This is a genomic window from Actinoplanes sp. NPDC000266 (assembly GCF_042899005.1).
Lineage (GTDB): Bacteria > Actinomycetota > Actinomycetes > Mycobacteriales > Micromonosporaceae > Actinoplanes.
Genome location: NZ_JBIAZI010000003.1, coordinates 718,303 through 945,563, shown reverse-complemented (window position 1 = coordinate 945,563; position 227,261 = coordinate 718,303). Strand labels below are relative to the sequence as shown.

205 protein-coding genes and 1 pseudogene (1 of these 206 running past the window's edge) are annotated in these 227,261 nt (G+C 70.6%); 121 read left to right on the top strand and 85 right to left on the bottom strand.

Annotated features, from left to right (window positions below; genetic code table 11):
* The 5 genes from ACFY36_RS15845 to ACFY36_RS15825 all read left to right on the top strand — a co-directional run.
* Positions 1-474: the final stretch of a ThuA domain-containing protein gene (locus ACFY36_RS15845; protein ID WP_499746681.1), read on the top strand. The gene continues 567 nt to the left of window position 1, outside the view; the window shows 474 of its 1,041 coding nt (coding positions 568-1,041); the start codon falls outside the window, past its left edge; its stop codon occupies positions 472-474.
* 101 nt (positions 475-575) lie between these two features.
* A complete protein-coding gene (pqqC, locus tag ACFY36_RS15840; RefSeq protein ID WP_499746680.1) occupies positions 576-1,271 on the top strand; it encodes a pyrroloquinoline-quinone synthase PqqC in 696 nt (231 codons plus the stop codon).
* Complete coding sequence (gene pqqE, locus ACFY36_RS15835) at positions 1,268-2,584, top strand: pyrroloquinoline quinone biosynthesis protein PqqE (RefSeq protein WP_499746679.1); 1,317 nt, start codon at positions 1,268-1,270, stop codon at positions 2,582-2,584. The genes pqqC and pqqE overlap by 4 nt, the downstream gene beginning before the upstream one ends.
* Positions 2,585-2,592: 8 nt before the next feature.
* Positions 2,593-3,381: a pyrroloquinoline quinone biosynthesis protein PqqB gene (gene pqqB, locus ACFY36_RS15830; RefSeq protein WP_499746678.1), complete on the top strand. Its 789-nt coding sequence runs from the start codon at positions 2,593-2,595 to the stop codon at positions 3,379-3,381.
* Positions 3,382-3,460: 79 nt separating this feature from the next.
* Positions 3,461-4,315: a shikimate dehydrogenase gene (locus ACFY36_RS15825; RefSeq protein WP_499746677.1), complete on the top strand. Its 855-nt coding sequence runs from the start codon at positions 3,461-3,463 to the stop codon at positions 4,313-4,315.
* A gap of 4 nt (positions 4,316-4,319) precedes the next feature.
* Here the strand turns inward: ACFY36_RS15825 and ACFY36_RS15820 are convergent, their stop codons facing one another.
* Together ACFY36_RS15820 and ACFY36_RS15815 are read right to left on the bottom strand one after the other, a co-directional pair.
* Positions 4,320-5,504: a CaiB/BaiF CoA transferase family protein gene (locus ACFY36_RS15820; protein ID WP_499746676.1), complete on the bottom strand. Its 1,185-nt coding sequence runs from the start codon at positions 5,502-5,504 to the stop codon at positions 4,320-4,322.
* A gap of 33 nt (positions 5,505-5,537) precedes the next feature.
* Complete coding sequence (locus tag ACFY36_RS15815; protein WP_499746675.1) at positions 5,538-6,314, bottom strand: IclR family transcriptional regulator; 777 nt, start codon at positions 6,312-6,314, stop codon at positions 5,538-5,540.
* Between the two features lie 157 nt (positions 6,315-6,471).
* On the opposite strand from ACFY36_RS15815, the gene ACFY36_RS15810 reads away from it, so the two are divergent.
* Genes ACFY36_RS15810 through ACFY36_RS15775 form a run of 8 tightly spaced genes read left to right on the top strand, consistent with a single transcriptional unit; the run spans position 6,472 to position 16,472 of the window.
* Positions 6,472-7,905 (top strand): aldehyde dehydrogenase family protein, encoded by a 1,434-nt coding sequence (locus ACFY36_RS15810; RefSeq protein WP_499746674.1) that lies wholly within the window; start codon positions 6,472-6,474, stop codon positions 7,903-7,905.
* Positions 7,905-9,620, top strand: a complete 1,716-nt coding sequence (locus ACFY36_RS15805) for a thiamine pyrophosphate-binding protein (protein ID WP_499746673.1) — start codon at positions 7,905-7,907, stop codon at positions 9,618-9,620. Before ACFY36_RS15810 ends, ACFY36_RS15805 begins: the two co-directional genes overlap by 1 nt.
* Before the next feature lie 15 nt (positions 9,621-9,635).
* On the top strand, positions 9,636-10,784 hold the full coding sequence (locus ACFY36_RS15800) for an ABC transporter substrate-binding protein (RefSeq protein WP_499746672.1): 1,149 nt from the start codon (positions 9,636-9,638) through the stop codon (positions 10,782-10,784).
* Between the two features lie 5 nt (positions 10,785-10,789).
* Positions 10,790-11,659: a branched-chain amino acid ABC transporter permease gene (locus ACFY36_RS15795; protein ID WP_499746671.1), complete on the top strand. Its 870-nt coding sequence runs from the start codon at positions 10,790-10,792 to the stop codon at positions 11,657-11,659.
* Positions 11,656-13,500 (top strand): branched-chain amino acid ABC transporter ATP-binding protein/permease, encoded by a 1,845-nt coding sequence (locus tag ACFY36_RS15790; protein ID WP_499746670.1) that lies wholly within the window; start codon positions 11,656-11,658, stop codon positions 13,498-13,500. Before ACFY36_RS15795 ends, ACFY36_RS15790 begins: the two co-directional genes overlap by 4 nt.
* Entirely contained in the window at positions 13,497-14,216 is a 720-nt protein-coding gene (locus tag ACFY36_RS15785) for an ABC transporter ATP-binding protein (RefSeq protein WP_499746669.1), read from the top strand. The genes ACFY36_RS15790 and ACFY36_RS15785 overlap by 4 nt, the downstream gene beginning before the upstream one ends.
* Positions 14,216-16,048 carry an oxidoreductase gene (locus tag ACFY36_RS15780; protein ID WP_499746668.1) on the top strand — a complete coding sequence of 611 codons (1,833 nt, stop codon included), beginning with the start codon at positions 14,216-14,218 and terminating at the stop codon, positions 16,046-16,048. The genes ACFY36_RS15785 and ACFY36_RS15780 overlap by 1 nt, the downstream gene beginning before the upstream one ends.
* 10 nt (positions 16,049-16,058) lie before the next feature.
* Positions 16,059-16,472 (top strand): pyridoxamine 5'-phosphate oxidase family protein, encoded by a 414-nt coding sequence (locus ACFY36_RS15775; protein ID WP_499746667.1) that lies wholly within the window; start codon positions 16,059-16,061, stop codon positions 16,470-16,472.
* On the opposite strand, the gene ACFY36_RS15770 is transcribed toward ACFY36_RS15775, so the two are convergent.
* A complete protein-coding gene (locus ACFY36_RS15770) occupies positions 16,460-17,440 on the bottom strand; it encodes an HIRAN domain-containing protein (protein ID WP_499746666.1) in 981 nt (326 codons plus the stop codon). The genes ACFY36_RS15775 and ACFY36_RS15770 overlap by 13 nt on opposite strands.
* 67 nt (positions 17,441-17,507) lie before the next feature.
* On the opposite strand from ACFY36_RS15770, the gene ACFY36_RS15765 reads away from it, so the two are divergent.
* From ACFY36_RS15765 to ACFY36_RS15755, 3 genes are all read left to right on the top strand, one after another.
* The gene (locus ACFY36_RS15765; protein WP_499746665.1) at positions 17,508-17,795 is read left to right on the top strand and encodes a hypothetical protein; all 288 of its coding nucleotides are present in this window, start codon (positions 17,508-17,510) and stop codon (positions 17,793-17,795) included.
* A gap of 98 nt (positions 17,796-17,893) precedes the next feature.
* On the top strand, positions 17,894-18,193 hold the full coding sequence (locus tag ACFY36_RS15760; RefSeq protein ID WP_097327983.1) for a hypothetical protein: 300 nt from the start codon (positions 17,894-17,896) through the stop codon (positions 18,191-18,193).
* A gap of 79 nt (positions 18,194-18,272) precedes the next feature.
* A complete protein-coding gene (locus ACFY36_RS15755) occupies positions 18,273-19,094 on the top strand; it encodes a serine/threonine-protein kinase (RefSeq protein WP_499746664.1) in 822 nt (273 codons plus the stop codon).
* On the opposite strand, the gene ACFY36_RS15750 is transcribed toward ACFY36_RS15755, so the two are convergent.
* A complete protein-coding gene (locus ACFY36_RS15750; protein ID WP_499746663.1) occupies positions 19,084-20,871 on the bottom strand; it encodes a bifunctional sugar phosphate isomerase/epimerase/4-hydroxyphenylpyruvate dioxygenase family protein in 1,788 nt (595 codons plus the stop codon). The two genes, ACFY36_RS15755 and ACFY36_RS15750, sit on opposite strands and share 11 nt — an antisense overlap.
* A gap of 86 nt (positions 20,872-20,957) precedes the next feature.
* On the opposite strand from ACFY36_RS15750, the gene ACFY36_RS15745 reads away from it, so the two are divergent.
* Positions 20,958-21,608, top strand: coding sequence for a TetR/AcrR family transcriptional regulator (locus ACFY36_RS15745; protein WP_499746662.1), 651 nt, complete (start codon positions 20,958-20,960; stop codon positions 21,606-21,608).
* Here ACFY36_RS15745 and ACFY36_RS15740 read toward each other — a convergent pair.
* Entirely contained in the window at positions 21,589-22,305 is a 717-nt protein-coding gene (locus ACFY36_RS15740; protein ID WP_499746661.1) for a hypothetical protein, read from the bottom strand. The two genes, ACFY36_RS15745 and ACFY36_RS15740, sit on opposite strands and share 20 nt — an antisense overlap.
* Before the next feature lie 310 nt (positions 22,306-22,615).
* Positions 22,616-23,020, bottom strand: a complete 405-nt coding sequence (locus tag ACFY36_RS15735) for a VOC family protein (protein ID WP_499746660.1) — start codon at positions 23,018-23,020, stop codon at positions 22,616-22,618.
* A 54-nt stretch (positions 23,021-23,074) separates the two neighbouring features.
* Here ACFY36_RS15735 and ACFY36_RS15730 point away from each other — a divergent pair, with 54 nt between their 5' ends.
* The 3 genes from ACFY36_RS15730 to ACFY36_RS15720 all read left to right on the top strand — a co-directional run bounded on the left by ACFY36_RS15730 (position 23,075) and on the right by ACFY36_RS15720 (position 25,745).
* Positions 23,075-23,488, top strand: a complete 414-nt coding sequence (locus tag ACFY36_RS15730) for a MarR family winged helix-turn-helix transcriptional regulator (RefSeq protein WP_499746659.1) — start codon at positions 23,075-23,077, stop codon at positions 23,486-23,488.
* 8 nt (positions 23,489-23,496) lie between these two features.
* The gene (locus ACFY36_RS15725) at positions 23,497-23,832 is read left to right on the top strand and encodes a hypothetical protein (protein WP_499746658.1); all 336 of its coding nucleotides are present in this window, start codon (positions 23,497-23,499) and stop codon (positions 23,830-23,832) included.
* A 68-nt stretch (positions 23,833-23,900) separates the two neighbouring features.
* Positions 23,901-25,745, top strand: a complete 1,845-nt coding sequence (locus tag ACFY36_RS15720; protein WP_499746657.1) for an AMP-dependent synthetase/ligase — start codon at positions 23,901-23,903, stop codon at positions 25,743-25,745.
* Here ACFY36_RS15720 and ACFY36_RS15715 read toward each other — a convergent pair.
* Positions 25,733-26,437, bottom strand: a complete 705-nt coding sequence (locus tag ACFY36_RS15715) for a type II toxin-antitoxin system Phd/YefM family antitoxin (protein WP_499746656.1) — start codon at positions 26,435-26,437, stop codon at positions 25,733-25,735. The two genes, ACFY36_RS15720 and ACFY36_RS15715, sit on opposite strands and share 13 nt — an antisense overlap.
* A gap of 119 nt (positions 26,438-26,556) precedes the next feature.
* Here ACFY36_RS15715 and ACFY36_RS15710 point away from each other — a divergent pair, with 119 nt between their 5' ends.
* From ACFY36_RS15710 to ACFY36_RS15690, 5 genes are read left to right on the top strand one after another with little or no spacing between them, the layout of a single operon-like run.
* On the top strand, positions 26,557-27,102 hold the full coding sequence (locus tag ACFY36_RS15710) for a winged helix-turn-helix domain-containing protein (protein WP_499746655.1): 546 nt from the start codon (positions 26,557-26,559) through the stop codon (positions 27,100-27,102).
* Positions 27,099-28,316: an MFS transporter gene (locus ACFY36_RS15705; protein WP_499746654.1), complete on the top strand. Its 1,218-nt coding sequence runs from the start codon at positions 27,099-27,101 to the stop codon at positions 28,314-28,316. The genes ACFY36_RS15710 and ACFY36_RS15705 overlap by 4 nt, the downstream gene beginning before the upstream one ends.
* A gap of 36 nt (positions 28,317-28,352) precedes the next feature.
* On the top strand, positions 28,353-29,699 hold the full coding sequence (locus tag ACFY36_RS15700; protein WP_499746653.1) for a DUF8225 domain-containing protein: 1,347 nt from the start codon (positions 28,353-28,355) through the stop codon (positions 29,697-29,699).
* The gene (locus tag ACFY36_RS15695; protein ID WP_499746652.1) at positions 29,696-31,144 is read left to right on the top strand and encodes a Dyp-type peroxidase; all 1,449 of its coding nucleotides are present in this window, start codon (positions 29,696-29,698) and stop codon (positions 31,142-31,144) included. The genes ACFY36_RS15700 and ACFY36_RS15695 overlap by 4 nt, the downstream gene beginning before the upstream one ends.
* Before the next feature lie 57 nt (positions 31,145-31,201).
* Positions 31,202-31,732, top strand: coding sequence for a hypothetical protein (locus ACFY36_RS15690; RefSeq protein ID WP_499746651.1), 531 nt, complete (start codon positions 31,202-31,204; stop codon positions 31,730-31,732).
* Here the strand turns inward: ACFY36_RS15690 and ACFY36_RS15685 are convergent.
* Positions 31,701-32,723 (bottom strand): LacI family DNA-binding transcriptional regulator, encoded by a 1,023-nt coding sequence (locus ACFY36_RS15685; protein ID WP_499746650.1) that lies wholly within the window; start codon positions 32,721-32,723, stop codon positions 31,701-31,703. The two genes, ACFY36_RS15690 and ACFY36_RS15685, sit on opposite strands and share 32 nt — an antisense overlap.
* 227 nt (positions 32,724-32,950) lie before the next feature.
* Between ACFY36_RS15685 and ACFY36_RS15680 the strand changes: the two genes are divergently transcribed.
* A complete protein-coding gene (locus ACFY36_RS15680; protein ID WP_499746649.1) occupies positions 32,951-33,718 on the top strand; it encodes a DnaJ C-terminal domain-containing protein in 768 nt (255 codons plus the stop codon).
* On the opposite strand, the gene ACFY36_RS15675 is transcribed toward ACFY36_RS15680, so the two are convergent.
* From ACFY36_RS15675 to ACFY36_RS15645, 7 genes are all read right to left on the bottom strand, one after another.
* Entirely contained in the window at positions 33,692-34,393 is a 702-nt protein-coding gene (locus ACFY36_RS15675; protein ID WP_499746648.1) for a GNAT family N-acetyltransferase, read from the bottom strand. The genes ACFY36_RS15680 and ACFY36_RS15675 overlap by 27 nt on opposite strands.
* Complete coding sequence (locus ACFY36_RS15670; protein ID WP_499746647.1) at positions 34,390-35,703, bottom strand: NtaA/DmoA family FMN-dependent monooxygenase; 1,314 nt, start codon at positions 35,701-35,703, stop codon at positions 34,390-34,392. Before ACFY36_RS15670 ends, ACFY36_RS15675 begins: the two co-directional genes overlap by 4 nt.
* The gene (locus tag ACFY36_RS15665) at positions 35,696-36,802 is read right to left on the bottom strand and encodes an LLM class flavin-dependent oxidoreductase (protein WP_499746646.1); all 1,107 of its coding nucleotides are present in this window, start codon (positions 36,800-36,802) and stop codon (positions 35,696-35,698) included. The genes ACFY36_RS15670 and ACFY36_RS15665 overlap by 8 nt, the downstream gene beginning before the upstream one ends.
* Positions 36,803-36,804: 2 nt before the next feature.
* Positions 36,805-37,776 carry an ABC transporter substrate-binding protein gene (locus ACFY36_RS15660; protein WP_499746645.1) on the bottom strand — a complete coding sequence of 324 codons (972 nt, stop codon included), beginning with the start codon at positions 37,774-37,776 and terminating at the stop codon, positions 36,805-36,807.
* 11 nt (positions 37,777-37,787) lie between these two features.
* Positions 37,788-38,516 (bottom strand): amino acid ABC transporter ATP-binding protein, encoded by a 729-nt coding sequence (locus tag ACFY36_RS15655; protein WP_499746644.1) that lies wholly within the window; start codon positions 38,514-38,516, stop codon positions 37,788-37,790.
* On the bottom strand, positions 38,513-39,421 hold the full coding sequence (locus ACFY36_RS15650; RefSeq protein ID WP_499746643.1) for an amino acid ABC transporter permease: 909 nt from the start codon (positions 39,419-39,421) through the stop codon (positions 38,513-38,515). Before ACFY36_RS15650 ends, ACFY36_RS15655 begins: the two co-directional genes overlap by 4 nt.
* A 94-nt stretch (positions 39,422-39,515) precedes the next feature.
* Positions 39,516-40,865, bottom strand: a complete 1,350-nt coding sequence (locus ACFY36_RS15645; RefSeq protein ID WP_499746642.1) for an MFS transporter — start codon at positions 40,863-40,865, stop codon at positions 39,516-39,518.
* A gap of 61 nt (positions 40,866-40,926) precedes the next feature.
* Here ACFY36_RS15645 and ACFY36_RS15640 point away from each other — a divergent pair, with 61 nt between their 5' ends.
* The 7 genes from ACFY36_RS15640 (at position 40,927) to ACFY36_RS15610 (ending at position 49,022) form a co-directional block, all read left to right on the top strand.
* Positions 40,927-42,543, top strand: coding sequence for an ABC transporter substrate-binding protein (locus tag ACFY36_RS15640; protein ID WP_499746641.1), 1,617 nt, complete (start codon positions 40,927-40,929; stop codon positions 42,541-42,543).
* The gene (locus ACFY36_RS15635; RefSeq protein WP_499746640.1) at positions 42,540-43,448 is read left to right on the top strand and encodes an ABC transporter permease; all 909 of its coding nucleotides are present in this window, start codon (positions 42,540-42,542) and stop codon (positions 43,446-43,448) included. Before ACFY36_RS15640 ends, ACFY36_RS15635 begins: the two co-directional genes overlap by 4 nt.
* Before the next feature lies 1 nt (position 43,449).
* The gene (locus ACFY36_RS15630; protein ID WP_499746639.1) at positions 43,450-44,295 is read left to right on the top strand and encodes an ABC transporter permease; all 846 of its coding nucleotides are present in this window, start codon (positions 43,450-43,452) and stop codon (positions 44,293-44,295) included.
* On the top strand, positions 44,292-46,184 hold the full coding sequence (gene nikE / locus ACFY36_RS15625) for a nickel ABC transporter ATP-binding protein NikE (protein WP_499746638.1): 1,893 nt from the start codon (positions 44,292-44,294) through the stop codon (positions 46,182-46,184). Before ACFY36_RS15630 ends, nikE begins: the two co-directional genes overlap by 4 nt.
* The gene (locus ACFY36_RS15620) at positions 46,181-47,218 is read left to right on the top strand and encodes an LLM class flavin-dependent oxidoreductase (RefSeq protein WP_499746637.1); all 1,038 of its coding nucleotides are present in this window, start codon (positions 46,181-46,183) and stop codon (positions 47,216-47,218) included. The genes nikE and ACFY36_RS15620 overlap by 4 nt, the downstream gene beginning before the upstream one ends.
* On the top strand, positions 47,215-48,330 hold the full coding sequence (locus ACFY36_RS15615) for an LLM class flavin-dependent oxidoreductase (RefSeq protein ID WP_499746636.1): 1,116 nt from the start codon (positions 47,215-47,217) through the stop codon (positions 48,328-48,330). Before ACFY36_RS15620 ends, ACFY36_RS15615 begins: the two co-directional genes overlap by 4 nt.
* Positions 48,331-48,527: 197 nt before the next feature.
* Entirely contained in the window at positions 48,528-49,022 is a 495-nt protein-coding gene (locus ACFY36_RS15610) for a CAP family protein (RefSeq protein WP_499746635.1), read from the top strand.
* Between the two features lie 342 nt (positions 49,023-49,364).
* Here ACFY36_RS15610 and ACFY36_RS15605 read toward each other — a convergent pair whose 3' ends face one another.
* Together ACFY36_RS15605 and ACFY36_RS15600 are read right to left on the bottom strand one after the other, a co-directional pair.
* Complete coding sequence (locus ACFY36_RS15605; RefSeq protein ID WP_499746808.1) at positions 49,365-49,706, bottom strand: ankyrin repeat domain-containing protein; 342 nt, start codon at positions 49,704-49,706, stop codon at positions 49,365-49,367.
* 71 nt (positions 49,707-49,777) lie between these two features.
* On the bottom strand, positions 49,778-50,377 hold the full coding sequence (locus tag ACFY36_RS15600) for a TetR/AcrR family transcriptional regulator (protein ID WP_499746634.1): 600 nt from the start codon (positions 50,375-50,377) through the stop codon (positions 49,778-49,780).
* Positions 50,378-50,501: 124 nt separating this feature from the next.
* Between ACFY36_RS15600 and ACFY36_RS15595 the strand changes: the two genes are divergently transcribed.
* Positions 50,502-51,320 (top strand): SDR family NAD(P)-dependent oxidoreductase, encoded by an 819-nt coding sequence (locus ACFY36_RS15595; RefSeq protein WP_499746633.1) that lies wholly within the window; start codon positions 50,502-50,504, stop codon positions 51,318-51,320.
* A gap of 78 nt (positions 51,321-51,398) precedes the next feature.
* Here the strand turns inward: ACFY36_RS15595 and ACFY36_RS15590 are convergent, their stop codons facing one another.
* Entirely contained in the window at positions 51,399-52,001 is a 603-nt protein-coding gene (locus ACFY36_RS15590) for a TetR/AcrR family transcriptional regulator (protein ID WP_499746632.1), read from the bottom strand.
* A 98-nt stretch (positions 52,002-52,099) separates the two neighbouring features.
* Here ACFY36_RS15590 and ACFY36_RS15585 point away from each other — a divergent pair, with 98 nt between their 5' ends.
* Positions 52,100-53,050, top strand: a complete 951-nt coding sequence (locus ACFY36_RS15585) for an aldo/keto reductase (protein ID WP_499746631.1) — start codon at positions 52,100-52,102, stop codon at positions 53,048-53,050.
* 124 nt (positions 53,051-53,174) lie between these two features.
* Positions 53,175-54,446: a diaminopimelate decarboxylase family protein gene (locus ACFY36_RS15580; protein WP_499746630.1), complete on the top strand. Its 1,272-nt coding sequence runs from the start codon at positions 53,175-53,177 to the stop codon at positions 54,444-54,446.
* Between the two features lie 2 nt (positions 54,447-54,448).
* Here ACFY36_RS15580 and ACFY36_RS15575 read toward each other — a convergent pair whose 3' ends face one another.
* Entirely contained in the window at positions 54,449-55,435 is a 987-nt protein-coding gene (locus ACFY36_RS15575; RefSeq protein WP_499746629.1) for an AraC family transcriptional regulator, read from the bottom strand.
* Positions 55,436-55,507: 72 nt separating this feature from the next.
* Between ACFY36_RS15575 and ACFY36_RS15570 the strand changes: the two genes are divergently transcribed.
* A complete protein-coding gene (locus ACFY36_RS15570) occupies positions 55,508-55,684 on the top strand; it encodes a hypothetical protein (RefSeq protein WP_499746628.1) in 177 nt (58 codons plus the stop codon).
* Here the strand turns inward: ACFY36_RS15570 and ACFY36_RS15565 are convergent.
* A complete protein-coding gene (locus ACFY36_RS15565) occupies positions 55,681-56,238 on the bottom strand; it encodes a CGNR zinc finger domain-containing protein (protein ID WP_499746627.1) in 558 nt (185 codons plus the stop codon). The two genes, ACFY36_RS15570 and ACFY36_RS15565, sit on opposite strands and share 4 nt — an antisense overlap.
* An 89-nt stretch (positions 56,239-56,327) precedes the next feature.
* Between ACFY36_RS15565 and ACFY36_RS15560 the strand changes: the two genes are divergently transcribed.
* Positions 56,328-57,305 (top strand): EamA family transporter, encoded by a 978-nt coding sequence (locus tag ACFY36_RS15560; protein ID WP_499746626.1) that lies wholly within the window; start codon positions 56,328-56,330, stop codon positions 57,303-57,305.
* Between the two features lie 67 nt (positions 57,306-57,372).
* Here the strand turns inward: ACFY36_RS15560 and ACFY36_RS15555 are convergent, their stop codons facing one another.
* The 8 genes from ACFY36_RS15555 to ACFY36_RS15520 all read right to left on the bottom strand — a co-directional run bounded on the left by ACFY36_RS15555 (position 57,373) and on the right by ACFY36_RS15520 (position 64,520).
* On the bottom strand, positions 57,373-58,743 hold the full coding sequence (locus tag ACFY36_RS15555) for an LLM class flavin-dependent oxidoreductase (protein ID WP_499746625.1): 1,371 nt from the start codon (positions 58,741-58,743) through the stop codon (positions 57,373-57,375).
* Complete coding sequence (locus ACFY36_RS15550; RefSeq protein WP_499746624.1) at positions 58,744-59,295, bottom strand: nucleoside/nucleotide kinase family protein; 552 nt, start codon at positions 59,293-59,295, stop codon at positions 58,744-58,746.
* On the bottom strand, positions 59,292-60,605 hold the full coding sequence (locus tag ACFY36_RS15545) for a TIGR03618 family F420-dependent PPOX class oxidoreductase (protein ID WP_499746623.1): 1,314 nt from the start codon (positions 60,603-60,605) through the stop codon (positions 59,292-59,294). Before ACFY36_RS15545 ends, ACFY36_RS15550 begins: the two co-directional genes overlap by 4 nt.
* Positions 60,602-61,513 (bottom strand): ABC transporter substrate-binding protein, encoded by a 912-nt coding sequence (locus tag ACFY36_RS15540; RefSeq protein ID WP_499746622.1) that lies wholly within the window; start codon positions 61,511-61,513, stop codon positions 60,602-60,604. The genes ACFY36_RS15545 and ACFY36_RS15540 overlap by 4 nt, the downstream gene beginning before the upstream one ends.
* Positions 61,510-62,259, bottom strand: coding sequence for an ABC transporter ATP-binding protein (locus ACFY36_RS15535; RefSeq protein WP_499746621.1), 750 nt, complete (start codon positions 62,257-62,259; stop codon positions 61,510-61,512). The genes ACFY36_RS15540 and ACFY36_RS15535 overlap by 4 nt, the downstream gene beginning before the upstream one ends.
* On the bottom strand, positions 62,246-62,998 hold the full coding sequence (locus ACFY36_RS15530) for an ABC transporter permease (protein WP_499746620.1): 753 nt from the start codon (positions 62,996-62,998) through the stop codon (positions 62,246-62,248). The genes ACFY36_RS15535 and ACFY36_RS15530 overlap by 14 nt, the downstream gene beginning before the upstream one ends.
* A complete protein-coding gene (locus ACFY36_RS15525) occupies positions 62,995-64,017 on the bottom strand; it encodes an ABC transporter substrate-binding protein (protein ID WP_499746619.1) in 1,023 nt (340 codons plus the stop codon). The genes ACFY36_RS15530 and ACFY36_RS15525 overlap by 4 nt, the downstream gene beginning before the upstream one ends.
* 143 nt (positions 64,018-64,160) lie before the next feature.
* Positions 64,161-64,520, bottom strand: coding sequence for a DoxX family protein (locus ACFY36_RS15520; RefSeq protein ID WP_499746618.1), 360 nt, complete (start codon positions 64,518-64,520; stop codon positions 64,161-64,163).
* 85 nt (positions 64,521-64,605) lie between these two features.
* Between ACFY36_RS15520 and ACFY36_RS15515 the strand changes: the two genes are divergently transcribed.
* Positions 64,606-65,115, top strand: a complete 510-nt coding sequence (locus tag ACFY36_RS15515) for a MarR family winged helix-turn-helix transcriptional regulator (protein WP_499746617.1) — start codon at positions 64,606-64,608, stop codon at positions 65,113-65,115.
* Here the strand turns inward: ACFY36_RS15515 and ACFY36_RS15510 are convergent.
* Positions 65,093-66,214, bottom strand: a complete 1,122-nt coding sequence (locus ACFY36_RS15510) for a winged helix DNA-binding domain-containing protein (protein ID WP_499746616.1) — start codon at positions 66,212-66,214, stop codon at positions 65,093-65,095. The genes ACFY36_RS15515 and ACFY36_RS15510 overlap by 23 nt on opposite strands.
* A 120-nt stretch (positions 66,215-66,334) precedes the next feature.
* Here ACFY36_RS15510 and ACFY36_RS15505 point away from each other — a divergent pair, with 120 nt between their 5' ends.
* Positions 66,335-67,150 carry a DedA family protein gene (locus ACFY36_RS15505; protein WP_499746615.1) on the top strand — a complete coding sequence of 272 codons (816 nt, stop codon included), beginning with the start codon at positions 66,335-66,337 and terminating at the stop codon, positions 67,148-67,150.
* 260 nt (positions 67,151-67,410) lie between these two features.
* On the opposite strand, the gene ACFY36_RS15500 is transcribed toward ACFY36_RS15505, so the two are convergent.
* Positions 67,411-69,666: a molybdopterin oxidoreductase family protein gene (locus tag ACFY36_RS15500; protein WP_499746614.1), complete on the bottom strand. Its 2,256-nt coding sequence runs from the start codon at positions 69,664-69,666 to the stop codon at positions 67,411-67,413.
* A gap of 155 nt (positions 69,667-69,821) precedes the next feature.
* Positions 69,822-72,554 carry an FAD-binding and (Fe-S)-binding domain-containing protein gene (locus tag ACFY36_RS15495; protein ID WP_499746613.1) on the bottom strand — a complete coding sequence of 911 codons (2,733 nt, stop codon included), beginning with the start codon at positions 72,552-72,554 and terminating at the stop codon, positions 69,822-69,824.
* Positions 72,555-72,609: 55 nt separating this feature from the next.
* Here ACFY36_RS15495 and ACFY36_RS15490 point away from each other — a divergent pair, with 55 nt between their 5' ends.
* Positions 72,610-73,290 (top strand): SDR family oxidoreductase, encoded by a 681-nt coding sequence (locus tag ACFY36_RS15490; RefSeq protein ID WP_499746612.1) that lies wholly within the window; start codon positions 72,610-72,612, stop codon positions 73,288-73,290.
* Here ACFY36_RS15490 and ACFY36_RS15485 read toward each other — a convergent pair.
* From ACFY36_RS15485 to ACFY36_RS15470, 4 genes are read right to left on the bottom strand one after another with little or no spacing between them, the layout of a single operon-like run.
* Positions 73,284-74,912: a GH35 family beta-galactosidase gene (locus ACFY36_RS15485; protein ID WP_499746611.1), complete on the bottom strand. Its 1,629-nt coding sequence runs from the start codon at positions 74,910-74,912 to the stop codon at positions 73,284-73,286. The two genes, ACFY36_RS15490 and ACFY36_RS15485, sit on opposite strands and share 7 nt — an antisense overlap.
* Positions 74,909-76,291, bottom strand: a complete 1,383-nt coding sequence (locus ACFY36_RS15480) for a glycoside hydrolase family 43 protein (RefSeq protein ID WP_499746610.1) — start codon at positions 76,289-76,291, stop codon at positions 74,909-74,911. Before ACFY36_RS15480 ends, ACFY36_RS15485 begins: the two co-directional genes overlap by 4 nt.
* 19 nt (positions 76,292-76,310) lie before the next feature.
* Positions 76,311-78,386 carry a beta-galactosidase gene (locus ACFY36_RS15475; RefSeq protein WP_499746609.1) on the bottom strand — a complete coding sequence of 692 codons (2,076 nt, stop codon included), beginning with the start codon at positions 78,384-78,386 and terminating at the stop codon, positions 76,311-76,313.
* Positions 78,387-78,395: 9 nt separating this feature from the next.
* Positions 78,396-79,397: a LacI family DNA-binding transcriptional regulator gene (locus ACFY36_RS15470; RefSeq protein WP_499746608.1), complete on the bottom strand. Its 1,002-nt coding sequence runs from the start codon at positions 79,395-79,397 to the stop codon at positions 78,396-78,398.
* A gap of 261 nt (positions 79,398-79,658) precedes the next feature.
* Here ACFY36_RS15470 and ACFY36_RS15465 point away from each other — a divergent pair, with 261 nt between their 5' ends.
* The 5 genes from ACFY36_RS15465 to ACFY36_RS15445 are packed head-to-tail and all read left to right on the top strand — an operon-like array spanning position 79,659 to position 84,712.
* The gene (locus tag ACFY36_RS15465; protein ID WP_499746607.1) at positions 79,659-81,008 is read left to right on the top strand and encodes an ABC transporter substrate-binding protein; all 1,350 of its coding nucleotides are present in this window, start codon (positions 79,659-79,661) and stop codon (positions 81,006-81,008) included.
* A gap of 3 nt (positions 81,009-81,011) precedes the next feature.
* Complete coding sequence (locus tag ACFY36_RS15460) at positions 81,012-81,896, top strand: carbohydrate ABC transporter permease (RefSeq protein ID WP_499746606.1); 885 nt, start codon at positions 81,012-81,014, stop codon at positions 81,894-81,896.
* On the top strand, positions 81,893-82,801 hold the full coding sequence (locus ACFY36_RS15455) for a carbohydrate ABC transporter permease (RefSeq protein WP_499746605.1): 909 nt from the start codon (positions 81,893-81,895) through the stop codon (positions 82,799-82,801). The genes ACFY36_RS15460 and ACFY36_RS15455 overlap by 4 nt, the downstream gene beginning before the upstream one ends.
* Positions 82,802-82,816: 15 nt before the next feature.
* Positions 82,817-84,382, top strand: a complete 1,566-nt coding sequence (locus ACFY36_RS15450) for a family 20 glycosylhydrolase (RefSeq protein WP_499746604.1) — start codon at positions 82,817-82,819, stop codon at positions 84,380-84,382.
* A 54-nt stretch (positions 84,383-84,436) separates the two neighbouring features.
* A complete protein-coding gene (locus tag ACFY36_RS15445; protein ID WP_499746603.1) occupies positions 84,437-84,712 on the top strand; it encodes an RraA family protein in 276 nt (91 codons plus the stop codon).
* 28 nt (positions 84,713-84,740) lie between these two features.
* On the opposite strand, the gene ACFY36_RS15440 is transcribed toward ACFY36_RS15445, so the two are convergent.
* From ACFY36_RS15440 to ACFY36_RS15430, 3 genes are read right to left on the bottom strand one after another with little or no spacing between them, the layout of a single operon-like run.
* Entirely contained in the window at positions 84,741-85,358 is a 618-nt protein-coding gene (locus ACFY36_RS15440) for a DedA family protein (RefSeq protein WP_499746602.1), read from the bottom strand.
* Positions 85,355-86,983, bottom strand: a complete 1,629-nt coding sequence (locus tag ACFY36_RS15435) for a phosphatidylglycerol lysyltransferase domain-containing protein (RefSeq protein WP_499746601.1) — start codon at positions 86,981-86,983, stop codon at positions 85,355-85,357. Before ACFY36_RS15435 ends, ACFY36_RS15440 begins: the two co-directional genes overlap by 4 nt.
* A gap of 25 nt (positions 86,984-87,008) precedes the next feature.
* On the bottom strand, positions 87,009-88,349 hold the full coding sequence (locus ACFY36_RS15430; RefSeq protein WP_499746600.1) for a sensor histidine kinase: 1,341 nt from the start codon (positions 88,347-88,349) through the stop codon (positions 87,009-87,011).
* Positions 88,350-88,386: 37 nt separating this feature from the next.
* Here ACFY36_RS15430 and ACFY36_RS15425 point away from each other — a divergent pair, with 37 nt between their 5' ends.
* From ACFY36_RS15425 to ACFY36_RS15410, 4 genes are all read left to right on the top strand, one after another.
* On the top strand, positions 88,387-89,070 hold the full coding sequence (locus ACFY36_RS15425; RefSeq protein WP_499746599.1) for a response regulator transcription factor: 684 nt from the start codon (positions 88,387-88,389) through the stop codon (positions 89,068-89,070).
* Positions 89,071-89,142: 72 nt separating this feature from the next.
* A complete protein-coding gene (locus tag ACFY36_RS15420; RefSeq protein ID WP_499746598.1) occupies positions 89,143-89,895 on the top strand; it encodes a DedA family protein in 753 nt (250 codons plus the stop codon).
* 86 nt (positions 89,896-89,981) lie between these two features.
* Positions 89,982-90,599 carry a cation:proton antiporter domain-containing protein gene (locus tag ACFY36_RS15415; RefSeq protein WP_499746597.1) on the top strand — a complete coding sequence of 206 codons (618 nt, stop codon included), beginning with the start codon at positions 89,982-89,984 and terminating at the stop codon, positions 90,597-90,599.
* Positions 90,569-90,817, top strand: coding sequence for a hypothetical protein (locus ACFY36_RS15410; RefSeq protein WP_499746596.1), 249 nt, complete (start codon positions 90,569-90,571; stop codon positions 90,815-90,817). Before ACFY36_RS15415 ends, ACFY36_RS15410 begins: the two co-directional genes overlap by 31 nt.
* On the opposite strand, the gene ACFY36_RS15405 is transcribed toward ACFY36_RS15410, so the two are convergent.
* The gene (locus ACFY36_RS15405; RefSeq protein ID WP_499746595.1) at positions 90,803-91,243 is read right to left on the bottom strand and encodes a hypothetical protein; all 441 of its coding nucleotides are present in this window, start codon (positions 91,241-91,243) and stop codon (positions 90,803-90,805) included. The genes ACFY36_RS15410 and ACFY36_RS15405 overlap by 15 nt on opposite strands.
* A 168-nt stretch (positions 91,244-91,411) precedes the next feature.
* Here ACFY36_RS15405 and ACFY36_RS15400 point away from each other — a divergent pair, with 168 nt between their 5' ends.
* The 4 genes from ACFY36_RS15400 to ACFY36_RS15385 are packed head-to-tail and all read left to right on the top strand — an operon-like array spanning position 91,412 to position 95,402.
* Positions 91,412-91,948 (top strand): ROK family protein, encoded by a 537-nt coding sequence (locus ACFY36_RS15400; RefSeq protein ID WP_499746594.1) that lies wholly within the window; start codon positions 91,412-91,414, stop codon positions 91,946-91,948.
* Positions 91,949-91,957: 9 nt separating this feature from the next.
* Positions 91,958-93,937: an NAD-dependent DNA ligase LigA gene (ligA, locus tag ACFY36_RS15395; RefSeq protein WP_499746593.1), complete on the top strand. Its 1,980-nt coding sequence runs from the start codon at positions 91,958-91,960 to the stop codon at positions 93,935-93,937.
* Between the two features lie 2 nt (positions 93,938-93,939).
* Positions 93,940-94,572, top strand: coding sequence for a DUF6891 domain-containing protein (locus ACFY36_RS15390; protein WP_499746592.1), 633 nt, complete (start codon positions 93,940-93,942; stop codon positions 94,570-94,572).
* Positions 94,569-95,402 carry a serine/threonine protein kinase gene (locus ACFY36_RS15385; protein WP_499746591.1) on the top strand — a complete coding sequence of 278 codons (834 nt, stop codon included), beginning with the start codon at positions 94,569-94,571 and terminating at the stop codon, positions 95,400-95,402. The genes ACFY36_RS15390 and ACFY36_RS15385 overlap by 4 nt, the downstream gene beginning before the upstream one ends.
* On the opposite strand, the gene ACFY36_RS15380 is transcribed toward ACFY36_RS15385, so the two are convergent.
* From ACFY36_RS15380 to ACFY36_RS15360, 5 genes are all read right to left on the bottom strand, one after another.
* Positions 95,393-95,935 carry a histidine phosphatase family protein gene (locus ACFY36_RS15380; protein ID WP_499746590.1) on the bottom strand — a complete coding sequence of 181 codons (543 nt, stop codon included), beginning with the start codon at positions 95,933-95,935 and terminating at the stop codon, positions 95,393-95,395. The two genes, ACFY36_RS15385 and ACFY36_RS15380, sit on opposite strands and share 10 nt — an antisense overlap.
* Positions 95,936-95,983: 48 nt before the next feature.
* Positions 95,984-96,232 carry a hypothetical protein gene (locus ACFY36_RS15375; protein WP_499746589.1) on the bottom strand — a complete coding sequence of 83 codons (249 nt, stop codon included), beginning with the start codon at positions 96,230-96,232 and terminating at the stop codon, positions 95,984-95,986.
* Positions 96,233-96,446: 214 nt separating this feature from the next.
* Positions 96,447-98,195: a potassium channel family protein gene (locus ACFY36_RS15370; protein ID WP_499746588.1), complete on the bottom strand. Its 1,749-nt coding sequence runs from the start codon at positions 98,193-98,195 to the stop codon at positions 96,447-96,449.
* Positions 98,195-98,581: a DUF6394 family protein gene (locus tag ACFY36_RS15365; RefSeq protein WP_097327907.1), complete on the bottom strand. Its 387-nt coding sequence runs from the start codon at positions 98,579-98,581 to the stop codon at positions 98,195-98,197. Before ACFY36_RS15365 ends, ACFY36_RS15370 begins: the two co-directional genes overlap by 1 nt.
* 9 nt (positions 98,582-98,590) lie before the next feature.
* Entirely contained in the window at positions 98,591-101,695 is a 3,105-nt protein-coding gene (locus tag ACFY36_RS15360) for a diguanylate cyclase domain-containing protein (RefSeq protein WP_499746587.1), read from the bottom strand.
* A 226-nt stretch (positions 101,696-101,921) separates the two neighbouring features.
* Here ACFY36_RS15360 and ACFY36_RS15355 point away from each other — a divergent pair, with 226 nt between their 5' ends.
* The 4 genes from ACFY36_RS15355 to ACFY36_RS15340 are packed head-to-tail and all read left to right on the top strand — an operon-like array spanning position 101,922 to position 108,211.
* On the top strand, positions 101,922-104,618 hold the full coding sequence (locus tag ACFY36_RS15355; RefSeq protein ID WP_499746586.1) for a glycosyl hydrolase: 2,697 nt from the start codon (positions 101,922-101,924) through the stop codon (positions 104,616-104,618).
* Positions 104,619-104,640: 22 nt separating this feature from the next.
* The gene (locus ACFY36_RS15350) at positions 104,641-106,809 is read left to right on the top strand and encodes a beta-glucosidase (protein ID WP_499746585.1); all 2,169 of its coding nucleotides are present in this window, start codon (positions 104,641-104,643) and stop codon (positions 106,807-106,809) included.
* A gap of 46 nt (positions 106,810-106,855) precedes the next feature.
* Positions 106,856-107,437: a pentapeptide repeat-containing protein gene (locus tag ACFY36_RS15345; RefSeq protein WP_499746584.1), complete on the top strand. Its 582-nt coding sequence runs from the start codon at positions 106,856-106,858 to the stop codon at positions 107,435-107,437.
* 27 nt (positions 107,438-107,464) lie between these two features.
* Positions 107,465-108,211, top strand: a complete 747-nt coding sequence (locus ACFY36_RS15340; protein WP_499746583.1) for a DUF1963 domain-containing protein — start codon at positions 107,465-107,467, stop codon at positions 108,209-108,211.
* A gap of 3 nt (positions 108,212-108,214) precedes the next feature.
* On the opposite strand, the gene ACFY36_RS15335 is transcribed toward ACFY36_RS15340, so the two are convergent.
* Positions 108,215-108,721: a DinB family protein gene (locus tag ACFY36_RS15335; RefSeq protein ID WP_499746582.1), complete on the bottom strand. Its 507-nt coding sequence runs from the start codon at positions 108,719-108,721 to the stop codon at positions 108,215-108,217.
* Positions 108,722-108,881: 160 nt separating this feature from the next.
* Between ACFY36_RS15335 and ACFY36_RS15330 the strand changes: the two genes are divergently transcribed.
* Entirely contained in the window at positions 108,882-109,028 is a 147-nt protein-coding gene (locus ACFY36_RS15330) for a hypothetical protein (protein WP_499746581.1), read from the top strand.
* 29 nt (positions 109,029-109,057) lie between these two features.
* Here the strand turns inward: ACFY36_RS15330 and ACFY36_RS15325 are convergent, their stop codons facing one another.
* Entirely contained in the window at positions 109,058-109,195 is a 138-nt protein-coding gene (locus tag ACFY36_RS15325; protein WP_499746580.1) for a hypothetical protein, read from the bottom strand.
* A gap of 72 nt (positions 109,196-109,267) precedes the next feature.
* Between ACFY36_RS15325 and ACFY36_RS15320 the strand changes: the two genes are divergently transcribed.
* Entirely contained in the window at positions 109,268-110,434 is a 1,167-nt protein-coding gene (locus ACFY36_RS15320) for a glycosyltransferase (protein WP_499746579.1), read from the top strand.
* On the opposite strand, the gene ACFY36_RS15315 is transcribed toward ACFY36_RS15320, so the two are convergent.
* Positions 110,420-111,874, bottom strand: coding sequence for an FAD-dependent monooxygenase (locus ACFY36_RS15315; RefSeq protein WP_499746578.1), 1,455 nt, complete (start codon positions 111,872-111,874; stop codon positions 110,420-110,422). The two genes, ACFY36_RS15320 and ACFY36_RS15315, sit on opposite strands and share 15 nt — an antisense overlap.
* 237 nt (positions 111,875-112,111) lie before the next feature.
* Here ACFY36_RS15315 and ACFY36_RS15310 point away from each other — a divergent pair, with 237 nt between their 5' ends.
* A complete protein-coding gene (locus ACFY36_RS15310) occupies positions 112,112-114,148 on the top strand; it encodes a cellulose binding domain-containing protein (protein ID WP_499746807.1) in 2,037 nt (678 codons plus the stop codon).
* A gap of 45 nt (positions 114,149-114,193) precedes the next feature.
* Here the strand turns inward: ACFY36_RS15310 and ACFY36_RS15305 are convergent, their stop codons facing one another.
* Both ACFY36_RS15305 and ACFY36_RS15300 read right to left on the bottom strand, forming a co-directional pair.
* The gene (locus tag ACFY36_RS15305) at positions 114,194-114,865 is read right to left on the bottom strand and encodes a class II aldolase/adducin family protein (RefSeq protein ID WP_499746577.1); all 672 of its coding nucleotides are present in this window, start codon (positions 114,863-114,865) and stop codon (positions 114,194-114,196) included.
* Positions 114,866-114,906: 41 nt separating this feature from the next.
* Positions 114,907-116,421 (bottom strand): alpha/beta hydrolase, encoded by a 1,515-nt coding sequence (locus ACFY36_RS15300; protein ID WP_499746576.1) that lies wholly within the window; start codon positions 116,419-116,421, stop codon positions 114,907-114,909.
* 157 nt (positions 116,422-116,578) lie between these two features.
* Between ACFY36_RS15300 and ACFY36_RS15295 the strand changes: the two genes are divergently transcribed.
* From ACFY36_RS15295 to ACFY36_RS15285, 3 genes are all read left to right on the top strand, one after another.
* Positions 116,579-116,740, top strand: a complete 162-nt coding sequence (locus ACFY36_RS15295; RefSeq protein ID WP_498686777.1) for a hypothetical protein — start codon at positions 116,579-116,581, stop codon at positions 116,738-116,740.
* A 42-nt stretch (positions 116,741-116,782) separates the two neighbouring features.
* On the top strand, positions 116,783-119,761 hold the full coding sequence (locus ACFY36_RS15290; RefSeq protein WP_499746575.1) for a PAS domain S-box protein: 2,979 nt from the start codon (positions 116,783-116,785) through the stop codon (positions 119,759-119,761).
* Between the two features lie 114 nt (positions 119,762-119,875).
* Positions 119,876-121,402, top strand: a complete 1,527-nt coding sequence (locus ACFY36_RS15285; RefSeq protein WP_499746574.1) for a hypothetical protein — start codon at positions 119,876-119,878, stop codon at positions 121,400-121,402.
* Between the two features lie 6 nt (positions 121,403-121,408).
* On the opposite strand, the gene ACFY36_RS15280 is transcribed toward ACFY36_RS15285, so the two are convergent.
* Complete coding sequence (locus tag ACFY36_RS15280) at positions 121,409-121,873, bottom strand: hypothetical protein (RefSeq protein WP_499746573.1); 465 nt, start codon at positions 121,871-121,873, stop codon at positions 121,409-121,411.
* A 70-nt stretch (positions 121,874-121,943) separates the two neighbouring features.
* Here ACFY36_RS15280 and ACFY36_RS15275 point away from each other — a divergent pair, with 70 nt between their 5' ends.
* The 4 genes from ACFY36_RS15275 to ACFY36_RS15260 are packed head-to-tail and all read left to right on the top strand — an operon-like array spanning position 121,944 to position 125,303.
* Positions 121,944-124,055, top strand: a complete 2,112-nt coding sequence (locus ACFY36_RS15275; RefSeq protein WP_499746572.1) for a DUF4132 domain-containing protein — start codon at positions 121,944-121,946, stop codon at positions 124,053-124,055.
* Between the two features lie 39 nt (positions 124,056-124,094).
* Positions 124,095-124,529, top strand: coding sequence for an SRPBCC domain-containing protein (locus ACFY36_RS15270; protein WP_499746571.1), 435 nt, complete (start codon positions 124,095-124,097; stop codon positions 124,527-124,529).
* Positions 124,516-124,845, top strand: a complete 330-nt coding sequence (locus tag ACFY36_RS15265) for an ArsR/SmtB family transcription factor (RefSeq protein ID WP_499746570.1) — start codon at positions 124,516-124,518, stop codon at positions 124,843-124,845. The genes ACFY36_RS15270 and ACFY36_RS15265 overlap by 14 nt, the downstream gene beginning before the upstream one ends.
* Entirely contained in the window at positions 124,842-125,303 is a 462-nt protein-coding gene (locus ACFY36_RS15260) for a DUF899 family protein (protein ID WP_499746569.1), read from the top strand. The genes ACFY36_RS15265 and ACFY36_RS15260 overlap by 4 nt, the downstream gene beginning before the upstream one ends.
* Here ACFY36_RS15260 and ACFY36_RS15255 read toward each other — a convergent pair.
* Both ACFY36_RS15255 and ACFY36_RS15250 read right to left on the bottom strand, forming a co-directional pair.
* Positions 125,244-126,335 (bottom strand): glycoside hydrolase family 27 protein, encoded by a 1,092-nt coding sequence (locus tag ACFY36_RS15255; protein WP_499746568.1) that lies wholly within the window; start codon positions 126,333-126,335, stop codon positions 125,244-125,246. The genes ACFY36_RS15260 and ACFY36_RS15255 overlap by 60 nt on opposite strands.
* Before the next feature lie 18 nt (positions 126,336-126,353).
* On the bottom strand, positions 126,354-127,439 hold the full coding sequence (locus ACFY36_RS15250; protein WP_499746567.1) for a sigma-70 family RNA polymerase sigma factor: 1,086 nt from the start codon (positions 127,437-127,439) through the stop codon (positions 126,354-126,356).
* A gap of 128 nt (positions 127,440-127,567) precedes the next feature.
* Between ACFY36_RS15250 and ACFY36_RS15245 the strand changes: the two genes are divergently transcribed.
* From ACFY36_RS15245 to ACFY36_RS15230, 4 genes are read left to right on the top strand one after another with little or no spacing between them, the layout of a single operon-like run.
* Complete coding sequence (locus ACFY36_RS15245; RefSeq protein WP_499746566.1) at positions 127,568-128,089, top strand: GAF domain-containing protein; 522 nt, start codon at positions 127,568-127,570, stop codon at positions 128,087-128,089.
* Positions 128,090-128,098: 9 nt separating this feature from the next.
* Entirely contained in the window at positions 128,099-128,803 is a 705-nt protein-coding gene (locus ACFY36_RS15240; RefSeq protein WP_499746565.1) for a GAF and ANTAR domain-containing protein, read from the top strand.
* 52 nt (positions 128,804-128,855) lie between these two features.
* Complete coding sequence (locus ACFY36_RS15235) at positions 128,856-130,634, top strand: thiamine pyrophosphate-requiring protein (protein ID WP_499746564.1); 1,779 nt, start codon at positions 128,856-128,858, stop codon at positions 130,632-130,634.
* 29 nt (positions 130,635-130,663) lie between these two features.
* On the top strand, positions 130,664-131,422 hold the full coding sequence (locus ACFY36_RS15230; RefSeq protein WP_499746563.1) for a nucleotidyltransferase domain-containing protein: 759 nt from the start codon (positions 130,664-130,666) through the stop codon (positions 131,420-131,422).
* Here the strand turns inward: ACFY36_RS15230 and ACFY36_RS15225 are convergent.
* Positions 131,419-132,402: a sugar-binding transcriptional regulator gene (locus ACFY36_RS15225; protein ID WP_499746562.1), complete on the bottom strand. Its 984-nt coding sequence runs from the start codon at positions 132,400-132,402 to the stop codon at positions 131,419-131,421. The genes ACFY36_RS15230 and ACFY36_RS15225 overlap by 4 nt on opposite strands.
* A gap of 32 nt (positions 132,403-132,434) precedes the next feature.
* The gene (locus ACFY36_RS15220) at positions 132,435-133,886 is read right to left on the bottom strand and encodes a DUF1593 domain-containing protein (protein ID WP_499746561.1); all 1,452 of its coding nucleotides are present in this window, start codon (positions 133,884-133,886) and stop codon (positions 132,435-132,437) included.
* A gap of 160 nt (positions 133,887-134,046) precedes the next feature.
* Between ACFY36_RS15220 and ACFY36_RS15215 the strand changes: the two genes are divergently transcribed.
* The 12 genes from ACFY36_RS15215 to ACFY36_RS15160 all read left to right on the top strand — a co-directional run bounded on the left by ACFY36_RS15215 (position 134,047) and on the right by ACFY36_RS15160 (position 151,659).
* On the top strand, positions 134,047-134,688 hold the full coding sequence (locus ACFY36_RS15215; RefSeq protein ID WP_499746560.1) for a DUF2291 family protein: 642 nt from the start codon (positions 134,047-134,049) through the stop codon (positions 134,686-134,688).
* Positions 134,688-136,205 (top strand): sugar ABC transporter ATP-binding protein, encoded by a 1,518-nt coding sequence (locus ACFY36_RS15210; protein ID WP_499746559.1) that lies wholly within the window; start codon positions 134,688-134,690, stop codon positions 136,203-136,205. The genes ACFY36_RS15215 and ACFY36_RS15210 overlap by 1 nt, the downstream gene beginning before the upstream one ends.
* Entirely contained in the window at positions 136,202-137,284 is a 1,083-nt protein-coding gene (locus ACFY36_RS15205; protein ID WP_499746558.1) for an ABC transporter permease, read from the top strand. Before ACFY36_RS15210 ends, ACFY36_RS15205 begins: the two co-directional genes overlap by 4 nt.
* Before the next feature lie 183 nt (positions 137,285-137,467).
* Complete coding sequence (locus ACFY36_RS15200) at positions 137,468-138,445, top strand: D-ribose ABC transporter substrate-binding protein (RefSeq protein WP_499746557.1); 978 nt, start codon at positions 137,468-137,470, stop codon at positions 138,443-138,445.
* A gap of 23 nt (positions 138,446-138,468) precedes the next feature.
* A complete protein-coding gene (locus ACFY36_RS15195; protein ID WP_499746556.1) occupies positions 138,469-139,350 on the top strand; it encodes a transketolase in 882 nt (293 codons plus the stop codon).
* Positions 139,347-140,288 (top strand): transketolase family protein, encoded by a 942-nt coding sequence (locus tag ACFY36_RS15190; RefSeq protein WP_499746555.1) that lies wholly within the window; start codon positions 139,347-139,349, stop codon positions 140,286-140,288. Before ACFY36_RS15195 ends, ACFY36_RS15190 begins: the two co-directional genes overlap by 4 nt.
* A complete protein-coding gene (locus ACFY36_RS15185; RefSeq protein ID WP_499746554.1) occupies positions 140,281-141,633 on the top strand; it encodes an FGGY family carbohydrate kinase in 1,353 nt (450 codons plus the stop codon). The genes ACFY36_RS15190 and ACFY36_RS15185 overlap by 8 nt, the downstream gene beginning before the upstream one ends.
* On the top strand, positions 141,630-142,616 hold the full coding sequence (locus ACFY36_RS15180) for a sugar phosphate isomerase/epimerase family protein (RefSeq protein ID WP_499746553.1): 987 nt from the start codon (positions 141,630-141,632) through the stop codon (positions 142,614-142,616). The genes ACFY36_RS15185 and ACFY36_RS15180 overlap by 4 nt, the downstream gene beginning before the upstream one ends.
* Positions 142,617-142,618: 2 nt before the next feature.
* The gene (locus ACFY36_RS15175; protein WP_499746552.1) at positions 142,619-144,103 is read left to right on the top strand and encodes a DUF1593 domain-containing protein; all 1,485 of its coding nucleotides are present in this window, start codon (positions 142,619-142,621) and stop codon (positions 144,101-144,103) included.
* 626 nt (positions 144,104-144,729) lie between these two features.
* A complete protein-coding gene (locus ACFY36_RS15170; RefSeq protein ID WP_499746551.1) occupies positions 144,730-150,855 on the top strand; it encodes an RHS repeat domain-containing protein in 6,126 nt (2,041 codons plus the stop codon).
* Positions 150,856-150,919: 64 nt separating this feature from the next.
* A complete protein-coding gene (locus tag ACFY36_RS15165) occupies positions 150,920-151,213 on the top strand; it encodes a hypothetical protein (protein WP_499746550.1) in 294 nt (97 codons plus the stop codon).
* A complete protein-coding gene (locus ACFY36_RS15160; protein ID WP_499746549.1) occupies positions 151,210-151,659 on the top strand; it encodes a hypothetical protein in 450 nt (149 codons plus the stop codon). Before ACFY36_RS15165 ends, ACFY36_RS15160 begins: the two co-directional genes overlap by 4 nt.
* A gap of 356 nt (positions 151,660-152,015) precedes the next feature.
* Here ACFY36_RS15160 and ACFY36_RS15155 read toward each other — a convergent pair whose 3' ends face one another.
* A complete protein-coding gene (locus tag ACFY36_RS15155) occupies positions 152,016-152,738 on the bottom strand; it encodes a TetR/AcrR family transcriptional regulator (protein ID WP_499746548.1) in 723 nt (240 codons plus the stop codon).
* 94 nt (positions 152,739-152,832) lie between these two features.
* On the opposite strand from ACFY36_RS15155, the gene ACFY36_RS15150 reads away from it, so the two are divergent.
* A complete protein-coding gene (locus ACFY36_RS15150) occupies positions 152,833-154,293 on the top strand; it encodes an MFS transporter (protein WP_499746547.1) in 1,461 nt (486 codons plus the stop codon).
* Here the strand turns inward: ACFY36_RS15150 and ACFY36_RS15145 are convergent.
* The 4 genes from ACFY36_RS15145 to ACFY36_RS15130 form a co-directional block, all read right to left on the bottom strand.
* On the bottom strand, positions 154,223-155,929 hold the full coding sequence (locus ACFY36_RS15145; protein ID WP_499746546.1) for a CE1 family esterase: 1,707 nt from the start codon (positions 155,927-155,929) through the stop codon (positions 154,223-154,225). The genes ACFY36_RS15150 and ACFY36_RS15145 overlap by 71 nt on opposite strands.
* Entirely contained in the window at positions 155,908-158,589 is a 2,682-nt protein-coding gene (locus ACFY36_RS15140; RefSeq protein WP_499746545.1) for a TIM barrel protein, read from the bottom strand. Before ACFY36_RS15140 ends, ACFY36_RS15145 begins: the two co-directional genes overlap by 22 nt.
* Positions 158,590-158,644: 55 nt before the next feature.
* Positions 158,645-159,778, bottom strand: coding sequence for a 4-hydroxybenzoate 3-monooxygenase (locus ACFY36_RS15135; RefSeq protein ID WP_499746544.1), 1,134 nt, complete (start codon positions 159,776-159,778; stop codon positions 158,645-158,647).
* Positions 159,779-159,849: 71 nt separating this feature from the next.
* Entirely contained in the window at positions 159,850-160,587 is a 738-nt protein-coding gene (locus tag ACFY36_RS15130) for an AraC family transcriptional regulator (protein ID WP_499746543.1), read from the bottom strand.
* A gap of 32 nt (positions 160,588-160,619) precedes the next feature.
* On the opposite strand from ACFY36_RS15130, the gene ACFY36_RS15125 reads away from it, so the two are divergent.
* From ACFY36_RS15125 to ACFY36_RS15110, 4 genes are read left to right on the top strand one after another with little or no spacing between them, the layout of a single operon-like run.
* Positions 160,620-161,222 carry a hypothetical protein gene (locus ACFY36_RS15125; RefSeq protein ID WP_499746542.1) on the top strand — a complete coding sequence of 201 codons (603 nt, stop codon included), beginning with the start codon at positions 160,620-160,622 and terminating at the stop codon, positions 161,220-161,222.
* A gap of 58 nt (positions 161,223-161,280) precedes the next feature.
* Positions 161,281-161,688, top strand: coding sequence for a (R)-mandelonitrile lyase (locus ACFY36_RS15120; protein ID WP_499746541.1), 408 nt, complete (start codon positions 161,281-161,283; stop codon positions 161,686-161,688).
* Positions 161,685-162,293 carry a carboxymuconolactone decarboxylase family protein gene (locus tag ACFY36_RS15115; RefSeq protein WP_499746540.1) on the top strand — a complete coding sequence of 203 codons (609 nt, stop codon included), beginning with the start codon at positions 161,685-161,687 and terminating at the stop codon, positions 162,291-162,293. The genes ACFY36_RS15120 and ACFY36_RS15115 overlap by 4 nt, the downstream gene beginning before the upstream one ends.
* Before the next feature lie 17 nt (positions 162,294-162,310).
* Complete coding sequence (locus ACFY36_RS15110) at positions 162,311-162,961, top strand: hypothetical protein (RefSeq protein WP_499746539.1); 651 nt, start codon at positions 162,311-162,313, stop codon at positions 162,959-162,961.
* A gap of 11 nt (positions 162,962-162,972) precedes the next feature.
* Here the strand turns inward: ACFY36_RS15110 and ACFY36_RS15105 are convergent, their stop codons facing one another.
* Both ACFY36_RS15105 and ACFY36_RS15100 read right to left on the bottom strand, forming a co-directional pair.
* On the bottom strand, positions 162,973-165,297 hold the full coding sequence (locus ACFY36_RS15105) for a glycoside hydrolase family 9 protein (RefSeq protein ID WP_499746538.1): 2,325 nt from the start codon (positions 165,295-165,297) through the stop codon (positions 162,973-162,975).
* A 390-nt stretch (positions 165,298-165,687) separates the two neighbouring features.
* On the bottom strand, positions 165,688-166,152 hold the full coding sequence (locus ACFY36_RS15100; RefSeq protein ID WP_499746537.1) for a DIP1984 family protein: 465 nt from the start codon (positions 166,150-166,152) through the stop codon (positions 165,688-165,690).
* 87 nt (positions 166,153-166,239) lie between these two features.
* Between ACFY36_RS15100 and ACFY36_RS15095 the strand changes: the two are divergent.
* The 4 genes and pseudogenes from ACFY36_RS15095 (at position 166,240) to ACFY36_RS15080 (ending at position 168,930) form a co-directional block, all read left to right on the top strand.
* Positions 166,240-166,768, top strand: a pseudogene (locus ACFY36_RS15095) (alpha/beta hydrolase).
* Between the two features lie 39 nt (positions 166,769-166,807).
* Complete coding sequence (locus tag ACFY36_RS15090; protein WP_499746536.1) at positions 166,808-167,305, top strand: NUDIX domain-containing protein; 498 nt, start codon at positions 166,808-166,810, stop codon at positions 167,303-167,305.
* Between the two features lie 177 nt (positions 167,306-167,482).
* Positions 167,483-167,719: a DUF7669 domain-containing protein gene (locus ACFY36_RS15085; protein WP_499746535.1), complete on the top strand. Its 237-nt coding sequence runs from the start codon at positions 167,483-167,485 to the stop codon at positions 167,717-167,719.
* A 647-nt stretch (positions 167,720-168,366) separates the two neighbouring features.
* A complete protein-coding gene (locus ACFY36_RS15080; protein WP_499746534.1) occupies positions 168,367-168,930 on the top strand; it encodes a hypothetical protein in 564 nt (187 codons plus the stop codon).
* Positions 168,931-169,061: 131 nt separating this feature from the next.
* Here the strand turns inward: ACFY36_RS15080 and ACFY36_RS15075 are convergent, their stop codons facing one another.
* The 5 genes from ACFY36_RS15075 to ACFY36_RS15055 all read right to left on the bottom strand — a co-directional run bounded on the left by ACFY36_RS15075 (position 169,062) and on the right by ACFY36_RS15055 (position 172,394).
* Positions 169,062-169,586 carry a GIY-YIG nuclease family protein gene (locus ACFY36_RS15075; RefSeq protein ID WP_499746533.1) on the bottom strand — a complete coding sequence of 175 codons (525 nt, stop codon included), beginning with the start codon at positions 169,584-169,586 and terminating at the stop codon, positions 169,062-169,064.
* 628 nt (positions 169,587-170,214) lie between these two features.
* Positions 170,215-170,445: a hypothetical protein gene (locus ACFY36_RS15070; RefSeq protein WP_499746532.1), complete on the bottom strand. Its 231-nt coding sequence runs from the start codon at positions 170,443-170,445 to the stop codon at positions 170,215-170,217.
* Positions 170,446-170,465: 20 nt separating this feature from the next.
* On the bottom strand, positions 170,466-171,023 hold the full coding sequence (locus tag ACFY36_RS15065) for a hypothetical protein (RefSeq protein ID WP_499746531.1): 558 nt from the start codon (positions 171,021-171,023) through the stop codon (positions 170,466-170,468).
* A gap of 1 nt (position 171,024) precedes the next feature.
* Positions 171,025-171,720, bottom strand: a complete 696-nt coding sequence (locus tag ACFY36_RS15060; RefSeq protein WP_499746530.1) for a VIT1/CCC1 transporter family protein — start codon at positions 171,718-171,720, stop codon at positions 171,025-171,027.
* Between the two features lie 14 nt (positions 171,721-171,734).
* Complete coding sequence (locus ACFY36_RS15055; protein WP_499746529.1) at positions 171,735-172,394, bottom strand: DUF305 domain-containing protein; 660 nt, start codon at positions 172,392-172,394, stop codon at positions 171,735-171,737.
* Between the two features lie 127 nt (positions 172,395-172,521).
* Here ACFY36_RS15055 and ACFY36_RS15050 point away from each other — a divergent pair, with 127 nt between their 5' ends.
* Positions 172,522-173,943, top strand: a complete 1,422-nt coding sequence (locus ACFY36_RS15050) for an LVIVD repeat-containing protein (RefSeq protein ID WP_499746528.1) — start codon at positions 172,522-172,524, stop codon at positions 173,941-173,943.
* 81 nt (positions 173,944-174,024) lie between these two features.
* Positions 174,025-175,761, top strand: coding sequence for an amylo-alpha-1,6-glucosidase (locus ACFY36_RS15045; protein ID WP_499746527.1), 1,737 nt, complete (start codon positions 174,025-174,027; stop codon positions 175,759-175,761).
* On the opposite strand, the gene ACFY36_RS15040 is transcribed toward ACFY36_RS15045, so the two are convergent.
* Together ACFY36_RS15040 and ACFY36_RS15035 are read right to left on the bottom strand one after the other, a co-directional pair.
* Positions 175,740-176,414: a polysaccharide deacetylase family protein gene (locus tag ACFY36_RS15040; protein WP_499746526.1), complete on the bottom strand. Its 675-nt coding sequence runs from the start codon at positions 176,412-176,414 to the stop codon at positions 175,740-175,742. The two genes, ACFY36_RS15045 and ACFY36_RS15040, sit on opposite strands and share 22 nt — an antisense overlap.
* An 8-nt stretch (positions 176,415-176,422) precedes the next feature.
* A complete protein-coding gene (locus ACFY36_RS15035; protein ID WP_499746525.1) occupies positions 176,423-176,605 on the bottom strand; it encodes a hypothetical protein in 183 nt (60 codons plus the stop codon).
* A gap of 148 nt (positions 176,606-176,753) precedes the next feature.
* Here ACFY36_RS15035 and ACFY36_RS15030 point away from each other — a divergent pair, with 148 nt between their 5' ends.
* Positions 176,754-177,431 (top strand): GNAT family N-acetyltransferase, encoded by a 678-nt coding sequence (locus ACFY36_RS15030; RefSeq protein WP_499746524.1) that lies wholly within the window; start codon positions 176,754-176,756, stop codon positions 177,429-177,431.
* Here ACFY36_RS15030 and ACFY36_RS15025 read toward each other — a convergent pair.
* A complete protein-coding gene (locus tag ACFY36_RS15025) occupies positions 177,422-178,216 on the bottom strand; it encodes a hypothetical protein (RefSeq protein WP_499746523.1) in 795 nt (264 codons plus the stop codon). The two genes, ACFY36_RS15030 and ACFY36_RS15025, sit on opposite strands and share 10 nt — an antisense overlap.
* A gap of 225 nt (positions 178,217-178,441) precedes the next feature.
* Between ACFY36_RS15025 and ACFY36_RS15020 the strand changes: the two genes are divergently transcribed.
* From ACFY36_RS15020 to ACFY36_RS15010, 3 genes are read left to right on the top strand one after another with little or no spacing between them, the layout of a single operon-like run.
* The gene (locus tag ACFY36_RS15020; RefSeq protein ID WP_499746522.1) at positions 178,442-180,034 is read left to right on the top strand and encodes an ABC-F family ATP-binding cassette domain-containing protein; all 1,593 of its coding nucleotides are present in this window, start codon (positions 178,442-178,444) and stop codon (positions 180,032-180,034) included.
* On the top strand, positions 180,035-180,367 hold the full coding sequence (locus ACFY36_RS15015; protein WP_499746521.1) for a gamma-glutamylcyclotransferase family protein: 333 nt from the start codon (positions 180,035-180,037) through the stop codon (positions 180,365-180,367). It abuts the gene before it with no gap.
* A gap of 60 nt (positions 180,368-180,427) precedes the next feature.
* The gene (locus tag ACFY36_RS15010; RefSeq protein ID WP_499746520.1) at positions 180,428-182,140 is read left to right on the top strand and encodes a hypothetical protein; all 1,713 of its coding nucleotides are present in this window, start codon (positions 180,428-180,430) and stop codon (positions 182,138-182,140) included.
* 12 nt (positions 182,141-182,152) lie between these two features.
* Here ACFY36_RS15010 and ACFY36_RS15005 read toward each other — a convergent pair whose 3' ends face one another.
* The 3 genes from ACFY36_RS15005 to ACFY36_RS14995 are packed head-to-tail and all read right to left on the bottom strand — an operon-like array spanning position 182,153 to position 184,401.
* The gene (locus ACFY36_RS15005; protein WP_499746519.1) at positions 182,153-183,082 is read right to left on the bottom strand and encodes an SIS domain-containing protein; all 930 of its coding nucleotides are present in this window, start codon (positions 183,080-183,082) and stop codon (positions 182,153-182,155) included.
* Between the two features lie 58 nt (positions 183,083-183,140).
* Positions 183,141-183,785: a TetR/AcrR family transcriptional regulator gene (locus ACFY36_RS15000; RefSeq protein WP_499746518.1), complete on the bottom strand. Its 645-nt coding sequence runs from the start codon at positions 183,783-183,785 to the stop codon at positions 183,141-183,143.
* A 1-nt stretch (position 183,786) separates the two neighbouring features.
* Positions 183,787-184,401, bottom strand: coding sequence for a TetR/AcrR family transcriptional regulator (locus ACFY36_RS14995; protein ID WP_499746517.1), 615 nt, complete (start codon positions 184,399-184,401; stop codon positions 183,787-183,789).
* Positions 184,402-184,467: 66 nt separating this feature from the next.
* Here ACFY36_RS14995 and ACFY36_RS14990 point away from each other — a divergent pair, with 66 nt between their 5' ends.
* From ACFY36_RS14990 to ACFY36_RS14975, 4 genes are all read left to right on the top strand, one after another.
* Entirely contained in the window at positions 184,468-186,420 is a 1,953-nt protein-coding gene (locus ACFY36_RS14990; RefSeq protein WP_499746516.1) for an acyl-CoA dehydrogenase family protein, read from the top strand.
* 30 nt (positions 186,421-186,450) lie between these two features.
* Positions 186,451-187,197, top strand: a complete 747-nt coding sequence (locus tag ACFY36_RS14985) for an alpha/beta fold hydrolase (RefSeq protein ID WP_499746515.1) — start codon at positions 186,451-186,453, stop codon at positions 187,195-187,197.
* A gap of 229 nt (positions 187,198-187,426) precedes the next feature.
* Positions 187,427-187,786 carry a GNAT family N-acetyltransferase gene (locus ACFY36_RS14980; RefSeq protein WP_499746514.1) on the top strand — a complete coding sequence of 120 codons (360 nt, stop codon included), beginning with the start codon at positions 187,427-187,429 and terminating at the stop codon, positions 187,784-187,786.
* A gap of 9 nt (positions 187,787-187,795) precedes the next feature.
* A complete protein-coding gene (locus ACFY36_RS14975; RefSeq protein ID WP_499746513.1) occupies positions 187,796-189,169 on the top strand; it encodes a DNA polymerase IV in 1,374 nt (457 codons plus the stop codon).
* Here ACFY36_RS14975 and ACFY36_RS14970 read toward each other — a convergent pair whose 3' ends face one another.
* The 4 genes from ACFY36_RS14970 to ACFY36_RS14955 are packed head-to-tail and all read right to left on the bottom strand — an operon-like array spanning position 189,170 to position 192,586.
* Positions 189,170-189,808 carry a DJ-1/PfpI family protein gene (locus tag ACFY36_RS14970; protein ID WP_499746512.1) on the bottom strand — a complete coding sequence of 213 codons (639 nt, stop codon included), beginning with the start codon at positions 189,806-189,808 and terminating at the stop codon, positions 189,170-189,172. It lies immediately after the preceding gene.
* Positions 189,809-189,849: 41 nt separating this feature from the next.
* On the bottom strand, positions 189,850-190,788 hold the full coding sequence (locus ACFY36_RS14965; protein WP_499746511.1) for a hypothetical protein: 939 nt from the start codon (positions 190,786-190,788) through the stop codon (positions 189,850-189,852).
* A gap of 36 nt (positions 190,789-190,824) precedes the next feature.
* Complete coding sequence (locus ACFY36_RS14960) at positions 190,825-191,463, bottom strand: response regulator (protein WP_499746510.1); 639 nt, start codon at positions 191,461-191,463, stop codon at positions 190,825-190,827.
* Complete coding sequence (locus ACFY36_RS14955) at positions 191,456-192,586, bottom strand: GAF domain-containing sensor histidine kinase (protein ID WP_499746509.1); 1,131 nt, start codon at positions 192,584-192,586, stop codon at positions 191,456-191,458. Before ACFY36_RS14955 ends, ACFY36_RS14960 begins: the two co-directional genes overlap by 8 nt.
* Positions 192,587-192,708: 122 nt before the next feature.
* Between ACFY36_RS14955 and ACFY36_RS14950 the strand changes: the two genes are divergently transcribed.
* Positions 192,709-193,434, top strand: coding sequence for an SDR family NAD(P)-dependent oxidoreductase (locus ACFY36_RS14950; protein ID WP_499746508.1), 726 nt, complete (start codon positions 192,709-192,711; stop codon positions 193,432-193,434).
* On the top strand, positions 193,431-194,441 hold the full coding sequence (locus ACFY36_RS14945) for an S-adenosylmethionine:tRNA ribosyltransferase-isomerase (protein WP_499746507.1): 1,011 nt from the start codon (positions 193,431-193,433) through the stop codon (positions 194,439-194,441). The genes ACFY36_RS14950 and ACFY36_RS14945 overlap by 4 nt, the downstream gene beginning before the upstream one ends.
* Before the next feature lie 4 nt (positions 194,442-194,445).
* Here the strand turns inward: ACFY36_RS14945 and ACFY36_RS14940 are convergent, their stop codons facing one another.
* The gene (locus ACFY36_RS14940; protein WP_499746506.1) at positions 194,446-194,892 is read right to left on the bottom strand and encodes a DUF6918 family protein; all 447 of its coding nucleotides are present in this window, start codon (positions 194,890-194,892) and stop codon (positions 194,446-194,448) included.
* 100 nt (positions 194,893-194,992) lie between these two features.
* Positions 194,993-195,706: an SDR family NAD(P)-dependent oxidoreductase gene (locus ACFY36_RS14935; RefSeq protein ID WP_499746505.1), complete on the bottom strand. Its 714-nt coding sequence runs from the start codon at positions 195,704-195,706 to the stop codon at positions 194,993-194,995.
* A gap of 83 nt (positions 195,707-195,789) precedes the next feature.
* On the opposite strand from ACFY36_RS14935, the gene ACFY36_RS14930 reads away from it, so the two are divergent.
* Complete coding sequence (locus ACFY36_RS14930) at positions 195,790-196,443, top strand: TetR/AcrR family transcriptional regulator (RefSeq protein WP_499746504.1); 654 nt, start codon at positions 195,790-195,792, stop codon at positions 196,441-196,443.
* Here the strand turns inward: ACFY36_RS14930 and ACFY36_RS14925 are convergent.
* Together ACFY36_RS14925 and ACFY36_RS14920 are read right to left on the bottom strand one after the other, a co-directional pair.
* Positions 196,428-197,375 (bottom strand): ABC transporter substrate-binding protein, encoded by a 948-nt coding sequence (locus ACFY36_RS14925; RefSeq protein WP_499746503.1) that lies wholly within the window; start codon positions 197,373-197,375, stop codon positions 196,428-196,430. The genes ACFY36_RS14930 and ACFY36_RS14925 overlap by 16 nt on opposite strands.
* Positions 197,376-197,477: 102 nt before the next feature.
* Positions 197,478-198,200: an MBL fold metallo-hydrolase gene (locus tag ACFY36_RS14920; protein ID WP_499746502.1), complete on the bottom strand. Its 723-nt coding sequence runs from the start codon at positions 198,198-198,200 to the stop codon at positions 197,478-197,480.
* 147 nt (positions 198,201-198,347) lie between these two features.
* Between ACFY36_RS14920 and ACFY36_RS14915 the strand changes: the two genes are divergently transcribed.
* The 6 genes from ACFY36_RS14915 to ACFY36_RS14890 all read left to right on the top strand — a co-directional run bounded on the left by ACFY36_RS14915 (position 198,348) and on the right by ACFY36_RS14890 (position 205,480).
* On the top strand, positions 198,348-198,536 hold the full coding sequence (locus ACFY36_RS14915) for a hypothetical protein (RefSeq protein WP_499746501.1): 189 nt from the start codon (positions 198,348-198,350) through the stop codon (positions 198,534-198,536).
* A gap of 119 nt (positions 198,537-198,655) precedes the next feature.
* Positions 198,656-199,612, top strand: coding sequence for a TIGR03885 family FMN-dependent LLM class oxidoreductase (locus ACFY36_RS14910; RefSeq protein WP_499746500.1), 957 nt, complete (start codon positions 198,656-198,658; stop codon positions 199,610-199,612).
* A 131-nt stretch (positions 199,613-199,743) separates the two neighbouring features.
* Complete coding sequence (locus ACFY36_RS14905) at positions 199,744-200,400, top strand: GntR family transcriptional regulator (RefSeq protein ID WP_499746499.1); 657 nt, start codon at positions 199,744-199,746, stop codon at positions 200,398-200,400.
* Positions 200,397-201,590: a CaiB/BaiF CoA transferase family protein gene (locus tag ACFY36_RS14900; RefSeq protein WP_499746498.1), complete on the top strand. Its 1,194-nt coding sequence runs from the start codon at positions 200,397-200,399 to the stop codon at positions 201,588-201,590. Before ACFY36_RS14905 ends, ACFY36_RS14900 begins: the two co-directional genes overlap by 4 nt.
* A gap of 8 nt (positions 201,591-201,598) precedes the next feature.
* Complete coding sequence (locus ACFY36_RS14895) at positions 201,599-203,617, top strand: hydantoinase/oxoprolinase family protein (protein ID WP_499746497.1); 2,019 nt, start codon at positions 201,599-201,601, stop codon at positions 203,615-203,617.
* Positions 203,618-203,620: 3 nt separating this feature from the next.
* The gene (locus tag ACFY36_RS14890; RefSeq protein WP_499746496.1) at positions 203,621-205,480 is read left to right on the top strand and encodes a hydantoinase B/oxoprolinase family protein; all 1,860 of its coding nucleotides are present in this window, start codon (positions 203,621-203,623) and stop codon (positions 205,478-205,480) included.
* Positions 205,481-205,484: 4 nt separating this feature from the next.
* On the opposite strand, the gene ACFY36_RS14885 is transcribed toward ACFY36_RS14890, so the two are convergent.
* Positions 205,485-206,558 carry an LCP family protein gene (locus ACFY36_RS14885; protein WP_499746495.1) on the bottom strand — a complete coding sequence of 358 codons (1,074 nt, stop codon included), beginning with the start codon at positions 206,556-206,558 and terminating at the stop codon, positions 205,485-205,487.
* Between the two features lie 307 nt (positions 206,559-206,865).
* The gene (locus tag ACFY36_RS14880; protein WP_499746494.1) at positions 206,866-210,096 is read right to left on the bottom strand and encodes a GDSL-type esterase/lipase family protein; all 3,231 of its coding nucleotides are present in this window, start codon (positions 210,094-210,096) and stop codon (positions 206,866-206,868) included.
* Between the two features lie 89 nt (positions 210,097-210,185).
* Between ACFY36_RS14880 and ACFY36_RS14875 the strand changes: the two genes are divergently transcribed.
* Together ACFY36_RS14875 and ACFY36_RS14870 are read left to right on the top strand one after the other, a co-directional pair.
* On the top strand, positions 210,186-212,918 hold the full coding sequence (locus tag ACFY36_RS14875; RefSeq protein WP_499746493.1) for an AfsR/SARP family transcriptional regulator: 2,733 nt from the start codon (positions 210,186-210,188) through the stop codon (positions 212,916-212,918).
* A 47-nt stretch (positions 212,919-212,965) separates the two neighbouring features.
* Positions 212,966-213,511 carry a peptidase inhibitor family I36 protein gene (locus ACFY36_RS14870; RefSeq protein WP_499746492.1) on the top strand — a complete coding sequence of 182 codons (546 nt, stop codon included), beginning with the start codon at positions 212,966-212,968 and terminating at the stop codon, positions 213,509-213,511.
* Between the two features lie 45 nt (positions 213,512-213,556).
* Here the strand turns inward: ACFY36_RS14870 and ACFY36_RS14865 are convergent, their stop codons facing one another.
* Positions 213,557-214,243 carry a S1 family peptidase gene (locus ACFY36_RS14865; RefSeq protein WP_498686629.1) on the bottom strand — a complete coding sequence of 229 codons (687 nt, stop codon included), beginning with the start codon at positions 214,241-214,243 and terminating at the stop codon, positions 213,557-213,559.
* A gap of 118 nt (positions 214,244-214,361) precedes the next feature.
* Here ACFY36_RS14865 and ACFY36_RS14860 point away from each other — a divergent pair, with 118 nt between their 5' ends.
* Genes ACFY36_RS14860 through ACFY36_RS14840 form a run of 5 tightly spaced genes read left to right on the top strand, consistent with a single transcriptional unit; the run spans position 214,362 to position 221,618 of the window.
* Positions 214,362-217,601: a hypothetical protein gene (locus ACFY36_RS14860; RefSeq protein ID WP_499746491.1), complete on the top strand. Its 3,240-nt coding sequence runs from the start codon at positions 214,362-214,364 to the stop codon at positions 217,599-217,601.
* Positions 217,602-217,623: 22 nt separating this feature from the next.
* Entirely contained in the window at positions 217,624-218,346 is a 723-nt protein-coding gene (locus ACFY36_RS14855) for a hypothetical protein (protein ID WP_499746490.1), read from the top strand.
* Positions 218,347-218,401: 55 nt separating this feature from the next.
* The gene (locus ACFY36_RS14850; RefSeq protein WP_499746489.1) at positions 218,402-219,319 is read left to right on the top strand and encodes an ATP-binding cassette domain-containing protein; all 918 of its coding nucleotides are present in this window, start codon (positions 218,402-218,404) and stop codon (positions 219,317-219,319) included.
* Entirely contained in the window at positions 219,316-220,089 is a 774-nt protein-coding gene (locus ACFY36_RS14845) for an ABC transporter permease (RefSeq protein WP_499746488.1), read from the top strand. The genes ACFY36_RS14850 and ACFY36_RS14845 overlap by 4 nt, the downstream gene beginning before the upstream one ends.
* Before the next feature lie 23 nt (positions 220,090-220,112).
* Positions 220,113-221,618, top strand: a complete 1,506-nt coding sequence (locus tag ACFY36_RS14840) for a flavin monoamine oxidase family protein (protein ID WP_499746487.1) — start codon at positions 220,113-220,115, stop codon at positions 221,616-221,618.
* Here ACFY36_RS14840 and ACFY36_RS14835 read toward each other — a convergent pair.
* A complete protein-coding gene (locus tag ACFY36_RS14835; protein WP_498686620.1) occupies positions 221,615-221,977 on the bottom strand; it encodes an MmcQ/YjbR family DNA-binding protein in 363 nt (120 codons plus the stop codon). The genes ACFY36_RS14840 and ACFY36_RS14835 overlap by 4 nt on opposite strands.
* A 118-nt stretch (positions 221,978-222,095) precedes the next feature.
* Here ACFY36_RS14835 and ACFY36_RS14830 point away from each other — a divergent pair, with 118 nt between their 5' ends.
* Complete coding sequence (locus tag ACFY36_RS14830) at positions 222,096-222,806, top strand: DivIVA domain-containing protein (RefSeq protein ID WP_499746486.1); 711 nt, start codon at positions 222,096-222,098, stop codon at positions 222,804-222,806.
* A 129-nt stretch (positions 222,807-222,935) separates the two neighbouring features.
* Here ACFY36_RS14830 and ACFY36_RS14825 read toward each other — a convergent pair whose 3' ends face one another.
* Positions 222,936-225,905, bottom strand: coding sequence for an AfsR/SARP family transcriptional regulator (locus ACFY36_RS14825; RefSeq protein ID WP_499746485.1), 2,970 nt, complete (start codon positions 225,903-225,905; stop codon positions 222,936-222,938).
* A 78-nt stretch (positions 225,906-225,983) separates the two neighbouring features.
* Here ACFY36_RS14825 and ACFY36_RS14820 point away from each other — a divergent pair, with 78 nt between their 5' ends.
* Entirely contained in the window at positions 225,984-227,141 is a 1,158-nt protein-coding gene (locus ACFY36_RS14820) for an AI-2E family transporter (protein WP_499746484.1), read from the top strand.
* Positions 227,142-227,261 lie beyond the last annotated feature (120 nt).

Sequence of the window (227,261 nt, the reverse complement as noted above, 5' to 3'; positions counted from 1 at the left end):
GTCCGCGCCGGCGGCGGTTTCGTCGGCATCCACAACGCCATCGGCGGCACCGAGTACAACTGGCCGTACTACGAGGGTCTCAGCGGCGGCACCCAGTATTACGACCACGGCGCCAATCAGAACGGCACGGTCGTCACGCTCACCAAGGATTCCTCGACGCAGGGGCTGCCGCAGCGCTGGGAGTTCAAGGACGAGTGGTACAACTGGATGCCCTTCCCGACCAGGGTCAAATTCCTGCTGGCCGTCGACGAGGCGTCGCTCGCCACCAAGTCGAACACCCACCCCGGTCACGGCAAGTTCCACCCCATTTCCTGGTGCCAGTACTACGACGGCGGCCGGTCCTGGGTGACCGCGCTCGGGCACGATTCGCAGGCGTACATCGACGGGTCGGGTTTTGTCGGTCAGGCCTTTTTCAAGAAGCACGTCGTCAATGGAATCCTGTCCGCCATGGGCAAGATCCCGTTCTGCGTATAGGGAGGAACCGCCATGGAGAAGAAGAAGACCTGGACCAAGCCGCGTACGGAATGCCTCGAGTCGCGCGCGGAGATCTCGGGGTACGCCGGAGTCGACCGCCCGTGGCTGACGAAGCGCTGAGCCGCGAGGCTTTCGCCGCCGAGCTGCGCTCCCTCGCGCCGCGCTACTGGGACGGCCATCCGTTCCATCGGCGCCTGCACGCGGGGGAGTGCGGCCCCGGTGAGGTCCGCTCGTGGGTCGCCAACCGCTGGTACTACCAGCAGATATTGGCGCGGAAGAATGCCGCCGTCATCGCGAACTGCCCGCTTCCCTCGGTGCGCCGGGCCTGGCTCTCCCGGGTCGTCTTCCACGACGGCGCCCGCGACGGCGAAGGCGGCGAGGCCGATTGGCTGGTGCTCGCGGACGCGGTCGGGCTGTCCCGGGACGAGCTTCTCGACGAACGCCACGTCGCCCGGGGAACCCGGTTCGCGGTCGACGGATATCTCCAGTTCTGCCAGCAGCGGCCGTGGATCGAAGCGGCGGCCGCGGCGCTGACCGAGATGTTCTCACCCACCCTCATGGCGGCCCGCGTCGTCGCGTGGCGCGAGCATTACGACTGGATCAAACCCGACGGCTACGCCTATTTCGACAACCGCATTCCCGTCGTCCGCCACGACGCGCGCTACACGCTCGATCTGGTGCTGACCCATTGCCGTACGAGGGAATCGCAGATCGCGGCGGTGAAAGCGCTCGCCTTCAAATGCGACGTGCTCGGGGCCATGCTCGACGCCATCGACTATCAGGGCGGCGTGGGATGAGGCCGGGCCTGGCCGGCGGGGTGCGGTTGGTCCACGACCCCGTGCGTGACATGGACGCGCTGCTCTATCCGGAGGGGAGCCTGCTGCTGGACGGGCCGGCGCCCGACGTCGTGCGGGCGTGCGACGGCCGGCGCGGCCTTCCCGAGATCGTCGCCGTGCTCGCGTCGTCCTACGACGGGGTCGAGGCAGCCGACGTGGCCGATCTGGTCGCCGACCTGGCCGACCGGCGGTTGCTCACCGACGGCGGCGCGGCGGCACGTGCCCGAACAATCAGCGGGAAGCCCCTGAACCGGACTCCGCTCCCGGTCGGAATGGTGGCCGAGCTGACCTATCGGTGCCCCTTGAGCTGTGCCTACTGCTCGAATCCGGTGGAGGTGTCACGCGCGGAGCTGGACACCGCGGGATGGCTGAAGCTGCTGACGCAGGCGCGCGACCTCGGCGTACTCCAAGCGCATTTCTCCGGTGGGGAGCCGGTGCTGCGGCCGGAGCTGCCCGAGCTGGCCGCCCACGCCCAAGGCCTCGGCATCTATACCAACCTCATCACCAGCGGCGTCGGTCTCACCGCGAAGCGGCTGGGCGGCATCGACCACGTGCAGCTCTCGGTGCAGCACGCCGACCCGGCCGCGGCCGACGCCATCGCCGGGCTGCGCTCGCACCACCGCAAGATCGCGGCCGCCGCCCTCGTCCGGGAACACGGGCTGCCGCTGACGGTGAACGTGGTGCTGCACGCCGGCAACGTCGACGCCCTGGAGGAGATCGCCGCCTTCGCCGCGAGCCTCGGCGCGTCCCGGCTCGAGCTGGCACACACCCAGTACTACGGCTGGGGCCTTCGCAACCGGGCCGCCATCATGCCCACGGCGGCCCAGATCCTCCGCGCCGACGAGGCCGCGGCCCGCGTGCACGGCCGCTACGACATGGAGATCGTCTACGTTCGCCCGGACCACCACACGGGCCGCCCCAAGCCGTGCATGAACGGCTGGGGCTCGCGTCAGTTCGCGGTGAACCCGTCCGGCACCGTCCTGCCATGTCTGGCCGCCGACCAGCTGCCCGGCCCGAAACCCAGCGGCTCCCTCGAGGAGATCTGGTTCGGCTCGGAGCTGTTCAACCGCTTCCGGGGCACGGCCTGGATGCCCGACCCGTGCCGTAGCTGCGATCTGCGCGAGCTCGACTTCGGCGGCTGCCGCTGCCAGGCCTTCCAGCTCACCGGCGACGCCGCCGCCACCGACCCGGTCTGCTCGCTGTCGCCCCACCATCAGGACCTGATCCCGGCCGGCGGCCCCCGCCCGGCCGTGATGCCCCGGCGCTACCGGTGAGGGTCCGCGTGCTCGGCAGCGCCGCCGGCGGTGGCTGCCCGCAGTGGAACTGTGCCTGCGAGACCTGCCGCCGCGGCCATGCCCGGTTGCAGGACTCGGTGGCGGTCTCCGGCGACGGACGGTCCTGGTACCTGATCAACGCCTCCCCGGACATCCGCACCCAGCTGATCGGCACGCCTTCGCTGCGGCCCGGTCCGGGCCTCCGGGAGACTCCCGTGCGCGGCGTGCTGCTCACCACCGCCGAGCTCGATCACACCATCGGCCTTCTCTCGCTGAGAGAGGCCGATTCGCTGATCGTGTACGCCACCAGCGCCGTCACGACCGCACTGGCACCCCTCCGGGCGCTGCTATCGGCGTACACCAATGTCGAATGGCGTGACCTGCCCGCCCAGCTCGACCTCGACGGCGGCCTGTCCGTCCGCCGCCTGACCGTGGGCTCGAAGCGCCCGCGCTACGCGGCCGGCCTCCCGGGTGATGGCTGGGTGTCGGCCCTGCGGATCTCCGGCCCGCCCGAGTTCGTCTACGCCACCTGCCTGCCCGCGTGGACCACCGAGTTCGACGACTTCATCGCCGGGGCCGGCGAGGTGCTGCTCGACGGCACGTTCGCCACGGACGACGAGCTGACCCGCATGACGGGGAGGCGGGGGAGCGCGGCCGGCATGGGTCATCTGCCGATGGCGGACTCGCGCCCGCATCTCGCCCGGCACCCCGGGACGCGCTTCCGGTACGGGCATCTGAACAACACGAACTCCGCCGCCGGCCCGGACGTGGCCGAGGACGGCATCGAACTCATCTGATCTCCCGGGCGCTCTTGACAGGGCGCGGCCGGGCGAGAATAACTAACGTACTGGTTCGTACAAAGAGCTGGAGAGCAACGTGGACCGTCGTTTCCTGGTCGGCCTGATCGGCGCGAACATCGGCACCTCGATGAGCCCCGCGCTGCACGAACTCGAGGCCGACCGGCAGGATCTGCGCTACCTCTACCAGTTGATCGACCCCTCGCCGCGCGGCCTCGACCTCGGTGACCTGCTCGTCGCGGCGCGGCGGCTCGGCTTTCGCGGGCTGAACATCACCCACCCGTACAAGCAGGACGTCCTCAAGTTCCTCGACGAGCTCTCCCCGGAGGCCGCCCTGCTGGGCGCGGTGAACACCGTCCTGTTCGAGGGGGAGCGGGCGATCGGGCACAACACCGACCGGTACGGCTTCGCGTCCGGCCTGGCCCGTCAGCTGCCCGGCGTCGACACCGGCCACGTCGTGCAGATCGGCGCGGGCGGCGCGGGCGCGGCCGTGGCCTCGGCGATCGCGGCGACCGGGGCCCGGCTGCTCACCCTGGCCGACCTCGACGGGGAGCGCGCCCAGCGGCTGGCCCGGGCCATCACGGGCAGCACCGGCACGACGGTCGACGTGATCGCGCCCGGCGAGGTGCCGTCACGGCTGGCCGGCGCGGACGGGCTGGTCAACGCCACGCCCATCGGGATGGAGGGCCATCCGGGCATGCCGGTCGCGGCCGAGCACCTGCGGGCCTCGCTGTGGGTCGCCGACGTGATCTACCGGCCGCTGGAGACGGGACTGATCCGTGCCGCCCGGTCGCGGGGCTGCCGGGTCGCCGACGGCGGCGGCATGGTCGTCTATCAGGCCGCCGCCTCGTTCCGACTCTTCACCGGGCGCACGCCGGACGAGGAGCTGATGTACGCCGACTTCGAGACGCTCACCGGGAGCCGCCGTGAATGAGCGGTCAGCGACTAGCCTGCCGGGTCAGGGCCGGCTCGTCCCGCCACCGGCGCAGCAGCACCGGCAGCTCCTCGTTGTGCTCGCCGAGCACCGGCGGTGGCGACACCGGCGTCAACTGCTCGCCGTCGACCAGCACCCCGCTGCCGCTGACCCGCACCGGGCCGCCGGCCGGCGACACGAGCTCGGTGAAGAACCCCCGCTCGGCGAGCTGGGGCGAGGCGACCGCCTGCGGCACCGTCAGGATCCGGGCCGCCGGCACTCCGGCCGCCGGCAGGATCCTCTCCCACTCCTCGGCCGGGCGGGCCCGCAGCGCCTCGTTCAGCGCCTCGTTCAGCGAAGCCCGGTGCTGCTTGCGGGCCTCCCGCTCGGCGAAGCGCGGATCGGTCAGCAGCCCGGGGCGGCCCACCAGGCGGCACAGGGTCTCGAACTGTTCCTGGCGGTTGGCCGCGATGTTCAGCGGGCCGTCCGCCGTCTCGAAGGTGCCCGACGGGGCCGCCGTCGCGTTCTGGTCGCCCATCGGCTGGGGCTCGACCCCGCTGACCACGTAGTTGGAGACCGCCCAGCCCATCGCCGACATCGACGCCTCCAGCATGGACACGTCGAGGAAGGCTCCCCGGCCGCCGGCCAGCGCCGCGACCACGGCCAGGGCGGCGCTGAGCCCGCCGACCGTGTCCGCCACCGGGAAGCCGACCCGCTGCGGGGCCGTGTCGGGTGTCCCGGTCACGCTCATCATCCCGGACAGGCCCTGGATGATCTGGTCGTACGCCGGGGCCTGGCTCAGCGGCCCGGACTGGCCGAACCCGGTGATCGCGCAGTAGACCAGCCCGGGGTTGATCGTGCGCAGATGGTCCCAGCCGAGGCCGAGCCGGTCCATGACGCCGGCCCGGTAGTTCTCCACCAGCACGTCGGCGTGCTCGACCAGCTCGGTGAAGACCGCCCGGCCGCCCGGTTCCTTCAGGTCGAGCTCCACCGACTTCTTACCCGCGTTCTGCGCGAGGAAGGACGCGCCGAGACGCCGCCGGTTCAGCGACGGGTCCGGGCCGAGCTGGCGGGCCAGGTCGCCCCGTCCCGGCATCTCGATCTTGAGGACCTCGGCCCCGAGCAGCGCCAGGTGATAGGTGCAGAAGGGGCCGGCGAGGACATTGGTGAGGTCGAGGACGCGGACACCGTCGAGCGGCCGGTCGGGCATCAGCGGTACTCCTCCCGTAGCAGCGGATCCAGGTTAGAAAGAAGCGCCGAGCGGATGGTCGAATCCCCGCTCGTTCATCTGGGCGGCCGCCTTGAGCAGCGCCTCGGCGAAGGCCGCGACCCGCTCGTCGCCGAAGCGGACGGTCGGCCCGCTCAGGGTGAGCGCGGCCACGACCGTTCCCGAGCGGCCGAGGATCGGCACGGCCACGGCGGACAGGCCGTTCTCCCGCTCGCCGTGGCTGGTCGCGTAACCCTGCTGGTCGGCCTCGTCGATCCACTCCCGCATGCGGCGCACATGCCCTTCGCCGTACGGGGAGGAGGCGGCGATCCGTTCGAGCAGGGGATCGGGGGCGTTGCGCAGCAGCACCTTGGCCGACGCGCCGGCCCACATGGGCAGCTCGTCGCCGACGTGCACGACGTGCCGCAGCGGCTGCGGGCTCTCCTGCTGGGCGATGCAGACGCGGACGATGTCGCGGGCGACGTAGACGTTCACCGTCTCGCGCTCGCGGGCGGCCAGTTCCCGCATCATCCGCTGCGTCTCGGGCGGCAGCTCCCAGCTGCGGCGGGCCAGGTGCGCCCACCGCCACAGGCCCGGACCAGCCATATATCCGCTGGGGGTCGCCCACAGCAGACCGCTCTGTTCCAGGGTCTGCACGAGCCGGATCACGGTGGTCTTGGCCAGGCCGGTCGCGGCGACGATGTCGCGCACGGCGATCAGCGGCCGGTCCTCGCTCAGCAGGGACAGGATGTCCAGCGCGCGCTGGACGCTGCGGACGCCCGAGCCGTCGGCGGCGCTCTCGTCGCGGGTCACGGTGACTCCCTCTCTCGAAAAGACTGCCCCTGATTCTGGCGTCAACCCCTTGCCTTCCGCTGGCGGCCAACCGTACGTTACACCGGAGTCCGCAGAGCGGTCCAGAAAATGCTTATTAGGTCCGTCTAGTGGACCACATGAGAAGGAGGAGGCGAAGATGGTCGACCGAACGCCGACGCTCCTCGGTGGAAAATGGATCTCCGAAGGCTCGGCCTTCGAGCGTGTCGGGCCCTTCGTCCGTACGGTCGTCAGCAGCGCCCGCTCCGCCGAGCCGGGCGACGCCCGGGCCGCGGCCGAATACGCGAAAGCCGGCGCCCGCACGGTGGCCCGGCTGGCCCCGGCCACGCGGGCGGCGGTTCTCGATCGCGCGGCCGTGCTCGCCGTCGAGCGCCGGGAGGCGATCGCCCGCCTGCTCGCGCTCGAACTGGGCAAGCCGCTGCGCGACGGCCTGGGCGAGCTCGACCGGGTCGCCGACACGTTCTCGGTCTGCGCCGCGGCCGCCCGCGACATCGGCGGCGCCGTCCTCCCGGTGGCCGGCTGGGCACGCGGCGCCGGCAACACCGCGATGACCTACCGCGCCCCGGCCGGCGTCGCACTGGCCATCACGCCGTTCAACGCACCGGCCAACCTGCTCGCCCACAAGCTCGGCGCCTCGTTCGCGGCCGGCAACAGCACCATCGTCAAGGCGCCGCCGCAGGCGCCGGCCGCCTCGGCGGCGGTGGTCGCGCTGCTGCTCGACGCGGGCGCCCCGGTCGAGGCCGTTCAGCTGCTGCACGGCGGGGGAGAGGTCGGCGCCGAGCTGTGCGCCGCCCCCGAGGTGGCCGTCATCAGCTTCACCGGCAGCGCCGAGACCGGCGCGGCCGTGGCCCGCGCCGCCGGCGCCAAGCGCCTCGTCCTGGAGCTCGGCGGCAACGCGGCCACCATCGTCTGCGACGACGCCGACCTCGAGCACGCGGCGAAGATCTGCGCCCGCACCGGCTACAGCAACTCCGGCCAGAGCTGCATCTCGGTCCAGCGCATCTACGTGGCCCGCGACCGGAAGGACCGATTCGCCGAGCTGCTGACGGATGAGGTCGCGACATTGAAGGTGGGCGATCCGCTGGACCCGGGCACCGATGTGGGCTCCATGGTGGACGACGCGGCCGCTGAGCGTGTCCTGCGATGGGCGACGGCCAGCGGCGGGCAAATCGCCCTCGGGGGCACTCGTGACGGCGCGACCCTGCATCCCACCGTGGTCGTCGACCCGCCGGAGAGCGCCGAGGTCGTCGTCAAAGAGGTCTTCGGCGCGCTCGTGGTGGTCCTGCCGTTCGACGACTTCGACGCGGTGCTGGAGACCTGCAACCGGAGCAGCTTCGGGCTTCAGGCGGGCCTGTTCACGAACGATGCCGCCCGCATCTTCCAGGCCTGGCGCGAGCTGGAAGTGGGCGGCCTGATCGTGAACGGCTCGTCCAACTACCGCCTCGACCACGTCCCGTTCGGCGGGGTGAAGGACTCGGGCTTCGGCCGCGAGGACCCCCGCCACATGGTCGAGGACTACACCGTCGTCAAAACGCTGATCCTGCGTGGCCTGTCGATCTGGGGAGAGAACTGATGAGGACCGCCGCCGACGCCCTGGTCGAGCAGCTGAAGAGCTACGGCGTCACGCACATCTTCGGCACGTGCGGGCACACGAACATCGCCCTGCTCGACGCGATCGGCCGCAGCGACATCGACTTCGTCATCGCCCGCCACGAGCAGACCGCCGCGCACGCCGCCGACGGATACGCCCGCGCCACCGGTAAGCCCGGCGTCCTGCTCATGCACGTCGGGCCCGGCATGATGAACGCGGTCACCGGCGTCGCCACGGCCGCCCTCGACTCGGTCCCGCTGGTCGCGATCTCGGGCGACATCCCCTCCTACATGTACGGGCGTCACCCGCACCAGGAAGTCAACCTGCACGCGGACGCCGACCAGACCGCCATCTACCGCCCGTTCGTCAAGCGGGCCTGGCAGGTGCAGCGCGCGGCCGACCTGCCCCGCTTCACCGAGCGCGCCTTCTGGACCGCCACCAGCGGCCGCCCCGGCGCCGTCCTGCTCAACGTTCCCATGGACATCTTCAACCGCGACGCGCCCGGCGGTGAGTATCCGCTGCCGATCAGCGCGACGAGGCCGGATTTGTCCGGATCGGACGCGAAAAAGATCGCCGCCGCGCTGGTGGAGGCGGAACGGCCGCTGATCTACGTCGGCGGTGGCCTCCGGGGCAGCGAAGCCCTCAAGGAGCTCGCGGAACATCTCGACATCCCGGTCGCCCACTCGCTGATGGCCAAGGGAACCCTGCCCGACGACCACCCCCTCGTGCTGGGCATGACCGGCTTCTGGGGCTTGAAGGAGACCAACGAGTACGCCCGGAACGCCGACGTCGTCCTGGCCATCGCCACCCGGTTCGCCGAGACCGACTCGAGCTCGTGGAATCCCGAGTACACGTGGCGCTTCCCGCCGTCGCGGCTCATCCAGATCGACATCGACCCGGCCGAGATCGGCCGCAACTACCCGGTCGAGATCGGCGCCGTGGCGGATGCCGGGCTTGCGGTCGGGCGCGTGCTCACCGCCGTACGGCAGAGGAAGCCGGAGGGAACCGACCGGCCCTCGCTCCGCTCGGAGATCGGGCAGGCGCGGGCCGAGTTGTTCGCGGCCAGCGCCGAACGCGGCCGCAGTGACCAGTTCCCGCTGCGGCCCGAGCGGATCCTGGCCGACGTGCGCGCCTCGCTGCCGTCCGACGCCGTGCTCGTCACCGACGTCGGCTGGAACAAGAACGGCGTCGCCCAGTGCTACCCGCTGCCGGCCGACGGCCGGTTCATCACCCCGGGCGGCGCCTCCACCATGGGCTTCGGGCCGGCCGCCGCCCTCGGCGTGCAACTGGCCCAGCCCGAGCGGGTCGTCGTGGCCCTGATCGGCGACGGCGGCATGAGCGCCCAGCTGCCCGCGCTGCCGATGGCGGTCGAGCAGGGCCTGCCGGTGATCTTCCTGGTGATGAACAACCGTGCCCACGGCACGATCTCAGACCTGCAGTCGAGCTTCTTCGGCCGCAGCTACGGGTGCGACTTCGTCGATCCGGACGGCAACCCGTACAGCCCCGACTTCGCCGCCCTCGGACGCGCCTGCGGCGCCGACGGCTATCTGGTGGCGGAGCCCGGCGATCTCACCGTCGCCCTCAAGTCGGCCGTCGAGCGCCGCCGCCCCGCGGTGATCGACGTGCCGATGGTCAACGAGCCGGTGCCCACCCCGGGTCACTGGAACATCAAAGACATCTATCAAGGTCGATTTTAAAGAGGTGACACGCACATGGTCCGCATGAGAGCCACCGCTTTCGCCGTGCTCGCCGTTGTCCTGACCGGAGCCGCCGGCTGCAGCGCGCCCGGCTCCGACAAGGAGGAATCGGGCAGCGACTCCGGCCCGATCAAGATCGCCGTCGTCGACGCGCAGAGCGGGCAGCTCAGCTCGCTCGGCGCCTGGGAGCTCAAGGGCGCCCGCCTGGCCGTCGACGAGTGGAACGCGGCCGGCGGCGTCAACGGCCGGCAGATCCAGCTCGACGTCTTCGACGACCAGGGCGACCCGACCACCGGCACCAACCTCGCCCGCAAGATCGACAGCGAGGGCTACATCGCCATGATCGGCACCGCCGAGAGCGCGGTCACCATCGCCATGGCCCCGCTGCTCAAGCAGGCCGAGATCCCGAACATCACCTCGGGGCAGTCACCAGGCCTGGTGAAGGTCGGCAGCGACTTCCTGTTCCTCAACGGCCCGACCTCCACCACGTACGACGAGACCCTCGCCAAGCACATCGTCGACCAGCAGGGCATCAAGAGCATCGCGATGATCACCAACAACGGCGGCTACGGCAAGGGCGAGCACGACGCGTTCCTGAAGGCCTTGCAGAGCCGCAACGTCACGCCGGTCGCCGACCAGGTCGTCACCGCCGACCAGAAGGACTTCAGCGCGGTGCTCACCTCGATCCGCCAGAAGAACCCGAAGGTCATCTTCCTGGGCGCCGAGGAGGTCGAGTCCGGCCTGATCGTCAAGCAGGCCCGCGACCTCGGCATCACCTCGACCTTCGCCGGCGCCGCGCCGCAGGGCACACCGGTCTTCCTCGACACGGCCGGTGCGAAGAACGTCGAAGGCACGATCGTCAGCTCGCCCTACCTGAGCAACGACATCGACGAGGCGTCGAAGAAGTTCGCGGCCGCCTACAAGGCGAAGTTCAACGAGGAGGCCGAACTGCACGGCGCCAAGGCGTACGACGGAACCCAGATCCTCCTGACCGCCCTCAAGACCAGCAACGTGGCCAGCGGTAAGCCGCTGGCCGAGGCGATCAGGGCCACCAAGCACGACGGGCTGCTCGGGAACTTCGCCTTCGACGAGACCGGCGTCGGCATCTTCGAGACGTCGATCGGAATCATCAAGGGCGGCAAGCTCGTCGCCGCCGGAAGCTGACCGGCATGCAGGTCTTCTTCCAGACGATCGTGGGCGGCGTCAGCCTCGGCGCCGTCTACGCCCTGGTGGCACTGGGGTTCTCCCTGGTCTACCGCACGATGGGGCTGGTCAACTTCGCGCACGGCAACGTCGTGACGGTCGGCGCCTATCTGGCGTCCACCTTCTATCTGACCAGCAAGTTGCCGTTCGCCCTGGCCATGATCGTCGCGATCGTCGTGACCGGGGCGATCGGCCTGGTCATCGAGCGGGTGCTGCGCCCGCTGGAGAACAAGGACTTCGACCTCATGCTGATCGGCACGATCGGGTTCGGCATCGTGCTCGACGCCCTGATCATCATGATCTGGGGCGCCACCGGCCGCGCCGTCCCCTCACCGGTACAGACCGCGCCGATCGACATCTTCGGGCTGAGGATCAGGACGTACGACCTCGTCGTGCTGGCCATCGCGGCGCTGGCCACCGTGCTGCTGGTGCTGTTCCTGTCCCGGACCAAGAGAGGCGCCGCCATGCAGGCGGTCGCGATGGACCACGAGGCGGCCACCGCCGTCGGCATCCACGTGGGCCGCAGCAACGCGATCGCCTTCATGATCGGCGGCGGGCTGGCCGCGCTGGCCGGCGGCCTGGTCGGGCCGCTGCTCTACGTCAGCCCGGCGCTGGGCGGCGCGCTCGGCATCAAGGGCTTCGCGGCCGCCATCCTGGGCGGCTTCGGCAGCATCCCCGGCGCGATCCTCGGCGGCCTGGCCATCGGGATCCTCGACTCGTTCACCGCCGGGCATTTCCAGGGCTACTCCGAGCTGGTCACCTTCCTCGTCTTCACGGTGATCATCATGGTGCGGCCGACCGGCATCTTCGGCGAGCGGACGGTGAACCGGGCATGAGACAGCGCATATTGATCATCGCTGCCCTCGGCGTCGCGGCCTGGTTCCTGCCGTACGGGCTCGACTCGTACGCCATCCACGTCGTCAACGTCATCCTCATCTTCGCGATCCTGGCCATCGGGCTCGGCCTCGTCATGGGCATCGCCGGTCAGGTCAACCTGTCGCAGGTGGCGTTCTTCGGCGTCGGCGCGTACGTCACGGCCATCCTCACCACGCACGCCGGGATGGGATTCTGGGTGGCCGGGGTGCTGGCGGTCGCGGCCACGATCCTGATGGGCCTGGTGATCGGCACACCGGCGCTGAGGGTGCAGTCGCATTATCTGGGCATCGTGACGCTGGGGCTGGCCCTGGCCTTCACGAACTGGGTGACGAACGCCGAGATCGCCGGTGGCGCCGAGGGCATCTCGGGGATCCCGGCGCCGACGCTGCCCGGTGTGGACCTGTCCAGCGAGTACATCTACTACTACCTGGAACTGATCGTCTTCGCGGTGGTGCTCAGCTTCGGGCTCTTCGTGGTCCGTACGGCCCTGGGCCGCCGGATGCGGGCCATGCGCGACGACGCGCTGGCCGCGGGCGCGCTCGGGGCCGAGGTGCCGATGCTCCGGATGACGGCGTTCATGCTGGCCAGCTTGTACGGGGGAGTGGCCGGCGTCCTCTATTCGGGCCTCATCCGCTACGTGGCGCCGGAGTCGTTCAACATCGCGAACATGTTCCTGCTGCTCGCCATGGTGATCATCGGCGGCCGGCAGAGCCTGATCGGCTGCGTGATCGGCGCCATCAGCCTGGCCCTGGTCCGCGAGCTGCTGGTCGACCATCCGACCATCGCCCAGCTGGCGTACGGCTCGGTCGTCGTCCTGGTCGTCGTCTTCGCCCCGACGGGCCTGGCCGGCCTCCCGAAGCGGCTCCGCGCCGCCATCGACCATCGGCGGGGAACGCGAGGCAGCGCGGCGCAATTGAGGCCGTTCGAGCCGTACGAGCCCGCGGCTGCCGCCCCCGGCCTCCTCGCGCCCACCGCCACCGGTCCTTCCCCCAGCTCCGATGATCAACTTCTCCGGGTCGAGGGGGTGACCAAGCAGTTTCGGGGTCTCAAGGCGCTCGACGACGTCTCGCTCACCGTGACGACCGGCGAGATCCGCGGGATCGTCGGGCCGAACGGCTCCGGCAAGACGACGCTCTTCAACGTGATCAGCGGCCTGTACAAGCCGACCCAGGGCAGGGTGTTCTTCCGGGGCGCCGACATGACGGGGCGGACTCCGTATCGTCTGGCCCGCGCCGGCATGGCTCGTACGTTCCAGAACCTGCGGCTTTTCGGTGACCTCACGGTCGAGGAGAACCTCCTCGTCGCGCTCGACCGCTCGTCGACGCTGTCGGCGTGGCGCTATGTGCTGCGACCGCTGAGCGTGATCCGGCGAGATGTGACTCTACGATCGGACGCCGCGGACATTTTGGCTCGATACGGGCTGACGGAGTTCGCCTCTCTCGCGCCCAAGTCGTTGCCGTACGGCATTCAGCGCCGTGTCGAGATCGCGCGGGCCGTCGCCGCCGATCCGGCCCTGCTCCTGCTCGACGAGCCGGCGGCCGGCCTCAACGGCGAGGAGGTGCGGCAGCTGGCCGAGATCGTCCGGTCGATCCGCGACAGCGGCCGCACGGTCATCATCATCGAGCACAACATGGGCCTGGTGATGTCGCTCTGCGAGCAGATCACCGTCCTGGGCGGCGGCCGCGTCATCGCCGAGGGAACGCCCGCGCAGGTGGCCACCCACCCGGCCGTGATCGAGGCCTATCTCGGCGACTCGATGAACACCGACGATCTGCCGTCCGTCGAGGAGGCCACGCGATGACCACCGGGCTCGCCCTGACCGTCGAGGGACTCACGGTCAACTACGGCGGCGTCAGCGCCGTCCGGGACCTCAGCTTCGAGGTGCCGGGCGGCGAGGCGGTCGGCGTCATAGGCGCCAACGGCGCCGGCAAGACCTCCACCCTCAAGGCGGTGATGGGCCTGGTGCCACGCCAGTCCGGCAAGCTGCGGCTGGGCGACAAGGACCTGGGCTCGGTCAGCGCCCGCAACATGGTCCGGCACGGCATCGGCTATGTCCCGGAGGGCCGGCACGTGTTCACCGGCCTGCCCGTCGAGAAGAATCTGCTGCTCGGCGCGTACGCCCGGAAATGGGACGCCTCGACCAAGGCCACCCTGGCCGAGGTCTACGACCTGTTCCCCGTGCTCGGCGAGATGCGGCACCGGCTGGCCGGCGCGCTGTCCGGCGGGCAGCAGCAGATGCTGGCGATCGGCCGGGCGCTGATGTCGCAGCCCCGGCTGCTGCTGCTCGACGAGCCGTCGATGGGCCTGTCGCCCAAGCTGGTCGAGGACATCCTGGCCGTGCTGCTGCGGCTGCGCTCCGAGGGCCTGACCCTGCTGCTGGTCGAGCAGAACGCCAAGCTCACCTTCGAGGCCACCAGCAGCTGCCTGGTGGTCGAGAACGGCGCGGTCGCGATGACCGGCACGTCGGCCGAGCTGCGCAACGATCCCCGGGTGCGCCAGATCTACCTGGGACTGTGATGCTGCTCGGCTCGCCGTTCGCGCCGCTCGCGCTGCGCAACCGGGTGGTCAGCCCGCCGATGGAACGCAACTACGGCACTCCCGACGGCCGGGTCACCGACAGGTACGTCTCCTACCTGCGGGAGCGTGCGGCGGGCGGGGCGGCCCTGGTCTTCACGGAGGCCACCTATGTACGGGCCGACGGGCGCGGCCGGAGGCTCCAGCTCGGCGCCCACGGCGACCACGTGGTGCCGGGGCTGGCCTCGCTCGCCTCAGCGGTGCACGGTGACGGCGGCCAGCTCGGTGTGGAACTCAACCACGCCGGGCGGGTCGCCTCCCCGGCCGTGTCGGGCCGCCAGCCGGTGGCGCCCTCGGCGGTGCCGTTCCGCGGTGTCGTCCCGCGCGCCCTGTCCACCGGCGAGGTCGCGGGGCTGGTCGACGACTTCGCCGCCGCGGCCCACCGGTGCGCCGAGGCGGGGGTGGACGTCCTCTCGGTGCACGCGGCCCACGGCTACCTCATCCATCAGTTCCTGTCCCCGCGCACGAACCATCGCACCGACCGCTACGGCGATCCGCTCGCCTTCGTCTCGGAGGTGCTGACGGCCGTACGCCGCGTGGGTCTTCCAGTTTTCCTTCGCCTGTCCGCCTTCGAGGGCGTACCCGACGGCCTGTCCCTCGACGACACCCTTGCGCTGACCGCCCGCCTGCCGCTCGACTGCGTCGACGTGCTGGACATCTCGGCCGGGTGTTACGAGGCGGGCGAGTGGATGGTCCAGCCGGGCGAGGTCGTACGGGGTGTGCTCGCCCCGTACGCCGCCAAGTTCCGTTCCCTGGGAAAGCCCGTCTGCGTGGCGGGACGCATCCCCACGGCCGAGGCGGCCGAGGAGATCCTGCGGTCGGGCGCGGCCGATCTGGTCGCCGTCGGCCGCGCCCAGCACGCCGACCCGCACTGGACCCGCAAGGCCCTGACCGGCGTCGCCCCGCGGCCGTGCATCGCCTGCAACCAGGGCTGCATCGACGAACTGCACACCCAGCGCCCGATCTGGTGCCTCGTCAACGCCGCACCCCCGCCCGCCCCGAGCGGTTCGACCCGCCGCATCCTCGTCGCCGGCGGGGGCGTGGCCGGACTGGAAGCGGCCCACCGGGCGGCCTCGGCCGGTCACGAGGTCGTGCTGTTCGAGGCCGGACCGTCGCTGGGCGGCCGGTTCCGTTACGCGGCAACGCTTCCCGGCCGCCCCGAGTTCGGCCGCCTGCTCGACTGGTATTCGCGAGAACTGGCTCGGCTCGGTGTGGACACGCGTCTGTCGACCCCGGCCGACGCCTCCGTCGTCGCGGCCTGGAGTCCGGAGACGGTGGTGATGGCCTGCGGCGGCACCCCTTTCGTGCCACCGATCCCCGGCGCCTTCCTCCCACGCGTGATCGGCATCGAGGACTGGCGCAATGCCGTACCCGGCTCCGTGATGACGGTGTGGGGCGCCGACCGGGCCGGCCTCGCCGTGGCGGACGCCGCGGCCGCCGCCGGCCACCGAGTGCTGCTGCTGGCCGCCGGCGACACCCTGGCCCCCGAGGCCGGCTTCCGAGAGAAGGTCCTCGTGGAACGCCGCCTGCGCGCCTCACCGGCCGTGGAGATCCGCCTCGGGGCCACCCTGGAGGCCATCACCGAGGACACCCTGCTGATCGGCGCCGCCGGCGGCCTCGAACGTCTGGAGGTGCCGGGCCCGATCGTGGCCTCGCACGGCACGGTGCCGCGAACCATCGACCTCGGCCCGTGGAACACGGTCGTGGTGGGCGAAGCCGGCGGCGCCACCTCGGCCGCCGAAGCGATCCGGCAGGCGGCCGCGCTCACCTTGTAGGTTGGATGCCATGTTCCGCGACGAGGATCTCGCACTGCTGGCCCGCCCGCTCAACGCCTTCCTCACGGTCACCCCACGCGGCGACCGCTGGCCGTCCCCGCGCCCGGTCTGGTTCGAGCAGACCGCCGAGGGCGACCTCCAGCTGTTCTCGCTGCCCGAGTCCCCTAAGGTCGACCGCCTCCGCGAGAACCCGCGCGCGTCGATCGTGGTGGCCGCCCCCACCGGCGAGCCCGAGCACTGGGTGGCGGTCGAGGGCCAGGCCACCATCCACGAGGACGGCGCCAACGACCTGGCGCTGCGCCTGGCCGAGCGCTACTGGACCTGGACCGACCCCGAGCACGACAAGCTGCTCACCGAGTGGCGCACCGCCCCGCTGGTCCGCATCGTCCTGCACCCGGAAAAGGTGAACCGTTACTCGGCCTGACCCCAGCTCAGCCGCCAGTACTGCCAGCCCTCCGGCGCGGCCGGCCAGCTCGGATCAGGCTGCCAGCCCGTCTGCGGTTCCCAGCCGGCAGGCGGTTGAGGCCACTCGGGTGGCACCACGAAGCGCAGCCCGGTCGGCCGCGGCGGCACCGGCACGTGGGCGCGGGGCGCGGCCGTGGCTGGTTGCGCCTCGAGCCAGCTGGCCGGTAGTTCGTGGGCGCGCTGAACGTAGAGGACCACCTCAGCCTTGAGGCGGTTGCCCTTGACGACGGCCCGCGCGGCCGTCGTCGTGCCGCTCGCGGCGAGGTGGGTGACGGCGGGCAGCAGGTCGCCGCTCATCTTCGGGCTGAGCTGCCCGACGCGGTGGCCGTCGAGGCGTACCTCGACAAGCTCTTTGGAGGTCCGGGCCGTCTGTTCGGTGATGGGGTGCAACGTGACGTGGACCCAGCCCTCGCCTTCCGGCCGCAGATGCGGAGTCAGGGCGTCCATGTGCTTGTCCTCGCCGGTGACCTGGATCGCCGCGCCGAGCGGAAGCACCTGGTGTCTCTCGGCCGGCGGGGAGTTCAGGGGGACCAGCATGTGCGGCTCGGCGAGGTCGAGCCAGACGCCGCCCCGGAACGACTTGCGCCCGCCGTAGTCCTCGTATTCCGCCCCGTATGCCCGCGCGCTCACGACCGGCGTGAAGCCCGCGCTCACCAGCCGCAGCAGAACCGGCTGATACTTCTTGGCCTCGTCACGCGAGAGATTGCCGAGTTGCCCGGTCTTCCCCCACACGCCGACCGCGTGCGGGTCGTACCGGTTGTTCGGATCGGGGCGCAGCTCGACCGGGATCGACAGCTCGGCGCCGTCGTCCCCGCGGAGCTTGGTGTCCTTGAACAGCGCCTTGATCTGCTTCTCGTAGAAGGATTCCCCGACGACTTCGAAGTACGCCCGGCCGCGTTGTCCCCACAACTCGAATGCTTCCGCCACGGGCGGGAACCTTAACGGCGGCGATGACAGACCGGAGTCGTCCGTTCAGGTAGGGAAGGGCGAGACGTTGACTGATGACGATCGTTACCTGGTCATCAACGGGCGCCGATGGCGGGCGACCGATCCCGCCATCCCCGACGAGGAGGCGGCCGCGCTGCGCAAGGCTCTGATGGCGGCCCGGCGCGACGTGGGCAGGGCGCTGCGGGCCGGGCAGGACCCGGCGTCGGCGCGGTCCCGGGTGCAGCTGGCGAAGGTCGCGCTCGGTGAGCGCGGCACCCCGTGGTGGGAACAGAGCGCCGAGGAGCGCCGGCAACGCTGGGAGGACGGTCTGAGCGCCCTCGGCGGTGAGCCGTGACCGGAAGCGCGGCCGGGGCGTTGAGACTCGGTGAACGTTGTCGTGCTTCAGGCGTACCTCTCGCCGCCGCCTCACGACTGACGCTCTAAGATCCTCGGATGGATGCGACACGGCCTTTGCGCTGGTACGCCGGGCTGTGCTGGCTTTTCTTCGGCATCGTGCCCACCGTGCTGGTCACCCTGCTGGTCGTCAAGGGGCGCACGCCCGGCTCTGTGGGTCTGTTGCTGATCGGCGGCATTCCGCTCGTGCTGGCCGCGCTCGGCGCGCTGATCCGGGGCCTGCGCGAGACCGATCCGGAGCAGGCGTCGCGGCGGCTGCACCTGAGCATGGCCCTCGTGGCCGGCGCCGACGTGCTGCTGCTGGGGGGAAATGCCCTGATTCGGATGGGCGGCAGCTGACTTTTTCCGGCTAGCCGGTACTGCGGTTGGGGGCTCGCATGGACGACATCCGGGCCGCGAATCACCACCCTGTTAAGGCATGGGGGTTCTTACAGCTGAAGCGCCGATCGCCTCGGGGATCGTGGTGGCCGGGCGTTACCGGCTCTGCTCGGTTCTCGGGCGTGGCGGCATGGGAACGGTGTGGCTCGCTCAGGACGAGCTGATGGAGCGCTGGGTCGCGGTCAAGCAGGTCGACCTCGGCTCGGACTGGTCCGGCCGGACGGCCCGCAAGCAGGCCCTGGCCGAGGCGCGCGCGGCCTCCCGGGTCGAGCACCCGGGTGTCGTGCGGATTCTTGATGTCGTACGCGACGACGACCAGCCCTGGATCGTGATGGAGGCCCTGAGCGGGCAGAGCCTCGGCGCGGCGATCAGCCAGGGCCCGCTGCCGATCGAACAGGTCGTGCGGATCGGGCACTGCATCGTCGACGTGCTCGACGCGGCGCACCGGGCCGGGGTGGTGCACCGCGACGTCAAGCCGGGCAACGTGCAGCTGTGCGACGACGGCCGGGTGGTGCTGCTCGACTTCGGCGTCGCCCACGTGCCCGGCGCCGACTGGCGGCCGCCGCCCGGCGGGTTCGCCGGCAGCCCGGCCTTCGTCTCGCCGGAGCAGTTGCAGGGCGGCGAGCCCCTCCCGGCCAGCGACCTCTTCTCGCTCGGCGCGACCCTCTACGCGGCGGTCGAGGGCCGTTCGCCGTTCGACCGGGGCGACCTGTTCGCCACGGTGCTGGCCGTGGCCGAGGGGAACATGACGCCGTTCCGCCGGGCCGGCCGGCTCACGCCCGTGCTGGAAGGCCTGCTGCAGCCGAAGCTCGGCCGGCGCTGGAGCGCCGCCCGCACGCGGGCCGCCCTGCTCAACCTTTGAGCCGTAGGCGCTGCGCCCGATGCGCCGCCATGCGAACGGGAACGTTCGCGAAGCCGTATCCGCGGTAGCCGCCGACGCGCTGAACGATCTCGAAGAAGACCCGGTCGCCGATGACCGGGGTGAACAGCTGCAGATAGTGGCCGTACTCGTCCTCGTCGTACATCGCTCCGAGGACTCGAAGGCCGGCCGGCAGCTCCAGGCGCGCCTCCAGATCGTCGTAGTAGTTGCCGGGAATCGGCACGGATTCGATCCCCGCCGCGTGAAGAGCCGCGGCGGTGCGGGAGAGGTCGGACGTGGCCAAGGTGATGTGCTGGGGGTGGGGAACGGCCGGAGCCCAGTCCCCGCGGCGCAGGACGGGCACGCTGAGCGCTATCCGGGCCCGTCGCCGCGGATCACGGATCGCGAGGGTGCGGATCAGGCCGTACGGCGCCGCGAACTCGCCCGCCTCGTCGTCGGTCATGCCGAGCACCGAACGGTAGAAGAGCGCGGCCTCGTCGTAACGGTCGAACGGCTGGGCCAGCGACAGATGGTCGATGCCGGTGATCCCGGCGCCGGCCGCCCGCTCGCCCGTCGGCAGGAAGTCGTCGTGCCAGCCGGCCGGTGACGTGCGTACGAAGAACACCTCGGTGCCGTCCGGCGCGGCCACCGCCGTCAGGTCGGCCTCGCTCTGCCGGCGCCGGCGGGGGAGCGGCTCGGCGAGGAGCTGTTCGGCCCGCGCGGCCGACTGCCCCGGCTCCGTACTCTCCAAGGCGAAAGCGCGAATCGCGGCCGAACCCTCACTGAGGCGCGGAGCGCCGGAGTTGAGCAGGATGCGGGCGGTGCCCTGCTCCCAGAGCTGGACGGCCTTGGACCGGTGCTGGCCGGAGTGGGTGAAGCCGAGCGCGCGCAGCAGCGTCTCGAGCTCGGGGCCGGAGGAGGAGTCGACGCTGAGCTCGGCGAAGGCGATGCCGTCGAGGTCGGCCGGCGGGGTGAGGTCTTCGTTCTGGAGGGCGATCAGCGACCGGCGGGCGTCGACGGCCGTGCGGTGCGGATCGGCCTGGCGGAAGACGTCGTTGAAGACCTCGAGCGAGAGCGGGCCGGTGTAGCCGGCGTCGAGGACGGCCCGGGTGAAGCCGGCCAGGTCGAGGCCGCCCTGCAAAGGGAAGAGGCGGTGGTGGCGGCTCCATTGCAGGACGTCCATGTCGAGCCGCGGCGCGTCGGCCAGTTGCAGGAAAAAGATCTTGTCACCCGGAACATTTCGGATTTGCTGGAAATCTGCGGTTCGCGACAACACGTGAAAGCTGTCCAGGCATAGGCCGAGCGCCGGGTGGCCGGCCCGTCGGACGATCTCCCAGGAGTGGTCCCATGTGGACACGTGATGGCCCCAGGCCAAGGCCTCGTAGGCGATGCGCATGCCGCGGGCGGCGGCGAGGTCGGCCAGGGAGCGCAACTGGGCAATGCTCACCGCGTCGTCGGGGATCGTGTCGGGGGAGACCGACGAGCAGACGAGAATCGTGTCGGCGCCGAGGCGGCTCATGAGGTCGAGCTTGGCCGCGAAGCGCCGCCGTACGGCCGCGAAGCGCTCCTCCGAAGCTCCTTCGGCGTCACGAAATGGCTGGTAGAGGTCGATGCTGAGGCCCAGATCCTGTACGCGGGCCCGGATGCTCTCGGGGGAGCTCGCCGAGGCGATCAGGTCGTTCTCGAAGATCTCCACGGCGTCGAAACCGGCGGCCGCGGCGGCGTCCAGCCGGTCTTCGAGGGTTCCGGAGAGGCAGACGGTCGCGATACTCGTACGCATGAAACTCCTAATGTACGAACCGGTCCGTTCAGCCTAGGTGACGGGACCACTAGAGTCGACACCAACGACGTCGAGGGGGATCAGGCATGACAGCGGAGTCGGCGCCGAAGGAGCGCGTCCGGGACGCCGAGCGCACCCGCGCCGAGATCATCGAGGTGGCCACGCACGAGTTCGCCGACCAGGGCTACGCGGGCGCCCGGGTCGACGAGATCGCGGCGAAGACGCGCACCACCAAGCGGATGATCTATTACTACTTCGGCGGCAAGGAAGGTCTCTACCTGGCGGTGCTCGAGGGGGCGTACAGGCGGATCCGAGCCCTGGAACAGGAACTCGACGTCGAGCATCTGGAGCCCGTCGAGGCCCTGCGCCGTTTGGCCGAGATGACCTTCGACCATCACGAGCAACACCCCGATTTCGTCCGTCTCGTAGCGATCGAGAACATCCACTACGCCAAACATCTGTCGAGCTCGTCGTCGCGCGAGGTCCTGGCCGCGCCGGCCCTGGAGGTGCTGTCGCGCATCATGGAGCGGGGCCGAGCGGCCGGCCTGTTCCGCGACGACCTGGACGCCCTCGACGTCCACATGATCATCAGCGCCTTCTGCGTCTTCCGCGGCGCCAACCGCTACACGTTCAACGCCATCTTCGACCGCGACCTGTTCGCCCCCGACCTGAGAGACCACCTGCGCGCCATGATCGGCGACCTGGTGGTCGCCCATGTCACCGCGGCCCGCTCCTGAAGCGTGCCGTCCGGGCCGCCCCATCCGGCGCGACGTCGTCGGTCCAGGGCGTCCAGGTCACCGTGTCGCCGTCCCACCGGACCGAGCGCGGCACCTTGCGCGCCCCGGAGGTGGTGGGCGGCGAGTCCCAGCGGTCGCTGACGGCCTGGGTGACGCCGGCCCGGTCGGTGACGACGATCCAGGACCAGGCGTCACCGTCACCGTCGATCTCGTATTCGGCGTGCGCCTTACGCCGGCGGTCCGGGCTGCTCCTGGCGGGGCCGGTCCGCCGGTAGCGGCACCCGTCGCTCAGGCACGCCCGACAGGCCTGCTCGATCGGGCCGGCGTCCCAGCTCAGCGCGGCCGCCAGCGCCAGCATGGTCGCGCGCAGCCAATCGAGGATCGCGCGCCGGCGCTCGTCGTCGGGCAGATCGAGGACCCTTCGGTCGTACGGGACCTCGTGCACCTCGCCCAGACCCAGCGACGCCAGGGCGGGCACGGCCGGGAAGCGGGCCGGACCGAGGTCGGCCGGCAGGAACCGGACCCAGGTGGTCTTCGCGAGCAGCGGCACGCCACGGTCGAGGTGCTCGCTGAAGAGCTCGGTGACCACGATGGCGCATTTGGCGAACCGGTCGGCGTCGCTCAGCGGCCGGCGCAGCAGGCGCGTCGGATGGGTGACCGGGTTGGTGTCGACCGAGCGGACGCGGGTCGGGCTCACCGCGCAGCCAGCCACGGTTTCAGGGCGCGGCGAGGCCCTGGCCGCCTTCGTCTTCCGGCACTCCTCACCGCCCAGCGCCGATCCTCGGGAGTTCGTCACGTCAGTGTACGAGGGCGCCGGCTGGCGACACGGACTTCTCCTTCGGCGCGGTCAGCTGGGTCTCCCTCCCGTCGTGGAGCCGGGGCCGCGACCGACCCGAAGCGGCGTCACGTCGGCCGTGCCGCAGGCCTGCCGATCCCCCGGACCGCCCCGGCCTGGCCGCCCGCAACGCCGCCGCCCGGATCTGATCCCCGGACTGGGCGGCGCGTCGTCAGGACGATGGTCGTGCGGCGGGGTCGGAGGAGATCAGGAGCACGTTGCCGTCGGGGTCGTCGACCATGGCGGCGTAGGGGCCGGTGGTCCGGCGAGGAGCCATGCGGCCGTGGTGGCCGGCTTCGGTGAGCTTGTTCCATATCGCGTCGACGGACGCGTCGTCGCCGGCGAAGAACTCCATGAAGTGCTGGTAGCCGTGGTCGGGGCGTCTCCAGGTGGGGTCGTTGGCCTCGGCGTAGCCCTCGGTCAGAACCAGGGCCACGCCGCTTTCCATGCGGTGAATGGTGACCGGGCGGCCGGGGAGTGGGCCGGGGATGTCCAGGCCCAGGAGGCGGTAGAAGGCCACGGACTGCTGAAGGTCGCGGACGTCCAGGACGACCATGCCCAGCTGTATCGTATGCATGCGCCTACGATCTACTTGTGCTTACGATATGTCAAGGCGTGACAAGGTGGACGGGTGGAGCGTGCGGATCTGGGAGCGATGGTGGTGCGGCTCGGCCGTCGGCTGATCGCGATGGAGGAGCCGATCCTGGCCGCCCATGAGATCTCGATGTGGGCCTACGTGGCGCTGTCGGGACTGGAGGGTGGGCCCACGCGGACGCAGGCGGCGCTCGCCTCGGTCATCGGGGCCGACAAGACGCGGCTCATCCCGGTGCTCGACGACCTGCAGCGGCGCGGGCTGATCACGCGGGAGGCGGACCCGGCCGACCGTCGCGTACGGCTGCTGGGCCTGACCCCGGCCGGCCGCAAGCTCCACGCCGCCGTGCGAGCGGACATCCGCGCGGCGGAGGAGGCGCTGCTCGCGTCCGTGCCCGAGCGGGACCGGGCCGGGTTCGTGGCCGCTCTGCAGGCGCTTGACCAGGGGCGGTAGGCGCCGGCATGGAGTATCTGCGCCTGGCGGAACCCCTGGCCGTCGGGGCCCGCGGGGTGTCCAAGCCGAACGACGGCTCACCGGCGCCGTTCATGGTGACGGCGCTGGAGCCGGGCACCGTCTACGCGGACACGACCTACCTGCGGGGCGCCCGGCTGACTGTGCACCACGACGCGCGGCCAGCAGGGACCGGCAGCCGGCTCGAAGTGCACGCCTACCTGCAGGGGCGCCGGGCGCGGGTATGGGCGCGGCGCATGGGCAATGATGTTCAGGAATCTCTCAGGACCGACCTCGAACGCCTGGTCGCGCTGGCTTCGGGCCATGATCGGGCCGAACGGATGTGACGCAGGACACGTTACTGTGCGTACCCTGTCGGTGATGCCCATCGATCAGTGACGCCGGGAGGTCCACAGTGAGCACGGCACAGCGCGCCCAGCCCGACGAAATCACCACCTGGGAACGGATCCAACAGGAGACTCCGGCTTCGGTGGGCGCCCTGCTCCTCGACCGGGTGGCCCGCACGCCGGACGCCGAGGCGTACAAGTGGCCGGTCGACGGGCGATGGGAGTCGCAGACGTGGGCCGCCGTCGGGGAGATCGCCACCGAGATCGCCGCCGGGCTGCTCGCCCTGGGGCTCAAGCCCGAGGACCGTGTCTCGATCATGTCGGGCACGCGGGTCGAGTGGATCCACGCCGACCTGGGCATCATGTGCGCGGGCGGCGCCACCACCACGATCTATCCGACGTCGTCGGCCGAGGACGTGAAGCACATCCTGGCCGACTCGCACAGCCACATCGCGATCATCGAGAGCGCCGAGCACCTGCCGAAGGTGCTGTCCCCGGGCACGCTGGTCGAGCACGTCATCATGATCGACGGGCCGGTGACGGCCGGCGAGTCCCGCGCGATGACCCTGGCCCAGCTCCGCGCGCGCGGCCGCGACCTGCTGACCGGACGTCCCGACGCGGTCACCCAGGCCACGGCGGCGGTCACGGCCGACCACCTGGCCACGCTGATCTACACGTCGGGCACGACGGGCCGGCCCAAGGGCGTACGCCTGCCGCACAGCCGCTGGACCTACGAGGCGGCCACGGCCAAGGCGATCGCGCTGATCGAGCCCGACGACCTGGGCTATCTGTGGCTGCCGATGGCCCACTCGTTCGGCAAGGTGCTGCTGGCGGCGCAGCTCTCCATCGGCTATCCGACCGCCGTCGACGGCGATCTGACCAAAATCATCGAAAACCTTCCCGTCGTACGCCCGACCGTGATGCCCGCCGTACCCCGGATCTTCGAGAAGGTCCACGCCGGCGTCGTCGCGACCGTCCATCGCGAGGGCGGCGTGAAGGCGCGCCTGTTCGACTGGGCGATCGGCGTCGGCCGCCGCGTGGTGCGCGCCCGCCGCAACGGCGAAACCCCGAGTGCCTTGCTGACCCGGCAGTACGCCCTGGCCGACCGCATCGTGCTCAGCAAGGTCCGCGCCCGTTTCGGCGGCCGCATGCGCTACTTCATCTCCGGCGCCGCCCCGCTGTCGAGCGACATCGCCGAGTTCTTCGACGCCATCGGCCTGCCCATCCTGGAGGGCTACGGCCTGACCGAGTCGGCCGCCGGCTCCACGATCAACCGCAGCCATCACCTCGAATACGGCACCGTGGGCCTCCCGCTGCCCGGCACCGAGATCGCGATCGCGGCCGACGGCGAGATCCTCATCAAGGGCCCCGGCGTCATGGAGGGCTATCACGGCCTGCCCGACGCCAGCGCCACGATGCTGGAGGACGGCTGGCTCCACACCGGCGACATCGGCGAGATCACCGCCCGCGGCAACATCAAAATCACCGACCGCAAGAAAGACCTGATCAAAACCTCCGGCGGCAAGTACGTGGCACCGCAATCCCTGGAGACCCGCTTCGCGGCCCTGTGCCCCCTCTCGGCCCGCATAGTCGTGCACGGCGACGGCCGCCAATACATCACGGCCCTGATCGACCTGGACCCCGACGCCACCCGGGCCTGGGCCGCCGAACAGGGCGTCCCCGGCACCACCCACGCCGAGATAGTCCGCCACCCGAAGACGGTCGCCGCCATCGACGGCTACGTGACCCAGCTCAACGCCGAACTGGGCAAGTGGGAGACCATCAAGCGCTTCACGATCCTCGAGCGGAACCTGACAGTCGAGAACGGCGACCTGACCCCGTCCCTGAAGCTCCGCCGCCGCTACGTGGAGCAGCACAACGCCCACCTGCTGGACAAGCTCTACATCGACTGAGCGGCCCGGCCCTGATCGGTCCCGGTGAGGAAGTCGCGGTGTTCCGTGCGGAGCCGGTCGATGCCGGCGTCGGCTCCGCGCGGGCGTAGGTGGTCGATCACGCGCCACGCCTCGGCGAGAGCCTGGGAGACGGACGCCATTTCGGCCGCGTGCCGTCGCTGCTGGGTGGCCCGCACTTCCTCCAGGCGGCGCGCCCACCCGGCGGCCACGGCCTGCGCCCGGTCGGGATCGGACTGCTGCCGCGCGGCCTCGGCCTGCCGGAACGTCTCGGCATGCCGCCGCTCGGCCTCGGCGCCGGCCTGACGCTCGGCCTCGGCTCGCCGCCGCGCGGCTTCAGCCTCGCGGGCATCCTCGGCCCTGACCGCGCGGCCGTCGTCTGCCCTGACCGCGCGGCCGTCGTCTGCCCTGACCGCGCGGCCGTCCTCGGCCCTGACCGCGCGGCCCTCCGCGATCCTGCCCACGGTGCCCGGCGGCCGGGGCGGAGCGGCGCCGGTCTCGTTCGGCGGGCGGCCGCGCTGGTGGGGCGGGGGAGTGGGGACGATCGTGGCCATGGCGCGGCCGTGGTCGGTGATGGTGACGGGGCGGCCGGTCAAGGACGCCACGCGTACCAGCTGCACGAAGCGGGTGCGCGCCTCGTGCACTGACACCTCGAAGTCGTGATCGGACGGCGAGAAAGCAGCTGGCTGGGCCATGGGGACATGATGGCCGCGGGGTATGACATTTTCCGGTGACGCGGCGGCGACCTGGGATGCAGAGCTTCTATGCATAAGGTCCTTGTGACGAACCGGCCGGTCTGGCTAACGTCCCGCCCATGAGTGAAGTGATCGTCACCGATGCGGTGCTGATGCGGGTCATGGCGCATCCGCTGCGGATGCGGATCGTCGGGTCGTTGCGGGTGGACGGGCCGGCCACCTCCGCGATTCTGGCCCGGCGGCTGGGCACCGACTCGGGGCAGACCAGCCACCACCTGCGGCTTCTCGCGCGGCACGGATTCGTGGCGGACGCTCCCGAGCTCGGGCGCGGGACGCACGGCCGGGAACGCTGGTGGAGGGCCGCCCACAAGGCGACGGAGTTCGGCAACGGCAGCCGTGAGGACGAGGTCGCCGTCGAGCGGGCCTCGCGTGAGGTCTGGGGCGCCTGGATCGAGACCTTCCACGCCCAGGTCGCCCAGGGGCGGTGGAGCCCCGAGTGGCGGGCCGCCACCGTCGGCTCCGATCAGGTCATCCGGACCACGCCGGAGCGGCTCCAACGGCTCGAGGAGCAGATCTGGCAGGCCGTCGAGGAGGCCCGCACCAATGAGCCGGGCGCCGAGCAGGTGCTCGTCATCCTTCAGGCCTACCCGCACCGCGCGTCATGAACGCCTCGCTGTGGCGCAACCGGGAATTCAATCTGCTCTGGACCTCGCAGACCCTCTCCGACCTCGGTGACGGCGTCGCGACTCTGGCTCTCGCCCTTCTCGTTCTGGTGCAGACCGGCGATCCGGTCAGCGCCGGGCTCGTCGGCACCCTCGCCTCGGTGGCGCGGCTCGTCTTCCGGCTGCCGGCCGGGGTGATCGCCGACCGTTTCGACCGGCGACGGCTCATGCTGGCCTGTGACGGCGTACGGCTGCTGGCCTTCACGGTGTTGACCGTCGCCGTTTTCACCGGTCAGGCCTCCCTGCCGCTCATCATCGTGGCGGCGACGGTCGACGCCGCTTGTGGAGCGCTTTTCAGTACGGCCGAGGACGCCTCCCTGCGCAGCATCGTGCCGATCGAGCAATTGCCGGACGCGGTCGCGCGCAACGAGGCCCGCTCGTACGGCGCCATGCTGGCCGGTCCTCCGCTCGGCGGCCTTCTCTTCTCGATCGGGCACGCCGTTCCCTTTCTGGGGAACGCCGTCTCCTACTTCGTCTCGCTGGTGATGGTCGGCGCCATTCGCAAGCCACTTCAGGCGCCGCGCGACAAGGACGCCCCGGTCAAGCTGTCCGACGGCATCCGATTCGTTCTCACGCACCCGTTCCTGAGAATGCTGATGCTCATCGCGGCCCCGCTGAACTTCGCGATCAGCGGCGTCATCTTCGCCGTCATCGTCGCCCTGCAACGCGGCGGCACCGCGCCGGCCGTCATCGGGCTCGCCGAAACCGTGATCGGCGTGGGCGGTCTGCTCGGCGCATTGGCCGCACCCTATATCCAGCGCCGCCTCGGATTGCGGGCTCTCGTCCGCGTCATCTGCTGGCTGGCCGTCGCCCTGCTGGCCGGCGCTGCCCTGCTCACGTCCAGTCTCGCCGCCGCTGTGCCGCTCGCTGTGACCGTCTTCCTCGGGCCCGCCGCCAACGCCGCCCTCTTCGGCTATCAGGCCGCCATCACCCCCGACCATCTCCAGGGCCGCGTCGTCAGTGTCATCATGATGGCCGCCACCTCGATGGCCGCCCTCGCACCCGTCGTCGCGGGCGTTCTCGTGGCCGCCTTCGGCGCCCCCGTCGCCATTCTCGCTTTCTCCGGCGCGGTCGCGGTCTCCGCTCTGGCCGCCACTTTCGGCGCGGGACTGACCACAATCGACCGAACGGACCGCGTGGGCGCGCTGACGGAGTGATGACAGCCGCCCTTCCCGGTGCCGAGGATGGGCGGCATGGACGGGCAGTTGGAGACACCGGGCGGCGTACGGGATCTGGAGGCCCGGCGGCTCGCCGAATGGTCGGCGCTCGTCTCCTCCTGGTTCGACCGGATGGTGGAGCGCACCGTCGGGGAGGCCGGAGCGGAGCACGCCCGTTTCTTCAATCCGCTGCGCGTCGAGGCCCCGTTGGCGGAGCGCCGGATCAGCTGGGACGCGTTTCCCCGCCCGGTGAAGGTGCGTTTCCCGGGCGATCCCGACGGCGCCCGGCGCGCCGCCGACGAGTTCCGCAGCCTCGGTGATTACTACGGCGTGACCTTCTACGCCGTACGGGAGAAAGAACCGCAAGAAATCGTCCTGCCCTATCGCCCGCAGGACGAGTATTGCGAGTGGTACGCCGAACGCGATCCGGGGACGGGCCGGATGCGCCGGATCGTGTTCACCTCGGAAGGCCACGAATACTGGGGTTTCCTGGCCGATGACCGGGCTCTTCTGTTGAGGCTCTACCACGAGCTCGTCGGTCCGCAGGTGCGCGAGGAAGACCTCTATTTCGACACCGACATCGCGTTCCGCGAGGAGCCCGGCGGCCCGTTGCGGCTCTACCAGCGCCGAGGCGCGTACAACCCGCACAACGTCTGGAACACCTCGCTCGGGCTGGCCCATCTGACCCATCCGGAGAACAGCCTGTACGGCGAGATCTCGCTGGCCGCGGCGGCGAGCGTCCCCCGCTCCACGGGTGACGGCACGCCGATCACCGACGCCGGGCGGCTGGTCTGCGCCGCCGGCCTGGGCGACCCCAACCGCTCCAGCGACCCGACCATCAGCACCGACGTCAACGACCTCGTGCGCCGGGGACTGTCGGTGACGCTGCGCGACCCGGTCGGCCTCTACATCACCGCGCTCGACGACGCCGCCGTCTCCGGTCCCGGCGGCGAGGACGTCTCCGCCTGGTGGCGCCCGGTCCGCGGCAGAGCCGGGCTCACCGTGCGGGCCGAGTTCGCGCCGCCGCCGGAGGCCGCCTTCGGCCTCGAGGACGTCCTGGTCAACGGCGTTCCGTTACGGTACGGCGGCCAATTGGCCGAGGTCATGACCATGTCGCTGTACGGGGCGGCGGCCGACCTGGCGCAGGGCGCGCCACCCGCCCTTCCGGCCGATCAGCGCTGCTGCGCCGCGGACGACAACCCGGACGTCCTGCGGCTGGTCGCCCTCGACGCGCCGTGCCCGCCGGGCTGGCACGCGGCCTTCGAGGCGGGGTGGCCCGAGGCGGGGCAGCGCGAGGCTGGGGAGCGCAAGGCTGGGCGGCCCGAGGCCGGGCGGCCCGAGGCGGGGCGGCCCGCGCGCGCTGGGGAGTGGCGGCCGAGGTGAGCTCCGGCGTCGTCGGGGAGGAGCCCCGGCTCGGCCTGGACGACATCCAGGCGCATGTGCTGCCCGGCTTCGGGCACGACCATCAGATCCTCCTCGGATGGCGGCTGCCGGACGCCGAACCCGCACCGGCCGCCCGCTCCCTCCTGGGTGCTCTGGCCGATCGGGTCACCCCGGCCAGCCGCGGCCTCGCGTACCGGGCGGTGCGGCGCGAGGTCCGCCGGGGCCGGGCGGATCCCGTACACCTCAAGGATTTTTCCGCTTTTGCGCTGTCGCTGTCCCCGCGTGCGTTCGAAGCGCTCGGCCACCCGGACATGGCGAGGCTCGACGAGGCGTTCTCGGTCGGCATGGCCCGCCGCAGCTATCTGCGTGACCCGCCCGCCGCCGGCTGGAGCGTCGGCGGTCCCGGGCGGGAGATCGACGTTCTGGCCGTCCTGGCCGGCGACGATCTCGCACGGCTGCGGGAGGTTTCCGACGGGGTCCGCGCAGCGGGTGCCCACTGCGACCTCGTCCATCATCAGGAAGGCCGGCGGCGGCCCGGCGACACCGAGCACTTCGGTTTTCGCGACGGCATCTCCCAGCCCATGCTCCGCGGCGTCGTCGACGACGAAGGCACCCCGCTCGTGCACCGCCTGCCCATGCCGCCGATGCCTGACCACCGCGAATACTCGGCCCCCGGCGACGTGCTGATCTGGCCCGGGCAGTTCCTGTTCGGGCTGCCCCGGCAGAGCGAGACCGCACCCACCCGTTCGGCTCCCGCCCGTCGCGCTCCGCCCCTGGCCCACAACGGATCCCTGCTCGTCTATCGCAAGCTGGAGCAGGACGTCGCCGCGTTCCGGTCCGACACCGCCCGGATGGCCGCCGCACTGGGCGCCGACCCGGACGAGATCCGGGCCCAGCTCGTGGGCCGCCATCCCGACGGCCGCCCCCTCGTGCGCCCGCCGGACGCCACCGCGGCCGAGCTCAACCACTTCGGCTACGACACCGCCGCCCCCGGCATCCCCGGCGGCCCGCGCGGCGCCGCCCCCGACCCCGATGGCGTGCGCTGCCCCCTGGCCGCCCATATCCGCAAGGTCAACCCTCGCGACCAGGAGACCGACAAGGGGCCGCCGTCGGCCACGCTCACTTTCGCCATCATGCGCCGGGGCATCCCGTACGACGACGACACCGGGCGTGGCCTGCTCTTCATGTGCTATCAGACCGACATCACCCAGCAGTTCGAGCTGCTCGCCCAGCGCTGGGCCAACAATCCCGAACGCCCCCGGCAGGGCATGGACAACGGCGTCGACCTGCTGATCGGCCGGGTACGCCCCGGCGCCGAACGCCGCGCCCGTCTGCTGGCCGGCGACGTCTCCACCCTTACCGACTACGTCCGCCCGCGCGGCGGCGCCTATCTGTTCACGCCGTCGGTGTCCGCCCTGCGCCTGCTCCGGCGGCCCGGTGCGTGATCCACGATCGCCGTAGTGGATCATGGCGCGGTCGTTGTGCGCAGCAGGAGGCTCCAGGTGTCCGTACCAGTCAATGTCCCCAGCCCGTTCGTGTCGTCCGGCTGGGGCACGCCGGCCGTCTGCTCCCGGCACGGGCTGCCCGCGGTCGAGCACAAGCGGACGCGTTTCATCTCGCGGGTCCCCAGCTGGGGTTATGTGCTGTTGCTGGCCGGTGCGATCCCGTTCGTCATCTTCGCCCTGGTGACCCGCAAGACGGTCGAGGCGCCGGCCTGGCCGTTCTGCGCGCGATGTGGGCAGACCCGCAGGACCGGGCTCATTGCCGGGATTGCCCTGGTCGCGGCCGGGGTGGCCGGGCTCTTCGCGGGCTCGTCGCTGTCGGGGGACGCGGGCGCACCGGTCTGGATCCTGTCCCTGATCCTCGTGATGGTGGGCTACATCGTCGCCCTGCGGGGCGGCAACCGGATGCTGCTCGCGGGCGGTCACGTGATCGACCGCGGCCAGTTCGTCACCTTCCCGAAAGCTCACGAGGCGTTCGCCGCCCAGGCGGCCGCGGCCCTCAGTTCAGCGGAGCAGTCGACTCGCGCGTGATCAGGCGGCAGGAGAGAGTCTCGGTGCCCGAGGCGGGGGCGCCGTCTATCGCGGCGAACAAGCGCTGGGCGGCTCGGCGGCCCAGCTCCTCCAATCGCATGTCGATGGTCGACAGGGGCGGGCGGGCGTTGGCCGCCAGCACCTCCCAGTTGTCGAAGCCGATGACGGCCACCCGGGAGGGCACGTCCAGGCCTTCCTGATGGAGGACGTCGAGCACCCCACGGGCGATCTCGTCGGATCCGGCGAAGATCGCGTCCACCGACGGGTCGCGCTGCAGCAGCATGCGGGTGGCGCCGCGTCCCCAGGCCTCGGACCACATGCCGAACCAGACCTGGTCGCCGGCCAGCGGCAGACCCGCCTCTTTCAGGCGGGACTGGGCGCCGCGGGCCCTGTCCTGGGCGGCGCCGTACGAGGGATCGCCGGTGATGTGGGCTATGCGCGTGCGGCCGCAGGAGATCAGGTGGTCGACCGCCAGACGGCCGGCCGCCTCGTTGTCGGTGACCAGCGACAGATCCTCAGGATCTTCGCTCGGCGAGTACGCGTAGACGACCGGCACGGGAAGATCGCGGCCCAGCGACGGGCGGCTGTCGGGTCGGGCACCCACCACTATCAGGCCGTCCACGCGGCGGGAGAGCAGGGCGCGCAGGTGGTGTTTCTCGCGGATGACGTCGCCCCGGGCGTCGCAGAGGAACACCGAGACCTGGTCGGAGCCGAACGCGTCCTCGGCGCCCATCAGGATGGGTATCGAGAAGCGGCCCTCGAGGTCGGAGGTGAGCAACCCGACCGTGCCGGTGCGGCCGCCGATCAGGGCCTGGGCCAGCGTGTTGGGCGAGAACGACAGCTGGGCCGCCGCCTCCATGACGCGGCTCCTGGTCTCGGCCTTCACCTGAGGCTGGCCGTTGAGGGCCTTGGAGGCCGTCGCGACCGAGACGCCGGCCAGGCGCGCCACGTCGCGCAGCGTGACCGGACGGGCCGATCCATTCGATGTCATCAACGCCGGGCCTCCTCTCGTGAGCCAGTCCATCATGCCCAACGACCGGCCGGTTACCCTGCTCATTGATTGATCGACGACAGACGGCGCGCCGGTTCGCGTCCTCGTTCCGCGGGGCGGGGTGCGCCTGGAACCGCCGACCGAGGTCCATCTGCCGGTGGACCGGAACGTGACTTCCCGAGAACAGAGAGTTGACACGGACCGGCTCAAGCCATAAACCTCTATGCGTGCCCACGAAGACGCGTGACTACTACGAGGTGCTCGGAGTCCCCAAATCGGCGACCCCGCCTGAGATTCAGCGCGCTTACCGGACCCTGGCCCGGCGTTTTCACCCCGATCTGAACCGGGAGACGGGCGCCGAGACCCGCTTCAAGCAGATCACCGAGGCCTACAACATCCTGTCCGACGAGCGGAAACGGGCAATGTACGACCTCGACCGCGGTCTCGGGGTGTCGACCGGCTCCGCGCAGTTCGGGTGGGGCGCGCGCATGCCGCGCTTCGACGCCGGGGTCCAGGTTCTCCAGATCTCGATCGAGGAGGCGTACGCCGGTGGGCGGCACCCTCTGACGCTGGAGTTCGGCACCGCGGTGCGCGTCGTCGAGGTCGAGCTGCCGCCGGGGGTCGTCGACGGGCGGCGCGTGCCGCTGCCGGGCATGGACATGTCGGTGACCGTCCGCGTCGCGCCCCATCCGCGCTACCGCCTTCAGGGCCGCGACGTCTATGTCGATCTGCCGCTGGCGCCGTGGGAGGCCGCCCTGGGCGCGACCGTGCCCGTGGACACCCCGTCCGGCCCCGCACAGGTGCAGGTGCCGGCGGGGTTGTCCTCGGGCCGCCGGGCCCGCCTCCGGGGCCGGGGCCTGCCCAACCCGGACGGTGTCGCCGGTGACCTCTACGCCGAGATCAGGATCGTGGTCCCGCCCCGGCTCAGCGCCAGCGACCGCCGCCGTTGGCAGAAGCTCGCCAGCAGCTCAGACTTCGATCCGCGGGGCGTATAGGCCGAACGTGGTCCGCCGGCGCAGCCGGAAGCCGATCGACTCGTAGAGGCGGATCGCCGTGGCGTTCGCGGCCGACGTGTGCAGAAAGGGCGTCTCGCCCCGCTGCCGGATGCCGTGGGCGACCGCCCGCACCAGCCGGGTGGCCAGGCCCCGCCCGCGATAGGCGGCGTCCGTGCAGACCGCGCTGATCTCCGTCCAGCCCGGCGGGTGGAGCCGGTCGCCGGCCATGGCGATCAGCTTCCCGCCGTCCCGGATGCCGATGTAGCCACCCAGCTCGATCGTGCGCGTCCGGAACGGGCCCGGGCGTGTCCGCTCGATCAGGTCGAGGACCTCGGGCACGTCGGCCGCGGTCAGCCGGACCGCCTCCGGGGCCGGAGCGTCGGCCAGGGTGTCGTCGACGAACTGGACGCCGGCCACCTCGTCGATCAGCTGCCAGCCCGGGTGGAAGGCGGGGACCGGGCCGGCCACCGCCACCTCGGCGCCCGGGCCGGTCAGCTCGAGAAGGTCACGCCAGCCCTGGGGATCGGCCGGGTCCTCCAGGGCGTGGAACGGTGCCACGTCGGGCTGATAGCGCACGGCCTGCCCGTGCCGCTCGGCGAACCGGGAGTGCGGGCCGGTGAGCGACTCCCAGGCCGCGTTGTCCAGGACCGAGGTGTCCGGTGAGACCGTGGTCATTCCGGCACCCGCAGTCCGAGGTGGTCCCGCAGCGTGGGGCCCTCGTATTCCGTACGGAAGACGCCTCGCTCCTGAAGCAGCGGGACCACCGTGTCGGCGAACTCGTCGAGCCCGCCCGGCGTCACGTGCGGCACCAGGATGAAGCCATCGCTCGCGTCCTCCTGAACGAGTTGATTGAGGGTGGAGGCCACCGACGAGGGCGTGCCGATGAAGTTCTGCCGCCCGGTCACCTCGATGATCAGCTCACGGATGGAGAGCTTCTCGGCCTCCGCCTTCGCCCGCCACTCGCCGGCCACGGCGATCGGGTCGCGGTGCATGCGCACGCTGGCCCGCCCGCGCGCGATGTGGCTGTCCGACACGTCGGGGTCGATCGACGGCAGGGGGCCGTCCGGGTCGTACGAGCTCAGGTCCCGGTTCCACAGCTGCTCCAGGAACTTGATCGCGGTGGCCCCGCTGACCTGCTGGCGCCGGACGATCCGGGCCTTCTCCTGCGCCTCGTTCTCGGTGTCGCCGAGCACGAACGTGGCCGCGGGCAGCACCAGCAGCCCGTCGCGCTCCCGGCCGTACTTCGGCAGGCGGCCCTTGACGTCGGCGTAGAACGCCTGGCCCTCGGCGAGCGTGCCGTGCCGGCTGAAGATCGCGTCGGCGGTGGCCGCCGCGAACTCGCGTCCCGCGTCCGAGTCGCCGGCCTGGAGGATCACCGGGCGGCCCTGGGGGCTGCGGGGCACGTTGAACCGGCCGGCGATGTCGAAGTGGTCGTCCGTGTGGGCGAACGTGCCGGCCGATGGGTCACGAAGGAAGTCTTCGGGAGCCGGCACCGAGGCGAACAGCTCCTTGGCCGTACCGAGGAACTGGGTGGCCCGGCTGTACCGGTCCTGCTCGGCCAGGAAGCCGCCGCGGCGGAAGTTCTCCCCGGTGAAGGCGTCCCACGAGGTCACCACGTTCCACGCGGCCCGGCCGTCGGAGAGGTGGTCGAGGCTGGCGAACTGCCGGGCCACCTCGTACGGCTCGTTGAACGTGGAGTTGATCGTGCCGGCCAGGCCGAGGTGGGTGGTGACCGCGGCCAGCGCCGCCAGCACGGTGAACGTGTCGGGGCGCCCGACCACGTCCAGGTCGTAGATCCGGCCGCCCTGCTCCCGCAGCCGCAGGCCCTCGGCCAGGAAGAAGAAGTCGAACTTGGCCCGCTCGGCGGTCTGCGCCAGCTTGACGAACGAGGAGAACTCGATGTGGCTGCCGGCCTCGGGGTCGCTCCACACGGTGGTGTTGTTGACGCCGGGGAAGTGCGCGGCGAGGTGGATCTGCTTAGGCAACGGGTGCCTCCTGACGGTAACGGTTCGCGGGCCGGGTCAGGCCGAGCAGGCCGCGCAGGGTCGGCGCCTCGTACTCCTTGCGGAAGGCGCCGCGCTGCCGCAGCTCGGGCACCAGGCCGCGGGTGATGGCCTCGAGGTCGGACGGCAACCGGCCGGGCCGCAGCCGGAAGCCGGTCAGGCCCGCCCGCTGCCAGTCGAGCAGCAGGTCGGCCAGCTGAGCCGGGGTGCCGGTGAAGATCGAGGCGTCCGAGGTGTAGGCGGCGCCGTCGAGCTCGTCCAGCCGGGCCTTGGCGTCCCGGGCCGCCTGCTCGGTGTCCTCCAGGAAGACGACCAGATCGCCGAAGACGTGGGGGAGCGACGACACCTTGGCCACGATCCGCCGGGCGTCGTCCACGTCGGCCGGGGTCACGTAGACGAGGTCGGCCGAGCCGGTCGCGAAGGCGTACGGGATGTCGGCGTGGGCCAGGGCCGTGACCAGCGGCTGCCCCTGCGGCGGCCGGGGCGTGATGGACGGGCCCTTCACGCTGAAGTACTTGCCGTCGAAGTTGATGTAGTGCAGCTTCTCCCGGTCGATGAACCGGCCGGTGGCGGCGTCGCGGATCTCCGCGTCGTCCTCCCAGCTGTCCCAGAGCCGCCGGACGACCTCGACGTAGTCGGCCGCCTCATCGAAGTGCTCCTGGAGCTCGGGAACCACCCTTCGCCCGAAATGCGCGGCCTCAGCGGGGTGGGCGGAAAGTTGGACCCGCCAGCCGGCGCGTCCCGTGCTTACGTAGTCGAGCGTCGCGATCGCCTTGGAGATGTGGAACGGCTCGGTGTGGGTCACGGTCGCCGTCGGCACCAGGCCGATGCCCGAGGTGACCGGGGCGACCCGCGCCGCGATCAGGACGGCGTCGAGGCGGCCCTGGACGCCGTTGTCGGCGATGCCGACGGAGTCCTCGATAGTGACGAAATCCAGAGTCCCCGACTGGGCCTCGGTGACCAGGCCGGTCCAGTAGCGGGCGGTGAACAGCTCGGCCGGGCGGGCCTCGGGGGTACGCCAGGCCGCGGGGTGCCAGCCGGCGCCGTCGAGCGCGACGGCCAGATGCAGTGGTTGTGCCATGATCACTTACCTTCGATCGGGAGGCCGGGCGGGTTGATCTCGCCGGCGTCCACGGACTCATTGGCCAGGTTCCAGCGGTCGAGGATCTTCTTGTAGTCGCCCGACTTGATCAGTTCGTCCAGCGCCGCCTTGTAGGCCTTGACCAGGCCGTTGTCCTTCTTGGTGGTCAACGCGATGAGACCCTGGAGAGAGGCACCGGCGCCGGAGTAGGTACCCACGATCTCGGTCTCGCCCGTGCTGGCCACGTGGTAGGCCGAGGTCGGGTTCGGCCCGAGGTACAGGTCGATCGCGCCCGAGCCGAGGGCCAGATAGGTCGCCTGGTTGGTCTGGTAGTACTTGATGTCGACCTTGGGCCGGCCGGCCTTGACGTTCTCCTCGCTCCACTCGACCAGGATCTTCTCCTGGTTGGTGCCGGAGCCCACCGCGACCTTCTTGCCGGCCACGTCGGCCGGGCCGGTCACCTTGAGGCCGGAGCCCTTCTTGGCCTCGAAGGCCAGCTCGTCCTTGCGGTAGGTGACGAAGTCGTACTTCTGCTTGCGCTCCTCGGTGACCGTGATGTTGGAGGCGCCGATGTCGTACTTGCCGCTGTCGAGGCCGATGAACAGGTTCTCCCACGAGGTGTTCTGCAGGTCGGGCTCGAGGCCGAGCACGCCGGCGATGGCCACCGCGATGTCCGGCTCGCTGCCGATCAGCGTCTTGTTGTCGTTGGCGGTGAAGGCGAGCGGCGGGAAGCCGGAGCCGGCCGCGCCGACGCCGATGACGAGCTTGCCGCCGGCCCGGACCTTCTCGGGTAGCAGCGCGGCCGCCGCGTCCACCTTGGCCGGGACGATGCGCTGCTGGTCGGGCGTGAGGTTGAGCTTGACGGTCGTGGCCCCTTCGACCGCGGCGGCCGCCTTGGGCGCCTCCTCGGGGGCCGAGCACGCGGTGAGCCCGGCGACGAGCGCGACGGTGGCGAACAGGGTTCTGCGACGCATGGGAACAGCTCCTAAACGAGAACTTTGGAAAGGAAGGCTTGAGTGCGTTCGTGCTGGGGGTTGTCGAGGACCTCGCTGGGCGGCCCCTGCTCGACGACGCGGCCGCCGTCGAGGAAGACGATGGTGTCGGCGACCTCGCGGGCGAAGCCGATCTCGTGGGTCACCACGACCATCGTGGTTCCGGCCTTGGCCAGGTCGCGCATGACGTCGAGGACCTCGCCGACGAGCTCGGGGTCGAGCGCCGAGGTCGGCTCGTCGAAGAGCACCAGCTTCGGGTCGAGCGCGAGGGCACGCGCGATCGCGACACGCTGCTGCTGTCCGCCGGACAACTGCCGGGGGTACGCCTTCGCCTTGTCGGCCAGGCCCACCCGGTCGAGCAGTTCGAGCGCGCGCTCGGGGTTGCGCCGGGCCTCGCTCACGTTCTCCAGTGCGGTCATGTGCGGGAACAGGTTGAAGGTCTGGAAGACGAAGCCGATGTTGGCCCGCTGCTTGAGGACGAGGCGCTCGGGAAGCTCGTGCAGCTTGTCGCCGTCCTGCCGATAGCCGATGAGCTCGCCGTCGACCCGTACGGTGCCGCGGTTGACCTTCTCCAGATGGTTGACGCAGCGCAGCAGCGTGGACTTGCCGGAGCCGGAGGGGCCGAGGATCACGGTGACGCTGCCGGCCGGGACGCTGAGGCTGACGTCGCGCAACACTTCCAGGGAACCGAAGGACTTGTGCACGCCCCGAATCTCGATCATCGCCGGTACCCCTTGCCGAAGTGGCGCTCGGTGTAGTGCTGAAGGATCGACAGGACCGCGGTGAGGATCACGTACCAGACCGTCGCGACCAGCAGCAGCGGCACGACCCGCCCGTTGCGGCCGTAGATGACCTGCACCTGGTAGAACAGCTCGCCGATGGCCAGCACGTAGACCACCGAGGTGCTCTTGAGCAGGTTGACCAGCTCGTTGGCCGCGTTGGGCAGGATCGCCCGCATGGCTTGCGGCAGCACGATCCGGCGGAACTGGCGCAGCCGCGGGATGCCGAGGGCGGCCGCGGCCTCCATCTGGCGCTGGTCGACCGAGAGGATGCCGGCCCGGACGATCTCGGCGGCGTACGCGGCCTCGTGCAGGGCGAGGCCCAGCAGGGCGGCGCCGAACGCGCTGACCAGGCTGGAGGTCTCGAAGTGCACGAAGCCGGGACCGAACGGGACGCCGAGCTGGAGCTTGTCGTACAGATAGCCGAGGTTGGCCCAGAACAGCAGCTGCACGATCAGCGGCACCGAGCGGAAGACCCAGATGAAGGTCCAGCTGACCGACTTGAGCACCGGGTTCTTCGACAGCCGCATCGGGGCCAGGACGATGCCGCCGGCGAAGCCGAGGACCGCACCGGCGAAGGTGAGCTCCAGGGTGATCACCAGGGCCTGCATCACCGACTCTTCGAAGAAGTAGCCGAAGAAGGTGTCCCAGTCCCAGCCGGGATTGGTGGCCAGGCCGTGCAGGAACTGGGCCACGACCACGAGCACGGCCGCCGCGGCGACCCAGCGCCACGGATGACGGGCGGGAACAATGGTGAGCTCGTCGTGGGCCGGCGGCGCTGCCGGGGTGGGGGGCGGATCGGCGCTCGTGCGACGGACCGCCGCGCGAGCCGAGGACAGAAGACTCACGGCGTGCCTCCGAGTGGGCTTGTTGCAACAGAACGCTAGGTGCGGACCCGCATTCTCCTCAAGTCCTATCGGCTCTATATGTTTTACGAAGTTGTCAACGAGGGGCCGGGTCGACGGGGCGGCCGGCCACGAGGGCCGCGGCCGTGAGCATGGCCGCGCAGATGGCCAGGCCGTACGTGAGGGAGTCGCGGCCCAGTGACGCCAGCACCACGCCGGTCACCGCGGCCGTGCCGATGGTGGCCGCGACACGCTGCGCTTGCTGCAACAACGCGGCCGCGAGCCCGGCCGCCTCCACGGGCGCGTAGGCCAGGGTGAGGGCCTGGTTGGGCGAGATGATCACGCCGCCGGCGGCGCCGTTGACGAGCTGGGTGACCGCGAGGGCGAGAGCGAGGTGGCCCTCCGGGACGAACTGAACGATCAGGGCGGTGGCCACGATCGTCACAAGTGCCACGATCAGTGCCCATTGGACGCTGCGCCGGCCGTAGCGGCCCAGGATCCGCCAGCCCACGGCCGAGAAGGCGGCGAAGCCCAGGGCGCTCGGCAGTACGGTCAGCGCCGCGTGCAGGGGTGACCAGCCGAGGCCCTCCTGCAGGTAGAGCAGGATGGCCAGCGAGGCGGCGAGGGACGATCCGAACTGGAACATCGCGATCAGCGTGCCGTTGCGGAATCCGCGCTCCCGCAGCAGTGCGGGCAGCAGGATCGGCGTTCCGCGATAACGGCGCTCCCAGGTGATGAGGGCGACGCCGAGCAGTGGAGTTGCCGCCAGTAGCCATATGGTCCCGGGCACGGTGAACGGCAGCAGCACGCTCAACGTCACCGCGCCCAGAAGCGCCAGGCCCGGCAGATCGAGACTTGTCCGGTTCCTCCTCGGCGACGACGCGGGGAACCAGCGGATGGCCAGCGGGATGGTGATCAGCCCGAACGGAACGTTGAGCAGCAGCACGTAGCGCCATCCGGCCGTGTCGATGAGCAGTCCGCCGACCAGCGGGCCGATCACTCCGGCGATGCCGCCGACCAGCGAGTACGCGCCGAGGGCCCGCACGCGGTCCCGGCCGGTGAACATCTCCTGGAAGAGTCCGAGCACCTGCGGGTTGACGGTGCCGGCGCCGACGCCCTGCACCAGCCGCGCGGCCGCGACCACCCAGGCCTCCCGTGCGGTGCCGGCCACGATCGCGGCCAGGCAGAACAGCGTGATCCCGCCGATGAACAGCCACTTGCGGCCGTGCGCGTCGCCGAGGCGGCCGGCCGGCACGAGGGCCAGCCCGAAGGTGAGCGAGTAGCCCGCGATGATCCACTGCACCGCGCCCGGCCCGGCGCCGAGCGAGGTGCGCAGGGCGGGCACGGCGGTGTTGAGGCTGGACTGGTCGAGCAGCGTGGTGAAGGCGGCGGCGAGGCAGAGGGCCATGGCCGGCGCGGGGGCGACTTTGTGAGAAAGGGCTGTCACCCCTTGCTTATATCCCATAGAGCCTATAGGAAAAAGGGAGTCCGTCCCGATGGAGGTATCGATGCGTCACCGTCTTTGGCTCGCCGCGGCTGCGTCTCTCGCGCTGCTCGCGGGCTGCTCCTCCAGCGGCGGCACCGCCACCGACGCCGGTGCTCCGGTCTCCGGCGGCTCCCTGAACTGGGCCGTGGAGACCGAGCCGATCACCCTGAACCCTCATCAGTACGCGCAGGCCAAGGCGCGCCTGCTCGTCTGGAACAACTTCGAGGCCCTGCTCACCCACGACGACAAGGGCGGCTACGTGCCCTGGCTCGCCACCGGGTACGAAGTCTCGCCCGACGGGAAGACCTACACCGTCAAACTGCGCACCGACGTCACCTTCAGCGACGGCACCAAGTTCGACGCGGCCGCGGTCAAGGCCAACGTGGACCAGCTGCTCGCCGACGGGTACGCGCCGACCGTCGCCGCCGTACAGCTGAAGAACCTGAAGAACGTCGAGGTCGTCGACCCGGCCACCGTCAAGTACAACCTGAAGCAGCCCGACGTGCTGATCCTCGACTTCCTCTCCTCGCCGCAGGGCGCGATCGTCTCGCCCAGGTCGCTGAAGGAGGCGAAGAACCTCAAGGCGGGCGGCCCGGAGCTGGCGGGCACCGGGCCGTTCATTCTCGACAAGTACACGCCCGGCCAGGAGCTGCACTACGTCAAGAACCCGAACTACAACTGGGCGCCGGCCAACGCGGGCCACACCGGCCCGGCGTACCTCGACGAAGTGACCTATCGCTTCCTCAAGGAGTCGTCGGTGCGCGTCGGCGCGCTGACCTCGGGCCAGGTCCAGGTGATCGAGGGTGTCCCGGCCACCGACCAGGCGCAGATCACCTCCAACCCGCAGCTGACCCTGAGCAAGGGGCTCAACTCGGGCTCGGCCTACTCGTACTACTTCAACACCTCGCACGCGCCGTTCGACGACATCCGGGTGCGGCAGGCGTTCCGCGACGCGCTCGACGTCGACACCGTCCTGCAGGGCGTCTACCGGGGCACGGCCACCCGCGCCTGGAGCGTCATCTCGCCGACCAGCCCGCTCTATTCCAAAGAGCTCGAGAAGACGTACGGCAACGACGCCGCCAAGGCGAACTCCGAGCTTGACGCCGCCGGGTGGGCGACCCGCGACTCCGAGGGCTACCGCACCAAGGACGGCAAGCGGCTGACCGCCCGGCTCGTGCAGTCGGCCCCGTTCGTCCGCGACCGCCGCGACATCCTGGCCCAGGCCGTGCAGGCCGCGGTCAAGCAGAGCGCCGGCATCGACCTGAAGGTCTCCGTGGTCGACCAGGGCACCGCCACCAAGGCGATCGAGGACAACGAGTACGAGATCTTCGACAACTCCCGGGCCGACACCGACGCCGGCGCCGCGCTCAACCTGCTGCTGCGCTCCGACGGCGCGATCAACCGGACCGGCGTCAAATCCCCCGAGCTCGACAAGCTGCTGTCCGACGGCGAGGCGGGCGTGGAGCGGGTCGAGACCTACGGGAAGCTTCAGAAGTACGTCGTCGGCGAGCAGGCGCTGATCCAGCCGCTCTACGCGCCGGCCGACCAGATCGCCGCGTCCAAGACCGTCGGCGGCCTCGGTTTCGAGCCGACCGCGGGCGTGCCGGACAACGCGTACAACGTCTGGCTGAGCAAGTGATCGTGCTCCGCCGCATCGGCACCGGCCTCGTGGTCCTGTGGGCTGCCGCCACGGCGGCCTACCTGGCCCTGCTCGCCGCGCCCGGGGACACGGTCGACGCCATCATCGGCGACGGCGCCGACACGCCCCTGATCCGGTCGCAGATCATCCAGGAGTGGCACCTCGACCGCCCGGCCGTCGTGCAATATCTCGACTTCCTGTGGCGGGCCCTGCACGGCGACCTGGGCCGCTCCTACCTGCTGCAACGGCCGGTCTCCGAGGTGATCGGGGGCCAGCTGGCGCCGACGCTGACCCTGGCCTTCACCGCCGGCCTGCTCGGCGTCGTCCTGGCCCTGGTGCTGGCGGTCACCACCCGCCGGCCCTGGGCCCGCCGGGCCAGCTCCACCATCGAGCTCGTCCTGGTGTCCACCCCGCCCTTCCTGATCGGGATCATCCTGCTGAGCGTCTTCTCGTTCCGGCTGGGCCTGTTCCCGGTCTCCGGCGACCAGGGCTTCGCGGCCCTGGTCCTGCCGGCCATCACCCTGGCCCTGCCGGTGGCCGGGGTGCTCACCCAGGTGCTGCGCGACGGCATCGACCGGGCCCTGGACGAGCCGTTCGTGGTCACGGCCCGGGCCCGCGGGCTGGGGGAGCGGGCCGTGCTCGTACGGCACGCCCTGCGGCACGCGCTGCTGCCGACGGTGACGCTGATCGGCTGGCTGTTCGGCATCCTGCTCGGCGGCGCCGTGATCATCGAGACCGTCTTCGGCCGGCCCGGGCTGGGCCAGGTGACGCTGAACGCGGTCACCAGCGAGGACATGCCGGTCGTGCTGGCCGTGGTGGTCTTCTCGGCCTTCGTCTACGTGCTGCTCAACACCCTGGCCGACCTCGCCTACCTGATCATCGACCCTCGACTGCGGAGGAGCTGACATGACCATCGCCCTCGATCGGCCTTTGTCGGTAAAGATCCGGCGTCCTCGTGGTGTCGGGGTCGCGGCGGCTTCGGCATTCCTCGTTCTCGCTGCTGTGGCCGCCGTTCTGCCGGGTCTGTTCGCGGGAGACCCGCTGGCGGCCGATCCTATGCACGTCCTCGAGGCGCCCAGCGCTCAGCACTGGTTCGGCACGGACCAACTCGGCCGGGATGTCTTCGACCGGGTCGTGCACGGCGCCCGGCACTCGCTGACCATCGGCATCGCGGCCACCCTGGTCGCGGCGGGCCTCGGCATCCTGCTCGGCCTGCTGGCCGGGCTCTCCCACAAGTACGCCGACGAGGCGCTGAGCCGCGGCTTCGACGCCCTCGCCGCGTTCCCGTTGCTGCTGCTCGCGCTCCTGTTCGTCGCGGTCGCCGGCCCGGGAACGACGGGCCTGATCGTGGCCATCGGCATCGCGACGCTGCCGCACTACGCCCGGGTGGTGCGGTCGCAGACCTTCGTGGTGCGTCAGGCCGGATACGTGACACAAGCGGTCGCGTTCGGCGACTCCCGCACGCGGCTGGTGCTGCGGCACGTGCTGCCGAACGTGATCGGCCCGATCCCGGTGCTGGCCGTCATCGGCCTCGGCGAGGCGATCCTCGCCGCGGCCGGCCTCAGCTTCCTCGGCATGGGACCGCAACCGCCCTCGCCCGAGTGGGGCGCGATGCTCTCCGAGGGCCGCGGCTATCTGAGCATCGCCTGGTGGACCTCGATCCTGCCCGGTGTGGTGGTCACCCTGCTGGTCATCTCGCTGACCGTCGTGGGCCGGCGCCTACAGCGCCGGTTCGAGGGGAGGACGGCATGATTTCCGTACGGGACCTGCGGGTCAGCTTTCCGGTCGGACGAACCGTGGTCCAGGCCGTCCGCGGGGTCGACCTCGACGTCGCCCCGGGCGAATGCGTGGCGCTGGTGGGGGAGTCGGGCTCGGGCAAGTCGGTCACGGCCAGGACCCTGGTCGGTCTCACCGGCCCCAGAGCCACGGTCACCACCTCCCACTTCGAGATCAACGGCCAGGATGTACGGGCCTACGGCGAACGCGACTGGAAACGGCTCCGGGGCAGCTTCGCCGGCCTCGTGCTCCAGGACGCGCTGGTCTCCCTGGACCCGCTGCGCACGGTCGGCGCCGAGATCGGCGAGGTGCTGAAGGTCCACAAGGTCAAGGGCGACCCGGTCGAGCTGCTGGCCTCCGTCCACGTCCCCGAGCCGGAGCGCCGAGCGAAGCAATATCCGCACCAGCTCTCGGGCGGCCTGCGCCAGCGCGCGCTGATCGCCTCGGCCATCGCCGCCGGCCCACCTCTGCTGATCGCCGACGAGCCGACGACCGCCCTCGACGTGACGGTGCAGGCCCAGATCCTCGACCTGCTGGCCGAACGCAAGGCCACCGGCGAAACCCTCCTCCTGATCAGCCATGACCTGGCGGTCGTCTCCCGCCTGGCCGACCGCGTCTACGTGATGAAGGACGGCCGGGTCGTCGAATCGGGCCCGACATCATCGCTCCTGGCCGCACCGTCCCACCCGTACACCCAGGAACTGGTCCAGGCCGTGCCGTCAGCGGCCTCCCGAGGCCGTCGCCTCTCCTCGGCCGGCCCTGCCCTTCCCGCACTTTCCTTCACACCTACCGCGGTTCCGGTTTCCCCGGCCGCGCCTCCGTCCACGCCCCTGTCCGCTTCGCCTTTCCCTTCCGGGCTTTCCGATCCCGATCCCTCTGCGCCCCTGCCCACTTCGCCTTCCCCTCTTGCACGTTCCGCTTCTGTGCTTTCTCCTTCCCCTTTCGCGCGTTCAGCTTCCACCGCGCGGGAAGGGGAGGGTGAGAGAGCGGCGCTTCCTTCCCCTTCCTCCGTGGAGGGCGCGAGGGTCGCGCTTCCTTCCTCCTCCGCACAGGGCGCGAGGGTCGCGCTTCCTTCCTCCTCCGCACAGGGCGCGAGGGGCGCGCTTTCCACCCCCTCCTCGGCTGACAGCGTTGTCATCCGGGCGGAAGGGCTGACGAAGACCTACGGGAAGCACACCGTTGTCGACGGTGTGGATCTGACCGTTCGGCGCGGGGAGATCGTCGGGCTGGTTGGGGAGAGCGGATCGGGGAAGACCACCGTCGCGCAGCTCGTGTTCGGGCTCGTGGCACCGACGTCCGGGACCGTGGCGTTCGAGGGCGCGCCATGGACCGGGTTGAAGGAGCGGCGGCGCCGTCCGCGGCGCCGCCGCCTCCAGTTCATCGCCCAAGACCCGCTGTCCGCCTTCGATCCACGATGGACCGTGCGGCGCATCGTCGGCGAGGCGCTGCCCTCCGCGGAGAGCGCCGCGCCCCTGCTGGAGCGGGTCGGGCTCGCCGCCGACGTGCTCGACCGCTATCCGCGGCAGCTCTCCGGTGGGCAGCGGCAGCGGGTGGCCATCGCCCGGGCGCTGGCGCCCCGGCCCAGCCTGATCATCTGTGACGAGCCGGTCTCCGCGCTCGACGTGTCGGTACAGGCGCAGGTGCTCGACCTGCTGGCCGACATCCGCGCCACCGACGGCACGGCGCTGCTGTTCATCTCGCACGACCTCGGCGTCGTGCACCACCTGGCCGATCGCGTGCTCGTCATGCGCGACGGCAGCGTCGTCGAATCAGGGCCGATCGACGACGTCTTCCACCATCCGCAGCACCAGTACACCCGCGCCCTGCTCGACGCGGTACCGAACCTGGAGGTGTCGCAGTCATGAAGTTCCTGCTCATCACACTGATCGCCAAACCCGACCCGTCGGTCTCGGACCATGCCCGGCTCCGCGAGGTGGTCGACAACGCCGTACTCGCCGAAGAACTCGGTTTCGACGGCTACGGGGTGGGCGAGCGTCACGAGCGCCCGTTCATCTCGTCGTCGCCGCCGGTCGTGCTCAGCCACATCGCGGCCCGGACGTCGACGATCCGGCTGTTCACGGCGGTCACCACGCTCAGCCTGCTCGACCCGGTCCGGGCCTATGAGGACTACGCCACCCTGGACAACCTCTCCGACGGCCGCATCGAGCTGATCATCGGCAAGGGCAACGGGGCCGCGCAGGCCAAGCTGTTCCACGTCACCACCGACGACCAGTGGGACCGCAACCGCGAGTCGTACGAGCTGTTCCGCCGCCTCTGGCGCGAACCCAAGGTGACCTGGGAAGGGAAGTTCCGCCCGTCGCTGACCGAGGCGGAGACCTGGCCGCGCCCGCTGCAGCAGCCGATCCGGGTCTGGCACGGCAGCGCCACCAGCAAGGAGAGCGTCGATCTGGCCGCGCAGTACGGCGACCCGCTGTTCTCGGCCAATGTCACCAACCCGATCGAGCCGTACGCGGAGCTGATCCGCTACTACCGGGAACGCTGGGAGCACTACGGTCACGACCCGGCGGACGCGCTGGTGGGCGCGGGCTCGGCCGGCTTCTATGTGGCCCGCACGTCGCAGGAGGCCGTGGAGACGTACCGGCCGATCTATGACGCCCGTATCGCCCTGTTCCGCAAGGTCGGCGTCGAGCCGGTCTTCCCGACGCTGGAGGACGCGATCGAGCGCAGCTCGATCCTGGTCGGCAGCCCACAGCAGATCATCGACAAGGTGCTGCGCTACCACGCCGAGTTCGGCCACGAGGTCATGCATCTGCACGCCGACGGTGACGGCCTCACCGACAAACAGCACCGGGCGACGCTGGAGCTCTTCCAGTCGGAGGTCGCGCCGGCGCTTCGTAAGGAAATTCCGAGCCGTCCGTTCGCGGGGAGCCTCGCATGACCGTGCCACTGTCCATCCTGGATCTCGCACCGCTGGTCGACGGCGGCGACACCCGCGACGCGCTGCGGCGAACGCTCGACCTGGCCCGCTCGGCCGAGGAATTCGGATATCACCGCTTCTGGGTCGCCGAGCACCATCTCACGCCCGGCGTGGCCAGCTCGCAGCCGGCCGTGCTGCTCGGGGCCATCGCCTCGGTGACCGACCGCATCCGGCTCGGCTCGGGGGCGTTGCAGACCGGCTTCCTGACGCCGCTGGCCGCCCTGGAGCAGTTCGGCCTGCTCGACGCGCTCTATCCGGGTCGCTTCGACCTGGGCCTCGGGCGGTCGGCTCAGCGCCGCAAATCGGCCATCTCCGGCGCGGCGGCCCCGGCGCCCGAGGTCGACGAGCACGTCGTCGACGGGCTGTTGATCCCGAAGCACTACAACTATCAGGTGCTGCTCGGATCGGGCCGCGTTCAACTGTGGTTCAAGCTGCTCAAGCAGCCAGGAGCGGAACCGCTCGACCTGGACGCGGTGGTCGAGGACATCGAGATCCTGCGGGCCGGTCCGTACACCGACGCCGAGGGCAACTCGGCGCGGGCCGTTCCCGGCGAGGGGGCCGACCTCCAGCTCTGGATCCTGGGCAGCAGCGGCGGCGAGAGCGCGCAGGTGGCCGGCGCCCGGGGGCTGCCGTTCGCGGCGAACTACCACGTGGCCCCGGCCAAGGTCCTGGAGGCCGTCGAGGCGTACCGTGCCGCCTTCAAGCCCTCGGAGACGCTGTCGGCTCCGCACGTGATGGTCTCGGCCGACGTCCTCGTGGCCGACGACGACGAAACCGCGATCGAGCTGGCCCTGCCGTACGCCCTCTGGGTCCGCAGTGTCCGTCAGGGCGGCGCCGTGCCGTGGCCGACGCTGGAGCAGGCCCGGGCCCACCAGTGGACCGAGGAGGACCGGCAGCTGGTCAAGGACCGTGTCGACACGCAGTTCGCCGGCTCGCCCGAAACGGTGACCGGGAAGCTGGAGACCCTGCGCCGGGTGACCGGCGCCGACGAACTGCTGATCACGACCATGACCCACGACCACCGCGACCGCGTGCGCTCCTACGAGCTGCTCGCCAAGCACTGGCCGGCCTGACGTCGTCCCGCCGGCGCCTCATCCGATTCAGGTGGCGCGATTCGCCGTTCTGTGCCCCCATATCGACGTGATGTGCGCCGGCCGGGATACCCGGTCTTCTCCGCGCTTCAGTCATCGCCGTTGCTGCCCGCGACAAGGCCGTGACAGGATGCGGTCGGGCGCCCGCAATCGTTTCTTCAATGGAGAGGTTAACGATCATGCGTGATGCTTTTCCCGACAAGACCGACGCGGCCTTCATCGACGAGATGCTGAGTCAGATCAACAATTATCGGCAGCAGCACGGAGCCGCGCCGCTCACCATCGATCTCGAGCTGATGGAGTATTCGAAGTCGAGAGCGGCGAAGATGTCGGCCGCCGGTGGGATCAGCCACGACGATCTCAAAGAGGAGTACGGCGAGAACGCATCCTGGCAGGCCACATCGTCCGGACCGGCGGCGGGACCGGCGTCCGTGGCCACCTCGCAGTGGTACGGCGAGGTGAAGGACTTCAATTTCAAGAATCCGGAAGGCCCGCACGGCGGCGTCACCGGGCATTTCACGGCCCTGGTCTGGAAAGGAACCACGAAACTCGGCGTCGGAAGGGTCGCCGGCCAGGGCAGCAAATGGTTTGAGACGTTCATCGTCGCCAACTTCTATCCGGCCGGAAATATGATCGGAGACTTCGCCGCGAACGTTTCCCCGAAACAGAGCTGACCGGTCGTCGTGCTTGGCCTCCTTCCTGCTGACCAGAGGTGGTGACGGAGGAGGCCGGCATGACTCTGGGAACCTACACACGGCGCGAGACCGCGGAAGCCGAGATCATCGGTGACGATGACCGGCACCCGGTTGCTCACACCCTTCAGATACCGTTCCGCTTCATCTGCTGCCTCGCCTGGGAGGTGGAGAACTCCAGCACCGGGAAGACGTTCTACTATCGCGGCTCGGGGACGTTGACCGGAGGTGCCGGTGCTCGGCTATCTCTTGCCCGGCGCCGGAGCCGCGGTCACGGTGGCCCGGGTCGCGCCCCGCTGGCCGGCCAGGGCGGACAGGCGGAGCTCAGCGCAGCAGCGCGGCCATCTCGGGGAGCTTGAAGAACTCCGCCGTGGCCATGGCCGAGGGCGACCCACCCTCCGGGTCGGCGCCGGCGTCGAGCAGTGTCTTCACGGTCTCGGCGTTCTGCCGGAACACCGCGGCGGCCAGGGCCGTCTGGCCGCGGTCGTTCACCCGGTCGGGGTCGGCTCCGAGCTTCAGCAGCGCGCCGGCCGTCTCCGGGTGGTTGTGATAGGCGGCCAGGATCAGCAGCGTGTCGCCCTTGCTGTTGGTCAGGTTGACCGGCAGGCCGGCCGCGACGTTGGCGGCCAGCTCCTCGCCCTGCCCGGTCCGGGCCAGGTCGAACATCCGGTGGGCGTACGCGATCGTCTCTTCATCCAGCTCAGCCACGGCGGCAGCTCTACCCGGTACGGACGCGGTTAATCCTGGGGACGGAACGCTCGGAGGGTGATGTCGACCAGGGCGTCGGCGTACGACGGGGTCAGCGGGCCGGTGCCCAGCAGCCAGCGCTGGTAGAGCGGGGCGTACAGGATCTCGAGGAACAGGTCGAGGTCGGTGTCGGCGGGCAGTTGGCCGGCGCGCTGGGCGCTGCGCAGGCGGTCCTTCTTGGCCTCGTCGACCGGGGCGGCCAGCCGTTCGCGGTACTGGGCGGTCAGGGCCGGGTCGGCGATGATCTCCAGGTTGAAAGCGCGGATGGGCGCCTCGAAAGCGGGGTCGGCGAACTCGGCGACGGTGGCTCGCATGACGGCTTTGAGGTCGGCCTCGAGGTCGCCCGTGTCGGGCAGGGCCACCACCTCGCCCTGTTCGCTCAGGGCCAGGAACGCGTCGAAGATGACGGCACCCTTGGACGGCCACCAGCGGTAGATGGTCTGCTTGCCGACGCCGGCCCGGGCCGCGATGGCCTCGATCGAGACCTTGGCGTAGCCGAGCTCGGACACCAGCACGCGGGCGGCGTCGAGGATCGCCTGGCGGGATCGTTCGCTGCGCAGGGCGGGATTCGGCTTCCGGGAAGCGGTCACGGCGCGGAGCCTAACAGATGACGAGACGAGACGGTCCGTCTTGACAGCCGAGGCGAGTGGGGGCAGACTTCGATCGCAACGACGAGACGGACCGTCTCGTCTCGAAAGACGACAGGGAGTGCGCATGACTGCGCGAGTGTGGTTCATCACCGGGGCGTCGCGAGGGCTGGGCCGGGCGTTCGCCGAGGCGGCGCTGGCGTCGGGGGACCGCGTGGTCGCGGCGGCCCGCGACGTGGGGCCGCTGGACGAGCTGGCCGCCGCATATCCGGAACGGCTGGTGCGGCTGACGCTGGACGTGTCGGACCGGGCCGCCGTGCGGCGGGTCGTGGACGAGGCGGCGGCGGCCTTCGGGCGGCTCGACGTCGTGGTCAACAACGCCGGGGTGATGCTGCTCGGCATGGTGGAGGAGGCCACCGAGGAGCAGATCCGGGCGCAGTTCGACGTCAACTTCTTCGGGTCGGTCTGGGTGGCCCAGGCCGTGGTGCCGCACCTGCGGGAGCAGGGGGCGGGCCACATCCTGCAAGTCACCACGATGGGCACCGGCGGCGGCTTCGCCTCGACCGGGTTCTACGCGGCCAGCAAGTCGGCGCTCGACTCGCTGAGTCAGGCGCTGGCCATGGAGGTGGCGCCGTTCGGGATCAAGGTGACGATCGTTCAACCCGGCGGGTACGGCACGGAGCTGTTCACCCGCGGCACCACGACGACCGAGGCCCGGCCCGAGTACGAAACTTTGCGCGCCCAGCTGGCCGAGATGTGGGGCGACGACGCCGGCCCCGACCCGAGCACGGCGGCGCCGGTGGTCATGGAGCTCGCCGGCCTGGAGCGGCCCCCGCTGCGCCTGATCGTCGGCTCCGCCTCGTACGACATGGTCCAGCAGATGGACCAGGCCCGCACCGAGGAGTACCGGGCCTGGGAGAGCCTCAGCCGCAAGGCGCCAGGGTGAAGGCGGTCATAGCTCGGATCCGTCCAGATTCGCGGGGCGGCGTGGCGCCGGCTTGCGCGGCGCCGGCCGGTGAATCGGTCAGCCCTGCGGGCCGGTCCCGGCCGCCGCCGGGAACAGCCGCTGGACAGCGGCGACGATCGCGGCGCGCCGGGCCCGCATGAACGCGCTGGGTTCGGTGCCGGCGGCGCCGAGAGTCGTCTGGGAGGTCCAGGAGGTGGCGATCTGGCTGACGAAGGTCAGGATGTCCTCGGGCGCCCACGCCGTATCGAGGTGGCCGGCCTGCTGTGCTTGGCGGATCCGCTCAATCTTGGCGCGCACGGTGGCCTGGAACGGATCGTCGGCCGGGGTCTCCTCGGGCGACAGCTCCAGCTGCCCCCACATCATCAGTCGCTGCCGTTGCGGATGCCGGGTCAGGTGGTCGTGCACCCGGCCGGCGTAGTCGGGCAGATCAGCCGGGTCCATGTGCACCGCGTCGCCCATCGCCGCGAGCTCGCGGGCGGCGACGAACCGGTAGAGCTGCTCCTTGCCGCGGTAGTAGGCGTAGACCCGTTCTTTGCTCGTGCGGGCGGTCTTGGCGATGCGCTCGACACGGGCGCCGGCGATGCCGTAGCGGGCGAACTCCGCCGTTGCCGCGGCAATGATCCGGTCGCCGGTGGAGTCTTTGCTGGTGGGCACGGCCATGAGACCTACCCTACCTGACCGAACCGTTTGGTTTGGCGGCGCGCGGGTCGCCGTGTACGGTCGAACCGAACCGTTTGGTTTTAGCTTCGGAGGCACTCATGCAGCAGCGCACCCTCGGTCAGCAGGGCCTGACCGTTTCCGCCCTCGGCTACGGCTCGATGGGCACCGCCACCGGCTACGGCCCCAGCGACGACACCGAGTCCATCGCGGCGATCCGCAAGGCCCACGAGCTCGGCGTCACCCACTTCGACACCGCCCGCATGTACGGGTGGGGTGACGGCGAGAAGCTGCTCGGGACCGCGCTCGCCCCGATTCGCGACCAGGTCACCATCGCCACCAAGTTCGGCTTCGAGCCCGGCCCCACCACGATGTTCCGCGCCGACTCCCGTCCGGAACGGGTCCGCCAGATCGTCGACGACAGCCTGCGCCACCTCGGCGTCGACTACATCGACGTGCTCTACCAGCACGTCGACGACCCGAACGTGCCCATCGAAGACGTCGTCGGTGTCATGAAGGAATACGTCGACGCCGGCAAGGTGCGCTACCTCGGCCTGTCCAACACCGCCGCGGACAACGTCCGGCGAGCCCACGCCGTGCACCCCATCTCCGTACTCCAGACCGAATACTCGATCTTCGCCCGCCAGTCGGAGGCGTTCTTCGGAGTACTCGAGGAACTCGGCATCGGGCTCGTGGCCTACTCCCCGCTGGCCCGTGGCTTCCTCAGCGGCGCGGTCAAACCGCGTGACCAGCACGCCGCCGATGACTTTCGCCAGTACATCCCCTGGTGGGCGCCGGAGAACTTCGACGCCAACGTCGCCATCACCAGCGAACTGACCAAGCTCGCCGAGAGCAAGGGAGCCACTCTCTCCCAGCTTGCCCTGGCCTGGTTGCTGGCCAGGAAGGACTACATCGTCCCGATCCCCGGCTCCCGCAACTCCGAGCGGGTCGCCGAGAACGTCGCCGCAGCCGAGGTGACGCTGACCGTCGACGACCTGGCCCGCATCGACGACATTGCCCCCAACGGCGGAATCGGCAGCACCGGCGCCTGATCACCCGGGCCCGAACCGAGCTCGGGGCAACCGCCGTATCCGCGGCGTGAACATTCCGGCCCTCGGCGTCAACGGTGGATATCCGGGGGGCTCTTTCCGGCGGAGACGGGCGCAAGGTCAGGTCATGACGCTCGCCGATGTCCTTCCGTCCCTGCGCATTGCCCTTCGCCCGGCGCTCGATCCCACGGTCTGGCCGCTCTCCGCCCGCTGGGTGGGCCAGGGCGACCTGCAGATCGGCGGGGTGCGGGCCGGCAAGCTCGCCCATTCCTACGGGACGCCGCTGCACATTCTGGACGAGCAGGATGTACGCGAGAGGAGCGCCGAATATCTGCGGGCGTTCGGGGAGCGCGCGGTGTCGTACAGCGCAAGGGCGGGCTTGACCCTGGAAACGGCGAAGTGGGTGGCGTCCTCGGGCCTCGGATGCCGTGTGTCCTCGGCCGCGGAGCTGCGGACCGCGCTGACCGCGGGCGTGCGGGCCTCGGAGATCGTGCTCGGCGGGGCCGGCAAGTCGCTGGCCGACCTCGACGCGGCGAACGCCTGCGGTGCGGCGGTGGTGGCCGGTTCCCTGGCCGAGGTCGCGCTGATCGCGTCCCGGGCCGTGCTGCCGCAACGGGTGTGGCTGCGGATCGTCCCGGCCCAGATGGGCCGGCGGCGCGTCCGGTACGGGCTCAAGTGCGGGACGGGGCCGGCGCTGGCCGCGATGGCGGCCATCCGGTCGCAGAGCAACCTGGAGCTGGCCGGGCTCGACTGCGACTGCGGGCACCAGCTCAGCCGGTTCCAGCCGTTCGAAGCCTCGGTGCGCGAAGTTCTGGGCTTCGCGACCGTCGTCCGTTCCCGCTACGGCATCACGGTCCCGGCGGTGAACCTCGGCGGCGGCCACGCGGCCTGCTACCGGTGCGGGGACGACGACTTCGCGGTGGGCGCGTTCGCGTCGCGGGCGCGGGCTATGGTGCACCTCTCGGCCGAGTACTTCGGGATCGCCGAACCGCGGCTGACCGTGTCGCCGGGACGGTCCATCATGTCGCGGGCCGGCGTGACGCTCACCCGGGTGGCCGCGGTGTCGTCGAACCTCGGCGGCCTGACCGTCTCCCTCGACGAGGGCGTGCCCGGCTGCGGTTCGGCGCCGTGCTCGGGACGGCACTCGATGGTGCTGGTGGGCCGCGAGTCGCGGGCGGCGCTGCGGCCGGCGACGGTCGTGGAGACCCTCGGGCAGACGCGGACGGCGGCCGAGCTGCCCGGGGACATCGACGCGGGCGACCTCGTGGCCATCGCCGGTACCGGCGGATATCACTACGCGGACTCGCCCTCGGTGGGCGGGGCGGCGGTGCTGGGCGTGGCGGACGGCATGGTCCGTACGATCAAGCGCCGCCCCACGCTGGAGGAGCTCGCCTCCTGATGTCAGACGTCGAGGGTGCGGCGGGGCGAGCGCCCGTACACCTTGCGGTAGTCCACGGCGAAGCGGCTGGGGGAGGCGAACCCCCAGCGCCGGGCGATGGCGGCCACCGTGTCACCGCGCGCGCGGTCGCCGGCCTCCAGGTCGCGGTGCGCGTTCTCCAGACGTACGCGGCGAAGGTAGCCCATCGGCGTCAGATCACCATGCCGGGTGAAGGTGGCCTGAAGGCCCCGCACGCTGATCCCGGCCGCCCGCGCCACGTCCTCGAGCGTGAGCGGCTCGGCCGCGTGCGCGTCGATGAACGCCTTGGCCCGGCGGACCGTGGCCGGCGCCACCCGCCCCGGGCCGGGAACGTAGTCGACGGTCATGGTGGTGTTGGGGAAGACGGCCAGGGCCGTGGCGGCCAGCATGTTCATCGCGCCCGCGTAGATCAGCGGATGGGCGACGGCGGGGAGCGGCCCGGCGAAGGACCGGACCAGATGGCCGGCCGTCGCGATCCAGTGGCGCCGCATCGCGGGGGAGACCGGCGCCGGCGACTCGAACCGGAAGTCGGCCGCGGCCAGGCCCAGCCGCGCGGCGGCGCGCCGGATCAGCGCCAGCGGGAGCCGCAGGTTCTGCAGGTCGATCCCGTTCCAGCAGACGGTCAGCGGCGCGCCGAGCGGCACGAGATAGGCGTCGCCGGCGGTGAAACAATAGTGCCGGCGCCCGTCGTCGACGCTGTACCAGCCGTCGAGGACCACGACCGTGGTGACGGAGTCGAACGGGTCGGCGGTGGACTCCACGGCGCCCCGATAGGTGAGCCGGTCCAGGCCGAGCTGGCCGACGGTGGCCGTCCGGGAATGGAAGACGAAACCGGGACCGGGCCGCGCCATCCGGAGCCGGTGGTCGACATAGGCGCGGCTGAGCCGATCGTGGGCATGGGCGATATCGGCCGTACGGAGATCGCTCCGTTCGACCGGCATCACGGTGCTCGACCCGTCCACTGGACGCACGACCTGTTCGCGAAACGTACGCTGCGCGCTGGGCGGCTTGATTCTCCCGCGGACAGGTGTCGGATGGAAGCTATGTCACCCGCAGAGCGTGTCAGGACGTACGCCGAGCACGCGCACAACGCGCGCGAGAGTGCTGCGCGCCGCGCCAGGTTCGCCGCGGCCCACCACAACATGGCCAAGAGTTCTCACATGTGGGCGGCCGAGGCCGCAGCCTGGGTCAACGAGCTCCGGCGCGAGATCTTCCGCTAGCTCGGCTCGGCCGACTTCCGCTCGCGGAACGCGGCCATGTTCATCCGGTTGCCGCAGCGCACGCTGCAGAAACGCTTGGAACCGTTGCGGGAGAGGTCGAGCAGCAGGCCGGTGCAGTCGTCGGCGCCGCACAACCGCAGGCGGCCGACCTCGTTCATCCGGATCACGTCGATGAGGGCGAGGGCGGCCTCGACGCGCATGCGCTCGGCGAGCGGCGCGTCGGGCGCGGTGGCGTGCATGTGCCAGTCCGAGTCGTCGTGCCGGGTCAGATAGGGCAGAGCCTTCGCCGTACGCAGCATCTCGTTCACGGCGGGGACCATGTCGTCGCGGTCGAGGAACCAGACCCGGCGCAGCTCGTCGCGGACCGCGCGAACCTCACGCAGCTCGGTCTCGTCGTGGTCGACGCGCCCCGAGTAGTGCCAGCGGGCCAGCAGCGCGCCGAGCTGATCCATCGTGGCCAGCTCGTCCACACCGGAGCGGGTGGCGCCCGGGTCGGTGTCGGTGAGGTCGACGATGAACTCCAGGGCCTCCTCTGTGTCAGGGGCAAAAAGCAATTTGACTCCTCACTGGTGCGGGCATAGCGTCATGGGCATAAGCAATTTAGCTCATGACAGCTCTTGGCAGCGATCGAAGTGAGGGTGCCATGAAGTTCTCGGCCAAGTCCGTGGGTCTGGTCATCGCCGTGACCTCAGCGGTCTCGTTCGGAACGTCCGGCGCGTTCATCAAACCGCTGCTCGAGGCGGGCTGGTCACCGGCGGCGGCGGTGACGGTCCGGGCCCTGACCGGGGGTGTGGTGCTGCTCCCGCTGCTGCTGATCTCCTTGCGCGGCCGCTGGTCGGCGCTGTGGCGGGGCCGGTGGCGGGTGCTCGGTATGGGCGTGATCGCGGTGGCGTTCACCCAGCTCGCGTACTTCGCGGCGATCTCACGGATCCCGGTCTCGACGGCGCTGCTGATCGAATATCTGGCGCCCCTGCTGCTGGTGCTGTTCACGTGGGCCACCACCCGGCGTACACCCCGCCCGATGGTGTTGCTCGGGTCGGTCCTGGCGATCGGCGGCCTGGTGCTGGTGATCGGGCCGGGCGCGCTGCAGGCGGTGGACGTGTGGGGGCTGGCCCTGGCCTTCGCGGCGGCGATCGGCTGCGCGGTGTACTTCGTGGTGGCGGCCCGGCCCAACGACGGGCTGCCGCCGGTGGCGCTGGCCTCGTCGGGCCTGATCCTGGGCAGCCTCACCCTGGCCGTGGCCTCGGCGGTGGGCCTGGTGCCGTTCGTGACGGTGACGACGGACGTCACGGTGGTGAACTCGACCGCGCCGTGGTGGCTGCCGCTGCTGGTGGTGGCGATCGTGGGGACGGCGATCGCGTACGCCACGGGAATCGCCGGATCGGCCCGGCTGGGCTCCCGTCTGGCCTCGTTCGTGGGCCTGCTCGAGGTGGTCTTCGCCTCGGTGTTCGCCTGGCTGGTCCTGGGCGAGTCGCTGAGCCCGCTCCAGCTGCTGGGCGGAGTCCTCATCCTGGCCGGCATCGCCTCGATCCCGTCCGAGCAGCCGGCCGCCGCCCCCGACGCGCCGCCCGCCCCGGCCGGCACGGCTGTTCCGCGGACCCCGGTCGCCGCGGCGGACTGAACCCGCTTGTAAGCGGATCCGGGGCCTCGCGGCGTCCTCTTAAGTGAGGGGGTCGATAGCCATGATGTCAGTGACGGCGATATTGCGCCGCTGGGTGGTCCGCCTGCGCGCGGGTCACGCCCGGGCCGTGGAAGTGCTCGCGCAAGGTGCCGCCCTCGTAGTCGCGCCACACGCGGCCGCGGCGCTGGAGCTCGGGGACGACCAGATCGACGAAATCGCGGAAGGTCACCGGCGGCACCGGGTCGGCGATGTTGAAACCGTCGACGCCCGACTCGTCGATCCAGCGTTCCAGTTCGTCGGCGACAGTGGTCGGGCTGCCGACGATGACGGGGCCGCCGCCGCCCACGCCGACGAACTCGGCGATCGCGCGCGGGGTCCAGGTGCGCGACGGGTCGAGAGTGGTGAAAAGCTCGACCATGCCGCGGATGCCGTCCGTGTCGACGTACTCCAGCGGTTTGTCGAGGTCGAGGGCCGACAGGTCGATGTGCATCAGCGCGCTCCAGCGGGCCAGGGCGCCCTCGACGCTGGCGTACCGCTGATAGTCGGCCAGCTTCGCCGCGGCCGCCTCGTCGGTCTCGGCGACGATCACGGTGACGATCGCGAAGAACTTGACCGAGCGCGGGTCACGGCCGTTCCCGGCGGCGCGCCGCCGCACGTCGTCGACCAGGCCGCGGGCCATCGAGGGCAGATAGGTGGAGAGGAAGACGCCCTCGGCGTGCCGGGCGGCGAACGCGCGGCCCACCGTCGACGTGCCCGCCTGATAGAGGACGGGAGTGCGCTGCACGCTCGGCTCCGACAGGGCGATGCCGGGCACGCGGTAATACTCGCCCTCGTGCGCCACGGGCCACACCCGCGACGGGTCCACGAAGACGCCGGCCTCCACGTCCTGCACGACGGCGTCGTCGGCCCAGCTCGACTCCCACAGCTTGTAGACGACGTCCATGAACTCCTCGGCCACCGCGTAGCGCTGGTCGTGCGGGAGCTGCTTGTCCAGGCCGAGGTTGCGGGCGGCGCTGTCCAGGGCCGAGGTGACGATGTTCCAGCCGATCCGGCCGTTGGTCAGGTGGTCCAGGGTGGTCATCTTGCGGGCGAAGGCGTACGGCTGCTCGTAGGTCGACGACACCGTGACCGCGAACCCGAGCCGTTCGGTGGCGGCGGCCATCGCGCTGATCGCCAGCAGCGGATCGTCGGTCGGGGTCTGGATGCCGTCGCGCAGGGCGGCGTCGACACTGCCCTGATAGACGTCGAGCGGGCCGAGCGCGTCGGCGATGAAGAGCGCGTCGAAACGGCCCCGCTCGAGGATCCGCGCGGTGTCGACCCAGTAGGACAGGTCCCGATATCGGTGCGCCTGGCTGTCCGGGTGGCGCCACAGCCCGATCGCGGTGTGCCCGACCGTCGACTGCCGCAGCCCGTTGAGCCGGATCCGTTGCTCGCTCATCTACTGTCCTCCGGTGCCATCGATGATCAGATCGGCCCGCCCGCGCACGTCGTCGGTGCCGTAGAAGTCGTCCTCCTGGCGCGCCCAGCGCTCCCAGTGCGGCTCGTAGGTGGCGCCGTCGCGAGCCAGGGCCCGCTCCCGGCGCAGCGCGTCCGGAACCTCGATCCAGACCAGACCGCTGATGTACGGGCTGAGCACGCGCGCGCCGCAGCCGACGCCCTCCACCACGAGGCTGTCCGTGCGCGGCACCTCATGCCACGGGCCGTCGTACCGCTCGGCGGCCCAGTCCCAGCTCCGCCACCGCGCCGGCCGCCCGCCGGCGAGCGGTCCGAGCACCCAGTCGTGCAGCGCCGTGACGCCACCGAGCAGCCCGTCCCACCCCGGATAGATGTCGTCCATCCGGATCAGCGGCGCGTCCAGCGCCGCCGCCAGCTCGCGCGCCAGCTCGGTCTTGCCCGCGCCGGACCGCCCCTCGACCGCCACGACGCGGGTGCCGCCCGCCCTCGCGGGCAGCCCTCGTGCCCACGCCACCACCGCGGCCGCGCCCGTCACAGCCGCTCGACGACGCGCTCGGGCACGATCCGTAGGACGACGCGGTCCGCTTCCTCGGCGGGGTCGCCTATGACGTGATCCTTGCCGGTGTAGCGGTGAGCGAGCTCGTTCACCAGCGCCGCGCCGCCTTCGCCGAGGACAGCGGCCCGCCCGCGGATCTCGACGTAGCGGGTGGGGCGCAGCCGGTCGTAGACCAGCACGGTGACCCGCGAGTCCCGCCGGATGTTGCGAACCTTGCGCCGGCCGTCCTTGGTAGCCATGACCAGATTGTCCCCGTCGAGCCCGACCCACATGACGCTGAGCTGCGACGACCCGTCCGGCTCGGCCGTGGCCAGCACCGCAAACTCGGGCCGGTCAACCAGCTCCCGAACCGCTTCGCTCAACCGCGCGGTGTCGTTCGGCTGTGGGGTGGGCTCGGGGCCGACGGTCAGGGGGAGGGAGGGGTCGGCGGACCACTCCTCCAGCGAGCCGTCGTACAGGGCTACGTCGTCGCGGCCGGCCACGGCGAGGGCCAGGGCCAGGCCGGCGGCTGAGATGCCGCCGCCGCAGTACAGCCAGAGCGGGCGGGGGTCGTTCAGGAGTTCGCTCAGCACGGGGTGAAGCTGAGCGGGTGGGAGCAGGCGGCCGTCGGGGGCGTTCAGCAGGCGGGCCGGGAGGTTGCCGCTGCCGGGCAGGTGGCCACGCCGGGAGTAGCGGGTGGGGACGTCGCCCTGGAAGGCCTCCGGGTTGAGCGCGCACTGCACGGACGCCTCGGTGTCGCCGGCGAGCCAGGCCTCCAGATCGGCGCGCGTGACCCAGCGCCCGTCCTTCGGCCGCGGAGTCAGCCCGCCCGGCCGCGCCGGGGTGGCGGCAATCGGGGCTGGCTGCGCGGTGCCGGCGTTGGGCTGGGGGAGGGCTGAGGTGAGGGGAAAGCCGGCGGCCTGCCACGCGGGCAGGCCGCCGTCCAGGACCTGGGTGGGGATGCCTATCCAGTCGAGGAGGTACCAGAGGCGGGCGGCCCATATGCCGCCCGAGCGGTCGTAGACGACCACGGGGGTGTCGTCGGTCAAGCCCAAGTGGGACAGGGCCTTGGCCAATGCTTCGGGGGTGGGACGGGCGAAGTGGTACGGGGCCTCGGGGTCGCTGAACGTGGTCAGCAGGTCGGCGTGGCGGGAACCGGGGATGTGGGCCGCCTGCCAGCCGGGAAAGCCCGATCCGGCCCTGTGGTCGCCGTCGAATTCGGCTGAGGGGAGGTCTACCGTCGCGTCGAGGATGAGCGGGGTGTCGTCTCGTGCGGCCAGCGCCTCGGCTGTTGTCAGTGGGCCCGTCACCGCGGCACCACCCTCGGGATCTCCGTGATCGCCGAGTGCCAGTCGAACGTGGGCGGGAGGATGCCCGCGGCGGCCAGCCAGTCGGTGTACGGGTCCATGAGCTCGGGGCGGATCTCACCCCATTGGCCCTCGTGCCACCACGTCGGGGCGATCAGCTCCAGGGAGCGGGCCAGCAACGCCCGGGGGAAGTACGGGATGACGTGGTCGAGGATGCGCAACGTCTCCGCCGGATTGTCCGTGGCGGCCCGGTAACCGCGCTCCGTGACCTCCAGGAACGTCGCCACCAGGTCCTCCCGGCCGTCCAGCGCGGGGCCGGTTCCCAGCAGGTAGCTGTGGTACGGGGGAGCGCCGATCTCGTCCACCGGCCAGACGATGCGCTGGTCCTCGGGCAGGTTCGCCATCAGCGCGTCCCATGCCCAGTAGCCGCCGAAGGTGGCGTCGACCTCGCCGGCCGCTATGTCGTCGACGCTCAGTTCCCGGTGGCCGCTGTCGACCAGGTGGACCAGTTCCGGGTTGCCGCCGTCGGCCGCCACCAAGTGGTTCACCATTGCCACGCCTCGTGGGGTCGGGTTCAGGGCCAGGCGCTTGCCCTCCAGGTCGCGGGGGCGGGTGATGCCCCGGCCCTTCACCGTCTGGATGGTCTCCATGGCCCGGTGGTTGATCGACGCCACCCCGCGCAGCGGCTGGCCGGCCGCCCGGCGTACGAGAAGCCTGTTCGTGGGGAAGACGCCGAAGTGGACCTCGCCTCTTGCCAGGTGCTCCAGGGTGTCGCCGCGCAGGGCGTCGAAGACGGTCAGCTCGACGTCCAGGCCGGCGTCGGCGTACCAGCCCTCGCGGCTCGCCACGTAGAAGCCGGCGGCGTTCGTCCAGGGGTGGAAGTACTCGAGCATCACGCGCAGGTGGGTCATCGGGGACTCGCAGTCAACAGGTCGGTCAGCCGGCGGCGCAGGCGGATGAAGGTGGGGTCGTCGACGACCTCGTCGCGACGCGGGCGGTCGAAGGGCACCTCGACACGTTCCAGGACGGTCGCCGGGCGGCGGGTGAAGACGTACACACTGTCGGAGAGCAACAAAGCCTCCTCGATGCTGTGCGTCACGAACAGGATCGAGCGCCGGTTCTGCTCCCAGATGTCGAGCAGCCAGCGGTGCATCTCGGCCCGCAGCATGGCGTCCAGAGCGCTGAACGGCTCGTCCAGGCAGATCAGCTCGCGGTCGGCCAGCAACGCGCGGAGGAACGCGACGCGCTGCTGCATGCCACCCGACAACTGGTGGGGGTAGGACTTGGCGAAGCCGTCCAGGCCGACCTTGCCCAGCCATTCCCGGGCAAGGCCACGAGCTTCTTTCTTTCGTACGCCGCCAAGCTCGCGAGCGAGGATGACGTTGTCCTCGATCGTGCGCCAAGGCATGAGCGCCGGGGCCTGCGGCATATATCCGATCAGGCCGCGGCGTCCGGCCGCGTCCGCCCCGCCGATGGTGATCTTCCCGGCGGTGGGGGTCAGGAGCCCGCCGACCAGGTGGAAGAGCGTGCTCTTGCCGCTGCCGGAAGGGCCGACGATCGAGACGAACTCTCCTTGCTCGACCTTCAATGAAATATCCGATAAAACGGACAAGGCGCCGAAGCTGTGCGACAGGTCGGAAACCTCAAGAGCGGCCACTGGCCCTCCCTCCCCTGATCGTGAGCTTCTCGGCCAGGCGGACCAGGCCGAAGATGGCCAGGGCGAGCACCACGATGATGGCGATGGCCACGAAGAGCCGGTCGGCCCGGAACGCCGACTTCTGGGCGATCATGTAGCGGCCGATGCCCTCCTCGCTGCCCAGCCACTCGGCGATGATCGCGCCGAGCACGCTGTAGGTGGCGGCGATCTTCAGGCCGGAGAACATGGCCGGCAGCGCGGCCGGCCACTGGAGCTTGGTGAACAGCTGCCGGCGGTTGGCCCCGCTCATCAGCATGTAGTCGTTGATGGCGGCGTCGCTGCGGCCGAGCCCGTCGAGCGTGGCCACCGCGACCGGGAAGAAGCAGACGAGCACGATCACCACGAGCTTGGGGGCGATGCCGAAGCCGAGCCAGACCACCAGCAGCGGGGCGATCGCGATGGTCGGCACGTTCTGGCTGATCACCAGAAGCGGGTACACCGCCGCCCGTACACCCGGAATCAGATGAAGCAGGACCGCGACGAGCAAGCCGGTGGCCACACCGGCGGCGAAGCCCAGCAGGGTGAGCTCCGTCGTGGCGAGCGTGTGGGTGGCCAGGACGTCGCGCTGGTCGACGAAGGCGTCCCAGATGTCCTTCGGGCTCGGCAGCAGCCAGGACTCGATGCCCGAGACCGTCGTGTAGACCTGCCAGACAACGATGATCCCGACGACGGTGAGCGCCGGAGGGAGCCAGCGCCTCATGCGGAGGGAAGGAAGTCGTTCGTGAAGGCCTTGGTCGCGTCCACCTGCTTGGTGAGGACCTTCTGGTCGTACAGCCACTGGGCGAAATCGGTCCAGACGGCCGGCTTCTGCTCACCCCAGCGGGCGGCGTCGTCCTTGTACTTGGGGCTGAGCCACTCCTGGCTCTTGGTCACCAGGTCCTTGTCGAGGTCGGGGGCGGCCTTGAGCAGGATCGCGGCGGCGTCGGCCGGGTTGTCGGCGGCGTAGCCGTAGCCCTGGGAGGTGGCGGCCAGGAACGACTTCACCACGTCCGGGTTCGAGGAGATCTGCTTCTCGCTGGTGATCAGGATCGGGGTGTAGAAGTCGAGGACGGGGGAGTAATCCTTGACGTACTGGATGTTGACCGGCTCGTTGCGCAGCTCGGCCTCGATGCCCGTCCAGCCGTAGAAGATCCACTCGAGGTCGATCCCCTTCTTGGTGGCGGCGAAGAAGTCGGCCTCGCCCACGTTGACGACCTTGACCTTGGACGGGTCACCGCCGTCGGCCTTGACGATCGTCTTGAGCAGCGGCTCCTCGACCGGGCCGCCGTATCCGCCGTACGTCTTGCCGGCGTACTGCGACGGGCGGGTGAGGTTGCGGTCCTTCGGCGAGCCGAAGCCGGAGGTGTTGTGCTGGATGATCGCGGCGATCGAGACGATCGGGGCGTCCTCGGCCCGGGCCTGGGTCAGCGCCTCCTGGGCGCTGATCGCGAACTCGAGCTTGCCCGCGGCGACCAGCGCCGACGGGTCGGTGTCGCCGGGCTGCACGATCTCGACGTCCAGGCCGTTGGCGGCGAAGTAGCCCTTGGACTGGGCCACGTAGAGCCCGGTGTGGTTGGTGTTGGGCGTCCAGTCGAGGGAGACCTTGACCTTCTGCAGCGACGTGCCGCTCGCCGACGCGGCCGGCTCGTCGTCCTTCGCTCCGCAGGCGGCCGCGGCGAGCGCCACGGAGGCGGCACCGAACAAGGACAGGGCGCGTCGGCGGGTGATCGGGCTGTGCATGGCTATCAGGTCTCCACCGGGTGTCGGTATACAGGCGTATGCAGATCAGACGCCGGAAACCTACGCCGGTTGATCATCCGGCAGAAGATCTACGTGACCCGCATTACACCTGTTTCCCACATGCTAGACCTGTGAAGTAGGAATTAGAATCTTCCGGCGGCCACAATGACGGCCAGGATCAGCAGCACCGCGTTGGCCGCGGCCATCTGCGGCTCCTTGCGGCGCAGGTGCACCACGATCGCGCCGGCCATGACGACGGCCAGGCCGACGGCGGCCAGCGGTGTCAGGACCGGCGCGATATCGAGGGCGCGGGGCAGGATCAGCCCGATCGCGGCCAGCACCTCGACGGCGCCGATCAGCTTGATCGAGCCGGCCGGCCAGTCGCTCGCCCAGCCCATGCCCGAGGCGACCAGCTTCTCCTTCGGCTGGAGCAGCTTCATCACTCCGGCGCCCAGAAACGCGACCGCGAGCACGGCCGCGACGATCCACAAGAAGACGTTCACGAGATCCCTTTCAGTTAAAGCGTGAACCGAACCGTAGGCCTCATGACTTCAACATGCAAGTGATCCGGCGGCTATGCTGGCGGTCATGGAAGATTCGCCGGAGCCGCGCTGGCTCGATGACGAGGAGAGCCGCACGTGGTTCGCGATCGGCACCCTGCTGACCCGGCTGCCCGCCGCCCTCGACGCGCAGTTGCAGCGTGACGCCGGCCTCAACCACTTCGAATATCAGGTGCTGGCCGGCCTCTCCATGTCCGAAGGGCGCACCCTGCGCATGAGCGTGCTGGCCGAGTTCGCCGAGGGCTCCCTGCCCCGCCTCTCCCAGGTCGTGAGCCGCCTCGAGAAACGAGGATGGATCCGCCGCCACCCCGACCCGGCCGACGGCCGCTACACCCTCGCCACCCTCACCGGCGACGGCTGGGACAAGGTGGTGGCCACCGCCCCCGGCCACGTCGAGGAGGTCCGCCGGCTGGTCTTCGACCCCTTGACCAAGGCCCAGCAGCGCCACCTGCGCGCCGTCAGCGACCGCATCTCGCACGCGGTCGACCCCGACGGCCCGTGCCCGTCACAGGTCCTCAGGCGTGCGGACCCGCGGTGACCTCGCCAACGGTCAGGGTCGCCTTGGCGTCGAGGATGTGACCGAGCCGGGCCACCTGGTCGTCCAGGTCGGCCGTGCGGGCGCGGCTCAGGGGATTGAGGGGCTCGACGGTGACGGCCAGGCGGCGGCCGCTGCGGCGGGAGTGCCAGACGCCGGCGGCGATGCCGTCGATCAGCAGGATCGGATAGTTGCCGGCCTGGCCCCGGTTGAGGGCCCGGGTGGCGGCGCGCCCGGGGAAGACGCGGTCCCGCGGGTGCGAGCCCACCCCGTACGCGTCGAAGTAGGGCAGCAGGTGCAGGGTCCTGTCGTGTTCCCGGCCGAAGGACTCGTCGCCCGTGACGACGAAGCCCTCGGGCAGCTCCACCAGGCCGGTCGTGTCGGCGAAGCGGGCAGCCATCCAGCCCGCCGGAGCGCCCAGCCAGCGGGCCATATGAGCCGGCGTAGCCGGTCCGTACGACCTCAGATAGTGGCGCACCAGCTCGTGGACGGCTTCGGCGGGCGGCCGGGGCCGGAAGCCGGGAACCCACAGCGAGGGGCTTGTGTACGTGACATGGCGGCCCCGGGGCGAGCCGAAGCACAACACACCGCGGTCCGCGGCGGTAGCGACGGCCTGACGCCACCTGGCCCAGAATGTCTGGAATGCCGGCATGACCAGGTCACCGGCCCATGGTCCGGTCCGCGTGACGATCTCGGCGGTGAGCTCCTCCACGGTCAGGCCGTCGGGAGCGGAGCGCAGCGCGTCATCGACGGCCTCGACGACCTGATCGGTCTGCGCGGCGGACATGCGGACCTCCGCGGTGAACGGGCTCCGTTCCGGGGGCAGCGCCGACCGCGCGCCCACCCACATCGCCAGGTCGGCCGAGGGCAGCAGGTGGACAGTTCCGCGTGGCCCGAACGTCTTGACCAAGCTCTTCTCCTCGGCCAGGGACCGCCGCACGCCTTCCTGGGTCCCGCCTTCGACCCGCATGGCCACCGACACCTCGGCCGCGCTCTGGATCTGACAGTGGGCGCCGCACATGCCGGCGACCGCCTCCGCGGGCGACGAGGCCGGTCCGATCAGATGATGCCGCCGAAGCCGGCGCGCGATGATGGCGTCCATGCCCTCGACGGTAGGGCCGATTGCGGCCGGATCCTGACCTGAGAGCAACCTGAGGACCTCAGGGTTATCTCGGGGTAACGCCCGGAGGCTCCGGGACGCCCCGGACGGCAGGCTGAATTCGTGCTCACCGATCTCGCGAACGCCGCCACCGCCTTCGTCGACTGGCTGTCCACACTCGACCAGTGGACGGTTCTGCTCTTCACGTTCCTGTCCTCCGGTGTCGAGATGACGTTCCTGGCCGGGCTGCTCGTGCCGGGCGAGTCGGTGGTCATGCTGGCCGGTTCGCTTCCGCAGGGGCCCGCCGGCTTCGCCGCCGTGCTCGTCGTGGGCACGCTCGGTGCTCTGGCCGGGCAGTCCCTGGGGTACGCGGTGGGCCGCGTCTTCGGTCCACGGCTGCGGGCCACCCGCCTCGGGCGGCGGATCGGCGCCGAGCGGTTCGACCGGGCCGAGGCCTACCTGCGCGACAAGGGCGCCCCGGCACTGGTGGCGGTGCGGTTCGTGGCCGTCATCCACGCCGTCGTGCCGATCGTGGCCGGGGTCGTGGGCATGCCGTTCCGGCGCTTCCTGCTCTGGTCGGCCATCGGGACCACGATGTGGGTGGGCGCGTTCGCGGGGGTGGGCGCGCTCACCGCCGGCGCCGACGCGACCGGCGGGCTGGGCCTGGTGCTGACCGCGGTCGGCGCGACCTGCCTCGGCGTGGTCCCGTTCGCCGGGCGGCTGGTGCGCCGCGTCTCAGCCGGCTACTACCAGCGCCTGCGGGGCGGCCTGCTTCATGCGGGTCCGCAGCCAGGCCAGCTGGACCGCCGTCTCACCCTCGCTGTCGCTCACGACGCCGAGCAGTTCCCGGTCCCGGGCCCCGTACGCGGCCTGGCCGATCACCGTCCAGCAGATGTCGCACTCGGACGCCATCAGATAGAGGTCCTGCAGGTCGCGTAGGAGCCCGATGCCGCCCTCGCGGGTGCCGGTGAACAGCGTCGAGTGCAGGCGGTCCGGCTCTCGGGGCGCCTCCTCGGCGTACCTCTCGGCAAATGGCCGCAACCGGTCCGCCTGGGTCTCGCAGATCGTGGCCTGCCGGGCGCACAGGTGCTCGATGTCCGGCTCGTCGCGGTGCGCGGCGGCGACCTCCCGGAAGGCGCTCGCCAGGTTGACCTGCGAGCGGTGCAGCAGCCCCAGATAGTGCGCGAGATGCATGGCGGTCAGCCCCTCGGCTCGACGCGGACGGCCGCCATCTTGAACAGCGGCTGTTTGGAGACGGGATCCCACGCGGTCATCGTGAGCTCGTTGGCCGCCTGGGGACCGTAGTGGAAAGGAACGAAGACCGTTCCCGGCCGTACGCCTGTGAGCCGCACCGGCACCACGATCGCACCACGGGGTGACGTGACGGCGACCTGGTCGCCCTCGGCCACGCCCAGCCGCGCGGCGTCGTCGGGATGCAGCCCGACCCACGGGTCGGGGGCGGCCGCGTTGAGCTCGGGGGCGCGGGCGGTCTTGGTCCGCGTGTGGAAGTGGTAGACGGTCCGCCCGGTAGTCAGGGCCAGCGGATAGTCGTCGCCGGGCGTCTCGGGGGAGGGCTGATGGTCCACGGCGTGCAGGAAGGCCCGGTTTCCGGGCTGCTTGGCCTTGTAGTCGCCGGCGGTGAACTCGGCCCCCGTGTTCAGGTCATGGCCGTACGTCTCGCAGTAGTCCGGATCAGTGTTGAAGACACCGTCGGTGTAGAGCCGTTCCGTGCCCACCGGCCACTGGATGCCGCCCGCCCGCAACGCCTCGTAGGTGATGCCGGTGTAGTCGCACGGCCGCCCCGCCGAGCACTTCTTCCACGCCTCGAAGACCTCCTCCGGCGACGTCCAGGGGACAAGCGGGCGGCCGTCGCGGTCGCGGAAGTCCATGCGGCGGGCGTAGTCGAGAAAGATGTCGAGGTCGGAACGGGCCTCGCCGGGCGGGTCGACGGCCTTCTCCGACAGGTGCACGGTCCGGTCGGCGTTGGTGAAGACGCCGAGCTTCTCACCCCACGTCGCGGCGGGCAGGACGACATCGGCCAGCTCGGCCGTCTCGGTCAGGAACAGGTCCTGTACGACGACGAACAGCTCCGGCTTCGACAAGATGCGCCGGACGCGCGCGAGATCGGGCAGCGAGACGGCCGGGTTGGTGGCGCTGATCCAGAGCAGCTCGATCGACCCCTGCTCGGCGTACCGCCAGATCTGCATGGCGTGCGTCGGCGGCGACCAGTGCGGAATGGTCATCTCGTCGACGTTCCACAGCTCGGCCAGCTCGCGGATGTGCGCCGGGTTGTCCCAGTTGCGAAAGCCCGGCAGGTCGCCGTCGCCGCCGGCCTCGCGGGTGTTCTCGGCCGTCGGCTGCCCGTTCATCTGCAGCACCCCGCCGCCCGGCTTCCCGATCATCCCCCGGATCAGGTGCAGGTTGTTGACCCCGCAGGCGGCCGCGGTGGCCTGGTTCGACTGGTAGAAGCCTTGCAACACCGTGGAAAGCAGCCTTTCCGAGGTGCCCAGCAGTTCGGCTGCGGCTTCCACATCTCTTGTGGTTACGCCGGATATCTCGGACACGCGACTCAGCGTGTAGGCCTCGACGGTCTTCGCAAGCTCCTCGAAACCGATCGTGCGATCCCGGGTGTACGTGGTGTCGTACCACCCTTGGTGAATGATGTGCCGAATCAACCCGTTGACCAGGGCGACATTGGTGCCGGGCCGCACCGCCAGATGAATGTCGGCCTCTTGGGCGACCGGGGTCCGGCGAGGGTCGACGGCCAGCATCCGCGGCGGATTCGGCCCGCGCCGCCGGTCGAGCATCCGCATCCACAACACGGTCTGCGTCTCGGCCACGTTGTGCCCCCACAGGGCGATGGCGTCGCAGTGGTCCACATCGCCGTAGGAGCCCGGCTGCCCGTCCGTGCCGAAGCTGGCCTTGAGCGCGGCGGCCGCGGTGGCCGTGCACAGCCGGGTATTGCCATCCATGTGGGGCGTGCCCAGACCGGCCTTGCCGATGACCGCGAGCGCGTAGTACTCCTCGAGAAACAGCTGCCCGCTCGTGTAGAACCCGAACTTCCCCCACCCGCCCGGCCCACGGGCCAGCTCCCGCGACCGGGCGACGATCCGCCCCATGGCGGTCTCCCAGTCGGTCTCGACAAGCCGGCCCCCATCCCGCACGAGAGGCCGGGTGAGCCGGTCGGCGCTGTTGTTGGCCTGCCACCCGTACAGGTCCTTCGGGTCGAGCCGCCCCCGGTTGACCCGGTCCCCGGCCCGCCCCCGAACCCCCACGATCCGCCCACCGGCGACCGCGATGTCCATCGCATCCCCGTTCGAGTGCAGAATCGAGGCCGACGGCACCCACCGCTCCACACCACCCTCGGTGACGTGCTCATCGATCCGAACGGGCCACGCGTGCCCCCGCCCGTAGGGCGTCCGCACACCCCATGGATCCGAGATCCGATCATCCATGACCCGCCGGATACCCCTGCCCGTCCGCCTTAGTCGTAACCTTCCGTAATGACCGGCTGAGCCCTCACCGGCTACGACATGGCCTGGCAGTGCGACAAGATGTGGGCGGCCGCCTTCGATCGTCCCGGGCGGCCCATCGTGCGAGAGGGGCCGGTCTACGTCGCCGGGGTGGAGGCGGCGTCCAGCAGCTCCAGCAAGTGGCGGTACGGGTGGCCGGTGGCCCGGGTGAGGCCGATCTCGCATGTGCGGTTGACCGACGCGTGTGCGGCATGGTCGCCGGCCGTCACCGCCCTCGCCTCGGCCTCGGTGGCGGAGGCGGTCAGCTCCGGGTGCAGCATCCCCCGGTCGCCGGCGAAAGCGCAGCACTGCCAGCCGTCGGGCACGTCGACGCGGTCGGCGATGGCCGTGGCGATCCGGGTGATGGGGCCGTCCAGGCCCAGCCGAACGGATGAGCAGGTCGGATGCAGGGCGAGCGACGGCAGCGTCCGCACGATGGTCAGCCGTGGCAGGATCTTGTCGGCGACGAAGGCGACCGCGTCGATGACCGGTGCCTCGCCGAGGAGGCGGTGCAGGCCCTCGGTGCAGGAGGCCGCGTCCACGACGATCGGGATCTTCGTGCCATCGAGGGCCGCCCGGACGCGGTCGCGCATCAGCTCGTAGCCGTCGGTCAGGCCCTTGGAGGACCACGGTGTGCCGCAGCAGAGGTTGCCGATGCCCTCGGGGATGTGCAGGCGGGCGCCGGCCCGCTCGGCCAGCGCGGTCACGGCGGCCACGACGCCGGGGCCGCCCGGGGCCGGCGCGAACATGGTGTTCAGGCAGGACGGCAGGTAGACGGCGTCGGCGCCGGCGGTGGGTTTCGCCCTTCGGCGGGCGCCTCCGCGGGGCAGGTCGCGGCTCCACGTGGGGATGCTTGCGACGGCGCGGGTGGCCTTTTCCGGTAGGACGGCCGGGAGGGCGGCGGCGGTGTCGAGCGCGAGGTTCATGGCCCGGGTTGTGGCGTCCCAGTGGCGGGCGGCGGTGCTCCAGGCCTTCTGGGTCGTGGGGCCGTTGCTCTGGGCTCGGAGGCGTTTGGTGAGGTCGCCGGTGTTGATCAGGACTGGGCAGGCGGTGGCGCACATGCCGTCGACGGCGCAGGTGTCGACGGCGTCGTAGCGGTACTCGGCCTCGAGTTGGCGGGCGAGGGCGGTGCGGCCGTCGGCGTGGGCGGCGGCGATCTCGCGGCGCAGGACGATGCGCTGGCGGGGTGTGGTGGTCAGGTCGCGGCTGGGGCAGACCGGCTCGCAGTAGCCGCACTCGACGCAGCGGTCCACCTCCGGTTCGACGGTGACGACCGGTTTGAGGTGGCGCAGGTGGGCCTCGGGGTCGTCGGTGAGCAGCACGCCGGGGTTGAGGGTGCCGGCCGGGTCGCAGAGCCGTTTGACCTCGCGCATCACTTCGTACAGTTCGTCGCCGAACTGGCGCCGCACGAACGGCGCCATGACCCGGCCGGTGCCGTGCTCGGCTTTGAGGGTGCCGCCGCGGGCCAGGACGGCCTCGACCATCTCCTCGGTGAAGTCGGCGTAGCGCTGGACCTGGTCGCCGGCGCCGAACCGTTCGTTGAGCATGAAGTGCAGGTTGCCGTCCTTGGCGTGGCCGAAGATGACGCTGCGCTCGTAGGCGTGCCGGGTGAACAGGACGTCGAGGTCGTCGCAGAGGCCGGCCAGGGCGGGCACGGGAACGGCGACGTCTTCGAGCAGGGCGACGCTGCCGCTGGGCCGGTTGCCGGCGACCGTGGCGTACAGACCCTTGCGGATGTGCCAGAGAGCGGCCCGGCCGGACGGATCGCGGCTGAGCCGGGCGCCGGGGAAGAGCCGGCGGGCCTGGTGCTCGCGCTCGTCGAGGGCGGCCGGGTCCGGCTCCTGCCATTCCACCAGCAGGGCGGCCTGGCGTTCGACGGTGAGGTGGCGCAGCGCCTCGTCGGCGCCGGGGTCCAGCTGGGCGACGCGCAGCGATTCCGCGTCGAGCAGCTCGACGGCGGCCGGGGCGGCGGCGACCAGGCCGGGCACGGCGTCCATGGCCTCGTGCAGGCTGGGGAACAGGACCAGCCCGGTGGTGGCGGCCGGATGCACGGGCACGGTGCGGAAGACGGCCTCGGCGACGAAACCGAGGGTTCCCTCGCTGCCGATGATCAGATGGGCCAGCAGCTCGGCCGGGCGGTCGTGGTCGAGGAAGCTGTTGAGGCCGTACCCCATGGTGTTCTTCATGGCGTACTGCTCGCCGATCCGGCGTACGGAATCGGCGTTGGCCCGCACCCGGTCGCGCAGCCGCGGCAGGCCCTCGGCGAGGTGCGGTTCGAGGGCACGCAGGCGTTCGCCGGCGTCGGGCGCGGCGGTGTCGACAATCGTGCCGCTGGGCAGCACGACGGTCATCGACTCCAGGGTGCGATAGGTGTTGGCGTGGGTGCCGCAGGTCATGCCGCTGGAGTTGTTGGCGATGATCCCGCCGATCGTGCACGCCGACTCGCTGGCCGGGTCGGGGCCGAGCTTGCGGCCGTACGGGGCGAGGCGCGCGTTGACCTGCCGCAGCACCGCGCCGGGCTGGACCCGCACGCGCTCGCCGTTGTCGAGGACCTCGATGGCGCGGAAGTGACGGCGTACGTCGGCCAGCAGTTGATCCGTGCCGGCCTGACCGCTGAGGCTGGTCCCGCCGGAGCGGAACGTCACGCCCAGACCGAGGCCGGCGGCCGCGCGGACGAGCGTGGCGACCTGATCGGCGTCGCGGGGAACGAGGACCGCCTGCGGGGTGAGCAGGTAGTGGGAGGCGTCGTGGGCCATGCCGAGCCGGTCGGTGACGCGGGCGCGGACGGCTCCCGGCACGGCTTTCTCGAGTGCGGCCAGCGGCGACGTCATATTCCGGATAGTAGACCGCTGTTCCGGCAGGAGGAAAGTTGCTAGTGTCGGCCGGGTGAGCAACCGAACTGCCGTCGTCACCGGCGGTTGCAGCGGCCTCGGCGCCGCCACCGCCACCCGTCTCGCCGCCGACGGGCTCGACGTCGTGACCCTCGACCTCGCCGACGGTGCCGATGTGCGCGTCGACGTCAGCGACACCGCCGCCGTGCGGGCGGCGGCCGAGCGGATCGGGCCGGTCGACATCCTGGTCAACTCGGCCGGCATCGTCGGGCCCAACGCCCCGCTGTGGGAGATCGACCGCGCGGCCTGGGACCGCACTTTCGCGGTCAACGTGCACGGCACGTTCAATACCTGCCACGCCTTCGTGCCCGGCATGCGCGAGCGCGGCTGGGGCCGGATCGTCAACATCGCCAGCATGGCCGGCAAGGACGGCAACCCGAACATGTCGCCCTACTCGGCCTCCAAGGCGGCGGTCATCGCGCTGACCAAGTCGCTCGGCAAGGAGTTGGCCACCACCGGCGTGCTGGCCAACGCGATCGCCCCGGCCGTCATCGAGACCCCGATGAACGCGAGCACCGGTCCGGACGCGCTGGCCCACATCACGAGCCTGATCCCGATGAAGCGGGTGGGCCGCCCGGAGGAGGTCGCCGAGCTGATCGCGTGGCTCGTCTCCGACAAGGTCACGTTCTCCACCGGCGCCGTCTACGACATCAGCGGCGGTCGCGCCACCTACTGAGGCAGCACCAGGAGCCGCATCCGAACCGCACCGAGAGTTCCCAGCGGCAGGGTGAACAGCCGCTCGTCGCCATTGAGAACGCGGCCCGGGACCCATACACCATCCCGGAAACGGCCTTCCTCGACGTAGTCGACCTCTACGGCCGCGCCGGGCCGGGTGAAGTCGAGCGTAAGGCTCTGCCCGGCTACGACGAAGGTGTCGCCGGCCTCGTGGATGATCAGAGCGAACGGGCGCGAGTCGCCCGGCCGCTCGGTGACCGCGCCGGGCTCGGTCTCGCTGGGCAGCGGCGCCGGTGCGGGCGGCGCCTCGAGGCCGGCGTCGAGCCGCATCCGGCCGAGCAGCGCCCCGGCGTCACGCGCGACGATGTCGAACCCGCCGAGCCGCAGCGTGGTCTCGGTGTCGCCGCCGTCGAGCAGGACACCGGCGATCCGGCCCTCGGCCTGGGCGGCGGTGATGACTCGCCGCATCGGCTGCAGGAGCGCGTAGGCGGCGGCGAGCTGGCTGTCGGGCCGGCCGTCGTCGATGCCGAAGACGGAGAAGCCGATCGCGTGATGGCGTCCCAGCGCCAGAAAGGCCGTGCCGGCCCGGAACTGGGCTTCCGGCACGAACAACGGGTTGTCCGGCCGGTGGTAGTCGGCCAGCACGGGCGCGACGTCCTCGACGTAGATGTCCGGGCCGAGCAGGTCCAGCGACGGCGCGGCCGCCTTCCAGACGTCGAGGACCGGCCGGGCCGGACCGCCGCTCGGGTACTGGCCGGGCTCGGTCATGCCCGGTTGCGGGCCGAGCCAGGCGTTGGCGAACATCGGCAGCGCCGTGACCGCCTTGCCGGCGATGGCGAGCGACTCGACGTAGGAGGCGAACGCCCACGCCATGAAGACCTCGTCAGCGCGAGCGTCGTTCCCGAAGACTGCGCCCCAGGAGCCGGCCGTGGGACGGCCCTGAGCGGACCAGAGATCGAGCAGTTCAGGTCGCAGCGTGTCGGTGTGTGCGACCAAGTGGTCGATCAGAGCGGCCGGAACCGGCTGCCGCCACGCGGCCTCGGCGGCGGGGGAGCGGTCCCGGCTGTCGCCGAGCACGCCGACCTCGTTCTCCACCTGGACCATGACGACGGTGTGCTGGGGGTCGGCGGCGGCCAGGTGGTTCATCAAGGCGGTGAACGCGCGGCGGTCCGCCTCGAGCAGGTTGCCGGAGAAGACGGAGAGCACCGGCTTGGGCGTGTCGCCCTCGTAGGTGAAGACCGCCCGGCTGCGGCTGCCGAGCTGGGCCCGGGGAAAGCGTTCCGGATCGGCGCGTACCCAGCGTGGCGCGTAGGTGGAGGCGGCGTTCTTGTACGCGCCGAACCAGATCAGCACCAGCCGCATGCCCCGGCGGCGGGCCTGCTCGATCTGGTCGTCGACCAGGGCGAAGTCGAAGCGGCCCTCGTCGGGCTCGGTCAGCTCCCAGCTGGCGCTGCCGATGACGGTGGCGACGTTCATGGCGGCCAGGCGGTCCCAGACCAGTGCCATGTAGGCCGAACTGCTGGGGCTGGAGTTGTGCAGCTGGCCGCCGAGCAGCAGCATCGGCTCGCCGCCGACGATCAGCTGTTTGCCGGTGGCAGTGGTTCTCAGGCGGGGGTGGGTCACGTCCGGTCCGTTCCGCTGTAGGTGAACGAGAGGATGCTGAGGCGGCCGCGGATCGCTGCGACGCCGAGGATGCGTCCGGTGAAGCCGCCGGCGACCTCGGTGGACAGGTACCGGCCGTCGAGCCGGCCGAGTTCCACGCCGTCGGCGCGAGCGACGATCTCGTCCGGTCCGGCCGGGACCATCTGAAGTTCGAGACGAACCTGGCCCGGGTCGAGGACGCGGGTTTCGCCGAGCGTCATGGTGAGGTCGCCGACCCGGGCGACCGCGCGGGCGTGGTCACCGTCGATCTCGATGTCGAGGCGGTGACGAGGGTCGATGCGTACGCCCAGGCCGCCGCAGCCGTGGCGGGCGTCGATGGTCGCGGTCACCCGGGCGGCGAGGTGCTGCTGCCGTCGTCCGGCGAAGGCGGGACCGTCGAGCTGCCATCGGTCCCCGACCCGGTGCAGCACCTCGGCGGGGAACCGGTGGGGTGCGACCCAGGAGGGCGGCAGCGTCTCACCGGCGAGCTCGTCGATCTCGACGGTGCCGGGTGCGGGCGGCTCGATCGGTGTGGTGAGCCGGGGCCAGCCGTCGTGCCACTCGATCTCGGACGCGAAGGTCTCGCGGCCGAGCACGTGCCACTGCGGTGAGCCACCGCGGGCCCGGACGCCGTGGTAGAGCATGGCCCAGGTGCCGTCCGGCCGCTGGATCAGGTCGGCGTGGCCGGTGTTCTGCACCGGCCGGTCGGTGCCGCGGGCGGTCAGCAGCGGGTTGTGCGGGCACGGCTCGAACGGCCCGGACGGCGAGGGGCCGCGGGCGATGGTGACCGCGTGGCCGCGTTCGGTGCCGCCCTCGGCGATCAGCAGATACCAGTAGCCGCCGACGTGGTAGAGGTGCGGTCCTTCCGGGAACATGCCGCCGGTGCCGCTCCACAGGTGACGCCGGCCGGAGAGCAGCTCGCCGGTCAGCGGATCGATGACGTACTGGGCGATGCCCGCCGGCCCCTCGGAGAGGGTCAGGTAGCAGACGCCGTCGTCGTCCCAGGCCAGCTCGGGGTCGATGCTCTCAGCCGGCAACCGGATCGGGTCGGACCACTCACCGGCCGGGTCGGTGGCCCAGGACAGCAGCTGGCCGCGGCCGTCCGACCAGTTGGTGGTGATCAGCCAGAACCGGCCGTCGTGAAACCGCAGGCTCGGGGCGAAGATGCCACCGGAGGGCCCGGCCGCCGACACGTCGAGCTGCGACGGGCGGCTCAGAGCGTTGCCGGTCTGCTCCCACGTCAGCAGGTCGGTCGAGCGGAACAGTGGCACTCCGGGCGCGTACTCGAAGCTGGAACAGGCCAGCCAGTACGTGTCGCCGGCCCGGCAGACGCTGGGATCGGGGTGGAAACCGGGTAGCACGGGCCGGGTCGCAAGGCTGTCAGTCCTCGACGGTGACGATGACATCCCACGCTCCGAGCTCGATGGTTTCTCCGCGGCGGGTCTTCTCGTTCGTGACCACGTTCTCGAGGTCGACCGGCGCTGGGAGGGTCTGCGGCTGCCAGTCCCAGTTGTGGATCACGTGCAGCCGGCGGCCGTCGCGGTTGATGGCGCTGCTGACCGTGACCGAGGGCGGCAGCGCGGTCCAGGTGCCGGGTTCCGGGCGGGCCCAGGCGAACAGCGCGCGGGCGAGGTCGGCGCCGGGCACGGTGCCGACGTAGGTGATGCGTCCTTCGCCGTGCTGATGCGTGGTGACGGCCGCCCAGCGGCCGAAGTGCGGGTGGTCGTAGCCGGCGAGGATCTGCGCGTCGCCGGCCTCCAGGCTCTCGACCCAGGCGGTGGCCGTGCAGTCGTCGTCGAGCCGGAGCGGGCTCTCCGCCGGGCTGAGCACCTGGAGGTCGCCGCTGAGGTTGCTGACCTCGCTGTAGCGCACCCCGGCCGGGCCGGACAGGCCTGGAGGGGCGGTCTGCGGGCGGGCCCGGCCCTCCAGATCGCAGTAACCGGTGCGCGGGCCGAGAACGAGGTGCCCGCCGGCGGCGGCGTAGGCGGTGAGCCAGTCCAGCAGATCCTGGCCGGCGACCTGGCAACCGGCGACCACGAGGAGCGGGTGCTCGGCCGCGAATTCCTGGGCGGTGCTGTCGAGCGCTTGCTGGACGTGCACGATGCGGGCCTGGAGGCCCGCGTCGAAGGCTCCCTTGTAGAAGGCGTCGAAGATCTGGTGATAGGCGCGCCTGAGCGGGTTGCCGTCGGCGTCCGACAGCGGTGGTTGCCGGTCCATCAACCACTTGCTCGGCGTCGAGTACAACAAGACCACGTCATTGTCGGGTTCGAGGCCCGTGACAAGGTCGCCGGCGGCGGCGAGCTCGGCGCCCAGCCGCGCGATCTCGTGGTACGCCCGACCGGGTTGCCCGTCGTGGGGCAGGACGCCGCCCCAATAGGTCTCGGCGCCGAAATGCAGGGTGTTCCACTGCCAGTACTCGATCATCTGGGCGCCCCGGGCCACCATGGCCCACGCGGCCTGGCGCAGCTGGCCGTCGTAGCCGGGCTTGTTGATCCACGGATCGTCGATGATGGCGGCGTTGGTCTCGGTCACCAGGAACGGGGCCTGCTTCGAGGCGTACATGCGGTCGGCGGTCATGCGCAGGGCCCAGGCACCGGAGGAACGCCACTTCTGTACGGCCCGCCGCTGCTGCGGCAGCCGCAGGGCGTCCTGCATCTCGTAGTAGACGTTGCCGGCGGTGACGTCGAGGGCCCCGGACACCAGCTGGTCGTCCATGGCGGGCAGCTCGTAGGCGATGCACGTGGTGACGAACTGATCCGGTCCGGCGTAGCCGCGCACGATGCCGGCCTGCCAGGCGATGAACTCGCTGGTCAGCTCGCCCTGGAACAGGCGCCAGGCGAGGTCGTACTGCGGTTGCGCGTTGCCGTCGGGCCGCCACAGGTCGGACCAGTCGGAGAGCCGGTGCGACCAGTAGACCAGCCCCCACGCGTCGTTGAGCGCCTCGACGCTGCCGTAGCGGCGGCGCAGGTGCTCGACGAAACGCTGGAAGACGTCGTGGTTGTGCAGCAGGTGAAAGCCGGGCTCGTTGTCGACCTGGAATCCGATGACCGCCGGATGATCGGCGTAGCGTTCGAGGATGGCGCGGATGACCCGTTCGGCGTGGAAGCGGAACGCGGCGTGGGTGAAGTCGACCTCCTGCCGGGCGCCCCAGCCGACCCGCTGCCCGGTCGCGGTCTCACCGGCGATCTCGGGGTAGCGGCGGGCGAGCCACGGCGGTACCGCGTAGGTGGGCATGCCGAGAATGACGGCGATGCCGTGCCGGTGCGCCCGGTCGAGGACCGGCTGCATCCAGTCGAGCTCGAACCGGCCGTCCTCGGGTTCCCAGGTCGACCACACGGACTCGCCGACGCGGATGACGGTGAACCCGGCCGCGGCCATCAGCGGGAAGTCGTGCGGGCTGTCCTGATATTCGGCGTAGTAGGCCGCCCCGAACAGGACACGGTCCGGGATGTGCATGTGGAGCTCCTAGAGAGGCGGCGGTGCGGTGGACTCGCGGACGGCCAGCACCGGCTCGACGTGACTGAGCCGGCGCTCGGTGTGCGCCGGCGAGGTGATCTCCTGGATGAGCATGGCGACGCCCTCCTCGGAGACGGCGTCGAAGTCCTGGACGATGGTGGTGAGCGCCGGGTTGAGGAAGCGGGCGGACGGGATGTCGTCCATGCCGACCACGCTCACGTCCCCGGGCACGCGCCGGCCGGCGTCGTGCAGGGCCCGGATGACGCCGATGGCCATCTCGTCGTTGGCCACGAAGACGGCGGTCATGGCCGGGTCGGCGGCGAGCCGCCGGCCGGCGGCGTAACCGCCGGCCGAGGTCCAGTCACCCTCGATCGGCTCGGCCACGTCGAGGCCGGCGTCGGTCAGCGCGGTGCGCCAGCCGTGGACACGGTCGCGGGAGGCCCACCAGCGCTCCGGGCCCGAGACGTGCCGGATCTGGGTGTGGCCGAGGTCGATGAGGTGCTTGGTGGCCAGGTAGCCGTTGCGGTCGGCATCCTCGGCCGAGCGGATGCGCCGGGGCGCGACCAGGGTGGGGTAGCGGCCGATGGTCAGCACCGGGACGTCGACGGTGATGGTGACGGGACCCTCGTCGACGTCGCCGGTCAGGACTATGCCGTCGACACCCTGCTCCATCAGCCAGCCGATCGACTCGGCGATGCCGTGCTCGTGGTGGGCGACGCTGGTCGCATAGCCGAAACTGCGCGCGGCCTGCTCGACCGCGGCCACCATGCCGGCCGGGCCGTAGAGCTTCTTGGCGCCGAGCGAGACGACACCGAGGCGGTTGCTGCGGCCGGAGAGCAGGCTGCGGGCGGCGGCGTTCGGCCGATAGTTCAACTGTTGCGCGGCGCGCATGACCCGCTCCCGCAACTCGGGCCGCACGTGAGGCTCGCCGTTCATGACCCGCGAAACGGTTTTCTGCGAGACGCCGGCCAGGCGTGCCACGTCCGTACTCGCCGCTCGAGGTGATGTCACGGCTGATCCTCTCTCTGTGCCCTGATCCGTCGATGAACGGTGCCAGACGCCACCGTCCCGGCTCAAGTGTGGTCGAGACTACGTAGTCAAAACTCGTCATTCAAGTCCGCGATGACCCTTGACTTTGTGACAGAGACCGTACGACAGTGTGTCCTGACTACGTCGTCAACGCAGACGTTTCGCGATGCCGCGAGCGGCGCGCTTGCTGACAGGCCCCGATGACTGCGTAGTCAAATCTGCTACTCGGAGGAGCGTGCAGTCATGATCAATATCAATCGTCGCGGATTTCTTTCCCTCGGTGCTGCCGCCTCGGCCGGAGCCCTGCTGGCGGCCTGCGGTGGCAACGACGGCTCGTCCGGCTCGGCGACGCCGAAGTCGTCGGCCGACATCGCCGCCGCATTGAGCAAGCCGACCACCCTGACCTTCTGGACCTGGCTGACCGGGATCGAGGAGGAGGTGAAGCTCTTCGAGGCCAAGTACCCCAACATCAAGGTCAACGTCGTCAACGCCGGTCAGGGCAACGACCAGTACACGAAACTGCGCAGCGCGCTGAAGGCCGGCAACGGTGCACCCGACGTGGTGCAGATCGGCCTGGACACCGTCGGCAGCTTCTCCATCACCGGTGACCTGCTCGACCTCGGCCCCTACGGCGCGGCCGAGGTGAAGAACGACTTCGTCGAGTGGACCTGGAAGCAGGTGTCCGACGGCGACAAGGTCTACGCCATCCCGCAGGACACCGGCCCCATGGGCATGCTCTACCGCAAGGACATCTTCGACCAGTACGGCCTCAAGGTGCCGACGACCTGGGAAGAGTTCGCCGAACAGGGCAGGAAGCTGCACGCGGCCAACCCGAAGATCGCGATGATGAACCTGCCCAACAACGACGCGCCGAACATCTTCGGGTACGCCTGGCAGGCCGGCGCCCGGCCGTTCCAGGTCGACGGCTCGAACGTGACCATCGCGGTCAACTCGCCCGAGATGAAGAAGCTCGCCGACTACTGGACGCCGCTGGTGCAGCAGGGCGTCTTCTCGGCCGATCCCGACTTCAACAACGACTGGTACGCCGGGCTCAGCAACGGCTCGTACGCCACCTGGGTCACCGCGGCCTGGGCGCCGCAGTTCCTTCAGGGCTCGGCGGCCAAGACCGCCGGCAAGTGGCGGGTCGCGCCCATGCCCCAGTGGGGCACCGGCGCGGCGGTCTCCGGTAACTGGGGCGGCTCGACCTCGGCCGTACCCCAGCAGACCAAGAACCCCGAGGCGGCGGCCGCCCTGGCGATCTTCCTCAACCACGACCCGCAGTCGTCGCTGCTGCTGACCCAGAAGCAGTCGCTGTTCCCGCCGCTGAAGGCCACCCTGGCCGACCCGAAGTTCACCGGCGGCAAGAACGACTTCTTCGGCGGCCAGAAGGTCAACGAGGAGTTCGCCACGTACGCCGGCACGGTCAGCAACGACTTCCAGTTCCCGCCGTTCAACGACTACGTCATCAGCTCGTTCGACCCCAGCGTCGGCACCGCCCTGAGCAAGAAGGCCCCGCTGTCGTCCGCGCTCGACGAGTGGCAGAGCACCCTGGTGTCGTACGCGGGCAAGCAGGGCTTCAAGGTCAATGGGTGAGTCATGACCGTGGCCACCCCAGCGCGACGCGGACGAGCCGGGCTGTTCTTCGTCGCGCCGTTCATGATCGTGTTCATCGCGATGTTCGTGGTCCCGCTGGCGTACGCGGGCTACCTGAGCACCTTCCGTAGTCAGATCGTCGGCGGGACCGTCTTCGTCGGCCTCGACAACTACATCGACGCCTTCAAGGATCCGCACCTGCACGCCGGCCTGGCCCGGATCGTGAAGTTCTTCTTCCTCCAGGTGCCGCTGTCGATCGTGCTGGCCACCGCCTTCGCATTGCTGATCGACTCCGGCCGGGTCTGGGCGCCGAAGGTGTTCCGGCTCGGCTACTTCATTCCGTACGCGGTGCCGGCCGTCGTCGCCAGCCTTCTGTGGGGCTACATGTACGGCCGCAACTTCGGCGCCGTCACCCAGGTGGCCGGTCATCTGGGCCTGCCGAACCCGGACTTCTTGTCGGCCGGCAATCTCCTGGGATCGATCGCCAACGTCGTCACCTGGGAGTTCACCGGCTACAACATGATCATCCTGTACGCGGCGCTCCAGGCCATCCCCGGTGATCTGTACGAGGCCGCGTCGCTGGACGGGGCGGGGCCGGTGCGCACCGCGCTGCGTATCAAGCTGCCACTGCTGAAACCCGCTCTCGGCGTGATCCTGCTGTTCTCGATCATCGGCGCGTTCCAGCTGTTCAACGAACCCCAGGTGCTCAGCCCGTCGGCCGGCGCCGCCATCACCCCCGACTGGACCCCCAACCTGTACGTCTACAACCTGGCCTTCAGCGACCAGCAGCTCAACTACGCCGCCGCTGTCTCCTTCTTCCTCGGCCTGGTCATCCTGCTCGCCACCTACCTGGTCTTCGGCCTGGGCAAGCTCCGGAGGTCACGATGACCACGACCGAACTGGCCCCTGCACCGGCTCGTCAGGCGGCCCTCGCCGCGGGCCCGCGGCGAGGCAAGCGCAAGTCGGTTCTGGCCACGGCGTTCCTGCTCGCGTTTCTCTGCTACTTCCTCGTGCCGTTCTTCTGGCTGATCGTCTCGGCCACCAAGACCAACGGCGACCTGTTCAGCTCGTTCGGTTTCTGGTTCTCCGACGACTTCAACCTGTTCGAGAACATCAAGGGCGTCTTCACGTACTCCGACGGCGTCTTCTGGAACTGGCTGGGCAACTCGGCCTGGTACTCCATCGTCGGCGCCCTGGGCGCGGCGCTGCTGGCCACGGCGGCCGGATACGGCTTCTCCAAGTTCGACTTCGCGGGCCGGGGCGCCATGTTCGGCCTCATCCTCGGCGCGATCGCGGTGCCCACGACGGCGCTCGCCATCCCGACCTATCTGGTCTTCAGCCAGATCGGGCTCACCGACACCCCCTGGGCGGTGATCCTGCCGTCGCTGGTCAACCCGATCGGCATCTACCTCATGCGGGCCTACGTCTCCGACTCCGTGCCCGACGAGATCATGGAGGCCGGCCGCATCGACGGCGCCGGCGAAGCGAAGATCTTCTTCCGGCTGGCCCTGCCCATGACCGTGCCGGGCTTCGTCACCGTCTTCCTGTTCTCCCTGGTCTCCACCTGGAACAACTACTTCCTGCCCCTGGTCATGCTCAACAACCCCAAGTACTTCCCGGTCACCGTGGGCCTGGCCCAGATGAACGCCACCGCCAACGCCGGCGGCGGCTCCCAGGCGCTGTTCTCCGTCGTCATCACCGGCGCCCTCATCTCGATCATCCCGCTCGTCATCGCGTTCCTGTTCCTCCAACGGTTCTGGCAGTCCGGCCTGTCGGCCGGCGCCGTGAAGTGAGAAAGGGAAACCGCAATGCTGAAGAGATACCGCTGGGGAGCCGCCGTCGCCGGCTTACTGGCCTCCCTGACCGCCGTCCCCGCCGCCGCTCAAGCCGCCCCCACACGACCCGCGACCATCCCCGCCCTTCAGCAATGGACACCCGCAAGCGGAGCCTTCCGCCTCAGCGCCGCACCCCGCATCCTCCTACGTCCTCAGGACGCGCCGCGGTTGCGCTCTGATGCTGCCGTCTTCGCGGCGGATCTGAGGTCGTTGACCGGCCGGACCGCACACGTCGTCGTGACCAATGCCCGGGCTCGTGGCGGCGACATCGCCCTTCAACTCGGCGCGACCAGCCTCGGTCAGGAGGGCTACACCCTCACCATTGGCTCGTCGGTGTCCATCAGGGCGAAGGCCTCTGCCGGAGCCTTCTACGGAACCCGCACCGTGTTGCAGTTGCTGAAGCAGAACACCACGATCCCGGCCGGTCATGCGCTCGACCAGCCTCGGTACCCCGAACGCGGCCTCATGATGGACATCGGCCGCAAGCCGTACTCGTACGACTGGCTGGCCGACCGGGTACGGGACATGGCCTATCTGAAGCTGAACTACCTGCATCTGCACTTCTCCGACGACGAGGGCTGGCGCATCGAGAGCAAGCAGGGCCTGCAGTCGGAGACCTTCCTGACCAAGAAGCAGGTCCGCGACCTGGTGCAGTTGGCCGCCCGCTATCACGTCACCGTGGTCCCGGAGATCGACATGCCGGGTCACATGGGCGCCGCGCTCGCCAAACACCCCGAGTTCCAGCTCAAGGACGCGAACGGGGTGGCCCGGCCCACCAAGCTCGACTACTCGATCCCGGCCGCCCGCAAGTTCCTGCGTGACCTGGTCACCGAATACCTCCCGCTGTTCCCCGGCCCGTACTGGCACATGGGCGCCGACGAGTTCCTCGGCGAGGACGAGTTCGCGAACTACCCGCAGCTCGAGCAGTACGCCAAGCAGACCTACGGACCGTCCGCCACCGCCATCGACGGCATCCACGGCCTGATCAACGACATGAACAAGCTCGTCCGGGCCCACGGCAAGACGTTGCGGGTCTGGAACGACACCCTGATCCCCGGCACCACCGTCGCGGTCGACAAGAACGTCATCGTCGAGTGGTGGACGGACACCAACACCCCCATTCCGTCGACGAACCCGAAAACCCCGCAGCAGCTGCTGGACGAGGGCTACACCATCCAGAACTCCAGCTTCCTGCCGACCTACGACTACGCCGAGAACGGGTTCCCGCTGCCGCCGGCCATCACGAACATGTACGAGGAGTGGACCGTCAACCGCTTCCACGGCTTCATCTACTTCGACGGCTCCGGCACCGGCTCGCCGTGGTACGACGTCGCCGCGAGCGAACCGCGACTGCGCGGATCCGCCGTGCATTTCTGGAGCAATCCAGCGGTCTGGACCCAGGACGAGGTGGCCGCCTCGATCTACCCGAGACTGCGGGTCATGGCCCAGAAGACCTGGGAATCGCCCCCGCTGACCACGACCTACGCGGACTTCGAGCCGATCGTGGCCGCCGTCGGCTCCGCTCCCGGCGTTTCATAGCGGTCGCGCGGGAACGCGCGGGGCCTGCTCTTACAGCTCCGTCGCGGCGGCTCCGTGCATCGCGCTCTGATGGGCGAGGTCATCGGCGGCCTCGCGGTGGACAACGGCCGGTCCGGCGTCATCATCCACGGCGCCGTCCGCGATGTCGCCGAACTGCGCGAGCTGCCGATCGGCATCAAGGCCGTGGGCTCCAACCCGCGCAAGAGCACGAAGACCGGCGCGGGCGAACGCGATGTACTCGTCACCTTCGGCGGATGCGACTTGCCGCCCGGCGCTCAGGTGGTCGCCGACGACGACGGAATCGATGTCCTGCCCTCGCAAGCCAGCTGAGCGGGCCGCAAGTACCAGGTCGATCGCCCTAAACCTGGCCATGGGCCGAGGCGCGGCGGCGCAGCGCGACGAAGGCCACGACGCTGAGCGCCGCCGCGCCGACAGCCACGATCGAAATGTCGCCCAGGGCGCTCTCGAGCTGATGCCACGAGGTGCCGGTGAAGTAGCCGCCGACGACCACCGCGGTGGCCCACAGCGCGCCGCCGATCGCGTTGAAGACCAGGAATTTGCGGTACGGCATGAGCGTCATCCCGGCCATGGCGGGCACCAACGCGCGCATCAGCCCGATCCAGCGGCCGGCGACGACGGCCCAGACGCCGTGCTTGCGGGTGAAGGCGTCGGCCTTGGCCCAGCGCTCGTCGCCGATCAGCCGGCCGAGCCGACTCGCCTTGATGGTGTCGCCGCCGAGGCGGCCGATCTCGTAGCCCGCGGAGTCGCCGAGGACGGCGGCCGCGACGGCGACGATAAGCAGGATCGGCAGGCTCAGGTGCCCGGTTCCGGCCAGCACGCCGCCGAGCAGCAGCGCGGCCTCGCCAGGGAAGACGAGCCCGATGAAAGCGGCCGATTCGACGAAGGCGAGCAGGCCGATGACGAGGTAGGCGAGCCAGGCCGGGGCGGACGAGACGATGGTCAGTAGTTGGGTCATGACCGGCCTCCGGTGAGTTGGGGCAGAAACGCCTCGGCGCTCATTACGGCGACGGTGACGCGAGGCAGGTCGCGGGCCGAGGGATAGCAGAGGAAGCGGGGCTGCCAGTCGGGCTGGAACTTGGCGTTGGCGCGGTAGAGCGACTCGATCTGCCAGACCCGGGACGCCAGCTTGAGGGTGCGGTAACCGATACGGATGAACGGTCCGGCGCCGAGCTCTTCGCCGCGGGCGAACACGCCGCGCAGGACGGCGAAGTTGAGCGAGAGGCGGGTGAGGCCGGCCGTGCCGGCGTACTCGATGGCCGCGACGATCATCAGTTCGGTGAGACCGTTCGGCGCCGTGCGGTCGCCGCGCATCAGGTCGAGTGACAGGCCGCTGCGGCCCCACGGCACGAAGTTGAGCAGGCCGCGCAGCCGGCCGGTGTCGTCGCGGCACAGCACCAGCAGGCAGTCGCCGTCGTCGGGGTCGCCGAGGCGGGACAGCGCCATCGAGAAGCCGCGCTCGACTTTGCCGTCGCGCAGCGCGTCCGCGCAGGCCGTGACCTCGGCCAGCTCGGCGGGGGGAAGGTCGCGCTGGCGTACCACCCGGGTTTCGTATCCAGCGCGGCGCATCCGCCCGACCGCCTGCCGGACCGTGCGCATGCTGCGGCCGTCGAGCGAGAAGCCGGGCATGTCGACGATGGCCTCGTCACCAACGGCGAGAACTTCCAACCCCGATCTGCTGTACGCCTTGCCGCCGGCTGGACCGCAGGCGAGGACGGCCGGGGTCCACCCGTGGCGCGCGCACTCGTCCCGCCAGGCAGCGATCGCCAGGGGCCACTCCGACGCCACGCCGATCGGGTCGCCGGAGGCCAGGCTCACCCCGTTGACCACCCGGTAGGCCACGGCCGCCTTGCCCGACGGGGCCCACGCGAGCCGCTTGTCGCGGCGCAACGCGAAGTAGGCGAGCGAATCGCCGTCGCCGTACCGGCCGATCGTCTCCCGCAGCCGGGTCTCGTCGTCCGCGACCGACTTCGGGCCGGCGACCGGCCGGAGCAGCAGCAGGACCAGCGAGGCGAGCGCGAGCAGCCCGAATGCGCCGGTCGCGTAGGTCACGTCGGCGCTGCCGAGCAGCGGGCCGTGCACCCCGAACAGGCCGAGCGCTACATGTTCGACGCGGTGGAGCCCGCTGGTCGTTCCGCCCCCGTGTGCGGCGATCAGCGCGAGCCCCACCGCGAAGCCCGCACCGAGGAAGGCCGCGGCCGCCTGCCACGCCCGTTTGCGGTCGCGCGGGTCGCCACCGGCGGTGAACCGGCGCCGCTGGGCGATCAGCAGGACGACGATCGCCAGGGCCAGCGCGGTCGGGACGATCAGGCCCTTGAGCACGTGCAGCGCCGTGCTGAGGATGGCCAGCCCGAGCGCGATCTGCCACGCCCGCCGTTTGCCGCGGCGCAGCCCGGTGCCCAGATAGAGCAGCAGCACCCCGATCACGGCCGTGGCCGCCCGCGCGGTCACCATGCCCGCCGTGGGCACCAGGTCGGCCAGCGGCGCGACCCGGTGGTGCATGGCCGGCGACACCGACGACGCCAGGTCGACGGCGCCGACGAACTGGACGAGCCGTGCCACCGGCGTCAGCGAGTTCCTCATGATCGAGAAGGTAGGGGCCGGGTCCTTAAGATTTGCTAAATGTGGGGATGCGCACCCGCGTCGCGGCCCCTTGGCGCAGGTCGAGCACGTCGATCGTGCCGCCGTGGGCCTGGGCGATCTCCCGGGCGATGGCCAGCCCGAGCCCGGTGCCGCCGTCCTCGCGGGAACGGCTGTCGTCGAGCCGGACGAAACGGTCGAAGATGCGTTCCCGGTCTTCGGCGGCGATGGGCGGGCCATCGTTGCCGACCAGAATCTCGGCCCAGTCGTCGTCAGCGGCCAGATTGAGGGTGACGGCACCTCGCGCGTACCGCAGGGTGTTGTCGGTGAGGTTGCGTAGCAGCCGCGCCAGCCGATCCGGATCGCCGGTCACCCGCACGGGGTCGACCGTGCCCTGGAGGCGCAGATCGGGACGTTCGACGGACACCCGCTCGCGCTCGGCGTAGAGCAGGTCGTCGAGGTCGACGTCCTCACGGCGTACCACCAATTCTTGGTCGTCGGAACGGGCCAGCAGCAGCATGTCCTCGACCAGGCGCGACATGCGGCGGCTCTCACCGTGAATGCGCCGGACGGCCCGGGCCGGCGCCTCGCTCAGATTCGCCGCGGCCAGCAGGTCGGCGTTGCCGTGGATGGTGGTGAGCGGACTGCGCAGCTCGTGGCTGGCGTCGGCGACGAACCGTCGCTGGGCCGCCGCGGACGCCTCGATCCGGTCGAGCATCGTGTTCATGGTGCGGGCCAGCGCGGCGATCTCGTCCTCGGCGATGGGTACGGGCAGGCGCGCGTGCAGGTTGGTCGCCGTGATCGAGGCCGCTTTCCGGCGCATCGCCTCGACGGGGCGCAGCGTGCGGCCCACGAAGAAGAAGACGGCGACGCCGACCGCGACGGCCAGGATCGGCAGGCCGACCAGCAGCGCGGTCACGATCGCGTCGCTGCCGTAGCGCACGAACTCGAGGGAGACCGCGACCAGCACGGTGCGCTCGCCGGCCGGCGCCCGCACCCCGGTCGCCTGGATCCAGTATTGCTTTGATTTCTCGTACGCGGTCTGTCCCGCGGCCGGGCGCAGCGTGGACAGCGGCGTGCGCCCGGCGTTGGAGCGGCCCACGACGGCGCCGTCGGCCCCGACGATCTGGACCAGGCTGCCCCACGAGTCCTGGCGCAGGGCGAACCGCAGCGCGATCGGGTCGCCCGAGGCGACCGCGGCGGTGACCTGGCCGGAGCGGTCGTCGGCGGCCCCCTGAACGTCGTCGAGCAGCAGCGACCGTGCGGTGACCAGTAGAATTCCGCCGGCGAGGACCGAGGCGATCGTCACCACCACGCCGGCGGTGAGGGCGGAGCGCATCCGCACGCCCAACTGGCGTCGTAGCCTCATCAAGAGGGGCATATCGGTCACGCTACGGGAGGTTCGAGTGCGGGTGTTGGTCGTCGAGGACGAGGTCGTCGTGGCCGAGACGATCCGGGAAGGGCTGGCGGCGGAGGGCTTCACCGTCGACCTCACCCACGACGGCGTCGAAGGGCTGTGGGCCGCCACCGAGGCCCCGCACGGCGCGTACGACGTGATCGTGCTCGACATCATGCTGCCCCGGCTCAGTGGCTACGAGGTGTGCCGGCAGCTGCGCGAGCGGCGCGTCTGGACCCCGATCCTCATGCTGACGGCCAAGGACGGCGAGTACGACCAGGCCGACGCGCTCGACCTGGGAGCCGACGACTACCTGATCAAGCCGTTCTCGTTCGTGGTCCTCGTGGCCCGGTTGCGTGCCCTGATCCGCCGAGGGGCCCCCGAGCGCCCGGCCGTCCTGCGCAGCGGCGACCTCACGCTCGACCCGTCGGCGCGTGAGGTCCGGCTCGGCGCCGGCTTGCTTTCGATGACGCCGCGCGAGTTCGCCATGCTGGAGTTCCTGATGCGCCACCCCGGCAAGGTGATGAGCCGCACGGCGATCCTGCAGAACGTGTGGGACGCGGCCTTCGACGGCGATCCCAACATCGTGGACGTCTATATCGGCTACCTGCGCAAGAAGATCGGCCGCGAGGCGATCGAGACCGTGCGCGGCACCGGTTTCCGCGTGATCGAGCATGCCCGGCAAACTAGCTAGCCGACTCTGAGAATCCCCTGAAGGCGGCGGCGTTCACGGGATTCTTAGAAGACTTCCGCGACAGTGGCGCCCATGGAACTCGTGCAGCACTGGGGATACGCCGCCGTCTTCGCGGTCATCTTCGTCGAGAGCTTCGGACTGCCCACCCCCGGACAGACCGTCATGGTGACGGCGGCCATCGTGGCCAGCTCCGGGCATCTCAACGTCTGGTTGGTCGGCCTGCTGGCCTTCGCCGCCGCCGTGCTGGGCGACAACGTCGGCTACTGGATCGGTACGCGAGGAGGCCGCCGGGCAGTTCACCGCTGGGGAAGATACGTCTTCGTCACGCCGGAGAGGTTCGCCCGCATCGAGGACTTCTTCGCCCGCCGCGGCAGCCGGGTCGTCGTGGTGGCCCGCTTCTTCGACGGCCTGCGCCAGTTCAACGGCATCCTGGCCGGCATCACGGCCATGCCATGGCGCAAATTCCTGCTGCACAACGCCATCGGCGCCGCCCTCTGGGTCGGCTTGTGGGTGCCCCTCGCCTACTTCTTCGGCGCGCAACTCGTCAAGGCCCACGCCGAGTGGTGGCTCCTCGGCTTCGGCGCCATCGGCGCCGCGATCACCGCCTGGTGGTATCTGCGCCGCGAGAGGTCATCAAAGCGTTCGGCCGAAGAATCCACGCGGCAGGAAGACCCGAACACCAGAGAGAACCGCCGCGGCGGGGACCGCCGGCAGGGATCCCAAGATGCCGAACAGGGCGCCGTGGGAAACCAGCGCGACGGAGACGGCGGTGAGCACCGCCAGCTCCCCGAGAGCTATCCGGTCACGAGCTGCGCAGCCCGTTGACCGTGATCCACGGCGACGTCGCGCGGCTGCTCGCCGACCCCGTCCATGGACTCTGATGCCGTACCCGTTCCCGGAGGCCATGTCGCATGATCGCGAGCCTGGTGGTGATCGCGGTAGTCACCGGGGCCTGGTCACTCGTGACCGGGCGGCTCGAACGCTGGCACGTTCGCGCCCCGCTGGTGATGGTGGTGGCCGGCATCCTGACCGGGATCTTCACGAGCGCCTTCGCCGACACGCTGAACTCCACGGTCGCTCAGCACGTGGCCGAGGTGATCCTCGCCGGCACCTCCTCGACGGCCGACACGCCGCTCGAGGCCTTGGGCGCCGCGGTTCCCAGCGCGCTCAAGGCAATCCTGTGCGGGCTGGGTCTCGGCCTGCTGATCGCCTGGCTGATGAACCTGGCCGACGCTCGCGGCTGGACCACCGGCCAGTCCCGGCGCATCACCGTCGTGGCCGCCCCGCTGCTGGCCTACACCGCGACGGTGGCGATCGGCGGCAACGGCTTCGTGGCCGCCTTCGTCTGCGGCATCGCCTTCCGCTTCCTGCGCCACGTCCGCCCCCGCCACCACGTCAAGCAGCGGGCCGGCACACCCGATCTGCAACTGCTCGAGGACACTGCTGGCAGCTGGGCGTCTACTGTCTGGCGGTCCTCACCGTCATTCGCGTCGGGCCCATGCTGCCGTCACTGGCCGGTTCCTCGATGACCTGGCGGGAACGGATCGCCGTAGGGGCGATCGGGCCGCGGGGCACCACATCGATCGTCTTCGGCCTGCTCGCTTTCAACGAGCTCCCCGAGGGCGAACTGGCCCGAACGGCACTGGCCACGATGACGATCACCGTGATCGTGAGTGTGCTTCTGCACGGGCCCGGTGCTGTGGTGGTGGGCCGGCGGCGGGTCGGCGCGTCCTCAACCGTCGTGTGACGGTGCTGTCAGGGACTCGACGGTCAGGGCTGCGCGCAGTATCGGCGCAGCGGCCACCAGGGTCGCCGTAGCGAGGAACAGGCCGACGGCGCCCCACGGTGAGGCCGCCACCAGAAGCTTGGCCCCAGGGTTTTGATTCGGCCGATCCGGCGGGCGGCGAACGCGCTGACCGCCACGCCGGGCCAGAGAGAGACCGAGGCGGCCGACAACACGACCGAGACTGTCCCGGCGGGCAGTCCCGCATGGCTTTCGCCGAGATCTCGCTGAACGACCCGGCGCGTCCGGCAGGGTACGGACCACCCGGAACGCCGGCAGACAGCAGATCGCGAGGGTGGTGAAGTCGGCCCCGTCGCCCCAGACACCGTTCATCAACGGCACCGCGATGATCAGCAGAGCGAGCACGACGGTGCCGCCGAGCACGGCCACGGCCGAGGCACGGTCCGGATCGGGTGTCGCACGAAGCAGATTTCACCTATCGACGTGAGGAAGCGCTGCCCGCTGAGCTAGTCCTCACAACCTTCAACGGCGTCGCATGGTCATGGCTCTCACATCGGGACAACGACCGCGCCCGACTGAGCCTGAGCGATCGGTCACGTGGCTGTGCCGGGCGCCGAGGAGAAGGTGTGCCAGTGCGGCAACCGGGGTTGCCTCGACACCGTCGCCGGCGGATCGGCCCTCTCCCAGGCCGGGCGAGAGCTCGCCGCGAACGGGCGGAGCCCGGCCCTCGCGGCGGTGCTCGCGAGCACCGGCGCGATCCGGCCGGTCGACATCACCCGGTCCGCCGACGAGGGCGACCCGGCCGCCCAGGCCCTGCTGAACCGCGTGGCCACGGTGGTCGGTGACAGCCTGGCCACGCTGGTCAACGCGTACAACCCCGACCTGGTGGTGGTCGGCGGTGGCATGGCCCGCGCGGGCGAGCACGTGCTGAGCGCCATCCGGCGCCAGACCTACCGCCACGCCCTGCCCGCCGCCACCGAGAACCTGCGCATCGAGCTCTCGGTGGTCGACGAGGAGATCGCCGGCCTGGTCGGCGCGGTCCAGTTCGGCCTCGACCGGATCTTCTCCGCCGCCTATCTGCCAACGTTGCTGGAGAACGCCGCGGCGGCCGAAAATGTCGTACCCGGGACGTAGGTTGTCGGCATGACCGAGACCGCCCTCAGCGAAGCCGACTTCGCCGCTGCTGTCGAGCAGGCGCAGACCGCCGCCAAGTCGTACTACGACACCGGTGACGTGCTGATGACCGACGCCGACTACGACGCGCTGCTCGACCGGATCACCGCGGCCAAGCGGGCGCATCCCGAGTGGGACGATCGCGGGGTCACCACGCGGGTCGCGGCGGGGGTGTCCGGTGGCGGCGACGTCCGCCATCCGGAGCCGATGATGTCGCTCGGCAAGGTCACCGGTGAGGACGAGGTGCGGGCCTTCGTGGCGAGCCTCGGTGGTGACCCCTGCCTGGTCGAGGTCAAGCTCGACGGGCTCGCCATCCGGGCCGCGTACGAGTCGGGGCGGCTGGTCCTGGCCGCGCTGCGCGGCGACGGCAGCACGGGGGAGAACGTCACGGGGCAGGTGCTGCGGGGCATCGCCGGGCTGCCCGGGCGGCTCGGCAGCGCCTGGTCGGGTGAGGTCCGCGGCGAGGTCTACATGACCGTGGCCGACTTCGAGGCGGCCAGCGCCAACCGGGTCGCGGCCGGCGGCAAGGCCTTCATCAACTCGCGCGGGGCGGTGGCCGGGTCGATCCGCGCCGCCGATCGCACCTACGAGGCGCCGATGACCTTCGCGGCGTACGACATCTCCGGCGACTTCGCCTCCCACCAGGAGCGCATGGCCCGGGCCGTCGAGCTCGGCTTCCAGGTCGCGGGGCGGCTGGCCACCGGCGAGGTTCAGGTCGCCGGGGACGCCGACGCCGCGCTGGCCGCCGTCGCGCGCATCGGTGAGCTGCGCCGGGGTCTCGAGTTCCCGATCGACGGGGCGGTGCTCACGGCCGATCTCGAGTCGACCCGGCGGCGGCTCGGTTCCGGCAGCCGTACGCCGTACTGGTCGGCCGCCTTCAAATATCCGGCCGATACGGGCTCCACCGTGCTGCGTGACATCGAGGTGCGGGTCGGGCGCACGGGGCGCATCTCGTTGCGGGCCGTGCTCGACCCGGTCTTCGTCGACGGCACCACGATCACCTACGCCACGCTGCACAACCCGAAATTCGTCGAGGAGCAGGGCCTGGCCATCGGGCAGACCGTGGCCGTGTGGCGGGCCGGCGACGTCATCCCGCGGGTCACCGCGCCCATCGGCGAGCAGCCGCACGGCCTCACGCCGTGGGCGCCGCCCGAGACGTGCCCGCAGTGCGGCGAGCCCTGGGACAAGTCGAGCCTGCTCTGGCGCTGCCACACCGCCTCGTGCAGCGCCACCAACGCGCTCGAATACTGGTGCAGCCGCGAGGCCATGGATGTCGAGGGCGCGGGCGAGGCCCTGTGCGTCGCCCTGGTCAACGCCGGGCTCGCGACCGACGTCGCCGATCTCTACTCGCTCACCGAGGACCAGCTGGCCGAGCTGCCGGTCGGCAACACCAAGGCCGGCGGTGTGGTCCTGCTCGGCAAGCTGAACGCGGCCAAGGTCGTCGCGTCGCTCGAGCACAGCAAGTCCCAGCCGTTCAACCGGGTCATCACCGGCCTGGGCATCCGGATGACCGGCCGCAGCGTCGGCCGCTGGCTGGCCGCCCGCTTCAAGACCATGGAGGCGCTGCGGGCCGCCACGGTCGAGGAGATCGCCGAGATCGACAAGATGGGCCTGATCAAGGCGCAGCACGTCGTCGACGGCCTCGCCGCCATGTCCGGCGTCATCGACCGCCTGGCCGCGGCCGGCGTCACCATGAGCGTCCCCGAGACCGAGGGCGAGAAACCCTTCGAGGGCAGGACGTACGTGGTCAGCGGCAGCGTCCCGGGCTATACGCGCACCACGGTCAGCGAGCGCATCGAGGAGCTCGGCGGCCGGGCCAGCGGCAGTGTCTCGGCCACCACCACGGCGCTGATCACCTCCGAGACCACCACGGCCAAGGCCACCAAGGCCGCCAAGCTGGGCATCCCGATCATCGACCCGGCCGAGTTCGCCCAGATGCTGGCCGGCTGACCATGACCGACGAGTGGATCTACAACGGCCGGCCGGACGGCGCCCGGTTCCTTCCCGAGCGGATCGCCGAGCCGGCCCGCACCGAGATCGAGGACGACATCTGGTCCTGGGTGGTGCGCGGCGAGGAGGACGCCGCCGAGTTCGCCGGCTATCTCGAGGGCGACGACGTCCGTGAGGGCATCACCGACGAGGAGCTCGCTTCGGCGTACGACCGCGCCCTGGCCGTCCGCCGATCCCAGCAGCGCGAGTGGGGGACCGTCCACAGCAACCTCACCCTGGCCTTCGCCGAGCTGAACGACCTCGGCGTGCTCGCGCGGCAGAACTTCGCCTGCTGCGGCACGTGCGCCGCGGCCGAGATCCACGGCGAGCGCGACGGCTCCCGCCACTGGCGGGGATATCTGTGGTTCCACGAGCAGGACACCGAGTCGCTGATCGCGGGCGGCGCGCTCTATCTGGGGTACGGTGCCTACGACGCGCCGGAAGCCGGATATCAGGCGGCCGTCGAGCGCCTCATGGACGACGTCGTCTTCCCGGTCCTCCACCGGCACGGCATGCGACCCGACTGGAACCGCAACCTCTCCACCCGTGTGCATGTGACCGGCGCCCATTGGTATGCGCCGTTGGGCGGCACGTGACGTCGTTCCGGATCGACCGCGCCCCGGCCGACCACCTGCGGAAGGTCGCGTCGATCTTCGCGGTGTTCGACCGGCAGGACTCGGGCAACGTGTCCTACGGGGTCGAGTGGGGCGGTGAACGGCTCTTCGTCAAGACGGCTGGGAGCCCGGAGCTCGACCTGCCGCATCTCAGCGCCGCGCAGCGCTGGGCGCTGCTGCGCAACGCGGTTCGGATCGGCGAGACGTATGAGCACGACGCTCTGCCGCGCCTGCGCGGGGTGGCCGAGTCGCCGCACGGGCCGATGCTGATCTACGACTGGGTCGACGGCGAGCTGCTCGGCGCCGGCCGGGACAAGCGCGACGATCCGGCGTCGGCCTTCTCCCGGTTCCGGCGGCTGCCGCCCGAGCGTGTCGTGGCCGCGCTCGACAGCGTCGTCGAGGTTCACGACCTGCTCGGACGGGGCGGGGAGGTGGCCGGCGACTTCTACGACGGGTGCCTGATCTACGACTTCGCCGCGCACCGGATCACCCTGGTCGACCTCGACAACTACCGGCCGGGGCCCTACCGGAACGAGATGGGGAGGATGTTCGGGTCGGCCCGGTTCATGGCGCCGGAGGAGTTCGCCGCGGGCGAGATGATCGACCAGCGCACGTCTGTGTTCACTCTGGGCCGCGCGGTGCTCGTCCTGCTCGGGGACGGCACGACGGACCGCGAGGCGTTTCGCGGGCCGGCGGCGCTCTGGGAAGTTGCCGTGCGGGCGTGCCGGCCGGCGCCCGCCGATCGTCAGCGCGACCTGGCCGCGTTCGGTGCCGCGTGGTGGGAGGCGAGGTCGCGGGCGGGTCAGAGGTGACCGGTGTCGTTGAAGGAAGCCAGGGTCGGCGGGTGGCCGGAGTCCCATTGGACGATGGTGAGGGCGCAGTTGTCCTGGTTGAGGCCGATCCAGCGCCACGGTGGGGCGTCCAGGGCGTGACGGACGAACCAGCCGATCACGAAATTGTGGGTGATCAAGAGGTGGTCGCCGGTGGTGTTGAAGTGGGCGACGGCGGCCTGCAGGGCCTGGGCGTCCTCGTCGCGTTCGCCGGCCGGGACGCTGTCGAGCCAGTCGTGCCAGCGCGGGGGGTACAGGTCCCGTTGGCCGGGAGAGGGCACCGGCGTCCGGTCGGTCACGTGGTCACAGCTGTGCCGGGGGACCCGTGGCAGAGAGGAGGCGACGATGTCCGCGGTCTGAGCCGCCCGGGGCAGCGGGCTGTGGTGGATCGCGGTGAAGAGGACCTCGTCGAGCCGGCGGGCCAGGCGCTCGGCCTGCTCACGGCCGCGCGGTGACAGGCCGCCGCCGGGACTTTGCTCGCCGTGGCGGACGAGGTACAGCTTCGTGCGGGCCATGGCCAGCACGGTAGATCACGGGCGCACGATCGCGCGGGCGCAGGGGCGTCAGCGGCCCGGGTTGCGGCGCAGGGCGGGGAGGCGGCTGGCCCGGATCGTGGCGCGGCGAGGGCCGATCACCTGGCCCTGGTCGTTGATCTCGGTGCCCTCGACCTCGTACCACGTCTCGCCGTCCTGCTGGATGGGCGCGGAGGCCAGCACCCGGTCGATCCGGATGCGCAGCGGGCCGCTGCCGAAACGGTAGTCGGCCTCGGCGAACGTCCAGATCTGGCTGGTGGACGGGTCGTGGGTGGTCATCTCACCTCATCACCTCGGAGGCGGCGTGCCCCGGGAAGGAATCTGAGACCCATCATGGACTTCGAATATGTGCGTGCCAAGGGCATCTGCACGTGCATATGCAATCGCCTGACGGAAGTTTGCCCGATTGGCCAGCCCCGCACCCCCGGAACGCGCGACCCATGCCGGGTCGGCGGTCACCGGCTTGCTGAATCGGTTGACCTCGGAAGAGATCTCAGCGCTGCGTGCTCGGCTTCCGGCCCGTGACCTGCTGCCACAGCCAGCCCGCGGGCACCGTGCGGCCATAGAGGACGTACTCGCTGACCACATGATTGGTCATGGTGTCCAGCAGGTCGCGGCGGGCGATCCGGCGCCCCGCGAACAAGATCTGATCCCCGGCCCGCAGGCGGGTGCCGTCGTCCGGGCCCAATGTCGACTCGTCGCCGCGCAGCAGGAGCAGCGGCACCGCGGCGATCCGCTGGTCGCGGTCGTGCGGGCAGCGCGTCAGGTCACCGAGCGGGGCCGTGCCCGAGTCGAGCCAGCTCATCAGGGCCGGCGCCTCCCGCTCGGTCAGCGTCACCTTCCACAGCCCGTCCAGATGGGAGCCGCAGTGCGCGCCCAGCCGGTCGATCGTCCCGGCCGCCCACTCGTCGCCGAGAGCCGGCATCTCCTGGAGGAAACGCCAGGTCAGCGGGGTGCTCAGCTGCGCGTAGATCTCCCGGGCGGCCATCTCGGCCGGCACCAGCAGCCAGTCGACGTCCATCGTGGCGAACAGCGGCGCGTTGCGCGGCCGGTTCTGCCGGGCCCCGATGAACAGCGACGGGTTCTCCTTGCGGGCCGCCGCCACCAGCGACAGGTTCGTCGCGTCGTTGTGGGTGCCGGCCACGAAGCCGACCGCGCCGGCCAGGTCGGCCCGGGCCATGACCGACGGCTCCGACGCGTCGCCCTCGATCACCCCCGGCTCGGTGGCGGCGAGGTCGATCACGGTGACCTCCAGGCCGTCCGCCCGGAGGTCCTCGACCAGCTTGTGCCCGAAACGGCCGTACCCGCAGACCACCCACCGGCCCGACGTCGGCGGGCGGCCACGGTCGGGCAGGGTCGCCCCCTCGCCGCGGATCAGCCAGGCCAGCAGCTGGAACGACGAGGGCTGGTGCAGGGCCAGGCGGATGTGGTCGCCGAACCGGTCGAACGGGTTGACCACCGTCGGCGAGCCGAACGCGCGCATCCGGTGCTCGATCACCGGCGAGACCGTGCGGGCGATCACCGGCAGGTTCGGCCTGATCAGGGCGGCCGTCATGGCCACGGTCAGGTTGACCTCGTCGTTGTTGGTCAGCGCGATCACCCCCTCGCACTGCGGGTGTTCGAGGCCGGCCGCGCCCAGCATGTGCGGGTTGGCGCCGTCGGCGACCAGGCCCGGCACGTCCGCGTAGTAGGCGTCGATGTCCAGCGAGTCCACGTGCTCGGGCGTGTTGTCGAGCACGACCAGCCGGCGCCCGAGGGAGTCCAGGGCCTGCCCGAGCAGCTGGCCGGTCTGCCCATAGCCGACGATCAGCAGGAACGGCTCGCGCATGTGCACGACCTGCCGGGTGAAGCGGCGCAGGGCCAGGGCCTCCCGGAAGGCCCGGTCGCGGACGAGGGTGAGCAGCGATCCGATCGCATAGGCCCAGCCCACGACGCTCAGGTAGATCGACGCGATCACCCACAGGCGCTGCGCACCGGTGAAGGAGTGCGGGATCTCGCCGTACCCGATGGTCGTGGCCGTGTAGCTCATGAAGTAGAACGCGTCGAAGAAGCCCATCCGCGTCGGGCGGCCCTGGGGGTCCTGGCCGGGCATCAGGGTCAGGCCGAGCACGCTGATCGCGAAGATGACGATCAGGACGATGAGCGGCGCCCGCATCCGGCGCAGGATCAGGAAGATCGTCGACGACGGCTCGGTGGGCCGGGTGACGGTCGTGCGGCCCTGGGGATGCGGCTTGCTGCCCATCAGCGGCGGTTGAACGACACGGTCTCGATCACCAGGAGCGCGACCGAGACCAGGTTGGCCAGCAGCGCGCCGCCCGAGAGCGACACCACGCTCGCCGTCGCCTCGCCGGTCATGCCGGCGCCGGAGATCTGCGTGGCGTAGACCCAGGCCAGCGTGGCGGCGATGAGCTGAAGGTCGGCGACCAGGCTGGTGGCCAGGTGGACGGCACCGATCTGGGTGCGGTCGCCGAACTTCAGCACGGTCGCGATCAGGTTGACCACGACCGCGGCGAACAGCTCGTACTCGTTGTGCAACGCCGGATCGGAGATGTCACCGATGAAGAACCCGAAGTTGAGCGTGGCAGCCAGGAGCACGAAGAAGCCGAAGATGACCTTTTCGAGACTCACGGCTTCAACCTAACGGGACGAGGCGTCGCGCGCGCGGTGGAACTCGCTGCGGCGGCGGCGCTTCTCGGCGTACATGGCGGCGTCGGCCCGTTCCAGGGCGTCGGCGAAGCCGTCCTTCGGGACCACGGCGGCCCAGCCGACCGAGGCCGCGACCCCGGCCACCTCCAACTCCAGGTCCACCCGGGCCATGACCGTCTCGGCGTCGGCCTCGGTGCACTGCGGCAGCAGCACGCCGAACTCGTCGCCGCCGAGCCGGGCGACGACGTCGGTGTCGCGGACGGCGCCGGCCAGGGCGGTGGCGGCGGCCCGGATGTACGCGTCGCCGGCCGCGTGCCCCTGGGCGTCGTTGATCGCCTTGAGCCGGTCGAGGTCGACCATGGCGATGACGGTCGGGTCGGCCAGCCGCTGGTACAGCGTCTCGGCCCGGTCGAGCAGCCGCTGCCAGGCCCGGCGGTTGGGCAGCGCGGTCAGCGCGTCGGTGTCCGCGCTGACCTGCTCGCGCAGCAGGGCCCCGGCCGAGCGGTCCTGGGCCCGGTCGGCCGACAGGGCGGCGGTGAGCAGCTGGCCGAGCAGGGCCAGCAGCGGCTCGGCGCCGGCCATCCGCGGATCAGCGGTGTGGCTCTGCGGGTCGAGGCCGCAGATCGCCCCGAAGACCGAACCGTCGGGTTCGGTGATGACCGCGCCCGCATAGGTGTTGATCTCGATGAGTTCGTTGACGCCCGCGGCGGCGTACAGGGGAATGGTTTGTGCCTCGACGGCGACCGCCGGCGTCTCGCGGGCTGCCATGTGGACGCAGAAGCTCTGCTCCCAGGGGTGGCTCTCGCCCTGCCGGAGTCCGTAGCCGTTGTCGGCGTCGAGGTAGAGGTAGGTCTGGCGGCCGTTCTCGACGCGGGTGACCGCCCAGAAGGCCAGCGGCATGTGCTCGTGCAGATAGTCGAGCACCAGGCGGGCGGCCCGGGCGAAATTGCCGGCCGGGGCCGGCGCGGGCGCCGAGGACGGCACCGCCCGGCGCTCTGTGGTGACCTTGGGTGGCGGCTCCTGGTCCGGCTTGGGAGCGGTCGTGGCGTCCATCGGCAGCGTGAACGTGAAGCGGGAGCCGCCGCCGGCCGGGTTGTCCGAGGCCTTGATCGAGCCGCCGTGCCGCTCCACGATCTTGAGGCAGATGCCGAGGCCGAGGCCGGTGCCGCTGTATCCGGCGCCGCGATGGGCCCGGTGGAAGTTCTCGAAGACGCTGTCCTGCTGGTCGGCCGGGATCCCGATGCCGTTGTCGTCGAGCGTCACGGTGACCATGTGGTCGGCCCGCGACGCCCCGACCGTGATCTCCGGGGTGACGCCCGGCGCCGTGTACTTGATCGAGTTGCTGATGAGGTTCTCGAGCAACTGCCGGGTCAGGACCGGGTCGGCGTACGCCGCGCCGAGCTCGCCGATGTGGAAGGACGGCTGCGGGGCGCCGGTGCTCTGGGCCTGGTCGATCCGGGCGATCGCGATGTCGTTGACCACCGCGCCCAGGTCGACGACCGACGGCGCGATCGAGGCGTCCCGGGCCGTCGTGTACGCCAGCAGGTCGTTGATCATGTCGCGCATGCGTGTCGACGCCCGGCGGATGCGGCGGATCCCGTCCTCGGCCTCGGCCGTGGCCGGATGATCCGGGAAGTCGGTGAACGCCTCGGCCAGCGCCTCGCTCCAGCCGTCGATCGTGGCCAGGGGATTGAGCAGGTCGTGGGCGACCACCCCGGCGAAGTTGGCGAGCTCGGTGCGGTGCCGGCGCTCGGAGGTCACGTCGTGGAAGACAGTCACCGCGTAGCGGCCGCCGCCGGTGGCGGCCGCGATCGGCGTGGAGTTGACGCTGAGGATCCGCCCGTCCGGCAGGGCCGGGTTGCGGATCAGCAGGTCCATGTTGCGCACCTCGGCGCCGGCCAGGGCCCGCCGATGGGGCAGGTCCTCCGGCTCCAGCGCGGTGCCGTCCGGATGGAACAGGCCGTAGTAGTCCGGGTGCCGCATCAGGTCGGTCGGGCTGACCACGCCGCCGACCAGCCGCCGCACGGCCGGATTGCGCAGCAGGATGCGGCCCTGCTCGTCCATGACGGTCAGGCCCTCGCTCATCGAGTCGACGATGGTGGTCATCAGCTTGGCCTGCGCGGCCGCGGCCTCCTCGGCCGCGCGCAGTTCGCGCAGGATCGTGTTGCGCTCATCGCGGCCGAGGGCCAGAGCCAGACCCACGACCGCGATCATTCCGACGTACGCCTGAGCGACCAGCGCCCGGGCCGGATGCGAGCCGATCAGCGCGAACGGGCCGGTGCCGCCGAGCGTGTAGAGCACCGCGACGGCACCGAAGGCCAGGTCGTGCAGGATGACGAAGCCGGTGTGCAGGCGGGTGCCGGCCCAGACCGTCATGGCGATCAGTGAGAACGCCAGCGGCAGCCGGTTGTCGGTGCCGAAGACGGCCGTGTACGCCGCGATCGACAGCACGATCACGGCGATGTACTCGAGCTGTTTGCGGGGTGGCAGATCCGTCCAGATCCGGCGCAGCGACGGGGTGCGCCGCTGGTGGACGAGATAGCCGACGCGCAGCCCGGCGGCCCCGATGAGCAGGATGCTGACCGTGTTGCGGGTGAGCCACACCGCGGTGGCCGGCCCGGAGTAGACGCCGTTGACCGCCCACACGCCCGTCGGCCCGATCAGCGCGCCGACGGCGGTGGCCACGAACGACGCGGCGACCAGGCGCCACAGCTCCTGGGGCCGGGCCAGCGGGCGGTCCCCGCCGCCGCCCCACAGGCTGGGCAGCCATCGCCGGAAGAGGGTGACGAACAGGCACGCCTGGGCCAGGTTGGCCACCACGAACCACGCGGCCAGCGACGCGGGCGCGCCGGTGGCCGTGTTCACGCCCATCGTGACGGCGGCCAGGGCGAGCCCGTCGATCCAGCGCCAGCGGGAGCCCCACTGGGCCAGGAACCAGATGGCCGAGACGCCGGCCGCGGGCCAGACCATGCTCAGGTTGGTCTCGTCCAGCACCGTCATGCGGCCGACGTACGTGGCGGCCACGTACAGGACGGTGAACAGGACAGTACGCAGCAGCGAGGCGCGCAGCGTCATGCCCGCACGCAGCTCAGCCATCAGCGCACCGCCCCCTCACAAGGTCCTATCGACCCGCTCCGCGTTTCGATGAGCGGCTGCGGCAGGTGCGTTCTGTGCTACACCGCGTGCATCAAGTCCTAACGTCCGCTCTCAGCGACGACACAGGATGTGATCCGGAGCGGAAACACCGCCGAAACATCTTCCCCCGTACCGATGCGCCGCAAAGCCATAGACAGGGGCAAATGTGAAACGTATCAAACTCATCATGGCTGTCGTGCTGATCGCCGTCGGCGTGCCCACCCCGGCCGAAGCTCGTCCCGGCGGCGGGTTCGCCGCCCCGCCGACCGCGGACCGGCCCTTCTACCGTTTCTGGACCACCGGTGGGCTGATGACACCGGACTCGGCCGCCGCCCAGGTCGCTCAGATGGCCGCCGCCGGCGCCGGGGGAGTCGAGTACAACCAGGTCTCGCTCGGTGCGGCCGCCTACGATCCGGCCCGGCACGACTGGACCAACGACTCGTGGGCGACCGCCATGAAGGCCACCTTCGACGCCGGCCGCCGCGAAGGCCTCCAGGCCGACCACATCTACACGCCCGGCTGGTCGGCCGGCACCACGACCGTCTCGCCGGACGGGCCCGGCTCCGACCAGAAGATCGCCTTCGCCCGGCAGGTCGTGCCCGGCGGGTCCACCTTCGCCGGGCCCGTGCCGGCGCCGCCGTTGCCGGCCGGGGTGACCAAGCGGACGTTGCAGGCCGCGGTCGCCTATCGCTGCGTGGCCACCTGCGCCGAGGCCGTGCCGCTCCTGCGTCCCGGTTCGGCGGTCGACCTCGCCGGCAAGCCGAGCTGGACCGCGCCCACCGGCGGCACCTGGGTCGTGATCGGCAGCTGGATGATGGGCACCGGGCACACCGTCGGCCTGGCCGGCACCGCCCGGACCACCTATCTCGTCGACCACTTCTCGCTCGACGGCATCAACGCCGTCAAGCGGTTCTGGCGGGACGAGGTCCTCACGCCCGAGCTGGAGAAGTCGATCCGGTCGGCCGGCGGATCGCTGTTCTTCGACTCGCTCGAGCTCAACAGCTCCGGCGCCCAGGTGCTGCACTGGACCCCCGGCTTCCTGCGGGAGTTCGAGCGCCGCCGCGGCTACTCACTCGTGCCCTATCTGCCGGTCGTCGCGGTCAGCGACCCGGCCTACGACTTCCCGGGCGACACCGGCGACCGGGTCCGCGAGGACTACCGCGCCACGCTCAACGAGCTGTTCCGCGACCACCACCTGAAGCCACTCGCGGCCTGGGCCCATCAGCGCGGCCTGACGCTGCGCGGCCAGCCGTACAGCTCGTGGGGACCGTCCCCGGTCGACATGCAGGAACTCGCGGGGCTGCTCGACGTGGCCGAGGGCGAGGACCGCTCGTTCACCAGCGGCAGCGACGTCAACCATCTGGAGAACCGCTCGTCCGACGTCTGGCGGGCCCTGGCCGCCTCGGTCGCCCAGGCCGGGCACAACCTGCTCTCCACCGAGTGCTGCGCCGAGGGGCAGGCCCACCGCTATCCGCGCGCCACCCTGCTGTCGCACGTCAACCAGCAGCTCGTCACCGGGGTCAACATGATCGTCTGGCACGGCTGGGGCGACACGACGCCGGGCGCGGCCCGCGCCTGGCCCGGCTTCTCGTTGTTCAACGGCGGCGTCGCGGACGCGTACGGCCCGGTCAGCCCCACCTGGTCCGGCGACAGGACGATCAACGACTACGTGGCCCGGCTCCAGACCGTGCTGCGCCGGGGAGATCTGCGCGACGACGTGGCGATCTACCGGCAGGGCGGCGGGCACAGCCTGTCCGGCGCCACGGGCGACCTCTACTTCACCGACCAGTCCCTGGCCCGGGCCGGTTACACCTACGGCTTCATGGGCCGTACGCAGGTGGCCGACCGCGCCGCGACCGTGCGGAACGGGAAGCTGCTGTCGCTGGGCTACAAGGCCTTCGTCCTGAACAACACCCCCAACGTCAACTACGAGACCACGCTCGACCTGGCCACCGCCACGAAAATCCTGTCGTGGGCCCGGGCCGGCCTGCCCGTCGTGATCGTGGGGGAGACCCCCTCGCGGGTGCGGGGTCTGGCCCCGGGCCAGGACGCGCGGCTCCGCGCGGTGATCGGTCAGCTCCTGGCTCAGCGCACCGTACGGGTGGTCGACCGCGAGGCCGCCGTGACCGGCGCCCTGGCCGGGCTGGGCGTGCGGCCGGCAGCCTCGTTCGCGCAGCCGTCGCCGTTCCTGAACCTGCGGCGCACGACCCGCGACTCCGACTACTACTTCTTCTGGAACAACAGCGCCACGCGGGCCACGTCGACGGTCACGCTCACCGGCCAGGGCCGGCCCTTCCGGTACGACCCCTGGAGCGGCACGGTCACCCCGATCACCTCCTACACCCGGGTCCCGGGCGGGGTACGCCTCGACATCTCGGCCACCAGCGGTAACGGGGTGCTGGTCGCGCTCACCAAGGGCAACGAGGACACCGTGCGCACAACGTCGCCGTGGATCTCCACCGGCACCGGCACAGTCTCGCCGTCGTGGACGCTCGCCGTCACCTCGTACGAAAAGGGTGCGACGCCCGAGACGACGACCAGGCGGGCGCTCCCGCCGGTCGCGCTGACCGGCCCCACCCTGCCCGACTGGCAGCGGATCGCGGGCCTGGAAACGGTGTCGGGAACGGCCGTCTACAGCACGGCGATCACCTCACCGCGCGGCGGAAAGGCGCTGCTCGACCTCGGCACGGTTCTCGGCACCTATGCGGTCGAACTGAACGGCCGGAAGCTGCCGCCGGCCGACCTCATGGACCCGTCGGCGATCCAGGTGTCGCTGCGCCGAGGCGAGAACACGCTCCGGGTCCACGTGGCGACATTGCTCGGCAACGCGGCCTACGGCTCACGGCAGCCCTACGGCCTCATCGGACCTGTCCGGATCCATTGACCATTTCCAGGAAGGGAAACGCATGCGTAAACGTCTGATCGGCGGGGCGGCGGTGCTGGCGCTGTTCGCACCGTTCTTCACGCCCGTGGCGGCACAGGCCGCCGTGGACTGTTCGACGGTTCCGTGGATGAACAAGAGGAAATCGCCCGAGCAGCGGGCCTCGGCCCTGCTCGCGGCGAGCACCCAGCACCAGAAATACCGGTGGCTGGTGGAACAGCCGGCGAACAGCCCCACCCAGACGGAATGGCAGGGCGGGGTCGTCTATCCGGTGCAGGTGCCGTGCACGCCGACCGTGGTCTATTCGGACGGCCCGGACGGGGTGCGTTTCACCCCGGGCGTGACCGCTTTCCCGGCGACCATCGCGCAGGCGGCCACCTGGAACGAGTCGCTGGCCTACGCGAAGGGGAAAGCGCAGGCGGCCGAGGCGTTCGACAAGCAGAAGAACGTGCTGCTGGCGCCCGGGCTGGCCAGCGGCCGGACACCGCTGTCGGGCCGGACGCCCGAATATCTGGGTGAGGACCCGCTGCTCACCGGGCTGATCGCGGCAGCCGGGTCGCGCGGCATCGAGCAGGACGACCGGGTGCTGGCCACGCTCAAGCACTACGTCGCCAACGAGCAGGAGACCGACCGGCAGACCAGTTCCTCGAACGCGTCGGAACGGACGCTGCGCGAGATCTACGACCTGCCCTTCGAGATCGCCGTCGACCGGGGCGCGCCGTCGAGCGTGATGTGCTCGTACAACCAGATCAACGGCACCTATGCCTGTGAGAATCCGCGCCTGAACGGCGTACTCAAGCAGGACATTGGGTTTGATGGTTATGTCATGAGCGATTTCGGGTCGGTGCACTCGACCGCGGCCTCGCTCATGAACGGAATGGACCAGGAGCTCAACCGGCCGATCTGGTTCACCCCGGCCAGGCTCGACGCGGCGCTGGCCGCGGGGGAGATCACGCAGAAGCGGATCGACGCCGCCGCCTTCCGGGTCGTACGGTCGTACATCAAGGGCGGTCTTTTCGATAATCCGCTGCCGGCGGCCCCGGTGGCCGACGCCTCGACGGCGGCGCACAAGGCTGTTGCCTTGAATGTCGCCCAACAGGGATCGGTCCTGCTGAAGAACAACGGGCTGCTGCCGCTGTCACCGCGCAAGGGTGACGAGATCGCGGTGATCGGGCCGACGGCGTCATCCACGCCGACCAATGGCATCAGCGCGAGTTCCGTCTGCTCGCTGCCGTGGCGATTCGGCAATCCGACCACGCTGCAATGCGAGGACCTGGTATCGCCGGAAACCGCCATTCGCGACCGGGCGGCCCGCGCCAAGGCGTCGGTCACCTTCAACAACGGCAGCGACATCGCGGCGGCCGCAGCGGCGGCCGCCTCGGCCGACGTGGCCGTCGTCTTCGGATATCAGCGGGCCGGCGAGTTCACCGACCTGGCCGACCTGCGGCTGCAGGGCAACAGCGACGCGCTGATCGCCGCCGTGGCCGCGGCCAACCCCCGCACCGTGGTGGTCCTGCAGACGGGCAGCGCGGTCGAGATGCCGTGGATCGCCCGGGTGCCGTCGGTGCTGGAGAACTGGTACGGCGGCGAGCAGATGGGCCCGGCGATCGCGTCGCTGCTCTTCGGCGACACCAGCCCGTCCGGCAAGCTGCCGATGACCTTCCCCAAGTCGCTCGCGGACACCCCGACGGCCGGCAGCGCGGCGCAGTACCCCGGCGTCCTCGACGCGAACGGCATCCGGCAGGTCGACTACAACGAGGGCCTCAAGGTCGGCTACCGCTGGTACCAGAGCGAGGGCATCCGCCCGCTGTTCCCGTTCGGGCACGGCCTGTCCTACACGTCGTTCGCCTATTCCACGCCCAAGGTCACCGTCTCTCATGATTTGAGGATCAAATTCACGATCAAGAACACCGGCCGCCGTACGGGCACTGAGGTGGCCCAGGCGTACGTCTCGCTGCCCGCCGCGACGGGCGAGCCGCCGTCCCGCCTGATCGGCTGGGAGCGGGTCACCCTGGCTCCCGGACAGCAGAAGACGGTGGAAATCAACCTGAGCCGCTCCGACCTGTCCGACCTGCACCTGCTCCAGTACTGGGACTCGTCCCGCTCGTCGTGGACCACCGCCCGCGGCGTCTACGGCGTCAGCGTCGGCGGCTCCTCCGACGCCAAGGCGCGCACCTCGTTCCGCATCCGCTGATCGACAGGGTGGGGCGGCCCCGGCCGCCTCACCCTATTGTCGTCCCATGGCATCGCTGCGCACCGAAGACTGGGACGCCGGAGTGGGCGCCCGCACCCGCCACGAGGGCGACGAGTTCATCGACCTCGACCTGTGCGAGACCACCCTGGAGGGCGTCGAGTTCGACAAGTGCACGTTCCGCAACGCGCGCCTCAACTGCGCGGTGATGACCGACGTGGCCTTCCTCAACTGCACGTTCGTGGCCTGCAACTTCTTCGACGCCGAGTTGACGAACTGCAAGCTCGTCGGCAGCACCTTCGACCGCTGCTCCTTCGACCTGGCAACCGCCGACGGCGGCGACTGGTCGTTCACCTCGCTGCGCGCGGCCGACCTGTCCACGGCCACCCTGACCGGCCTGCGCATGCGCGAGGCCGACCTGACCGGGGTCCGCGCCCAGGGCGCCACCCTGACCGGCCTCGACCTGTCCGGCGCCCAGTTCCACCAGGCCGACCTGACCCGCGCCGACCTGCGCGGCAGCGACCTGAGCTCCCTCGACCCGGCCACTACAGCGATCCGCGACGCCATCATCACCTCCGACCAGGCGGTGACCATCGCGTCGGCCCTCGGCCTGGACGTGCGCGCGGCCTGAGGACAAGCCATGGCATCATGCTGGGCCATGGATCATCAGGGGCGGTTCCATGAGGCGGCGCGGGCGCTGGACATCCCGGAGGACGAGATCCGCCGGTTCACCGGTCATCTCCGCCTGACGATCCGCCTGACCGGCGGTTCAGAGCCATCTCCGGCGGGCGCCGACCTGCCACTCGTCCTGTCCGTCGACTGTGCGTCCCTGCCGAGGGTCGACGGGTTCGCCCTGCCGGCTTCGGGCTCGCTGCTGTTCTTCCTGGACCACGAGAACGACCATCTGGCCGCCGCCACCGGCTCACAGGAGTATGCGCGGGTCGAGCACACCCTCGACGCCGGCGCGGAGCAGCACACCGGCGCCACGCTGCGCGCGGAACTGCCCGACTGGTTCGACCCTGATATCGAAGAGGAAGACCTGTCCCTGTTCGAGCAGCAGCGAGCGGAAGACCTTCATCGCGACCTGCCCCACCTGGACGAGCTGATCGCCCTGGCCGACGACCTGTGGCCGCCCGACGGAAGAATGGCCATCGCCCACCTCGGCGGCTACGTCGACGACGAGGTGATGACGAGCATCGCCGAGCAGACCGCGACCGACGTGCCGACCGCGAGGTGGTACTCCCACGTGGAAAAGGAGAAACATCGCCTGGCGAGCGAGTGGCTGACCCTGGCCCGTTTCCCCCTGCCCGGCGGGTATTACTACGGGAGCTTCGTGATCCGCCACGACGACCTGGCCGCGGGCCGCCTGGACCGGGCGTACTCGGTGACCACGTTCAGCGAGTAGAAGTCAGCTCTGGCGGGTGCCGTCGAGGCTCTCGCGGATGATGTCGGCGTGCCCACCGTGCCGCGCGGTCTCCTCAATCATGTGGAAGAGCACGTACCGCACATTGCACTCGATGATGTCCGTACGCGCGCAGGGGCTGTCGAGATCCATGGAGGCGACGACGGCGCGGGACTCCTCGATCTGCTCGCGGTAATAGCCGACCCAGTCGTCCACTGTGTCACTCTCGCCGACCTCGAGGTCGGCGTCATAGGGCTCGGGCATGACCGCGGGCCAGTCCTCGGGCAGTTGACGCCCGGCCATGACCACCTGAAACCAGCGTCGTTCCCAGGTGGCCGCGTGCTTGATAAGCCCGAGCAGCGAGAGCGAGCTGGCGCTGGCCGCTTTCCGCGCCGAGACATCATCAAGCCCGTCCAGCGTCTCGATCAGCATTTTCCGCTGAGAGTCAAGAAAGCCTTCAAGAGCTTCCCGTTCCGACCTGTACGCAACTCGGGTGTCCCGGTACTCCGACATCCGAGGAAGCTAACAGACGGACTTCGAAGTCCCCTTCAGTCCGCAGTCGAACCGCCTGGCTTTCCGATGAACCGCAGGCCCATGTCTTCGTCTTCAGCGGGGCCGCCGGGGACGTCTACGTCCAGATCCTCCTCCTGCCCGACGAGTACGCGGAGGACCCATGGACCGGCGCGAAACACAAGTGGCCCGCGATGTCGATCGCTTCCTACGCAAGCTGATCGGCAACATCGAGGAACGGGATTGGAACGAAGCGGCGGCCAAGCTGGGACGGCTGGCCCACCATGAGTTCGAGGATTACACGCACTGAAGGTCGGCCGCTGAGAAGCCCTCGGAGAGTCAAGGCCTCTTGTCGGCCTTGCGGCGCTTCTCCTCGGCGTCGGCGATGCCGTGGGCTACGGCCGTTCGGATCACCCGGTACAGGACGGCTATGCCGAGCAGCGTGAGCAACAACGATCCGATGGTCTCCCCGTCCATGACATCAGACTAGATGATCATGGTCGGCTTTCGGGTGGGGCGGCGCTGTCGTCGCGGGGCAGAATGGGAGCGGTGCGTGTATTGATCGTGACGGCTGGGTCCCGGGGCGATGTCGCTCCCTTCACCGGGCTCGGGCAGCGGCTTCGGCGGGCCGGGCATGACGTGGCCCTGGCCGCGCATGAGCGGTTCGGTGGGCTTGTGCGGGAAGCGGGGCTTGAGCATCGGGCGCTGCCGGGGGATCCGGTCGAGCTCACCCGGGCCCGTACGGCGGCGCCGTCGCCCGAAGCGGCTCGGGCGGTGTTCTCGGGCTTTCTCGATGAGCTGGGGGACGGGGTCGTGGCTGCGGTCGGGGCTGGGGCCGATGTTGTGCTCAGCGCGTTCGGGCCGGCGCCGCTCAGCCGGGCCGTGGCCGAGCGGGCCGGGATTCCGAGCGCGGGGGTCTATCTGGCGCCTGGTGTGCCGACCGCGGAGTTTCCGCCGCCCGGGTGGCCGGCGGGCGGCGGGGTCGACAATCTCGCGGCCGGGCGTGAGGTGCTGGAGCGGACCGGGTCGCTCTACGCCGATGTGCTGCTGCGCCTTGGCCTGAGCGTTTCGGATCAGGACTGGCCGATCTTCCATGGTTACAGCCCGGCGGTGGTTCCCCGGCCCGCCGACTGGCCGGCCTCGGTGCGCGTCACCGGCTATTGGTGGCCGGCTTCGCCGCCGGGATGGCGTCCGCCGCGAGAGCTCGCCGACTTTCTTCAGGCCGGGCCCCCGCCGGTGTTCATCGGGTTCGGGAGCATGACGCCGGAACCGGAGCGGCTCTCCGCGCTGGTCGCGGCGGCGGTCGAAAACGCCGGCGTGCGGGCCGTCGTTCAGGCCGGGTGGGCCGGGCTGGGCGCTGGGGGAGAGAACATCCTGTCGGTCGGCGATGTGCCGCACGAATGGTTGTTTCCCCAGGTGGCGGCGGTCGTCCATCATGCCGGGGCGGGCACGACCGGAGCGGGGCTCCGCGCCGGGGTGCCGGCGGTGGCGGTGCCCGTGCTCGTGGATCAGCCGTTCTGGGCGGCGCGGCTGCACGAACTCGGGGTGGCGCCTCGTCCGCTGCCCATGAGAGAGCTGACGGCCGGCGCGCTCAGTGACGCGCTCCGCGAATGCCTCGACCGGCCGGGCTATCGCGCGCGGGCCGCCGAGCTCGCCCTCCTGATCGGCGCGGAGGACGGCCCGGCGGCGGTGATCGAGTTTCTAGAGCGCCTCTGACCCGAACCAGCGGGCCAGATGGCCGTCCAGGTCCCGCTGGTCGTCGCCGATCCAGGCGACGTGGCCGTCGGGGCGGACCAGGGCGCCCGGAATGTCCAGGCCGGCGAGAAAGTCCAGGACGCCCGGAACGTCCGGCGCAGCAAGAGCGTCCGGCGCGGCAAGAGCGTCCGGGGTAGCCAGAGAGCCCACATAGTCGACCCGGTCCGACCACCCGCCCACGGTCAGGCGGCCGGTGCGATCGAGCAGCAGACCGCGGCCGTTGTGCATGCGGGCGTAGACGTTGCCGACGTCGGGCAGGCGGCGGCCTAGCAGGTCGGGGCCCTCGCCGAAGTCGTACCGTACGCCGATGGCGCTGATCTGTTCGAGCAGGTAGCGGTTCACGTCGTCGAAGTCCATCAGCTTGGTGAACAGCCGGCGTAGGGCCTGCGCACCCGGCTCGGTGGACAGCAGTGCGGTCTGGGCGCGGGTGTTGTCGAGCACCTCGGCCGCGACCGGGCGGCGTTCGGCCTCGTAGGTGTCCAGGAGAGACGAGGGCGCCCAGCCCCGGATTCGCGCGGCCAGCTTCCAGCCCAGGTTGAACGCGTCCTGAAGGCCCAGGTTGAGGCCCTGCCCGCCGATGGGCGGATGGATGTGGGCGGCGTCGCCGGCCAGCAGGACCCGGCCCACCCGGTAGCGGTCGGCCAAGCGGGTCGCGTCGCCGAAACGGGACATCCAGCGCGGGGAATGTATGCCGAAATCGGTGCCCGTGAGGGCGTACAGCTGCTCCTGGAAATCCTTGAGAACGGGCGGCTCGGAATGGTCGCTGACACCGGCCGCGGGGACGATGACCCGGTACAGCCCGGCGCCCGCCGGTCTGATCTTCACGCGACGGTCCGCCACCTCGGACGGGGGCGTTGCCAGCGCCATTTTGCCCATCAGTGTGTCGTTGCGGGAGGGCTCGCCGGGGAAGCCGACGCCGAGCAGTTTGCGAATCGTGCTGTGCGCGCCGTCGCAGCCGACGAGATAGCGTGCGCGCAGCCGTTCGCCGCCGGCCAGTTCGGCGGTCACCCCGTCGTCGTCCTGGTCGAGGCCGACGACCGTACAACCGCGCCTGAACTGCGCGCCGAGCCCGATCGCGTGCTCGGAGAGCAGGCCGACGACGACCGGCTGGGCAATGCCGAGCAGATAGGCGTACGGCGAGTCCAGGCCCCCGGGCGCGGGTTTGTCGATGGCGGCGAAATAGGCGCCGGCCGGGCGCCGCCGCCCATGGTCGCGAATGCGGTCGAGCAGCCCGCGCATCGCCATGAGCTCGAGGCTGCGGATGTGCAGGCCGACGATGCGGGCGGACGAAACGGGCTCGGTCTCCTTCTCCAGAACCAGAACCCGTACGTCGTGCAGCCGCAGTTCCGCGGCCAGCATCGCGCCCGCCGGGCCGCCGCCGGCGATGATCACGTCTTGCATCAATGGTGCCTTTCGGGAGGGCAGAACGCGCTCCCGGCGACGTCTATGTCAATCGCCCGACCGTGACGGCAAGGGGGAGCGCCCACAGCATTACAGCGTTCATGGGTCTCACCTCCTCGGCCGGTGTCGCGGTCAGGGTGCAAGCTACCGGTCCGGCCGTCGTCCAGTCCACTCGGCCTTTTTGGGGAATTGACATCCATCATTTTGATGCCGAGTATTGGGAGCGCTCCCAAGCGGATGGAGGCGGTTGTGCGTTGGTATCGGCGTGTCCTGACCGGCACGGTTCTGGTGATGGCGGCGGCTACCGTCGGTGGTGTGCCGTCGGGGGCGAGCGCCGCGGCGGAGAGCGCGGTCCGGGTCGACGTCGACGCCCGGGCCGGCCTGGCCCGAGTCGGCGATGTCGCGCTCGGGGTCAACCACGCGATCTGGGACTCGCAGCTCGGCACGCCGGCCGTGGCCGACCTGCTGGGGGACGCCGGGGTTCAGATGGTGCGCTACCCCGGGGGTTCGTACGCGGACATCTACCACTGGAAGGACCACACCGCGCCCGGCGGATACGTCGCGCCGGACACCGACTTCGACACCTTCATGGCGGGGGCGCGCCGGACCGGCGCCGAGCCGATGATCATCGCGAACTACGGGACGGGCACGGCGCAGGAGGCGGCCGACTGGGTGCGGTACGCCAACGTCACCAAGGGGTACGGCGCCAAGTACTGGACGATCGGCAACGAGAACTACGGCAACGGGCACTACGGATCGGCCTGGGAGGCTGACGACCACGCCGACAAGAGCCCCAAGGAGTATGCGGCGCACGTGGTGTCGTACGCCCAAGCGATGAAGGCCGTTGATCCAACGATCAAGATCGGCGCCGTGCTGACCATGCCGGGCAACTGGCCCGACGGCATCGTCGCGGCCGGTGACGAGGGCAGCTGGAACCAGGAGGTGCTGACCCGGGCCGGCGCGGCCATCGATTTTGTGGACGTCCACTGGTACCCGGGCGGCAGCACGCCGGCCGAGGCGCTGACCAAGACCACGCATATTCAGGACGCCGTTTTTCTCTTGCGGCAACAGATTCGGTCGTACGCCGGTGAAGGCTCCGAAAGAATCAAAATCAGCATGACCGAGACGAACGTCGACGTCGGGCGCAATACGCAGCCGGGCGCGCTGTTCCTGGCCGACGTCTACAGCGGCCTGCTCGAACAGGGCGTCTTCACGGTGCACTGGTGGAACGTCCACAACGGCCTCGGCACCGTCTCCGAAGTCGCAGGCCACACCGACTACGGCGACTATGGCCTGCTTTCCAGCGGTAACTGCACGGCCGACAACTCAGTCTGCCAGCCGCCGATGAACACGCCCTTCGCGCCGTACCACGCACTGTCGCTGATGGGCGACTTCGCTCGCACCGGGGACCAGTTCATCGGCGCCGGAACCAACGACGAGCTGGTCAGCGCTCACGCCGTGCGCCGCGCCAACGGCGACCTGGCCGTGCTGCTGATCAACAAGGACCCGTCGGCCGGCCGCACGGTGGCGCTGAACTACCACGGATTCACCCCGGCCCCGGGCGCGCCGGAGGTCTCCTCGTTCGGCAACGGCGACGACGCGATCACCACCGGCGGAAGCGGGCAGACCCTGGCGCCGTACGAGATCAAGCTCGTGACCCTGCACCCGGCCGGACCCACCGTGGCCGGGCCGAAGGCGCCGGCCCAGCCGACGGCGACCGTGACCGACCGCACCGCGACGATCTCGTGGCCGTCGGCCGGCGCCGGACTGAAGTACGAGTTGTTCCGCCAGAACGGCGGCGTGAGCGAGCAACTCGGCGAGACCACCGCGACGTCGTTGACGGTGCGTAATCTCGAGCCGGGCCGCCGTTACACGGTGAACGTGCTGGCCCGTGACGGAGCGGGACGGCAGTCGGCGAGCTCACCCCCGGTGACGTTCACGACGGGCACCCCGGCGTCCTCGGCCTGCACGGTCAAGTTCCGCGACACCAACGACTGGGGCAACGGCTACGTGGGCTCGATCGACATCACGAACAACGCGGCGGCCCCGGTGAACGGCTGGACGTTGACGTTCACCTGGCCCACCGCATGGCAGTCGGTGAGCAGCGGCTGGAGCGCGTCGTGGGAGCAGACCGCCCGCACGGTCCGCGTCACAAGCGACGGCAGCCTGGCCGCCGGCGCGACGGCAACGGTCGGTTTCGTCGGCGCCTACAGCGGCCCGAACGTGCTGCCAACGGCCTTCACACTCAACGGAACGGTCTGCACCAGCGTTTAGCGGCCCCGGATTCTCGGCCGCGGCCAGAATGCGCTGGACATCCACTCAGGTCAAAGGCACGAAGGAACTCTGGTAGCGCCAGTGCATCGCGTGGGTCGGGGCGGAGAGCACCCTTCCGTACAGCTCCGATCGATCCTGGGAAGCGGGAACCGGAGCCAGCGGACGGCCGTGTGCCAGCGCGGTGAGCACCTGCGACGCGTGCTCCTCGGCCAGGATGGCGCGGAACACCGCCTCCTCCAGCGTCGCGCCCACGATGACGGCGCCGTGCCAGCGCAGCAGCGCGATCGCCTCGTCGCCGAGGATCTCGACGAGGCGGCGGGCCGCCGGCCGGTCACGGACCAGGTCGGGCTCCTCCCAGAGGGGCATCCGCCGCGGCCAGAAGGCGGCGTGCATCATCAGCAGGTCGCCCGGCACCTCGGCCAGGGCGCTCAGCGCGACCAGCGACGGCGAGTGCACGTGGATCAGTGACCTGATCGCCGGGTTGAGGCGGTGGGCCTCCGAGTGCATGTGCAGCTCGAGCGGCCGCCCCGGCTCGAAGTCGTCGTCGAGGCCCAGCTCGAGGACGTCGGCCGGGCGCACGCGGTCCTTGCGGACGCCCGCGCCCGGGCAGATCAGATAGCGCGAAGGGTCGTCGGTGAGCAGGCTGACGTGCCCGAACATGCCGACGAGCCGGTGCTCGGCCAGGATGCGGGTCGCGGTGGCGAGGTCGCTGCGCATGCGCCGAAGCGTAGGCCCGCCGGCGATGTCCGGGTTGCACGCTAAGAGTTCGGGAACGGCGCCCGGTCCTGCTGGCACACGGTGCCCTTCGGGGGCAGGGCGCCGCCGATCAGATACTTCGTGTACCAGCCGGTGACGCACGCGCTGAAGCTGCTCGTGTGGCCGAAACCGGTCATCGTCAGCAGGCGGGCGTTGCCCAGCTCGCGCTCCATCCGCTGGGCGAAGGCGTAGCGCGTCGCCGGGTCGTACGTCGGGTTGACCAGCAGGACCGTCGCCGACGTCTTCCTGTCCCACGGGCCGTTGTAGCGCTCGGTGGTCCGCGGCCAGTTCGCGCAGCCGACCTCGCCGAACGCCTCGGCCCGCCCGAACGTCGGGTGCGCCGCCTCGAACACCTTCGCAATGCCGGGATAGACGGCCGGATCGCGCGGCAGCGGCGCGTCGGCGCAGTTCACGGCGTAGAAGGCGTCGTTACCGGTGTACGAGTACGCGTCCGGCAGACCACCGCGGGCGGGCGGCGCCGTGATTTTCCCGGGGGACACGCGAAGCGGCGTGGGCGCCCCGGTGATCGTGTCGTACGCGAGCCGCAGGATCTCGGCCGTCTCCGGGAAGGACGCGATGTCGTACATGCTGGAGGAGATGTAGCCGGTGAAGTCGTCGAGCGTGACCTCGCCGTATCCGGGAAGCGTCACCGGGCCCTGCCGGAAGCGGAGCCTGACCTTCTCGTACTTCGCCCGGGCGTCACCGGACAGCGCGCAGGCGGGGCCGGCGGCGTCGCACGCGCGCAGGAAGCCGGCCAGGGCGATCTCGAAGCCGCCGGCGCGGTCGAACTTGTTGGCCAGGCGCCGGTTCGCGCGCTGGTCGGGGTCGACGTTGCCGTCCAGCACGACCGCGCGGACCTTGCGCGGGAACAGGTTGACGTACGTGGCGCCGAGGTGGGTCCCGTACGAGTAGCCGATGTAGCTCAGCCTGGCGTCACCGACCGCCTGCCGCAGCAGGTCGAGGTCCTTGGCGACGTTCAGGGTGCTCATGTGCGCGAGCAGCGGGCCCGCGTCGCGCTTGCAGGCCTCGGTGTATTCGTAGTTCGCGCGCAGCGTGCTCGCGATCTCCGGCTTGCTCAGCGGGACGAGCTTCATCCGCGCGAGCAGCGCCTCGGCCTCGGCGTCGGTGGCGAAACACTGCAGCGGGTCGCTGGCCCCGATGCCGCGCGGGTCGAAGCCGACGATGTCGAAGCGGGCCAGCACGTCGGCCGAGACCAGCTGATCGGCGACGGTGACCATGCCGCGGCCGGCGCCGCCCGGTCCGCCGGGGTTGACGAAGATGGTGCCGATGCGGCGGGCGGGATCTCCGGCCGGGCGGCGGGCCAGCGCGATCGTGGTGGTGGCCCCCCGGGGCCGGTCGTGGTCGAGCGGCACCTGCTCGGTTGCGCATTGGTAGCCGGCGAGTTCCTCTTCGGCGCAGGCGGTCCAGGCGAGCTTCGGAGCGGCCTGCACGGCCTGGGGCGCGGCGACGAGGGCGGACAGGACGGCGAGTGCGGTGGCGACCTTCGACAGTTTCATCGTTCCTCCCGCGGGCCATCGTTTCATGACATCGACCTTGATCGTTGTCCCGTTGGTGGCGTGACCGCCGTCTCGCGCACGCATCAGCGCCGGTGCGCCCGGGTACAAGCAATGCCGTACAGGTCAAGATCAAGATCTAAGGTTCTGGAGGTACGTCATGAGCGACGCCGCCGAGAAGCGTGAAGAACTCGAGGAACTCGCCAAGGAGCGCGTCGAGGATCTGCCGGGCGAGACCGCGCTCGGCCACCGTGACCCCGAGGCGGGCGGCGAGGGTGACCCGCAGGACTACGAGGGCAACCGCGACGTGAAGCTTCCCTGACGCTTCTCTCAAGGTCGCCGGGGGCCGACCGATACAGGCGGCATGGTTCTCCGGCACTCAGGTCAGCCGTCGGCCGCCCTGTCCTCCCGTCTGCTCGACGGTCAGGCACAGGGCGGTGGCGTGCTGGACAGGCTCACCCGGCTCGCGTCGCGCCTGCTGGGCGCTCCCGTGGCAGCGGTGTCACTGGTCGGCGACGACCGCCAGGTGTTCCTCAGCGCGGTCGGCGAACCGCCCGGGCTCGCCTATTCGCCCTGCCGGCACGTGGTCGAGGCCGACGCGCCGCTGATCATCGGTGACATCCGCGCCGACGGGCGGGTCCGCGACCGGGCCGAGCTCACCGCGCTCGGCGTCGCCGCCTACGCCGGCTATCCGCTGCGCTCCCCGCGCGGCGAGACCCTCGGCTCGTTCTGCGTCATCGACGTCGAGCCCCGCGACTGGACCGCCGAGGAGCTCTCCACCCTCGGCGACCTGGCCGCGGCCGCCGAGTCGGAGCTGGCCGCCCGCCTGGCCGACACCGAGATCCGCACCCGGGCCGCCCGCGCCCAGGCCCAGCTCGACACGGCCAAGGCGGTCACCGCCGACGGCCTCGAGGCCCGCTTCCGCTCGATGTTCGAGTCGTCGCCGATCGGCGTGGCGCTGGTCGGGCTGGACGGCTCGTTCCTGCGCGTCAACGCGGCCATCGCCACCATCACCGGATACAGCCTGGACGAGCTGCTCGCCAGCAACTTCCAGTCGCTCACCCACCCGGCCGACCTCGAGGCGAGCCTCGACATGGTGACCCGGATGGTCGCCGGCGAGGCGCACACCATGCGGGTGCACAAGCGGTACATGCGCAGGGACGGCACCCCGGTCTGGTGCATGGTCTCGGTGGTGCTGCTGCGCGACGACGAGAACCGCCCGCTCCAGTTCCTCATGCAGATGGTCGACATCGACGTCGAACGGCGCAGCCAGGACCAGGCCGAGGCGCTGGCCGCCCGCGAGACCTACCGGCTGCGGACCACGATCAGCATCCAGCGGGAGGTGGCCGCGGCCGCCTCCGACCGCGGCGAGGCCCTGCGGCTGATCGCCGAGCGGACCCTCACCGCCATCCCGGCCGACGGCGCCGTGGTCGGCCTCGTCCACGGCCCGGTGCTGCGCGCCGCGGCCAAGGCCGGCTCGCTGGCCAACCGGGAGATGCCCGAGGCGCCGATCGCGAATTCGCTGTCCGGGGTGGCCGTGCGCACGCGGACCACCCTGCGCTGCGACGACACGACCGAGGACCCGCGGGTCGAGCCGGCCATGTGCGAGGCGCTCGGCATGCGCTCGCTCATCATCGCGCCGCTGCTGGTCGACGGAAATCCGGTCGGCGTCCTCACCGTCTCCAGCGGCCGCCCGAACGCCTTCGACGAGGCCGACGAGCAGCAGCTCACCCTGCTGGCCGACGCCCTGTCGGGCGCGCTGCGCCACGCCGAGGAGGCCGAGCACCGGGCCCGCCTGCTGCGGCAGGCCAACGAGGCGGTGGCGGCGTTGCAGGACAGCGAGGCCCGCTTCCGGTCGGCGTTCGACAACAGCCCGCTCGGCATGGCCCTGACCAGCCTGCGCCCGGACAACCTGGGCGTCGTGCTCCAGTCGAACGCGGCCATGGCCGCGATCACCGGGTATTCCATCGAGGACCTGGTCGGCGGGCACGTGCACCAGTTCCACCACCCGTACGACCACGCCGAGACCGACCGTCACCTGGCCGCGCTGTGCGCCGGCGACGTCGACACGGCGATCGTCTCCAAGCGTTACCGGCACGCCGACGGCCACCTCGTCTGGGTGCAGATCCATGGCGCGGTCGTACGGGACGAGGCCGGCGTCCCGCACTATCTGATCACCCAGGTGCAGGACGTGACGGCCAGCCGCGCGATCGACGAACAGCTCCGCCAGCGCGCCCAGCTGCTCGACCTCACCCAGGACGCGGTGATCGTGCGCGACCTGAGCGGCCGCGTCCTCTACTGGAACCCGGCCGCCGAGCGCGTCTACGGCTGGCCGGCCGACCTGATCGTCGGCCACGACCTGGACAACCTGCTCGGCACCGAGTTCACCGACGGCGCCGACCGCCGCTCGGTCACCGACGCCCTGCTGAGCGACGGCCTGTGGGCCGGCGAGATCGACCACAAGCGCGCCGACGGCCGCCGCGTGCGGGTGCTGTCCCGCAAGGCCGTCCAGTGCGACTCCGAGGGCAACCCGTTCGCCATCCTGTCCATCAACACGGACGTGACGGCCAGCCGCGAGGCCGAGAAGGCCCGCGACGCCGCGATCGCCGACCTGAACGAACGCAACCAGCAACTGGAGGACGCCAACCAGCTCAAGCAGGACCTGATCGGCATGCTGGGCCACGAGATCGGCAACCCGCTGTCGTCGATCCTCGGCTACACCGAGACCATCGCGGACACCTGGGACGTCCTGCCGGCCGACCGCCAGCGCGCGATGCTGGCCGCCGTCGACCGCAACGCCCAGCTGCTGAACGGCATCGTCCGCGAGGTCCTGGCCATGGTCACCCTGGACGCCGGCAAACTGACGGCGACCCCGGAGCCGGTCAAGGTGCGTTCCCACCTCGAGGCCGCGGTGACGACAACAGATCCGGGTGTACGGGCTCTGGACCGTTTCGGTTCGTCGAGCCGCATCCAGGCCCGCATCGACTGCACGGAGACCCTGAGGGTGTCGGTGCAGCCCGGCCACCTGGACCAGATGCTGACCAATCTGATCTCCAACGCGGCCAAGTACGGCGGAGGAGCAACGGCGGTGACCGCCGAGACCACCGAGGGCCAGATCCGCATCGTCGTCCGCGACGGCGGCCCCGGCGTCCCGGCCGAACTCCAGCCGAACTTGTTCAGCCGCTTCGCCCGGGCCGAGTGCACAGCCCGAACGGTGAAGGGCACAGGCTTGGGCCTCTACATCGTCCGAGAGCTGGCCCGGGCAAACGGCGGCGACTTGCGCTACGAGCCGGCCCCCGGCGGCGGTTCCATGTTCGTGATCACCCTGCCGGTCGCCGACTGACCACAACCCTTGTGGGCACCTCGTTCTGGCTGCTGGAGCCACTAAACTCCGGGATGTGACCGGCTTCCCCGACGAAGCCGAATCAACCGTCCGGAGGTCATGGCGGGAGGTCCGATGAGGGAGTTCTCCAGCAGCCCCGAATACTGGGACGATCACGAGGGTGGGGATCCTCACGAGGAGTTCAACTCGTCAGACCTGGTCGCGAACGCGATCCCGCCCTCGCCTCTCGTTGGCTGGCCGGCCACCATGCGGCCGGTAGAGCACTCGGAGGAACCGGCACCAGGCGTCGATGAGCTCGGCTTCATCGATGGAGAGCCTCCCCTGGAGGTGAGCGACGAACCGCCGGTTCGGGGCGCAGAGTATGCGCGAATCGGCGAACTCGAAGAGCCGGAAGAATCGCCGGCAGGTCTGCTCGACGACCGCGCCCAAGCGGAGGTTCGTGCTGAGGTGCACGAGGCTTCTGGCGAGGAGCCGGAGGTTCCGGATGAGGGGCAGGAGGTCGCTGCCGAGGGGCGGGAAGTTCCGGTTGAAGGGCGGGAACCTCCCCTCGAAGAGCGGGAGGTTCCTACTCAGGGGCCAGAGCCGATCGAGGACGAAGCGCTTGAGCGAGTTCGGCCGGATTTCTTCAGGGAGCTTCGGCAGGAGGCGGACGCCAGCTTCACGGCCGAGAACTGGGAGCGGGAGGCCGAACGGCAGCGCGAGATCGAAGGGCAGATCGAACGGGTCGGGGTGCTGATCGACAAGGTGATCGCGCTTCCTTTCGTACAGGACCGCAAGGAACTGGCCCAAGAGCTCAAGACGTTGAGCGGCACTGACCTACGGCGATGCCTGGAGAAGATCGGCGACACGTTGGAAGCGCTGGCGCCGCCGCGGGCGAAGGTCGTGGCGGCACGCGACCCGGCGGAGCAAATCGAGCTTCTCGAGCGGTCGGTTCGCGAGGTCGAGAAGCTCGGGTCACCGACGATCGTGGTGATGCCGGCGCCGGACGGCCGGGTCGAGGGCCGGATGCCTCAGCGTGAGGTGACCGACGTCGAGGTGGTGAAATCGCGCGGGGTGATGTTCGGAGCCGACGCGACATTGGACATCGTGCATCGATGCGAAGTGCAGAGCCCGGTCATCGAGATCGCCGCGCTCATCGACTCGGCCGACAACGGCGCGTCCTGGGAGGCTTTGTGCTGCGAGCCTCCGCCTGGATCCGCCGAAGGGCGCGCCGCCGCCGGCGTCCGGCCTCGGATCGTCGATTGTCAGGCCGTGTCGATCGGCGACAACAACACTCAGCGGAACGTTTTCGAGCATCGGATCTCTGACTGTGAAGTCAACGTGGGCGTGCTGCTGGCCGACCACGACATCCGTGAGGCGCTCGAGGCGTACCGGAACGAGACCCTGAGCGATCGTGAGCGTGCACAGGCCCGGGAGCAACTGCGGCGGATCGTCACGCGGGTCGTGAATCTCACCGACGCCAGCGCGCTGATCCCGGACGAGACGCTCACTCGGGACGCCTCCGAGGCCGCCGCGCGACCCGATGTGCGAAGCCGGGAAGCCGGGATCCGGGTCATGCACGGCATGGGCGTCGCGATCGGCTGGGGTACGACGGTCAGCAGTCGTACGGAGACGAAGATCGGCCGGTTCCAGATCCGCTGACCCGGGTCAGTAGTGGGCGAGAACCTGGGTCACCGGATGTCCCAGCACGGAACCGATCGCGGTGAGCTCCGCGGCGCTGAGCTCCCACTCGCGGCGTGACCAGTTCCGGGCGCTGACCTCGAAGCGTGCGAACCCGATCGGGGCCTCGAAGCGAAGGTCGGTGAGGGCGAGCGCGGCCGAACAGCACGGCGTCGTCACACCCAGGTCGTGGACGGTCGGCACGCCGGGCAGCAGGCTCCAGAACCAGTTCAGGCCGATCGCCTCGTCGCAGCGGGGGCAGAAGACGTCTTCCATGTACTCGCCACCGTCGATGACGGTGATGTGGTCGTGGAACACCGGGTCGACGGACTCGACGTGGTCTCCCGGGCCTTTGAAGAGGCTGGTGACGTATGCCGCCGCGGCGGTGGCCGCCTCTGTCGTGGGCTGCCACTCGGGATCGGTGGGGATCACCCGGATGGAGAGCTCGCTCATTTCGTCCTCGGTTCGGCGGGACCCGAGTCTACGAGCCGGTGATGGGCGCGGCCATAATCACCGGTCTGGGATGGGCGATCGTGGGGGCTCGGAAATGGCGTCCGGCAAGGAACTGGTCAGTGTGGATCCGACCGTCATGGCCTGGGAGGACGGGGAGCGGGAACGCTGGCTGGCCCGGGCCGCCGCGCTCGATCACGGCCGTGCGGAGGACGACTGGGCGCGGGAGGCCAACAGCGCCGACCGGCTCTCCGATCTGCTCCCCGTTCAAGTTCCCTGGCTGTTCGCGAAGGGGCCCGAACCGGCGGCCCGGGCGATGCTGGCCGGGCCGATGATGCTGCGGCAACGGCAGCGGCTGGACATCGGGCGGGTGGCGATCGCTCGGTTCGAGCTGGGCGCCCTGGAGCTCGCGCTTCGTGAAGCGGGGGAGAGCCCCGACCACCTCGGCCTGCTTCTGTTGCCCTTCCGGGGGCCCGAACCGGCCGCTCTGGTGGCCGGATGGCTGCGGCATCTCGGCTCGGCCCGGCTGTGGGCGCGGCTCTGGCTGCACCGTCATGCCGAAGCGGCGGCCCGGGCGCTCGGCCCGGTCGCGCTCGGCAAGCCCGGCAAGGCACGCCAGAACGCCGAGGACGCGCTCCGCTACCTCGTGGACACCGGGCACGAGGTCACCATCGCCGGAGGTGGTAAGGCCGGCCGCGGAAGGAAGACGCCGGAGTGGACGCTGCCCGAGCTGCGCCGGGCCGGCGGCGGCGTCCTCGCCGAGGACCAGGTGGCGCGACTGGTCGAGGCGCTGACGGAGCTGCGGCTGGAAGACCCTCCGGAGCCTGCCCCCGGCGATCCCGTGGGCGACGGCCTGCCCCTCGTGGTCGAGTCGTCGGCGGCCGCGCAACCCGGGGTGCGGGCGCCCAGCCCCGAGGCGGCGGCGCTCCTGGCTGCCTGTGACCGGGGGAGCCTGGCCGAGTTCGGGCGGGCCCTGCTCGATCAGTGGCTCACCGCCGACATGCCGGCGTCGGAGGCGTGGGTGGTTCTCGCGCAGGCCCACCTCGGCGACGACGCCACCATGGACCGGCTCGCTCCTCTGGTGCGCTCGTGGCCGGCCCGCAGCCGGTGGGCGCGGGCCATCGACGGGCTGGCCGTGCTGGCCACAGCCGGCACCGATGTGGCCCTGCGCCATCTTCTCGCCATCGAGGAGGGCATGTCCGGTGGGCCGACCAACGACCGCGCCCTCATCTATCTCACCCAGGCCGCCGCCCGCCGCGGGCTGTCCGTCACCCAGCTGGCCGATCGCCTCGCCGTCACCCACGGGCTCGATCGCGGGATCACCCTGGACTACGGCCCGCGCTCGTTCACCGTCGTCGTCGACGACCATCTCACCCCGCACGTCCTGAGCTCCGACGGCCGCCGCCTCGCGCGGCCTCCCAAGCCCGGCGTCAAGGACACCAAGCCCGAGAGCTTCCAGGATTTCGTACGCCTGAAGAAGGAGCTCCGCCTCACCGTCTCGGCGCAGACCGCGCGCCTGGAACGCGACATGCTCGCGCACCGGGCCCGCCCGGCCACCGACGTGACGGCGCCGCACCCGATCCTCGGGCCCCTCGCCCGGCGGCTCCTCTGGGGCGAGCCCGGCCGCCGGCTGCGGATCGCGGAGGACGGCAGCTTCGCCGACGTGCACGACACGACCGCCGCGGTCGACGGCGATGCCATGCTCCGCCTCGTGCACCCCGCGGAGCTGGAACCGGCCGAGCTGGCCGACTGGCGGCAGATCTTCGCCGACTACGAGATCCTGCAACCGTTCCCGCAGGTCCACCGCCCGTTCGTGGCCCTGACCGGGGCGCAGCGGGCGGCGACGAGCCTCCCCGGTTTCGGCCCGGTCGCGACCGGCGCGGTCGTGGGGCTGCTGAACCGGGGCTGGCTCGGCAACGGCTACCACGCGGGCAACCGGCTGAACACGCACACCCAGTTCACCCACGCCCTGCCGGGCCGGATGGTGCTGGTGATCGAGGTCGATCCGGGCGTCACCACCTCGGCCGTCAACACCGTCGACGAGCAGCGGGTGACCGAGGTCTGGGTCGACGATGCCCGCTCCGACCACTGGCAGGTCGCCCGGACCACCCCGATGGGCGCGTGCGACGCGGCCGCCCTGTCCGAGTTGCTCGTCGCCCTAGACGCAACCCTCCGGTTGCGATAGCTTGAGTAGCAACCAAACGGTTGCTACTAGGAGGCAGTCATGGCATTCCCCGATCGCATCGAGCGCACCCTCGACCTGTCCCAGCCGCCGGAGCGGGTGTGGGCCGCGCTGACCACGGCCGAGGGGCTCGGCACCTGGTTCGGCCACAGCGCCGAGGTCGACCTGCGCGTGGGCGGGCTGATCAAGCTGGCCTGGACCAGCGGCGACACGGCCACGCTGGCCATCGAGCGGCTCGAACCGCCTCGCGTGCTGGGCTACACGTGGGCCATCTCCGGGCTTCCGGAGGGCGACCCCCGGCGTACGTACGTGGAGTTCACTCTCGAACCCGCCGGCGACGGCACCACCCTGACCATGGTCGAGAGCGGCTTCGCCCAGGTGCCGGACGACGCGCACAAGGCCGCCTTCGAGGGCAACACCGGCGGCTGGACCAGCGAACTGGGCGAACTGGTCGCGTACCTCGATGGCCGGCTCTGATCGCGAGCTGGTCGCGCAGGAGGTCTTCGCCGCCCTGGCCGACCCCACCCGCCGCGAGATCGTCGCGGCGCTGGCCGCGGGCGGGCCGGCCACCGCGACCGACCTGGCCGCCCGGCTGCCGATCAGCCGGCAGGCCATCGCGAAACACCTGAACCTGCTGGCCGAGGCCGAGCTCGTGATCGCCGAGCCGGGGGAGCGGCGCCGCGTCCGCTACCGCGTCCACTCCGCGCCGATGAAGGTGGCCCAGCAGTTCCTGGCCGCCCTCGCCCGCGACTGGGACGGCCCCCTCGCCGCCCTGAAGGAGACGCTGAAATGAATCCCGAGGTCGTGTCGCGCGGCGAATGGCTCACCGCGCGACAGCGACTGCTCGTCAAGGAGAAGGAACTCACGAAGGCCCGCGACCGCGTCAACGCCGTGCCCCAGCTGCATGTCAGCCGCCGACGGCATCAGCAACCTGCGGCAGCTCACGCCCGCGGCACCACCCTGGCCGCCGTCTCCCGGGCGCCGTACCGGGTGCCCGCGATCTCCGCCTTCCTGCGGGCCGGCGACGACGTCTTCCACACCTGTTCGACGTACCGCCGGGGCATCGAGCAGTTCCACAACGGCTACCGCTATCTCGATCTGACCGCGCTCGGCCGCCAGGAGGACTGGGAGGAGCCGAAGGGCCGTGCTCCCGGGCATGCAGGTCGGCGGCCCGAACATGCGCCTGCCCGATCAGACCAGATAGAGCGCCGCCCCGTGCGGCGGCAGATTTGCCCGGATTGTTCCATGTGAAACATCGGCCGCCGCGGACGTGGAGTTGAAGAGCGCCACCGCCGTCCGGCCGTCGGCCAGGGGCCGGGTGAGCACGAAATGCCCATCCGCCGACGAGACGACGCGGGCCGCCCGGCCGAGCGGATCCTGATCCACCGCGATCACGTCCGGGTCTTTCAGCACCGCCAGCGTCGCCCGCGAGACGCGACTGAGATCCGTGCCGATGATCAGTGGGGCCGCCATCATCGCCCACAGGATCATCTGGGTCCGGTCCTCGACGGCCGTCATGCCGTTGCCGACCTCGAGCATGTCGGGATCGTTCCAGGCGTTCGGGCCCGCGTAAGGGCCCAGCCCGACCGTCTGATCAAAGATCGACAGCATGCTCTCGTACGTCGGCCCGATGTCACCCGTGGTGCGCCACAGGTTCCCGTACCCGCGTCCCCAGCGCCACACCTCCTCGGTGCCCCAGCTGCACAGGCTGAGCACGATCGGGCGGCCGGCGGTGGCCAGCGCGTCGCTCATCGCGGCGTAGCGGTCCTTCGCCGGCGCGGCCGTGGCGCACCCGGCCTGCGGGCAGCCGATCCCGGCGTAACAGTTGTCGTACTTCAGATAATCGACACCCCAGGCCGCGAAGAGGGCGGCGTCGGCCCGCTCGTGACCCAGACTGCCCGGGAGCCCGCCGCACGTCTTGAGCCCCGCGTCCTCGTACACCCCAAGCTTGAGGCCTTTGGCGTGCACATAGTCGGCGAGCGCCTTGATTCCGTGCGGGAAGCGCTCCGGGTCGGCTCGCAGCTCACCGCGCGGGGAGCGGGACGCGGCCATCCAGCCGTCATCGATGTTGACGTAAACATATCCGGCGTCCCGCAACCCCGTGCTGACCAGGCGATCCGCCGTCTCGCGGATCAGAGACTCGGTCACTTCCAGGCCGTACGCGTTGTAGTTGTTCCAGCCCATCGGCGGCGCCGGCGCGAGCGTGGGCACGCCGGACGCCCGCGCGGGCGCGAGAAGCGCGGCCAGCAGGACCAGGACGGCGGTGAACCGGAACAGGCGCACCGCCCGAGTGTGCCCGCCCTACCTCAAGAGAAGCGCAGAGGCCACCTTACGCACGTACGGCTGCATGCCGGTGAGCTCCAGCCGGACCCCGCGGCCGGCCGCCGCCCGCCGCAGCGCGAGCAGGGTGCCGGCCCCGGCCGCGTCGAGCAGCGGCACCCTCGACAGGTCCAGGGTCAGCGTGTTTCCGGCCGGCGTGCGGGCCAGCAACGGCTGGACACCCGCGCGGAGCCGGGCCGTGTTGTCCCGGTCGAGCTCGCCGATCACCCGCACCCGGCCGCCCAGCTCCGGGATCACCTGGAGCCTCCCGGGCTCGTCGGCCTCGCCCGGCCACGGCGGCACCACGTCGGTCAGCAGCGCCTCCCGCAGCCAGCCCAGGGCCCGGCTCAGCAGCCGCGACACGTGCATCTGGGAGATGCCCAGCTCGTCGCCGATCTCCTGCTGCGTGTGATTGCCGTGGAAGCGCATCGACAGCAGGTGCCGCTCCCGCTGCGGCATCCGGTCGAGCAGGTCGGCCAGGCTGACCCGGTCGGGCACCAGGTCCATGTCGCGGTCCGGCGACCCGAACAGGTCGCCCAGCTCGCCCGTGCCGTCACCGGTGGGCTGGCTGAGCGAGACCGCGCGATATCCGGCCCCGCTGACCAGCGCGGCCCGTACGTCCTCGGTGCTGACGCCGCACCGGCCGGCCAGCTCGGGCTCGGTCGGCCACCGGCCCAGCTCGGTGGTGAGGTCCTGCCGGGCCCGGCCCACGGCCAGGGACAGTTCCTGCATGCGGCGCGGCACGTGCACGTTCCACCCGGTGTCGCGGAAGTGGCGCTTGATCTCGCCGGTGATGACCGAGACGGCGTACGCGGTGAACGAGCCCCGCTCCGGGTCGTAACGCTCCACCGCCTTGACCAGGCCGAGGCGGGCCACCTGGGTGACGTCGTCGGACGGCTCCGAGCCGAAACGGTAGCGGCGGGCGAGCCGGTCGGCCATCGGGAGCATCCGCTGGATCGTGGCGTCGCGCAGGCGCCGGGCCCGGGCGGCGTCGGGGGAGGCGTCGCGGTCGGTGGCGTAGCTCTCGGCGATGGCGTCGAGGTCTTCCAGCGTGGAATACGCGGACATAGCTGTTCCTCCGGTGTCTGTCCGCGGACACAGGGCGGAGGGCTTTACCAGCGCGACCTTGGTTTCCCCGGGGAGGGGTTCTAAACATCGCAGGTTTTTTCGTCACGCAGCCGGGAAGCCAGGTGGCCATGCCAGTTGATCAGAAGGCGCTCGCCACCAGTCTGGAAACCTTGAGCACGGCGGGCCTGTCGGCCGACCACCGCAGCCTCGAGGACCGCCTCGACCAGGTGCTGGCCGCCGCGCGCGACATGATCCACGTCGACGGGGTCGGCCTGATGCTGCTGAACGAGGAGAACGAGCTGCGGGTGGCCGGCGCGTCGATCCCGGCCGGGCTCGCGCTGGAACGGGCCCAGCTGCGGGTCGGATGCGGGCCGGCCATCGACTGTGTCCGCGAGGACCGGGCCGTCGCCGTTCCCGATCTGGCGGCCGACGACGACTATGCCCCGGTCTGGGCGGAGCTTCGGACGGGCGAGAAGCCGGCCCGGGCGGTACTGTCCGTTCCGGTGCTCGTCGCCGGCAGCGTCGTCGGCACCCTGAACGCTCTCCGCTCGCAGCCGCAGGCCTGGGAAGTCGACAGCGTCCGCGCCGCCGAGGCGTACGCCGGGGTGATCTCGGTCCTGCTCCGCCTCGGCGTCAACGCTCAGGAATGAGGAGGCGCCGTGCCGAACATCGATCCGGAGGTGCTGGCCAGCAGCCTGCGCCGGCTCGAGAAGCTGGGCGGCCCCGACGTACCCGGCGCGGTGGCCGACGTCGTGCACGCGGCCGTCGACCTCTTCCAGGTCAGCGGCAGCGGTCTCATGATCGCCGACGAGGAGAACAGTCTGCACTACGTGGCGGCCAGCAACGCGCCCAGCAAGGTCATGGAGCAGGCGCAGAGCCACGCCGGTGAGGGACCTTGCGTCTCGGCCTTCGTCCACAACCGGGTGGTGCACACCGACAACCTGCACGAGGATCCGCGCTGGCCGCGCATCCGCGGCCCGTTCCTCGAGCACGGGGTGGTGGCGGTGCTGGGCGCCCCGGTGCGGCTGGGCGGGGTGCCGGTCGGCACCCTCGACGTCTTCCTCGACCGGCCGCACGACTGGGACGACACCGAGGCGGCGGCGCTGGAACGCTACACCGGCCTGCTCGAGTCGACCCTGAGCACGGCGCTGGCCGCGCAGCGGGCGGGCGAACTGGCGGGCCAGCTGCAGTACGCGCTCGACTACCGCATCGTCATCGAGCGCGCGGTCGGCTATCTCATGGCCCGCCGCGAGACCGGTGCCGAGGAGGCCTTCGGCCTGCTCCGCGCCACCGCCCGCAATCAGCGGCGCAAGGTCGCCGACGTGGCCCAGCATCTGCTCGACACCGGCCGCCTGCCCGACTGAGCGCCGCCGCAAGGGCCCGATTGAGCGCCGCCGCAAGGGGTAGTCGAGGCCCATGGCTGAGGCGACGGTTTCCGATCTTCTGGTGGAGCGCCTGACGGCGTGGGGTGTCGAGCGGGTCTTCGGCTACTCCGGTGACGGCATCGACGGCGTGCTGGGCGCCCTGCGCCGGGCCGGCAAGCCGGAGTTCGTGCAGGCCCGCCACGAGGAGGCGGCGGCCTTCATGGCGGTCGCCCACGCCAAGTACGCCGGTGGCGCCGGGGTCTGCCTGTCCACGCAGGGGCCGGGCGCGGTGCACCTGCTCAACGGCCTCTACGACGCGAAGCTGGACAGTCAGCCGGTGGTGGCCATCGTCGGGCAGCAGTCCTCGACGGTGCTGGGCAGCGCGTACCAGCAGGAGATCGACCTTCAGCGGCTCTTCGGCGACGTCTGCGCCCAGTTCGTGCAGACCGCCTTCACCGCCGAGCAGGTGCCCATGCTGATCGACCGGGCGTTCCGGGCGGCCCTGGCCACCCGCGGGCCGACCTGCGTCATCCTGCCGCACGACGTGCAGTCCGAGCCGGCGCCCGACCCCACCCAGCACGAGCACGGCGTCCTGGTGACCAGTCCCGGCCTGCGCCCGGCCCGCCTGCTGCCGCGGGACGAGGACCTGCGCGAGGCGGCCGCGCTGCTGAGCTCGGGGGAGCGCGTCGCGATCCTGGTCGGCCAGGGAGCGTACGGGGCGGCGGACGAGATCGCGGAACTGGCGGAGCGCCTGGGCGCGGGTGTGGCCGCGTCGCTGCTCGGCAAGCCCGTGCTGGACGAGAACCTGCCGTTCCACACCGGCGTGATGGGCCACCTGGGCACCACCGCCAGCACCGAGCTGATGCGGGCCTGCGACACCCTGCTGCTGATCGGCACGAACGACCCGTGGACCGAGTTCTACCCGGCGCCGGGCCAGGCCCGCGCCGTGCAGATCGACATCGACGGCCGCCGGCTCGGCATCCGTTATCCGGTCGAGGTGCCGCTGCTGGGCGACGCCACCGCGACGTTGCGGGAGCTGCTGGGCCTCCTCAAGTCGGCACCACGGAAAGAATGGCGCAAAAAGGTCGAAGGCTGGGCCCGGCGCTGGCACGAGATCGCCGGGTCGCGGGCCGCGGCACCCGCCGAGCCGCTCAACCCGCAGCACGTCATCCGGTCGCTCAACGGTCACCTGCCCGCCGGCGCTCAGGTCGCGGTCGACGTCGGCTCGGTCGTCTACTGGTACGCCCGCCACCTGCGCTTGCCCGTCGGGGTGCCGGCGCATCTGTCCAGCACCCTCGCGTCCATGGGCTGCGGCATCCCGTACGGCCTCGCGGCCAAGCTGGAAAGCCCGGACCAGCCGGTGCTGGTCCTCTCCGGCGACGGTGGCTTCCAGATGCTCGGCCTGGCCGAGCTGGCGACCGTGGCCGCCCGCTGGCGCGACTGGGCCGATCCGCGTTTCGTCGTCTGCGTGCTCGACAACGGCGACCTGGCCGAGGTGAGCTGGGAACAGCGCGAGATGGAGGGCGAGCCCCGTTTCGCCGCCTCCCAGGACCTGCCGCGCGTGCCCTACGCCCGTTACGCCGAGCTGCTGGGCCTGCGCGGCATCGAGGTCAGCGCACCCGGCGCCATGGCCGAGGCGTGGGAGACGGCCCTGTCCGCCGATCGCCCCACCCTGATCCACGCCGTCGTCGACCCCGCGATTCCCCTGCTCCCGCCGCTACAACCGCAAGAGAAGATCGACCAGATGTACGCCGGTCTTGAGGCCGAGGACACCGATCTGGCCCGCCGGGCGGCCGAACACCTGCGCCGGGAGCGCGCCGGCGAAGCCTAGCCTGGCGGGCCGTTGGTACGGTCCCGCGCATGATCGCCGAAGACGTCGCCCATCGATATCTCGCGCTCGCCGACGACCGGCTGCCCGGCTTCGTCACCGGGCTGCATCTTGTCGGCTCGGCCGCGATCGGCGCCTGGCAGCCGGGCGTCAGCGACGTCGACACGGTCATCCTGACGTCCCGCCCGGCCTCCCTGGACGACCTGGCCACGCTGGCCGAGATCCACACCGAGATGGGCCGGCCCTTCTTCGACGGCGTCTACCTGTCACCCGAGCTGGCCCCGGCGTGGCCGGACGACCAGCGGCCGGTCCCGTTCGCCGTCAGCGGCACCCTGGCCGCCGACCGGCCGTGCGGCGAGCTCACACCCGTCGTCTGGCTGATCCTGAAGAAGTACGGCATCGCGGTTCGCGGCCCGGCCCCGGACGTCCGCGTCGACCACGACAACCTGCGCCGCTATCTGCTCGGCAACCTGGGCGGTTTCTGGCACCACCAGGCCGCGCAGATCGCGGAGGCCCTGCCCGCGATCACCGACGAGGTCCTCGACCCGGAGATCGTGACCTTCCACGTGCTCGGTCCCGCCCGCCTGCACTACACGCTGGCGTACGGCGACATCATCTCCAAGTCCGCCGCCGGTGACTATCTCGCCAAGCTCTTCCCCTCGTTCGGCGACGTGGCCGCCAAGGCCGTCCGCTGGCGTGCCGGCGAGCCCGAGCAGTTCACCCGGGCCGACCTCGAGGCCGCCGGCCTGTCGGTCTCCGCGATCATCGAGGACGCGCGGCGCCGGTTCTAGCCCAGCGGCGAGACCAGGCTGCGGGCCACCTGGAGGTCGGTGATCAGGACGTTGACCCAGCGGCCGCGCAGGGCGGCCCTGATCGCCGTGCTCTTGCGGGCGCCGCCGGCCACGGCGACGCGGCGGGGGACCGCGCGCAGCGTGCCGGCGCCGATGCCCAGCACCCGGTCGTCCAGGTCGGAGTCGATGTGCTCGCCGTTGGAGTCGAAGAAACGGATGCAGACGTCGCCGACCGCGCCCGCGGTGCGCAGCGCCGGCAGCTCGCCCTCGGCCACCGCGTTGCCGCTCTCGCGCAGCAGCGGCGACGGCTCGATGCTGCCGATGCCGACCAGGGCCATGGTCAGGTCGTCGCACGCCTTCAGCACCGGCTCGATGTTGGGGTCGGTGACGAACATCTGCCGCATGTCGGCCGAGGCCAGCAGGCCCGGCGCCTGCAGATAGACGGCCTGGGCGCCGGTCAGCGCGGCCAGGCGGCCCGTGATCCGGGTCGCCTGGGTCTGCGCCGTCACGTTCCCGACCCCGCCGAGCATCTGCACCACCTGGTCGGCCACCTTGGTCGGGCGCGGGTGCATGGCCTCGACCGTGGCCAGGATCGTCGAGCTCCAGGAGGAGACCCCGATGCGCTCGCCGCCCATCAGGGTCGTCTCCAGATAGACGGCGGCGGCCGCGCCCAGCGCCCGCATGATCTCGGGTTCGCCGTCCTGGTCGTCGGTGTCGGCCACGATGACCTCGGTGAGGCCGTACGCCTGCTCGATCTGCTCCTCGAGCTCGGCGTAGACCCCCCGCGGCGCGATCACCGTGGTGCGGACGATGCCGAGCTCGACGGCCCGTTTGAGGAGCCGGCTGACCCGCGGCTGGGAGATGTGCAGCTGCTGGGCGATCTGCGGCTGCCGCATGCCACGTTCGTGGTACATGCGGGCCACCTTGGTGAGCAGCCGGATCTGGTCGGTGGCGATCTCGTCCAGCGCGTTCGCTTCCATGCGGAGCAGAATATCCATTCACTCGGGGGCGGTTAACGCACCGTCAGGATGACCCTCTGGTAGTGCTTCAGGGCAGGCGACCCATCGTCGGTCACCTCGAGGATCAGGTGAATGGTCTGTCCGGGAGCGGCGTCGGCCGGCACCGTGAACGACGTGACCGACTTGTTCGAGTTGTCGAGTGTCACCGTTCCCGGGTAGGTGTCGGCGTCGGTGTACTGCCACCACCGGTACGCGAGCCGGTCGCCGTCCGGATCCGATCCCCGTCCGTGCAAAGTGACCTTGCGGCCGGGCTTCGCGGCGACGGAGAGGCCCTCGCGGACCGAAGCTCTCGGGTTGTGGTTGGCCTCGCGGTAGCGCGGCGTCACGCCCCAGTCGGCCCGGGCCGCGAAGTCGTTCTGCAGATCGGCCACCCAGCGGGTCTGCGGATAGGCCCGATCGGCCGCCCCGGTCGCCGGGTTGACGTCGGCGGTGTCGATCCAGCCCGTGGCGTTCGGGGCGAACCGGCCGCCCCAGCCGCCGTAGGCCGGATCCTCCGACGAGCGCAGACCGTTGAAGTCGAGCAGATAGAGGAACGAGGGGGAGTCGCCCTCGGAGATGAAGTCGTGCACGGCGTACGTCAGATTCTGATCAGGCCGCCAGCGGTTGTTCTCGTCGTCGCCCGGCGTCGGCTTGCCATCGCGGTAGGTCCGGTACCGCTCGAGCAGCTTGCCGTGCCCGGTCAGGAAGTTCTCCTCCATGTACGGGGCCTTCAGCGCGTACTGCAGCGAGGCCGGCACCTGCCGCGTCCACAGATAGGCGAAGCTCCAGAACTGGCTCTGGTTGTCGACGATCTTCAGGCCGGGCCAGTTCGGCTTGATGTAGCCGTCGAGCGTCGCGTCCTGGTTGAGGATGTTGTAGATGACCACCTTCTGGCTGATCTTCCGTTGCAGTGAAGGCCAGCGCGGCGAGCCCTGATACCGCTCCTGGATGGACTTCAGCGCCCGCGCCGTCGTGTTCAGTCCGCCCCACGACTGGATGTAGAGCGGCCCGGGCTCGTCGTCCAGGATCACCTTCTCGATGAGCCGGGATCCGTCGGTGACCCGCTCCATCTCGCTGACGTTGGAGACGTTTCCGATTTTGTACAGCGACCGCAGGGCGGCCGGCGTCGGATATCCGGGCGCGTGCCGCCGCAGGTTCGGATAGAGCTTGGCGTACAGGTCGATGTATTCGTTGACCCAGGCCGTGCCGGTCCATCGGTACGGCGCGACGGTCGCCCCGTCGCCGGCCCAGTGGTAGCGCGAGCTCGAATAGACGATGCCCTCGATGTCGAACTCGTTGGCGTAGTACAGGAACCGGATGAACGAGTCCATGTCGTCCACCTCGCCGTCCTGCGAAACGATGATCCGCGGCTTGGCGGAGCCGTGATCGTGGGCCTGCGCCGGTGTCGCGCCGGCGAAGGGCAGGGCCACGGCCAGCGCCGCGGCGATCAGCAGACGGACTCTCATGCGCACTCCTGATGAATAGAAATTCATAAGTGCATCGGTACCGCGATCGCACCGTAATGAGGCGGTGACCGAGGAGTCAAGAGCACCGGCCCATTGACATCCGCGACATCCAGCGTTCACAGTGAACGCATGGCCAATCGCCCATGAATGGATATTCAGCATGAAGGTGTTCCCCCGCTGGGCGGCCGCCCTGCTGCTCGTGGCCGCGCTCGCCGCCTGCTCCAAGGTGCCCGGAGTCTTCGTCTACGAGAAGGACGGTCAGGCCGCGACCGGCGAGAAGGCGGCCGACGCCAAGTCCTTCGTGGACGGCAACTGGTCGCAGAAGATCGTGCCGGCCGTGCAGGAGAAGGCCGTCGACGTCACCACGGTGGCGGCCGCGATCGAGAAGGATCCCGAGGCGGCCGGCAAGCAGTACGGCCATCAGGCCGGCACCGGCAGCCCGTTCGCGTACATGGTCAAGGGGTCCGGCACGATCACGAAGGTCGATAAATCGGTGCCCACCGGCCCGGTCACCGTCGAGGTGCCGCGCGCCGGCGCCAAGCCGCTGACCGTCACCATCGCCACCGGCCCGGTCATCGCCGGCACCGCCATCCGCGACGCCGTCGGCTTCATCTCGTTCGGCGACTTCACCAACCAGATCGAGTACGCCAACGTCGCCAACCAGATCAACGACCGGGTCAAGACCGACGTGACCGCCAAGGCCGATCTCGCCGAAGGCAAGAAGGTCACCTTCCACGGCGCCTTCTCGGCGCTGCCCGGCGCCGGCGTCTTCCTGGTGCCGACCGAGCTCCAGGTGGGCTGATGGAGATCCTCGAGGCCCACCACATCAGCAAGAACTACGGCGGGGTGCGCGCGCTGAAGGACGTCACCTTCACCGCGTACCGGGGCAAGGTCAACGTCCTGGTGGGGGAGAACGGCGCCGGCAAGTCGACGCTCATGAAGATCCTCTCCGGCTCGGAGCAGCCGACCTCGGGCGAGATCCTGCTCGACGGTGAGCCGGTGCGCCTGGGCAGCCCGCGCGACGCCCAGGCGCGCGGGATCGGCATCATCCACCAGGAACTCAGCCTGTTTCCGAACCTGTCGATCGCCGAGAACATGTTCGCCGGCCGGGAACTGCGAAGGGGTAAGCGCTTCGTCGACGCCGCCGCACAGAACAGACGTGCCGCGGAGGTGCTCGCTCGCCTCGGCCAGGGCCATCTCAGCCCGGCCACGACGGTGGGTGACTTGCCTATCGGACAGCAGCAGCTCGTCGAGATCGGCCGGGCGCTGCTCGAGGACGTCCGGGTGCTCATCATGGACGAGCCGACGAGCGCGCTGTCCAACCACGAGGTCGACGTCCTGTTCGAGGTGATGGCCGACCTGCGCGAGGACGACGTCACGGTCATCTACATCTCGCACAAGCTCGACGAGTTCCGCCGCATCGGCGACTGGGTCACCGTATTCCGCGACGGCCGCCTCGTCGCGCACGAGTCGATGGCGCGCACCGACACCGGCTGGATCGTGCGCGAGATGGTCGGCCGCGACCCCGACTCGCTCTACGTCCGCAACAGCTCGCCGGTCGGCGACATTCTCCTGGAGGTACGTCACCTGACCGTGCCCGGCCCGGCCCGCCCACTCGTCGACGACGTGTCGCTGACCGTGCGCGCCGGTGAGGTCGTCGGCCTCTACGGCCTGATGGGCGCGGGCCGCACCGAGCTCGTCGAGACCCTGATGGGCATGCGCAAGGCGGCCTCGGGCGAGATCCTGGTCAAGGGCAAGGCCGAGACCAAGGGCACCGTCCAGGCCCGGATCGCGGCCGGGCTCGCGCTCGTGCCCGAGGACCGTCAGCGCGACGGCCTGGTGCAGACCATGTCCGTGCGCGACAACATCCTGCTGGCCACGGTCGGCCGGATGACCCGGGGCGGACTGCTCGACGGAGGCGCCGAGCAGCGCACGGCCAAGAGCAAGGTCGGCGAGCTCGCCATCAAGATCCCCGGCCTGGCCGCGCTGGTCACCTCGCTCAGCGGCGGCAACCAGCAGAAGGTCGTGCTGGCCCGGGCGCTGCTGACCGAACCGGTCGTGCTGCTGCTCGACGAGCCCACCCGCGGCGTCGACGTCGGCGCCAAGGCCCAGATCGCCGCGCTCATGGCCGACCTGGCCGTGCGGGGCTTCGGCGTCCTGTTCATCTCCTCGGAGCTGGCCGAGGTCATCGCCATGGCCGACCGGGCGCTGGTGATGGCCCAGGGCCGCGTCACCGCCCAGTTCAGCGCGGCCGAGGTCACCGAAGAAGCCCTGGTGGCGGCTTCCGCATCCGACAGCGTCCTGGAGGCTCGTTCATGACCGACACCCACGTGGCCCCGCCGAAGAGCCCGGCGGCGCCGCCCGAGCCGACCCCCGAGGGCAACCGTGCCTTGGCCAAGGCCGCACTGTGGCTGCTGCGCGGCCGTACCCTCGTGGTCCTGGTCGTCCTGGTCATCATCTTCAGCACCATCTCGTCGGAGTACCTGACGCAGAGCAACCTGATCCTGATGACCAAGCACGTGGCCATCAACGCGATCCTGGCCATCGGCGTCACCTTCGTCATCCTGACCGGCGGCATCGACCTGTCGGTGGGCTCGATCGCCGGCCTGGCCAGCATGGTCTGCGGCGGGCTGCTGTTCACCGGCCTCGCCGTGCCCGGCGGCCACCTGTTCTTCTCGGTCGCGGTGGTCATCCTGATCGGCATCGTGGTCGGCGCGCTGGTCGGCGCGGTGAACGGCGTGCTGGTCACCCGGTTCCGGGTGGCGCCGTTCATCGCCACCCTGGGCATGCTCTACGTCGCCCGCGGCGTGGCCCAGCTGATCAGCGACGGCGGCACCTTCCCCGACCTGGCCGGCTCACCGGCTCGGGGCAACCAGGGCTTCCACATCATCGGCGTGGACAGCTGGCTCGGCATCCCGGTCGCCGTCTGGATCATGATCGTGGTCGCCGCCGCGGCCATCATCGTCACCACGAAGACCCCGTTCGGCCGCCGCGTCTACGCCGTCGGCGGCAACGAGCGAGCGGCCGTCCTCTCCGGCATCAGGGTCAACCGCATCAAGATCGCCGTGTACGTCATCTCCGGCGCCTGCGCCGCCCTGGCCGGCCTGCTCCTGACCTCGGAGCTCGGCGCGGCCTACCCCGACACCGCCACCACGTACGAGCTGAACGCGATCGCCGCCGCCGTGCTGGGCGGCACCGCCTTGGCCGGCGGCCGCGGAACCATCGTCGGCACCGTCATGGGCGCCTTCGTCATCGGCTTCCTCAGCGACGGCCTGGTCCTGATCGGCGTCTCCACTTTCTGGCAGTCAGTGGTGAAGGGCGCCGTCATCGTCTTCGCCGTGGTCACCGAGCAGGCCCAGCAACGCCTCCAGTCCTCCTTGAGCAAACGAACCGCCTGACGCCCTTCCCGCGCTGCCCCTCGTCCCGCCCACGCCTCACCCCGCGTCCCACCCGCGTCCCACCCGCGCCTCACCCCGCGTCCCGCCCGCGCCGCCTAGCACCGCCCACCCGCGCCTTACCCCGCGTCCCGCCCGCGCCGCCCAGCACCTCCCGCCCGCGCCTCCCTTTCGAGAGGAAAAAAGATGAAATTCCGGAAACTGATACTGCCGATCGGCGTCGCCGCCGTTCTTGCCCTGGCCGCCTGTGGCGGCGGGGACGGCGACAGTGACGACAGCTCGTCGTCCGGCAGCACGCCCGCCGCGTCCAAGCTGATCGTCATCATCACGCCGTCGCCGGACAACGTCTTCTTCAAGGCCGAGCAGGACGCCGCCGACGCCCAGGCCAAGAAGCTCGGCTACGAGACCCTCGTGCTCAGCCACGACGACGACCCGACCAAGCAGAGCCAGGAGATCGACACCGCGATCTCCCGCAAGGCCGCCGCGATCATCCTCGACAACGCCGGCGCCGACGCCTCGGTCACCGCCATCCAGCGGGCCAAGGACGCCAACATCCCGACCTTCCTGATCGACCGTGAGATCAACAAGACCGGTGTCGCGGTCGCCCAGATCGTCTCCAACAACGCTCAGGGCGCCGGCCTCGGCGGCCAGGAGTTCGCCAAGCTGATGGGCAACAAGGGCGAGTACGCCGAGCTCACCGGCAAGCCCACCGACACCAACGCCGGCGTCCGCTCGCAGGGCTACCACGGCATCCTCGACCAGTACCCGGACCTGAAGATGGTCGCCCAGCAGACCGCCAACTGGGACCAGGCCGAGGCGCTCCAGAAGACCCAGACGATCCTTCAGGCCCACCCGAACATCAAGGGCATCATCGCCGGCAACGACACCATGGCCCTCGGCGCCTGGGCCGCCGTGCAGGCCGCCAAGAAGGACATCGTCGTCGTCGGCTTCGACGGCAGCCCCGACGTCGTCAACTCGATCCTCAAGGACGGCATCAAGGCCACCGTGCTCCAGCCGGCCAGCAAGATCGCCGAGATGGCCGTGACCCAGGCCGACGAATACATCAAGACCGGCAAGGCCAGCCAGCCCGAGAAGCAGTCGATCGACTGCGTCCTGGTGAACGCCGACAACGCGAAGTCGGTCACCAACTTCGCAGTCGCCTGAAACACAGAAACGAGAGGACACCCATGCTGGTCGCCGACCCTACGGCCGCCGCCGCCTGGCATCGATTCCGGCAGGATTTCGCCGGCGCCGCACCGCAGCGTCGCCGTGAGATGCTGCGGCAGCGGGCCAACCAGTCCCGCACCACCGACCTCCAGATGATCGGCCGGGCCGGCCTGGGGCACGTGGGCGGCGACATGTCCGTCCTCGACATCCTGACCACGCTGTTCTTCGCCGTCCTGCGGGTCGATCCGGAGAAGCCGGAGTGGGCCGACCGCGACCGGTTCGTGCTGAGCAAGGGCCACACGGCCGGCGCCTTGTACGCCACGCTGGCGGCGGCCGGGTTCTTCCCGGCCGCCGAGCTGGACACGTTCGCCGGCCCGCTCTCGGCCCTCAACGGCCACCCCAACCGGGTCAAGGTGCCCGGGGTGGAGACCAACACCGGCCCGCTCGGCCACGGCCTGCCGGTCTCGGTCGGCATGGCCGTGGCGGCCCGGCTCGCCGCCTCGTCCCGGCACGTCTACGTGGTGCTGGGCGACGGCGAGCTGCAGGAGGGCAGCAACTGGGAGGCCGCGATGACGGCCGGGCACCGCCGCCTGGCCAACCTCACCGCGGTCGTCGACCGCAACCGCCTCCAGCAGGGCGCCCGCACCGAGGACACCAACACCCTGGACCCGCTGGACGACAAGTTCAGAGCGTTCGGGTGGGACGTGGTGGAGGTCGACGGGCACGACCACCTGGCCCTGCTGGAGGCCTTCACCGCCCCGCGCGGCGAGCGCCCGCTGTGCGTCATCGCCACCACGACCAAGGGAAGAGGCGTTTCCTTCATGGAGGACCGCGTCGAGTGGCATCACAAGGTGCCCAGCGCCGCGCAGATCGAGGCCGCGACCGTGGAGCTGGCCCGATGACCGCGCCGGCCCAGGAAGTGTTCGACTGCCGGGTCGCCTTCGCCGAGACGCTGATCGAGCTCGCCCGCGAGGACGAGCGGATCGTGGCGGTCTGCAACGACTCGGTGGGTTCCAGCAACCTCGTCGGGTTCCAGAAGGAGTTCCCCGACCGGCTCATCAACGTCGGCATCGCCGAGCAGGACATGGTCGGTGTCGGCGCCGGGCTCGCGCTCAGCGGCTATGTGCCGTTCGTGTGCGGCGCGTCGCCGTTCCTGACCGGGCGGGCTCTGGAGCAGATCAAGGCTGACGTGGCGTACAGCCAATCGCCTGTGGTCCTGTGCGGCATGAGCCCCGGCATGGCGTACGGCGAACTCGGCCCGACCCACCACTCGATCGAGGACCTGTCCTGGCTGCGGGCGATCGCCGGGCTGGGCATCGTCGTTCCGGCCGATCCGTCCGAGACAAGATCGGCCGTACGCTGGGCCGCGGCCGCCGCCACACCGGTCTTCCTGCGGATCGGGCGGTTCAAGGTGCCCGCGGTGACCGACTCGTTCGAGTTCGGGACCGCCGGGCTCCTGCGCGACGGCGGCGACGTGACGGTGGTGGCGACCGGCACGATGGTCTCCCGCGCCCTGGCCGCGGCCGAGGAGGCCGAGGCGGAAGGGGTGTCGGTGCGGGTGCTGAACATGTCGACGATCGCGCCGCTCGACGAGGAGGCGATCCGGCGGGCCATGCGCGAGACCCGGGCGATCGTCACCGCCGAGGAGGCCACCACGACCGGTGGGCTGGGCGCCGCGGTGGCCGCCGTGGTGGTCACCGAGCCGGCCCCGGTGCCGATGCGGATGCTCGGCGTGCACCGCGAGTTCGCGCCCACCGGCACCACGGCGTTCCTGCTCGAACACTTCGGGCTGACGGCGGGCGACATCCGCCGGGCGGCCGTCGAGCTGGCCCATGCCTGAAGAGCTCGTCCTCGCCGTCGACCAGGGCACCTCGTCGACGAAGTGCCTCCTGGTCGACGGCCGCGGCGTGGTCATCCGTGAGGCGAGCGCGGAGGTGCCGATCCGCTATCCCCGGCCCGGCTGGGTCGAGCAGGACGCCGGGGAGATCCTCGACAGCGTCCTGACCGCGGCGGCCGGCTGTCTGCGGGGCGAGCGCGTCACCGCGGTCGGCCTCAGCAGCCAGCGTGAGTCGGCGGTGATCTGGGACCGGCGTTCGGGTGAGCCGCTCGGCCCGGTGCTGGGCTGGCAGGACCAGCGGGCGGTGAGCGTCTGCGACAAGCTGCGCGGTGACGAGGCCCGCATCCGGGCGATCAGCGGCCTGCCGCTCGACCCGATGTTCAGTGCCGCGAAGTTCCGGTGGCTGCTCGACGGTCATCCGGGCGCTCTGGTGGGCACGGTGGATTCCTGGCTTCTGTACGCCTTGACGGGCGCCCACCAGATCGAGGTGGGCAACGCGTCGCGCACCCAGCTGCTGGACGTGCGCTCCCGGCAATGGAGTTCCGAACTGCTGGATCTGTTCGAGATCCCGGCGTCCGCGCTGCCCACCGTCACGCCGTCGAACGGGGACCTGGGCCGCATCGGCGAGCGCGGGGGAGTCCTCGAAGGGCTCCCCATCAGGGCGGTCCTCGGCGACTCGCACGCCGCCCTCTACGCGCACGGCGCCGCGGCCGAGGGCGGTGTGAAGGTCACCTACGGGACCGGCTCGTCGGTGATGCGCCTGGGCGAAGCCGCCGGGGTCGGCCTGACGGTGGCCTGGAACGATCGGCTCGCCGCCGAGGGCAACATCCGCTCATCCGGGGCCACGGTCGCGTGGCTCGCGTCATTCCTCGGTCTCTCCCCGGAGCAGATCGGCCAGATGGCCGCGACGGCGTCGAGCGACGGCGTCCTCCTCGTGCCCGGCTTCGGCGGGTTGGCCGCGCCCTGGTGGGACGACGCCGCGGTCGGCCTGATCAGCGGCCTCACCCTCGGCACCCGCCCGCCGCAGCTCGCTCGGGCCGCCGTCGAGTCCATCGCCCACCAGGTGGCCGACGTCGTCGACGCCATGGGCGGCGCCGCCCGCGTCCTGGCCGACGGTGGCGCCTCGGGCAACGACACCCTCATGCAGATCCAGGCCGACCTGACCGGCCTGGTGGTACGCCGTGCCCGTACCGCAACTCTCTCCGCTCTTGGTGTTGCCTTCCTGGCCGGCGGCCTGACCCCGGCCGTCACCTACGACGAGTTCACCCCCTCTGTTGATGCCGCGGACGCCCGTTCCGCCTGGCGTGACGCCGTGCGCCGCGCCCTGTCCCGCAAGGAGTCCCGATGACCGAGTACCCCCGCTTCGGCGCCGGACTGTGGCACTTCGCCACCTACGTCGACCGTTACGCCACCGACGGCTACGGCCCGTCGCGCACCACCCTCGAGGCGATCGAGCTGGCCGGACAGGTCGAAGACCTGTCGGTCGTCGACCTCAACTACCCCTTCACCCCCGGTGTCGGCCTGTCCGAGGTCAAGGACGCCCTCGCCGCGCAGAACCTGACCGCCATCGGCATCACCCCGGAGATCTACGTGCGCCGGTTCAGCCGCGGTTCTTTCACCAACCCCGACCCGGCCGTCCGCAAGGCCGCGCTCGACCTCATGCACGAGGCGGCCGGGATCGTGCGCGAGCTGGGCGCCGACTACGTGAAGATCTGGCCGGGCCAGGACGGCTGGGACTACCCGTTCCAGGTCGACCACCGCACCCTGTGGAAGCTCGCCGTCGACGGCATGCGCGAGCTGGCCGGCGCCCACCCCGACCTCAAGTTCGCCATCGAGTACAAACCACGCGAGCCCCGCGTGAAGATGACCTGGGACTCGGCCGCCCGTTCGCTGCTGGGCATCCAGGAGATCGGCCTGGACAACGTGGGCATCCTGCTCGACTTCGGCCACAGCCTCTACGGCGGTGAGTCGCCGGCCGACGCGGCCCAGCTCATCATCGACCACGGCCGCCTCTACGGCATGGACGTCAACGACAACCTGCGCGGCTGGGACGACGACCTGGTCGTCGGCACGGTGCACCTGACCGAGATCTTCGAGTTCTTCCACACCCTGCGCAAGAACAACTGGGACGGCGTCTGGCAGCTCGACCAGTTCCCGTTCCGCGAGGACTCGGTCGACGCCGCCCGCACCTCCATCGGCATCCTCAAGCGCATCTACCGCGCACTCGACCGCCTCGACACGGCCGCCCTGGCCGAGGCGCAGGAACGCCAGGACGCCATGGCCGCCCAGCGCCTGGTCCAGAACGCCCTCTTCGGCGAGGTCAAGGAGTAGCCATGCGCCTGCGCCTGCTGGCCGCCTGCGCCGTCGCCGCGTCGCTGATCATCGCGGCGCCCGCGTCCGCGCACCCCGCCTCCTCCCCGGCGAAACCGCGCACGGTCGTCACCACCGACATGGAGCAGGACGACCTCGCCTCGCTGATCCGCTATCTGCTCTACACCAACGACCTCGACACGCAAGGCATCATCTACTCCAGCAGCAAATTCCACTGGGCCGGCGACGGCCAGGGCACCGAGTTCTTCCTGCCCGACCGCGAATACACCACCCCGCAGACGTCGTGGCGCTGGACGGGAACCCGGACCATCCAGGATCAGGTCCTGCCGGCGTACGCCAAGGTCTATGGGAATTTGAAACGCCACGACCCGGACTATCCGTCGCCTGCCAAGCTGCGCTCCCTCGTCCGAGTCGGCAACATCGACTTCGAGGGCGAGATGTCCGCGGACACGCCCGGCTCGAACCTGATCCGCGATCTGCTGCTCGACAAGGACCCGCGGCCCCTCCATCTGCAAGCGTGGGGCGGCACCTCGACCATCGCCCGCGCCCTGAAGTCCATTGAGGACCGCTATTCGCAGACGCCGCAGTGGAAGCGGGTGCAGGCCGCCGTCTCGGCCAAGGCCGTCATCCTTGCCAGCGGCTTCCAGGATGAGACCTACGCGAACTACATCGCGCTGAAGTGGCCCGCGCTGCGCGTCGAAGAGCTTTCCGCCGGGTACGCCACGTGGGGTTACAACTGCAACTGGGGCGGCGCCGGCAACGTGCGCGGGCTGCCGGCCGACCGCGTCTACTTCACCGGGGCGTGGACGAAGGCCAACATCCAGATCGGGCCGTACGGGTCGTTGTACCGCTCCTGGCTCGACGGGCAGGCGATGCCGGGCGACCCGCTGGACATCTTCGGCCTCCCCGCGGAGGCGCCGAACGGCTGGTGCAAACCCTTGGAGCCGTACGACTTCCTGTCCGAAGGGGACAACGTCGCCTTCAACCCGTTGCTGGGCTGGGGCGGCCGGGTCACCCAGATCTCCACCTCACCCAACCTGTGGAAGCTGGCGCCGACGGAGAAGGACGCCTCCGGCGCCGACGTCGCGAACCTGACCACGCTCCGCTGGGCCGCGGCCGCCCAGAACGACTTCGCCGCCCGCATGAAGTGGACGCTGACGCCGTCGTACCGCAATGGCAACCACGCTCCTTCCGTGCGCGCCGCCGACGATGCGCTCCGCGCCCGGCCGGGCGCTTCGGTCACGCTGTCCGCCCGCACCTCCGACCCGGACCGCGACCGCGTGTCCGTGCGCTGGTGGCAGTACCGCGAGGAGGGCACCTATCCGGGCCCGGTCACGGTGACCCCCCACGGCAACCGGGCGACGGTCAAGGTGCCGCCCGACGCCAGGCCCGGCCAGACCATCTCGGTCATCGCCGAGGCCACCGACAACGGCGAGCACCCACTGTCCCGCTACGACCGGGTGACCATCAGGGTGGTCGCCGGGTGAGGTGACCGACCCGTTCACAGACCGGATCGGGCCGCGCGTCAACCGACGCGCGGCCTTCCCGCCACTGCGGCAGGCGCGACTCGATCTCGGCCCGCGAGTTGCTCTGCGAGTCGACGTAAGAAATGCAGCACCCGCTGCTTGTCCCAGGGGCAGCCTGGCACGCCCAGACCGAGCCAGATAACCTCACCCCGGCCCCGACCGGAAGCAGGTAACCACCGCTCCGACGAAACGGGGGGAACTCAGGATCGGTAATCTCACGGGGCGCGTGAACGCGATGGGTCTCGGGGCTGCTCCACAAGCGAGCCTCGCTGGTGTGTGGCCCGGTACCCCTCGGAACCCGCCCTGGCGGTTCGGCACTCCGTGTGACTGCATGTCGCTGCTCGCCATCTTTGTGTTCCTGGTCCAGAACGTGGGGTCCGTGCTCGTCTCCAACGGTCTGTTACTACGGGCTTTAGTCAATGTCATGTGTGGCCGTCGTCGATGTTTGTGAAAAAGATCATCGATATAGACCGGCGTCTCCCCGTTTCGTACTCTGATCGCCCTGGGGCTCGATCATCAACCGCTGCGCCGCTCCGCGCCGCGGTGTTCGCCCATGCCTTGGCGTGGAAACACGGGGAGGACGCTGGATGCTGCCCAGAAACAAATGGGCCCCAGGACTGGTGACGCGATGGCGCCGCCTGGCCGTGCTGGGCCTGGTCGCGGTGACGGGCCCGGCCCTGATCGGTTTGACGCCGGTTGCGGCGGCCGCGGACCCGAAGAAGCCGGACTTCCCCGAGCCGCAGAAGATCGAGCGGGTCGAGCTGGGCAAGAGCAAGGTCCAGCGGCGCGACATCCCGAAGAAGACCTACGCGAAGTTCGACGCTTCGAAGAACGCGGCCCTGCCCGCCGTCCAGGACACCACGGTCAAGCTGACCGGCCGTTCGAAGGTCCGCGCGGGTTCGTCCCCGGTATCGGTGAGCAGCGCCGCGGCCACCCAGGTGCGGGTCACCACCGCCGACCAGAAGGCGGCGCAGGCGGCCGGCGTCAACGGAGTGCTGTTCACCTTGCGCGACGCGGCGGGCCCGGTCGAGGTGACCGTCGACCCGTCAACGTTCCGCAATGCATACGGCGGCAACTACGCGTCCCGCCTGCGGTTGGTCCAGCTGCCTTCCTGCGCGCTGACGACGCCTCAGCTTGAGCAGTGCCGCACACAGACGCCGCTGCCGGCGACGAAGGCCGGCGAGCTGTCGGCGACAGTGGCTTCCGGATCGATGGTCCTGGCCGCCGCGGCGGCTGATTCCGGCGCGACCGGTGACTACAAGGCGACCGACCTCTCGCCCGGTGGCTCCTGGGCGACCAGCGGCAACACCGGCGCTTTCACCTACAGCTACCCGATCGTCGTTCCGGCCGCTCCCGGCGGCGGGGCGCCGTCTCTGGGTCTTTCCTACAGCTCCAGCGGTCTCGACGCTCGGACGTCGGGCACCAATAACCAGTCCTCGGCGGTCGGCGACGGGTGGTCGTTGCCGGACAGCTTCGTCGAGCGCACCTACAAGGCGTGCGATGACGTCGACGGCTCGGGCGCGCCGGACAACTCGGGTGACCTGTGCTGGGGCGGGCAGATTCTGACGCTGTCGCTCAACGGCAAGTCGACCGCGATCGTCTACGACGACGCGACGAAGACCTTCCGGCCCGCCGACGATGCCTCGACCACGAAGATCGAGAACCTGACCGGCGCGACCAACGGCTCCAAGAACAGCGAGTACTTCCGGGTCGTCGAGAACGGCGTGCAGTACTACTTCGGCCTCAACCGCCTGCCGGGCTGGACCGACGGGGCCGAGGAGACCAAGTCGGTCCGTACGGTGCCGGTCTACAAGGCACACTCCGCGGTGTCGGCTTGCCCGGACGGTGATTTCGCGGCGACGGCGTGCAAGCTGGGCTACCGGTTCGGCCTTGACTACGTCGTCGACCGCAACGGGAACGCGGTGGCGTACTACTACAACCAGGAGCTGGGCTACTACGGCGCCAACATGAAAGACACCGCCGTGGAGTATGTCCGTGGCGGCTCTCTCAAGCGCATCGACTATGGCTTCCGCGGCACGCCGTACGTGGCGAACCCGCCAGCGCGGATCAGCTTCACCAACGACGAGCGCTGCCTCGACGGGGTGCCGGCCGGCAACACCTGCGACAACAGCCAGTTCACGGTCGCCCATCCCGAGTACTGGCCGGACACTCCGGTCGACCTGAACTGCTCCAGCGGCAAGGACTGCACCAATCACGCGCCCACCTTCTGGTCGCGTCAGCGTACTAAGCGGATCGTCACCTACGCGCTGGTCGGCGGCGCGCTGAAGCCGGTCGACCAGTACGACCTGAACCAGACGTTCCCGGCCAACGGCGATGAGGCGCCGACCCTGTGGCTGGAGTCGGTCAAGCACACCGGTCTGGACCGGCTCGGCGGAGCCACGGCCGACGCCGACGGCGGCACCGTCACCTTCTACCCGAGGCAGCTGCGCAACCGGGTCGGCACCCTGCCGGGCCTGGAGGCGATGTGGTTCAACCGGATCGGCACCGTCGTGTCCGAGTCCGGCGCGGAAACGATCGTCGACTACTCGACGCCGAACTGCGCCGGCGTGCCCGCCAGCGATCTCAACGACGACGACACGGCGGCGCAGGCGTACGCGTCGACGAACAAGACCGGCTGTTTCCCCGTCTACTGGATGCCCGAGGCTCAGCCGCGCGCGTTGATCGACTGGTTCTACACGCATCCGGTCACCCGGATCACCACGATCGACAACTACAACCACTATCAGGACGGCAGTCAGCCGAAGACCGTCACCGAGTACGCCTACAAGGGCGACCCGGGCTGGCGCTACGACGACAACGAGGTGGTGAAGAAGGAGAACCGGACCTGGGGCCAGTTCCGCGGCTACCCCGAAGTCGACGTCACCACCGGTGACACCTCCGTCTTCCACTACACCAACAAGAACCAGGTCTACGACCAGAAGACGCTGTCCAAGTCCTTCTACTTCCTGGGGATGAACGAGGACATCCTGCCGGGCAACAAGACCCGTCCGGCCAGGTCGTGGACCAGCACCGACGGCTCGGTGACGGTCGCGGACTCGCCGGAGTTCGCCGGTCAGGTCTTCGAGACGGTGAACTACCTCAACGGCGCGCCGAACGCGACGACGATCACCGTTCCGAAGGTCATCGGCCCGACCGCGTCCCGGGCCCGCACCGGTCTGCCCGCGCTCGAGGCGAACATGGTGGTGACCGCTCAGTCGTTCGCCCGGCAGAAAGTGTCGTACGGCTGGCGTACGAACGAGACCCGTACGTTCTACAACACGACGCTGGGTCAGAGCACGACGGGCATGCCGGTGCAGAACGACGACCGGGGCGAGGTCGGCGCGGCCGGCAACGTCACCCGCTGCGCGTTCACCCGCTACGTCGAGGGCGCGGTCTCGCTGGTCGGTGGCGGCACGGCCCCGTTCGTCCTGCCGGCTGAGGTCATCACCACCACGCAGGACTGCTCGGCCGCCGGTGCGACGCCGTCGGGGACGCTGATCTCGGGCGCCCGTACGTCGTACGACAGCAAGACCTTCTCCTATATCGGCGATGGGCAGGCCAGCCCGCAGAAGCCCACGGCCGGCAACCCCACCTTGATGCAGACGGCGGCCACCGCCTCCGGGGCGACGGTCAGCAAGTGGCTGGACGGCACCGCCACCACCTACGACGTCCACGGCCGGGCCCGGACCGTGACCCGGACGCCCAACTCGACCGGGCTGGCCCAGAAGACGTACACCCGCTACTCGCCGGACACCGGCGTGCTGCCGACCGCGGTGACGACCGTCGTCCAGGTCACCTCCGGGGTCGACTGCTCGGCGGTCACCGTGTCGAGCAAGGACTGCCAGGTCTCCTCGAAAAGCCTGGCCGCGGCCCGGCAACTCGCGATCGGCGAGACCGACGTGGCCGGCGCCCTGACCACTGCCGACTTCGACGCGCTCGGCCGCATCACCAGCGTCTGGCTGCCGAACAAGAACGAGGCGGCCGGAGCCCCGGCCAACATGACCTATCAGTACGCGGTGCGTTCGACGGCGCCGAGCGTCGTGACGACCCGGACGCTGAACGACAGCGACCAGGCGGGTGCCGCGCCGACGTACACGGTCAACAAGGTCCTGTACGACGCGCTGCTGCGCCCGCTGGAATCGCAGACGACCGGTGAGAACGGCAGCACGGTCGTCTCCGACACCCAGTACGACTCGCACGGCTGGACGGTGCTGACCAACAACGCCTACGCCGTCTCGGGCAGCCCGTCCGACACCCTGATCTCCGACCGCCTGTCGCAGGTGTCGATCCCGTCGACCACGGTCACCGACCACGACGGCCTGGGCCGTGCCACGCAGGTCACGGCCGAGCACAACGGCGTCGAGACCTGGCACACCCGCAACGCCTACACCGGCGACAAGGTCACCACGATCCCGCCCACCGGCGGCATCGCCACGACCAATATCGCCAATGCCCGCGGCCAGCTCACCGAACTCCAGCAGCACACCACCGCGCCGGCGATGTCCGGCAGCCTGACCGGCGGCTTCACCGCCAGCGGCGGCACGGCCAACAGCATCACCTACGGCTACACCCCCTCCGGTCAGCAGGCCACCATTACCGGTCCTGACAACTCCGTGTGGACCTACACGTACGACCTGCTCGGCCGTCGAACAAAGACGGTCGACCCGGACACCGGCGCGAGCGGCATGACCTACGACGACGCCGGCAACGTGACCCTTTCTCAGGATGCCCGCGGCCTCCAGACGACATTCACCTACGACCTGCTCGGCCGCAAACTCACCGCCACGAAGAAGAGCACCGGCTTCAAGTTCGCATCCTGGACCTACGACACCCTTCGGATTGGCAAGCTCACCTCGTCGACCCGCAACGTGCCCGACGTTGTCGGCGGCTACACCGTGGCGGTCACCGGTTATTCGACGCTGGGCAACCCGCTGGGTCAGACCATCACCTTGCCGACGGCGGAGAAGCCGCTTCCGGTGTCGCACACGACATCGTTCGCCTACACCTCGAACAACGAGCTCCTCGCACAGCAGACCGACCCGGCCGTCGGCGGACTTCCCGAAGAGACGATCAACTACAGCCACAACCTGCTCGGCGCGCCGACCAAGACCACCGGCATCGGGTCCTACATCGCGGGCACCATTTACACCGACTTCGGCCAGCCCAGCAAGGTCACGCTGGGCTCGTCCAGCAACCAGGCCGAGATCCTCTACAGCTACGACGAATACACGCTGCGCCGCGCCGGCCGGCAGGTCTCCCGGGTGCAGGGGATCGGCCCGCTGGTGGACGAGACCAACTACAGCTACGACGACGCCGGCAACCCGTTGTCGGTGGTGAACAAGCAGTCCGAGAACGGCAACACCGTCACCGACACGCAGTGCTACCGGTACGACAGCCTGGCCCGCCTCGCCGACGCGTGGACCGCGTTCGGTGCGTGCCCGGCCGAGTCGGTGCTGAAGCCCGCGGCGGGCGCGGTGGCGACCGGCGCCGGCTCGTACTGGCAGTCGTTCACCTACGACGCGATCGGCAGCCGCAACCAGCTGGTGGATCACGCCACCGGCAGCGGCACGAGCGACGTCACCACCAAGTACACGCTCGGCTGTTCCGCGAACTGCAACCGCACCGGCACCCAGCCGCACACGCTGACCGCCACGAGCCTGAACGCCGACCCGACGACCTTCGTCTACGACGTGGCCGGCAACATGCTCAGCCGCACGGCGACGAGCGGCAAGAACCAGACGCTGAAGTGGGACGACGAGGGCCGTCTGGCCGAGGTCACGACGAGCACGGGCACGACGAAGTACCTCTACGACGCCGACGGCAAGCAGCTGATCCGCCGGGATCCCGGCCGCACCAGCCTGTTCGCCGGCGACACCGAGGTCGTCATCAACACAGCCGTGAGCCCAGCGGTCACATTGGGCGCGGTCCGCACGTACAGCCACGGCGGTGCCGGCGGCGCGGTGGCCATCCGTTCCACCCTGCCGGGCGGCGGCACCCACTACATGATCAGCGACACCCACGACAGCGCCACGCTGTCCATGGACACCACCACCCAGGCCATCTCCCGCCAGCAGTTCAAGCCGTACGGCGAGGACCGGGCAACCGCCAACACCACCGGCTGGCCCGACCTGACCCGCGGCTATCTGGGAGCCCCGAAAAACCTCGACACCGGCTACACCGACACCGGTGCCCGCAAGTACGACCCGGCGCTGGGACGATTCATCAGCCCCGACCCGCTCCTGGTGACCACCGACCCGGCCCAGCTGGGCGGCTACACCTACGCCGGCGACAACCCCATCACCAGCTCCGACCCGTCCGGCCTGATCGCCAAAGAACCCGCAGGCGGCTGTGGCGGCTGCCAGACAGACGGCGGCGGCGGTTCGAACCCGGTCAAGCCCAAGGAGAAGATCCCCGGTTTCTATCCCATCCCCGCGGGGGGGCGGGGGCGGCCCGACGTGGGATCCGCCGGCCTCGGGCGGCGGCGACTTCCAGCAGTACGTGCCGCACATCATGGACATGGCCAAGAAGACCGGCGTGGACCCGGACTTCCTCCTGGCGAACTACATGATGGAGGCGCATCGTTGCACGGAGATCGCCGGCTGGACGGCTTGCCGGGTGATGCAGGCCATGCAGGCGGGCAACCCCGTAATCCCCGGCCAGGGGAACGACGCGTCGATCGGCACCGCGAACTTCGACCGGGACACCTTCAATAAAACAGTGTCACCCGACTCGGGGGAACCGCGCCCCGAGCTAGCCGGCCGCGAGTGGACAGAATTGGTGTCCGACAAGATCCTGAACATCGATGCCATGGCCTACCGGCTCAAGGACCTCGGCGACGCACTGCCCGACGAGCAGAACTACCGTTCGGACTACACGCGGACCGAGCTGGCCAGAATGGGTTACCGGGCCGGGGTGGACAACATGAACAAGGTGGCGACCGGGCAGTACCCCATGGGCGACGAAAGCCGCAAGAACAACGAGATCTTCAAAACTCAGCTGACGCGGGCCCGGGTCTACATCGACTTCTACAAGGAGTACTACGAACCGGAGCGGGATTGTGGATGCGCGTGACGTTGCGACGTCGGACGGCCGCCGGGTCCGTTGTCCTGGCCGGGCTTCTCCTGGCGGCCGGCTGTGGTTCGCCGGACGTCAGGGCCAGCCGCGACCTGGCGGACGAGGTGAAGGTCGACGGCTACCGCCGGGCGTCGGACTACACGAAGGGGAACACGGCGCGGGTCTCCTTCGTGGGGCCGGCCGGCGTGAACCTCGAGACCGCCGTGTCCGTCAGCGGATGGTCGGCCGGACCGGCGCCCGGAGGGTTCTCGGACAAGATTCCCTTCCAGTGGGTCCTCAATGGCTCCGCTCGGTCCGGGGATCGCGACTGCGCCGTGGTGGTCGAGAAGCTGCGACGCGGGAACGAGCAGCTCGCCAGGGGCCTGAGTTCGCAGGAGATGCAAGATCTCACGGCCGGGCAGCTGGACTACGTGAATGTCTCGTTCATCTGCAACCCAGGCTAGTACTCCAGCAGGAGATCCGTTTTAGTGTTCCGTGCGTACCTGTCGGGCGTAGTGGCTGGTCTTGGCGATGGCTTGGTGTCGGCGTCTGAATATGGACCAGGCGATGACGTCGGCCATGCGGCGGCCGGGGTCGACGATGAGGGCGTGGCGGAGAGCCGCTGCCACGCCTGTTTCGGCAAGCCGGCGGCGAGCCGGTCGGCCCGCAACACGCCGAGCCCGGTCGCGACGTGATGCGAACAGGCGACCGCAAGGACGTAGCCGAGCCGGTGGCCGCGTAGTGCGGCGGCCAGTCGTGGGTCGCCGGAGCCGCCGCCAGCCACTGCGCCGCCACCACACGGCTCTCCGGCCGCCCGGTGTCACCGCGGTCGTTGCAGGCCGTCCAGCATCAGGTTGAGGGTGAACTCGAAGCGGTCCGCGGTCGAGCCGGAGGTCAGCTCGGCCGCGTAGCGCCTGGTGTTCGGGAAGGAGGCGGGCAGGGCGGTCAGGCGGCCCATGAGCTCCTCGCGGCCGGCCACCCAGGCCTCGTCGCCGCGGATCAGGGAGACCTCCAGGCTGTGCGCGTTGACGTACAGGTTCAGGGCGTCGACGGCCCAGGCCGCCGTCTGCGGGGCGATGCCGCCCGCGAGCAGGATGGCGAACATGCCCTCGCCGACCCGCAGTGTGTCGGTGTTCGCCGGCGCGGCGGCCAGGGCGGCCCGGGAGATGCCGGGGAAGCGGTGGTACTGGTCCCGCAGCCGGGTGCAGACGCCGATGATCTGCTCCCGCCAGGCGCCCGAGTCGGGCTCGGGCAGCTCGATCTCGGCGCACAGCCGGCCGATGAGCAGCTCGTCCAGGTCCTCCTTGTTGACCACGTGGGCGTAGAGCGACGACGGCCCCGTCTCCAGCTCGGTGGCCACCCGCCGCATGGTCAGGGCCTCGTAGCCCTCCCTGGCCACGATGCCGAACGCCGTGTCGAGGATGGCGTCGACCGTGATGGGCTTCTTCGTGCCGCGGGACGGGCCTCGGCGCAGCCCGGGCGCGGCCGGGGCCGCGCCGAACTGGTGCCGCGCGGTGCGGCGCTGCTCCGGAGTCGGTGACATAGCAGCAGCTTAGCCGATTTCACGAACGGTGTTCTGTTTCACTCCGAACACCGTTCCTATTGACCCGAACACTGTTCTGATTCACTGTTCTCGTATGCGTACCTCACCGCGATCCCTGCGGGAGGCGTGGGTGGCCCTGGCCGGGCTGTCCGCCGTCTTCCTGTTCGAGATGCTCGACAACTCGATCCTCACCGTCGCCCTGCCCACGATCGGGCGGGAGCTGCACGCCTCGGCGACCGCCCTGCAATGGGCCACCGGCGCCTACGCCGTCGTGTTCGGCGGCCTCATGCTGGCCTTCGGCGCGGTCGCCGACCGGTTCGGCCGCCGCCGGGTCATGCTCGTCGGGCTCGCCCTGCTCGCGGTGGCCAGCCTGGCCACCGCCTTCGTCACCACCACGGGGGAGCTCATCGCGGTCCGGGTGGCCATGGGCGTCGCAGCCGCCATGACGACGCCGGGCTCGGCCGCGCTCGCCTTCCGCCTGTTCGACGAGGACGGCCTCCGCGTCCGGGCCTTCAACATCATCTCGACCGTGGGCATCGCCGGCCTGGCCGTCGGCCCGACCGTCGGCGGCTTCGCCCTCGCCATCGCCCCCTGGCAGGCGCTGCTGCTGGTCAACGTGCCGATTGCCGTCCTCGCCATGGCCGGCGTGTGGTCCGGGGTCGCCCCGGACGACGCGAGCGGCCTGAACACCGATCCGGTGGACGTGGCCGGGGCCGTCCTCGGCACCACCGCTATCGTGGCCGCGCTGGTCGCGCCGACGTTGTTCGTCGACGACGGCGCCGGCGCGTGGGCGCCCTGGGCCGTCACGACGGTGGCCGTGCTGGCCGCGGTGCTCTTCGTGCTCCGCGAGCGCACGGCCCGGCACCCGCTCGTCGACCTGAAGCTCGTCGCCCACCCGCTGGTCGCCAGTGGCCTGGCCTTCAAGGCCGCGACCGGGCTGGCCGTCGCCGGCGTCGGCTACCTCATCTCGCTGCAGATGCAGCTCGACTGGGGCTGGTCGCCCGGCCTCGCCTCCCTCGGCATGCTGCCGCAGGTCATCGTCCTGATCGCCGGCGGCGCGCTGCTCAACCCCCTGGTCAAGCGGGTCGGTCTCGAACGGGCCGGATGGCTCAGCGCGGCCGCGGTCGTGGCCGGCCTGGCCGTCTACGCGCTGCTCGGCGGCCACGGCTACCTCTGGGTCGCCGTCGCCCTCGTGCTCATGGCGGGCGGCCTGCGCGTCGTCGGCGTCGTCGCCGGCACGAACGTCCTGCGCGGCCTGCCGGAGAGCCGTACGTCCATCGGCGTGGCCCTGACCGACACCGCCTCCCAGGTGAGCGGCGGCGCCGGCCTGGCCGTGGCCGGCACGATCCTGGCCGCGATGTTCACCGGCCCGCTCACCGCGACACCGTGGAACGCCGGGCAGACCGCGGAGTTCCACGACGTCGTGACCACCGCGGGCCTCACGCTCACCGTCGTGGCGGCGGCCCTGGTCGGCTGGGGGATCCTCAGAGGCGCCGGTGGTCGTGGTAGCGCGTCACCGAGCCGTCCGGTGCCGTCACACACCGGTAGTGCTTGAGGAAGTCCCAGAGCAGCGGGCACTCCTCGGCCATGGTGTTGTGCGAGCGGTAGAGGTTCTTCGTCAGCTTGACGACCGGGATGCCGCGGCGCTTGAAGGTCCAGGTCTGGAAGCGGCGGCGATAACCGCTTCGCCCCTCCTGGACGACGTCGGCCAGGGTCAGGCCGTTGACCCGCAGGTGATAGCCCGCCCAGCTGTCGAGCTGGTTGTCGATGTCGTCCCACAGCGTGCCCTCGAGGAAGGCCAGGTCGCCGTAGCCGTAGATCTGATAGGTCGGGATGGGGCGGTTGCCGGCGGGATAGGCGACACCGTCGAGGGTGACGTTGCCGGCCGCGTCGGGCGCGGCGGTGAACGAGGTGGACGCGACCGCGGCGAAGTATTCGGGGAAGGCGATGGCCAGGTTCTGGGTGACCGAACTGCCCGCCGACTGGCCGGTCGAATAGAACCGGGTGGGATCGACGTCGTACCGGGAAATGATGGTCTCCCGCAGCTGGCGGAAGAACGCCAGCGAATCGCGGTGGCTGACCGACACGGAATTGACGCTGTACTGCTCGCAGACGACGACCAGGACGAAGCCCTCGCGCTGGGCGACCTTCCACCACTGGGTGGCGTCGAGGAACACCTTGTCGGTCTGGCTGTTGCCGGGCCAGACGAACAGGACCGGCGCGTTCCGGCGGGCCGACCGGGGGCGGTGGACCAGATATTCGCGGACGAAGCCGTTCACGGTCATCGTGTGCACCTCGATGCCGAGGCGCTTGTAGTCGGCGCGCTCGAAGAGCTGATTGCCGTACGCGAAGAAGTTCTCGTAGCGCGTGTAGAAGGTCAGGAACTCCAGGATCTGCCGCGTGGACACATGTCCCGGCCGGACGACGGTCCTGGCGATCGGGCCGGCGTGCGACGTCATCCATCGGTCGCCGCGGTTGGCCTTTCTCCAGTACGCGAGGCTGGGGCCGATGGAGCGGCGCGGATCGGCGTACAGCGTGGGCAGAACCGTTTCGTCGTACCGGATCAGGTCGAAGCCGGGCGGGAACACGACGGGCGTGTAGCCGTCGGTCTCGCCGCCGAACGTCCGGGACGCGTAGCCGTCGAGGTATTCCTGGCTCAGGCCGGTCGAACCGACGTACGCCTGGGCGATGACCCGGAGAGGGTGAGCGACGGCCCAGGCTTCGAGCGCGGGGCCGCCGGCGCCGTAGCCGACGAAATAGTGCAGGCCGAAGATGGAGAAGTAGCGGTTGCTCTGGAAGAAGGCCATGGCCGCGTCGACGTAGGCGGCCTCCTCCTCGGGTGTTCCCCAGCCGCCGGGCCCGGGTTCGAGGATGAACAGGCCCTCCTCCCGCTCGTCGGCGATCCGCTTCCACTCGCGGATCACCTCGTCCGGTCCGGCGATCACGGTGAAGTACGACCGGATGGGCGTCTCGGGAGAGATATAGACCTTGGCCGTACGCCCTCCGTCGAACGATTTCGTCCACAGGCCGGCCATCTCGCGGGGGAGCTTGTTCGCCCGCGAATAGTCGTAGCCGGGGAACGGGCGTCCGTCGAGGGAACGGGCCTCGCCGGCGGCGGAGGCCGGGGAGGGGGCCAGGGTCGCGGCCACCGCGAGGGCGGCGCTGCCGCCTAGGAGGGTGCGTCGGTCCATGGGGCGTCCTTTCGGGGTTCGAGGTGGTCGCGGGCCCGGCTCAGGGCGAGCCGCGCGTGCTCCTTGCCGCCGACCTGGGCGACGAGCGTGGCGCGGGGGATCTCCAGGGCGTACGGCAGGCCGGGCGGCAGCGCGCCCAGGATGCCGGGGATGTCGATGCCGCCCTCGCCGGGGAAGAGGCGCTCGAAGCGGGCGGTGTGGATGAGGCCCTCGTTGGTGGCCGGCACGGCCGGGGGCGCGTCGCAGACGTGCACGAAGTGGAACCACTCGGCCGGCAGCTGCCTCAGGTCGGCCACGCTGGAACCGGACCGCGCGAAATGCAGGAGGTCGACGAGAATGCCGGCGTTGGGCTGGGCGGCGCCGCGCAGAACCCGTACGGCGGCTTGGAGATCGGGGGTTTCCGTCCATGAGGGAAACTCGAGGTCGACCGTGAGCCCGAGCGGCCGGGCCATCTCGCACAGCAGCGCGAACCGGTCGGTCTTGCGGGCCCGGTCGGGGTCGGGCAGCTGGCAGATGACGTGCCGGGCGCCGAGCTCGGCCCCCGCCTCCAGGAAGCGCTGGAAGTCACGCGGGTCCTCGTCCGGGCTGATCCGGGCCAGCTCGATGTCGAGCACCTCGATGCCGGTGGCGGCCAGGCGCACCTTGGTCGTGCGCATCAGGGCCGGGTCGGTGGCGAGCGGATAGTGCGGCTCCTGCGGCGTGACCCGGGTCAGGCGCAGGCCCACGTAGCGATATCCGGCCTCGGCGGCCGCGTCGACCAGCTCCGGCGGCGACAGGCTCAGCGCGGTCAGATGGGCCAGCGAGAAGTCGTGGCGCTGGTCCGGTTCCTTGCGCCGGCGGAGGTTGAGGAGGCGGCGCTCACGGTGGGCGGCCATCCGGACGGGCGCGCCGGCCGGGCCGTAGCCGTCGTAGCCGCCGAGGCGCTGAACCACCGAGAAGAAGACGCGATGCCCCAGCATCTCGGTGGCGAAGTGCAGGTAGGCGCCGCGCTCGTCGCGGTCGTAGAGGATCGAGTGCTCGCGCAGCGCGGCCAGGAAGCCCGGCTCCAGCTCGAAACGGGCGTCCAGGTCGGCGTAGTAGTTGTCCGGGATCTTCAGCACGTGCTCGCCCAGGGCCCGGGCGGCGGCGATCGCGTCGCCGGTGCGGAAGGCGACGTGCTGCGGGTTCGGGATCACCGGGGCCCAGTCGCCGCGGCGCATCGGCGCGGTGTTCAGCGCGATCCGCACCCGGCGGGCGGGATCGGCGGCGGCCCGGCTCAGGATCGGCCCGAACGGCGCCGCGATCTCGGTGGTCTTCTCGGCGTGCAGGCCGAGCACGGCCCGGTAGAAGAGCGTCGACTCGTCGAAGTCGTCCACCGAGTCGGTGAGTGATATGTGGTCGATGCCGTCGATATTCGGGTCTCCGGCCGGTTCTTCCTCCAGGGGCGCGAAATCCCGGAGCCAGCTCTCGTCCCGTACGAGAAAGATCGAAGTGCCGTCCGGGGCCGCGATGGACGCGAGGTCGGCCTCCTCGGGCCGGCGCAGCCGGGGGAGGACCGGGGCCAGCAGCCGTTCGGCCCGCGCGGTCGACCGGGCCGGATCGGCGGTCTCGACAGCCAGCGCGCACACCGTGGCCGTGCCCGGTGCCACCGTCCGTTGCGCCGCGAAGTTGAGAAGGATCCGCGCCGTGCCCTGCTGCCACAGCTGCACCGGCTTGGACCGATGCTTGCCGGAGTGGACGAACCCGAGCGCCGCGAGGGCGCCCGAGACCTCGGGCCCGGAGATGTCGTCGACGGCCAGCTCGGTGAAGACGATCCCGGTCAGCTCGGGCGGCTTCTCGGCGGCCTTCAGATCGAGCACCGAGCGCATTCCGTTGATGGCGGCGTGCCGCGGATCGGCCTGCCGGTACACGTCATTCGAGACTTCCAGCGACAGCGGCCCGTCATAGCCGGTGTCCTCGACGTACCGGGCGAAGCCGGCGACATCGAGCTCGCCCAGGCCCGGGAACAGACGGTGGTGCCGGCTCCGCTCGGCCACGTCCATGCTCGCGCCGGGCGCGTCCGCCAGCTGGACGTGGAAGATCTTCTCGCCCGGTACGACCCGGATGCTCTTGGCGTCGGGCTCCTTGATCAGCACATGGAAGCTGTCCAGGCAGAGCCCGAGCGCCGCGTGATCGGCCCGCCGGACGATCCGCCACGCGTGCGCGGCCGTGTTCACGAAGCGCCCCCAGGCCAGCGCCTCGTAGGCCAGCCGCAGCCCGTTCCGCTCGGCGACATCGGCCAGCGCCCGCAGCTGCTCGGCGGCCAGGTCGTCGTCGTCCACCGCGTCGCCCGACATCGACGAGCTGACCACCACGGTCCGCACGCCGATCTCGGCCAGCACGGCGAAGGTCCGCTCGGCCCGCCGAAGATTGCTCCGCAGGACGCCCGGCGGCACCGCCTCGAAGTCCGCGAACGGCTGATAGGCGTCGACCGCGAGCCCGCGACGAGCACACTCGTCCCGGATCCGCGCCGGACTCCACGACGAGCTGACCAGGTCACTCTCGGCCAGCTCGACCCCGTGGAACCGGGCGGCCGCGGCCGCCGCCAGCTTGTCCTCCAGCGTCCCCGACAGACAGTGGGTGGCGATGGCCAGCCTCGTCCCTGACGGACGTACTGGATAGTTCATTATCGCCCGCGTCATGGCGTGACCATAACTTCGAGCTGCTCTGCGGTCCAGTGGGTCCGCAGAGCGGACCTCAGTTGACGCCGGCCGTCAGCTCGCCGAAGAGCCGGCTGGCGGCCGGCGACGTGAACTGCCGCTGCAATTCGGCGCGGGCGAGCTGCTTGCGGAACTCGCCCTCGTACGACGCGTCGCCGGCGTTGTGCATCAGCTCGGTGATCCAGGTGGCGAAGGCCTGATAGTTCCAGATGTGACGCAGGCAGGTCTCCGAATAGGCGTCGAGCAGGCTCGCGTCGCCCGTACGGACCCGGTGAACGACCGCCTTCGCGAAGACCTCGGCGTCGTGCAGCGCGAGGTGGATCCCTTTGGCGCTCATCGGCGGAACGATGTGCGCCGCGTCCCCGAGAAGATACAAATTGCCGTACCGCATGGGCTCGTAAACGACGTTCCGCAGCGGAACGATCGTCTTCTCGGCGATCGGCCCCCGAGCCACCGGCCGCCCGAAACGCGCGTCCAGCTCAGTCCAGATCCGCTCGTCCGGCCACGCGTCAACAGTGTCGCCGGGCCCGCACTGCAGATAGATGCGACTGGCGTTGGCGCCGCGGGGGATGAGCCCGGCCAGACCCTTTTCGTGAATGGCCATTCCCGATGGGTCGGCCGGAACCTCGGCCAGGACGCTGAGCCAGGCGTAGCCGTACTCATGGCTGTACCGGGTCAGCACGCCGGCCGGGATCGACGCCCGGCTGACCCCCCGATCACCGTCGCATCCGGCGATGAATTCGGCTTCGACGGCGGTGTCGCCGAAGCGCACGACATCACCCACGGACACGTCCTCCGCCCCGAAGCGCAGATCGCCGCCCTCGCGGAGGAAAAGGTCGGTGAGGTTGCGGACGAGCACCTGCTGCGGGCAGAAGACGCTGTCGCTGTTGTCGTCGCCCTCGAAATCGACCGGCAGTTCCTCCCCGTCGATCCAGAAACCGCTGGCGTCCTCGGTCGAGAGCCCTTTCTCCACGACTTCTTCGAGACCCCACTCGCGATACATCCGCACGCCGCGGCTGTCGATGGTGCCCGCCCGTTGCCGCTTCTCGACGTACTCCCGGCTCCGCTTCTCGACAATGACGCAGCCGACGCCGTTGCGCTGCAGGAAATTGCCGAGCGTCAGACCGGCCACGCCCGCGCCGATGATGACGACCGTTGTTTTCTCAGTCATGGCCCCACTATCGGGACGTGTGAGCTTGCGGCCCACCGGCAGAGCGACACGGCGTACCGGAAACCCGCCAACTACGACCGGAGGTAGCGCCCCGGCGTCTGGCCGACGATCTCGGTGAAAGCGTCGATGAAGCTGGACGGATTCGCCCACCCGCACTCGGCCGCGGTCTCGGTGACCGACATGCCGCTGCCCAGGTGGGCCAGGGCGTGGTGAACGCGCAGGATCGTGCGCCACCGGTGAAAGCTCATCCCCAGCTCGTCGTGGAACAGCCGGCTCAGCGTGCGTTCGCTCGCCCCCACGGCCCGGCCCAGCTCGGCCAGGGTCGCCGCCCGCCCCGGATCGGCGTGCAGCAGCCCGGTGACCGCCCGGAGCCGGTCGTCGCGCGGCTCGGGCAGATGAAGCGACTGCTCGGGCGTCTCCGCCAGCTCATCGATGACGACGGCCCGCAGCCGCTCAGCCGCGCCCGGCCGCCGCCCGGCCGGATCGGTCAGCGCCAGCAGCGCCTCCCGCAGCAGCGCACTGACCGCGAACACGCTCGGCCGCCGGGCCAGCCCGCCGCACAGTTCAGCCGGAATACCGACGAGCCGCACATCGGTCCGCCCGTAGAAATGATGCGAGTGCTCGAACCCCGGAGGCGTCCACGTCACCCGATTGGCCGGCGCCACCCAGGTCCCGGCCTCGGTCGTGATGGCCACGGCCCCGGCCGCCGCATAGACCAGCTGCCCCTCGTCATGCGAGTGCGCCTCCAGGTGAAACCCGCGCGGCAGCCACCCCGCGCCGGTCACAGTCTCTTGGCGGCTTTCCGGCATAGCGCAAAACATTACCGTCAGCGCGCCTGCTGTTGTTGAATCCGGCCGCGGCCCTTGCCGAGTTCACCGCGCTGCGCGCGGAGATTCTCGCGCGCCAGGGTCACCAGCACACCTTCCTCGCTCTGAACCTAACTATCTCCGGCACGGTTTTCGGCTTCGCTCTTGCTCAGCCGAGTCGGCTCCTGGTGTTGCTCGTGGTGCCTTATGTGGCCTTCATGACCTGCGGCAAATACATTGCTCATGACTACGCGGCGCAGGCGATCGGGACATACATCCGCCAACAGTTGAGCGACCGGGTCATCGGCGGGCTTGGCTGGGAGGAACATTTCAGCCGTACCCATGTCGTGCCGGGCCGCAGGTTGTTCTTCGGTATTGATCCGCTATTCGTCGGATTTCCGGGAATCGCCGCCGCGGCGCTCGTCTTCTGTTCGCCGCCCATGGTCCGATCGTTGATGCCGGCATCGCCGCAGGGGATGCTGCTGGCGGTGCTCTGGCTTCTGGGTTTCGTCCTTACTTGCCTCTCGTTCCGAAACCTGTGGCTGACGCGGAAGATCTTCGTGCTTTCCGAGTGGCGCCGGAACGGGACCGGCCGGAGGGCGAAGCGCCTCGTAAAAGCAGCTGAGCCGCCGCAGTGATCTGGGGTGTTCTGTCAGGGACTCCCTCGGAAGGCCGGTCGGCGGTTACATGGAGGGCATGGAACTTCAAGCCGTCCGTCCCACGGTGAAGACGCCCGCGCAGGCGTTCACCGGGGACGTCTACATGACCCCGATCTACAACGGCACCGGCCCGTCGCGGATGACCGTCGCCCTGGTCCGGTTCACGCCCGGGGCCCGCACCAACTGGCACTCGCACGCCGTCGGCCAGACCCTGCACGTGACCGAGGGGGTCGGCCTGGTCGGCATCCGCGACGGCTCGGTCCTGCGCATCCACGCCGGTGAGACGGTTGTCTGCCCGCCCGGCGAGGAGCACTGGCACGGCGCTACCGCCGACACCTTCATGAGCCACCTGGCCATGCTCGAGGCCAAGCCCGACGGCGGCGACCCCACGACCTGGCTCGAACCGGTCCCCGACGACCTCTACCGGAAGGCCGGCCAGCAGTGACCGGCCGCGTTCGAGCTACGACGGCCATCGCCGCCTTCACCGCCACCGGCCGGATCCCGCAGCTGCGCGAGGCCCTGGCCACCGGCCTCGACGAGGGCCTCACCATCAGCGAGATCAAAGAGGTTCTGATTCAGCTGTACGCCTACGCGGGCTTCCCGCGGAGCCTCAACGGCCTCGGCGCTTTGATGGAGGTGGTGGCCGAACGGCGTACAGAAGGAATCGAAGACCCACCCGGCGCCGAGCCGGCCCCGCTGCCCTCCGGCACCGACCTGCTGAGCCTGGGCGCCGCCAACCAGACAAAGCTCGTCGGCGCTCCGGTGACCGGACCGCTGTTCGAGTTCGCCCCGGCGATCGACCAGTTCCTCAAGGCCCACCTGTTCGGCGACATCTTCGCCCGCGACAACCTCGACTGGCCGACCCGCGAGATCGCCACCGTGGCTGCCCTGTCGGCCCTCGACGGCCTGGAGTCACAGCTGCGATCGCACGTGGCCATCGCCCGCAATGTCGGCGTGACCGACACGGACCTGCGCAGTGTGGCCGCCACTCTCCGCGCCCGGGTGGGCGAGGCACCCGCCGACCGGTTGGATCAAGTGCTCGCGTCCTGATCCGCTATGTTGCGCGGGTGCGGATTCAGGTGATCGAAGGGGCGCTCGTCGAGGTGCCCACCCCCGGCGCGACGGGCATGGACCGGCGGGCGTTCGGCGAGTTCATCGGCCCACGAGGCGAGATGGCCTCGTACGCCCTCGGCTGGACCACAGGCGCCGACCCGCACGTGGGCCGCCTGTCGATCGGTATCGGCGCCGGCAACCCCGGCGGCGGCACCTTCCACGCCGTGATCTTCGACCACGGCGACGGCCACGCGTTCTCGCTGATCGACGAGCCGTTCGAGAAGGTGCCGGAGGGCGGCCCCGACCTGACCGCCGACGAGGCACGGGCCCACGAGGACCTGCCGTTCATCTGGGCGGTGGCCGACGCGGTGATGGAGCGCGACCGCCGAGCCTGGTGGCTGGACCATTGGCTGATGGGCACCACCAGCATCCAGACCGGCGAGGTCTTCGAAAAGACCGAGCCCATCCTGTACGTCAGCCACGACGCCGACGACGGCATATGGCAACTGATCGGCGCCTCCGCCGCCAACCCGAAAACCGGAAAACTGGGCCACCTGCACCACGCCGTCGACGAGGACCCCACCCTCCTCGACGTCCTCGACCTGGCCCCGGGGGAGAGCGTCGAACGCGAGGGCCCCGGAAAGCCCTGGACGCCAAGCCGGTAACAGGTCTGTCATCAGCTCGCCGTGCAGGTGACCCCGTTGACGAGGAAGGCGGCCGGTCTCGGGTTGCTGCCGCTGTACGAGGCGTTGAAGCCCAGGCCGACTGTCGCGCCGGGGGCCACCGAGCCGTTCCAGGACTGGTTGGTCACGGTGACGTGGGCGCCGGTCTGACTCCATTGGCCGGACCAGCCCTGAGTGACCTTCTGGTTGCCGGGGAAATCGAAGGCAAGGGTCCAGGCCGGCCACGCCGACGCGCCGGTGTTGGTGATGGCCACCGTGCCGCTGAAGCCGGCGCCCCAGTCGTCGGTGCTGTACGCGACCCGGCACCCCGGGCCTGGCGTGCCAGTGGGAGCCGGGGTCGTGGGCGACGGTGAGGGCGTAGTGGGTGAGGGCGTAGTGGGTGACGGCGTGGGCGTCGTCGCGTCCGGTTCCTGGCCCCAGATCCGGGCACCCGCCTCGTACAGCGGGACCTTCGGATTCACCGCGGTCCCCGGCAGATAGGACGGATCGTTGGTGGGGTCCCAGGTTCCCCCCTCGGCCACGCCGATCTTGAACTGCACCTCCATGCGGTACGCCGACTGGCCCGCCGGCGCGATCGTGTAGCCGCCGCAGTTCACCTCGACGAACCAGACGTCGCCGGAGTACTGCTGCGCGGTGGCCGGCGCCGGGCAGCCCTGCGTGTAACCCGGTGTGACCTGCGGTGCCCCGGCGCCTTCCCGGCGGAAGTAGTACCGGTACGAGGATTTGGTGAGCGCACGCGCCGGGAACGCCGACTTGTTGTAGACCATGACCTTGAGGGCGGTGGCGCGGGCCTCGTTCTGCATGACCGTGGTCTCCACCGTGATCTCGTCCAGGTCCGGCCTCTCGGGGGCCGGGAAGGCGGCCGCGGGCGCGCCGCCGTACTCGCCATAGAGCCGGGCCAGGGCCGAGGTGAAGCCGGCGTTGTAGTCGACGGCCACCTCGTTCATCACGTAGTCGGTACGGACGTCCTGATAGGCGTCGTTGGGCGAGGAAGGCCCGCCGACCAGGGCCCCGTACAGCACGTGCCGGGTGTTCGCCGGCGTGCTGCTGTTGTCCCACCAGGAACCGTGGGCCGTCCGATGGTGCGGGTTCTGCGGAGAGTTGGCGCCGAAGCCGACCAGATAGCTGGACGCTCGCGGATTGTCGCCCAGCGCGTAGTTGATCTGCCGGACCGCGAAGTCGTGGTAGCGGGCCTTGCGGACGGGGTCGGTGAGCCGGTCGCTGTAGACCAGCGCGGCGAACGCGGTGTTGGCCGCGTACCGCAGCGATCCCCAACTGTCGAGCACCGCCTCACCGCCCGGCGAGTACCGCACCTTCTCGCCGTTGACCCCGACGGTCCACCAGTCGAGCCAGCGGTTCGCGTCGTCGGCGTACTTCTGCTTGCCGGTCAGGCCGGCCAGCAGCACGTACGCCCCGAACTGCTTGTTGTCCCAGGCCAAAGTCCACTTGTACGAGCGGGTGGTGGTCTGCGGCTCGGTGCCGAGCGCGTCGTACTCGCTTTCCGCCTTGGCCAGGTACGCGGCGTCACCGGTCGCCCGGTACAGCCAGATGGCACCCCACACCAGCTCGTCCTGGTAGCCGCTCCAGGATTTGTAGAAGGCGGCGGCATCGGTGATGCAATCGCTGTACGCCTTACGGACCGTGTCGGCGAAGGCGTAGAGCTGCCGGGCGTGGGTGAGCAGCTTGTCGGCGTACGCCGCGTCGGTGGGCCGGAACACCATGGAGCTCGCGGCCATCGCGGCCGCCGTCTCACCGGCGAGGTCCGAGCCACCACAGCTGGCATCGATCTTGTACGCGGGACGCGCCATCGGCATCACCTCGGCCGGGCCCCACCATTTGTGGTCGTCGTCGCCCTTGCCCACCTGCCCGTAGAGCACGTTGGCCGAGGGGTGCGCCTTGATGAAGTAGTCGTTGGGCACCCGCAGGTTGTTGAGGAAGGTGCTGAGCTGGCCGGACGAGGCGTACGCGTCACGGTTCTCGACCGCGCCCCAGGCCAGCATCGTGGTGGTGAAGGCCATGGGGAAACCGAACTTGACGTGGTCGCCGGCGTCGAACCAGCCACCGGTGAGGTCGAGCCCCACATCCGAGCCGTCCGCCATGGCGGCGTCGCCACGCCAGGACACCTGACTCCACGCGGGCTTCTTGCCCGAGATCTGCGCCTGGTAGAAGAACATCGACTTCTGCAGCGCCTCGCCGTAGTTGAACGCGGGAGCCGCCACAGCCGGATGCCCACCGTGTCCCACGACGGCCGCCCCCGCCGTGAGCATGACGGCCAGGATTGCCACCGCGGCGCGACGGCACCAGGAATTCCACCGCATGAAGCCCGCCTTGTCATCGACGCTCTATCGACACCCACCAATGGGAGCGCTCCCACACCGTAACCGCCGAAGGCGCCTCCTGTGAAGACCGCCGCATTTCCGGCCTGAGCTTGAGTGTCGCCTGTATGAGAGGTAGTTCAAGATGATTGTGTAGATCGTTCCGTTGACAAGCGCCGCGGAGTTCCCCAATCCCGCCCTCGCCGTCGTGGATCTGCGCTCGGTGGTGTGCTGTGCCCTGTGCGCCGTCACCTGTGCCGCGTGCTGGGCATGCGATGTGTGTCGGGGAATCGAACCCCCGCGCCTGCCCCCGGCGCGCCAGGAGTGAACCGGATTACCCGCCGGCTCTCGGGTTTGCGCACGCCTCCACGTCGGTTACCTGCTCCGCGCCGCTCAGTCGAGCAGATCGACCTCCCAGTTGACCCGCTGGATGAGCGTGTCCACCTCTCGAACCTCACGGGCGAGCTCATCGGCCTGGCGGCGCAGCTCAGCGACCGGCAGCGCCGGGATCATCTTCAGCTCTGACCGCAGCTGCCGGTATCCGCGCTGGCCCTCACCGGCCGCGGCGTCAGCCGCGGACGTGACCATGCTGTGGCGCAGGCGCAGGACGTCGCGCCGGGCGAGCGAGTCGGTCAGGGTGCCACCGTCGACCAGGGTCGCGGCATTGGTCCGGTTGATTCGCCTGATCAGCGACTCAAGCTCGGTGAGCACGTCGCCCACCTCGGTGAGCAGGGACGCCGCGTCCTCAGCCGGAGTCTCACCTTCCTGGAAACGCGCGCTGCCGGTGATGCGGGAGCGGAGCTGTTCAGCACGGCGCGACGCATCTGCGCGCAGCGCGAGAGCCTCGGCAAGTTTCATGGAAGCAGTATGGCCATCCAAGATCGGCACCGCTTCCGATTTTTATCGGCGCAGGCAAAGCCTTCGGCGATCGCTATAGTTCGCCGAGTGATCGGTGGAATCGTCGTCCCGGGACGCGGCTACGGCCCGCAGGCGCCCCTGCTCGACCTCGCCGATGAGGCGCTCCGCGACCGCGACCTACCCATCGAGACGATAAATTGGACCCGTTCCCGACGGCCTCCTGGACATCGGACCGGAACCATTCGTCAGAGCACACGTCCTGGCAGCACTGCACAGATTGCCCGCCGCGCAACCTCTGATCATCGCCAAGTCTCTCGGCACCCACGCCGCCGTACTCGCGGCCGAGCAGGAACTCCCCGCGATCTGGCTCACGCCGCTTCTCCACGTCGACGCCATCGCCGAGGCGATCAGCCGAAACCTGGCGCCCGCACTCCTCGTCGGAGGCACCCGCGATCCCAGTTGGCTTCCCGACATAGCCACAGCAACGAACAAGACCGTCATCACCATCACCGACGGCGATCACGGCCTGCGTCCACCCGGACCGCTACGCGCATACACCGACGCCCTCGGCGACGTCGCAACAGCAATGGAAGAGTTCCTCCACCAACTCGGGTAGCACCAAGCAGATCAAGACGCCGGATCTAGCATGGTCTCCATGAGCGACGTCGACGCCGGTGAGCTACCCGAGCTGTCGTTCACACTCCCGGGCATCCCGGCCTCGGCCGGCGCGCTGGTACGTGGCCGCAAGGGGCGATTGCTCATCCTGAAGCCGACGTACAAGGGCGGCTGGACGATCCCGGGTGGAGTTGTCGAGATCGGCGAGTCACCCTGGGAGGCATGCCGACGCGAAACCAGGGAGGAATGCGGCCTCGACGTCACCACCGGGCGGCTGGCATGCGTTGACTTCCTCCGGCCACGGCCTGATCGTCCGGGTGGTATGCGCTTCCTTTTCGACTGCGGCGTCTTCGACGACGACTTCTTGGCTACCGTGATCATCGAGCCGTTCGAGATCGCCGAAAGCCGGATCCTGCCGATCGACGCGGCGCTGCCTTTGCTCAGCGGACCCGTCCGGCGCCGGGTACGCGCCGGCTGGAAGACAAAGCGGGTGCGCTATCTGGAGGACGGCCGCCGGGTACAGGGGATCAACCCTTAGCGGTCGGGAACCGGCGACCGAACATCGAGAAGCCAATGCAACGCTTCGACGGCGGACCGCCGGTCGCTTCCAAAGGCAGGGCGACCCGACACTGCACACTGGTCCGCCCGCGGATCGCGGCAGAAGAGGACGTTCGAAGGAACGACGCCTGGCGATGTCGAGGTCAGGATGGGAACCATGACCGCAAGAGACGAGATTCTTGCCGCGCTGCCCGCCGTCGAAGCCCGAAGTGCGAACGGCTTGTTCAGCCCTCAAGACGTCGTAGATGAGCTGCGCCGGCGCGGCAGCACCTACGCGGAGTCCACGATAAAAACCCATATCGTGAGCCGGATGTGCGCCACCGCACCTGATAACCACGCCCGCACCTACGACGACCTGGAGCGGGTATCGGACGCTCGGTACCGGTCTAGGTAGATTGCCCCGCACGGCGACGGCATCGAGCGTTATCTGCGGTAGTTGAGTGCACTCAGAAGATCCATCGAATCCGGGTGCGAAAGACTCAAGTCGCGGTTCGGTCAGCCGATTAGACCCGTCGCCATCCATCTGCGGAATCGTCCGCGGGCGCTCTCAGATCCAAGGAGAACATGTGGATTCGTTCGACTCTCGCAACCGTAAAACCGCCTCCCGCATCGCGTACAACGAGCTGCTCGACGAAGTCGCTCAGCACGTTTGGACTGCCGTAAGCACTAAGACGGGTCCTGGCACTGTAGCCATGACGTTGTCCGGCAGAGGAACTACCCGGGGCAGTCTTGGCTACGTCATCACGGCGCCAGGGCTTGAGCACGTTGTTTCCAGGACAACTCTGGCAGACCTTGCGTGCCGCGGATCCGTCACGATCGCTCCGACCGCGGGGATCGAGCCTCTCCGGCCAGCTGAGCTTGCCACGGCCAAGCGTCGTCGTAACATCACCAAGTAGAGAAAGGCCAAAGCTGGGCGTGCCTCGCGGGAGGTAATAGCGCGTCACCCGCGCACACCGGCACAGACCGGGCATGGGCCCAGCCTGTTGGCTCTACCACTGGCAACGCCCACTCAGCGGCATGAGAGTTGTCTGCGCTTCGAACGTGATCAAGGCTTCGCAGCACGCCAGCTTGGGAACCGTCAACCTTAACCCACGCATCTATCGCGGCTCTGAAGAACCGCCATATCCCATCGCGGAGGATGAGGACTTAGTCAGGATCGAAGTTGTGTCGAATCCTCGTGCGGTCGACGTAAAACAGGACCTTGTCGATGTGATCGACCTTCCTCAGTTTAGGGGATTTTGGATCGAGTACGGCGTGGTGGAGTGGGCGTATGCAACGGGTCCAGGAGTCCAAGACTTTCTGGCACTGCTGGAGCCGCCTCGCTGGCACATCGTTCACCCCGCGCGGGGCCTTCCCAAAGGGGCCAAAAAGACCGTTTCCCAGTACCTTGCGAACCCTCTCCTCAGTCAGCTTAATCGAGCGGGCAGGGTGCGGCTCTACCCTGAGAAGATGCCAGGAACCGGGTTTTGGGGTCGAGAGGAGATTTCCTGGTGGTCGTCCGTCCAGGAGCCTGCTCCCGACTGGAATGATGAAACAACGCGTTTATCATGGGAACGGAATTTGGCGCTGCACCCCGACGCGACCCCTGAGGTTTACGTTCCCTAGGGGCACCTTGCTGTACGCGGACGCACTCACTTTGGCACGACCGGCCAGCAGTCGGCGCCACGGCCGGTTCATTCGTGGACGCCCTCATCTCGGCGGGACCGTAAATCCGATGCGGTGGAAGATGTGCAGCCTCAGGAGGGATCGAGGTAGAAGTACTCACCAGAGACATGGTTGATCATCACAACTTCCTCAGCCTTATCGTTCAGCGCCTCTGCCACTACTGCCGCAGATTCAGCGAAACGCCTCTGGGCAAGGTTGGACATATTGATCGGAAAACTGCTTCCCTGGATCGATATAAATCCTGTCGTGGCTGCGTCTACTGCAACCGATAATCCTTTCGCCAGAGATTTTCGTATCTGGGCAGATACGCGAGACTCCGTACTCTTCTTTCGCCTTCTGCTGTAATCTTCGCTGTATCCGAAAAGGCGGCCTACAACGTTGGAACTTTCGCCTATATAGATCGCCCGACCGCCCTTCGGGCTGATCGGTATGATAATCCTGTAGAGGCCGGGCTTTCTCGGTGCCCTAACGGGCGACCGCACGATATGAGAAAGCTCAGGACTGGCGTAGGGGTTCGAGAACTCACCCACACTGCGCCATTTAATTTGGACCGAGATATCAGTCTTCCTGGACGGCCGGCGATTCGAATTCCCCATCACTGCATTGTATGACCGCCAGAGGCGGGCGTCGATCTCGCAATCCCTTTAAGTCGGAATCTAGATACCTGGCCTACGCATCAAGCATATGTCTGAGCTTGTATCGCGGCCTCCCACCCGCACTCACATCGGCTACTTATTTACTGGTGGCACGACCGCTGCCCGGCCAGATCCGGATGGCGCCAGGGGGTGTGGGAGGGCTATCGGCGGTAGCCGATCTTTGTGCTGCTTCGGGCGCACCAGTCGTGGCCAGGAGCCGCACAGGGCAACCGAGAATGCCGTAGCCATCGGAGAACTCTCAAGCGCGGCGGCCAGCCGAGGGTCCGCCGACGTGCGGAATTCAATGCCGGCCGGGCCAGGTGCGATAAGCCTGAACCAGGTTCTCGCTCGGCGTCTCTCCGGACGGCGGCGTCGAGGAGAACATCGGTGAGTCGTACGAGTGCGATCTGACCTCCTGGGCGGGCGGGTATCCCGTCGAGTCGGAGTTCCCGACGACGAAGACCCGTGCCCGCTGACGTTGGGCGAGGAGGCCTGCGCGCGTTCTTCGGCTTGGTCCTCGAAAGGCGTCTGGGCCGGGCGACGTCGATCCGTTCGAGGGTTCGCTTCGCGGCTTCCTCGGGGCGGGGAGTTACACCAACGCCGTGAGGGGTGTGTCCGGGCCGGTGGTCTCGAGGCCGTACTCGAGGTCCTCCCGTACGTCTTCGATCGTGTCGTCCTCGCCGAGGACCTCGGGGATGTCGTTGCTGAGTTCGAGCTGTTCCAGCATGTCGTATGCCTCGCCGAGGGTGGACGCGCCCATCTCCTGCGCCCACCTCAGGGTGTTCAGGGCGGCCGCCGAAGGGGAGAAGTCGTCGCTCACCGGCTCACTCTAACCGGGCCTCAGTAGTAGAACGGCTGGGCGGCCGATGGGTCGGCCGGGACGATGTCGAGGCGCGGGTCGGCTATCAGGTCGGCTATGGCGGAGGCGGTGGCTCCTACGCCGGCCCAGTGCGGGTCGACGTCGGCTGTGAGGCACCATGCGTGGTCGGCGGGCCACACGAACGCCGGGGGCTGGAAGTCGGCCCGTACGCCATAGTTGCCGTAGTCCGTCAAAGGGCCTCGGAACAGGAAGTATTCGCGTTCGGGGAGGAAGACCTTGGGGGCCGGGAACTCGTCGCCCCAGCCGTCCCACAGCGCGAAGTAGCAGTCGCCGGGCGTGGTCGTGTGTTGGGCCAGGGTCTCCACGGCGAAGCCGACCTTCTGGGTGTCGGTCACGTCGTCGGGGGCGCCCTCGAAGTCGGCCTCCTGCTGGCCGGGGCGCACGGGATCGGGGATGAAGCGCAACCTCGCATACGACGGGAAGCCCGAAGGGCCGAAGGTGAGCAGCTGGTGCCATTCGGCGTCGCTGGTGGCTATCCAAGCGGCCGGGGTCAGGTCGGTGCAGAGGGTCAGAGTCATCTCAGCCGACCAGGCTACCGATGCCGTACGTGACGGCCATCGCCAGCGCGCCGCCCACGACCAGCCGCAGGACGGCGCGGGACCGGCGGGCGCCGCCGAGCCGGGCGCTCAGCCAGCCGGTCAGGGCCAGCGCGACCATCACCACGGCGAACGTGACGGGCACGCGGGCGGCCGGCGGTGGCAGCAGGATCGCGGCCAATGGCAGCAGGGAACCGGTGGTGAAGGCGATCGCGGAGGCTCCGGCGGCCTGCCACGGGCTGGTCAGCTCGTCCGGGTCGAGATGCAGCTCGACGTCGGCGTGGGCGGCGAAGGCGTCCCTTTCGGTCAGCTCGAGCGCCACCTGCCTTGCGGTGGCGGGGCTGAGGCCCTTGGCCTCGTAGAGGGCGGCCAGCTCCTCGAGCTCCTGGTCGGGGAAGTCGGCCAGCTCGGCCTTCTCCTTCGCGAGCAGCGCCTTCTCGCTGTCGCGCTGGCTGCTCACCGAGACGTACTCGCCCAGGGCCATCGAGACGGCGCCCGCGGCCAGGCCCGCAATCCCGGCCGTCAGCAGCGGGCCGGTCGACGTGGTGGCGCCGGCCACTCCGACGACCAGGCCGGCCGTGGAGACGATGCCGTCGTTGGCGCCGAGAACGCCGGCGCGCAGCCAGTTCAGGCGGCCGGGCCGGGCGGTGTCGTGGGGCTCATGCGGATGCGTACTCACCAATCGATCTTGCCTTAAAGGTCCTTCATCCTCCGGATCTCACTGCCCTGCTCGACGGCCATCTCGCCCGCGGTCTCGCGCAGGCGCTCGTCCTCGCCGCTCTTCATGACGTCGCCGGCCATCTGCATGGCGCCGCGGTGGTGGGAGCTCATCATGGCGATGAAGCGCTCGTCGAAGGCGGCGCCCTTCAGCCCGGCCAGCGCGGTCATGTCGGCGGCGGACTGCATCCCGGGCATGGTGGCGTGATCGTGCGAAGGGTCGTTCTCCGGCAACTTGCGCTGAGTGAGCCAGTTGCGCAGCCAGCCGATCTCTGGTTCCTGTACGGCCGACATGCGCTGGGCGAGGGCCAGCAGCTGACCGTTCTGACCGCGCCCGGGCACGAGTTTCGCCATCTCGAGGGCCTGACCGTGGTGGGCGATCATCATCTGGACGAAGGCGACGTCGGCCGCGTTGTAGGTGACGCCGTCGGGGACGCGCACCTTGTCGGAGTCGGTCACTGTGGACGACTCGCCGGGTTTGCCGGGAACCACGACCCGGACCGGCGGGGCGGCGCTCTCGCTGGGGCGTGGCGCGGCGGCCTTCTGGCCGGAACCGGAGCGGGCCGCCAGGGCGATCCCGACCGCCGCGAGCACGATGACCAGCGCGATCAGCATTGACGTCCGTGAACGGCTCATCACAACCCTTCATCGATCCCTAAAGATGTTCCCGAGGCGGGCCCCGGCAATTACTGTAGCGACAGAGTTGAATACGGTCGGTGGGGCTCCATCCTGCCTCGCCGTGCCGTCATCCGGAAGGAGCTCCATGACGCACCCACAAGGGCGCAGGCTCAGGCGCCTGGCCGCGATCGGCGCGGTGGCGCTCGCGGCTGCCCTGCTCACGGCACCCGTGAGCGGAGCGGCTCAGGCCGCCGAACCGAACACCATTCCGGGCGTCGACGAGATCGTCAGCAGCCCGAACCTCAAGCAGGTCGCGCACCGGGACAAGATCGGCCCGTTCGCGAACTCGACAAACTCCGACTGGGCCTTCCAGGGCAAATACGCCTACAGCGGCAACTACAACGGCTTCACCGTCTACGACGTCAGCAACCCGAAGGCGCCGTTCGAGGCGACCCAGGTGGTCTGCCCCGGCTCGCAGAACGACGTGTCGGTCAGCGGCAACCTGCTCTTCCTGGGCACGGACTCGCAGCGTACGGACGACGGCTGCGAGAGCGCGGGCTCCACAACGGACAAGCCGGGCGCCCGCTGGGAAGGCATCAAGATCTTCGACATCAGCGATCCGCTGACGCCGGTCCACCTCAAGTCGGTCAAGACGGACTGCGGCTCACACACGCAGACGCTGGTGCCGGGCAAGAAGGGCGACCCGAACGTCTACCTGTACATCTCCTCGTACAACCTGTCGACGACGGACCTGCCGAACTGCGCCCTGCCGCACGACAAGATCTCCATCATCAAGGTGCCCAAGCGCCACCCGGCCGCGGCCAAGGTCGTCGCCACGCCGGTGATCTTCCCGGACGGCGGCTACGAGGGTGACGGCGAGGACAAGAGCGCCACGACCGGCTGCCACGACATCACGGTCTACGCCGACAAGGACATCGCGGCCGGCGCCTGCATGGGCGACGGCGTCCTGTTCGACATCTCGAAGCGCACCGCGCCGAAGGTCATCACGACGGTCCGCGACACCGTGAACTTCTCCTTCTGGCACTCGGCCACGTTCAACAACAGCGGCACCAAGGTCGTCTTCACCGACGAGCTGGGCGGCGGCGGCCTGGCCACCTGCAACGAGCGCTTCGGGCCGAAGCTCGGCGCGGACGCCATCTACGACATCGTCGGCCAGCGCAAGCTGGTCTTCCGCAGCTACTTCAAGATTCCCCGTACGAACGCCGACACCGAGAACTGCGTGGCCCACAACGGCTCCCTGATCCCGGTCCCCGGCCGCGACATCATGGTCCAGGCGTGGTACCAGGGCGGCATCTCGGTCTGGGACTTCACGGACTCCCGTAGGCCCAAGGAGATCGCCTACTGGGAGCGCGGCCCCATCTCCCTGACCACAGCGGTCGGCGGCGGTTCGTGGTCCGCGTACTGGTACAACGGCTACATCTTCTCGAACGACATCGCCAAGGGCATCGACGTCCTCGACCTGCGGGACCCGAGAACCAACATCGCCAAGTTCTTCCGCACGAACGAATTCAACGCACAGACCCAGAACAACTTCCTGCGCTGGTAGAAGATGTTCTCCAACCGGGCCCCGCTCCGCGCGGGGCCCGGTTTCTTTTGGACGTCGGCGGCAACGAAAGGCACCACCGCGATGAAGTTCTCCCTCCAGGACATCCCGTTCTCCTACCGGGGCTCCTGGTTCGACATCTCGCCGGTGATCGCCGAGAACACGGTCGCCGACGACCTGCATCTGGTCTCCCACCAGACCGGCATGCACCCGATCCTACGGTTCACCCCGGCCGAGACACCCGTCGTGACGGCGACCCCGGCCCTCCTGACCTGCGAGAACAGCAGCGGGCGGATCGAGTTCACCTACCAGAGCGCGGACACGCTCCGGATCCGCGGCGACGGCCCCGAACTGCGGATCGCCGCGGCCGCCGAGACCCTCACCCCGTTCAGCGGCACGTACCTCTACCAGGACCCGGCCACCGGCGCCTTCGTGTTCACCTCGTACGAAACCGGGCGCCGCTACCGGGTCACCGTGCTCACCGGGTCCCTCCTCTCCGCCGGCGCCGAGGCGCTCGGCACGGCGGACCGCTCACTGACCCTGCCGGCCGGACAGCCGTGGGAGGTCGCCGTCGAGGAGTACGAGGCCGCCCGCCCGCCGTACACCCGCGAAGCCGACTTCGATCACGTGCGCCGGGCGGCCTCGGCGGCGTTCACGGCGTTCGCCGACGCGGTAGCGCCGTGGCGCGGGGCCGGGACGCCGGCCGCGGAGCTGGCCGCCTACGTGGTGTGGTCGGCCACGGTCGGGCCGGCCGGCCTCGTGACCCGGCCGGCGGTGCTGATGAGCAAGCACTGGATGGACAAGGTGTGGAGCTGGGACCACTGCTTCAACGCGGCCGCCCTCGCCGCCGGCGACCCCGAGCTGGCCTGGCACCAGTTCCAGCTGCCGTTCGACCATCAGGACGCGGCCGGCGCGCTGCCGGACTCGGTCACCCACTCGGAGGTGCTGTACAACTTCGTCAAACCGCCGATCCACGGCTGGGCGCTGGAGCTGATCCGGGCCCGCCTGGGCCGTCCGGCCGACCTCGAGGCCACCTATGAGCGCCTGGCCCGCTGGACGCGGTTCTGGCTGGACGCGCGCCGGGTGCCGGGCCAGGATCTGCCGTACTACACGCACGGCAACGACAGCGGCTGGGACAACGCCACCACCTTCGACGGCGGGCGGGTGATCCAGAGCGCCGACCTGGCCGCCTTCCTGGTCCTGCAGTTGCACTGCCTGGCCGGCCTCGCCGCCGAGCTGGAGAAGCCGTCCGCGGAGTGGACCGCGGCCGCCGACCGGATCCGTGACGCGATGGTGCGGGAGCTGTGGACCGGTGACCGGTTCGAGGCGCGGGAGCCGCGGACCGGCGCGCGACGGCCGAGCAGCAGCCTGCTCGACCTGATGCCGATCGTCCTCGGTGAACATCTCCCCGGACCGGTCGCCGCGGCCCTGGCCCGTGGTGTGCGGGCCCACCTGACGGCGCACGGCCTGGCCACCGAGCCGGTCGACTCGCCGCACTACGAGGCGGATGGATATTGGCGGGGCCCGATCTGGGCGCCGTCGACGGTCCTGATCGAGGACGGGCTGCGCCGGTCCGGTCATCGCGAGCTGGCCGACGAGATCAGCGAGCGTTTCCGGGCGCTGTGCGAGAAGTCCGGCTTCGCCGAGAACTTCGACGCTGTGACCGGCGCCGGATTGCGCGACCGGGCATACACCTGGACGGCGAGCAGCTACCTGATCCTCGCCGCCGCCCATGCCCAGCGCGCGGCGGCCGGGCGGCCGCCGTCCGGGCTGGGGACGGCGGCCACCTCTTTAGGGGCTCAGGCCAGGACGAACGTGTAGCCCTTGGCCTTGAGCTGCTTGATGGTGGCGTTGAGCGACGCCACTGTCTGGCTGCGGTTGCCGCCTCCGTCGTGCATCAGGATCACGGCGCCGTTGCGGGCTCCCTTCACCGCTCGGCTCGTGATGGTCGACGTGCCGGGGCGGGACCAGTCGCGCGTGTCGACCGTCCAGCCCAGGATGCGCAGATTCTGGTTGCGGACCACCGTGCGCGTGCGGGAGTTGCTCGCGCCGTACGGGAAACGGAAGACCTTGGGCTTGACCTTTGTCACGCTGTAGATCTTGTTCTGGGTCCAGGTGATCTGGTTGCGGGCGGCCGTGTTCGACAGCTTTGTGAAATTGGGGTGGCTTCGGCTGTGGTTGCAGAGGCGGTGGCCTTCGCGGACGACGCGGCGGGCGGTTGCCGCGTACGGGCCGACGTTGTTCCCGAGCATGCAGAACGTCGCTTTGACATTGTTGCGCTTCAAAATGTCGAGGATCTGCGGCGTGTACTTGGACGGGCCGTCGTCGAACGTCAGCGCCACGGTTTTCTTGGCGGCGGCGACGACGATCTCGACCGGAGCGGCCTGAGCGGGGGACGACGCGGAGACGGCGATGCCGGATGCCAGCAGCGAGGCGAACGCGAATCCGGCGGCCAGGTTCTTGGAGAGCTTCATGCACCGACCTAGTTGAGGAGTGACTTCGAGGGCGGCAGGCCGGGTTCGAACGCGACGGTGGATTCGGGCCGGTGGATGCCCGGTGACTGGTCGCTGAGCACTCCCGAGCGCAGGGCGTCGAGAATCGCCTCCGCCAAGATGTCCAGTTCGGACTTGTCGGCGTCGTCGTCGAACTCAGGGATGTACGACATCGGTGCCCCCACCTGTGCGCACGGCCGGTTGCCGATCTGAGCGTGCGTCCGGAAGGGGTCCGCGGGCATCGGTCGAGTGACTGTTCCGGGCCCTTCGTGTCCGACCTCACTTTCCGTTTGCGGCGGGATCCGTGCTAATCCAGAACGCATGACGATCTTGGATAACCCGGTGTGGGGCGCGCTCTCGGGCGCGCAGGCCGGATTCGCGGAGACGAAAGGCCGGGCGGCCCGTTTCGCCGCCGGCGTCTCGCCTTTTCACGGCCTGGCCGACGCCGCCGATCCGGCCGCCTGGGACGATCTGGCCGCGCTGACGGGCGACGCCGGGCCGGTTCTTCTGCCGGCGGGCCCGGACGATCCGCCGTCCGGCTGGGCGGTCACGTCACTCAACCGGGGCGTCCAGCTGGTCGGTTCCGCCGTACGCCTGGAAGAGGACCCCGAAGCGCAATTGCTCACCACCGACGACGTGCCGGAAATGCTCGGCCTGGTCGCCCTGACCCGCCCGGGTCCGTTCGGCCCGCGCACCGTCGAACTCGGCCGCTACCTCGGCATCCGCCGGGACGGCAAACTCGTCGCGATGGCCGGCGAACGCATGCGCCTGACCGGCTTCACCGAGGTCAGCGCGGTCTGCACCGATCCCGCCTACCGCGGTCACGGCTTCGCCGGCCGCCTGGTCAGCGCCATCGCCGCCGGCATCGTCGAGCGCGGCGAGACGCCCTTCCTGCACGCCGCGATCGGCAACACCAATGCGATCCGGCTGTACGAGAAGCTCGGCTTCAGCGTCCGGCGACCGGTCAATTTCCACCAGTACGGGCGCGCTCAGGCATAGTCGACGTCGAATCCCCGATCGCGGAACTCGGGCCGCCCCCGAAACGGATTGCCGCAGTTGACGAAGCGCACCCGGGGGATGTCCAGGATCGCGTCCAGGTTGGCGAACTTACGGCTGTTCAGAACGTCGAGCTCGTCGAGCCCGGCCAGCAGCGCGCCGTCGATCTCGGCCCGGATGCCGTTGAGCCGGAGCACCTTCAGGCTGGGCGGCAGCCCGGCCATCGAGAACCGGCGCCCGCTCCCGGCGATCTCGAGCGCCTCCAGGGGCGACCGGATGTCGGCGAGGATGTCGTCGTTGCGGACGCCGACCAGTTCCAGATGCCGCAGCGTGCTCAGTTTCCGAAGCTGTTCGCGTGGCCCTTCGAGGCCGTCGATCTCGGTGCGGAGGAATTCGAGGGACGGCAGGGGATCGACGACGCGGGACAGGTCGGACCCCACGTACAGAATGCCCCGCACGTGGCCGGGAACAGCGACCGGCACTTCTGCCTCGCCGTGAATGACAAGCGTCCGCGGCACCCCGTCACCCAGCAGCCCGACCAGCGCCGCGGGCACCGTCAGCGACTCCAGACGCGGCAGATCCCCGAGCCATTCGGGCAGTTGGGGCCGGCGTAGTTGCGCCGCGCTCGGCGCGACGTCGAGCGCCCGCACGAGGGCCGGCTCGGAAGGCGACCCGTTCCAGGGAATGCGCGCCTCCCCGTCGCATTCACCGACGTTCCCGACGCAGAAGACGCCGTCCCCGTCCGGCGGAAAGACATAGCGGTAGCGACTCGCCTCGAAGAGCTCCACGGTGCTCGATAGTTCCAGGGGTTCATGTGGGTTTAGTAACGCCACACGGCGGGCGGGGCGCGCTAAGCTTCTGCGCATGGCAGGCGAGGACGACATCTCCGGGTGAGTTTCCCGGCGGGCCGCAGGCGCGCGTGACACCACGCGCCGTTGCCGCGGCCTCTGTTGTCGTGCCTTTGTTCACTGCCGGGACTCGTATGAGTGCCCGCGATCTTTGGGATTCGCAAAATGTCCGATGGTTACATCGTTTGTTCGTCGCTGTCCTTTTCCTGGCCGGATGACACCCCGGTCTTCGATGACCTGTCCTTCTCTGTGCCCGGTGGGCGCACGGGGCTCGTCGCCTCGAACGGCGCCGGCAAGTCGACGCTGCTCAAGCTGATCGCCGGCGACCTCAAGCCGACCGGCGGCAGTGTCCACGTCGACGGCGTGCTGGGCTATCTGCCGCAGGACCTCCCATTTGTGAGGGAGCAGACCGTCTCGCAGGCGCTCGGCGTCGACCGGATCATCGCCGCCCTGCTGGCCATCGAGAGCGGCGACGCCGACGAGGAGAACTTCGCCGTCGTCGGCAACGACTGGGACGTCGAGGAGCGCACCCGCGCCGAGCTCGACCGGCTCGGGCTGGGCGACGTGGCCCTCGACCGGCGCCTGGCCACGCTCAGCGGCGGGCAGGTCATCTCCCTCGGGCTCGCCGCCCAGCTGATCAAACGGCCCGACGTGCTGCTTCTCGACGAGCCGACCAACAATCTCGACCGTACGGGCCGTGACCGCCTGATCGACGTGCTGCGCACCTGGTCGGGGTGCCTCCTCGTGGTCAGCCACGACCGGGAGCTGCTCGACGAGATGGACCGCATCGCCGCTCTCGAGCCGCAGGGCGAGGTGCGCTGGTACGGCGGCACCTTCACCGAGTACGAGGAGGCCGTCCGCAACGAGCGGGAGGTCGCCGAGCGGCAGGTCCGCAACGCCGAGGCCGACCTGAAGCGGCAGAAGCGGGAGATGCAGCAGGCGCGGGAGCGGGCCCAGCGCCGGGCCTCGAACGCCAGCCGCAACCTGGCCGACGCCGGCCTGGCCCGCATCGTCGCCGGCAACCTCAAGCGCGACGCGCAGGTCTCGGCGGCCAAACAGGCCGAGACGCACGCCAGCCGGGTCGGTGACGCGCAGGCCCGGCTCGACCAGGTCAGCCGGGCCGCCCGTCAGGAGGACCGGATCGCCCTGGAGCTGCCCGGCACCAACGTCCCGGCCGGGAAGACCGTCTTCGAAGCGGACGGCATGCGGGTGGCGTACGGCAATAATGTGATCTTCGAAGGTGTTGATCTCACGATCCGGGGCCCGGAGCGCATCGCGCTGATCGGCGACAACGGCGCCGGCAAGTCGACGCTGATGCGCGAGATCCGGCAGAGCGCGGCGGTCACCACGGCATATCTCTCCCAGCGGCTCGACCTGCTCGACGAGGGCCGTACGGTCGCCGAGAACCTGAGCCGGTTCGCGCCCGCGCTGACCGACGCCGAGCGGATGAACCTGCTGGCCCGGTTCCTGTTCCGCGGCGCCCGGGCCCACCTGCCGGTCGGCGTGCTCTCCGGCGGCGAGCGGCTGCGCGCCACCCTGGCCTGCATCCTGTTCGCCGAGCCGGCGCCGCGGTTGCTGCTGCTCGACGAGCCGACGAACAACCTCGACCTGGTCAGCGTCGGCCAGCTCGAGAGCGCCCTCACCGCCTATCAGGGCGCCTTCGTCGTGGTCAGCCACGACGAGCGCTTCCTGGCCGAGATCGGCGTCAACCGCCGGCTGCGCCTGGCCGGCGGCCACCTCACCGAGGATCGGGGTTAGATGCCACTTCTCTTCTCGTACGGCACCTTGCGCGACCCGGCCGTGCAGCGCTCCACCTTCGGGCGCGAGCTGCGCGGCCGCCCCGGCCGCGTCACGGGCTTCCGCCTGGAGTCGGTGGAGATCACCGACCCGCACGTCCTGGCGGTCAGCGGCGAGACCCATCATCCGATCCTGGTCGCCACGGGCGATCCGGCCGACGGCGTGGACGGCGCGGTGTTCGAGGTGACCGAGACCGAGTTGGACAGAGCCGACGAGTACGAGGTGGACGATTACCGGCGGGTGGCGGCGCCGCTGGCCTCGGGCGGAAACGCCTGGGTCTATGTAGCCGCCTGACGCCCAACACTGGTCGATCCGGGGAGTTGCCGCAGTCGGGTCCACGGTTACGGTGAGCCCGTGGAGCCGCTGTCCCCGGTCGCCATGCCCACCCTGTCGACGCTGGTCGCGGCGACGGTGTTCTCCACGACGTTCCTGACCACCCGGGTCCACCGGGAGAGCGGCCGGGCGGTGGACCGCGCGCTCAAGCTGGACGAGCTGCTGGCCACCGCCCGCCGCGACGGCAAGCCCCTCGACGCCGACTGGTTCGACGAGCAGCGGGCGGTTCTCGAGGGTTCGCGGTACGACCGCCTGGCCACCCTCGTCCTCGCCATGAACGCGGTGCTGGCCCTGGCCGCGGCCGGCCTCGCCGTGGCGTTCGGCCTGGACGCGGTGACCGAATGGGACACGCCGCAGGGCTGGGCGCTGATCGCCTTCGGCGGCGTCGCGCTGCTGGTGCTGGTGGTCGGCGCCGTGGACGTCCTCCGGGTGCGACGCGCCCTCGTCCGGCGCCTGTCGGAGACGACGACGGGTCAGTTGGCCGAGGCGGATCGGGCGGTACGCCGGTTGGTGGCCGGCCGGCGCTTCGACCGCCGGCGGCTGGCGAAGGCGCGGGCCGCCGCGGCTCGGGCCGTGCGCACCTCCCGGGGCCTCTACGGGCCGGCGCACGCCTGGCGAGCCCGGGTCGAGCTGCTCAGCCTGGCCGACCCGACCGCGCCCGATCACCTGCTGCGGGCGGGCCGGTGGCTCGACCGGGCGATCGAGGCCGGGCCGCCGTCGGCGCCGATCCTCGCGGCCAGGGCCCATGTCCACGAGGAGTTCGGTGCGGATCACCTGGCCGAGGGCGACCAGGCGCGGGCGGCGGCCGAGTTCGAGCTCGCGGCCAAGGCGTGGTGCCAGTGTGTCGAGCTGTATTTCCGGGCCCGCGACGAGGATCCCGGCGACGAGCGGCCACGCGACGAGCGGCCACGCGACGAGCGGCCGCGTGATGAGCGGCGCGGCGATCGGCGCGGCGAGGAGGGTGCCGCCGACCGGGTGACCGGTGATCGCGGCGGGGTGCACGGCTGGTTGCATCGGCCGAGGCGGCCCGAACCGCTCGCCGCGGCGCTGGACCGCCTGCCGGTGGGAACCGGGCCGGCGCTGATCACCGCGCGGATGCTGGCCCGGGCGGCCGCGGAACATCCCGATCGGGGGGACGTCGCGGTACGGGCGCTCGGTGGATGGCTGCACCGGTTGCTGCGCGACTTCGGGGAGCTGCCGACCCAGCTCGCGGGCCGGGAGATCCTGGGGAGCACCACCTATGAGCCGGCGCGGGAGCTGGTCCGGCAGGTGCGGGCCGAGGTCGAGGAGCAGACCCGGCGGGCCCGGGAGGAACTCGACCGGCTGTACGAGTCGGCGGCGCGGCGGCAGCGGGAACTGGACCGGATGATCGACCGCAACCGGGAACGCGACGAGACGCGGCCGGCCGGGGAACGGCCCGAGGACCTCGAATGGCAGGAGCGGACGATGGCCGAGATCGCGTCCCCGCAGACCCTGGCCGACGTGGAACGCGACAGCCAGGAGATGCGGGAGGCCAGGGAACGGGCCGAGGCCGGCCGCCGGCGGGTGCAGGAGCGCGGCCGGGAGGTCGCGGCCGCCGAACACCGCGTGCAGCGCCGCCGGGCCGGCCGGGCCACCGAGGCCGACCTGGCCGAGGACGGCCGGTTGACCGAAGAACTCCGGGACGAGACCGGGGAGCTGCGAGAGGAGGCCGGAGAGCTGCGGGACCAGGCCGGGAAGCCACGGGACGGATAGGCGCCCCGGCGGTCAGAGGGCCTCCCACAGGGCGTGGTCGGCCCAGGCGCCGGTGATGGCGACGTCGGCGTTCTGGCCGCGCTGGCGGGCGAAGCGCAGGGCGAGCAGCTGGAGCCGCACGGTCATGGGAATCTGGGCCAGCAAACCGTCGCCCGCGGCGGGCAGGAGGAAGACGCCCAGGCCGGAGACGCGGGCGGCGTGGGCCAGGCCGGCCGTCAGGTCGTCGGACGGGGCCAGGGCCACCAGGGTGTCGGAGGAGCCGTAGGGGACGGCGGCGCCGTGCAGCAGGCGGTCGGGGTCGAAGCCCTCGCAGAGCAGGCGGGCGCCCTCGCGGATCTTCAGGGCGCCCTCGCGCGCGGTCACCGACCAGTCGCCGGGGCCGACGATGGCCATGGCGCGCGCGGGGATCGGAACGGCGTCGATGCCCGGCTCGGCGATCACCCGGCGTACGGCCTCGGCGGTGTCCTTGATCTTCGAAGGGTCCAGGCCGGGAGCGCCGAGGCGGTGGGCGATGCCGGCCAGGACGGTGAGCGCCGCGGTGTAGCTGACCGTGTACGTCTCGGACTTCTCGGCGACCGGCGTGCGCACGGCGTCCGGCCAGTCGGCGTCCGGGCCGGTGATCGACACGAGGGGGAGGCCGGCGTCCAGGACGAGCTGCCGGCAGCGCCGCGCGTGGGCCGTCTGCCCGGTGTGGGTGATGACGACGGCGGCGTCGCCGGGGCGGGCCGCGGTGAACCGGTTGGCGGCGATCGCGTGGGCGTCCAGGCCGGCGGTCTGCAGGGCGGAGGCGCCCAGCTCGGCCGCGTGCAGGCTGGTGCCGGTGCCGATGAGCCAGATCCGGCGGCCGTCGGCGAGCCGGTCGGCGGCGGTCACGGGCTCGTCGGCGAGGGCGGAGATGACGTCCGGCTGGGCGGCGATCATCGACGCGAGTGCGGTGGTCATCCCTCCATCCTCGTCCTGCGCGAGCCATTGCCGACGGCCGGCCCGTTCGCGCTCTCGGCTAGGCGAGCCGCTCGATGTTGTCCAGCAGGGCCGTCAGAAGGCCGGTGAGGACGACGTCGTCGTCGACGGAGGCGAAGTGCGGGGCGACGGCGGCGATGTTCGGGAAGCCGTCCGCCGGCAGGGACTGATATTCGCGGGTCCACGCCGACTCGTCGCCGTGGCGGCTCGACTCCTCCAGTGCGGCGTAGCCGCCGCACATGCCGGCGTACGACAGCAAGGTGTCGGCGAAGACCCGGTGTTGCACCGCCGCTTGTTGCCCGGAGAGCCCGGCTTCGCGCAGCGCGCCCAGAATGACCTCGACGGTGCGGAACTCGCCGGGACGCCGGGTCGTGCGCATCGCGACCGTGGGCGCGATCGCCGGATGCTCGACGAAGGTGCGCACCAGCTCGCGGCCCAGCCATTCCAGGCGGGCGCGCCACGGCCGGCCGGGCGGCAGCTCCTCGATGACCTGGCCGATCAGGCGGTCGGCCACCTCGAGGACGATCTCGTCGCGGTCGCGGAAATGGCGGTAGACGGCGGTCGGGTCGGCGCCCAGCTCCTTGCCGAGCCGGCGCACGGTCAGCGCCTCGGCCCCGGACGTGGCGGCGAGACGGCTGGCCACCTCGATGATCAGCTCGGGGCTGAGCGAGGGGCGTGCGCGCACCTCACGCCTCCGGATAGGACGGGCTCAGCGGCGCGTCCGGGTCGAGGGTCGTCAGGGCGGCGGCCAGCAGCAGCCACACCTGGGACGAGAGCGACGCGCTCAGCGTCCGCTGGTCGATCTCGTCGCGATGGTCGAACCACCACAGGACGCTGGAGTCGACCAGGCCGATCACGCCGGCCACGACGTGTTCCGGCGGGCCGGTGCGGACGTACGCGGCCAGGGCGCGGGTGAGCTGGGGGACGGCCTCGCCGGGGCTCAGGCGCACCCGGAAGCGGTAGAGGTTGGGGTGCGCCGCCGCCCACTGGAGCACGCGGTCGATCAGACCGTCGATGACCTGCGGCGGGGTGCCGCGGACGGTGAGCGACGGGCGGATCCAGGCGCCGAGCGTCTTGGCCGCCTGCCGGGCCACCGCCTGGTCGAGCTCGTCCTTGCCGGTGAAGTGCCGGTAGACGTGCGGGCGGGGCAGGCCCGCGAGGTCGGCGATGACGGCCAGGCCGGGGTCGCTGCCGTGCTCCTCGATCGCCTGGACGGCGGCCGCCACGATCCGCTCCCGGTGGTTGACGCCGCCGGCTCGCCGCGCGGCGACGGTGTCCCTTCTGACGGCGGCAGAGCTCATGGCCACACCCTAACTGGTACAGTCTGTACCCACGTTGGGGTACACGCTGTACCAGGGGGTTTCGACATGGTTGATGTGACCGCGCTGCGTGACGTGCTGGACGGGCGCTGGGCGCACATCCGCCGGGCCGCCCGCGAGAGGCTCGACGACAGCCGGTTCACGCCGGTGCCGGGCGAGAGCATCGAGGAGGCCCGGTCGCGCATCACCGGCCTGCTCTCCGAGCTGCCCCGCGAGCTCGGGGTCACGGCGGCATTCCCTTCCGAGTACGGGGGATCCTTCGACCCGGGCGCAGCGGTGGTCGCGGCCGAGATGCTCGGTCACGTCGACCTATCGCTGATGGTCAAGGCGGGCGTGCAGTGGGGCCTGTTCGGCGGGGCCGTGTCCGCCCTGGGCACCCATCGCCACCACGAGGCGTACGTACGCGACATCATGTCGGCCGACCTCATGGGCTGCTTCGCGATGACCGAGACCGGGCACGGCTCCGACGTCCACCGGCTGCGGACCACATGCACTTATGACCCGGTTTCACAAGCGTTCGATCTGCATACGCCGCACGAGGCCGCCCGTAAGGACTACATCGGCAACGCGGCCCGCGACGGCCGGATGGCCGTAGTCTTCGCGCAGTTGATCACCGATGGTGGTCCCAAGGGCGTGCACGCCTTCCTGGTCCCGATCCGCGACGAGCGGGGCAACCCGATGCCCGGCGTCACCATCGGCGACGACCGGCACAAGGCCGGCCTGCTCGGCGTCGACAACGGCCGTCTCAGCTTCGACCACGTCAGCGTGCCCCGCGACATGCTGCTCGACCGCTACGGCCAGGTCGCCGAGGACGGCACGTACTCCAGCCCGATCGAGAACGACACCCGCCGCTTCTTCACCATGCTGGGCACGCTTGTGCGGGGCCGGGTCAGCGTCGGCGCCGCCTCCTCGGCCGCCACCCGGGTAGCGCTGACGATCGCGGTCCGCTACGGCGACGTCCGCCGCCAGTTCAGCGCGCCCGGCCACGACCGCGAGGTGGTCCTGAACGACTACCTGGCCCACCAGCGCAAGCTGCTGGTGGCTCTGGCCAGGTCGTACGCCCTGCACTTCGGCCAGGAGGAGCTGGTCACCAAGATGCACGCGGTGCAGGTGGCCGGCGCCGGCGCGGCCGAGCACGACCAGCGCGAGCTCGAGTCACGGGCGGCCGGCCTCAAGGCGGCGCAGACGTGGCACGCCACCCACACGATCCAGATGTGCCGCGAGGCGTGCGGCGGCGCCGGCTACCTCTCGGAGAACAGGCTGCCCGGCCTCAAGGCCGACACCGACGTGTTCACCACCTTCGAGGGCGACAACACGGTCCTGCTCCAGCTGGTCGCGAAGGGCCTGCTCACCGGCTATCGCGACGCGTTCGGCTCGCTCGACGGCTGGGGCCGCACGGCGTTCGTGGCCGACCAGGTCCGCGAGATGATGCTGGAGCGCACGGCGGCCCGCTCGCTCATCCAGCGCCTGGTCGACGCGGTGCCCGGCCGGGGCGACGAGGTGGCGCTGACCGACCGCGGCTGGCAGCTGAAAATGCTGGAGGACCGCGAGAAGCACGTCCTCGAGGGCGTGATCCGCCGCCTGCGCAAGGGCGCGGCCACGAAGAAGGACAGGCCGTTCGACATCTTCAACGACGTGCAGGACCACGTCCTGAAGACGGCCACCGCCCACATCGACCGGGTGGTGCTGGAGGCGTTCGTGGCCGGCATCGAGCGCACGAAAGACCCCGAGGTCAAGGCCCTTCTGTCAAAGGTCTGCGACCTGTACGCCCTGACCACCATCGAGGCCGACCGGGGCTGGTTCCTCGAACACCAGCGCCTGACCCCGGCCCGGTCCAAGGCAGTGACCGCAGCGGTGAACGACCTGCTGCGCGACCTGCGCCCCCACATGCGCACCCTGGTGGATGGTTTCGCCCTGCCCGATACCTGGCTGGACGCGGCGATCCTGCGCGAGGAGCCCGACCGCCAGGACACCATGGCCAAACACGACGCCGAGAGCTAGCTTCAGCGGCGGTGTGACAGGGTCGTCGCCGTGGAGCAATTGATCGATGTGGGCGACGGGTCCCTGTGGGCCGAGGACACGGGGGACGACCTGCCGCCGGTTGTGCTGTTGCACCCCGGAGTCGGCGATTCGCGCGTCTGGAATCCGGTCTGGGACCGGCTGGGCGGGCGACATCGGTTGATCCGCTACGACGTCCGGGGCTTCGGCCGCTCCGCGCCGCCGGCCGGCCGGTTCTCCCGGCTGGATGATCTGCGCCGATTGCTCGACAAGCTCGACGTCGGGCCGGCGTTGTTCGCCGGTTGCAGCATGGGTGGCGGCACCGCGCTCGACCTCGCCCTCGCCGAGCCGGACCGGGTCCGCGGATTGGTGCTGGCGTGCCCCGGCATCTCGGGGGCCCCGTCCGCTCACGACCCGGACGACGAGCCGGACAGCGCCGATCCGGAGGTCTTCGTCGAGCAGGGCGTCGCCCGGTGGGCCGCGGCCGGGCGTGACCCGCTGGTCGTCGACCTCCTGCGGTCGGCGGTTCGTTTCTGGATCGGCTGGGGCGACGCGTTCTTCGCCGATGACGGCGACGCGTGGTCCCGGCTGGAGGAGGTCGCCACGGCCAGCGTGCTGCTGTTGGGCGATCTCGAACGACCGTCGTTCGTGCCGGGCTGCGTCGAGGCGGCGCGGCGCATTCCCGGCTGCCGTCTGGTACGCCTGCCGCGCACCGACCATTTTGTGCCGCTGCGGGCGCCCGGGGCGATGGCGGAGGCGTTGTTCTCGTTGTCGCGTTGACCGGAAACCAACTGGACTCGATCAGCGCTACGTCGGCGATGTCCGGGCAGAAGTCCTCGGAGTGAGGGCTGGTGCGGGCGGCGACGAAACGGTGGCCCTGCCCGGTCGGCGGCGCCGCGGCGCCGTTGCTGACCCACCAGGAGGCGGCCGCCCTTGACAGCACGGGACCCACCGGCCGTCGGCTGCGTTTGCTGTTGCCCCGAGGTGGGGACGGTCATCTACTGAGTCGATGCATGTGAAGCGTCCGGTCGATCCGGCTATGACGCGGCGGCTCGTTCTGACGCCGGTTGGTCACGGCGATGTCGATGATCTGGCGGGCCGCGGATATGCGACGGAGCTTGGCCGGGCAGCGCTCGTCTGGGCGGGAGAGCACCACCCGGATCTGCCGATCGTGGCGTGCACCGAGGTCCACAACCGGGCCTCGCGCGCTGTCATGGAACGGCTCGGGATGCGGTCGGCGGGCACGATCCGACGTGATGGACTTGTTGAGGGCCGGGTCGGCATACACCCAGATGCCCCTTTTGCCCTTTACCGATTTTGTCATACCCATGGCCGACACTTGAGGAGCTGGCACAGGCGTACGGAATGAGGGGTAGCGATGAGACGGGAGGCGAGTATCGCGCACGTCGATCTGGACGCCATGTTCGCCGCCGTGGAACAGCGCGACAAGGTCTCGCTGCGAGGCCGGCCGGTCATCGTCGGTGGAGTCGCCGGGCGCGGGGTGGTCTCGACCGCCTCCTACGAGGCACGCCGGTACGGGGCCCGGTCGGCTATGCCGACCGCCGAAGCGCGGCGCCGCTGCCCGCCCGGCACCGCCTTCCTCGCTCCCCGCTTTACCGCGTACCGCAAGACCAGCGAGGTTGTCATGGCCCTGCTCGGGCAGCTGTCGCCGTTGGTGGAGCAGGTGTCCATCGACGAGGCCTACATCGATCTGGCTGCCGCCGGTCACCACGACCTGTCCCCGGCCGGCCTCGCCGCCCTCGGAGAGCACATCAAGACCGGCATCGCCGCCGCCACCGGCGGGGTGACCGCCTCGGTGGGGATCGGCACCTCCAAGCTGATTGCCAAGATCGGCTCCGACCTGCACAAACCGAACGGCCTCACGATCGCCGCCCCAGGTGAGGAACAGGCGCTGCTGCGCCCGCTGCCGGTGACCAGCCTCCCCGGCGTAGGGCCGGCCACGGCCGAACGGCTGCGCCGCAACGGCATCCACACCATCGGCGCCCTGGCCCAGGTGAAACTGGCGGACCTGCTCGAATGGTTCGGCCAGGCCCACGGGACCGGCCTGTTCCGGCTCGCCCGTTCCGACGACGACCGGCCGATCGTGGGGGAGCGGGAAGCGAAGTCGGTGTCCGCTGAGGAAACCTTCGACACCGACCTGACCGACCGGAACAGGTTGAACAGCGAGCTCGACCTGCTGGCGGCCCGGGTCGGCGGACGGTTACGCACGGGTGGCCTGTCCGCCCGCACCGTCACGATCAAGGTCCGGTCGTACGACTTCACGACCATCACCCGATCGACGACCCGTACGCAGCCGACCGACGACCCACGCCTCGTTGCTCAGTTGGCTCGGCGGTTGCTGGCTGAGGTCGATACCTCGGCCGGCATCCGGCTGCTCGGTGTGGGCGCGACCGCGCTCGCCGACTTCGTCCAGGACGATCTGTTCGGTGTGAACCACGCCGCTGATGCCATCGGCGGTCATGCGGACACCGCCAACGCCAACGAGGCCGCCGGGCCACAGTTGGCCCCTGAGGTGCCGGGGGTTGGGCGGCCGGGCCAGGACGTCCACCACGACGATCACGGACCAGGATGGGTCTGGGGTAGCGGACGTGGCCGCGTCACCGTGCGCTTCGAAGGCCCCACCACACCACCAGGTCCCGTACGCACTTTCGCGGCTGACGACCCGGCGCTGCATCCCGCTGAGCCGCCCGATTGGACACTGCCCCCGCGCCGACCTCTCTTTCCATCGTGATCATCCACCGAGCCGGTCGCTGTTGAGGGTGCCGGCGCGCTCGAGCACGACGGCCGGCGCCTTGGCCACCGAGCCGCTGTCGAACGGCGGCCGCGGGTCGTACTCGGTGTAGAGCTGGATCGCCTGCGCTGTGGTGTCGTCGGTGAGCAGAGCGGCCAGACGCAGGGCCATGTCGATGCCGGAGGAGACCCCGGCCGAGGTGATGATCCGGCCCTGCCGGACCACCCTCTCGCTGGTGTACACCGCGCCGTAGCCCTGGAGATCGGCGACCGACTCCCAGTGCGTGGTCGCGGTGAGCCCCTCAAGCAGCCCGGCGGCGCCCAGCACCTGCGATCCGGTGCAGACCGAGGTGGTGAACCGGGTGGTTTCGTGCATCCGGCGCACCCAGTCGAGGAACGGAGGGTCGGAGATCACCTTGTGGGCACCGCCTCCGCCGGGGACGAGCAGCACGTCACACGATTCGACCTCGGAGTAGCGCGTCTTCACCTCGACCGTCAGCGCACCCAGCGCGTCGATGAGAAGGCCCGGCTCCGGCGCGACGAAGCGCACCTTGGCGCCCGGAACATAGGCCAGGATTTCGTACGGGCCGATGGCGTCGAGCGGTTCGAAGCCTTCGAAGAGCACGATGACGATGTCCATGGATCGCAGCCTATGTGAATGACGGCTGCGTACGGGCCGGCCTAGCTGGACTCGATCAGGGCTACGTCGGCGATGTCCAGGCGGAAGTCCTCGGCGTGGCCGCCGACCTGGAACGTCAGCTCGGAATGAGGGCTGGTGCGGGCGGCCACGAAACGGTACTCGTGGCGGCACGCTGTGGTGTCGACCGGCAGGTCGCGGGTGTACGACTCCTGATAGGTGGGTGGGCTGTCCTGCACCCGGACCCGGATCGTTGTGGCGTGGTCGGTGGTTGCGGTGAAAGCCAAGGTGTACGGGCGGCCCTGCACCAAGTTGACGTCGCCGCGCACGATGACGACGTCGCCGGGGCTCTTGGTTCCGGTGAGTACGTCGGCGCGGAAGCGGTGGCCCTGTTCGGTCAGTGATGCCGCGGTGTTGTTGCTGACCCACCAGGAGGCGGCGGCCCGGGACAGCACGTCGGGGCCGGCCGGGGCGGGATGGCCGGACGGAAGGCAGGCGTCCGACGACTCGGCGACGGGGACGACGGGCGTGCTCCGCCAGTCGGACCAGGCCCGGGTGCCGATCACGCCGGCGCCGACGCCGGCCACGAAGATCACGGCGACCAGGGGCGGGGCCACGCCTCGGCGCCGGGACGTGGGGGCCGGTTCGGCCGGGGTCTCCGGCTCCGACGATGAGCACCAGGCGGCGCGCCAGCGGGCCAGCTCGGCCGCGATGGCCGGCTCGTCCTGGCCGCTTGCCCGCAGGCAGGCTGTGACGAACGAGTCGACGAACTCGTATCGGGGCAGGCGCGGCAGACGCTTGCCCGAGAGCACCTCCGACGTGGTGCTCGGCGGCAGCGGGTCGGGCCGGATGTCGCCGCGGGCGGACGCGATCCGCTGGTCGGCGAGCCGGCTCAGCTGCCGCAGCGAAGGGTTGCCGGCGCGCACGCGGAGCTGGCGGAGCTCGGCGACGAACTCGTCGGCCGTCCGCACCGGCGCGGGCATGTCTACAGAGGAACTCGGCATCGCCGGTCACTATAACTACGCGCGTCTGTCGTTTCCGGGGGCCAGGCCCGTGCGGACCGCGTGCAGGGCGGCCTGGGTGCGGTCGGCCAGGCCGAGCTTGAGCAGGATGCTCGAGACGTGGGTCTTCACCGTCTTCTCGGCGACGACCAGGGCCCGGGCGATCTCGCGGTTGGAGCGGCCCTCGGCCAGCAGGGCCAGCACGTCGCGCTCGCGGGCGGTCAGGGCCGGTTCCTCGGCCGGGGCGCCGAGCAGGCCGGCGGCCACGTCCGGTTCGAGCAGCAGATGGCCGGCGGCGACCGAGCGGACGGCCGCGACCAGGGCGTTCGGGTCGACGTCCTTGGAGAGGTAGCCGCGGGCGCCGGCCCGCACGGCCGGGATCAGGCGGGCCCGGTCGGTGAAGCTGGTGACCACGAGCACCCGGGCCGGCAGCTCACGGCGGCGCAGCTCGCGCAGCACCTCGACGCCGTCCATGCCGGGCAGCACCATGTCGAGCAGCACGACCTCGGGCCCGGTCTCGGTGATCAGGTCGAGCGCGGTGGGGCCGTCGGCCGCCTCACCGATCACTTCCAGGTCTCCGGCCAGCTCCAGGAAAGTGCGCAATCCCCGCCGTACGGCCGGATGGTCGTCCACGATCAGCACGCGGATGTCAGGCATGGCGGACCTCCAGGCGGACGGTGGTGCCCTCGCCGGGGGTGGAGTCGACGGTCAGGGTGGCCCGGACGGCGCAGGCGCGCTCGCGCATGGAGCGCAGGCCCAGGCTGCGGCCGGCCTTCAGGGTGGCGGCCACGTCGAAGCCCCGGCCGTCGTCGGCGACCTCCAGACGTACGACATCGGGGTCTTGGGTGTGAAGGCGAACCCGGACCGTGGCCGCCTTGGCGTGGCGGACCGCGTTGTGCAGGGCCTCCTGGGCCACGCGGAAGACGACCGTGCGGGCGGGCATCGGCAGCTCGGGCGGGGCGTCGTCGCTGTAGGTGAGGTGTGGGGCGCCGTTGTAGGCCCGGTCGAGGATGCTGACCTGTTTGCGCAGCGCGGCGGACAGGCCGTCGGTGGCCAGGCCGGCCGGGCGCAGCTCCTGCACGGCGGCCTGGAGCTCCTCGGTCGCCTCCCGGGCCAGGGTGGCCACCTCGGCCAGGTGGCGGCGGGCGGCGGCCGGGTCGCGGTCGAGCAGGACGTCGGCCGCCTGGGCGGTCAGGCGCAGGCCGAACAGGCGCTGGGCGACCGCGTCGTGCAGGTCGTGGGCGATGCGGGCGCGCTCCTCGGCGATGGTGAGCTCGCGGTTGCGGGCGTAGAGCCGCGCGTGGGTCAGGGCGATGGCGGCGTGGGCGGCCAGCACGCCGACCAGTTCCTCGTCGGCGTCGGTGAAACCGCCGGGCTTGTTGGCCAGGTAGAGCGCGCCGAGGATCTCGTCGCCGCTGATGATGGGCACGCCCAGGAAGGCCTCGAGCACCGGATGGGCGGCCGGCCACCAGTGGAAGCGCGGATCGGCGCGGATGTCGGCCACCCGCTGGGTGGCCGGGTCGCGCAGCATGACGGCGAGGAAGCCGTGCTGGCGGGGGAGCGGGCCGATCGCGGCCTGCACCTCGTCGCTGACGCCGGAGACCACGAACTGCGCGAACGAGCCCGCCTCGTCGGGGACGCCCAGCGCCGCATAGCGCGCGCCGGCCAGCTCGCGGGCGGTGTCGACGATGGTCTGCAGCACCTCGGGGACGGTCAGCTGGTCGCTGACCGCCAGCACCGCGGCCGACAGGCGCCGCGCGACGTGCAGCTCGTCGCTCATGCCGCCACCATAGCGGCGGGCACCGGCAGACAACCTGCGCCGATGGTCCTAGGACCAAGGTCCCGGGCCGAAGCCGTCCCGGGCCCGATTCGGCGGCCGTCGATGAGCGGCAGGGTCGAGGCATGACCAACGACAACACGACACCGGTCGCCGTCATCACCGGCGCCTCCCGCGGTCTCGGCGCGGCGCTGGCCCGGGGACTGGCCGCGGCCGGCTGGCGGCTCGTGCTCGACGCCCGCACCGCCGGGGACCTCGACAAGATCGCGGCCGAGCTGGGGGAGCGGACCACCGTCATCGCCATTCCCGGCGACGTCGTCGACGACGACCACCGGGCCGTCCTGGCCGCCGCGGCCGGTCAGCTCGGCGGGGCCGGCCTGCTCGTCAACAACGCGTCCGTGCTGGGCGGCTCGCCGCTGCCCGCGCTGGCCACCTTCCCGCTGCCGGCGCTGCTGGAGACGTTCGAGGTGAACGCCCTGGCGCCGATCGCCCTGACCCAGCTCCTGCTGCCGCAGCTGCGGCGGTCACCGTCCGGCGGCGCCGTCCTGAACATCAGCTCGGACGCGGCCGTCGAGGCGTACGAGGGCTGGGGCGGCTATGGGGCCGCCAAGGCGGCGTTGGACCACGCTGGGCGGGTGCTTGCGCTCGAGGAGCCTTCCGTACGGGTGTGGAGCGTCGACCCGGGCGAAATGCGCACGCGCCTCTACCAGCAGGCCGCTCCCGGCGAGGACATCTCGCACCTGCCGCCACCCGGGACCGTGGTGCCGCATCTGCTGGGTCTGCTGCGGTCGCGCCCGGCCTCGGGGCGCTACACGGCGTCCAGCCTGCCGGCTGTCGAAGGGGCGCGATGACCACCGCGACCCTCGATTTCGAGCTGCCGGCCGACCTGGAGGCGCGGGAGCCGGCCGAGGCTCAAGGGCGACGGCGTGAGGACGTACGCCTGTTGGTGAGCCGCGGCGAGGAGGTGAGCCATCACCGGTTCCCGGAACTGCCGTGGATCCTGCGGGCCGGAGACCTGCTGGTGGTGAACAACTCGGCGACGGTGCCGGCCGCGCTCGACACGGACGATGGGCTGGTCGTGCACGTCTCGACCGAGCACGCCGACGGGTCGTGGCTGGTGGAGCCGCGCCGGAAAGCCGGGGGCAGCACGGCCCCGTTCGCGCCGGGCACGGGGCCGGCGCGGGCGGGGCTGCGGCTTCCGGTGCCCGAGGGGTCGGTCACTCTGCTCCGCCCGTACACCTCAAGGCTCTGGATCGCGAAAGCCGACGTGCCGGGCACGAGGGTCGACTATCTGGCGCGGCACGGCCGGCCGATCCGGTACGACTACACGGATCGGGACTGGCCGCTGGCGACGTATCAGAACGCCTACGCGACCGAGCCCGGCAGCGCCGAGATGCCGAGCGCGGGCCGTCCGCTGACCGGCGAGGTGCTGGCCACGCTGGCCGGGCGGGGGATCCTGGTCGCGCCGATAACGCTGCACACGGGCGTGGCGTCGGCCGAGGTGGACGAGCCGCCGTACCCCGAGTGGTATTCGGTGCCGTCGCCGACCGCACGGTTGATCGAGCACGCCCGGGCCGGCGGTGGCCGGGTGATCGCGGTCGGCACGACGGTGGTGCGGGCCCTGGAAACGGCGTGGGACGGGCCGGCGTCCGGCTGGACCGGTCTGGTCATCGGGCCGGAGAGACCGGTGCGCTCGGTCGACGGGTTGCTGACCGGGCTGCACGAGCCGCGCGCCTCACACCTGCGGATGCTGTCGGCGGTGACCGGGAATGCGGCGTTGCGGTCGGCGTACGACGAAGCGCTGCGGGAGCGCTACCGATGGCACGAATTCGGTGACGTCCACCTGATCCTGCCCTGACCGGTCAGGCGGCGTACTTCTCGACCAGGGTGCCGACGGCCGGGAGAGCGGCCTCGATGTGCTTTCCCGCGCCGCCGCGCACGGTGTTGTACGCCTTGACGACCACGGCCTTCTCCGAGTCGCGGGCCATGTCGTCGGTGACCTTGAGCATGGCCTCGGTGACTTCGGGGCTGCGCTTGGCCAGGTAGTCGCCGAAGGTGCCGCCGCCGGCCAGGTGGAAGTCGGCCCAGAACGGCTGGAGCTGCTCGAGGGCCGGCGGCACGATCAGCTCGACGGTCTGCGCGTAGTAGCCGGGCGCGAACGACGAGACGGCTTTGTAGGCGAGCTTGACCGCGGCCGCCGAGACACCGGACTTCGTGGCCAGCTCCGACTGTACGACCCCCTGAAGGTCGGCGGCGATCGCCTTGACGGTGGCCGCGTCGGTCGCGAGGTCGTTCAGGTTCGAGATCATGCGCCCGACACTATCCAGCAAATGATCTTGAATAGCTCTCCAGCCACCGATCCTGACCGGACAGTGACGGGCAAATGACCAAGTCGCGGCCGGCGCCGCCTCAGAAGGCCAGGGCCTCGGGTACTTGCAGCTCAGCGCGGTCGCGGCGGGTCATCATGCCCTGGAAACTGGCGGCCAGGTCGTCCGGGTCGACGGCCGGGATGGCGCTGACGTCGATGCCCAGGTCGAAACCACCGCCGGTCATCGCCCGATGGCCGGCGCTGCCGGTGACCATCGCGCCGATGTGCAGCACGCCGGCGTACACGCCCTTGTCCCTGACCTCGGAATGCAGTGACAGCACGTAGTTGCGGGCGGCCGCCATGCCCGGCCCGGGACCGCTCATGCCCGGCCGGGGGTCGGTGGCGGAGACGCCCTGGCCGAGCAGGATGGCGCCGTCGCCCCGCTCGATCATGCCCGGCAGCACGGCGTGCACGACCTCGATGAAGCTGAGCAGGTGCAGGTCGAGAAGCCCGCGCACGGTGTCCGCGCGCAGGTCGGCGGCCGCGGTGAAGCCCTCGGTAGCGATCGGCGCGTACTCGACGACGTCGATGTCACCGATCCGCTCGATGAGCGCCGGGATCTGATCGGGCCGGCTGAGATCGGCGGCGAACGCGGTTGCCTCGATGCCCTCGGCCCGCAGCTCGGCGGCCAGCGAGTCGAGGCGCGCGCGGTCGCGGGCGACGAGCGCGACCCGATAGCCGTCGCGGCCGAAGAGACGCGCCACGGAGGTGCCCAGTCCGGTTCCGGCTCCGAACACGGCGATGGTTCTGGTCATGTCTGCTCCCTGAAGTTGAGGCCGCCATCAACTTAGAGGAAACTTGAGGGCAGTATCAAGTTCGGAGGATCTATGCTCGTACGGTGACCTCGCCGCTCCGCCGTGACGCCCGCCGCAACATCGAGCGCGTCATCGAGGCGGCGACGGAGGCGTTCCGCGAACATGGCCTGGAAGTGCCGCTGGAACACATCGCCCAGCGGGCCGGGGTCAGCCCCGGCACCGTCTACAACCGATTCGGCGGCCGCGACGCGCTGATCGACGCCGTGATGCCGGCGTTGGTCGAGGCCCGGGCCCGCGAGGCGATCGACCGCGGTCTGGCCGAGACCGACCCGTGGCAGGGGTTCGTGGTCTACGTGACGATGCTGTGCGAGCTCCAGGCGACCGACCTGTCCGTGGGCGACGCGCTCGGGCGGCGCTATCCGTCGGCCGAGCGGCTCACCGAGATCTGCAACGCGCAGATCGGCCGGGCCCAGGTGATCATCGATCGGGCGCACGAGGCCGGGGCGCTGCGCACCGACTTCACGACCGAGGACATGCCCTATCTGTTCTGGTCGAGCGCGGCCGTCGCCCGCGCCACGGCTGACACCGCGCCCGAGGCGTGGCGGAGGGCGCTCGCGTTCACCCTCGACGGGCTGCGCGCGTCAGCCGCCCATCCGCTGCCGGCGCCACCGATGACCCACGACGAGATGCTGTCGGCGATGGTCGCCCTCGGAGAGAGGCGTCAGGGCAGGAGCTGATCGAGGGCCGGCGCCTTGGTCAGTATTCCGTCGCGGCGGCCCAGCTGGGCCAAGCGGTCGATCGACGGGCGGTTGATCTCGTCCGGCCAGCTGGGGAGGATCATCGCGATGCGGACGGTGTCGTTGATCGTGGTGTAGGTGCCGACGATGTCGCGGACCTCGTCCGGGTGGGTCGCGGCGTACGCCATCGAGTCCTTTATCGCCCCGGTGAACTGGGTGACCAGGTCGGGGCTCTTGGCGATCTCGGCCTCGCTGGTGAAATAAAGCGCCACCGTCAGGTTGGCCGCGGTGTCCACGAAGTTCGACGCGATGACCTGGCCGCCCTGGGTCAGCACCTGCGACAGCTGCGGCTCGACGACCCAGGCGGCGTCGACCCGGCCGCCCTGCAACGCCGCCGGCATGTCGCCGAAGGGCATGGCCTCGAACTTCAGGTTCGTGGGATCGCCGCCGGCGCTGCGCACCGACTGCCGTACGGTCGTGTCGCCCAGGTTCTTCAAGGTGTTGACCGCGATCGTCTTGCCGGTCAGGTCCTTGGCCGAGCGGATCTTGCTGCCGTCGTGCACGACGATCGCCGAGAAGTCACGCCCGGCCCGGCCGGTCGACGACACCCCGGCCGCCACGCCCTTGAGCTGGGCGCCGCCGGTCTGCGCGGCCATCAGCGAGGTGACATTGCTGAAGCCGAACGGGTATTTGCCGCTGATCACGTTCTTCACGATCGCCGAACCGCCCTGCTCGGGCACGAGCGTGAGGTCGATGCCGCGGCTCGCGAAGAAGCCCTTGGCCTTGCCGAGATAGATCGGCGCCACGTCGATGATGGGCACGACGCCGACGGTGACCTTGGTGCCACCGCCGGTGTCGCCCTTGTCGTCCGGCGAGCAGGCCGTGGTGGCCAGCAGCATCAAGACAACGGCGGCGGCGAGGATCCGGCGCATGGGTCCGCTCCAGGGGAGATCAGGGGCGCATTTGCGCCGGGCGAACGGTACCTGATCTCCGACCGCTTGGGGACCGGCCAGAAGGGACGAACATTGCGGACGTCAGGACCCGGCGAGTTTGCGCAGCGCGCCGGCCGCCCCGTCGGTGAGCGGCTCACCGTGACCGGGCAGGATCGTCTTGACGTCCAGCGCGGCCAGCTTCTTGACCGACGCGGCGGCCTGGTCGAGGTCGGCCGTGTACTGGGGATCGGACCCGGTGAGCCCTTCGGTGGTGCGGAGGGCGTCGCCCGCGACGAGCGTTCCGGTCGACGGGTCGAAGACCGAGATGTGCCCCAGAGTGTGCCCGGGCGTACCCACGATCTGGAGTCCGAAGACCTCGTCCCCGTCGGCCAAGGGCTTCAGCTCCTGCTGCGCGTTCACGATCGAGCCGACATCGTCCCGCCCGGCGTAGAAGGCCGCCTTCACCTGAGGCTCCACGTCGGGCAGCCCGCCCACGTGGTCCTGGTGCTGGTGGGTCAGGATGACGTGCTTGACCTGCCCCCACCCGCTGCCGGCGGCGGTCAGCGCCGAGCCGATGGCGCCGCCCGAACCCGCCGTGCCGAGGTCGACCACGGCCGCCTCACCACCCCGGATGAGCAGATAGGCCGACACGAACGAGAGGCTGACCCGCTCCCAGCCGCCGGCGACGCCGGAGGAGGACGGTGTCGTGGCGGCGGGCGCGTCGGAACCGGAGCACCCGGTCACCGTGTTGAGGATCGTCACGCCGAGGACCCCCGCGCCCGCACTGACAAGCAACCGGCGGCGCGTGAGCAGAAAGTCCGTCATGGTCCGATGATTTCGGCCGCCATCTCACGATCGCCACCGGAACGGCCGCGTCTTTACCGATTCGAAGCAAAGTCACGTGCGGCGCGCCGACCGTTTCGGCAGCAAGCCGTTGACGACCGCCCGATGCGCTGGTGCGGGACGTCCGCAATGATCGAGACATGCCCGTCCATCCTGGCCACCCTGGCGGTGGCTGAGGAACTGCGCCAGTTGCGATCGTCCACCAGCGGCATCCAGACCGCGTTGCAGGACGGCAGCGGGCTGCCCGCCGGTTTCCACGTCAGGGTCATCGCGGACCAACTTGAGCGCATGCAGGAGGAGATCCGGCGGCTTCGCTAGTCCCCACTGTCATCTGGGCCGCTGGCATACGCGCAGGTCACAGGCAGTTTCCGTAGTTCGGCCATAACCTCGCCCGTCAACCGATTCTTATCCGGTGACACTGGGTACACAACGCTGGCATGACGGTCTACGGAATCCATGCCTCTCATGAGCAGATCCCGCCCGCCGAGCTGCTGGCCGCCGTGGTCGCTGCGGAGCAAGCGGGGTTCGAGGCAGCCATGTGTTCTGATCACTTCTCGCCGTGGAGCGCGCGGCAAGGGCAGTCCGGGTTCGCCTGGTCGTGGCTCGGCGCGGCGCTGCAGGCGACCAACCTTTCGTTCGGTGTGGTCAACGCTCCCGGGCAGCGGTACCACCCGGCGATCATCGCGCAGGCCATCGGGACGCTCGCTTCGATGTATCCGGGGCGGTTCTGGGCGGCGCTCGGCAGCGGTGAGTACAGCAACGAGCATGTCGTCGGCGGCGAGTGGCCCCGCAAGGACCTGCGCGAGGCGCGGCTGTTGGCCTGCGTCGACGTGATCCGCGACCTGCTGGCCGGCAAGGAGGTCACCCGGGACGGGATCATCACCGTCGACCGGGCCCGGCTCTGGACGCGGCCCGACGAGGCGCCGCCGCTGATCGGGGCCGCGGTCAGCACCAAGACGGCCGCCTGGTGCGCCAAGTGGGCCGACGGTCTGGTCACCGTCAACGCGCCCGAGGAGCAACTGCGCGCGATGATCGCCGCCTACCGCGACGCCGGCGGCACCGGGCCGGTCTGCCTTCAGGTGCACCTGAGCTGGGCGCCGACCCAGGACGAGGCCGAGCGGATCGCGCACGACCAGTGGCGCAGCAACATCTTCGCGCCGCCGGTCTGCTGGGACGCCGAGACCGTCGAGCACTTCGACGTCATCTCCGAGAACGTGACCGTCGAGCAGGTGGCGAAGGTTGTGAACATCTCGGCCGACCTGGAGGAGCACACCGATCTGCTGCGCCGGTACGCCGCGCTCGGCTTCGACCGGATCTACCTGCACCACGTCGGTCAGAACCTGACGCCGTTCATCGATGCCTTCGGGAGCAAGGTGCTGCCCGCCCTCCGCTGATCGATATCGGTCCTCCGCCGTCCGGCGCCGCTTCTGGCCGGGCGGCGGAGTTGTATACAACCTGGCCTCGGTATTGCGCTGTGAGGGCCTCTCTCGCCAAGATTGCATACATCCACGGCGAGGGAGGTTCGGTGCGGGCAGCGGCGGAACAGGCGGCGCAGACGTTGCGGGAGGAGATCCTGGCCGGGGCCATCCCGTCCGGAGCGCGGTTGGGGGAGGTGGAGCTCGCCGGGCGGCTGTCGGTGAGCCGCACGCCGATCCGCGAGGCGCTGACCCGGCTGGCGGCCGAGGGCCTCGTCGAGATCCAGCCCAACCGGGGCGCCCGCGTCGTGAGCCGTTCCGACGAGGAGCTCCGCGAGATCTTCGAACTGCGACTGCGGCTTGAGCCGTACGCCGTTCAGCAGGCCGTTCCAGCGCTCAGCCCCGAGCAGCTCGACGACCTCGGCGCGCTCGCCACCGAGATGATCGAGGCCGGGGACCGGGACGCTCTGGTCGAGCTGAACCGCCGCTTCCACAGCATCTTCATCGAGGCCGCCGGGTCGCGCCCGCTGGCCGACGCGCTCCGCGGCGTGACCCACGCGCCGGTCGTGCACCAGAACTTCCACAACTACACGCCGGAGGCGCTGCAGCGCAGCCTCAATCACCACGTGGAGATGGTGGCCGCGGCCCGCGCGGGCGATGGGGAGTGGGCCGAGGCGGTGATGCGCGCCCATCTGTACAACGCGCGCGCCACGATGATCAGGGCCGGCGCGGACGGGGCCGCGGGCGCGGTGGGAGGCCCTCGATGACGCTGCCTCTGGACGATCTGCGGGTGGTCGAGTTCGGTCAGCTGCTGGCCGGGCCGTTCTGCGGTCAGCTGCTCGGCGACTTCGGGGCCGAGGTCATCAAGGTGGAGGATCCGGCCAAGGGTGATCCGATGCGCGAGTGGGGCCGGGAGAAGCCGCACGGCAAGTCCCTGTGGTGGCCGGTCGTGGCCCGCAACAAGAAGTCGGTGACGTGTGATCTTCGTAAGGCGGAGGGGCAGGCGCTGATCAGGCGGCTGATCGACACCGCCGACATCGTGGTCGAGAACTTCCGGCCCGGGACCCTGGAGCGGTGGGGTCTCGCCCCCGAGACGCTCTGGAAGACCAACCCCGGCCTGGTCGTCACCCGCGTCACCGGCTACGGCCAGAGCGGGCCCTACGCGAGCCGGGCCGGCTTCGGCTCGATCGGCGAGGCCATGGGCGGCATCCGTTACGTGATGGGCGATCCCGGTCAGCCGCCCGTCCGGGCCGGCATCTCGCTCGGCGATTCGCTCGCCGCGACGTACGCCTGTCTCGGGACCTTGACCGCGATTCATCACCGGTCGAGAACGGGGCGGGGCCAGATCGTCGACTCCGCCATCTACGAGGCCGTGCTGGCCATGATGGAGTCGCTGGTGCCCGAGTGGGCGATCGCCGGCTATCAGCGGGAGCGCACCGGCGCGACGCTGCCCAACGTCTCGCCCAGCAACGTCTATCCGACCGGCGACGGCGACCTCATCCTCATCGCGGCCAACCAGGACAGCGTCTTCGGCCGGCTCGTCACCGTCATGGAGCAGCCGGGCCTGGCCACCGACCCGCGGTACGCCACGCACGGCGCTCGGGGCGCCGCGATGGCCGAGCTCGACACGCTCATCGCCGAGTGGACGTCCACCCGCAAGGCCGAGGAGCTGCTCACCGCCCTGCACGCGGCGGGCGTGCCGGCCGGGCGGATCTTCCGGGCCAAGGACATGTTCGCCGATCCGCACTTCGCGGCGCGGGAGGCCATCGTGACCGTGCCCCACCCCGACTTCGGCGAGCTGCCGATGCAGAACGCCACGCCCCGCCTGTCCGAGACGCCGGGCAAGGTGCGCTCGGCCGGCCCGGCGCTGGGCGAGCACAACGACGAGATCTACGGCGGCCTTCTCGGCCTCGGCGAAACGGAGCGCGCGAACCTGCGCAAAGAAAAGATCATCTAAGGAGGACCATGTCCTATCGGCTCGGCGTAGATGTGGGCGGCACGTTCACCGATGTGCTGCTGGTCGACGAGGAATCAGGTTCGACGTGGCGGGCGAAGACCGCCTCGACGCCGAGCGATCAATCAGTGGGTGTGCTGAACGGCCTCGACAAGGTCTGCGCCGAGGCCGGCGTGGACCGGGCGGTCATCCGGCACGTCCTGCACGGCACGACGGTGGCCACCAACGCGATCCTCGAGCGCAAGGGCGCCACGGTCGGGCTGGTCACCACCGAGGGATTCCGCCAGGTGCTCCAGATCGCCCGCTCGTTCGTGCCGGGCGGCCTGGCCGGCTGGATCATCTGGCCCAAGCCGGAGCCGCTGGCCGAGCTGGAGAACACGGTCGAAATCCCGGGCCGCATCGCCAGCGACGGCACCGTCATCACCGAACTGGACGAGCAGGAAGCCCGCATCGCCCTCCGAAAGCTGAAACATCAGGGCATCGAGGCGCTGGCCATCTCGCTGATCAACTCCTTCGCCAACGACACACATGAGCGCCGGCTCGCTGAGTTGGCCGCCGAGGAGATTCCCGGCGTCGAGGTCTCGCTGTCCAGCGTCGTCTTGCCCGAAATGCGGGAGTACGAACGCGCGCTGACCGCGGTGGCCAACGCGTACGTCCAGCCGCAAGTGGCCCGGTATGTCGCGAATCTATCCGCCAAGATCAACGCCGATCTGTCCATTCTGCGCAGCGACGGGGGCCTCACGGCGGCCGGAGCGGCCACGGCCGCGCCGGTCACGATGCTGCTCTCCGGACCGGCCGGCGGCGTCACCGGCGCGCTCTGGGTGGCCGAGCAGTCCGGCCATAAGGAGCTTCTCACCTTCGACATGGGTGGCACCTCGACCGATGTGGCTCTGGTCCGCGAGGGCCAGGCGCGGATCGGGCGGGAGACCAAGGTCGGAGATCTGACCGTACGGGCCTCGGCCGTCGACGTCCGCACGGTCGGCGCCGGGGGCGGGTCGATCGCCCATGTCCCCGAGCTGACCAGGGCCCTGCGGGTCGGTCCCCAGTCGGCCGGGGCGGAGCCGGGCCCGGCCGCGTACGGCAAAGGGGGAAACGCGCCCACCGTGACCGACGCCAACGTGGTGCTGGGCTATCTGCCGGCGGCCCTGGCCGGCGGCGAGATCACGCTCGACCGCGAGGCCGCCCGCGCCGCCGTGCAGACCGTGGCCGACGCCATGGGCCTGCCCAGCGCGGAGGCCGCGGCGGCCGGGATCGTCGACATCGTCAACGAGAACATGCTCGGCGGCCTGCGCCTGGTCAGCGTGCAGCAGGGCTACGACCCACGGGACTTCGCCCTGGTCGCCTTCGGCGGCGCCGGTCCGCTGCACGCGAACGCGCTCGGCCGGCTGACCGGCGCCTGGCCGGTGATCGTGCCGCCGTCGCCGGGCGTGCTCTGCGCCCTGGGCGACGCCACCACCTCGGCCCGTGACGAGGCCGCCCGGACCGTGCTGCGCCGCCTGGGTGACATGACACCGGCCGAGTTCACCGCGATCTTCGAGGAGCTGGCCGCGGCCGCCTCCGAGCGGATCGCCGCCACCGGCGTGACCTACACCGCGGACGTCCGTTTCGTCGGGCAGGGCAACGAGCTGCCGGTGACCGTGGAGCTCGGGGACGGCCCGGACGGGCTGGCCGCGCGCTTCGACGCCGAGCACGACCGGCTGTTCTCCTTCACCCTCGACGTCGACCACGAGCTGGTCAACGCGCGGGCCACGGTCACCGGCGCCCGGCCGCACGTCACGCCGGTCCATCTGGAGAAGGGCGACGGCGACCCGTCCCCGGCCCGGACCGGGCAGGCCCGCGTCTACGTCGACGGCGACTTCGTCGACGCCGCCCTCTACGACCGGCTGAGGCTCCGGGCGGGCGACGTCATAGCCGGACCGGCCATCGTCACCGAGATGGACTCGACCACGCTGATCCTTCCCGGCCACGCCGCGGTCACCGACCCGAGCGGCAGCCTGCTGATCCGTCCCGCCGAGAGCCTGGAGGGCTGAGCCGTGGCACGTATCGTCGAGACGTCCACCTCACCGGTGGAGAAGGCCGGCGTCGACCCGGTCACCCTCGACCTGGTCGAGAACGGGCTGCGCAACGCCCGCTACGAGATGGACGAGGTTCTGTTCCGCACGGCCCTGTCGCCCGGCATCCGGGAGCAGCACGACGAGTTCCCGCTGATCGCCGACCCGGCCGGGCGCATGGTGGTCGGCCAGTTCGGCCTGTCCATCCCCGACTTCCTGGCCGGTTTCGCCGGGGACATCGGCGAGGGCGACGTCCTGCTGACCTCCGACCCGTACGCCTGTGGGGCGGCTATCAGCCACGCCAACGACTGGCTGGTCGTCCTGCCGATCTACGCGGAGGGGCGGGTCGTCGGGTGGGCCTCGATGTTCGGGCACATGTCCGACGTCGGCGGCAAGACCCCCTCCTCGATGCCCACCGACGCCAGGACGATCTATGAGGAGGGCGTGGTCATTCCGCCCTTCAAGCTGTACGACGGCGGGCGGCTCAACGAGGACGCGCTGCGCATCATCCTCAACCAGGTGCGGGTGCCCGACTGGAACCGGGCCGACCTCAACGGCCTGGTCGCGGCCTGCCGGACGGCCGCGCGGCGGGTGCAGGAGATGTGTGCCCGGTTCGGTGTGGCCACCTATCTCTCGGCCCTGGACGCTCTGCTCCAGCGCAATTACGACGCCATGAAGACGCTGCTGCACGTCGTCTTCTCCGAGGGGCGCACCCTCTCGTTCACCGATTACATCTGCGACGACGGGGTGGGCTTCGGGCCGTACGAGCTGAAACTGTCCCTGACCCGGACCGGCGACCGCGTGCATCTCGATTTCAGCGGCTCGTCGCCCCAGGCGATCGGCCCGGTGAACTATTACCTGAACGAGAACCTGGCCCGGATGTTCTTCGGCATCTACATGATCACGGTGGCCGATCCGCAGATCCTGTGGAACGACGGGTTCTACCCGCTGGTCGACGTGACGATTCCCGACGGGTCGTACTGGAAACCGAAGCACCCGGCCGCCCTGAACGCCCGCAACCACGGCATCGGCCGGGTGTTCGACCTGTTCGGTGGCCTGTTGGGACAGACGAATCCGGCCTTGCTGAACGCGGCCGGATTCTCGTCGTCGCCGCATTTCATGTATTCCGGGAACTATTCCTCGGGCGACCGCAAAGGCGAATGGTTCCAGCTCTACTCGATCGGTTTCGGCGGCATTCCGGGACGGCCGCTGGGCGACGGGCCGGACGGGCATTCGCTGTGGCCGAGCTTCGTCAACATCCCTTGCGAGTTCCTCGAGTCGTACTATCCGCTGCGTATCGAGAAGTGGGAGACGGTCGCCGACACCGGCGGGGCCGGCCTGCACCGCGGCGGCAACGGCGTCGACGTCGCCTATCGCTTCCTGGAGCCGGGCACGATCGCCATCCACGACGACCGCTGGCTCACCTATCCGTGGGGCGTCAACGGCGGCGAGCCGGGCGCCCGCGGCCGCAAGTGGATCGACCGGGCCGGCGGGGAGCGCGAGGTGCTGCCCAGCAAATGCCACGACGTGCCGGTGCGCCCGGGCGACGTGCTGCATTTCGTCACCTGGGGTGGCGGCGGCTGGGGCGATCCGCTGGCCCGCGACCCGGAGCTGGTGGCCAAGGAGGTGCGGCGCGGCCTGGTGACCCGTGAGGGCGCCCGCCGCTACGGCGTGGTGGTCGACGAGGCCGGGCAGGTGGTGGCGGCGGAGACGGCGGAGCTGCGCGTGGCCGACCGGGGCGAGCTGCCGGTCTTCGACATGGGCCCGCCGCTCGACGAGATTCTGGCCCGCTGCGAAGAGCAGACGGGCCTGCCGGCTCCCCGGAGGCCCGTCTGGACATAGCTTTCTACGAGGTTGCCGGGTCGCTGATCAGCATCTCCGGGTGGCGGCCCAGGAAGGCCGGCAGCTTGTCCTCGGCGGTGGCCTTGAACAGGTCGCGGGTGGCCTCGTTGACGCCCTCGCCGCCGCTGACCGCGGCGAACGTGCCGCCGTTGGTCTTGATCGGGATCAGGTCGCCGGCCGCGAGGCCCTTCATGCCGAAGATGAAGTCGGTGACCGCGACGCCGTGGGTGTCCATCTTCAGCGACGTGCCGGCCGCGGCCAGGATCTTCGAGACCTTGGTCGGGTTGCTGATGACGCCGCTGCTGGTCGCCTTCTTCATCATGGCCCGCAGGAGCTGCTGCTGGTGACGCTGGCGGTCGTAGTCACCGTTGGCCGAGTGCCGCAGGCGGGAGAACTCGAGAGCCTCCCACGGCTTCATGTTGCGGCAGCCCTTCTCGAACCACAGCGCGTTCTTCGGCGGGGACTTCGGGTCGGCGCCCTCGGCGTATTTCACCTTGCCGTCGACGACGATGTAGTGGCTCGACCACATCCGCTTGTCGACGCACATGTAGACGCCGCCCATGGCCTCGAGGATGCCCTTGAAGCCGCTGAAGTCGATGACCACGACGCCGTCGAACTCGATGCCGGTCAGCTTGTTCACCGTCTCGGTGGCGAGCTTGGCGCCGCCCTGCCAGCCCTTGCCGTCCTTCGACCCGTTCGCGTAGGCGCCGTTGATCTTCTCGGTCGAGCCCCGGAAGCCGAGCTCCTCGTCGGCCGGGATGTCGACGATCGTGTCGCGCGGGATCGAGATCATGTACGCCTGGTCGTGCTTGGCCGTGACGTGCAGGATGATCATCGTGTCGGAGCGGGACAGCTCGCCCTTCTCCTCCCAGCCGGTCCGCGTGTCCAGGCCCAGCATGAGGATGTTCATCGCGCCCTCGGGCATCTTGCCCGCGGCCACCGCCTTGTTGCTCAGGCCGGCCGAGTCGAGAACGCTGGACGTTGTCTGGATGTTGCTGGTGAGCTGGTTGAGAAAGTACTTCACCGAGACCAGGCCGCCGCCGCCGACCACGAGCAGAACGGCGCCGAACGCCGTCACCAACTTGGTCCATAACGGTAGTTTGCGACGTCTCGGTTTCTTTTTATTACCGCCGCCGGAGCCGCCCTGCGGCTGCCGCTGCCCTCGTTCCCCCAACGTGGCCTGTCCCGGCATAGGTGTCGAACTCCTCACTTTTTGGCCATAGCCTCCGTGAGGCCGCGCTCGTCGCCAGACAGAACAGATATATGGTCCCGAACGGTTAGTCAACCCGCTTGATCACTTCTCGACGCGGCGTGATTCCGCGGCGACTTTCGGATTCATAATATCGACGATTCGTAGCCTGGCGAGGGCGCAGAGCGAGCGGTCCTCACCGGGGCACGTTGATCTCCGGGCCGCCCGCCGGCGAGCCCGCCCCGGCCGCGTTGACCGAGGCCACCGCGATGGCGTAGTTGTGGCCGGCGGTCAGCCCGCCGATGGTCGCGCTCAGGCCGCCGGTGCGGACGCTGGCCACGAAGGCGTTCGGGTCCGTCCGGTCCATGTAATAGACGACATAGCCGCTGACGGTGTCGCTGTAGAGGCCGGTCGCCGGGCTCCACGACACCGTCAGCGAGCCCGGGCCGGGCGAGGTGGTGATGTTCGGCGGCCCGTCCGCGGTCAGCGGGTTGGCCGTGACGGAGGCGACCGGCGACGCCGGGCCGGTGGAGATGCCGCGGTTGGGCAGCACCCGGAACTCGTACGTGAAGCCGCGCACCAGCCAGCCGGTGTCCCACTCGTCGCCCGGGATGGGCAGCGGCAGCCGCTGCCACTCCTGGCCGCTGTCCTTGATCCGCTGCTCGAACCAGTATCCGCCCGCGCCGAAGCTGTGGGCCCAGCTCACGTGCACGCCGGTCCCGGTCGCGGTGGCCGTGATGGAGGCCGGCGCGGCCGGGCTGAGCAGGTCGGGGCCGGAGGTGGCGGTGAACGTGCCGCCGACCCCGAACGTGCCGGAGAGCACATTGGCGAACGCCTTGGCGATCTTGTGTTCGCCCGAGCCGTTCGGGTGCAGCCCGTCGTAGGCGTCGAACTGCCACTGGTAGCTCGACGCGATGTCGGCCAGGGCGACCGGCGACGCGGCCGTGCTCACCGAGGCCAGCGCGGCCGGCAGTTTGCCGTTGTACTCGTTGATGATCGAGTCCAGCTGGGGCAGCTGGGCCAGCGGCTCCCGGCGCACGACGTTGGCCACGATCACCCTGATGCCCGGCCTGGCCGCGCGGGCCTGGGCGATCAGGTTCTTCATGTCGCCGATGAGCCCGTCCGGGTTCGACACGCCCCAGCCGAGGTCGTTGAAGCCGAGCTCGACCAGCAGATAGTCGGGCTGATAGGTGCCCACCCGATCCTTGATGTCGCCCATGGCCTGGTGCGCCTGCCGTCCCCACTGGGCGAAGTGGGCGCTGTCGAAGGTCAGGTGGTTGCGGTAGGCGCCGTTGAAGACCGGCGGGGCCGGCACGTTCGGGAAGCCGTCCGGCAGGTCCGAGGGGACGCGGGTGGTTCCGGTGTACGGCCCCACGAAGTCGGCCGCCGCGCCGCCGGTGGCCAGGTGCTGCCAGAGCCGGTAGCGCCAGGTGTAGTCGCCCTCCAAGCCCTGGCTGATCGAGTCGCCGACCACCATGATCTTCCGCGAGCCGGAGCCGATCATGAAGGATTCCTCGGCCGACGGGTACGGCCCGCTGACCGGCGCCGTGGTCTGGCTCCCGGAGACGTCGTAGACGACCGACTTGGCGGCCAGAACCTGGTTCCACTGGGCCGCGGTCGGCGTGTAGCTGGTGGCGGAGGTCGTGACGGTGAACAGGACCGAGCCCGTATATCCGCTGCGCACCCGCAGCGTGAAGCTGTTGTTGAGGTGGCCGGGGATGCCGCTCGCGGTCCACCGGAACGGCACCAGGGCGTTGCTGATGCTGTCGCGCGGCTGGAGACCCCGCGGCGCCATGCCGTGTGTCTCCAGGATCCGGCGGGCCGCCTGCACCTCGCTCGGGCCGCGGCTCGCGGTGATCGCCGTCCAGGCCGCGCCGAACCTGGTGGCGTTGGCCGCGTCGAGCCGGTTCAGGATGTCGGCCAGGCCCCACTGCACCGTGTCCTTGCCGCCGCTCACGTCGTCCTCGATGGTGTCGAAGAGATCCCAGAGGGCGCGCTGCACGGCCAGTTCGCTGTCGTCGCCCTTGGGCGCGCACTCGCCGGACGGGTCGTTGGTCTCGATGTTGTAGTCGACCGTGCCGGGGGTGTTGTGCGGCGGTCCCGGCCGGTCGTCGTAGACGAGGCCGCCGGCGTTCGGCACGGGCGGCAGCGGCACGCTGGCCAGCGCGGCCAGCCCGTAGAAGGTGGCCCACCCCTCCGACCAGGCCAGGTCGAGGCCGGCGGCCTTGCCGCGGCCCTCCTGGCCCCAGGCATTGGCGCAGATGTCGTGATCGCCGCCGTCGTCGGGCCCGTTCAGCCCGGCCTGGGTGGCGACGATGTGACCGGACTCGTGGGCCAGCACGTCCCAGTCGAAGGCGTCCTCGCCGCAGTAGTCGCCGTCGCACATGGTGTCGCCGCCGCTCATCCAGATGTTCCCGGCCTGCGCGAACGAGTTGGCCTGGCCGGACGGATAGAAGACGACGAGCGCCGGCTGCCACGACGACTTGCGGACGCTCTGGTAGAAGCCGCCGACCGTCCGCAGCGCGTCGAAGAGCGCGAAGGCGCGGCCGGTCACCGAGAAGTAGTCCACGTTGACGGTGATGCCGCTGACCGTGGCGCCGGCGGTGACCGGGAAGACGGCGCTGTAGGCCACGTAGTTGTCGGCGCCGCCGGTCGTGTCGACCTCGCCGAAGGTGCCGACCGCGGTGACCCGGATGCGGTAGTCGCCGGTGGTCAGGGTGGCTGAGCTGAACGAGAAGGCGCCGCCGTCGGACGCGTAGGTGGTGCCGTGCTCCTGGCCGGTGGCGGCGACCAGCTGAACCCGGGCGCCGCGGATCGGTCGCTGGAGGTTGGCCAGGTCGCGGTAACTGATCGAGCCCGTGACCGTGGTGGCGGCGGCGAGCGAGGCCCGCTGTGTGCCGGTGCTGCCGGGGGCCTGGTGCAGGCGGGCGCGCCGCGCCTCGAACTCGGTTGCGGTCAGGCGCCCGTCGTCGCGATCGGCGGTCAGGGCGGCGTCGTCGAGAAGGCCGTAGGAGCCGGCGGAGATCAGAGCGTTCTTGTACGGCCGGACGGCCAGGAACCCGGTGTCGGCGCCGGGCAGTGGCTGGGCGACCAGGCCGAAGTCCCCGGCGCCGGTGGCCGGGATGGTGAACAGGACCCGTACGGCCCGCCCGGCCCTCAGTGCCTCGAGCGGCCGGGCGACACGGGCCAGTTCCTTGTCACCGCGGTAGGCGGTCAGGCGGATCTCACCGGCGGGCCGGGCCACGAGCGGGCGCAGCGTCACCTCGGCCTGCCGGCGGCCGGGCGTCAGCGCGAGCCCGATCTCCATGGTGCCGTGCCCGGCCTTCGCCGCCTTTGCCGCCGCCGTCGGTGCGGTGGTGGCCGTCTCCACCACCACCGCACCGCTCAGCGCGAGCAGCACCGCCATCGTCGTGTGCCACCAGCGCATCCCCAGCCCCCGTCCCGTGAATACCTGCGGGTAGCCTCGCCGCCCGCTGTTGTGGGATTGTTGTGGCTCGATGTCTCCGGGGGAGCCGCGTGATCGAGTTCCGGCTGTTGGGCCCGGTCGAGCTGTGGGTGGACGGCCGGCGCCTGGAGGCAGGGCAGCCCCGTCAGCGCGCCGTCCTCGCCGTCCTGGCCGCCGACACCGGCCGCGTGGTCACCACCGAGACCCTGATCGACCGCCTCTGGGGCGACACGCCGCCGGCGACGGCCCGCCGCTCGCTGCACGCCCACGTGACCCGGGTCCGCCGGGTCCTCGACGAGGCGCGGATCGCGCTGCGCCGCCGGGCCGGCGGCTACCTTCTCGACGCGCCGCCGGGGCTCGTCGACCTGCACCGGATGCGCGGGCTGCGCGACCGGGGCCGCCGCGACGGCCTCGGCGCCGGCGAGCGGGCGGAACTGCTGCGCGAGGCGGCCGGGCTGTGGCGCGGGGAGCCGCTGACCGGGATCGCCGGTCCCTGGGCCGACCGGATGCGCCAGAGCTGGCGGCAGGAGCGCCTCGATCTGATGCTGGCCTGGGCCCGGGCCGAGCTCGCGGTCGGCGACACGGGCGAGGTGATCCGCCGTCTGTCCGAACTGGCCGGCGACCATCCCCTGGCCGAGCCGCTGATCACGGAGCTGATCCGGGCCCTGCACGGCGCCGGGCGATCCGCCGAGGCCCTCGAACGCTACGCCGGGTTCCGCCACCGCCTGGGGGAGGAGCTCGGTGTCGATCCTGGCCCCGAATTACAGGCGCTGCACATGGACCTGTTGCGCGGCTCGTCGCCCACTCCCTCGGCCGCCCCGCCCGCTCGCGCCGGGGTCGTGCCCGCGCAACTGCCGGCGTCGGTCGCCGGCTTTGCCGGGCGGGCGGCGGCCCTGGCCGAACTCGACCGCGTGCTCGGCGATGGCGGCCCGGCGGTGATCGCCGCGATCTCCGGGCCGGCCGGGGTCGGCAAGACCTCTCTCGCGGTGCACTGGGCGCACCGGGCCGCGCACCGGTTCCCGGACGGCTGCCTCTACGTGAACCTGCGCGGGTTCGACGCCGGCGGCCAGGTGCTCGATCCCGGCGAGGCCCTCCGCGAATTCCTCTTCGCGCTCGGCGTGCCGCCCGAGCGGACCCCCTCCACATCGGAGGCGCAAGCCGGCCTCTATCGCAGCCTGCTCGCGGGCAAACGGGTCCTGATCCTGCTCGACAACGCCCGCGACGCCGGCCACGTCCGGCCCCTGCTGCCCGCGTCCCCGACCGTCCTGACCCTGGTGACCAGCCGCAACCACCTGACGCCGCTGCTGGTCACACACGGCGCGCAGCCGATCGGGCTGTCCGCCCTCCCCGTCGCCGAGGCCCGCGAGCTGCTCGCCCACCGCCTCGGCCCCGGCCGGATCGCCGCCGAACCGGCCGCCGCGGCCGCGATCGTCGCCGCCTGCGCCGGTCTGCCCCTCGCCCTGGCCATCGTCGCCGCCCGCGCCCGTCACCACGGGCTCTCCCTGGCGACATCGGCCGATGAGCTGGCCGGGGCCCGGCTCGGCGCGCTCGACGCGGGCGACACCGCCACCCGGGTCGAAACGGTGTTCTCCTGGTCCTACGCGGCGCTGAGCCCTTCCGCGGCCCGGCTGTTCCGCCTGCTCGGCCCGCTTCCGGGCCCGGACCTCTCGGCCGTCGCGGCGGCGAGCGCCGGCGGCCGGCCGCTGCCCGGGACCCGGCGCGATCTGGCCGAGCTGGTCCAGGCCAGCATGCTCACCGAGCCGTCACCGGGCCGCTACTCCTTTCACGACCTGCTGCGCGCCTACGCCACCGGGCTCGGCCACTCCGGCGGCGCGGCGGCGCGGCTGATGGATCACTACCGGCACACCGCATGGGCCGCGACCATGCTGCTCGACCCGGCGCAGGACCCGCTCGACCTGGGCGAGCCGGCGGCCGGGGTCACGCTGGAACCGCCGGCCACCTATCAGCAGGCCATGGACTGGTTCGCCGCCGAGCGGACCTCGCTGCTGGCGGCGATCGCGATGCCCGGCTCCGACGCCGGGATCTGGCAGCTGGCGCTCAGCATGGTGACGTTTCTCGACTGGCGGGGACACTGGCACGACCTGGAGGCCGTGGGGCGCCTCGCGGTCGCCGCCGCCGGACGTGGCTCCGACGCGGTGGCGCTGGCCCGGGCGTACCGGAATCTCGCCGTCGCCCACCTCGGCCTGAACCGTTTCGACGAGGGCGAGGCGGGGCTTCGCACGGCGCTGGAGACGAGCATCGCCTGCGGCGACGTCGTCGGTCAGGCGTTCGCCCACAACAGCCTGGCCGCCCTGCACGATCGCCGGGACCGGCCCGGCCTCGCGCTCCCGCACGCCCGCCGGTCCCTGGAGCTGTTCGAGGCGGCGGGTCACCGTGTCGGCCAGGCCAACGCCCTGAACTCGGTCGGCTGGTATCAAGCCCTGCTCGGCGACTACGAGGACTCGGTGGTGTCATGCCGCCGCGCGCTGGCTCTGCTGGAGGAGCTGGGCGACCGATACGGCCAGGCGCACACCTGGGACAGCCTCGGCTACGCCGCCCACCACCTGGGCCGCCACCGTGACGCCCTCGACTGCTACCAGCACGCCGTCGCCATCTTCCACGACCTGGGCGACCGCTACCAGGAGGCCGACACGACGGCCAAACTCGGCGACGCCCACGAGTCCGCCGGCGCCCCCGAGGCCGCCCGCGCCGCGTGGGAGCACGCCTGGAAGATCCTCACCGACCTCGGCCATCCGGACGCGGCCGCCCTGCGGGCGAGGCTCTTCCCTCCACAAAGGAGATGACCTAGCATCGATGCCCTGGGGCGACCGATCTTCACGGAAAGGTCTCCATGACCCGTTTTCTCCGAGTGCTCGCCGCAGTTGTGGCGTTCGTGCTCGCCTTCGCCGTCGGAACCCCTCTGGCCCAGGCCGCCCCGCTCAGCGCGGCGCGCCCGATGCAACTGAACGAAGCGATGACCCCGGTCGGCGGTCAATGGCTCCAGCTCCTGCCCTCAGGCGACCTCGTCACCATGCAGAAGGTCGAGTCCGGAGTCAGCAAGAGCGTCGCCGGTGTGCGGAGGGCGGCCGGTGTCTGTCCCCCTAATGTGTACCTCTGCCTTTTCGAGGATGAGTACCTGGCCGGCACCATGTGGGCCCTCAACCTGAACGACATCTATGTCGGCTCGGCCAACGGGGTCGCGCACTGCTGGAACCTGTCCTCGGCCTACAACAACAAGACCGTCTCGTGGCAGAACACCAGCGGGGACCGGGCCGCCTTCCTGAACAACTGGGTGAACTGCGGCGGTGAGCAGATCCTGATCACCAGAAACAGCAGCAGGACCTGCTCGGCGGCCTGGTGCACCACCCTCTTCCCGACCAGCGTCAAGGCCACGTAGCCGCCCGGAGCGGAGGCGAGCCCGGGGGCTCGCCTCCGCTCGGTGTCAGACGCCGGCCGTCGAGGTGATCCAGGCGCGGTTGTAGGCGACGCTGCCGTAGTACTGGCGGCTCGTGCCGTCGGCGGTCGAGGCCACGCCCACCTGGGCGCCGTTGTAGACCTGCGGGCCGCCCGAGTCACCGCGCCAGGCGTTGCCGTTGATGCGCGTGCTTCCGATCGCCCGTCCGCCGTACGCGTCGGTCTGGTTGGTCGAGGTGACCTGGACCGTCGCGGTCTTCAGCGTGGTCGACGCGCTGCATCCGCTGTAGCAGGTCATGCCCCAGCCGTAGATGCTGTTGGTCGAGCCGACCGGCGGGTACGCGCTGGACAGCGGCATGTACGACGTCGTGATCGGGCTGGCCAGGCGCATGAGGGCCAGGTCGTAACGGGTGGCCGTGCTGCTCACGGCGCGGGTGGTGCCGCCGGAGGTCCGGTTGACGCTGCCGACCCGTACCGACATCGTGCCGCTGATGCAGTGCCGCGCGGTGAGCACGTAGTTCGCCGAGATGATCGTGCCCGAGCAGGTGAAGCTGCCGTTGCTGAGCACGGCGGCGGCCCACGGCGCGGACGAGACCGTCCCGCCGCCGATGATGTTCGTTGAGGGATCCTCGACCGCCGCGGCGGCGGCGGACGGAACGGCCAGGGCACCGGTGAGGGCGGTGGCAAGCGAAGCGACGACGATGCGGATGCGCACGCCGGACTCCTTCCATCGATAGACGGCTGTCGAAGTACCGTACGTGCGCCGGGCCCCCGCCGTTACCACTCACTTGCCACATAACTTCGTGTGATGACCCGCGCGGGACAATGATCACGTGCTGACCGCGACGCAGGATCTGCTGACCTCGCTCGAACCGCTGCCGCACGGCGTGCGGATGAAGCGCCTGGCCGCGTGGGCCCGCAGCGCTCCCGATCGGGCCGAGGTCTGTGCCGAGCTGGGTGGGGGCGAGAGCTATGAGCGGCATCTCGCGCTGGTGGCGGCTTTGGTCGTACGGGATGAGGACGCCATCGTGGCGGCGATGGGTGACCCGCAGCCGTCGATCCGGGCCGAGGCGATCGTCGCGGCCCTGCGCGCGGGCCGGCTCGACAGCGTGGTGGATCTGCCGGCGGCCGAGCGGCGGCGGGTCTACAGGACGGTGCGGCAGCGGCGCCTGACCGCGACCGCGGATGCGCTGATCGCCGAGGTTCGGCCCTATTGGGGCGACCGGGAGGCGGCGGCCGTCCTGCCCGCGTGCAGTGCCGCGGTCGTACGGCGTCTGCTCCCGGACCTCGAGGACGCGATCAGCCCGGCCACCCTCGCGAGGCGGCACCCCGGACCGGTGCTGGACCGGGCGGGGGAGAGGCTCGCGGCGGCGGCGCCCGAGCATCGGGACGAACTGTGGAACCGTCATGTGGCGGTGCTCGAGGATCTCTGCGATCCGGCCGGCTTCCTCGACCTGGCCGAGAGGTATGCGCCGATCCGCTGGACCCCGGGCTCGGGTGTGCTCGCGGCGCACGACCCGGCGCGCGTCGCCCGGCTGCTCACCGTGCCCGGCCGGCTCTCGGACCGGGCCGGCCGGTGGCTGCCCCGCGCATTGTTCCGCGCGCTGGCCGTCCTGTCCGACGACGAGCTTCTGCCTGTGGCCGTCGCCCTGCGCGACACCCCGCGAGCCTTCGCCGCGCTGCTTCGCTGTCTTCCGCCGGCCCGCCGTGGTGGCCTCTTCGAGCGCGCCTCGGCCGGCTCGGGGACGCTGCTCGCCCACTCGGTGATGGAGTTGTTACCGGCCGGCCCGCGGGTCCGCGAGGCGACCCGTGTCCTCGGGCTTCCCACGATTCGATCTCGTGAGTCGCATGTGCTGACCTGGAGCGCCTACCTCGCGTGGCCAGAGGCGTCGGCCGCACTGGAGGCTGGTCTGCGTTCGGGCGTGGCCGAGGAACGGGCACGGGCGTACCGGCTGCTCGGGGCGGCGGCGCGGCGCTCGCGGGACCCGCGGGTGGTGGCCGAGCTGGTGGACCGGCTCGGGCGGCTGCGCAACGAGCAGGACCCGGTGCGGGCGGCGGCGCTGAGCGCCCTGACCGGCGTGGCCCGGCTGCTCACCCCGGCCACCGCGCCCGGGCTGACCCGGCTGACCACCGGCGCCGTCGAGGCCCGGGACGCCTCCCGGGAGACCCTGAGCGCGCTGGCGTCCCTCGCCGCCGGCGTCCTTGAGCACCACGTCGACGTGCCGGAACTGCGCGAATGGGCCCTGCACACGATCGACCGGGTCGCCGGTGCGTCGCCGGTGCCGGTGCTGCCGCGCTTCGATCAGGAGGCCATGGTCTTCGAACGCCTCGGCGGCTGGGTCGTCGCGGCCATGGACCGCGGTGACTACGGGCCGCTGTTCGGGCTCACGGCCGCCCTCGGCCGGCGCGCCTGGAACGTTCCCGGGCTTCAGGAGCTGCTCCACCGCGCGATCGGCCCCGGCACCTCCGAACCGGTGGCGCGCCGGGCGGCCACGTCGTGGCTGGACGATCCCCGCCGTCGCGCGGAGCGTGTCGCGGCGGTGCTCGACGCCGACCCGTCGATGGTGGCCGTCCCCGAGGTGTGGAACGTCATCGCCACGTCCCGGACCGACCTGATCGACCGGGTGCTGCGCGGGCCCGTCCGCGGCCGGATGATCGAGGACGGCCGGCGCTGGGTGCCCGGCCCGCCCCGGCACGCCGACCGGTGGCTGCCCCGCCAGCGCGAACGCTTCACCGAGACCCTCGAAGCCGTGATCGACGACCGGGACGAGAGCGTGCCGATCCGGGCCTCCGCGGTGAAGGTCGCCGCCCGCGTGCCCGGTCCCGGCCGCGACCTGGTGCGCCGCCACATCGGCGCGTCCGGGGTGGTCGTCGCCGAGGCGGCGCTGGGTGCGCTGATCTGGACCGACCGCCCGGGCGAGGCGCTGTCCGAGCTGCTGGAGTACGCGGCCGGCGACCGGGCCCGGGTCGCCATGTACGCGGCCGCGCGGGCGGCCGCGTACGTCGAGCCGTCCCGCCTGCCGGCTCTGCTCGGCGGCCTGCTCACGGCCGAGGTCAAGGTCACCAGCCGCAAGGAGACGGCCCGCGTTCTCGGCCGGTACGGCCCGCCGAGCGTGATGGCGGCGCTCCTGGCGGCGTACCTCCGCCCCGGCACCCACCGCGATGTCCGCGCCGCGATCGTGGCCGCCGCCGGCCGGCGCCTCGAGGTCTCCGCGAGCTGGGAGATCCTCGATACGGCCGCCTCCAGGTCGCCGTCCGCGGGGCAGCCGGCCGGCGCGGCCGCCGCCAACCGGGCGGAACGCCGTGCGGTGCTGGCCGTGGACCCGGCGGCGGTGGCTGAGCGGCATCGCCGGCGCTATGCGGGCCTGATCGTCGAGATGTGCCGGGCCGGCGTCCGGGAGGCGTTCGGCGTGCTGCCGTCGTGGGCGCGCTGGGCCGAGGGCGTACGGGATCTGGTCGCGGCCCGCCTCACCGACCTCGGCCAGCGGGTCGCCCTCCCGGACGCGGCGGGCCTGCTGCCGCTGCTCGGCGAGGAGGCGACCCACGCGGTCATGGCGAATCTGGTCGCCCAGGACGAAGCCGACCACGACCCGGGCCGGGTGGGCACGGATCGTCCCGCCCGCCGCCGCGTCGAAGTGCTGGCCGAGGCGGCCGCCACCTGGTCCCGCGACGCCCCCGGCGGAGCCGACCGCACACCCCTGGCGAACGCGGCCCGCCGGCTCACGGCCCAGCCCGGCTACGCCACCACGGGCCTCACCATGCTGGCCGCCCTGCTGCCCTTGACCGCCCTGGACGAGCTGGCCGGCCTGTGCGCCACCCGCCCGGTAGCCGCGGTCGCGGCCGCCGAGGTGCTGCACACCCGGGCCCTGGCCGCCCGCGACCCCGAGCCTCTCCGCGACATCGCCTCCCACCTGGCCTCCCGGGGCGACCTGCCGGCCGGTTTGTTCGCGGTCGCCATGCTCCGCGACCGGGTCCTCCGCTGGACCGGCCCGTGGCAGCAACTGCTCTTCACTCTTCGAAACCACCCGTCCCCGGAGGTCCGGGAGGCGGCCTACGCCGTCCAGATGCGCTGAAACGGCGGTGTAACCTGCTCGGATGCTGCTCAAGATCGCGTCGTTGGTCGAGCGCCGGCGTTTTCTCGTGGTGGCGGTGACTGTCGCTGTCGGCGCGGCCGGTGCGCTGGTCAATGTCGGTGACGATCTGGGGTTTTCGCCCGTTCCCCTGGTCGGCGGGGTCGTGCTTGTCTCGATAGTTCTCAGCGTTGCCGCGTATGCCCTTCCCCGGCCGAAAGTGTTGTTCGCCCGGCCCGGTGTGCCGGCTTTCGAGACGGGTGGTGACCTTTCCCTCCTCGCTCTGACGCCGGGAATGGTCGCCGTGGGCAGCGCCTGGGTCGGCAGCGGGATCCACTCGCTGCACGCTCATGCCCCGGACCGGTCGTTCCAGGTGCTCACGATCCTCCTGGCAGTGTCCGTGCTGACCTTTTGTGCCGGGGTGGTGTGGCGGTCGCCCGGCGTTCGGCTGCGGCCCGACGGGATCGCCGGGCGTCAGCTCTTCGGGAGCCTCTTCGTGCCGTGGGACGCGCTGCCCGCCGTCGCCGATGTGCGGCCCTCCCGTCTCGCCCTCGCCTACGCGCGGCCGGAGCTCGTCCGGCGGCGCGGGCTCTGGCCCCTCGGCCGCCACGGCGTTCCGGTGGCCGGGGCCGACGCCGCTTTTCTCGGGCAGGCCATCCAGTACTACAGCGGGCACGCCGTTCACCGCGCGGACATCGGCACCGAAGCGGAGTGGCTCCGCCTCCGGGGGCTGCTGACCGGCGCCTGACCGGCCGTCAGCGGCTCGTGCGCGATCCGTCAGCGGGGGTGGCGACGCTCGTCGCATGACGGGTTTGGCGATTGTGGCCGAAGGGCTGCTGAAGACGTACCGGAAGAACCGGGCCTTGGATGGTTTCGGGCTTGAAGTCGCGGCGGGGACCGTTTGCGGGCTGCTCGGGCCCAACGGCGCCGGGAAGACGACGGCCGTGCGGGTGCTGTCGACGCTGGTGCGTTTCGACGCGGGGCGGGCCCTCGTGGCGGGGGCGGATGTCGTGCGGGAACCGGGGCTGGTGCGGGAGCGGATCTCGCTGACCGGGCAGTACGCGGCGGTCGACGAGGTGCTCAGCGGGTGGCAGAACCTGGTGATGTTCGGGCGGCTGAGTCATCTCGGGCGGCGCGAAGCCCGGCGGCGGGCCGATGAGCTGCTGGGTGAGTTCGGGCTGGCCGACGCGGCCGGGCGGTCGGCGGCCGAATATTCGGGCGGGATGCGGCGGCGGCTCGACCTGGCCGCCAGCCTGATCCGGCGGCCGGAGGTGCTCTTCCTGGACGAGCCGACGACCGGGCTCGACCCGGTCAGCCGCACGCGGGTCTGGGGCGCCGTGCGCAAACTGGTCGCCGAGGGCACGACGGTGCTGCTGACCACGCAATACCTGGACGAGGCGGATCAGCTGGCCGACCGGATCTCGGTGGTGGACGCCGGGCGGGTCATCGCCGAGGGGACTCCGGACGAGGTGAAGGGGGCCGACCGGCTCGAAGTGGTGGTGCACGACGCCGGACAAGTCGGCAATGCCGCCCAGCTTCTGGGGGCGTCGGAAACAGATGCCGACACCCGGCGCGTTCGCATCGCGGTCGACGACCGCGTGGCCGCCCTGACAGGTGCCCTGCGAAAGCTCGGCGAAGCGGGCATCGCGGTCGACGACATCGGCATTCGGCGGCCCACGCTGGACGAGGCGTTCATCCAGCTGACCGGAGGGACCCGATGATCGCCGACGGATGGGTGATGACCGGCCGCTACATGCGGCACGTGGCCCGGGCGCCCGAGCAGATCGTCATCTTCTTCACGTTACCGATCATGTTCGTGCTGGTCTTCGGCTACGTGTTCGGGTCCGGCATGGCGGTCGGCGGCGACACCTACCGCGAGTTCCTTCTTCCCGGCGTCTTCGCCATGACGCAGCTGTACGGCCTCGGCGCCACCGCCATCGCGATCTCCACCGACATCGGCAAGGGTGTGGTCGACCGTTTCCGGTCGATGCCGGCCGCCCGGTCCGCGCTGATGATCGGGCGCGGCGCCGCCGACCTGACCCGTGCCCTGATGGAGATGGCCGTGCTGGTCGTCTGCGGCCTGCTCGTGGGCTGGCAGTGGCATCGCGGCGCCGGACTCGCGCTGGCCGCCGTCGGGCTGCTCCTGCTGCTGCGGCTCGCGCTCAGCTGCGTCGGCGTCTATCTAGGAACCGTGGTACCCAACCCGGACACCGTCTCGCTGATCGTCTTCCCGTTCGCGTTCCCGCTGACCGCGCTCTCCAACATCTACGTCGCCCCGGAGCTCATGCCGGGCTGGCTCGGCGCGATCAGCGCGTGGAATCCCCTGTCAGCGACCGTGGCCGCCTGCCGCGAGCTCTTCGGCAACCCGGGCGTCGGCGGTGACTCCTGGGCCGCGAACCACGCGATCCTGCTCGCGATCCTGTGGCCGCTCGCGCTGATCGCGATCTTCGGGCCTCTGGCCGTACGGAGTTACCGGCGCTTGAGCCGGTAGCGGCGGCCCGACACACTGGCCGGGTGGACGGACTGACCAGGCGGCGCCTGCTCCAGGCCGGCGGGGCGGGCGCCCTGCTGGCGGCGCTGGCCGCCGCCGAGGGTTCGGCCTACACGCCGCCGGCGCGGACCGGTCGCGGCGCCCGGTCGGTGGTGGTCCTCGGCGGCGGTATCGCCGGGCTCACCAGCGCCTACGAGCTGGGCAAAGCCGGTCACCGCTGCACCGTCCTGGAGGCCCGGTCCAAACCCGGCGGCCGGGTGCTGACCATCCGCGACGGCGACATCGAGACCGACCTCGACGGGCACACCCAACGAGCTTCCTTCGCGTACGGCTCGTATTTCAACGCCGGCGCGGCGCGCATCGCACCGTGGATGGTCACTCTCGACTATTGCCGTGAGCTGGGCGTGCCCGTCGAGGTCTTCGTCAACTCCAACGCGGACGCCTTCATCCACAGCAGCGCCGGCGGCGCTCCGGTCCGCTTCCGCACGGCCCGGGCCGACCTTTACGGGTACGTCTCCCAGCTGCTCACCCGGGTCACCCGCCGAGGCGGACTCGACGCCGAACTGGCCGGCGGCGGTCGCGACCAGCTGCTGGAGTTCCTCCGCGACTTCGGGCGGCTCACCGACGACGGCGAATATCAGGGCGGCCCCGACCGCGGCTTCGCCACCTATCCCGGCGTGGACGGCGGGGTCCCGCTCGACGGCCCGGCCTCGCTGGCCGAGGTGCTGCGGGGCGGCGCCGGGCCGTACCTCGGCTTCGATCTCGCCTTCGACCAGGCCATGCCGATGTTCCAGCCGGTCGGCGGGATGGACCGCATTCCGATGGCCTTGGCCCGCGCGATCGGCCCGGACCGGATCCGGCTCGGCGCCGAGGTCACCTCGGTCGTCGACCGGCCCGACGCGGTCGAGGTCCGCTACCGGCAGGACGGCCGCGACCGGACGATCACGGCCGACTACTGCGTGGCCACGCTGCCGCCGCACCTCATGGCCCGACTGCCGCACAACCTGGGTGACGACGTGGCGACGGCGCTGGGCGCGTTCACCCCGTTCGCCGCCGGCAAGATCGGGCTGGAGTACCGGCGCCGCTGGTGGGAGACCGATCTGGGCATCTACGGCGGAGCCACCGACACCGACCTCGACCTGCGGCAGGTCTGGTATCCGTCGTCCGGCTTCCACGCGCCGCGCGGCGTGCTGGTCGGCTACTACAACTTCGGGCCGGACGCGGAGACGTACGCCGGAATGGCCCCTCCCGACCGCGCGGCGCGAGCCGTCTCCCTCGGCGAGAAGATCCACGGCGCGAATTACCGTACGGAGTTGGTCTCGTCCTTCTCGGTGAGCTGGAGCCGCGTCCCCCACCTGGAAGGCGCCTGGGCCGCGCCGCCGTACGGCAGCCCGGCCTTCTCGCTGCTGCGTGAGCCCGCCGGCCGGGTCCATTTCGCCGGGGACTGGCTCAGCCAGACGGTCGCGTGGCAGCACGGCGCCTTCGTCTCGGCGCGGGCGGCCGTCACCGCCCTGCACGCCCGCGCCTAACCCAGCTCCGACTCGATCTCGGACGGCGCGCGCATGCGCCAAGCGTCGGTCACGAGTTCAGTGAGCCGCGCCACATCAACAATCGGTAGCCGGAGCATCACCAATGGAAAGCCGTCGTAGCCCGGGGTCGTGAAGAACAGGTCGGGTTCACCCAGAAGAAGGGCTTGTTTCTCGGCCTCGTCACCCACGTAGAGGACCGCCACATCCGTGCGGATCACGCGTGACTTTCCCGGTTCCCGCTCCGGGTACGACCAGACGAAGCCCTTGTTCGCCACCCGGAAGTCGAAGCCGTCACTGTCGATCTCGACGACGTGCGGCAGGGAGAGCGCCAAGCGGCGTACATCGTCGGCGGTCGCCACGACAGGGATTCCTTTCTGTCCGAGATGACACAACAACGTGCCACCGCCGACAGTCTCCCAAAGTTCATGCGTAGGATTCGTCCCCGCACGGTCTTGCCGCAGGGATCCGAGGGAAACGATGCCACTCACTCCAGCCGACATCCACAACATGGCGTTCAAGAAGCCTGCGATCGGCAAGCGGGGGTACGACGAGGAGGACGTCGACGCGTTCCTCGACGAGGTCGAGCAGGAGCTCATCCGCCTCATCGAGGAGAACCGCGCCCTGGCCGACCAGGCGCAGCGCAACGGCGGAGGCATGGGCCCCGGCCCGTCCGGCCCGTCGGCCGGCAACCGCGCCATGGAGGCCGAGCTGCAGGCCCTGACCACCCAGCTCGGCCGCATGCAGGAGGCCCGGGCCCGCGCCGAGCAGAACGCGCGCAGCGTGCAGTCGCAGCTCGAGCGCGCCCGCACCGAGCGCCCGGCCACGCCGCCGCCGGCCGAGAAGGACGACCGTCTCTCGGCGGTGCTGATGATGGCCCAGCGCACGGCGGACGACCACATGCGCGACGCGCAGCAGGAGGCCGACTCGCTGCTGGGCGGCGCCCGCACGCAGTCCGAGCAGATCACCGGCGACGCGCTGCTGGCCGCCGACAACATCGAGGCCGACGCCCGCCGTAACCACAGCGACGCCCTGGCCAGCATCGACGAGAAGCGCGACGCCCTGCTCGACGAGATCGACCGGCTGGGACAGCTGGCCCGCACCTACCAGCAGGCCCTCGGCCAGCACGTCCAGCAGCAGCTCCAGGAGCTCGACAGCGTCTCCAACGGCGCCGGCCGCGACCTCGACTGACGCTTCATCCACCACGGCCTGGCGCGGCGACTCCGGTCATCGGCCTGGCCCGGCGGCGTCGCCAGTTCCGGCCGGCGGCCTCGGTTGCGGCGTGAGCGGCGGCGGCCTTGTTCGGGACAGCGGCCTCGTTCAGCGGCCCAGGGCGTTCAGGCCGGCCTGGGCGTCGGCCATGGCCCGGAGGCCGTCGGGGCCGGCGGCGACCGTGGCGACCTGGCGGAACCAGTGCTCGGCCTCGGTGTCGTCACCGGCGGCGGCCGCGACCCGGCCCAGCGTGACCAGGATGGACACGCGGACGCCGTCGGCCGTGTACCAGCCGGCCGGGCACTCGCGCAGGGCCGTCTCGCAGAGCCGCCGGGCGGCCGCGTGGTCGCCCCGGTTCAGCGCGATGCGGCCCAGGCCGAGCCGGGCGGCGGCGACCAGCTCGGGGGCGCCGCAGGCGCGGGCCCGGTCGGCCGAGCGTTCGAAGTCGGCCGCCGCGCCGTCGAAGTCGCCGGCCAGGATCAGCGACTCGGCCCGGCTGCGGAGCACCTCCGCCTCGTCGAGCACCGAGCCGAGCTCGGCCGCGAGCCGCATCGCGGCGTCCATCGGCGCCAGCGCGGCCGCGTGGTCCCCGCGCCAGGCGGCGAGCTCGGCCAGGCCCGAGTGGGCCAGCATCATGCCCCAGCGGTCGCCCAGCTCGCGGAAGCCCTCCAGCGCGCCCAGGAACTCGCCCTCGGCCGCCGCGAAGTCCTCCTCACCGGTCAGGCGGCGCTTGAGCTTGCCCGCGGCGCTGGGCTCGACCGCGATGTGCGGCTCGCCCGGGATGTGCGGCTCGCCCGGGATGTGCGGCTCGCCGGTGATGTCGGGGGCGGCCGGGATGTGCGGCTCGCCGGTGATGTCGGGTGCGGCCGGGAGGGCCGGTTCGAACAGCATGTGCATCCAGCCGCCGCCGATCGCGGCCAGGGCCCGGCTCCACGGATCGCCGATCAGGCGGCGGCTCAGCTCGCGGTGCAGCTCGGTGACCCGGCCGGTGGCCTCGGGCGGCGGGCCGGCCGTGATGGCCGAGAGGTAGAGCAGGAACGGCTGGCGCGGGGGCGCGGTCAGCTCGGCCAGGTAGCGCTGCGAACGGCCGCTCGGTGGGCGGGCGCCGGTCAGCTCCGCGTTGAGGGTGCCGAGGACGTACTCCTCGGTGAGGCCCTCGGGTGGCTCGGGGCCGATCTTCTCCAGGAGCTCGGCCGACATCGCGGCCGCCTCGCCGCGGGAGCCGCGCAGCCACCAGTAGAACGTGAGGGCCGCGACCAGGCGCAACGCGGTCTCGGGGGAGCCGTGGCGCAGGGCGGCGTGCAGGTTGTCGCGGTCGGCGTCGAGCCGGGCCAGCCAGATCAGCTGGTCGGCGCCGCGCAGGTGGGCGTCGGCGGTCCGGGCCAGGTCCAGGAAGTACGCGGCGTGGGCCTGGGGCAGGCCGGTCTCGGTCACCTGCTCGGCGCAGAAGGCGCGAATGGTCTCCAGCATGCGGTAGCGGGCGCCCTCGCGCTCCACGAGAGACTTGGCGACCAAATCGTGCAGCAGGTCGAGGGTGGCGCCGCCGAGACCGCAGACACTTTCGGCGGCCTCCAGGGTCCAACCGCCCCGGAAGACGGTGAGCCGGCGGGCCAGCAGGCGCTCCGGCTCGGTGAGCAGGTCCCAGCTCCAGGCCACGACCGCCCGCAGCGTGCGGTGCCGCTCGGCGGCCGTGCGGCTGCCCCGCGACAGCACGGCGAAACGGTCGCCGACCCGCCGGGCCAGCTCGTCCAAAGGCAGCACCGCGAGCCGGGCCGCGGCCAGCTCGATGGCGAGGGGGAGGCCGTCGAGCGTACGGCAGATCCGCTCCACATCGGGCGGGTCGGCGCGGAAGCCGGGGACCACATCACCGGCCCGGTCCATGAACAGACGTACGGCCGCGTCCGGTGCCAGACCTGAGACGGGGCAGAGTGCCTCGCCGCTCAGGCCCAGCGGTTCACGGCTGGTGGCCAGCACGCGCACCCCGGGGCAGTCGGCGAGGAGACGGGCGGCGAGTGTGGCCGTTGCCTCGATGACGTGCTCGCAGTTGTCCAGTACGAGCAGGATCTCGCGGGTGGCCAGCGCGGCCACCAGCCGGTCGACCGGAGGCTGCCCCGACCCGTCCCGCGCGCGCAGGCCCGTGTCGCGCAGGCCCAGGGCGTCGAGCAGGGTGTGGGCCACGTCGGCCCCGGTGGTGGCGGCCAGCTCGACGAAGCAGGCCTCGCCCGCCGTGCGGCCGGCGGCCTCGACGGCCAGCCGGGTCTTGCCTGCGCCGCCCGGGCCCAGCAGGGTGACCAGGCGGGCGCGGCGCAGCGCCCGGCCGACGTCGGCCAGCTCCTCCTGGCGCCCGACGAAGGCGGTGAGCTGGGCCGGCAGGGCGCGGCGCGGACTGCCCCGCAGGACCCGGAGGTGAGCCGCCCTCAGCTCCTCAGACGGGTCGGTGCCCAGCTCGTCGGCCAGCATGTGGCGGGCCTTCTCGTACGTGGCCAGCGCCTCGGCGCCGCGGCCGGTGAGCGTCAGCACCCGCATCAGCAGCGCCCAGGACCGCTCGCGCAGGGGATCGGCGTCGATCAGGGCGCGCAGCTCGTGCTCGTCGGCGGGGGACGGGTCGGCCTCGACGCGGTCCTCGACCGCCCGGCGGCGCGACTCCGTGAGGCGGTCGGCGGCCGGTCCCCGCACGTCGGCCGGGGTGTCGCCCCGCCACAGGCCCAGAGCCTCACGCAGCAGGCCGGCCGCGCGGGCGGGCTCGCCGCCGGCCAGCGCCCGGCGGCCCTCGGCGGCCAGGCGCTCGAAGCGGTGGGCGTCCACCTCGTCCGGATCGACGTTCAGGCGGTAACCGGCGCCGTCGTACTCGATCGGCAGGTCCTGGCGAAGCCGGGAGATATTGGACTGTACGGCGTTGAGCGCTCCCGCCGGGGGATCGTCGCCCCACAGGCCGTCGATCAGGCGCTCGACCGGCACGGGACGGCCGGCCTCGAGCAGGAGCAGCGCGAGCAGGGCACGCAGGCGGGCCCCGCCGGTGCGCACCGGCGTGCCGTCGTCGCGCTCGGCCATGGTCGGGCCGAGAATCCCGTATCGCATGGCGTCTATTGTCGCCGGTCGGCGACGATTCTCCGGGCCACCGGGCGGCGGTGAGCCCGTAACTCTAAGGTGATCGGCATGCCTGCCAAGCTGAATGCCGACAGAGCCCGGTCCGCGCTGCGGACGAGCGCGCTGCTGTCGGCGCAGACGTTGCTCGTGCTGGCGGCGTCGTACGTCGCCCTGTGGCTGCTCGGCAGGGCCTGGTCGGTGATCTGGCCGATCGTGGTGGCGCTGCTGCTGACCACGCTGACCTGGCCCGTCACCCGGCTGCTGCGCAACCGCCTCCACTTCCCGCCGGCCCTGGCCGCGGCCGTGGTGACCATCCTGTTCCTGGCCGTCGCGGCCGGCATCATCGTGCTCATCGCGGTGCCGGTGGCCAGCCAGTCCGGTGATCTCGCGGACGGGGTGGTCGACGGCATCCAGCGGCTGCGTGACTGGGCGTCCGGCCCGCCGCTGAACATCGGCGACGACGACATCACCCAGGCCTTCGACGCGGCCATCGCCCAGATCCAGAGCCGGGCCGGCAGCATCGTGAACGTCACCCTGGGCACGGTCACCACGGTCGTCAACGGCGTGGTCACGACAGTGCTGGCGCTCTTCCTGATGTTCTTCTTCCTCAAGGACGGCCCGAAGTTCCTGCCGTGGCTGTCCCGTCAGCTGCCCGGCCGCCTGTCGGTGGACATCCCGGTGGTCGCCCAGCGCGGGTGGGACACGCTCGGCGCCTTCGTCCGGTCGCAGGCGTTCGTGGGCCTGCTCGACGCGGTCTTCATCGGCCTGGGCCTGTGGGCGGTCGGCGTGCCGCTGGTGCTGCCGCTGGCCGTGCTGACGTTCGTGTCGGCCTTCGTGCCGATCGTGGGCGCGGTCTTCGCCGGATTTGTGGCCGTGCTGATCGCGCTGGTGTCGAACGGGCTGACCGACGCGCTGATCGTGCTGGCCATCATCCTGGCCGTGCAGCAGCTCGAGGGCAACGTCTTCCAGCCGATCGTGCAGAGCCGGGGCCTGGGCCTGCACGCGGCGGTGATCCTGCTGGTGGTGACACTCGGCAGCAGCCTGGCCGGCATCGTCGGCAGCCTGCTGGCCGTGCCGGTGGCGGCGGTGATCGCGGTCGTGTGGGCGTACATCCGCGAGCAGTTGAGCGACCATCCACCCACGCCGTCCACGGAGCCCGAACCTGAGCCTGAATTGCCTGATGACCCCGTACAACCGGGGAAGCCGGAACCGAACCCGGCAGCCTGACCACCAAGGGGTGGGGGGGGGGGGGGCGCGCCCCCCCCGTGACGCAATTGGCGCGCACGGCCCGGTGTGGGCGCGGGTGGGGGGCCCCCCCCAGCCGCGGCCCCCGCCCGGGGGGCTGCC

Coding starts and splice junctions, on each gene's coding strand:
- pqqE (WP_499746679.1), top strand. CDS start 1,268: ATGAGGCCGGGCCTGGCCGGCGGGGTGCGGTTGGTCCACGACCCCGTG.
- ACFY36_RS15820 (WP_499746676.1), bottom strand. CDS start 5,504: ATGCCCGACCGGCCGCTCGACGGTGTCCGCGTCCTCGACCTCACCAAT.
- ACFY36_RS15810 (WP_499746674.1), top strand. CDS start 6,472: ATGGTCGACCGAACGCCGACGCTCCTCGGTGGAAAATGGATCTCCGAA.
- ACFY36_RS15805 (WP_499746673.1), top strand. CDS start 7,905: ATGAGGACCGCCGCCGACGCCCTGGTCGAGCAGCTGAAGAGCTACGGC.
- ACFY36_RS15800 (WP_499746672.1), top strand. CDS start 9,636: ATGGTCCGCATGAGAGCCACCGCTTTCGCCGTGCTCGCCGTTGTCCTG.
- ACFY36_RS15795 (WP_499746671.1), top strand. CDS start 10,790: ATGCAGGTCTTCTTCCAGACGATCGTGGGCGGCGTCAGCCTCGGCGCC.
- ACFY36_RS15790 (WP_499746670.1), top strand. CDS start 11,656: ATGAGACAGCGCATATTGATCATCGCTGCCCTCGGCGTCGCGGCCTGG.
- ACFY36_RS15785 (WP_499746669.1), top strand. CDS start 13,497: ATGACCACCGGGCTCGCCCTGACCGTCGAGGGACTCACGGTCAACTAC.
- ACFY36_RS15780 (WP_499746668.1), top strand. CDS start 14,216: ATGCTGCTCGGCTCGCCGTTCGCGCCGCTCGCGCTGCGCAACCGGGTG.
- ACFY36_RS15775 (WP_499746667.1), top strand. CDS start 16,059: ATGTTCCGCGACGAGGATCTCGCACTGCTGGCCCGCCCGCTCAACGCC.
- ACFY36_RS15760 (WP_097327983.1), top strand. CDS start 17,894: ATGGATGCGACACGGCCTTTGCGCTGGTACGCCGGGCTGTGCTGGCTT.
- ACFY36_RS15755 (WP_499746664.1), top strand. CDS start 18,273: ATGGGGGTTCTTACAGCTGAAGCGCCGATCGCCTCGGGGATCGTGGTG.
- ACFY36_RS15750 (WP_499746663.1), bottom strand. CDS start 20,871: ATGCGTACGAGTATCGCGACCGTCTGCCTCTCCGGAACCCTCGAAGAC.
- ACFY36_RS15745 (WP_499746662.1), top strand. CDS start 20,958: ATGACAGCGGAGTCGGCGCCGAAGGAGCGCGTCCGGGACGCCGAGCGC.
- ACFY36_RS15735 (WP_499746660.1), bottom strand. CDS start 23,020: ATGCATACGATACAGCTGGGCATGGTCGTCCTGGACGTCCGCGACCTT.
- ACFY36_RS15725 (WP_499746658.1), top strand. CDS start 23,497: ATGGAGTATCTGCGCCTGGCGGAACCCCTGGCCGTCGGGGCCCGCGGG.
- ACFY36_RS15715 (WP_499746656.1), bottom strand. CDS start 26,437: ATGGCCCAGCCAGCTGCTTTCTCGCCGTCCGATCACGACTTCGAGGTG.
- ACFY36_RS15710 (WP_499746655.1), top strand. CDS start 26,557: ATGAGTGAAGTGATCGTCACCGATGCGGTGCTGATGCGGGTCATGGCG.
- ACFY36_RS15705 (WP_499746654.1), top strand. CDS start 27,099: ATGAACGCCTCGCTGTGGCGCAACCGGGAATTCAATCTGCTCTGGACC.
- ACFY36_RS15700 (WP_499746653.1), top strand. CDS start 28,353: ATGGACGGGCAGTTGGAGACACCGGGCGGCGTACGGGATCTGGAGGCC.
- ACFY36_RS15685 (WP_499746650.1), bottom strand. CDS start 32,723: ATGACATCGAATGGATCGGCCCGTCCGGTCACGCTGCGCGACGTGGCG.
- ACFY36_RS15675 (WP_499746648.1), bottom strand. CDS start 34,393: ATGACCACGGTCTCACCGGACACCTCGGTCCTGGACAACGCGGCCTGG.
- ACFY36_RS15665 (WP_499746646.1), bottom strand. CDS start 36,802: ATGGCACAACCACTGCATCTGGCCGTCGCGCTCGACGGCGCCGGCTGG.
- ACFY36_RS15660 (WP_499746645.1), bottom strand. CDS start 37,776: ATGCGTCGCAGAACCCTGTTCGCCACCGTCGCGCTCGTCGCCGGGCTC.
- ACFY36_RS15655 (WP_499746644.1), bottom strand. CDS start 38,516: ATGATCGAGATTCGGGGCGTGCACAAGTCCTTCGGTTCCCTGGAAGTG.
- ACFY36_RS15640 (WP_499746641.1), top strand. CDS start 40,927: ATGCGTCACCGTCTTTGGCTCGCCGCGGCTGCGTCTCTCGCGCTGCTC.
- ACFY36_RS15630 (WP_499746639.1), top strand. CDS start 43,450: ATGACCATCGCCCTCGATCGGCCTTTGTCGGTAAAGATCCGGCGTCCT.
- nikE (WP_499746638.1), top strand. CDS start 44,292: ATGATTTCCGTACGGGACCTGCGGGTCAGCTTTCCGGTCGGACGAACC.
- ACFY36_RS15620 (WP_499746637.1), top strand. CDS start 46,181: ATGAAGTTCCTGCTCATCACACTGATCGCCAAACCCGACCCGTCGGTC.
- ACFY36_RS15615 (WP_499746636.1), top strand. CDS start 47,215: ATGACCGTGCCACTGTCCATCCTGGATCTCGCACCGCTGGTCGACGGC.
- ACFY36_RS15610 (WP_499746635.1), top strand. CDS start 48,528: ATGCGTGATGCTTTTCCCGACAAGACCGACGCGGCCTTCATCGACGAG.
- ACFY36_RS15605 (WP_499746808.1), bottom strand. CDS start 49,706: ATGTTCGACCTGGCCCGGACCGGGCAGGGCGAGGAGCTGGCCGCCAAC.
- ACFY36_RS15595 (WP_499746633.1), top strand. CDS start 50,502: ATGACTGCGCGAGTGTGGTTCATCACCGGGGCGTCGCGAGGGCTGGGC.
- ACFY36_RS15590 (WP_499746632.1), bottom strand. CDS start 52,001: ATGGCCGTGCCCACCAGCAAAGACTCCACCGGCGACCGGATCATTGCC.
- ACFY36_RS15585 (WP_499746631.1), top strand. CDS start 52,100: ATGCAGCAGCGCACCCTCGGTCAGCAGGGCCTGACCGTTTCCGCCCTC.
- ACFY36_RS15580 (WP_499746630.1), top strand. CDS start 53,175: ATGACGCTCGCCGATGTCCTTCCGTCCCTGCGCATTGCCCTTCGCCCG.
- ACFY36_RS15570 (WP_499746628.1), top strand. CDS start 55,508: ATGTCACCCGCAGAGCGTGTCAGGACGTACGCCGAGCACGCGCACAAC.
- ACFY36_RS15560 (WP_499746626.1), top strand. CDS start 56,328: ATGAAGTTCTCGGCCAAGTCCGTGGGTCTGGTCATCGCCGTGACCTCA.
- ACFY36_RS15555 (WP_499746625.1), bottom strand. CDS start 58,743: ATGAGCGAGCAACGGATCCGGCTCAACGGGCTGCGGCAGTCGACGGTC.
- ACFY36_RS15540 (WP_499746622.1), bottom strand. CDS start 61,513: ATGACCCACCTGCGCGTGATGCTCGAGTACTTCCACCCCTGGACGAAC.
- ACFY36_RS15530 (WP_499746620.1), bottom strand. CDS start 62,998: ATGAGGCGCTGGCTCCCTCCGGCGCTCACCGTCGTCGGGATCATCGTT.
- ACFY36_RS15525 (WP_499746619.1), bottom strand. CDS start 64,017: ATGCACAGCCCGATCACCCGCCGACGCGCCCTGTCCTTGTTCGGTGCC.
- ACFY36_RS15515 (WP_499746617.1), top strand. CDS start 64,606: ATGGAAGATTCGCCGGAGCCGCGCTGGCTCGATGACGAGGAGAGCCGC.
- ACFY36_RS15510 (WP_499746616.1), bottom strand. CDS start 66,214: ATGGACGCCATCATCGCGCGCCGGCTTCGGCGGCATCATCTGATCGGA.
- ACFY36_RS15500 (WP_499746614.1), bottom strand. CDS start 69,666: ATGGATGATCGGATCTCGGATCCATGGGGTGTGCGGACGCCCTACGGG.
- ACFY36_RS15495 (WP_499746613.1), bottom strand. CDS start 72,554: ATGACGTCGCCGCTGGCCGCACTCGAGAAAGCCGTGCCGGGAGCCGTC.
- ACFY36_RS15475 (WP_499746609.1), bottom strand. CDS start 78,386: ATGCACATCCCGGACCGTGTCCTGTTCGGGGCGGCCTACTACGCCGAA.
- ACFY36_RS15465 (WP_499746607.1), top strand. CDS start 79,659: ATGATCAATATCAATCGTCGCGGATTTCTTTCCCTCGGTGCTGCCGCC.
- ACFY36_RS15460 (WP_499746606.1), top strand. CDS start 81,012: ATGACCGTGGCCACCCCAGCGCGACGCGGACGAGCCGGGCTGTTCTTC.
- ACFY36_RS15455 (WP_499746605.1), top strand. CDS start 81,893: ATGACCACGACCGAACTGGCCCCTGCACCGGCTCGTCAGGCGGCCCTC.
- ACFY36_RS15450 (WP_499746604.1), top strand. CDS start 82,817: ATGCTGAAGAGATACCGCTGGGGAGCCGCCGTCGCCGGCTTACTGGCC.
- ACFY36_RS15440 (WP_499746602.1), bottom strand. CDS start 85,358: ATGACCCAACTACTGACCATCGTCTCGTCCGCCCCGGCCTGGCTCGCC.
- ACFY36_RS15435 (WP_499746601.1), bottom strand. CDS start 86,983: ATGAGGAACTCGCTGACGCCGGTGGCACGGCTCGTCCAGTTCGTCGGC.
- ACFY36_RS15430 (WP_499746600.1), bottom strand. CDS start 88,349: ATGAGGCTACGACGCCAGTTGGGCGTGCGGATGCGCTCCGCCCTCACC.
- ACFY36_RS15420 (WP_499746598.1), top strand. CDS start 89,143: ATGGAACTCGTGCAGCACTGGGGATACGCCGCCGTCTTCGCGGTCATC.
- ACFY36_RS15415 (WP_499746597.1), top strand. CDS start 89,982: ATGATCGCGAGCCTGGTGGTGATCGCGGTAGTCACCGGGGCCTGGTCA.
- ACFY36_RS15410 (WP_499746596.1), top strand. CDS start 90,569: ATGCTGCCGTCACTGGCCGGTTCCTCGATGACCTGGCGGGAACGGATC.
- ligA (WP_499746593.1), top strand. CDS start 91,958: ATGACCGAGACCGCCCTCAGCGAAGCCGACTTCGCCGCTGCTGTCGAG.
- ACFY36_RS15390 (WP_499746592.1), top strand. CDS start 93,940: ATGACCGACGAGTGGATCTACAACGGCCGGCCGGACGGCGCCCGGTTC.
- ACFY36_RS15380 (WP_499746590.1), bottom strand. CDS start 95,935: ATGGCCCGCACGAAGCTGTACCTCGTCCGCCACGGCGAGCAAAGTCCC.
- ACFY36_RS15375 (WP_499746589.1), bottom strand. CDS start 96,232: ATGACCACCCACGACCCGTCCACCAGCCAGATCTGGACGTTCGCCGAG.
- ACFY36_RS15370 (WP_499746588.1), bottom strand. CDS start 98,195: ATGGGCAGCAAGCCGCATCCCCAGGGCCGCACGACCGTCACCCGGCCC.
- ACFY36_RS15360 (WP_499746587.1), bottom strand. CDS start 101,695: ATGGCTGAGCTGCGTGCGGGCATGACGCTGCGCGCCTCGCTGCTGCGT.
- ACFY36_RS15355 (WP_499746586.1), top strand. CDS start 101,922: ATGGCTGTCGTGCTGATCGCCGTCGGCGTGCCCACCCCGGCCGAAGCT.
- ACFY36_RS15350 (WP_499746585.1), top strand. CDS start 104,641: ATGCGTAAACGTCTGATCGGCGGGGCGGCGGTGCTGGCGCTGTTCGCA.
- ACFY36_RS15345 (WP_499746584.1), top strand. CDS start 106,856: ATGGCATCGCTGCGCACCGAAGACTGGGACGCCGGAGTGGGCGCCCGC.
- ACFY36_RS15340 (WP_499746583.1), top strand. CDS start 107,465: ATGGATCATCAGGGGCGGTTCCATGAGGCGGCGCGGGCGCTGGACATC.
- ACFY36_RS15335 (WP_499746582.1), bottom strand. CDS start 108,721: ATGTCGGAGTACCGGGACACCCGAGTTGCGTACAGGTCGGAACGGGAA.
- ACFY36_RS15330 (WP_499746581.1), top strand. CDS start 108,882: ATGGACCGGCGCGAAACACAAGTGGCCCGCGATGTCGATCGCTTCCTA.
- ACFY36_RS15325 (WP_499746580.1), bottom strand. CDS start 109,195: ATGGACGGGGAGACCATCGGATCGTTGTTGCTCACGCTGCTCGGCATA.
- ACFY36_RS15315 (WP_499746578.1), bottom strand. CDS start 111,874: ATGCAAGACGTGATCATCGCCGGCGGCGGCCCGGCGGGCGCGATGCTG.
- ACFY36_RS15310 (WP_499746807.1), top strand. CDS start 112,112: ATGGAGGCGGTTGTGCGTTGGTATCGGCGTGTCCTGACCGGCACGGTT.
- ACFY36_RS15305 (WP_499746577.1), bottom strand. CDS start 114,865: ATGCGCAGCGACCTCGCCACCGCGACCCGCATCCTGGCCGAGCACCGG.
- ACFY36_RS15300 (WP_499746576.1), bottom strand. CDS start 116,421: ATGAAACTGTCGAAGGTCGCCACCGCACTCGCCGTCCTGTCCGCCCTC.
- ACFY36_RS15295 (WP_498686777.1), top strand. CDS start 116,579: ATGAGCGACGCCGCCGAGAAGCGTGAAGAACTCGAGGAACTCGCCAAG.
- ACFY36_RS15290 (WP_499746575.1), top strand. CDS start 116,783: ATGGTTCTCCGGCACTCAGGTCAGCCGTCGGCCGCCCTGTCCTCCCGT.
- ACFY36_RS15285 (WP_499746574.1), top strand. CDS start 119,876: ATGAGGGAGTTCTCCAGCAGCCCCGAATACTGGGACGATCACGAGGGT.
- ACFY36_RS15280 (WP_499746573.1), bottom strand. CDS start 121,873: ATGAGCGAGCTCTCCATCCGGGTGATCCCCACCGATCCCGAGTGGCAG.
- ACFY36_RS15275 (WP_499746572.1), top strand. CDS start 121,944: ATGGGCGATCGTGGGGGCTCGGAAATGGCGTCCGGCAAGGAACTGGTC.
- ACFY36_RS15270 (WP_499746571.1), top strand. CDS start 124,095: ATGGCATTCCCCGATCGCATCGAGCGCACCCTCGACCTGTCCCAGCCG.
- ACFY36_RS15265 (WP_499746570.1), top strand. CDS start 124,516: ATGGCCGGCTCTGATCGCGAGCTGGTCGCGCAGGAGGTCTTCGCCGCC.
- ACFY36_RS15260 (WP_499746569.1), top strand. CDS start 124,842: ATGAATCCCGAGGTCGTGTCGCGCGGCGAATGGCTCACCGCGCGACAG.
- ACFY36_RS15250 (WP_499746567.1), bottom strand. CDS start 127,439: ATGTCCGCGTATTCCACGCTGGAAGACCTCGACGCCATCGCCGAGAGC.
- ACFY36_RS15245 (WP_499746566.1), top strand. CDS start 127,568: ATGCCAGTTGATCAGAAGGCGCTCGCCACCAGTCTGGAAACCTTGAGC.
- ACFY36_RS15235 (WP_499746564.1), top strand. CDS start 128,856: ATGGCTGAGGCGACGGTTTCCGATCTTCTGGTGGAGCGCCTGACGGCG.
- ACFY36_RS15230 (WP_499746563.1), top strand. CDS start 130,664: ATGATCGCCGAAGACGTCGCCCATCGATATCTCGCGCTCGCCGACGAC.
- ACFY36_RS15225 (WP_499746562.1), bottom strand. CDS start 132,402: ATGGAAGCGAACGCGCTGGACGAGATCGCCACCGACCAGATCCGGCTG.
- ACFY36_RS15220 (WP_499746561.1), bottom strand. CDS start 133,886: ATGAGAGTCCGTCTGCTGATCGCCGCGGCGCTGGCCGTGGCCCTGCCC.
- ACFY36_RS15215 (WP_499746560.1), top strand. CDS start 134,047: ATGAAGGTGTTCCCCCGCTGGGCGGCCGCCCTGCTGCTCGTGGCCGCG.
- ACFY36_RS15210 (WP_499746559.1), top strand. CDS start 134,688: ATGGAGATCCTCGAGGCCCACCACATCAGCAAGAACTACGGCGGGGTG.
- ACFY36_RS15205 (WP_499746558.1), top strand. CDS start 136,202: ATGACCGACACCCACGTGGCCCCGCCGAAGAGCCCGGCGGCGCCGCCC.
- ACFY36_RS15200 (WP_499746557.1), top strand. CDS start 137,468: ATGAAATTCCGGAAACTGATACTGCCGATCGGCGTCGCCGCCGTTCTT.
- ACFY36_RS15195 (WP_499746556.1), top strand. CDS start 138,469: ATGCTGGTCGCCGACCCTACGGCCGCCGCCGCCTGGCATCGATTCCGG.
- ACFY36_RS15190 (WP_499746555.1), top strand. CDS start 139,347: ATGACCGCGCCGGCCCAGGAAGTGTTCGACTGCCGGGTCGCCTTCGCC.
- ACFY36_RS15185 (WP_499746554.1), top strand. CDS start 140,281: ATGCCTGAAGAGCTCGTCCTCGCCGTCGACCAGGGCACCTCGTCGACG.
- ACFY36_RS15180 (WP_499746553.1), top strand. CDS start 141,630: ATGACCGAGTACCCCCGCTTCGGCGCCGGACTGTGGCACTTCGCCACC.
- ACFY36_RS15175 (WP_499746552.1), top strand. CDS start 142,619: ATGCGCCTGCGCCTGCTGGCCGCCTGCGCCGTCGCCGCGTCGCTGATC.
- ACFY36_RS15170 (WP_499746551.1), top strand. CDS start 144,730: ATGCTGCCCAGAAACAAATGGGCCCCAGGACTGGTGACGCGATGGCGC.
- ACFY36_RS15155 (WP_499746548.1), bottom strand. CDS start 152,738: ATGTCACCGACTCCGGAGCAGCGCCGCACCGCGCGGCACCAGTTCGGC.
- ACFY36_RS15150 (WP_499746547.1), top strand. CDS start 152,833: ATGCGTACCTCACCGCGATCCCTGCGGGAGGCGTGGGTGGCCCTGGCC.
- ACFY36_RS15145 (WP_499746546.1), bottom strand. CDS start 155,929: ATGGACCGACGCACCCTCCTAGGCGGCAGCGCCGCCCTCGCGGTGGCC.
- ACFY36_RS15140 (WP_499746545.1), bottom strand. CDS start 158,589: ATGACGCGGGCGATAATGAACTATCCAGTACGTCCGTCAGGGACGAGG.
- ACFY36_RS15135 (WP_499746544.1), bottom strand. CDS start 159,778: ATGACTGAGAAAACAACGGTCGTCATCATCGGCGCGGGCGTGGCCGGT.
- ACFY36_RS15130 (WP_499746543.1), bottom strand. CDS start 160,587: ATGCCGGAAAGCCGCCAAGAGACTGTGACCGGCGCGGGGTGGCTGCCG.
- ACFY36_RS15120 (WP_499746541.1), top strand. CDS start 161,281: ATGGAACTTCAAGCCGTCCGTCCCACGGTGAAGACGCCCGCGCAGGCG.
- ACFY36_RS15105 (WP_499746538.1), bottom strand. CDS start 165,297: ATGCGGTGGAATTCCTGGTGCCGTCGCGCCGCGGTGGCAATCCTGGCC.
- ACFY36_RS15100 (WP_499746537.1), bottom strand. CDS start 166,152: ATGAAACTTGCCGAGGCTCTCGCGCTGCGCGCAGATGCGTCGCGCCGT.
- ACFY36_RS15090 (WP_499746536.1), top strand. CDS start 166,808: ATGAGCGACGTCGACGCCGGTGAGCTACCCGAGCTGTCGTTCACACTC.
- ACFY36_RS15085 (WP_499746535.1), top strand. CDS start 167,483: ATGACCGCAAGAGACGAGATTCTTGCCGCGCTGCCCGCCGTCGAAGCC.
- ACFY36_RS15075 (WP_499746533.1), bottom strand. CDS start 169,586: ATGGGGAATTCGAATCGCCGGCCGTCCAGGAAGACTGATATCTCGGTC.
- ACFY36_RS15065 (WP_499746531.1), bottom strand. CDS start 171,023: ATGACTCTGACCCTCTGCACCGACCTGACCCCGGCCGCTTGGATAGCC.
- ACFY36_RS15055 (WP_499746529.1), bottom strand. CDS start 172,394: ATGAGCCGTTCACGGACGTCAATGCTGATCGCGCTGGTCATCGTGCTC.
- ACFY36_RS15050 (WP_499746528.1), top strand. CDS start 172,522: ATGACGCACCCACAAGGGCGCAGGCTCAGGCGCCTGGCCGCGATCGGC.
- ACFY36_RS15045 (WP_499746527.1), top strand. CDS start 174,025: ATGAAGTTCTCCCTCCAGGACATCCCGTTCTCCTACCGGGGCTCCTGG.
- ACFY36_RS15040 (WP_499746526.1), bottom strand. CDS start 176,414: ATGAAGCTCTCCAAGAACCTGGCCGCCGGATTCGCGTTCGCCTCGCTG.
- ACFY36_RS15035 (WP_499746525.1), bottom strand. CDS start 176,605: ATGTCGTACATCCCTGAGTTCGACGACGACGCCGACAAGTCCGAACTG.
- ACFY36_RS15030 (WP_499746524.1), top strand. CDS start 176,754: ATGACGATCTTGGATAACCCGGTGTGGGGCGCGCTCTCGGGCGCGCAG.
- ACFY36_RS15020 (WP_499746522.1), top strand. CDS start 178,442: ATGTCCGATGGTTACATCGTTTGTTCGTCGCTGTCCTTTTCCTGGCCG.
- ACFY36_RS15015 (WP_499746521.1), top strand. CDS start 180,035: ATGCCACTTCTCTTCTCGTACGGCACCTTGCGCGACCCGGCCGTGCAG.
- ACFY36_RS15005 (WP_499746519.1), bottom strand. CDS start 183,082: ATGACCACCGCACTCGCGTCGATGATCGCCGCCCAGCCGGACGTCATC.
- ACFY36_RS14995 (WP_499746517.1), bottom strand. CDS start 184,401: ATGAGCTCTGCCGCCGTCAGAAGGGACACCGTCGCCGCGCGGCGAGCC.
- ACFY36_RS14990 (WP_499746516.1), top strand. CDS start 184,468: ATGGTTGATGTGACCGCGCTGCGTGACGTGCTGGACGGGCGCTGGGCG.
- ACFY36_RS14980 (WP_499746514.1), top strand. CDS start 187,427: ATGCATGTGAAGCGTCCGGTCGATCCGGCTATGACGCGGCGGCTCGTT.
- ACFY36_RS14975 (WP_499746513.1), top strand. CDS start 187,796: ATGAGACGGGAGGCGAGTATCGCGCACGTCGATCTGGACGCCATGTTC.
- ACFY36_RS14970 (WP_499746512.1), bottom strand. CDS start 189,808: ATGGACATCGTCATCGTGCTCTTCGAAGGCTTCGAACCGCTCGACGCC.
- ACFY36_RS14965 (WP_499746511.1), bottom strand. CDS start 190,788: ATGCCCGCGCCGGTGCGGACGGCCGACGAGTTCGTCGCCGAGCTCCGC.
- ACFY36_RS14960 (WP_499746510.1), bottom strand. CDS start 191,463: ATGCCTGACATCCGCGTGCTGATCGTGGACGACCATCCGGCCGTACGG.
- ACFY36_RS14955 (WP_499746509.1), bottom strand. CDS start 192,586: ATGAGCGACGAGCTGCACGTCGCGCGGCGCCTGTCGGCCGCGGTGCTG.
- ACFY36_RS14950 (WP_499746508.1), top strand. CDS start 192,709: ATGACCAACGACAACACGACACCGGTCGCCGTCATCACCGGCGCCTCC.
- ACFY36_RS14945 (WP_499746507.1), top strand. CDS start 193,431: ATGACCACCGCGACCCTCGATTTCGAGCTGCCGGCCGACCTGGAGGCG.
- ACFY36_RS14940 (WP_499746506.1), bottom strand. CDS start 194,892: ATGATCTCGAACCTGAACGACCTCGCGACCGACGCGGCCACCGTCAAG.
- ACFY36_RS14935 (WP_499746505.1), bottom strand. CDS start 195,706: ATGACCAGAACCATCGCCGTGTTCGGAGCCGGAACCGGACTGGGCACC.
- ACFY36_RS14925 (WP_499746503.1), bottom strand. CDS start 197,375: ATGCGCCGGATCCTCGCCGCCGCCGTTGTCTTGATGCTGCTGGCCACC.
- ACFY36_RS14920 (WP_499746502.1), bottom strand. CDS start 198,200: ATGACGGACTTTCTGCTCACGCGCCGCCGGTTGCTTGTCAGTGCGGGC.
- ACFY36_RS14915 (WP_499746501.1), top strand. CDS start 198,348: ATGATCGAGACATGCCCGTCCATCCTGGCCACCCTGGCGGTGGCTGAG.
- ACFY36_RS14910 (WP_499746500.1), top strand. CDS start 198,656: ATGACGGTCTACGGAATCCATGCCTCTCATGAGCAGATCCCGCCCGCC.
- ACFY36_RS14900 (WP_499746498.1), top strand. CDS start 200,397: ATGACGCTGCCTCTGGACGATCTGCGGGTGGTCGAGTTCGGTCAGCTG.
- ACFY36_RS14895 (WP_499746497.1), top strand. CDS start 201,599: ATGTCCTATCGGCTCGGCGTAGATGTGGGCGGCACGTTCACCGATGTG.
- ACFY36_RS14880 (WP_499746494.1), bottom strand. CDS start 210,096: ATGCGCTGGTGGCACACGACGATGGCGGTGCTGCTCGCGCTGAGCGGT.
- ACFY36_RS14870 (WP_499746492.1), top strand. CDS start 212,966: ATGACCCGTTTTCTCCGAGTGCTCGCCGCAGTTGTGGCGTTCGTGCTC.
- ACFY36_RS14855 (WP_499746490.1), top strand. CDS start 217,624: ATGCTGCTCAAGATCGCGTCGTTGGTCGAGCGCCGGCGTTTTCTCGTG.
- ACFY36_RS14850 (WP_499746489.1), top strand. CDS start 218,402: ATGACGGGTTTGGCGATTGTGGCCGAAGGGCTGCTGAAGACGTACCGG.
- ACFY36_RS14845 (WP_499746488.1), top strand. CDS start 219,316: ATGATCGCCGACGGATGGGTGATGACCGGCCGCTACATGCGGCACGTG.
- ACFY36_RS14830 (WP_499746486.1), top strand. CDS start 222,096: ATGCCACTCACTCCAGCCGACATCCACAACATGGCGTTCAAGAAGCCT.
- ACFY36_RS14825 (WP_499746485.1), bottom strand. CDS start 225,905: ATGCGATACGGGATTCTCGGCCCGACCATGGCCGAGCGCGACGACGGC.
- ACFY36_RS14820 (WP_499746484.1), top strand. CDS start 225,984: ATGCCTGCCAAGCTGAATGCCGACAGAGCCCGGTCCGCGCTGCGGACG.